215 protein-coding genes, 1 other RNA gene and 1 pseudogene (2 of these 217 running past the window's edge) are annotated in these 224,845 nt (G+C 64.6%); 131 read left to right on the top strand and 86 right to left on the bottom strand.

The window, feature by feature from the left end:
• Positions 1–512, bottom strand: the 5' portion of a protein-coding gene (gene metH, locus BCCGELA001_RS33010) for a methionine synthase (RefSeq protein WP_060737186.1). Its footprint begins 3,334 nt before the window's first position; the window shows 512 of its 3,846 coding nt (coding positions 1–512); its start codon is at positions 510–512; the stop codon falls past the left edge of the window.
• A gap of 5 nt (positions 513–517) precedes the next feature.
• On the bottom strand, positions 518–1,429 hold the full coding sequence (gene metF / locus BCCGELA001_RS33005) for a methylenetetrahydrofolate reductase [NAD(P)H] (RefSeq protein WP_008547022.1): 912 nt from the start codon (positions 1,427–1,429) through the stop codon (positions 518–520).
• Positions 1,430–1,799: 370 nt separating this feature from the next.
• On the opposite strand from metF, the gene BCCGELA001_RS33000 reads away from it, so the two are divergent.
• Positions 1,800–2,813 (top strand): LLM class flavin-dependent oxidoreductase, encoded by a 1,014-nt coding sequence (locus tag BCCGELA001_RS33000; protein ID WP_008547019.1) that lies wholly within the window; start codon positions 1,800–1,802, stop codon positions 2,811–2,813.
• 95 nt (positions 2,814–2,908) lie between these two features.
• Here the strand turns inward: BCCGELA001_RS33000 and BCCGELA001_RS32995 are convergent, their stop codons facing one another.
• Together BCCGELA001_RS32995 and BCCGELA001_RS32990 are read right to left on the bottom strand one after the other, a co-directional pair.
• Positions 2,909–3,766 (bottom strand): prephenate dehydratase, encoded by an 858-nt coding sequence (locus tag BCCGELA001_RS32995; protein ID WP_060737185.1) that lies wholly within the window; start codon positions 3,764–3,766, stop codon positions 2,909–2,911.
• Positions 3,767–3,787: 21 nt separating this feature from the next.
• Complete coding sequence (locus BCCGELA001_RS32990; protein WP_008547014.1) at positions 3,788–4,528, bottom strand: 3-deoxy-manno-octulosonate cytidylyltransferase; 741 nt, start codon at positions 4,526–4,528, stop codon at positions 3,788–3,790.
• 231 nt (positions 4,529–4,759) lie between these two features.
• On the opposite strand from BCCGELA001_RS32990, the gene BCCGELA001_RS32985 reads away from it, so the two are divergent.
• The 6 genes from BCCGELA001_RS32985 to BCCGELA001_RS32960 all read left to right on the top strand — a co-directional run bounded on the left by BCCGELA001_RS32985 (position 4,760) and on the right by BCCGELA001_RS32960 (position 13,259).
• On the top strand, positions 4,760–5,314 hold the full coding sequence (locus BCCGELA001_RS32985) for a c-type cytochrome (protein ID WP_008547012.1): 555 nt from the start codon (positions 4,760–4,762) through the stop codon (positions 5,312–5,314).
• Between the two features lie 210 nt (positions 5,315–5,524).
• Positions 5,525–7,426: an extracellular solute-binding protein gene (locus BCCGELA001_RS32980; protein ID WP_008547010.1), complete on the top strand. Its 1,902-nt coding sequence runs from the start codon at positions 5,525–5,527 to the stop codon at positions 7,424–7,426.
• Positions 7,427–7,440: 14 nt separating this feature from the next.
• On the top strand, positions 7,441–9,324 hold the full coding sequence (locus tag BCCGELA001_RS32975) for an extracellular solute-binding protein (protein ID WP_060737986.1): 1,884 nt from the start codon (positions 7,441–7,443) through the stop codon (positions 9,322–9,324).
• A 2-nt stretch (positions 9,325–9,326) separates the two neighbouring features.
• The gene (locus BCCGELA001_RS32970; protein WP_008547006.1) at positions 9,327–10,436 is read left to right on the top strand and encodes a microcin C ABC transporter permease YejB; all 1,110 of its coding nucleotides are present in this window, start codon (positions 9,327–9,329) and stop codon (positions 10,434–10,436) included.
• On the top strand, positions 10,436–11,614 hold the full coding sequence (locus BCCGELA001_RS32965; RefSeq protein ID WP_060737184.1) for an ABC transporter permease: 1,179 nt from the start codon (positions 10,436–10,438) through the stop codon (positions 11,612–11,614). The genes BCCGELA001_RS32970 and BCCGELA001_RS32965 overlap by 1 nt, the downstream gene beginning before the upstream one ends.
• A gap of 7 nt (positions 11,615–11,621) precedes the next feature.
• Positions 11,622–13,259: an ABC transporter ATP-binding protein gene (locus BCCGELA001_RS32960; protein ID WP_008546991.1), complete on the top strand. Its 1,638-nt coding sequence runs from the start codon at positions 11,622–11,624 to the stop codon at positions 13,257–13,259.
• Between the two features lie 62 nt (positions 13,260–13,321).
• Here the strand turns inward: BCCGELA001_RS32960 and BCCGELA001_RS32955 are convergent, their stop codons facing one another.
• Entirely contained in the window at positions 13,322–14,350 is a 1,029-nt protein-coding gene (locus BCCGELA001_RS32955) for an AraC family transcriptional regulator (protein WP_060737985.1), read from the bottom strand.
• 854 nt (positions 14,351–15,204) lie between these two features.
• Here BCCGELA001_RS32955 and BCCGELA001_RS32945 point away from each other — a divergent pair.
• Positions 15,205–16,389, top strand: coding sequence for an OpgC family protein (locus BCCGELA001_RS32945; RefSeq protein WP_083543478.1), 1,185 nt, complete (start codon positions 15,205–15,207; stop codon positions 16,387–16,389).
• Positions 16,390–16,487: 98 nt separating this feature from the next.
• Here the strand turns inward: BCCGELA001_RS32945 and BCCGELA001_RS32940 are convergent, their stop codons facing one another.
• The 4 genes from BCCGELA001_RS32940 to BCCGELA001_RS32925 all read right to left on the bottom strand — a co-directional run bounded on the left by BCCGELA001_RS32940 (position 16,488) and on the right by BCCGELA001_RS32925 (position 19,488).
• Positions 16,488–16,715, bottom strand: coding sequence for a hypothetical protein (locus BCCGELA001_RS32940; RefSeq protein ID WP_008546984.1), 228 nt, complete (start codon positions 16,713–16,715; stop codon positions 16,488–16,490).
• Between the two features lie 37 nt (positions 16,716–16,752).
• Entirely contained in the window at positions 16,753–17,034 is a 282-nt protein-coding gene (locus BCCGELA001_RS36630) for a hypothetical protein (protein WP_008546981.1), read from the bottom strand.
• Between the two features lie 245 nt (positions 17,035–17,279).
• Positions 17,280–18,122 (bottom strand): C40 family peptidase, encoded by an 843-nt coding sequence (locus tag BCCGELA001_RS32930; protein WP_008546979.1) that lies wholly within the window; start codon positions 18,120–18,122, stop codon positions 17,280–17,282.
• On the bottom strand, positions 18,115–19,488 hold the full coding sequence (locus BCCGELA001_RS32925; protein WP_060737182.1) for a leucyl aminopeptidase family protein: 1,374 nt from the start codon (positions 19,486–19,488) through the stop codon (positions 18,115–18,117). The genes BCCGELA001_RS32930 and BCCGELA001_RS32925 overlap by 8 nt, the downstream gene beginning before the upstream one ends.
• A 23-nt stretch (positions 19,489–19,511) precedes the next feature.
• On the opposite strand from BCCGELA001_RS32925, the gene BCCGELA001_RS32920 reads away from it, so the two are divergent.
• Both BCCGELA001_RS32920 and BCCGELA001_RS32915 read left to right on the top strand, forming a co-directional pair.
• Positions 19,512–19,940, top strand: a complete 429-nt coding sequence (locus BCCGELA001_RS32920; protein ID WP_144441616.1) for a hypothetical protein — start codon at positions 19,512–19,514, stop codon at positions 19,938–19,940.
• The gene (locus BCCGELA001_RS32915) at positions 19,924–20,736 is read left to right on the top strand and encodes a tetratricopeptide repeat protein (protein WP_060737181.1); all 813 of its coding nucleotides are present in this window, start codon (positions 19,924–19,926) and stop codon (positions 20,734–20,736) included. The genes BCCGELA001_RS32920 and BCCGELA001_RS32915 overlap by 17 nt, the downstream gene beginning before the upstream one ends.
• A gap of 53 nt (positions 20,737–20,789) precedes the next feature.
• On the opposite strand, the gene BCCGELA001_RS32910 is transcribed toward BCCGELA001_RS32915, so the two are convergent.
• The 10 genes from BCCGELA001_RS32910 to BCCGELA001_RS32870 all read right to left on the bottom strand — a co-directional run bounded on the left by BCCGELA001_RS32910 (position 20,790) and on the right by BCCGELA001_RS32870 (position 29,702).
• The gene (locus BCCGELA001_RS32910; protein ID WP_060737180.1) at positions 20,790–21,764 is read right to left on the bottom strand and encodes a type II secretion system F family protein; all 975 of its coding nucleotides are present in this window, start codon (positions 21,762–21,764) and stop codon (positions 20,790–20,792) included.
• A gap of 9 nt (positions 21,765–21,773) precedes the next feature.
• The gene (locus tag BCCGELA001_RS32905) at positions 21,774–22,751 is read right to left on the bottom strand and encodes a type II secretion system F family protein (RefSeq protein WP_060737179.1); all 978 of its coding nucleotides are present in this window, start codon (positions 22,749–22,751) and stop codon (positions 21,774–21,776) included.
• 10 nt (positions 22,752–22,761) lie between these two features.
• On the bottom strand, positions 22,762–24,231 hold the full coding sequence (locus tag BCCGELA001_RS32900; RefSeq protein ID WP_060737178.1) for a CpaF family protein: 1,470 nt from the start codon (positions 24,229–24,231) through the stop codon (positions 22,762–22,764).
• Between the two features lie 20 nt (positions 24,232–24,251).
• Entirely contained in the window at positions 24,252–25,520 is a 1,269-nt protein-coding gene (locus tag BCCGELA001_RS32895) for an AAA family ATPase (RefSeq protein WP_060737177.1), read from the bottom strand.
• Positions 25,517–26,251, bottom strand: coding sequence for a CpaD family pilus assembly protein (locus BCCGELA001_RS32890; protein WP_060737176.1), 735 nt, complete (start codon positions 26,249–26,251; stop codon positions 25,517–25,519). Before BCCGELA001_RS32890 ends, BCCGELA001_RS32895 begins: the two co-directional genes overlap by 4 nt.
• 19 nt (positions 26,252–26,270) lie before the next feature.
• Entirely contained in the window at positions 26,271–27,761 is a 1,491-nt protein-coding gene (locus tag BCCGELA001_RS32885; RefSeq protein ID WP_144441615.1) for a type II and III secretion system protein family protein, read from the bottom strand.
• A complete protein-coding gene (cpaB, locus tag BCCGELA001_RS32880; protein ID WP_008546932.1) occupies positions 27,758–28,555 on the bottom strand; it encodes a Flp pilus assembly protein CpaB in 798 nt (265 codons plus the stop codon). Before cpaB ends, BCCGELA001_RS32885 begins: the two co-directional genes overlap by 4 nt.
• 128 nt (positions 28,556–28,683) lie before the next feature.
• A complete protein-coding gene (locus BCCGELA001_RS32875; protein WP_060737983.1) occupies positions 28,684–29,208 on the bottom strand; it encodes an A24 family peptidase in 525 nt (174 codons plus the stop codon).
• Positions 29,209–29,320: 112 nt separating this feature from the next.
• Positions 29,321–29,467 carry a hypothetical protein gene (locus BCCGELA001_RS38555; protein WP_167520388.1) on the bottom strand — a complete coding sequence of 49 codons (147 nt, stop codon included), beginning with the start codon at positions 29,465–29,467 and terminating at the stop codon, positions 29,321–29,323.
• A gap of 70 nt (positions 29,468–29,537) precedes the next feature.
• Positions 29,538–29,702 carry a Flp family type IVb pilin gene (locus tag BCCGELA001_RS32870; protein ID WP_008546920.1) on the bottom strand — a complete coding sequence of 55 codons (165 nt, stop codon included), beginning with the start codon at positions 29,700–29,702 and terminating at the stop codon, positions 29,538–29,540.
• 268 nt (positions 29,703–29,970) lie between these two features.
• On the opposite strand from BCCGELA001_RS32870, the gene BCCGELA001_RS32865 reads away from it, so the two are divergent.
• Together BCCGELA001_RS32865 and BCCGELA001_RS32860 are read left to right on the top strand one after the other, a co-directional pair.
• Positions 29,971–30,798 (top strand): sterol desaturase family protein, encoded by an 828-nt coding sequence (locus tag BCCGELA001_RS32865; protein WP_008546918.1) that lies wholly within the window; start codon positions 29,971–29,973, stop codon positions 30,796–30,798.
• A gap of 150 nt (positions 30,799–30,948) precedes the next feature.
• A complete protein-coding gene (locus tag BCCGELA001_RS32860) occupies positions 30,949–31,446 on the top strand; it encodes a pilus assembly protein N-terminal domain-containing protein (protein WP_008546917.1) in 498 nt (165 codons plus the stop codon).
• 114 nt (positions 31,447–31,560) lie between these two features.
• Here the strand turns inward: BCCGELA001_RS32860 and BCCGELA001_RS32855 are convergent, their stop codons facing one another.
• The 3 genes from BCCGELA001_RS32855 to BCCGELA001_RS32845 all read right to left on the bottom strand — a co-directional run bounded on the left by BCCGELA001_RS32855 (position 31,561) and on the right by BCCGELA001_RS32845 (position 33,852).
• Positions 31,561–31,773: a cold-shock protein gene (locus BCCGELA001_RS32855; protein WP_008546915.1), complete on the bottom strand. Its 213-nt coding sequence runs from the start codon at positions 31,771–31,773 to the stop codon at positions 31,561–31,563.
• Between the two features lie 266 nt (positions 31,774–32,039).
• The gene (infA, locus tag BCCGELA001_RS32850; RefSeq protein ID WP_008546913.1) at positions 32,040–32,330 is read right to left on the bottom strand and encodes a translation initiation factor IF-1; all 291 of its coding nucleotides are present in this window, start codon (positions 32,328–32,330) and stop codon (positions 32,040–32,042) included.
• Between the two features lie 25 nt (positions 32,331–32,355).
• Complete coding sequence (locus BCCGELA001_RS32845; protein WP_060737175.1) at positions 32,356–33,852, bottom strand: DEAD/DEAH box helicase; 1,497 nt, start codon at positions 33,850–33,852, stop codon at positions 32,356–32,358.
• A gap of 521 nt (positions 33,853–34,373) precedes the next feature.
• Between BCCGELA001_RS32845 and urtA the strand changes: the two genes are divergently transcribed.
• The 15 genes from urtA (at position 34,374) to BCCGELA001_RS32770 (ending at position 48,594) form a co-directional block, all read left to right on the top strand.
• Positions 34,374–35,696: an urea ABC transporter substrate-binding protein gene (urtA, locus tag BCCGELA001_RS32840; protein WP_060737174.1), complete on the top strand. Its 1,323-nt coding sequence runs from the start codon at positions 34,374–34,376 to the stop codon at positions 35,694–35,696.
• An 84-nt stretch (positions 35,697–35,780) separates the two neighbouring features.
• Positions 35,781–37,388, top strand: a complete 1,608-nt coding sequence (urtB, locus tag BCCGELA001_RS32835; RefSeq protein ID WP_060737173.1) for an urea ABC transporter permease subunit UrtB — start codon at positions 35,781–35,783, stop codon at positions 37,386–37,388.
• Positions 37,385–38,554, top strand: coding sequence for an urea ABC transporter permease subunit UrtC (urtC, locus tag BCCGELA001_RS32830; RefSeq protein WP_008546894.1), 1,170 nt, complete (start codon positions 37,385–37,387; stop codon positions 38,552–38,554). Before urtB ends, urtC begins: the two co-directional genes overlap by 4 nt.
• A 5-nt stretch (positions 38,555–38,559) precedes the next feature.
• Positions 38,560–39,321 carry an urea ABC transporter ATP-binding protein UrtD gene (gene urtD / locus BCCGELA001_RS32825; protein ID WP_060737172.1) on the top strand — a complete coding sequence of 254 codons (762 nt, stop codon included), beginning with the start codon at positions 38,560–38,562 and terminating at the stop codon, positions 39,319–39,321.
• 88 nt (positions 39,322–39,409) lie between these two features.
• Positions 39,410–40,105, top strand: a complete 696-nt coding sequence (urtE, locus tag BCCGELA001_RS32820; RefSeq protein WP_060737171.1) for an urea ABC transporter ATP-binding subunit UrtE — start codon at positions 39,410–39,412, stop codon at positions 40,103–40,105.
• Positions 40,106–40,135: 30 nt separating this feature from the next.
• Positions 40,136–40,966: an urease accessory protein UreD gene (locus BCCGELA001_RS32815; RefSeq protein ID WP_008546880.1), complete on the top strand. Its 831-nt coding sequence runs from the start codon at positions 40,136–40,138 to the stop codon at positions 40,964–40,966.
• Between the two features lie 37 nt (positions 40,967–41,003).
• Positions 41,004–41,306: an urease subunit gamma gene (locus BCCGELA001_RS32810; protein ID WP_007605424.1), complete on the top strand. Its 303-nt coding sequence runs from the start codon at positions 41,004–41,006 to the stop codon at positions 41,304–41,306.
• Positions 41,307–41,437: 131 nt separating this feature from the next.
• The gene (locus BCCGELA001_RS32805) at positions 41,438–41,743 is read left to right on the top strand and encodes an urease subunit beta (RefSeq protein ID WP_060737170.1); all 306 of its coding nucleotides are present in this window, start codon (positions 41,438–41,440) and stop codon (positions 41,741–41,743) included.
• A gap of 57 nt (positions 41,744–41,800) precedes the next feature.
• A complete protein-coding gene (locus tag BCCGELA001_RS32800) occupies positions 41,801–42,340 on the top strand; it encodes an HD domain-containing protein (RefSeq protein ID WP_060737982.1) in 540 nt (179 codons plus the stop codon).
• Positions 42,341–42,374: 34 nt separating this feature from the next.
• Positions 42,375–44,090 carry an urease subunit alpha gene (ureC, locus tag BCCGELA001_RS32795; RefSeq protein ID WP_060737169.1) on the top strand — a complete coding sequence of 572 codons (1,716 nt, stop codon included), beginning with the start codon at positions 42,375–42,377 and terminating at the stop codon, positions 44,088–44,090.
• Between the two features lie 129 nt (positions 44,091–44,219).
• The gene (locus BCCGELA001_RS32790) at positions 44,220–44,519 is read left to right on the top strand and encodes a putative quinol monooxygenase (protein ID WP_008546866.1); all 300 of its coding nucleotides are present in this window, start codon (positions 44,220–44,222) and stop codon (positions 44,517–44,519) included.
• Between the two features lie 12 nt (positions 44,520–44,531).
• The gene (gene ureE, locus BCCGELA001_RS32785; protein ID WP_008546864.1) at positions 44,532–45,122 is read left to right on the top strand and encodes an urease accessory protein UreE; all 591 of its coding nucleotides are present in this window, start codon (positions 44,532–44,534) and stop codon (positions 45,120–45,122) included.
• Positions 45,103–45,831 carry an urease accessory protein UreF gene (locus tag BCCGELA001_RS32780; RefSeq protein ID WP_008546862.1) on the top strand — a complete coding sequence of 243 codons (729 nt, stop codon included), beginning with the start codon at positions 45,103–45,105 and terminating at the stop codon, positions 45,829–45,831. Before ureE ends, BCCGELA001_RS32780 begins: the two co-directional genes overlap by 20 nt.
• 158 nt (positions 45,832–45,989) lie before the next feature.
• Complete coding sequence (ureG, locus tag BCCGELA001_RS32775; RefSeq protein WP_008546854.1) at positions 45,990–46,613, top strand: urease accessory protein UreG; 624 nt, start codon at positions 45,990–45,992, stop codon at positions 46,611–46,613.
• A 322-nt stretch (positions 46,614–46,935) separates the two neighbouring features.
• On the top strand, positions 46,936–48,594 hold the full coding sequence (locus BCCGELA001_RS32770) for a CHASE domain-containing protein (protein ID WP_008546852.1): 1,659 nt from the start codon (positions 46,936–46,938) through the stop codon (positions 48,592–48,594).
• A gap of 11 nt (positions 48,595–48,605) precedes the next feature.
• Here the strand turns inward: BCCGELA001_RS32770 and BCCGELA001_RS32765 are convergent, their stop codons facing one another.
• From BCCGELA001_RS32765 to BCCGELA001_RS32745, 5 genes are all read right to left on the bottom strand, one after another.
• Complete coding sequence (locus tag BCCGELA001_RS32765; RefSeq protein ID WP_008546850.1) at positions 48,606–49,217, bottom strand: TetR/AcrR family transcriptional regulator; 612 nt, start codon at positions 49,215–49,217, stop codon at positions 48,606–48,608.
• A gap of 91 nt (positions 49,218–49,308) precedes the next feature.
• A complete protein-coding gene (locus BCCGELA001_RS32760; protein ID WP_060737168.1) occupies positions 49,309–50,451 on the bottom strand; it encodes an OpgC domain-containing protein in 1,143 nt (380 codons plus the stop codon).
• A 183-nt stretch (positions 50,452–50,634) separates the two neighbouring features.
• A complete protein-coding gene (locus BCCGELA001_RS32755) occupies positions 50,635–51,090 on the bottom strand; it encodes a hypothetical protein (protein WP_008546839.1) in 456 nt (151 codons plus the stop codon).
• 92 nt (positions 51,091–51,182) lie between these two features.
• Positions 51,183–51,554, bottom strand: coding sequence for a DUF883 family protein (locus tag BCCGELA001_RS32750; RefSeq protein WP_008546837.1), 372 nt, complete (start codon positions 51,552–51,554; stop codon positions 51,183–51,185).
• Positions 51,555–51,633: 79 nt separating this feature from the next.
• Positions 51,634–52,746 carry an AI-2E family transporter gene (locus tag BCCGELA001_RS32745; RefSeq protein ID WP_060737167.1) on the bottom strand — a complete coding sequence of 371 codons (1,113 nt, stop codon included), beginning with the start codon at positions 52,744–52,746 and terminating at the stop codon, positions 51,634–51,636.
• 208 nt (positions 52,747–52,954) lie between these two features.
• On the opposite strand from BCCGELA001_RS32745, the gene BCCGELA001_RS32740 reads away from it, so the two are divergent.
• On the top strand, positions 52,955–53,740 hold the full coding sequence (locus BCCGELA001_RS32740) for a L,D-transpeptidase (RefSeq protein WP_008546835.1): 786 nt from the start codon (positions 52,955–52,957) through the stop codon (positions 53,738–53,740).
• Between the two features lie 17 nt (positions 53,741–53,757).
• Positions 53,758–54,408: a DUF2865 domain-containing protein gene (locus BCCGELA001_RS32735; protein ID WP_060737166.1), complete on the top strand. Its 651-nt coding sequence runs from the start codon at positions 53,758–53,760 to the stop codon at positions 54,406–54,408.
• A 62-nt stretch (positions 54,409–54,470) separates the two neighbouring features.
• Here the strand turns inward: BCCGELA001_RS32735 and BCCGELA001_RS32730 are convergent, their stop codons facing one another.
• Positions 54,471–56,564 carry a methyl-accepting chemotaxis protein gene (locus tag BCCGELA001_RS32730; RefSeq protein WP_060737165.1) on the bottom strand — a complete coding sequence of 698 codons (2,094 nt, stop codon included), beginning with the start codon at positions 56,562–56,564 and terminating at the stop codon, positions 54,471–54,473.
• Positions 56,565–56,836: 272 nt separating this feature from the next.
• Here BCCGELA001_RS32730 and BCCGELA001_RS38550 point away from each other — a divergent pair, with 272 nt between their 5' ends.
• Positions 56,837–56,992: a Thivi_2564 family membrane protein gene (locus BCCGELA001_RS38550; protein ID WP_008546817.1), complete on the top strand. Its 156-nt coding sequence runs from the start codon at positions 56,837–56,839 to the stop codon at positions 56,990–56,992.
• Between the two features lie 146 nt (positions 56,993–57,138).
• Here BCCGELA001_RS38550 and BCCGELA001_RS32720 read toward each other — a convergent pair whose 3' ends face one another.
• The 4 genes from BCCGELA001_RS32720 to cysD form a co-directional block, all read right to left on the bottom strand.
• Positions 57,139–57,339, bottom strand: coding sequence for a CsbD family protein (locus BCCGELA001_RS32720; RefSeq protein ID WP_008546815.1), 201 nt, complete (start codon positions 57,337–57,339; stop codon positions 57,139–57,141).
• A 163-nt stretch (positions 57,340–57,502) separates the two neighbouring features.
• Positions 57,503–59,668 (bottom strand): malate synthase G, encoded by a 2,166-nt coding sequence (locus BCCGELA001_RS32715; RefSeq protein WP_060737164.1) that lies wholly within the window; start codon positions 59,666–59,668, stop codon positions 57,503–57,505.
• Positions 59,669–60,051: 383 nt separating this feature from the next.
• Complete coding sequence (gene cysC / locus BCCGELA001_RS32710) at positions 60,052–61,968, bottom strand: adenylyl-sulfate kinase (protein WP_060737163.1); 1,917 nt, start codon at positions 61,966–61,968, stop codon at positions 60,052–60,054.
• A gap of 21 nt (positions 61,969–61,989) precedes the next feature.
• On the bottom strand, positions 61,990–62,784 hold the full coding sequence (cysD, locus tag BCCGELA001_RS32705) for a sulfate adenylyltransferase subunit CysD (protein ID WP_008546797.1): 795 nt from the start codon (positions 62,782–62,784) through the stop codon (positions 61,990–61,992).
• A gap of 243 nt (positions 62,785–63,027) precedes the next feature.
• Here cysD and cysG point away from each other — a divergent pair, with 243 nt between their 5' ends.
• The 12 genes from cysG to BCCGELA001_RS32645 all read left to right on the top strand — a co-directional run bounded on the left by cysG (position 63,028) and on the right by BCCGELA001_RS32645 (position 74,341).
• Positions 63,028–64,464, top strand: coding sequence for a siroheme synthase CysG (gene cysG, locus BCCGELA001_RS32700; RefSeq protein WP_060737162.1), 1,437 nt, complete (start codon positions 63,028–63,030; stop codon positions 64,462–64,464).
• Positions 64,461–64,778 (top strand): DUF2849 domain-containing protein, encoded by a 318-nt coding sequence (locus tag BCCGELA001_RS32695; protein WP_008546782.1) that lies wholly within the window; start codon positions 64,461–64,463, stop codon positions 64,776–64,778. The genes cysG and BCCGELA001_RS32695 overlap by 4 nt, the downstream gene beginning before the upstream one ends.
• 11 nt (positions 64,779–64,789) lie before the next feature.
• Positions 64,790–66,445, top strand: a complete 1,656-nt coding sequence (locus BCCGELA001_RS32690; protein WP_060737161.1) for a nitrite/sulfite reductase — start codon at positions 64,790–64,792, stop codon at positions 66,443–66,445.
• Positions 66,432–66,947, top strand: a complete 516-nt coding sequence (locus BCCGELA001_RS32685) for a DUF934 domain-containing protein (protein WP_060737160.1) — start codon at positions 66,432–66,434, stop codon at positions 66,945–66,947. The genes BCCGELA001_RS32690 and BCCGELA001_RS32685 overlap by 14 nt, the downstream gene beginning before the upstream one ends.
• Positions 66,944–67,669 carry a phosphoadenylyl-sulfate reductase gene (locus tag BCCGELA001_RS32680; protein ID WP_060737159.1) on the top strand — a complete coding sequence of 242 codons (726 nt, stop codon included), beginning with the start codon at positions 66,944–66,946 and terminating at the stop codon, positions 67,667–67,669. Before BCCGELA001_RS32685 ends, BCCGELA001_RS32680 begins: the two co-directional genes overlap by 4 nt.
• A 112-nt stretch (positions 67,670–67,781) precedes the next feature.
• Positions 67,782–68,783 (top strand): sulfate ABC transporter substrate-binding protein, encoded by a 1,002-nt coding sequence (locus BCCGELA001_RS32675; protein WP_144441613.1) that lies wholly within the window; start codon positions 67,782–67,784, stop codon positions 68,781–68,783.
• An 89-nt stretch (positions 68,784–68,872) separates the two neighbouring features.
• A complete protein-coding gene (gene cysT, locus BCCGELA001_RS32670) occupies positions 68,873–69,658 on the top strand; it encodes a sulfate ABC transporter permease subunit CysT (RefSeq protein ID WP_060737158.1) in 786 nt (261 codons plus the stop codon).
• Positions 69,659–69,666: 8 nt separating this feature from the next.
• Positions 69,667–70,578, top strand: a complete 912-nt coding sequence (gene cysW, locus BCCGELA001_RS32665; RefSeq protein WP_008565658.1) for a sulfate ABC transporter permease subunit CysW — start codon at positions 69,667–69,669, stop codon at positions 70,576–70,578.
• Positions 70,568–71,602, top strand: a complete 1,035-nt coding sequence (locus tag BCCGELA001_RS32660) for a sulfate/molybdate ABC transporter ATP-binding protein (protein WP_060737157.1) — start codon at positions 70,568–70,570, stop codon at positions 71,600–71,602. The genes cysW and BCCGELA001_RS32660 overlap by 11 nt, the downstream gene beginning before the upstream one ends.
• Before the next feature lie 178 nt (positions 71,603–71,780).
• Positions 71,781–72,281, top strand: coding sequence for a CAP domain-containing protein (locus BCCGELA001_RS32655; protein WP_008546718.1), 501 nt, complete (start codon positions 71,781–71,783; stop codon positions 72,279–72,281).
• A 94-nt stretch (positions 72,282–72,375) separates the two neighbouring features.
• Positions 72,376–73,551, top strand: a complete 1,176-nt coding sequence (locus BCCGELA001_RS32650) for a DUF3734 domain-containing protein (RefSeq protein ID WP_060737156.1) — start codon at positions 72,376–72,378, stop codon at positions 73,549–73,551.
• Position 73,552: 1 nt separating this feature from the next.
• On the top strand, positions 73,553–74,341 hold the full coding sequence (locus tag BCCGELA001_RS32645) for a 3-hydroxybutyrate dehydrogenase (RefSeq protein ID WP_008546714.1): 789 nt from the start codon (positions 73,553–73,555) through the stop codon (positions 74,339–74,341).
• 156 nt (positions 74,342–74,497) lie between these two features.
• On the opposite strand, the gene BCCGELA001_RS32640 is transcribed toward BCCGELA001_RS32645, so the two are convergent.
• A complete protein-coding gene (locus tag BCCGELA001_RS32640) occupies positions 74,498–75,865 on the bottom strand; it encodes a flippase (protein WP_060737980.1) in 1,368 nt (455 codons plus the stop codon).
• 205 nt (positions 75,866–76,070) lie between these two features.
• On the bottom strand, positions 76,071–76,910 hold the full coding sequence (locus BCCGELA001_RS32635) for a protein-disulfide reductase DsbD domain-containing protein (protein ID WP_060737155.1): 840 nt from the start codon (positions 76,908–76,910) through the stop codon (positions 76,071–76,073).
• Positions 76,911–77,051: 141 nt separating this feature from the next.
• Between BCCGELA001_RS32635 and BCCGELA001_RS32630 the strand changes: the two genes are divergently transcribed.
• The gene (locus tag BCCGELA001_RS32630) at positions 77,052–77,696 is read left to right on the top strand and encodes a YqgE/AlgH family protein (RefSeq protein WP_060737154.1); all 645 of its coding nucleotides are present in this window, start codon (positions 77,052–77,054) and stop codon (positions 77,694–77,696) included.
• A 172-nt stretch (positions 77,697–77,868) separates the two neighbouring features.
• Here the strand turns inward: BCCGELA001_RS32630 and BCCGELA001_RS32625 are convergent, their stop codons facing one another.
• Both BCCGELA001_RS32625 and BCCGELA001_RS32620 read right to left on the bottom strand, forming a co-directional pair.
• Complete coding sequence (locus BCCGELA001_RS32625) at positions 77,869–78,756, bottom strand: TauD/TfdA dioxygenase family protein (protein WP_060737979.1); 888 nt, start codon at positions 78,754–78,756, stop codon at positions 77,869–77,871.
• A gap of 190 nt (positions 78,757–78,946) precedes the next feature.
• Positions 78,947–79,726, bottom strand: a complete 780-nt coding sequence (locus tag BCCGELA001_RS32620; protein WP_008546684.1) for an SDR family NAD(P)-dependent oxidoreductase — start codon at positions 79,724–79,726, stop codon at positions 78,947–78,949.
• A gap of 98 nt (positions 79,727–79,824) precedes the next feature.
• Here BCCGELA001_RS32620 and BCCGELA001_RS32615 point away from each other — a divergent pair, with 98 nt between their 5' ends.
• Both BCCGELA001_RS32615 and BCCGELA001_RS32610 read left to right on the top strand, forming a co-directional pair.
• Entirely contained in the window at positions 79,825–80,562 is a 738-nt protein-coding gene (locus BCCGELA001_RS32615) for an SDR family NAD(P)-dependent oxidoreductase (RefSeq protein WP_008546681.1), read from the top strand.
• 64 nt (positions 80,563–80,626) lie between these two features.
• A complete protein-coding gene (locus BCCGELA001_RS32610) occupies positions 80,627–80,995 on the top strand; it encodes a CsbD family protein (protein ID WP_008546679.1) in 369 nt (122 codons plus the stop codon).
• A gap of 143 nt (positions 80,996–81,138) precedes the next feature.
• Here BCCGELA001_RS32610 and BCCGELA001_RS32605 read toward each other — a convergent pair whose 3' ends face one another.
• Together BCCGELA001_RS32605 and BCCGELA001_RS32600 are read right to left on the bottom strand one after the other, a co-directional pair.
• On the bottom strand, positions 81,139–82,851 hold the full coding sequence (locus tag BCCGELA001_RS32605; RefSeq protein ID WP_060737153.1) for an SGNH/GDSL hydrolase family protein: 1,713 nt from the start codon (positions 82,849–82,851) through the stop codon (positions 81,139–81,141).
• A 171-nt stretch (positions 82,852–83,022) separates the two neighbouring features.
• Positions 83,023–84,411, bottom strand: a complete 1,389-nt coding sequence (locus tag BCCGELA001_RS32600) for a lytic murein transglycosylase (RefSeq protein WP_193409751.1) — start codon at positions 84,409–84,411, stop codon at positions 83,023–83,025.
• 201 nt (positions 84,412–84,612) lie between these two features.
• Here BCCGELA001_RS32600 and galU point away from each other — a divergent pair, with 201 nt between their 5' ends.
• Positions 84,613–85,488: a UTP--glucose-1-phosphate uridylyltransferase GalU gene (galU, locus tag BCCGELA001_RS32595; protein WP_008546654.1), complete on the top strand. Its 876-nt coding sequence runs from the start codon at positions 84,613–84,615 to the stop codon at positions 85,486–85,488.
• Between the two features lie 176 nt (positions 85,489–85,664).
• Here galU and BCCGELA001_RS32590 read toward each other — a convergent pair whose 3' ends face one another.
• Positions 85,665–87,161, bottom strand: a complete 1,497-nt coding sequence (locus tag BCCGELA001_RS32590) for a sensor domain-containing diguanylate cyclase (RefSeq protein WP_060737151.1) — start codon at positions 87,159–87,161, stop codon at positions 85,665–85,667.
• 142 nt (positions 87,162–87,303) lie between these two features.
• On the opposite strand from BCCGELA001_RS32590, the gene BCCGELA001_RS32585 reads away from it, so the two are divergent.
• Positions 87,304–87,567, top strand: a complete 264-nt coding sequence (locus BCCGELA001_RS32585; protein ID WP_008565796.1) for a DUF7662 domain-containing protein — start codon at positions 87,304–87,306, stop codon at positions 87,565–87,567.
• A gap of 151 nt (positions 87,568–87,718) precedes the next feature.
• Here the strand turns inward: BCCGELA001_RS32585 and BCCGELA001_RS32580 are convergent, their stop codons facing one another.
• Positions 87,719–90,595, bottom strand: a complete 2,877-nt coding sequence (locus BCCGELA001_RS32580; RefSeq protein ID WP_060737150.1) for an EAL domain-containing protein — start codon at positions 90,593–90,595, stop codon at positions 87,719–87,721.
• 153 nt (positions 90,596–90,748) lie between these two features.
• Positions 90,749–91,747, bottom strand: coding sequence for an NAD(P)H-quinone oxidoreductase (locus BCCGELA001_RS32575; protein ID WP_008546638.1), 999 nt, complete (start codon positions 91,745–91,747; stop codon positions 90,749–90,751).
• A 114-nt stretch (positions 91,748–91,861) separates the two neighbouring features.
• Here BCCGELA001_RS32575 and BCCGELA001_RS32570 point away from each other — a divergent pair, with 114 nt between their 5' ends.
• Positions 91,862–92,053 (top strand): DUF1192 domain-containing protein, encoded by a 192-nt coding sequence (locus BCCGELA001_RS32570; protein ID WP_060737149.1) that lies wholly within the window; start codon positions 91,862–91,864, stop codon positions 92,051–92,053.
• A 507-nt stretch (positions 92,054–92,560) separates the two neighbouring features.
• A complete protein-coding gene (gene rcdA / locus BCCGELA001_RS32565) occupies positions 92,561–93,070 on the top strand; it encodes a protease adaptor protein RcdA (protein WP_008569199.1) in 510 nt (169 codons plus the stop codon).
• Positions 93,071–93,246: 176 nt separating this feature from the next.
• On the opposite strand, the gene rpmE is transcribed toward rcdA, so the two are convergent.
• A complete protein-coding gene (gene rpmE, locus BCCGELA001_RS32560) occupies positions 93,247–93,474 on the bottom strand; it encodes a 50S ribosomal protein L31 (RefSeq protein ID WP_025034016.1) in 228 nt (75 codons plus the stop codon).
• Positions 93,475–93,670: 196 nt separating this feature from the next.
• On the opposite strand from rpmE, the gene BCCGELA001_RS32555 reads away from it, so the two are divergent.
• The gene (locus BCCGELA001_RS32555) at positions 93,671–95,521 is read left to right on the top strand and encodes an ABC transporter ATP-binding protein/permease (protein WP_060737148.1); all 1,851 of its coding nucleotides are present in this window, start codon (positions 93,671–93,673) and stop codon (positions 95,519–95,521) included.
• A gap of 164 nt (positions 95,522–95,685) precedes the next feature.
• On the opposite strand, the gene BCCGELA001_RS32550 is transcribed toward BCCGELA001_RS32555, so the two are convergent.
• The 4 genes from BCCGELA001_RS32550 to BCCGELA001_RS32535 all read right to left on the bottom strand — a co-directional run bounded on the left by BCCGELA001_RS32550 (position 95,686) and on the right by BCCGELA001_RS32535 (position 98,722).
• Entirely contained in the window at positions 95,686–95,886 is a 201-nt protein-coding gene (locus BCCGELA001_RS32550) for a hypothetical protein (protein WP_008546606.1), read from the bottom strand.
• A gap of 79 nt (positions 95,887–95,965) precedes the next feature.
• The gene (locus BCCGELA001_RS32545) at positions 95,966–96,406 is read right to left on the bottom strand and encodes a GNAT family N-acetyltransferase (RefSeq protein ID WP_144441611.1); all 441 of its coding nucleotides are present in this window, start codon (positions 96,404–96,406) and stop codon (positions 95,966–95,968) included.
• A 118-nt stretch (positions 96,407–96,524) separates the two neighbouring features.
• Positions 96,525–97,553, bottom strand: a complete 1,029-nt coding sequence (locus BCCGELA001_RS32540) for a peptidoglycan -binding protein (protein WP_008546601.1) — start codon at positions 97,551–97,553, stop codon at positions 96,525–96,527.
• 149 nt (positions 97,554–97,702) lie between these two features.
• Complete coding sequence (locus tag BCCGELA001_RS32535; protein ID WP_060737146.1) at positions 97,703–98,722, bottom strand: hypothetical protein; 1,020 nt, start codon at positions 98,720–98,722, stop codon at positions 97,703–97,705.
• A gap of 166 nt (positions 98,723–98,888) precedes the next feature.
• Between BCCGELA001_RS32535 and BCCGELA001_RS32530 the strand changes: the two genes are divergently transcribed.
• The 3 genes from BCCGELA001_RS32530 to BCCGELA001_RS32520 all read left to right on the top strand — a co-directional run bounded on the left by BCCGELA001_RS32530 (position 98,889) and on the right by BCCGELA001_RS32520 (position 104,691).
• The gene (locus tag BCCGELA001_RS32530) at positions 98,889–99,917 is read left to right on the top strand and encodes an SAM-dependent methyltransferase (protein ID WP_008546598.1); all 1,029 of its coding nucleotides are present in this window, start codon (positions 98,889–98,891) and stop codon (positions 99,915–99,917) included.
• A gap of 231 nt (positions 99,918–100,148) precedes the next feature.
• Positions 100,149–101,345: an efflux RND transporter periplasmic adaptor subunit gene (locus BCCGELA001_RS32525; RefSeq protein WP_144441609.1), complete on the top strand. Its 1,197-nt coding sequence runs from the start codon at positions 100,149–100,151 to the stop codon at positions 101,343–101,345.
• Between the two features lie 184 nt (positions 101,346–101,529).
• The gene (locus tag BCCGELA001_RS32520) at positions 101,530–104,691 is read left to right on the top strand and encodes a multidrug efflux RND transporter permease subunit (RefSeq protein WP_060737145.1); all 3,162 of its coding nucleotides are present in this window, start codon (positions 101,530–101,532) and stop codon (positions 104,689–104,691) included.
• Between the two features lie 71 nt (positions 104,692–104,762).
• On the opposite strand, the gene BCCGELA001_RS32515 is transcribed toward BCCGELA001_RS32520, so the two are convergent.
• From BCCGELA001_RS32515 to tkt, 8 genes are all read right to left on the bottom strand, one after another.
• Positions 104,763–105,548 carry an inositol monophosphatase family protein gene (locus BCCGELA001_RS32515; RefSeq protein ID WP_060737144.1) on the bottom strand — a complete coding sequence of 262 codons (786 nt, stop codon included), beginning with the start codon at positions 105,546–105,548 and terminating at the stop codon, positions 104,763–104,765.
• A gap of 97 nt (positions 105,549–105,645) precedes the next feature.
• Positions 105,646–106,716, bottom strand: a complete 1,071-nt coding sequence (locus tag BCCGELA001_RS32510; protein ID WP_060737143.1) for a tetratricopeptide repeat protein — start codon at positions 106,714–106,716, stop codon at positions 105,646–105,648.
• Positions 106,717–106,724: 8 nt separating this feature from the next.
• Positions 106,725–107,408, bottom strand: a complete 684-nt coding sequence (locus tag BCCGELA001_RS32505; RefSeq protein ID WP_060737142.1) for a thiamine phosphate synthase — start codon at positions 107,406–107,408, stop codon at positions 106,725–106,727.
• A gap of 3 nt (positions 107,409–107,411) precedes the next feature.
• Complete coding sequence (locus tag BCCGELA001_RS32500; RefSeq protein ID WP_008546557.1) at positions 107,412–108,452, bottom strand: class I fructose-bisphosphate aldolase; 1,041 nt, start codon at positions 108,450–108,452, stop codon at positions 107,412–107,414.
• A 274-nt stretch (positions 108,453–108,726) separates the two neighbouring features.
• Positions 108,727–109,794: a class II fructose-bisphosphate aldolase gene (gene fba / locus BCCGELA001_RS32495; RefSeq protein WP_025034030.1), complete on the bottom strand. Its 1,068-nt coding sequence runs from the start codon at positions 109,792–109,794 to the stop codon at positions 108,727–108,729.
• A gap of 57 nt (positions 109,795–109,851) precedes the next feature.
• Positions 109,852–111,048, bottom strand: coding sequence for a phosphoglycerate kinase (locus BCCGELA001_RS32490; protein ID WP_060737141.1), 1,197 nt, complete (start codon positions 111,046–111,048; stop codon positions 109,852–109,854).
• 152 nt (positions 111,049–111,200) lie between these two features.
• Positions 111,201–112,208, bottom strand: coding sequence for a type I glyceraldehyde-3-phosphate dehydrogenase (gene gap, locus BCCGELA001_RS32485; RefSeq protein WP_060737140.1), 1,008 nt, complete (start codon positions 112,206–112,208; stop codon positions 111,201–111,203).
• Positions 112,209–112,358: 150 nt separating this feature from the next.
• Positions 112,359–114,344 carry a transketolase gene (gene tkt / locus BCCGELA001_RS32480; RefSeq protein ID WP_060737139.1) on the bottom strand — a complete coding sequence of 662 codons (1,986 nt, stop codon included), beginning with the start codon at positions 114,342–114,344 and terminating at the stop codon, positions 112,359–112,361.
• A gap of 369 nt (positions 114,345–114,713) precedes the next feature.
• Here tkt and BCCGELA001_RS32475 point away from each other — a divergent pair, with 369 nt between their 5' ends.
• The 5 genes from BCCGELA001_RS32475 to BCCGELA001_RS32455 all read left to right on the top strand — a co-directional run bounded on the left by BCCGELA001_RS32475 (position 114,714) and on the right by BCCGELA001_RS32455 (position 117,391).
• Complete coding sequence (locus BCCGELA001_RS32475) at positions 114,714–115,034, top strand: DUF4164 domain-containing protein (RefSeq protein ID WP_014439722.1); 321 nt, start codon at positions 114,714–114,716, stop codon at positions 115,032–115,034.
• Complete coding sequence (locus BCCGELA001_RS32470; protein WP_060737138.1) at positions 115,031–115,414, top strand: cell division protein ZapA; 384 nt, start codon at positions 115,031–115,033, stop codon at positions 115,412–115,414. Before BCCGELA001_RS32475 ends, BCCGELA001_RS32470 begins: the two co-directional genes overlap by 4 nt.
• A 210-nt stretch (positions 115,415–115,624) precedes the next feature.
• Positions 115,625–115,785: non-coding RNA, 6S RNA (gene ssrS, locus BCCGELA001_RS32465), on the top strand.
• A 207-nt stretch (positions 115,786–115,992) separates the two neighbouring features.
• A complete protein-coding gene (locus tag BCCGELA001_RS32460; protein WP_060737137.1) occupies positions 115,993–116,589 on the top strand; it encodes a 5-formyltetrahydrofolate cyclo-ligase in 597 nt (198 codons plus the stop codon).
• Entirely contained in the window at positions 116,567–117,391 is an 825-nt protein-coding gene (locus BCCGELA001_RS32455) for a TIGR00282 family metallophosphoesterase (RefSeq protein WP_060737136.1), read from the top strand. Before BCCGELA001_RS32460 ends, BCCGELA001_RS32455 begins: the two co-directional genes overlap by 23 nt.
• Before the next feature lie 207 nt (positions 117,392–117,598).
• Here BCCGELA001_RS32455 and BCCGELA001_RS32450 read toward each other — a convergent pair whose 3' ends face one another.
• Positions 117,599–119,023, bottom strand: a complete 1,425-nt coding sequence (locus BCCGELA001_RS32450) for a methyl-accepting chemotaxis protein (protein ID WP_060737135.1) — start codon at positions 119,021–119,023, stop codon at positions 117,599–117,601.
• Between the two features lie 108 nt (positions 119,024–119,131).
• A complete protein-coding gene (locus BCCGELA001_RS32445; protein WP_060737134.1) occupies positions 119,132–120,880 on the bottom strand; it encodes a methyl-accepting chemotaxis protein in 1,749 nt (582 codons plus the stop codon).
• Between the two features lie 225 nt (positions 120,881–121,105).
• On the opposite strand from BCCGELA001_RS32445, the gene BCCGELA001_RS32440 reads away from it, so the two are divergent.
• The 8 genes from BCCGELA001_RS32440 to BCCGELA001_RS32405 all read left to right on the top strand — a co-directional run bounded on the left by BCCGELA001_RS32440 (position 121,106) and on the right by BCCGELA001_RS32405 (position 127,335).
• The gene (locus tag BCCGELA001_RS32440; RefSeq protein ID WP_060737133.1) at positions 121,106–121,852 is read left to right on the top strand and encodes a YebC/PmpR family DNA-binding transcriptional regulator; all 747 of its coding nucleotides are present in this window, start codon (positions 121,106–121,108) and stop codon (positions 121,850–121,852) included.
• Positions 121,853–122,062: 210 nt separating this feature from the next.
• Positions 122,063–122,590 carry a crossover junction endodeoxyribonuclease RuvC gene (gene ruvC, locus BCCGELA001_RS32435; RefSeq protein WP_060737132.1) on the top strand — a complete coding sequence of 176 codons (528 nt, stop codon included), beginning with the start codon at positions 122,063–122,065 and terminating at the stop codon, positions 122,588–122,590.
• A complete protein-coding gene (ruvA, locus tag BCCGELA001_RS32430) occupies positions 122,587–123,204 on the top strand; it encodes a Holliday junction branch migration protein RuvA (protein ID WP_025034044.1) in 618 nt (205 codons plus the stop codon). The genes ruvC and ruvA overlap by 4 nt, the downstream gene beginning before the upstream one ends.
• Before the next feature lie 20 nt (positions 123,205–123,224).
• Entirely contained in the window at positions 123,225–124,259 is a 1,035-nt protein-coding gene (ruvB, locus tag BCCGELA001_RS32425; RefSeq protein ID WP_193409792.1) for a Holliday junction branch migration DNA helicase RuvB, read from the top strand.
• A gap of 100 nt (positions 124,260–124,359) precedes the next feature.
• The gene (locus BCCGELA001_RS32420) at positions 124,360–125,229 is read left to right on the top strand and encodes a DUF6869 domain-containing protein (protein ID WP_060737130.1); all 870 of its coding nucleotides are present in this window, start codon (positions 124,360–124,362) and stop codon (positions 125,227–125,229) included.
• A 105-nt stretch (positions 125,230–125,334) separates the two neighbouring features.
• Complete coding sequence (locus BCCGELA001_RS32415) at positions 125,335–126,255, top strand: metallophosphoesterase (RefSeq protein ID WP_060737129.1); 921 nt, start codon at positions 125,335–125,337, stop codon at positions 126,253–126,255.
• Positions 126,256–126,323: 68 nt separating this feature from the next.
• Positions 126,324–126,773: a tol-pal system-associated acyl-CoA thioesterase gene (ybgC, locus tag BCCGELA001_RS32410; RefSeq protein WP_082813630.1), complete on the top strand. Its 450-nt coding sequence runs from the start codon at positions 126,324–126,326 to the stop codon at positions 126,771–126,773.
• Between the two features lie 94 nt (positions 126,774–126,867).
• On the top strand, positions 126,868–127,335 hold the full coding sequence (locus BCCGELA001_RS32405) for a nuclear transport factor 2 family protein (RefSeq protein ID WP_008546460.1): 468 nt from the start codon (positions 126,868–126,870) through the stop codon (positions 127,333–127,335).
• A gap of 209 nt (positions 127,336–127,544) precedes the next feature.
• Here the strand turns inward: BCCGELA001_RS32405 and BCCGELA001_RS32400 are convergent, their stop codons facing one another.
• Positions 127,545–128,258 carry a type 1 glutamine amidotransferase gene (locus tag BCCGELA001_RS32400; protein ID WP_008546458.1) on the bottom strand — a complete coding sequence of 238 codons (714 nt, stop codon included), beginning with the start codon at positions 128,256–128,258 and terminating at the stop codon, positions 127,545–127,547.
• Positions 128,259–128,312: 54 nt separating this feature from the next.
• Positions 128,313–129,239: a LysR substrate-binding domain-containing protein gene (locus BCCGELA001_RS32395; protein WP_008546457.1), complete on the bottom strand. Its 927-nt coding sequence runs from the start codon at positions 129,237–129,239 to the stop codon at positions 128,313–128,315.
• A 272-nt stretch (positions 129,240–129,511) separates the two neighbouring features.
• Between BCCGELA001_RS32395 and BCCGELA001_RS32390 the strand changes: the two genes are divergently transcribed.
• The 10 genes from BCCGELA001_RS32390 (at position 129,512) to BCCGELA001_RS32345 (ending at position 139,427) form a co-directional block, all read left to right on the top strand.
• Positions 129,512–130,546: an ABC transporter substrate-binding protein gene (locus BCCGELA001_RS32390; protein WP_008546456.1), complete on the top strand. Its 1,035-nt coding sequence runs from the start codon at positions 129,512–129,514 to the stop codon at positions 130,544–130,546.
• 27 nt (positions 130,547–130,573) lie between these two features.
• The gene (locus BCCGELA001_RS32385) at positions 130,574–131,614 is read left to right on the top strand and encodes an ABC transporter ATP-binding protein (RefSeq protein WP_060737128.1); all 1,041 of its coding nucleotides are present in this window, start codon (positions 130,574–130,576) and stop codon (positions 131,612–131,614) included.
• Positions 131,611–132,486 (top strand): ABC transporter permease, encoded by an 876-nt coding sequence (locus BCCGELA001_RS32380; protein ID WP_008546453.1) that lies wholly within the window; start codon positions 131,611–131,613, stop codon positions 132,484–132,486. The genes BCCGELA001_RS32385 and BCCGELA001_RS32380 overlap by 4 nt, the downstream gene beginning before the upstream one ends.
• The gene (locus tag BCCGELA001_RS32375) at positions 132,483–133,289 is read left to right on the top strand and encodes an ABC transporter permease (protein WP_008546452.1); all 807 of its coding nucleotides are present in this window, start codon (positions 132,483–132,485) and stop codon (positions 133,287–133,289) included. The genes BCCGELA001_RS32380 and BCCGELA001_RS32375 overlap by 4 nt, the downstream gene beginning before the upstream one ends.
• Before the next feature lie 8 nt (positions 133,290–133,297).
• Positions 133,298–134,434 carry an NAD(P)/FAD-dependent oxidoreductase gene (locus BCCGELA001_RS32370; RefSeq protein ID WP_060737127.1) on the top strand — a complete coding sequence of 379 codons (1,137 nt, stop codon included), beginning with the start codon at positions 133,298–133,300 and terminating at the stop codon, positions 134,432–134,434.
• A 26-nt stretch (positions 134,435–134,460) separates the two neighbouring features.
• The gene (locus BCCGELA001_RS32365) at positions 134,461–134,757 is read left to right on the top strand and encodes a (2Fe-2S)-binding protein (RefSeq protein WP_060737126.1); all 297 of its coding nucleotides are present in this window, start codon (positions 134,461–134,463) and stop codon (positions 134,755–134,757) included.
• Entirely contained in the window at positions 134,754–136,172 is a 1,419-nt protein-coding gene (locus tag BCCGELA001_RS32360) for an NAD(P)/FAD-dependent oxidoreductase (protein ID WP_060737125.1), read from the top strand. The genes BCCGELA001_RS32365 and BCCGELA001_RS32360 overlap by 4 nt, the downstream gene beginning before the upstream one ends.
• A complete protein-coding gene (locus tag BCCGELA001_RS32355) occupies positions 136,169–137,290 on the top strand; it encodes an NAD(P)/FAD-dependent oxidoreductase (RefSeq protein WP_008546444.1) in 1,122 nt (373 codons plus the stop codon). The genes BCCGELA001_RS32360 and BCCGELA001_RS32355 overlap by 4 nt, the downstream gene beginning before the upstream one ends.
• Positions 137,291–137,305: 15 nt before the next feature.
• Complete coding sequence (locus BCCGELA001_RS32350; RefSeq protein WP_008546442.1) at positions 137,306–137,653, top strand: RidA family protein; 348 nt, start codon at positions 137,306–137,308, stop codon at positions 137,651–137,653.
• Between the two features lie 163 nt (positions 137,654–137,816).
• Positions 137,817–139,427, top strand: a complete 1,611-nt coding sequence (locus tag BCCGELA001_RS32345; protein ID WP_060737124.1) for an ABC-F family ATP-binding cassette domain-containing protein — start codon at positions 137,817–137,819, stop codon at positions 139,425–139,427.
• Between the two features lie 181 nt (positions 139,428–139,608).
• On the opposite strand, the gene BCCGELA001_RS32340 is transcribed toward BCCGELA001_RS32345, so the two are convergent.
• Positions 139,609–140,943 (bottom strand): dicarboxylate/amino acid:cation symporter, encoded by a 1,335-nt coding sequence (locus tag BCCGELA001_RS32340; RefSeq protein WP_008546429.1) that lies wholly within the window; start codon positions 140,941–140,943, stop codon positions 139,609–139,611.
• Between the two features lie 142 nt (positions 140,944–141,085).
• Between BCCGELA001_RS32340 and BCCGELA001_RS32335 the strand changes: the two genes are divergently transcribed.
• The 7 genes from BCCGELA001_RS32335 (at position 141,086) to BCCGELA001_RS38080 (ending at position 150,162) form a co-directional block, all read left to right on the top strand.
• Positions 141,086–142,405: a solute carrier family 23 protein gene (locus BCCGELA001_RS32335; RefSeq protein WP_060737123.1), complete on the top strand. Its 1,320-nt coding sequence runs from the start codon at positions 141,086–141,088 to the stop codon at positions 142,403–142,405.
• Positions 142,406–142,475: 70 nt separating this feature from the next.
• Positions 142,476–143,312, top strand: coding sequence for an SDR family oxidoreductase (locus tag BCCGELA001_RS32330; protein WP_008546416.1), 837 nt, complete (start codon positions 142,476–142,478; stop codon positions 143,310–143,312).
• A gap of 129 nt (positions 143,313–143,441) precedes the next feature.
• The gene (locus BCCGELA001_RS32325; RefSeq protein WP_008546414.1) at positions 143,442–145,241 is read left to right on the top strand and encodes a cation:proton antiporter domain-containing protein; all 1,800 of its coding nucleotides are present in this window, start codon (positions 143,442–143,444) and stop codon (positions 145,239–145,241) included.
• Positions 145,242–145,317: 76 nt separating this feature from the next.
• A complete protein-coding gene (locus tag BCCGELA001_RS32320) occupies positions 145,318–146,139 on the top strand; it encodes an NAD-dependent protein deacetylase (protein WP_008546412.1) in 822 nt (273 codons plus the stop codon).
• Between the two features lie 141 nt (positions 146,140–146,280).
• On the top strand, positions 146,281–148,365 hold the full coding sequence (locus BCCGELA001_RS32315; RefSeq protein WP_060737122.1) for a hydantoinase/oxoprolinase family protein: 2,085 nt from the start codon (positions 146,281–146,283) through the stop codon (positions 148,363–148,365).
• Between the two features lie 2 nt (positions 148,366–148,367).
• Complete coding sequence (locus tag BCCGELA001_RS32310; protein WP_060737121.1) at positions 148,368–150,026, top strand: hydantoinase B/oxoprolinase family protein; 1,659 nt, start codon at positions 148,368–148,370, stop codon at positions 150,024–150,026.
• Positions 150,010–150,162 (top strand): hypothetical protein, encoded by a 153-nt coding sequence (locus tag BCCGELA001_RS38080; protein WP_158511667.1) that lies wholly within the window; start codon positions 150,010–150,012, stop codon positions 150,160–150,162. Before BCCGELA001_RS32310 ends, BCCGELA001_RS38080 begins: the two co-directional genes overlap by 17 nt.
• A 142-nt stretch (positions 150,163–150,304) precedes the next feature.
• Here the strand turns inward: BCCGELA001_RS38080 and BCCGELA001_RS32305 are convergent, their stop codons facing one another.
• The gene (locus BCCGELA001_RS32305) at positions 150,305–150,946 is read right to left on the bottom strand and encodes a glutathione binding-like protein (RefSeq protein ID WP_060737120.1); all 642 of its coding nucleotides are present in this window, start codon (positions 150,944–150,946) and stop codon (positions 150,305–150,307) included.
• Between the two features lie 117 nt (positions 150,947–151,063).
• On the opposite strand from BCCGELA001_RS32305, the gene BCCGELA001_RS32300 reads away from it, so the two are divergent.
• Positions 151,064–151,732: a TetR/AcrR family transcriptional regulator gene (locus tag BCCGELA001_RS32300; RefSeq protein ID WP_060737119.1), complete on the top strand. Its 669-nt coding sequence runs from the start codon at positions 151,064–151,066 to the stop codon at positions 151,730–151,732.
• A gap of 51 nt (positions 151,733–151,783) precedes the next feature.
• Here the strand turns inward: BCCGELA001_RS32300 and BCCGELA001_RS32295 are convergent, their stop codons facing one another.
• Positions 151,784–152,749 carry a 2-hydroxyacid dehydrogenase gene (locus BCCGELA001_RS32295; protein WP_060737118.1) on the bottom strand — a complete coding sequence of 322 codons (966 nt, stop codon included), beginning with the start codon at positions 152,747–152,749 and terminating at the stop codon, positions 151,784–151,786.
• 143 nt (positions 152,750–152,892) lie between these two features.
• On the opposite strand from BCCGELA001_RS32295, the gene BCCGELA001_RS32290 reads away from it, so the two are divergent.
• The 4 genes from BCCGELA001_RS32290 to BCCGELA001_RS32275 all read left to right on the top strand — a co-directional run bounded on the left by BCCGELA001_RS32290 (position 152,893) and on the right by BCCGELA001_RS32275 (position 155,706).
• Complete coding sequence (locus BCCGELA001_RS32290; protein ID WP_008546388.1) at positions 152,893–153,261, top strand: YciI family protein; 369 nt, start codon at positions 152,893–152,895, stop codon at positions 153,259–153,261.
• Positions 153,258–154,550, top strand: a complete 1,293-nt coding sequence (locus tag BCCGELA001_RS32285) for an RNA polymerase sigma factor (RefSeq protein WP_008546385.1) — start codon at positions 153,258–153,260, stop codon at positions 154,548–154,550. The genes BCCGELA001_RS32290 and BCCGELA001_RS32285 overlap by 4 nt, the downstream gene beginning before the upstream one ends.
• A gap of 169 nt (positions 154,551–154,719) precedes the next feature.
• Positions 154,720–155,259: an SRPBCC family protein gene (locus BCCGELA001_RS32280; protein WP_008546383.1), complete on the top strand. Its 540-nt coding sequence runs from the start codon at positions 154,720–154,722 to the stop codon at positions 155,257–155,259.
• 33 nt (positions 155,260–155,292) lie between these two features.
• The gene (locus BCCGELA001_RS32275; protein WP_008546381.1) at positions 155,293–155,706 is read left to right on the top strand and encodes a VOC family protein; all 414 of its coding nucleotides are present in this window, start codon (positions 155,293–155,295) and stop codon (positions 155,704–155,706) included.
• 105 nt (positions 155,707–155,811) lie between these two features.
• Here BCCGELA001_RS32275 and BCCGELA001_RS32270 read toward each other — a convergent pair whose 3' ends face one another.
• The 4 genes from BCCGELA001_RS32270 to BCCGELA001_RS32255 all read right to left on the bottom strand — a co-directional run bounded on the left by BCCGELA001_RS32270 (position 155,812) and on the right by BCCGELA001_RS32255 (position 159,922).
• Positions 155,812–156,177, bottom strand: coding sequence for a hypothetical protein (locus BCCGELA001_RS32270; protein WP_060737977.1), 366 nt, complete (start codon positions 156,175–156,177; stop codon positions 155,812–155,814).
• 549 nt (positions 156,178–156,726) lie between these two features.
• Entirely contained in the window at positions 156,727–157,164 is a 438-nt protein-coding gene (locus tag BCCGELA001_RS32265; RefSeq protein WP_008546378.1) for a hypothetical protein, read from the bottom strand.
• 137 nt (positions 157,165–157,301) lie between these two features.
• Positions 157,302–158,090, bottom strand: coding sequence for an SDR family NAD(P)-dependent oxidoreductase (locus tag BCCGELA001_RS32260; protein ID WP_060737117.1), 789 nt, complete (start codon positions 158,088–158,090; stop codon positions 157,302–157,304).
• Between the two features lie 167 nt (positions 158,091–158,257).
• On the bottom strand, positions 158,258–159,922 hold the full coding sequence (locus tag BCCGELA001_RS32255; protein ID WP_008546374.1) for a methyl-accepting chemotaxis protein: 1,665 nt from the start codon (positions 159,920–159,922) through the stop codon (positions 158,258–158,260).
• Between the two features lie 391 nt (positions 159,923–160,313).
• Between BCCGELA001_RS32255 and BCCGELA001_RS32250 the strand changes: the two genes are divergently transcribed.
• From BCCGELA001_RS32250 to BCCGELA001_RS32235, 4 genes are all read left to right on the top strand, one after another.
• Positions 160,314–160,718 (top strand): YciI family protein, encoded by a 405-nt coding sequence (locus BCCGELA001_RS32250; RefSeq protein ID WP_008546372.1) that lies wholly within the window; start codon positions 160,314–160,316, stop codon positions 160,716–160,718.
• A gap of 54 nt (positions 160,719–160,772) precedes the next feature.
• Positions 160,773–161,138 carry a YciI family protein gene (locus tag BCCGELA001_RS32245; protein WP_008546370.1) on the top strand — a complete coding sequence of 122 codons (366 nt, stop codon included), beginning with the start codon at positions 160,773–160,775 and terminating at the stop codon, positions 161,136–161,138.
• A gap of 127 nt (positions 161,139–161,265) precedes the next feature.
• Positions 161,266–162,006: a TetR/AcrR family transcriptional regulator gene (locus tag BCCGELA001_RS32240; protein ID WP_060737116.1), complete on the top strand. Its 741-nt coding sequence runs from the start codon at positions 161,266–161,268 to the stop codon at positions 162,004–162,006.
• Between the two features lie 121 nt (positions 162,007–162,127).
• Positions 162,128–162,619, top strand: coding sequence for a DUF2852 domain-containing protein (locus BCCGELA001_RS32235; RefSeq protein ID WP_008546357.1), 492 nt, complete (start codon positions 162,128–162,130; stop codon positions 162,617–162,619).
• A 131-nt stretch (positions 162,620–162,750) separates the two neighbouring features.
• On the opposite strand, the gene BCCGELA001_RS32230 is transcribed toward BCCGELA001_RS32235, so the two are convergent.
• A complete protein-coding gene (locus BCCGELA001_RS32230; protein ID WP_008546355.1) occupies positions 162,751–163,914 on the bottom strand; it encodes an acyl-CoA desaturase in 1,164 nt (387 codons plus the stop codon).
• A gap of 277 nt (positions 163,915–164,191) precedes the next feature.
• Between BCCGELA001_RS32230 and BCCGELA001_RS32225 the strand changes: the two genes are divergently transcribed.
• Positions 164,192–164,959 carry a serine O-acetyltransferase gene (locus BCCGELA001_RS32225; RefSeq protein ID WP_060737115.1) on the top strand — a complete coding sequence of 256 codons (768 nt, stop codon included), beginning with the start codon at positions 164,192–164,194 and terminating at the stop codon, positions 164,957–164,959.
• A gap of 7 nt (positions 164,960–164,966) precedes the next feature.
• Here BCCGELA001_RS32225 and BCCGELA001_RS32220 read toward each other — a convergent pair.
• A pseudogene (locus BCCGELA001_RS32220) lies at positions 164,967–165,484 on the bottom strand (DUF2231 domain-containing protein).
• A 379-nt stretch (positions 165,485–165,863) separates the two neighbouring features.
• Here BCCGELA001_RS32220 and tolQ point away from each other — a divergent pair.
• The 10 genes from tolQ to ftsH all read left to right on the top strand — a co-directional run bounded on the left by tolQ (position 165,864) and on the right by ftsH (position 178,253).
• Positions 165,864–166,580 (top strand): protein TolQ, encoded by a 717-nt coding sequence (tolQ, locus tag BCCGELA001_RS32215; RefSeq protein WP_008546343.1) that lies wholly within the window; start codon positions 165,864–165,866, stop codon positions 166,578–166,580.
• Positions 166,581–166,623: 43 nt separating this feature from the next.
• The gene (gene tolR, locus BCCGELA001_RS32210) at positions 166,624–167,073 is read left to right on the top strand and encodes a protein TolR (RefSeq protein WP_008546340.1); all 450 of its coding nucleotides are present in this window, start codon (positions 166,624–166,626) and stop codon (positions 167,071–167,073) included.
• 3 nt (positions 167,074–167,076) lie between these two features.
• The gene (locus tag BCCGELA001_RS32205; RefSeq protein ID WP_008546339.1) at positions 167,077–168,036 is read left to right on the top strand and encodes a hypothetical protein; all 960 of its coding nucleotides are present in this window, start codon (positions 167,077–167,079) and stop codon (positions 168,034–168,036) included.
• A 41-nt stretch (positions 168,037–168,077) separates the two neighbouring features.
• A complete protein-coding gene (tolB, locus tag BCCGELA001_RS32200; RefSeq protein ID WP_060737976.1) occupies positions 168,078–169,421 on the top strand; it encodes a Tol-Pal system beta propeller repeat protein TolB in 1,344 nt (447 codons plus the stop codon).
• 239 nt (positions 169,422–169,660) lie between these two features.
• On the top strand, positions 169,661–171,991 hold the full coding sequence (locus BCCGELA001_RS32195; RefSeq protein WP_060737114.1) for a putative bifunctional diguanylate cyclase/phosphodiesterase: 2,331 nt from the start codon (positions 169,661–169,663) through the stop codon (positions 171,989–171,991).
• A 157-nt stretch (positions 171,992–172,148) separates the two neighbouring features.
• Positions 172,149–172,874, top strand: a complete 726-nt coding sequence (locus BCCGELA001_RS32190; RefSeq protein WP_008546323.1) for an N-acyl amino acid synthase FeeM domain-containing protein — start codon at positions 172,149–172,151, stop codon at positions 172,872–172,874.
• A gap of 280 nt (positions 172,875–173,154) precedes the next feature.
• The gene (gene pal / locus BCCGELA001_RS32185; RefSeq protein ID WP_035704649.1) at positions 173,155–173,643 is read left to right on the top strand and encodes a peptidoglycan-associated lipoprotein Pal; all 489 of its coding nucleotides are present in this window, start codon (positions 173,155–173,157) and stop codon (positions 173,641–173,643) included.
• A gap of 187 nt (positions 173,644–173,830) precedes the next feature.
• On the top strand, positions 173,831–174,910 hold the full coding sequence (gene ybgF / locus BCCGELA001_RS32180) for a tol-pal system protein YbgF (protein ID WP_060737113.1): 1,080 nt from the start codon (positions 173,831–173,833) through the stop codon (positions 174,908–174,910).
• Between the two features lie 82 nt (positions 174,911–174,992).
• Positions 174,993–176,048 (top strand): tRNA lysidine(34) synthetase TilS, encoded by a 1,056-nt coding sequence (gene tilS, locus BCCGELA001_RS32175; protein WP_060737975.1) that lies wholly within the window; start codon positions 174,993–174,995, stop codon positions 176,046–176,048.
• Positions 176,049–176,327: 279 nt separating this feature from the next.
• The gene (gene ftsH / locus BCCGELA001_RS32170) at positions 176,328–178,253 is read left to right on the top strand and encodes an ATP-dependent zinc metalloprotease FtsH (protein ID WP_008546307.1); all 1,926 of its coding nucleotides are present in this window, start codon (positions 176,328–176,330) and stop codon (positions 178,251–178,253) included.
• Between the two features lie 866 nt (positions 178,254–179,119).
• On the opposite strand, the gene BCCGELA001_RS32160 is transcribed toward ftsH, so the two are convergent.
• Positions 179,120–179,983, bottom strand: coding sequence for an alpha/beta fold hydrolase (locus BCCGELA001_RS32160; RefSeq protein WP_008546303.1), 864 nt, complete (start codon positions 179,981–179,983; stop codon positions 179,120–179,122).
• A gap of 323 nt (positions 179,984–180,306) precedes the next feature.
• On the opposite strand from BCCGELA001_RS32160, the gene BCCGELA001_RS32155 reads away from it, so the two are divergent.
• Entirely contained in the window at positions 180,307–182,034 is a 1,728-nt protein-coding gene (locus BCCGELA001_RS32155; RefSeq protein ID WP_008546301.1) for a cache domain-containing protein, read from the top strand.
• 170 nt (positions 182,035–182,204) lie between these two features.
• A complete protein-coding gene (locus tag BCCGELA001_RS32150; protein ID WP_083543546.1) occupies positions 182,205–183,158 on the top strand; it encodes an ABC transporter substrate-binding protein in 954 nt (317 codons plus the stop codon).
• Between the two features lie 56 nt (positions 183,159–183,214).
• On the opposite strand, the gene BCCGELA001_RS32145 is transcribed toward BCCGELA001_RS32150, so the two are convergent.
• The gene (locus BCCGELA001_RS32145) at positions 183,215–184,705 is read right to left on the bottom strand and encodes a hypothetical protein (protein WP_060737112.1); all 1,491 of its coding nucleotides are present in this window, start codon (positions 184,703–184,705) and stop codon (positions 183,215–183,217) included.
• Between the two features lie 387 nt (positions 184,706–185,092).
• Here BCCGELA001_RS32145 and BCCGELA001_RS32140 point away from each other — a divergent pair, with 387 nt between their 5' ends.
• A complete protein-coding gene (locus BCCGELA001_RS32140; RefSeq protein WP_014439808.1) occupies positions 185,093–185,257 on the top strand; it encodes a Flp family type IVb pilin in 165 nt (54 codons plus the stop codon).
• A 161-nt stretch (positions 185,258–185,418) separates the two neighbouring features.
• On the opposite strand, the gene BCCGELA001_RS32135 is transcribed toward BCCGELA001_RS32140, so the two are convergent.
• Together BCCGELA001_RS32135 and BCCGELA001_RS37710 are read right to left on the bottom strand one after the other, a co-directional pair.
• On the bottom strand, positions 185,419–186,144 hold the full coding sequence (locus BCCGELA001_RS32135; protein WP_008546293.1) for a hypothetical protein: 726 nt from the start codon (positions 186,142–186,144) through the stop codon (positions 185,419–185,421).
• 236 nt (positions 186,145–186,380) lie between these two features.
• Positions 186,381–186,575 (bottom strand): hypothetical protein, encoded by a 195-nt coding sequence (locus tag BCCGELA001_RS37710; RefSeq protein WP_144441604.1) that lies wholly within the window; start codon positions 186,573–186,575, stop codon positions 186,381–186,383.
• 117 nt (positions 186,576–186,692) lie between these two features.
• On the opposite strand from BCCGELA001_RS37710, the gene BCCGELA001_RS32130 reads away from it, so the two are divergent.
• Positions 186,693–187,373: a TetR/AcrR family transcriptional regulator gene (locus tag BCCGELA001_RS32130; protein WP_060737111.1), complete on the top strand. Its 681-nt coding sequence runs from the start codon at positions 186,693–186,695 to the stop codon at positions 187,371–187,373.
• A 148-nt stretch (positions 187,374–187,521) separates the two neighbouring features.
• Here BCCGELA001_RS32130 and pyk read toward each other — a convergent pair whose 3' ends face one another.
• On the bottom strand, positions 187,522–188,958 hold the full coding sequence (gene pyk / locus BCCGELA001_RS32125; protein ID WP_060737110.1) for a pyruvate kinase: 1,437 nt from the start codon (positions 188,956–188,958) through the stop codon (positions 187,522–187,524).
• Positions 188,955–189,545 carry a DUF1036 domain-containing protein gene (locus tag BCCGELA001_RS32120; protein ID WP_060737109.1) on the bottom strand — a complete coding sequence of 197 codons (591 nt, stop codon included), beginning with the start codon at positions 189,543–189,545 and terminating at the stop codon, positions 188,955–188,957. The genes pyk and BCCGELA001_RS32120 overlap by 4 nt, the downstream gene beginning before the upstream one ends.
• A 170-nt stretch (positions 189,546–189,715) precedes the next feature.
• Between BCCGELA001_RS32120 and BCCGELA001_RS32115 the strand changes: the two genes are divergently transcribed.
• The 4 genes from BCCGELA001_RS32115 to BCCGELA001_RS32100 all read left to right on the top strand — a co-directional run bounded on the left by BCCGELA001_RS32115 (position 189,716) and on the right by BCCGELA001_RS32100 (position 192,814).
• The gene (locus BCCGELA001_RS32115; protein WP_008546274.1) at positions 189,716–190,021 is read left to right on the top strand and encodes a DUF1244 domain-containing protein; all 306 of its coding nucleotides are present in this window, start codon (positions 189,716–189,718) and stop codon (positions 190,019–190,021) included.
• A gap of 196 nt (positions 190,022–190,217) precedes the next feature.
• On the top strand, positions 190,218–190,490 hold the full coding sequence (locus BCCGELA001_RS32110) for a DUF2312 domain-containing protein (RefSeq protein WP_008546273.1): 273 nt from the start codon (positions 190,218–190,220) through the stop codon (positions 190,488–190,490).
• A gap of 85 nt (positions 190,491–190,575) precedes the next feature.
• A complete protein-coding gene (locus tag BCCGELA001_RS32105) occupies positions 190,576–192,342 on the top strand; it encodes an adenylate/guanylate cyclase domain-containing protein (RefSeq protein WP_060737108.1) in 1,767 nt (588 codons plus the stop codon).
• A 46-nt stretch (positions 192,343–192,388) separates the two neighbouring features.
• Positions 192,389–192,814 carry a hypothetical protein gene (locus BCCGELA001_RS32100; RefSeq protein WP_060737974.1) on the top strand — a complete coding sequence of 142 codons (426 nt, stop codon included), beginning with the start codon at positions 192,389–192,391 and terminating at the stop codon, positions 192,812–192,814.
• 120 nt (positions 192,815–192,934) lie between these two features.
• On the opposite strand, the gene BCCGELA001_RS32095 is transcribed toward BCCGELA001_RS32100, so the two are convergent.
• From BCCGELA001_RS32095 to BCCGELA001_RS32085, 3 genes are all read right to left on the bottom strand, one after another.
• On the bottom strand, positions 192,935–194,548 hold the full coding sequence (locus tag BCCGELA001_RS32095; protein ID WP_060737107.1) for a DUF882 domain-containing protein: 1,614 nt from the start codon (positions 194,546–194,548) through the stop codon (positions 192,935–192,937).
• Between the two features lie 267 nt (positions 194,549–194,815).
• Complete coding sequence (locus BCCGELA001_RS32090) at positions 194,816–197,002, bottom strand: L,D-transpeptidase family protein (protein ID WP_060737106.1); 2,187 nt, start codon at positions 197,000–197,002, stop codon at positions 194,816–194,818.
• 346 nt (positions 197,003–197,348) lie between these two features.
• On the bottom strand, positions 197,349–198,845 hold the full coding sequence (locus BCCGELA001_RS32085; protein ID WP_060737105.1) for a sigma-54-dependent transcriptional regulator: 1,497 nt from the start codon (positions 198,843–198,845) through the stop codon (positions 197,349–197,351).
• 127 nt (positions 198,846–198,972) lie between these two features.
• On the opposite strand from BCCGELA001_RS32085, the gene BCCGELA001_RS32080 reads away from it, so the two are divergent.
• The 12 genes from BCCGELA001_RS32080 to BCCGELA001_RS32025 all read left to right on the top strand — a co-directional run bounded on the left by BCCGELA001_RS32080 (position 198,973) and on the right by BCCGELA001_RS32025 (position 209,833).
• Positions 198,973–200,880 carry a M3 family oligoendopeptidase gene (locus BCCGELA001_RS32080; RefSeq protein WP_008546233.1) on the top strand — a complete coding sequence of 636 codons (1,908 nt, stop codon included), beginning with the start codon at positions 198,973–198,975 and terminating at the stop codon, positions 200,878–200,880.
• A gap of 72 nt (positions 200,881–200,952) precedes the next feature.
• Positions 200,953–201,219, top strand: coding sequence for an AbrB/MazE/SpoVT family DNA-binding domain-containing protein (locus BCCGELA001_RS32075; protein WP_008546231.1), 267 nt, complete (start codon positions 200,953–200,955; stop codon positions 201,217–201,219).
• Positions 201,216–201,602: a type II toxin-antitoxin system death-on-curing family toxin gene (locus BCCGELA001_RS32070; RefSeq protein ID WP_008546230.1), complete on the top strand. Its 387-nt coding sequence runs from the start codon at positions 201,216–201,218 to the stop codon at positions 201,600–201,602. The genes BCCGELA001_RS32075 and BCCGELA001_RS32070 overlap by 4 nt, the downstream gene beginning before the upstream one ends.
• A gap of 97 nt (positions 201,603–201,699) precedes the next feature.
• Positions 201,700–201,852, top strand: a complete 153-nt coding sequence (locus BCCGELA001_RS32065) for an aa3-type cytochrome c oxidase subunit IV (RefSeq protein ID WP_008546229.1) — start codon at positions 201,700–201,702, stop codon at positions 201,850–201,852.
• Positions 201,853–201,995: 143 nt separating this feature from the next.
• The gene (locus BCCGELA001_RS32060) at positions 201,996–203,123 is read left to right on the top strand and encodes a Re/Si-specific NAD(P)(+) transhydrogenase subunit alpha (RefSeq protein ID WP_008546227.1); all 1,128 of its coding nucleotides are present in this window, start codon (positions 201,996–201,998) and stop codon (positions 203,121–203,123) included.
• Between the two features lie 11 nt (positions 203,124–203,134).
• Entirely contained in the window at positions 203,135–203,452 is a 318-nt protein-coding gene (locus BCCGELA001_RS32055; protein ID WP_008546224.1) for a proton-translocating transhydrogenase family protein, read from the top strand.
• Positions 203,453–203,491: 39 nt separating this feature from the next.
• Positions 203,492–204,889, top strand: a complete 1,398-nt coding sequence (locus BCCGELA001_RS32050) for an NAD(P)(+) transhydrogenase (Re/Si-specific) subunit beta (protein WP_008546220.1) — start codon at positions 203,492–203,494, stop codon at positions 204,887–204,889.
• A 211-nt stretch (positions 204,890–205,100) separates the two neighbouring features.
• Entirely contained in the window at positions 205,101–205,898 is a 798-nt protein-coding gene (locus BCCGELA001_RS32045) for an alpha/beta hydrolase (protein ID WP_008546216.1), read from the top strand.
• Positions 205,899–205,995: 97 nt separating this feature from the next.
• Entirely contained in the window at positions 205,996–207,330 is a 1,335-nt protein-coding gene (locus BCCGELA001_RS32040) for a sodium:proton antiporter (RefSeq protein WP_083543544.1), read from the top strand.
• 49 nt (positions 207,331–207,379) lie between these two features.
• Complete coding sequence (locus BCCGELA001_RS32035; RefSeq protein WP_060737103.1) at positions 207,380–208,477, top strand: calcium:proton antiporter; 1,098 nt, start codon at positions 207,380–207,382, stop codon at positions 208,475–208,477.
• 21 nt (positions 208,478–208,498) lie between these two features.
• Positions 208,499–208,783, top strand: coding sequence for a cupin domain-containing protein (locus BCCGELA001_RS32030; protein ID WP_008546206.1), 285 nt, complete (start codon positions 208,499–208,501; stop codon positions 208,781–208,783).
• A 93-nt stretch (positions 208,784–208,876) separates the two neighbouring features.
• Complete coding sequence (locus BCCGELA001_RS32025) at positions 208,877–209,833, top strand: hypothetical protein (protein ID WP_060737102.1); 957 nt, start codon at positions 208,877–208,879, stop codon at positions 209,831–209,833.
• Between the two features lie 21 nt (positions 209,834–209,854).
• Here BCCGELA001_RS32025 and BCCGELA001_RS32020 read toward each other — a convergent pair whose 3' ends face one another.
• Together BCCGELA001_RS32020 and rpsU are read right to left on the bottom strand one after the other, a co-directional pair.
• Positions 209,855–210,517, bottom strand: a complete 663-nt coding sequence (locus BCCGELA001_RS32020; protein WP_008546196.1) for a tetratricopeptide repeat protein — start codon at positions 210,515–210,517, stop codon at positions 209,855–209,857.
• A 192-nt stretch (positions 210,518–210,709) separates the two neighbouring features.
• Positions 210,710–211,006: a 30S ribosomal protein S21 gene (gene rpsU, locus BCCGELA001_RS32015; protein ID WP_008546194.1), complete on the bottom strand. Its 297-nt coding sequence runs from the start codon at positions 211,004–211,006 to the stop codon at positions 210,710–210,712.
• A 261-nt stretch (positions 211,007–211,267) separates the two neighbouring features.
• Here rpsU and aqpZ point away from each other — a divergent pair, with 261 nt between their 5' ends.
• Entirely contained in the window at positions 211,268–211,990 is a 723-nt protein-coding gene (aqpZ, locus tag BCCGELA001_RS32010) for an aquaporin Z (RefSeq protein ID WP_060737101.1), read from the top strand.
• A gap of 45 nt (positions 211,991–212,035) precedes the next feature.
• On the opposite strand, the gene BCCGELA001_RS32005 is transcribed toward aqpZ, so the two are convergent.
• The gene (locus tag BCCGELA001_RS32005; RefSeq protein ID WP_008546186.1) at positions 212,036–213,142 is read right to left on the bottom strand and encodes a 5-(carboxyamino)imidazole ribonucleotide synthase; all 1,107 of its coding nucleotides are present in this window, start codon (positions 213,140–213,142) and stop codon (positions 212,036–212,038) included.
• Entirely contained in the window at positions 213,139–213,627 is a 489-nt protein-coding gene (gene purE / locus BCCGELA001_RS32000; protein ID WP_008546185.1) for a 5-(carboxyamino)imidazole ribonucleotide mutase, read from the bottom strand. Before purE ends, BCCGELA001_RS32005 begins: the two co-directional genes overlap by 4 nt.
• A gap of 141 nt (positions 213,628–213,768) precedes the next feature.
• Between purE and BCCGELA001_RS31995 the strand changes: the two genes are divergently transcribed.
• On the top strand, positions 213,769–214,479 hold the full coding sequence (locus BCCGELA001_RS31995; RefSeq protein WP_060737973.1) for a GGDEF domain-containing protein: 711 nt from the start codon (positions 213,769–213,771) through the stop codon (positions 214,477–214,479).
• 2 nt (positions 214,480–214,481) lie between these two features.
• Here the strand turns inward: BCCGELA001_RS31995 and BCCGELA001_RS31990 are convergent, their stop codons facing one another.
• The 3 genes from BCCGELA001_RS31990 to BCCGELA001_RS31980 form a co-directional block, all read right to left on the bottom strand.
• Complete coding sequence (locus tag BCCGELA001_RS31990; protein ID WP_008546181.1) at positions 214,482–214,733, bottom strand: hypothetical protein; 252 nt, start codon at positions 214,731–214,733, stop codon at positions 214,482–214,484.
• A gap of 24 nt (positions 214,734–214,757) precedes the next feature.
• The gene (locus BCCGELA001_RS31985; protein WP_008546180.1) at positions 214,758–214,964 is read right to left on the bottom strand and encodes a hypothetical protein; all 207 of its coding nucleotides are present in this window, start codon (positions 214,962–214,964) and stop codon (positions 214,758–214,760) included.
• A gap of 164 nt (positions 214,965–215,128) precedes the next feature.
• Entirely contained in the window at positions 215,129–215,335 is a 207-nt protein-coding gene (locus tag BCCGELA001_RS31980) for a YdcH family protein (protein WP_008546179.1), read from the bottom strand.
• 329 nt (positions 215,336–215,664) lie between these two features.
• On the opposite strand from BCCGELA001_RS31980, the gene BCCGELA001_RS31975 reads away from it, so the two are divergent.
• The gene (locus tag BCCGELA001_RS31975; RefSeq protein WP_008546178.1) at positions 215,665–215,847 is read left to right on the top strand and encodes a YdcH family protein; all 183 of its coding nucleotides are present in this window, start codon (positions 215,665–215,667) and stop codon (positions 215,845–215,847) included.
• Positions 215,848–215,972: 125 nt separating this feature from the next.
• On the opposite strand, the gene BCCGELA001_RS31970 is transcribed toward BCCGELA001_RS31975, so the two are convergent.
• Complete coding sequence (locus BCCGELA001_RS31970) at positions 215,973–217,076, bottom strand: NAD(P)/FAD-dependent oxidoreductase (RefSeq protein WP_008546176.1); 1,104 nt, start codon at positions 217,074–217,076, stop codon at positions 215,973–215,975.
• Positions 217,077–217,278: 202 nt separating this feature from the next.
• Between BCCGELA001_RS31970 and BCCGELA001_RS31965 the strand changes: the two genes are divergently transcribed.
• Positions 217,279–219,966, top strand: coding sequence for a sensor domain-containing protein (locus BCCGELA001_RS31965; RefSeq protein WP_060737100.1), 2,688 nt, complete (start codon positions 217,279–217,281; stop codon positions 219,964–219,966).
• 36 nt (positions 219,967–220,002) lie between these two features.
• The gene (locus BCCGELA001_RS31960) at positions 220,003–221,463 is read left to right on the top strand and encodes a glycerol-3-phosphate dehydrogenase (protein WP_060737099.1); all 1,461 of its coding nucleotides are present in this window, start codon (positions 220,003–220,005) and stop codon (positions 221,461–221,463) included.
• On the opposite strand, the gene BCCGELA001_RS31955 is transcribed toward BCCGELA001_RS31960, so the two are convergent.
• Positions 221,460–221,762: a type II toxin-antitoxin system RelE/ParE family toxin gene (locus BCCGELA001_RS31955; RefSeq protein WP_060737098.1), complete on the bottom strand. Its 303-nt coding sequence runs from the start codon at positions 221,760–221,762 to the stop codon at positions 221,460–221,462. The genes BCCGELA001_RS31960 and BCCGELA001_RS31955 overlap by 4 nt on opposite strands.
• Entirely contained in the window at positions 221,759–221,989 is a 231-nt protein-coding gene (locus BCCGELA001_RS31950; protein ID WP_060737097.1) for a hypothetical protein, read from the bottom strand. Before BCCGELA001_RS31950 ends, BCCGELA001_RS31955 begins: the two co-directional genes overlap by 4 nt.
• Before the next feature lie 122 nt (positions 221,990–222,111).
• Between BCCGELA001_RS31950 and BCCGELA001_RS31945 the strand changes: the two genes are divergently transcribed.
• The 3 genes in view from BCCGELA001_RS31945 to BCCGELA001_RS31935 are tightly spaced (at most 4 nt apart) and all read left to right on the top strand, a layout consistent with a single transcriptional unit that may run on beyond the window.
• Entirely contained in the window at positions 222,112–223,284 is a 1,173-nt protein-coding gene (locus BCCGELA001_RS31945; protein WP_008546170.1) for an ABC transporter ATP-binding protein, read from the top strand.
• Positions 223,281–224,195: an ABC transporter permease gene (locus BCCGELA001_RS31940; protein WP_008546169.1), complete on the top strand. Its 915-nt coding sequence runs from the start codon at positions 223,281–223,283 to the stop codon at positions 224,193–224,195. The genes BCCGELA001_RS31945 and BCCGELA001_RS31940 overlap by 4 nt, the downstream gene beginning before the upstream one ends.
• A 4-nt stretch (positions 224,196–224,199) precedes the next feature.
• Positions 224,200–224,845: the 5' portion of an ABC transporter permease gene (locus BCCGELA001_RS31935; protein ID WP_008546168.1), read on the top strand. It continues 167 nt past the right edge of the window; the window shows 646 of its 813 coding nt (coding positions 1–646); its start codon is at positions 224,200–224,202; the stop codon falls past the right edge of the window.

The following is a 224,845-nucleotide window of genomic DNA, read 5'->3' as shown; positions in this document are numbered from 1 at the left end:
TTGATCTGTTCGCCATAGGATTTGCGCAAATCGTCGAAGGTGACGGCGCGGTAGCCGGGATTGGAGACGTCCGGCGAGATCGAGGCGGTGCGGTTGGTCGGGCCGATGGCGCCCGCAACGAAGCGCGGCTTGCCGTCCTCGGCTTCGACGCGCCGTGCAGCGTTGCCGGCGAGGCGGGCGCCTTCGCGCGCCATCTCGTAGACGATGTCGGCAAGGTCGTAATCGGCCTGTGCGATCGACGTGGTCGAGAAGGTGTTGGTGGCGACAATGTCGGCGCCAGCACGCAAGTAAGCGGCGTGGATGTCCTCGATCGCCTGCGGCTGGGTCAGGATCAAGAGGTCGTTGTTGCCGCGCAGGTCGCGATGGAAGTTCTTGAAGCGCTCGCCGCGGAAGGCGGCCTCGTCGAGCTGGAGATTCTGGATCATCGTGCCCATGGCGCCGTCGAGCACGAGGATGCGCTCGCGCGCGGCGTTGAGCAGGGCAGTTCGCTTCGGAGAGGTGGGCACGGTCATGTGTCTCAAGCCGCCTTCTGCGCGCTCTTGGCGCGAATGCCGAGCAAATGGCTGATCGCGAACACGAGATCGGCGCGGTTCATGGTGTAGAAGTGGAAGGTGTCGACGCCGCGCTTGGCCAGCTTCTGCACCTGCCCGGCGGCGACCGTCGCGGCCACCAGCTTGCGGGTTTCGGCATCGTCGTCGAGGCCGTCGAATTTCGCGGCGAACCAGTCCGGCACGGTGGTGCCGGCGCGGGTGACGAAATTGCGCGCCTGCTTGAAATTGTGCATGGGCATGATGCCCGGCACGATCGGGATGTCGATGCCGCGGGCACGGACGCGGTCGAGATAGCGGAAGTAGAGATCGTTATCGAAGAACACCTGCGTGATCGCCCGCGTCGCGCCGGCGTCAACCTTGGCCTTCAGCGTGTCGATGTCGGCGTCGAAGTCACGCGCTTCCGGGTGCTTCTCCGGATAGGCCGACACGCTCACTTCGATGTCGGCATGCCGCTTCTTGATTCCCGCGACGAGCTCGGCCGAGCTCTGGTAGCCGTCGGGATGGCTGCAATAGGGCGTGCCGATGCCGCCGGCGGGATCGCCGCGCAGGCCGACGATGTGGCGGACGCCGACCTCGTGATAGCGGTCGACGATCTCGTCGATCTCGCCGCGCGAGGCACCGACGCAGGTCAGGTGCGCGGCCGGCAGCAGCGCGGTCTCCTTCAGGATGCGGGCGATGGTCGAGTGGGTGCGCTCGCGGGTCGAGCCGCCGGCACCGTACGTCACCGAGACGAATTTCGGGTCAAGCGGGGCCAGCCGGTTGATGGTGTCCCAGAGATTGCGCTCCATCTCCTCCGTCTTGGGCGGAAAGAACTCGAAGGAGATTGCAGGCCGCCTCAGGTGCCCCTCTGCTGTCGCAGGCGTCGTCACGTCAGTCATGGCACCACTCACTCCAATGTCAGGCAGCGGTCGGGTCTACCTTGGAGAGGCTAAGATACGCCAAAGGCGGTTTGGCCGACAGCCCATCGGTGATGGGAAATTGCCCATCTTAGTGCTATTGGGACAGAAGTTTCGATAGAGGAAAGAGAGGTGGGAAGTGCGTCGGTAGCTCGATGTGCCAGATAATGCTGAATTTTTGAGCTTACAGATCGCCCTTGATGTCCGATTCTTGAAGTGGGCAAAAGAATCTTTAGCTTTGTGCGCTCCGGTTGTCCCAACTGGAGGCTCCCGTTACCCGCCGGTTCGTACACGTCAGGCCTGCGCAGCCTGCCCATTGCCGCGGCACAGCACTCCATTACGTTAACGCGCCATGATCCCGCTCTCAGTCCTCGACCTCTCGGTCGTCACCACCGGCACCAAGCCCGCCGCGGCACTGCGCAACAGCATTGATCTGGCGCGCCATGTCGACGGGCTCGGCTATGTCCGCTATTGGCTCGCCGAACATCACAACCTCGCTTCCGTCGCGAGCCCCGCGCCGGACGTGATGATCGGGCAGATCGCGGCGGTGACGAAGCACATCCGCGTCGGCTCCGGGGGCGTGATGCTGCCCAACCACGCGCCGCTGGTCGTCGCCGAGCGCTTCAAGATGCTGGAGGCGCTGTTTCCCGGACGCATCGACCTCGGTCTCGGCCGCGCCCCCGGCACCGACGGCGCCACCGCCTACGCGTTGCGCAGCCGGCTCGACCGCCGCGAGGGCGACGATTTCCTGGAGCGGCTGCACGAACTGATTCTATGGGAGACCCGCGAATTCCCCGCGGGCCATCCCTACAACAACGTCGTCGCCATGCCCGACGACACCAGGCTGCCGCCGATCTGGCTGCTCGGCTCCAGCGACTATTCATCGGAGCTCGCCGCGCAGGTTGGCATGGGCTTCGCCTTCGCCCATCATTTCGCCTCCCACGACGCGATCGACGCGATGGTGCATTATCGCAACCGCTTCCAGCCCTCGGCCTGGCGCGCGGCCCCGCATGCGATCCTCGCCGTCGCGGCCATCGCGGCCGACACCGATGAGGAAGCCGAAAGGCTTGCGAGCTCCTTCGACCTCAACCGTCTTCGCCGCGACCGCGGCCAATATCTGCCGCTGCCGAGCGTCGAGGAGGCGCTGGCCTATCCCTATACGGATGCCGAGCGCATCTCGATCCTGCGCAACCGATCGCGCCTGTTCGTCGGCAGCCCGGCGACAGTGCAGAAGAAGCTTCAGCCGCTGATCTATGCCAGCAAGCCGGACGAGCTGATGGTGATCACCGCGGTGTTCGACCACGAGGCGCGGAAGAAGTCGTATTCGCTGCTGGCGGAGGCGTTTAGGATCAAAGCGGGCACATAACGCTCTCGTGCCCCGGACGCAACGCGTAGCATTGGCAGTCCACGTCTCGCGGCCTCGGGGTCCCGGCTCGCGCTCCGCGCGTCCGGGACACGAGATCAATCCTGCGTCTCGCTGAACGTCGCGCGGAACGGATGGCCGGGATAGACGCCGACGATGCGGAATTCGCGCGAGAAGAACTTCAGCTCTTCGATTGCAAAGGCGAGGCCCTTGTCGTCGGGGTGACCGTCGACGTCGGCATAGAACTGCGTGGCGAAGAAATTGCCGTCGACCATGTAGCTTTCGAGCTTGGTCATGTTGACGCCGTTGGTGGCAAAGCCGCCGAGCGCCTTGTAGAGCGCGGCCGGCAGGTTGCGCACCCGGAACACGAACGTCGTGACCAGCGAACCCGAATTTTGCGCGGCCCATTTCGGCTCGCGTGCCAGCACCACGAAGCGCGTAGTGTTATGCGCCTCGTCCTCGATGTCCTCGGCGAGGATATCGAGGCCGTAGATCTTTGCGGCGAGGCGCGAGGCGATCGCGGCGACGCTCTTGTCCTTGCGCTCGGAAATGTCACGGGCGCTGCCGGCAGTGTCGGCATGCACGATCGGCTTGATGCCGAGCTTGCGGATGATGCGCCGGCACTGGCCGAGCGCATGCACATGGCTCTCCACGCTCTTGATGTCTTCGAGCCTGGTGCCCTTCACCGCCATCAGCTGGTGCCGGACCGGCAAGAACCATTCGCCGATGATGAAGAGGCCGGAGGCCGGCAGCAGATGGTGGATGTCGGCGACGCGGCCGGCGACCGAATTCTCGATCGGGATCATGCCGAGATCGGCCTCGCCCGAGGAGATCGCCGACAGCGCGTCCTCGAAGGTGGCGCAGGGCATCGGCTCGGCGTCGGGATAGGCCTCGACGATGGCGATGTGGGAATTGGCCCCAGGTTCGCCCTGGAATGCGATCTTCATCTTGCTCATGATCGGCCTTGTAACAGCGCCTCAGGATTTGGAAAGGATGCTGCGCGCGGTTTCGAGATCGGGCGGCGTGTCGACGCCGCGGGGCACGCTGTCGACGATCATGATGTCGATACGCATGCCGGCTTCCAGCGCCCGGAGTTGCTCCAGGCTCTCCTGGCGTTCCAGAGGCGAAGGCGGCAGCGACACGAACCGGTTCAGCGCCGCGCGGCGATAGGCATAAAGGCCGATATGGTGGTAACGTGGTCCGTTGCCGTAAGGCGCAGTGGCACGGGTGAAATAAAGTGCCCGCAGCCGCCGCGGCCCGATCGGCGAGCCGATCGCCTTCACGACGCTCGGGGCGAGGTCCTCCTCCTCGGTGTGGATCTGGGACGCCAGCGTCACGATGTCGACCGCGAGGTCGTCGAAGGGCGGCAGCACCTCGCGGATGGTCTGCGGCGTGATCGTCGGGAAGTCGCCCTGGAGATTGATCACGATTTCGGCCTTGCCCTCGGGATCGAGCTTCTGCATGGCCTCGTGGATGCGGTCGGAGCCGGAGGGGTGGTCGGAGCGGGTCATCACGGCCTCGCCGCCATGGGCCGTCACCACGGAGGCGATCTCCGGCGTGTCGGTTGCGACCGCGACCCGGCCTATCGCAGCGGCCTCCGCGCGGCGCAGGACATGCACGATCATCGGCATGCCCGCGATGTCGGCGAGCGGCTTGCCGGGCAGGCGGGTGGCGGCCATGCGGGCCGGGATAAGCACCAGGATGCGGGGGTCGATCATTGGGTTCAAAGGTCTGGGGTCAAGGGCCTGGAAACGGGGCGTTTTCCGCGCCGAGAAGTGGCTGGGGACGGGCTGAAAGCGGGGTCGCTTATACGGGTTGCCAGACCCCGGGCAAACCGATATCTCAATGGCAAAACTCGGGGAAACAATGGGAATGTTTGATTCTCCCGAGGCGCGTCCTGGCGGCCGCTTGGGCCGCTGTTTCCTTCTTGCGGTGGGGCCTAGCCGGAAATGGACTCTTTCGAACTCAATAAAATCATGGGTGCCGTGCTTGGCACCTGTCTTTTTCTTCTGGTGACCAGCTTCACCGCCCAGGCGCTGTTTTCGCCCAAGATGCCGGAAAAGCCGGGCTTCGAGATCGCAGTGAAGCAAGATGCCGGCGGCGGCAAGGAAGGCGCCGCTGCCGCCGCACCGTCCGAACCAATCGAGAAGCTGCTCCAGACCGCCTCCGTCGAGAAGGGCTCAGCAGCGGCCAAGAAGTGCGGCGCCTGCCACACCTTCGAGAAGGGTGGTCCGAATCGCGTGGGTCCGAACCTCTATGGCGTCGTCGGCGAGGCCAAGGGCCAAGGCCGTGGCGGCTTCAACTTCTCGGCTGCCTTGAAGGGCAAGGGGGGCAACTGGACCTTCGACGATCTCAACAAGTTCCTCGCCAATCCGAAGGGCTTCATTCCGGGCACCGCCATGGGCTTTGCCGGTATTGCCAAGGATTCCGAGCGCGCCGATGTGATTGCCTATCTGAACTCGCTGTCGGAGAGTCCGCAGCCACTGCCGACTGCGTCGAAATAAGGTCCAAGAAACCGTCTCGGAATTTGCGGCCAGGCTCAAGAGCCTGGCCGTTTCCTTATCCGGGCCTCGCGGCGACGTTATCGGGGCGTTTGGCCGCATCCGAGAAGCCGGCCGGGCTTTCAAGATGAGGAAAAAGCAACATATTCGGTCGAAACCTCGCCTATATTGGGAACTTAAAGGAGTAGCCTCCTTCAAGACAGGGATGTTGATTTGGCCATTACCCGACGCGATCTCCTGCTCACCGGCACTGCTGCCGCAGCGCTTCCCGCCCTCGGTTCCTTCGCGGGCGTTTCCATCGTCGGCGCGGCGCATGCACAGTCTTCCAACGAGCTGCCGTGGCGCCACGCATTGTCACTGTTCGGTAAGGTGAAGTACCCCGCCGACTTCAAACGTTTCGATTACGTCAATCCGGACGCGCCGAAAGGTGGCGTCGCGCGCCAGATCGCGGTGGGCACATTCGACAATTTCAACATCGTCGTCTCCGGTGTGAAGGGGCAGGTCGCCGGCGCCGTCGCCTTCATCTACGAATCCCTCACGACGCCCTCGCTCGACGAGGTCTCGACAGAATACGGCGCACTCGCCGAAGCGGTCAGCCATCCCGACGATTTCTCTTTCGTCACCTACCGCTTGCGGCCGCAGGCAAAATGGCATGACGGCAAGCCCGTCACGCCGGAGGACGTGATTTTCTCGCTCGAGTCCTTCAAGAAGCACCACCCGATGTACTCGGCCTATTACAGCCACGTGGTGAAGGCCGAGAAGGTCGGCGAGCGTGAGGTGAAGTTCGTATTCGACGCGCCCGGCAATCGCGAACTGCCGCAGATCGTCGGACAGCTCACGGTCTTGCCGAAACATTGGTGGGAGGGCACGGACGCCCAGGGTCGCAAGCGCGATGTCTCCGCCACCACCTTGGAGGTGCCGCTCGGTTCGGGCCCCTACAAGGTCAAGGAATTCGTAGCCGGCCGCTCGATCGCGCTGGAGCGCGTCAAGGATTATTGGGGCCGCGATTTCGCGATCAATGTGGGCCGCAACAATTTCGACGAGCTGCGCTACGAATATTTCCGCGACGGCACTGTGGCGATCGAGGCCTTCAAGGCCGATCAGGTTGACTGGCGCACCGAGAACAGCGCCAAGAACTGGGCTACGGCTTACGACTTCCCGGCCGTGAACGAAAAACGCGTGATCCTCGAAGAGTTCGCCAATCGCAGCTCCGGCGTGATGCAGGCGTTCGTGCCGAATCTGCGCCGCGCCAAGTTCAGCGATCCGCGCGTGCGGCGTGCGCTCAACTACGCCTTCGACTTCGAGGAGATGAACAAGCAGATATTCTACGGTCAGTACAAGCGCATCAGCAGCTATTTCGATGGCATCGAGGAGCTCATGGCGACCGGCGTGCCGCAGGGCAAGGAGCTTGAGATCCTGGAGACGGTCCGCGCGCAAGTCCCGCCCGAGGTCTTCACGACGGCCTACAGCAATCCGGTCGGCGGCAACCCGGAAGCCGTGCGCGATAATTTGCGCGAGGCGCTGCGGCTGCTCAAGGAGGCCGGCTACGAGGTGCGCGATCGCAAGCTGGTCGACGCCAAGACCGGTGCCCAGTTCACCCTGGAGCTGCTGAACTCTGATCCGAGCTTCGAGCGGATCACGCTGTTCTACAAGCCGTCGCTTGAGCGCCTCGGCATTGCCGTGAGCGTGCGGACGGTCGATCCGACCCAGTACGAGAACAGGACCCGCGATTGGGATTTCGACATCATCACGAATTCATGGGGCGAGTCGCAATCGCCCGGCAACGAGCAGCGTGAGTTCTGGTCGTCGAAAACAGCCGATATCGCGGGGTCTCGCAATATCGCCGGCATCAAGAATGCGGCCATCGACAAGCTGATCGAGCGGGTGATCTATTCCACGGACCGCGACGACCTCGTCGCCGCCACCAAGGCGCTCGACCGCGTCTTGCTTTGGAATCACTATGTCGTGCCGCAATGGACCTACAACAAGGTTCGTACCGCGCGCTGGGATCGCTTCGGCCGGCCGGCGGAATTGCCCAGATACGGTCAATCCAGCTTCCCGTTCATCTGGTGGTATGACGCAGACAAGGCGGCGCGGATCGCAAAGAAGTCGTGAAGGACATTGCCCGCATGACGCAGATGTCACGCCGCCATGTGTTGGCCCTGGGTGTTGGCGCTCTGGGTGCGTCCATCGGCACGCCGTTGCTACGCAGTGCGCGGGCATCGGAAGCGTCCACGGAGGCCCACGGCATCTCCGCGTTCGGCGATCTCAAATACCCCGCCGATTTCCGCCATTTCGATTACGTCAATCCGGCTGCGCCAAAGGGCGGCACATTCTCGCTGATTCCGTCAACCAAGTCGCATAACCAGTCCTACCAGACCTTCAATTCGCTCAACGCTTTCATCCTGAAGGGCGATGGCGCGCAAGGCATGGACATGGCGTTCTCGCCGCTGATGGTACGCGCCAGCGACGAGCCGGATGCAATGTACGGGCTTGCCGCGAAATCCGTGCAGATTTCGCCGGACCGGCTGGTCTATCGCTTCACGATGCGGCCGGAGGCGAAATTCCACGACGGCACCAAGCTCACCGCGCACGATGCGGCGTTCTCGCTGACGACGCTCAAGGCCAAGGGCCACCCGCTGATCATCGTCAACATGCGCGACTTCGTAAGCGCTGAAGCGATCGACGATGCGACGCTCGTCGTCACCTTCGCCAAGGGACGCGCCCGCGATGTGCCGCTCTATGTCGCCGGACTGCCGATTTTCTCGAAAACGTACTACGCGTCGCGACCGTTCGATGAATCGACGCTGGATGTTCCGCTCGGCTCCGGTCCGTACAAGGTCGGCAGGTTCGAGGTCAACCGCTTCATCGAGTTCGAGCGGGTCAAGGACTGGTGGGCCGCCGATCTACCGCCCTGCCGCGGTAGCTATAATTTCGATGTCGTGCGGTATGAATTCTACCGCGACCGCGATGTCGCCTTCGAAGGGTTTACCGGCAAGAACTATCTCTACCGTGAGGAATTCACCTCGCGCATCTGGGCGACGCGCTATGACTTCCCGGCCGTGAAGGACGGCCGGGTCAAGATGGAGGTCGTGCCCGACGATACGCCCTCCGGTGCGCAAGGCTGGTTCATCAATACGCGGCGCGAAAAGTTCAAGGACCCGCGCGTGCGCGAGGCTCTGATCAACGCCTTCGATTTCGAGTGGACCAACAAGACCATCATGTACGGCGCCTATGCCCGTACGGTGTCGCCGTTCCAGAATTCTGACCTCATGGCGGGCAATGCGCCGCCCTCGCCGGAAGAGCTGAAGCTGCTGGAGCCGTTTCGCGGCCGGGTTCCCGACGATGTCTTCACCGCGCCGTTCACGCCGCCGGTCAGCGACGGATCTGGACAGGATCGCGGCCTGTTGCGCAAGGCGCAGCAACTGCTCAACGAGGCCGGCCTGCCGATCAAGGATGGCAAGCGGATGCTGCCGAACGGCGAGGCGTTCAGGATCGAGTTCCTGCTGGACGAGCCGTCGTTCCAGCCGCATCACGCGCCCTACATCAAGAATCTGGCGACGCTCGGGATCGAAGCCAACATACGCCTCGTCGATGCCGTGCAGTACAGGGCGCGCCAGGACGAGTTCGACTTCGACTTGACGATCCAGCGCTTCAGCATGTCGGCAACGCCGGGCGATGCCATGCGTTCGTTCTTCTCCTCTCAGGTCGCGGCGACCAAGGGCTCCTACAATCTCGCAGGGATCGCCAGTCCGGCCATCGACGCCATGATCGAGAAGATCATGGCGGCGGATAGCCGCGAAGAGTTGACCGTTGCCTGCCGCGCGTTCGATCGCTTGTTCCGCGCCGGCCGCTATTGGGTGCCGCAATGGTACAACAAGACGCATCGGCTGGCTTACTGGGATCAGTTCGGCCATCCACAGAAGCTGCCGCGTTATGCCAACGGCGTCGGCGCCCCCGACATCTGGTGGCATGAACCGGCCAAGGCCGCCAAGCTCGAGCAGGCGAAATAATCATGAGCGCTTACATCGCCCGCCGTCTCCTCCTGATGATCCCGACGCTGCTGGGAATCCTCTTCGTGTCCTTTGTCGTGGTGCAGTTCGCGCCGGGCGGTCCGGTCGAGCGCGTGATCGCGCAGCTGTCGGGGGCCGACACCGGCGGCACGTCACGCATTTCGGGCGGCGGCGATTTTGCGCAGCGCGCGCCTGGGCAGGTTGGCGCCGGCGGCGATGCCGTCAACTCGAAATATCGCGGCGCGCAGGGGCTCGATCCCGATTTCATCAAAAAGCTGGAGGTGCAGTTCGGCTTCGACAAGCCGGCGCCCGAACGCTTTCTCCTGATGGTGTGGAATTTCGCGCGCTTCGATTTCGGCAAGAGCTATTTCCGCGACGTCAGCGTGATCCAGCTGATCAAGGAGAAGCTGCCGGTTTCGATCTCGCTCGGGATCTGGCTGACGCTGGTCACTTATCTGATCTCGATCCCGCTCGGCATCCGCAAGGCGGTCAACGACGGCGCGCGCTTCGATACCTGGACGTCGACCGTTCTCGTGCTGGGCTATGCCATTCCCGGCTTCCTGTTCGCCATCCTCCTCATCATCCTGTTCGCCGGCGGCTCCTTCTTCAACTGGTTCCCGCTGCGTGGTCTGACCTCGGACGGCTGGTCGCAGTTTCCCTGGTACTGGAAGATCGTCGATTATTTCTGGCACCTGACGCTGCCGCTGATCGCCATGGGATTAGGGGCGTTCACCACCATGACGTTCCTGACCAAGAACTCGTTCCTGGACGAGATCCGCAAGCAGTATGTCATGACCGCGCGGGCCAAAGGATGCAGCGAGAGCCGGGTGCTCTACGGCCATGTCTTCCGTAACGCGATGCTGATCGTGATCGCAGGCTTTCCCGGGACTTTCATCCACGCCTTCTTCTCGGGGTCGCTGCTGATCGAGACCATCTTCTCGCTGGACGGGCTGGGGCTGCTCAGCTTCGAGAGCGTGCTCAACCGCGACTATCCCGTGGTGTTCGGCACGCTCTACATCTTTTCGCTGGTCGGCCTCGTGATCAATCTGATCTCCGACCTGACCTATATGTGGATCGACCCCCGGATCGATTTCGAGGCGCGGGAGGTCTGATGACGTTGACCGCGCCGACGCCGATCGAGACCACGGCGAAGTCGCCGCTTGGCGATGCCGTGCCGATCACACGCAAGGCGTTCGCTCCGTCGCCGCTCAACAAGCGACGCTGGCAGAACTTCAAGGCGAACCGTCGCGGCTACTGGTCGTTCTGGATCTTCATCGCCCTGTTTGTGATCTCGCTGTTCGCCGAGTTGATCGCCAACGACCGGCCGTTCCTGATCAAGTTCGACGGCCGGCTCTATTGGCCCGCCTTCGTGACCTATTCGGAGACGACCTTCGGCGGCGATTTCGAGACGGCCGCCGACTATCGCGATCCCTATTTGCAGAAGCTGATCAAGGACAAGGGCGGCAGCATCGTCTGGCCGCTGATCCGCTATTCCTACGACACCCACAATCTCGATCTGCCGACGCCGGCGCCATCGCCGCCGACCTGGATGCTGACCGAGAAGCAATGCCAGCCGGTGGTGGAGAAGAAGGGGCTGAAGAGCTGCCGCGACCTTGAGTACAACTGGCTCGGCACCGATGATCAGGGGCGCGACGTGGTCGCGCGGCTGATCTATGGCTTCCGTATCTCGGTGCTGTTCGGCCTGTGCCTCACCATCGTTTCGTCCGTCATCGGCATCGCGGCCGGCGCGGTGCAGGGCTATTTCGGCGGCTGGGTCGATCTGATCTTCCAGCGCGTCATCGAGATCTGGACGGCGATTCCCTCGCTCTATCTGCTCCTGATCCTGTCCTCCGTGCTCGTGCCCGGCTTCTTCGTGCTGCTCGGCATCCTGCTGCTGTTCTCCTGGGTCTCTCTGGTCGGTCTCGTCCGGGCCGAGTTCCTGCGCGGGCGGAACTTCGAGTACATTCAGGCGGCACGGGCGCTCGGGGTCTCCAATCAGGTCATCATGTTCCGCCATTTGCTGCCGAATGCGATGGTCGCGACCATGACCTTCCTGCCCTTCATCCTGTCGAGCTCGGTGATGACGCTGACGGCGCTCGATTTCCTCGGCTTCGGCCTGCCGCCGGGCTCGCCTTCGCTGGGCGAATTGCTGTCCCAGGCCAAATCCAATGTGCAGGCGCCCTGGCTCGGCTTCTCTGGCTTCTTCTCCGTTGCGATCATGCTGTCGCTCCTGATCTTCATCGGCGAAGCCGTGCGCGACGCCTTCGATCCGCGCAAGACGTTCAGGTGAGGGCGTGATGGACGCGATCAACCAGCCTCTGCTTGCCGTGCGCGATCTCTCGGTGGCCTTTCACCAGGGCGGCGCCACCACGCTCGCGGTCGACAAGGTCTCGTTCCAGATCAAGCGCGGCGAATGCGTTGCCCTGGTCGGCGAGTCCGGCTCCGGCAAGTCGGTCAGCGCGCTCTCGATCCTGAAGCTGCTGCCCTATCCGAACGCCTCGCACCCCTCGGGCAGCATCCGCTTCAAGGGCCAGGAGCTGATCGAGCGGTCGGAGCAGGAGATGCGGGAGATTCGCGGCAGCGACATCTCCATCATCTTCCAGGAGCCGATGACCTCGCTCAATCCGCTGCACACGATCGAGGCGCAGATCGGCGAGATTATCCAGCTGCACAATCCGACCAGCAATGCGCAGGCGCGCAAGCGGACGCTGGAGCTGTTGACCCAGGTCGGCATCCCCGAGCCCGAGACGCGGCTGAACAGCTATCCGCACCAGCTCTCCGGCGGCCAGCGCCAGCGCGTGATGATCGCGATGGCCCTCGCCAACGAGCCGGACCTGTTGATCGCGGACGAGCCGACCACGGCGCTCGACGTCACCGTGCAGGCGCAGATCCTGGCGCTGCTCGCCGAGATCCGTTCGCGGCTCGGCATGAGCCTGCTCTTCATCACCCACGATCTCGGCATCGTGCGCCGCATCGCCGACACAGTCTGCGTCATGAAGAACGGTGAGATCGTCGAGCAGGGACCGGTCGAGCAGGTCTTCAGGACCCCGAAACATCCCTACACGCGCGACCTGCTCGCGGCGGAGCCGAAGCCGGATCCTGCGCCACCACAGCCGGATGCGCCCGTGGTGATGTCGGTCAATGATCTGAAGGTCTGGTTTCCGATCAAGCGCGGCCTGATGCGCAAGACGGTCGGCCACATCAAGGCGGTCGACGGCGTCAGCGTCGCCGTACGCAAGGGCGAGACGCTCGGCGTGGTCGGCGAATCCGGGTCGGGCAAGACCACGCTGGGCCTTGCGCTGCTGCGGCTGATCTCCTCGAACGGGCGCATCGTCTTCCTCGGCAAGGACATCCAGGGCCTGCGCTTCAAGGAGATGCGGCCGTTCCGGCGCGACATGCAGATCGTGTTCCAGGATCCGTTCGGCTCGCTCTCGCCGCGCATGTCGGTCGCAGACATCATCGCCGAAGGCCTCTCCGTGCATCAGCCGGGCCTTTCGCGCGAGGAGCGCGAGGCGCGCGTCGTCAAGGCGCTGGAGGACGTCGGGCTCAATCCCGAGACGCGCTTCCGCTATCCGCATGAATTCTCCGGCGGCCAGCGCCAGCGCATCAGCATCGCGCGCGCGGTGGTGCTGGAGCCCGATTTCGTCGTGCTGGACGAGCCGACCAGCGCGCTCGATATGCTGTTTCAGGCGCAGATGGTCGACCTGTTGCGCGAGCTCCAGCGCAAGCGCGAGCTCACCTACATGTTCATCTCGCACGATCTGCGCGTCGTCGCCTCGCTCGCCAGCCACCTTATCGTGATGCGCGGCGGCAAGGTCGTCGAAGAGGGGCAGGCCGCCGAGCTGTTCAAGAATCCAAAGACCGATTACACGCGCGCACTGTTCGCGGCGGCATTCCGGCTGGAGACGGCCGGGAATGGGTCAGTGGCGACGTAGCGTCGCTCATTACGGACACGCGAGCGCACAAGTCACCCTCGGAAAAGCAGCGACCCAATCCGTCATTCGGCAGCGGCGTCCCGCGCGTGCCGTTCACGTTCAGAGGCACGCGGCTCACTGGAATCTCTTCTGGCGTAACGCACGCCGCGCGGCGAATCGCCGAAGCGAGCCCGGAACAAGCGATTGAAATGCGAAACATCCGAGAAGCCGACTTCAAGGGCAATATCGGAAATCCGCTGCGCGCTAAGGCGCGCCTCGGTCAGTAGCTTGAGTGCAAGCTGGAGGCGCAGCTCATTCACGTGCCCGGTAAACGATGATCCTGCCGACGCCATCAGGCGCTGTAGGTAGCGAGGCGAGATGCCTTGGCGACGAGCGACGGCCTCGACCCTAAGTCCCGGGTCCTGAAAGTGTGTCGCGATGTAGCCGAGTACGGCGCTGTGGCGCGCGGCGACGACAGCACTGGCGTCGCTATCGCCCAAGGGGGCGCACTCGCCGACCGCGAGGGCCGTGAGATCATAGATGTGAGCTACGACCGCATCACACAGCTTGGGCGCGGCCAGAGCGCCCTCCTTGAATGCCGACTTGAGATAAGCCAGGAGAAGGCGGAGCGCTTCAGTTCGCTGGGGAATTAGCCGCATGGCCAGGCTTTCGATGTCCGCCACGCGCTGCGCAAGCGCGTCGCGCGGCACCGCCAGGCCGAACAGCAGTCCGTCGACGTAGGTGACAGTAGCGGGCTCCGAATGCAAAATCGCGAGTGCGTCGCCGCCGCAGAGCTCAATCTCCCGCCCCCGCTGCGACAGCTGACTTCTGTTAGGTGAGCAGACGATGAGCCCGATCGAGTCATCGCCATCGGCAAGGCTCGCTTTCAAGCGCTTGAAACGCATGGAAGAGCCTTTCAGTGCAAGGGTGCGCAAACCCCGGTTCGCCTGCAGGGTCGCGTCAGCATGAAACGGAGCATTCGATAGGGACTCGATGTCGGCGTGGACTATCCCGCGCACAAAGCTCTCGCGCCATAGCGGAAGTCGCATCCGCTCCGGAAGTTCGCGCGTTGAGAATCTGTGCGATACAAAATCGGCTGCGTCCGTAGACATGAGGGACCTCCAGCCTAGATAAAACGTCGGGTTGAAATGCTGCGTCGACGCTGTCGTTATCCGCATTTTGCAATTCGCGCACCAACCGTCTTCGTAAGGTACGCAGAACTCCAAGAACTTACATCCTTGGTTTGCTAGTCTCATTCACCTGTGATGGATGCCGATGTGAACTGGCTCACGTGGCGCCCAAAAAATAACGCCAATAATGATTGCGAATTCGCGGTGAGAAAATCTCCTTTAAGAGGAGACTATCGTGATAGGTCTATTTCTAATTGTCGCCATCGTCTCCGGTTTGAACGTCCCTGGCGGAGTGAAATCGCAAATCCAGCTTTACGACGTCATTCGCGATTGGTCGAACTCAACGACCCGCGGTGCGGACTGTTCTGCAGCACTGGGTGTTCTCTGATACCGATTTCGTGTCGGGCTTCGTCATCAGGGTTTGTTGAACACAAATGTTCTCTGGCGCCGTTCGTCTTACCGCCGGTTGAAATGGACGAGAGTTATCGCGGGGGGGGCAGCGGTGATGTTCAAGCGAGGGTTCGATCATGTTCACCATAGTAGACATACTTTACCGGGAGTACTGCCGCGCCCGTCTCGCCGAAATGCGAAAGCAGCTTTTGATATCGGTTGCCGGCGGCGAGAACCTGGAAGCGCCATGGGAGACCGGTGATCCTTGCGATGACGACGATCAGAGTGGCGGCTGGACGACGAAAGAACCCCGGCCATCGGGCAGTTGGAGCGCGTAAACGCATCGTTCGGTCTGAGGCTCGCTCGGCCGCCCAAGCTCCGGAGCATCTGAGCGTCTCATTGACCTATCCGATGAGGGCTTCCGCAGACGCCGGGCAGGTCCGCAGATGCATGATAGAGTTCACACCTCAACGCGGTTGATCGGTGAAACTTCGCCGGAGTTCCGGGCCGATGGCCGCGACCTGCGCATCGATGTTTGTCGGGGGATCGCGCTGTGGTGGATCTTTCTTGACCATGTTCCTAACAACATCGGAAGCTGGCTGACACCGCGCAACTACGGCTTCTGCGATGCTGCCGAGATATTCATGTTCGTCTCGGGCGTGACCTGTGCGCTGGCCTACGGCAGGGCACGGCAGCGCGAGGGCTGGAGCGGCACGATCGGCCGTTCGCTGCGACGGGGATGGGACATCTACGCCGCGTTTCTGCTGCTCACGCTTGCCTGCGCCGTCTTCGTTTACCTCGCGGGGAGCGATGATCTTGCCGACGAGAGCAATACGCGAGTTCTCCTCGAGAGCCCGGGGCCGACGCTGGCGCACGCTGCAATCCTGCAATACCGCCCCGTCAATACCGACGTCTTGCCAGTTTTCGTGATGTTTCACGTGTTGTTCGCGCCGCTGCTGTGGCTGCTGCTGCGAGCGCCAAAGGTAACGTTTGGAGTTTCGTTCCTGCTCTATGCACTCGTGCATGCATTCGGTTGGAGCGTTCCAGCTTGGCCCAACGGCGTCTGGTTCTTCAATCCGCTGGCTTGGCAGCTTCTCTTCGTGCTTGGCGCGTGGTGCGTCATCGCGGGAGAGACGATCCGACCCTGGGTGATGTCGCGCACGGTGCTTGCTCTCGCTGCTCTTTACCTGGCTTTCAGTTTGGTTCTTGCACTGAGTTGGGGCATCCATCCGCCGGTTCCGCAATCCTTTACGGCTCTACCGTTTGATAAGTCCAACCTTGGTCCGTTGCGGTTGCTACATTTTCTGGCCCTTGCAATCGTGGTGTTGCGGCTCATTCCCAGGAATTGGCGCGGACTATCGACGCCGGTGCTGCACTGTGCGAAGTTTTGTGGTGAGAATTCGCTGCCAATCTATTGTCTCGGCGTGCTCCTGGCGCTTGCGGGCCACCTTGCGCTGCTCGACATCTCCGGGGGGCTCATGATGCAGATCATGCTCAGCATCGCCGGGATACTGATGATGATTTTCGTCGCGGGGCTTCTGAACACGATCAACAACAAGCTGGCGACAGCCCCCGCTGGCGCTCCCGATCGAGAAGGTCGGGCCGGCGTTCTCACGTTGTTGGGCGAGTGAAACTCTTTCGCCCAAGAGCGGCGTGCGGCCATCTCGGCCGCAACGTCGCCTTCCAAAGAGCAAAGCCGGCGCAACGCTTCATGATCAGTGGCGTCGATCTACGCGGCGCGCTCCTTGTCTGATTGTTCCTCGCGCGTGGTCGCAGTCTCTTCCAGCCGCTTTTCGTAATTGGCCTCGAACCTCTCGATGCTATCGGCCCACATCCTAAGCACGGAGACCTGAAAGTGCATCATCGGCTTCAAAGCGTTCATGCCGATTGCTGTCGCGGCGGCGATGCGCCGTTGCGGTTCGCTCGCGAGATGGTTCGCAGGGGTCTTGTCTGCCATGGTGTTCCTCCTTCGCTTGCGGTGCTATGACCTAAAGTCACCTCTCGGGTTTTGCATTGCGTGCTTCTAAGCACTCGGCCAAAACTTGATCTGCCGCGATTCGCGCACATTGGTCGTCATGCAGTTCATCCAGCTTTTTCAAGTAGGCGACTGCGACAATTTGCAAGAGAGCGAAATCCTCTTCGCCAGTAGTGCGAAGATTGGCGATGTAGCGGTAGAGGGCGGAACGCCCGTTGTCGTTCTCGCTGATGCCGCTGTGGAGCAGCAAGTGGTTTCGCCAAGCGAACGCACACGCGCCTTCTCTGGCCTGAGAACTCATGGGCACCTCCCAAAGCCAGAGAAAGACTGACGCCGCGTTTCGTTCCGCAAATCCCCCATATGTAACGTTGTTCCGTAGCTGCGCCGCGACGTGCCTATGTGCCGAGGTGACAGTGGCCTTTCGAGTCCGGATTGCGGCGGGACCGTGCGTGGAAAATGAGAGGTTCCGTTACGTCAGCAATCGCGTCCGAAACCTGTTCGGACACCTAGAATTGGGTCCGGGTTTACGATCCGCTTGATCCACGTCTACAGCCGCTTGATCGCGGCGAGGTCGCTGCCGGCCTGCCTGATCCGCGCGATCGCCGGCTCGATCGGCTCGATCACCGTGGCCATATGATACGCATTGGCATGGACCATGGAGCCGGCATCGCGCACGATCGCGACGTGGCCCTTCCAGAAGATCAGATCGCCCCGCCGCAGGCTGCTCCGCTCATGCGTCTCCAGCGCGCGGCCGAGACCTGCCAGCTGCATGTCGCTGTCGCGCGGGCAGCCGATGCCTGACGATGTCAGCGAGACCTGCACCAGGCCCGAACAGTCGATGCCAAGACTGCTCTTGCCGCCCCAGAGATAAGGCGTGCCGACGAAGCGCTCGGCAACAGTGACGAAATCCGGCTCGCGATGATCGAGCGGCGCCAGATGCGTCCTCGGCAGGAACGTTCCGTCGCGCGCCACCGCGAAGGGCCCATCCTCGCGGACGATCGTGAGCTTCGATCCCAGCACCAGCGTGTCCGCCGGCGGCAGCTTGATCGAGGGGCCGGGAAACGCAAACGTCCGCAGCGCGCTGACGACATGGGTCGGGGCCGCCGCAGGCCGCGCCAGTGCTGCGTCGGGAAGCCAGCCGACATAGCCGTCGCCGTTGAGCTGGCCCCAGGCCCAGCCTTCGCCGTTGCGGTCATAGACCGTGACGCGTTCGCCGCGCAGCGCCTCGGTCATCAGCATCGCACCCGGTGACGGTTGCTCGCGCACCGGTGCAACCGGCTCGACCACCTCGAATTCCTCGCCGCTGACGTAGCGATCCGCCTCGACCTTGCCTTCAAGATATTTCGCGGCGATGTCGCCCCGTGCCGGCGTTATTCTCGGATCATGCATAACGTTCGCTCAGGAGTGCGTAGATGGCCCGCGCAGCCTGGCACTCGCCGCCTTCGGGCCGCGCCGGCTTCGCCGACGGCGTCCAGCCGTAGATGTCGACATGCAGCCAGCTCCCGGCATGCTCGACGAAACGTTGCAGGAACAGCGCGCAAGTGATCGAGCCGGCAAAGCCGCCGGACGGGGCATTGGTGATCGTTGCCGACTTGGAGTCCAGCCACGCGTCGTAGGGCGGCCAGAGCGGCATGCGCCACAACGGATCGTTCTCCTTCGCCGCGCAACGCGCGACATCGGCGGCCAGCGTCTCGTCATTGGTATAGAAGGGCGGCAGATCCGGACCTAGCGCCACGCGGGCCGCGCCGGTCAGTGTGCCCAAGTCAATCAGCAGCTCCGGTTTCTCCTCATCGGCCAGCGCCAGCGCGTCGGCAAGCACCAGGCGTCCTTCCGCGTCGGTGTTGCCGATCTCGACCGTGATGCCCTTGCGCGAGGTGAAGATGTCGAGCGGGCGGAAGGCATTGCCGGCGACCGCGTTCTCCACGGCCGGAATCAGCACGCGCAGCCGCACCTTCAGCTTCGCGTCCATCACCATGCGCGCGAGCGCCAGCACGTTGGCTGCGCCGCCCATGTCCTTCTTCATGATCAGCATGCCGCTCGACGGCTTCAGGTCGAGTCCGCCGGTGTCGAAGCAGACGCCCTTGCCGACCAGCGTCACCTTGGGATGACCAGAATCGCCCCAGCCGATGTCGATCAGCCGCGGTGCGCGGCTGGAGGCCATGCCGACGGCGTGGATCAGCGGGAAGTTCGTCTTCAAATCCTCGCCGATCGTGCAGGCGAAGCTTGCGCCGAACTCGGTCGCGAGCGCTTGCGCGGCCGCGGCGAGCTCCTCCGGTCCCATGTCGTTGGACGGCGTATTGATGAGGTCGCGGGCTAGCATGGCCGCATCCGCGATGCGGTCGATCTCGGTCGCGTCGACGCCGTCAGGCGGCACCAGCCGGACCTCGGGCCTGTCCGCCTTGCGGTAGCGCGCGAAGCGGTAAGTGCCGAGTACGAAGGCGAGTGCTGCGAGCCGTGCGTCGTGCGGTGCATTGGCGAAGCGATAGGCCCCCGGCGGCAGCAGGCCGGCCAGGGCGCCCGGCCTGAACAGGTCGCGCGATTTCGCACCTTCGCCCTCGAGACCGAACAGCACCTGCGCGATCGTACCATCGGAGGCAGGCAGGGCGAGATAGGCGCCCGGCTTGGCGGAGTAAGCGCTCGCGGCGGCGAACTGGCGTTGCGCCGGCGGCAGCGTCTCGCGAACGGCATCCCAGCTCGTCTTGGTGACGAAGGTGATGGGGATGGCAATTGAGGTCGTCTCGAAGACAGAAGGCATTGCGGATCCGGATCAACAAGGTCATGCGAACGGACGAGACTTCGCAGAGTTTCGCCGCCGCTGCAATCGGCTTCGCCATCGAGATCGGTTCCTGCGCCGCGTCGAAGCTGGATCAGGCCGCAGCGCTCGCGCGCCGGCTGTTGATGCGCCGCAGCTTCTATGATGAAGCGGAGCCGGATTGGACGCATGCGTTCTGCACCTACGTCGTCTCGGCGCCGCGCGAGGGCGTCGAGCTTCAGGTGCGACGAACAGCCGAATTGCTGCGCGACCTGAACGAGGAGTTGAGAGCGATCGGCGTCGATCTCGACCTTGGCGGCGAAGCACCGCCGCGGGCGCTGCCATGGGGCAGGCAGGCTGACGTTAACCCCCCGTTAGGGTTAACGGTCTATTGCTGGCACGTTCGGCTCGATCAATTGGCTCGAGAGTCAAAGCGTCATGCGTCAACGGTTTAGTGCTGCCCGGCTTCTTGCGTCCGCCTCGCTCGTCGCGATGGTGGCGATCAGCCTCGGCGGCTGCACGGCCATGTCGAAGCTCTCCGACGTCACGGGCTCGGTCGGGACGCGCGCGGAAGCTGCCCCCACCGATCCGGCGCGCGCGACCGAAGTCTATGGCGAGCGCTATCGCGCCAATCCTAAGGACGCCGAAGCCGCGCTCGCCTATGGCCAGGCCCTGCGCGCCAATGGCCAGCGTGCCCAGGCGGCTGCCGTGCTCGAGCAGGCGACGATCGCCAATCCCGGTCACAAGGCGCTGCTCGCCCAATACGGCCGTGCGCTCGCCGACAACGGCAATTTCCAGCAGGCCTTCGACGTGCTGTCGAAGGCGCATTCTCCCGACAATCCGGACTGGCGCCTGCTCTCGGTACAGGGTACCGCGCTCGACCAGATGGGCCGTCACGAGGAAGCGCGCTCGTACTACGCGAGCGCGCTGAAGATCGCGCCCGGTGATCCCGGCGTGCTCTCCAATCTCGGTCTGTCCTACATGTTGACGAGGGACCTGCCCAAGGCCGAAGAGGCGTTGCGGCAGGCTTACGCTTCGCCGCGCGCGAGCGCCCGCGTGCGGCAGAATCTCGCTCTGGTCGTCGGTCTCCAAGGTCGCTTCGCCGAGGCGGAGACCATCGTGAAGGCAGACCTGCCGCCGGATCAGGCCGCGGCCAACGTCGCCTATCTCAAGGACATGCTGAGCCGCAACGATGCCCCGCGCAGCGCTCCGAAGCGGACTCCGGTCGCCTCGCTCAGCCAGCCCGACTGATTAGCTATCTCTACTGCACGAGGGCGCCGGCGAACTGCGTGCCGTCTCGCCCGTCAGTGCAGCTCGGTGATCTTGATGCCCGTCGGTCCGAGAATGACCACGAACAGCACCGGCAGGAAGAACAGGATCATCGGCACCGTCAGCTTCGGCGGTAGCGCGGCGGCCTTCTTCTCGGCTTCGTTCATGCGCATGTCGCGATTTTCCTGCGCCATGACGCGCAGGGAATGCCCGAGCGGTGTACCGTAACGCTCTGCCTGCTGAAGCGCGAGACACACCGACTTGACGCCTTCGAGCCCGGTGCGCCGCGCCAGGTTCTCATAGGCCATCTTCCGGTCCTGTAAATAGGACAGTTCGGCCGTGGTCAGCGCGAACTCCTCCGAAAGTGCGATGGACTGGCCGACGATCTCGGTCGCGACCTTCCGGAACGCCATTTCAACCGACATGCCGGATTCGATGCAGATCAGCAGCAGGTCGAGCGCGTCGGGAAAGGCGCGCTTGATCGAGAGCTGGCGCTTGGAGATCGCATTCTTGAGGAAGAGCATCGGCGCCTGAAGGCCGAGATAGGCTGCGCCGATGCAGATGCCGATCTTGATCGGCATTGGCTGCTCGAGGTGCGCGATCAAGAAGACGTAGATGGCGGCGCCGACGAAGAGCGCGAGCGGAGCGACCGCGCGGGCAAAAAGGAAGGTGATGTAGGGAGCCTGGCCGCGATAGCCCGCCATGATGAGCTTGTCCCGGGCGGCTTCCTGCGCCACCCATTTGGTGAGGTTGAAGTCCTCGACCACCTTGGAGACGAGCTGCTTTGGAGTCTGGCGCAGCGAAACCTTTTCGTTCTTGTTGAGGCGCTCGCGCTCGCGCTGCCGCAAGCGCTCTCGCTCGCTCGCTACCGCCTTCATGCGCTTGGAGAGGCCTTCGCCGGCAAACAGCGGCATCACCAGCGTATAGACGGTGGCGCTGGCGGCAATGGCCGCCAGCAGCATGGTCATGAAGCGGACGTCATGTAGCTTCGAAACGAGAAACTCGACCATACGACACCGTCAAAAATCGAAATTGATCATCTTCTTCATCACCATGATGCCGATCGACATCCAGATCACGCAGCCGACCAGCATGAGCTGACCGGTGGGGTGGGTCCAAAGCAGCGAGATGTAGTGCGGCGTGGTGAGATAGACGAGGAACATAACGATCGGGGGCAGCGAGCCGATGATGCCGGCCGAAGCCTTGGCTTCCATCGACATCGCCTGGATCTTCTCCTTCATCTTCTTGCGGTCGCGCAGCACCTTGGAGAGGTTGCCGAGCGCTTCGGAGAGGTTGCCGCCCGACTTCTGCTGGATCGAGATCACGATGCCGAAGAAGTTCGCCTCCGGCAGTGGCATGCGTTCATAGAGCCGTGAGCAGGCCTCGCCGAGCGGCATGCCGATCGCCTGCGTCTCGATGATGGCCAGGAACTCGCTGCGCAGCGGCTCCGGTGCATCGGCCGCGACGACCTTGATCGAGTCGAACAGCGGCAGACCCGCCTTGATACCGCGGACGATCACGTCGACCGCGTCGGGAAGCGCCGCCAGGAACTTGGTCTCGCGTCGCTTCTTCAGGAAGTTCAGCGCCCAGCGCGGCAGGCCGAAGCCGCCGGCAAAAGCGAGGCCGGCGGCGCCCAGCAAGCCGCCTCCGACGAACATCGCCGCGGCGAACAGCAGGCCTGCCACGACGGCGGACACGACCCAGAATTTCTGCGGGGTCCAGTCGAGCCCTGCCTGCGAGATGCGGACGCTGAGCGGAACGCTCTTTTCCTGCTGACGCCGCGCCTCGAGATCCTTGAGCGAGGTCTCGACCTGCTCACGACGCGATCGTTGGTTCTTCTCGGACTGCTTGGCTGCGGGCGCGTCGGCGCGCGCGATCGAGGCGCGGCGGCTTTCGGCCTTCCGCTCTCCGGACAGCAGTGGATAGAGGAAGACCCAGGCGATGCCGCCGACGGCGGCAGTGGCGAGAAAGGCGAGGGCGAGGACCTGAATGTTCATGGCGACCTGCTCAATTCGGCGGTGCCGATTCCGCGGCGTCGAGCGCGGCGGCGAGACGCTTTTCCTCGCCGTAATAGCGGGCGCGTTCCCAGAATTTCGGGCGGCCGATGCCGGTCGAGCGGTGCTTGCCGATGATCTTGCCGTTGGCGTCTTCGCCGATCAGGTCGTAGAGGAAGATGTCCTGCGTGATGATGGTGTCGCCTTCCATGCCCAACACCTCGGTGATGTGCGTGATGCGGCGCGAGCCGTCGCGCAGGCGCGCGGCCTGGACGATGACGTCGATGGAGGCGCAAATCATCTCGCGGATGGTGCGCGACGGCAGCGAGAAGCCACCCATCGTGATCATGGATTCGCAGCGCGACAGCGCCTCGCGGGGATTGTTGGCGTGGAGCGTGCCCATCGAGCCGTCATGGCCCGTGTTCATAGCCTGTAGCAGGTCGAACGCCTCGGGTCCGCGGACTTCGCCGACGATGATGCGCTCGGGGCGCATACGCAGGCAGTTGCGCACCAGCTCGCGCATGGTGACCTGGCCTTCGCCTTCGATGTTGGGCGGACGCGTCTCGAGCCGCACCACATGCGGCTGCTGGAGCTGGAGTTCGGCGGCGTCCTCGCAGGTGATGACGCGCTCGTCGTGCTCGATGTAGTTGGTCAGACAGTTGAGCAGCGTGGTCTTGCCCGAGCCGGTACCGCCGGAGATCAGCACGTTGCAGCGGACGCGGCCGATGATCTGGAGGATCTCGGCGCCTTCAGGCGAGATCGCGCCGAACTTGACGAGCTGATCGAGCGTCAGCTTGTCCTTCTTGAACTTTCGGATGGTGAGGGCGGGGCCATCGATCGCCAGCGGCGGCACGATGGCGTTGACGCGGGAGCCGTCGGCGAGGCGCGCGTCGCAGATCGGCGAGGATTCGTCGACGCGGCGTCCGACTTGGCTGACGATCCGCTGGCAGATGTTGAGGAGCTGCTGGTTGTCACGAAAGCGGATGCCGGTGCGCTGGATCTTGCCCCCGACTTCGATGAAGACGGTGCCGGCCCCGTTCACCATGATGTCCGCGATGTCGTCGCGCGCGAGCAGCGGCTCCAGCGGGCCGTAGCCGAGCACGTCGTTGCAGATGTCGTCGAGCAGCTCTTCCTGCTCGGCGATCGACATCACGATGTTCTTGATCGCGATGATCTCGTTGACGATGTCGCGGATTTCCTCGCGCGCGGACTCCGAATCGAGCTTGGCGAGCTGCGCGAGGTCGATGGCCTCGATCAGCGCGCCGAAGATGGTCGCCTTGACCTCGTAGTAATTGTCCGAGCGCCGGCTCTCCATGGGGGGAGGCGGCGGGGCCTTGGCAGGGGCAAGCGGCGGCGATGCGACGGCCGGCGGGGGCGGGGCGCGCGACACCGTCGGCGCCGGAGCCAGGGAAGGCTCGGGCGACACGGCGCCGGGCTTGGGAGCCCGCAAGTCGGTGTCTGTTCCGCTACGCTTACCGAACACTTAACAACTCCATGCGGCGGCTATTTTCCCCGCAACTTCTCAATCAGGGGTGAAAACAGGGACGACTTTTGTTTCTTCGTCTCGCTGCGGCCGGTGAGGCGCTGGGCGATCTGAAGGAACATCTCGATCGACTTGTGGTTGGCCGAGATCTCCGCGATCATTTGGCCGTTGTTGGCCGCCGAGCCGAAAATCTGCGGCTCGAACGGGATCGAGGCGACCGGCTGGCTCTCGATCGCCTTGGCGAATTCCGCGGCGGCGATTTCGGGCCGTTTCGGGACACCGACCTGGTTCAGGCAGTAGATCGGCGGCCGGTCGTTCGGGCGCGAGGCCTTCAGCAGGTCGAACAGATTCTTGGTATTGCGCAGATTGGCGAGATCGGGCGCGGCCACTATCAGGATGTCGTCGGCTCCGACCAGGGCGCGCTTGGTCCAGCCCGACCATTGGTGCGGAATGTCGAGCACGATGCAAGGCATGGTGGAGCGCAGCGTGTCGAACACGGAATCGAACGCATCGGAGCCGAAATCATAGACCCGGTCGAGCGTCGCGGGCGCCGCCAGCAGGCTGAGATGGTCGGTGCATTTCGACAGCAGGCGGTCGATGAAGGCCGTGTCGACGCGATCGGGAGAAAACACGGCGTCGGCAATTCCCTGTGGCGGGTCCTGGTTGTAGTCCAGGCCGGCCGTGCCGAAGGCCAGGTCGAGATCGGCGACGACCGCGTCCATCGCAAGGTCGCGGGCGATCGCCCAGGCCACGTTGTGCGAGATGGTGGACGCGCCGACGCCGCCCTTGGCGCCGACCACGGCAATGATGCGGCCGACCGCTTTGGCTTCGGGCGCCGAGAACAGGTTGCAGATCGAGCGCACGACGTCGATCGCGCCGACCGGCGCGAGCACGTAGTCGCTGACGCCGCGGCGCACCAGCTCGCGGTAGAGCATGACGTCGTTGATGCGGCCGATCACGACCACGCGGGTGCCGGCGTCGCAGACAGTGGCGAGCTGGTCGAGCCCGCCCAGGATGTCGTTGCGGCCGTCGCTCTCGAGCACGATCACGTTCGGCGTCGGGGCAGAGCGATAGGCTTCGATCGCCGCCGCCATGCCGCCCATCTGGATTTTCAGATGGGCCTTGCCGAGACGGCGATCCTCTCCGGCCGACTGCACCGCGGCAGCGGTCTCCACGGTCTCGCAGAAGGCCTGCACCGAGACACGCGGCGAGGGTGCAATATGCTCCTCGACAGGTGGCGGCGGAGTCTCCGGCTGCTCTTCTTGAGGTTGGCGAGCGTAGCTGATCATTTGCCGGTGTCGCTGAGTTTGGCCTTGTCGGCCTCGGGATAAGTGGTCGCCGTCGTCGTGCCCTTGCGGTATTTCTCGAAGGACATGGTGCGGCGCGCCGTGTAGGACGGCGTTTCAGGCCTTGGCTGCTCGAGATCCGAAGGATTGGCGACCATCGCAGCGAGATTGCGCTGATAGGCGCAGCCGTAATTGTAATAGTCCTTGTTCTCGAACCAACGCTTGTTCTTCATCGAGGGACCGATGTCCTCCGGCCACAGGCCGCAGGGACCCGCGACGGCGGCGATCTTCGAGTAAGTGAGCCGGATCGGCGGCAGGAAGCGCTTGTCTTCCGGCTGATAGGGACGAGCGACGATGCCGCGGGGCGGAACGCCCGCCGCCGCCAGCATCGCCTGGATTTCACGCATGGTGTCCGCCACCGGACGCGCATTCGGCGTGCCGGACGGCACGTCGATACGGATGGCGCCGGTCCCCTCCTGCAGCCAGGCCGACGCGACCCCCATCACGTCCGCGCGTTGGGCGGCGGTCAGCCCCCCGCGCGCATGGCCGACGAAAACGACGATCGAGCGGTTCTGCTCTTCGACCGCGATCGGATGGCGCTGTTTGTAGTCGTCCGGAATGGAGGCGGTGAGCGCTTCGTCGTGCTGGCAGCCGCCGAGGGCGAGCGCCATGCCGACGAGCGCGCCACCGAGGCATAGGGCGCGCTTGCGAAGCTGGGGTGGTCTTGTGTTCATCGTGAAGTCCCCGTTCGCCTCAGTCGGTGATGAAGCCGTAGGTGCCGCGGTAGTTTCTGGCCGGCTCGGTCCGGTTCGGCACACCGTAGATGCGGTTGATGTTGCCGATCAGTTGGGCCTGCGGATCGGCAGGCGCGGAGAAGCCGTCATCCGGGCGCGACAGATCCTTCTGCGCGACCGCACGAACGACATAGGGCGTCACGATCACGACCAGCTCGGTCGCGTTGTTGACGAAGTCGCGACTGCGGAACAGCGTGCCGAGGATCGGGAGCTGCATCAGCCCCGGCAATCCGCTGACGGCCTGCTTGGTCTGCTGCTGGATCAGGCCGGCCATCGCCATCGCGCCGCCCGAGGGAATTTCCAGTGAGGTCTCGGCGCGGCGGGTCCGGATCGAGGGCACCGTCAACGAGTTCACCGAATTCGCGCTCACAGCCTGGGACAGCGTGATCGAATTCTCGTTCGACAGCTCCGAGACTTCCGTCATCACGCGCAGGCTGATCTTGCCTTCGCTCAGAACGATCGGCGTGAAGTTGAGCGAGATACCGAACTTCTTGAAGCTGATCTGGGTGGTACAGACATGCGTGACGGGATCGCACGCATAGCCTGCCGGCACCGGGAATTCGCCGCCGGCGATGAAGGTCGCGGACTCCCCGGAGATCGCGGTCAGGTTCGGCTCGGCCAGCGTCCGGATCACACCCGCGGTCTCCATCGCGCGCAAAGTGGCCTGCACGCTCGGCGTCGCGCCGAACTTGGTGGTCAGGTTGTTGCCGTCGACGAGATTGCGGCCGAGGGCGGTGAACGGGTTGGAGTTGGTGAAGCTCACCACCGAGGTGCCGTAGTTCAGGTTCGCGGAGAGGTCGATGCCGAGCTGCTTGACGATGTTGCGCTGGACTTCGGCGACCGTCACCTTCAGCATGACCTGGTCGCGGCCGCGGACCACGATCGAGTTCACCACCTTGTCGGCGCCGCCGGCCAGTCGCGCGGCGAGATCGTTCGCCTGCTGCGCCTCCAGCGGGTTCGCCGCCGTGCCGCTCAGGACGACGCCGTCGCCGAGCCCGTCGATCTGGATGTCGGAGTTCGGCAGGATCTGCTTCAGCGCGGCCCGCACGCCGTTGAGGTCGCGCTTGACCGCAATGTCATAGGCCGCAATCTGCTGGCCGGCGGAATCGAAGAACACGATGTTGGTCTGGCCGACGGTCGCGCCGATGATGTAGGCGCGCTGCGCCGAGCGGACCACCGCATTGGCGATCTTGGGATCGGCGACCAGAACGTCCTTGATGTCCCGCGGCAGGTCGATCACGACGGACTTGCCGACGCCGAGCGAGAGGAAGCGCGCGTTGATCTGGCCGTCGGCCGCGATCGGGGCAACCGGGCGGTAGTCGGCAGCGACCGCGGGAGTCAGCACCGGGTTGAGCGCCAGCGCAAGAGCGGCCGAAAACGACAGAGCGCGAACCACCGAGGTTCGCATCGTCACCGTGTTTGCCCTGTGCTTGATATCGACTGTCTTCATCGTGCTTTTGCCGTCTGACTCGGAATGCCGTAGCGGATGATCGAAACGCCGTCGCGCTTCTGCGCGGAGTCATCGAGCGTGATCTCGCTCACCTTGACGTCGGCTATGCTGCGTAGCGCCAGCGACAGCGTCCCGGCCTGGCGGGCCGACGAGAGCGCCTGGGTCTGCGCGGCATTGAGTTCCAAGGTCACGGTCTTGCCGACCACCGTGTTCTGGCCGTCCTTCTCCTTCGGCGCCTGATCGATGGCGAGGACACGGATGTTGGCCAGGATGATCTCGGAGGTAATGATGTCGGGGGCGCCGTTGCTCTGGTCGGGATTCTTGAGGCGGCGCGTGAGGATCACGTCGACGCGGTCGTTGGGCAGGATGAAGCCGCCGGCGCCGGTCTCCGGCGAGATTTCGGTCGAGATCGCCCGCATGCCGGTCGGCAGGATTGCCGCCATGAAGCCGGAGCCCTCGGTCTTGACCAGCTTCTGGTCGCGGATGGGCTCGCCCTGAATGAAGGGAGCGCGCGCGATCGAGCCGGTCACCTGGGTCACTCCCTCGGGACGTTCATTGCGGCGGATGAAGGCGGCGCTGGCGGTCGCGGCCGGCCAGGTCTGCCATTGCACGTCTTCCGGCTTGACGGTCTGGCCGAGACCGATGTCGTTCTTGGCGACGAGGACGTCGACGGTCGGAAGCTGCGCGACCGGAGCTGGAGGCGGCGCAGAATTGTCCGAGCCGCTCGCCAGGTACGCGGCGACGCCGCCGGCGCAGATGGCGACCGTCAGGACGACAATGCGTGCCCTATTCATACGCTTCACTTTCCAACAAGACGCCGCGACGCTGCCGCCGCCGTAATCGGCAGTTGACCAGCTATTCGTCAAAGCATGGTTAATGAGGCGTATCTAAATTGCCTTAACGCAGGGTTACCCCAGTGCGTTCAGCGCAGTGCGAGGTGAGCGAGGTCGATCGCCTTCACCCATTCGGTCTCCGGGTAGACCATTAACGCGCTCAGCGCGAGCGCGATGCCGTAGGGAATGCCGCTCTCCTTGGCGTGCAGCCGTGCGAGCCAGGCCTGGCCGGCCAGCCCGTAGGGCAGCGGCCATTGCCGGAACTGGAGCAGGAGCAGCGTCAGCGCTCCGCCGAACAGTGAGGCGTAGAGCAGGAAGTTCATCAGATGGGCAAAGCCGAACCAGAGCGCGACGGAGGCCGCGACCTTGGCATCGCCGCCGCCGACCCAGCCCATCGCAAAGCAGCCGAAGGCCACGACCAGCACAAGTGCGCCGGCACCGACATGGCTCAGCATCTCGTAAGGTGCCATGCCACCGGCGGCAGCGAGGGCGAAGAAGCCTGCGACCAGGACCAGCGATACGCGGTTCGAGATCGTCATCGTGAAGAGATCGCTCGCCGCGGCGAAGGCCATGAGGGCCGGGAAGAGCATAAGGCGCGCAAGGTCGAGGATCATGGGCTGCGTCTTGAGGCCTGGTTGTTCGCGGAAGCTGGCGCCAAGCATGCTAGCCCGCAGTGCTAAACAAACCGACAACGGCAGCCGGGCAGCGGCTCCGGCGAAAACGTGCTCACCAGAGGCTGGCAATGCGCACGGCGAGCACGGCCGTCGCGAGCAACAGCGCAAGGCAGACCCAATAGGCCGGCGAGCCGGCATGTGCCGCCTCCGCCTCGTTCGCCGCGACTGCGGCCCTGGTTCTGTACTCGCGCAACGCCACTGGAACTCGCCGTCTTCAGAAAAACAAAGGCCCCGGAGGTCCGGGGCTTTTGCAGTCGCTCGTCGGTCGCTTACTTCAGCGAGGAGCTGATCGAGCCGAACTTCGTGTTCATCGTGCTGCCGAGGTTGTTGACCACGGTGATGATGGCCAGCGCGATGCCGGCGGCGATCAGACCGTATTCGATAGCGGTGGCGCCGGATTCATCCTTGGCGAAACGCGCAATCAGGTTCTTCATGAACAAAACTCCGTCTGGTTGGGATCGCCTCGTTCGGCGCTGTCGTTGACGCGACGAACATGTGAGCCGAGCTCTTTCGGTAGAGTTAATTCGATCGCGCAAACCCGCGCCTTGCGCGATGCTTTTGCCCAGAGTGAATTTCACCTTAAGGCGGCAGTTGAAATTCGGTCCTGCGCCGAATCCGGCGCACGCACGCCGCCGGCTTCACCCTCCCTTAAATTTCGCGGAGTACGCCTAGGCTGGACAGCAATTCCGAAGTGAGGCGACGATGTCGAGCCTGCCCATGCAAGTCGCCCTGATGCTCGGCGAGACCATCCAGAAGATGCTTCCCGTCACGCTGGTGCTCGCTGCGGTATTCACCGTGCTCGAGCACTTCTGGGCCTGCAATCCCGGCGCGCCCTGGTGGCGCAAGCGCGAGATCCTCACCGACATCTGCTACTGGTTCTTCGTACCCGTGTTTGCCCGCACCATGCGGATCGGGCTGCTGATCGTCGGCGCCGGCGTCGTCTTCAACATCCACGACGCCGACGATCTCATCGCCTTCTACGACAACGGCCATGGCCCGCTGGCGCAGCTGCCGCTGTGGGCGCAGGCGGTGCTGTTCCTGGTGCTGTCCGACTTCATGCTGTACTGGCTGCACCGGCTTTTCCATGATGGCGGTTTCTGGAAGTACCACGCTATTCATCACTCCTCCGAGGAGATCGGCTGGATCTCCGCGGCACGCTTCCATCCCGTCAATCTCGTGCTCGGGACGATCGGCGTCGACGTGGTGCTGCTGATGGCCGGTATCTCCCCGAACGTCATGATCTGGCTTGGCCCGTTCACCACTTTCCATTCGGCCTTCGTGCACGCCAATCTGAACTGGACCTTCGGACCGTTCAGATATTTGCTGGCGACGCCGGTGTTCCATCGCTGGCACCACACCTCGATCGAAGAGGGCGGCAACACCAATTTTGCCGGGACGTTCCCGATCTGGGACGTGCTGTTCGGCACCTTCCGTATGCCGCAGGGCCGGCTTCCCCAGGATTACGGCAAGGACGAAGCGACCATGCCGAAGGAGTTCGGCGGCCAGATCGCTTTTCCGTTCCGCCAGTAGCCCTGCCGCCACGAAGCGCCGGTCGCTTCAAACAATCATCGGCGAGTTTGCGGAACGTTCACGAATTGAGGGCAGGTTAGCCGGGTCGGGCACCGGCTCCGCTGTAATCTGATCGTTTCTGCCGGTTTGTGACGTCCCGGGGGTAAGTGTATGCGTAAAGAGTTGCTGCGCCGTCAGGCGCGCGTCTGCCTTCTGGTTGCGGCTGCGGTGCTGGCATCGTCTGGTGCCGGGCTTGCCGAGCCCACCGCCGATACCATTGCGGTCAATGTCGACCAGGCCAAGCTGGTCCGGCTCCCTGGCAAGGTCGCAACCATCGTCGTCGGCAATCCGCTGATCGCGGACGTCACGCTCCAGCCCGGCGGCATGATCGTCGTGACCGGGAAGGGCTATGGTGCCACCAATTTCATCGCGCTCGACCGGGCCGGCGAGATCCTGGTCGACCGCCAGATCCAGGTCGAAGGTCCGAGCGATCGGCTCGTCACCGTCTATCGCGGGATAGAGCGCGAGTCCTACAGTTGCATGCCGCTTTGTCAGCGTCGCGTGACGCTCGGCGACAGCGACACCTACTTCAACAATACGATGAGCCAGGCGGGTTCGCTGAGCAACAATGCCAGCGGCACTGCCGGCGCAGGCGCCAAGACCAACTAAACGCGGTGAATCCACATCGCTCGGTAGTTAGGACATGAAAAAGGCCGTGCGTCGCGCACGGCCTTCTTGATTCCTTGGCTCGCTCAAGCCGAACCGGGCATGGGCCCGGCGGGCTCAACCGGCGGCGCGGAGGTTGTCCGCTGCCGACTTGCCGGAGCGGCGGTCGGCCACGATCTCGTAGGAGATCTTCTGGCCTTCCTGCAGCGTGCCGAGGCCGGCGCGCTCGACGGCGCTGATGTGAACGAACACGTCGTTGCCGCCATCGTCGGGCTGGATGAAGCCAAAGCCCTTGGTCGAGTTAAACCACTTCACGGTTCCCATGCTCACGGGGGTAGTCCCTTCTCAGATACACAATGTAAAAGCCGGCTTGCGCAGGCTGGTTAGATCGAATTTTGGAAGGGTCGTCAGCGTGTCTGAACCGGCTGTACCGGTGGATGCTAATGTCGTCCGGCCGAAAATCGATTAATTCATTTTATCGGAATTAGGGCCTACAGACAATCCGGACGTGCAAGATTTCTTGATCCGCCGTGATGTCACGGCGGATCAGCATGCAGATCGGAATTTTGCATTCGCGCTCGCGCGTCGAGAGGCGATCAGCGGCGGCGGAACTGACCGCCGCGCTGCGGGCCACCTCGCGGCGGACCGCCGGCCGTCGCGGGGCGTTCGTCCTTGTGACGGAAAATCAGCCGGCCCTTCTCGAGGTCATAAGGCGACATCTCTACTGTCACGCGGTCGCCCGCGAGTGTTTTGATGCGGTTCTTCTTCATCTTGCCGGCGGTGTAGGCAACGATCTCGTGTCCGGCGTCGAGCTGCACGCGGTAGCGGGCGTCGGGGAGGATTTCGGTGACCAGTCCTTCGAACTGGATCAGCTCTTCCTTAGCCATGTGGTTGTCTCCAGGTCGTGAACGGCTAGTGCGAATGAGGGTTGCGGTTCGGTCGGCTGTTGGGACGACTCTCGCGACGCAAAAAGGCAACGCCTTGTATTCCATCAGGCTTGCCGGCGCTATGCGCGGGACGCTGTTCCGACCGATCGGTTGGTGAGGAATTCACCTTACCACCGGAACCGTGACGACGGCGAGCCCCCTTCGCGGCCCTGTGGCCTTCGTTGGGCCTGCCATCAACAGGTCTGCCCTCGGCATGGCGTCCTTCGCCATGCCTTTCGTCGGCACGCCGTCCGTCGCCGTGCCGTGCACCTTGCGGACGCTGGCCGGGGCGGCCGCCCGGGCGCCCCTGTCGCTGCTGGGCGGGGGGAGGGCCCGCGTCGCGGCGGCCGGCGTCGGTGCGGAGATCCTCGCGTGGCAGCGCCACCTTGATCAGCCGCTCGATGTCACGGAGATAGCTGAGCTCCTCACCGCCGGCGACCAGCGAGATCGCGGTGCCGTCAGCGCCGGCCCGCGCCGTGCGGCCGATGCGGTGGACATAGGTCTCGGGCACGTTGGGCAGGTCGAAATTGATGACGTGGGTGATGCCATCGACATCGATGCCGCGGGCGGCGATGTCGGTGGCGACCAGGGTGCGGATCTCGCCCGACCGGAACAGGCCCAGCGTGCGTTCGCGATGGTTCTGCGACTTGTTACCGTGGATGGCGCTGGCGGGGATGCCCGCCTTCTCGAGCGTCTTCACGACCTTGTCGGCGCCGTGCTTGGTACGGGTGAAGACCAGAGCCCGGTTGACCGGTTCTTCCTTCAGCAGCCTGGCGAGGAAGGACGGCTTGGCGGAGAAGTCGACCTGGATGATACGCTGGTTGATCCGCTCGGCGGTCGAGGAGACCGGGGTCACCGCGACACGGGCGGGGTCACGCAGCATGGCATCGGCGAGCTCGGCGATGTCCTTCGGCATGGTGGCCGAGAAGAACAGCGTCTGTCGCTTGATCGGCAGCTTGGCGACGATTTTGCGGATATCGTTGATGAAGCCCATGTCGAGCATGCGGTCGGCCTCGTCCAGCACGAGGAACTCGACGCTTCCAAGCTTCAAGCCGTTGCTCTGCACGAGGTCGAGCAGCCGGCCGGGCGTGGCGACCAGAACCTCGACGCCTTGCATCAGCGAGCGGACCTGGCGGCCCATCGGCACGCCGCCGATGGCAAGCGTCGAGGACAGGCGGATGTGGCGGCCATAGGCGTTGAAGCTGTCCAGGATCTGGCCGGACAGTTCGCGGGTCGGCGACAGCACCAGGACGCGGGCGGTCTTGGGCTGCGGCTTGATGCGGTTCTCGAGCAGGCGATGCAGGATCGGCAGCGCGAAGGATGCGGTCTTGCCGGTGCCGGTCTGGGCGATGCCGACGACGTCGCGGCCGGTCAGCGCCAGCGGCACGGTCTGGGCCTGGATCGGGGTGGGAGTGACGTAATTCTCTTCACGAAGAGCGCGCGCGATGGGTTCGGCGAGGCCGAAGTCCTGAAACGAAGTCAAAAGGGGGTTCTTTCCATGTCAAAAGCGGGCGCCCGGCGCATTCAGCGCGGCGCGCGCAAAGGGGTGTCGAGAAGACACCTGCGTGTTTGGGGTGTCGGATGGCTTGGGAGATATGGGGCAAGCCAGAGGCCCACAGGGGGCTTAAGAACACGCGGCTCGCTACGACCCCCTGATTCGCAAGAGGTCTCGCCCCTCATATGGAACATCGCCGGGGCGCTTTCAAGGCAAGCAGGCCGCAAACGACGATTGCGGTGCAGAAATAGTTGTGCCGTTAATTTAGCCAAAACAAGGGATTTGCATATAAAATAGCCTGCCTGCCGCTTTCGCATACATTCCAGCCGCCCATGATTTAGGCAGAGGGATGGCGGCGAAACTAGGAATCCAAGGAATTATACAAGTAAAAACAATAACTTGATGGGTGTCTAGTCCATGGCACGGTTCTTGCGAATCCGTTAATCGCAGGCGGCCGTGGGGCCGTTTCGCAGCGTTTTTCACGGCTGCGTCAGGGAGACGATACACTCATGCTTAGCAAATCCACTCACGATATAGCGGCGTCATTTAGCCGCCGCGGCGTGCTCGCCGCGACCGCCGCGCTGATGGTCGGTCTGGCGTCATTGACCGGCGCCAAGGCTGCGGACGATACCATCAAAGTCGGCGTGCTCCACTCCCTGTCCGGCACCATGGCCATCAGCGAAACCACGCTGAAGGACACCATCCTCTTCCTGATCGACGAGCAGAACAAGAAGGGCGGCGTTCTCGGCAAGAAGCTCGAAGCCGTCGTGGTCGACCCCGCTTCGAACTGGCCGCTGTTCGCCGAGAAGGCGCGCGAGCTGATCACCAAAGACAAGGTGTCGGTGGTGTTCGGCTGCTGGACCTCGGTGTCGCGCAAATCGGTGCTCCCCGTCTTCAAGGAGCTGAACAGCATCCTGTTCTACCCCGTGCAGTACGAGGGTGAGGAGAGTGAGCGCAACGTGTTCTACACGGGTGCTGCGCCGAACCAGCAGGCGATCCCTGCGGTAGACTACCTGATGAAGGAAGAGAAGGTGAAGCGTTGGGTGCTCGCGGGCACTGACTACGTCTATCCGCGCACCACCAACAAGATCCTGGAAGCCTATCTGAAGTCGAAGGGCGTCGCCCAGGAAGACATCATGATCAACTACACGCCATTCGGTCATTCCGACTGGCAGACGATCGTGGCCGACATCAAGAAGTTCGGCTCGGCCGGCAAGAAGACCGCGGTGGTCTCCACCATCAACGGCGATGCCAACGTTCCCTTCTACAAGGAGCTCGGCAACCAGGGCATCAAGGCGAAGGACATCCCGGTCGTCGCGTTCTCGGTGGGTGAGGAAGAGCTCGCCGGCATCGACACCAAGCCACTGGTCGGCCATCTCGCCGCCTGGAACTACTTCCAGTCGATCAAGTCGCCGGAGAACGAGAAGTTCATCAAGGCGTGGCAGGCCTACACCAAGAATCCGAAGCGCGTGACCAACGATCCGATGGAAGCGCACGTGATCGGCTTCGACATGTGGGTCAAAGCGGTCGAGAAGGCGAAGTCGACCGATCCCGACAAGGTGATCGATGCTCTCCCGGGCATCGAAGCCAAGAACCTGACCGGCGGTACCTCCAAGATGCTCCCGAACCACCATATCACCAAGCCGGTGTTCATCGGCGAGATCAAGGGCAACGGCCAGTTCGACGTGGTCTGGAAGACCCCGAGCCTCGTCCCCGGCGATGCCTGGTCGAAGGAGCTCGACGGCTCCAAGGACCTGGTCGGCGACTGGGTCGGCAAGAAGTGCGGCAACTTCAACACCAAGACCAACAAGTGCCTCGGCTCGGGCTCCTGATCCCGATCTGACGCGTCCTTGCAAGCTCGGAGAGGGCGGCGATCCCGCCGCCTTCTCCACCCATTTCTGCCGGGATCAATCACAGTGCCAGCCCATTTGTCCGCTCGCCTATGTTCGCTCGTCCTCTCGCTGTTCCTGATCGCGTTCGCGCTGCCGGCCTTCGCCGGCCCGTTCGAGGATGCCGTCGCCAAGTTCGCCAATGACGATTTTTCCGATACGGAAGAGGCGATCGGCGCGGTCGCGGGCAGCGGCAATGCGCTGGCCTTCCCCATCATCAGCGCGCTGCAGGACGGCCGCCTCATGGCCGATCCCGACAGCAAAAAGGTTTACGTCACCGGCGCCGACGGCAAGTCGATCGACGCCGCGACCGGTCAGCCCGTGGCCAGCGTGCCCGACGGCGCGAGCGCGGTTCGCCTCAACAATCGCCTGCGCCGCAGCGTGGACGCTGCGCTCGGCAGCCTGACGCTTCAATCGCCCGATCTGTCGACGCGTCTGCAGGCCGCGCAGTCGGTGTTCAAGTCGCATGAGGAGACCGCGCTCGATGCCGTCGATGCCGCGCTCGCCAAGGAAGGCAACAGGTCCGTCAAGACCGCGCTCGGCGAAGCCCGCGCGGCCATTCTGCTGTTCAAATCGGACGCGACCGAGGTCGAGAAGCTCGAAGCAGTCGCCACTCTCAAGGCGCGCGGCGACCAGGAGGCCCTGGCGCTGCTCACCGGGATGGGCGACCAGCCGGCCTCGGTGACCAAGGCTGCGGCGAGCGCGATCGGCTCGATCCAGAGCTCGCTGGCGGTCTGGTCCATGGTGCAGAACGCCTGGTACGGTCTCTCGCTCGGCTCGGTGCTGTTGCTCGCAGCGATCGGCCTCGCCATCACCTTCGGCGTGATGGGCGTCATCAACATGGCCCATGGCGAGATGGTGATGATCGGGGCCTACACCACCTTCGTGGTGCAGGAGGTGATCCGAACCCGCTATCCGGGCCTGTTCGACTATTCGTTGCTGATCGCGGTGCCGCTCGCCTTCCTCGTCGCCGGCGCCATCGGTGTCCTGATCGAGCGCAGCATCATCCGCTTCCTCTACGGCCGCCCGCTGGAGACGCTGCTGGCAACCTGGGGTTTGTCCCTCGTGCTGCAACAGGCGGTGCGCACCATGTTCGGCCCGACCAACCGCGAGGTCGGCAACCCCTCCTGGATGAGCGGCGCCTTCGAACTCGGCCAGATCACCATCACCTATAACCGGCTCTGGATCCTCTGCTTCACGCTCGCGGTGTTCGTGATCCTGCTCGCGATGCTGCGCTACACCGCGCTCGGCCTCGAGATGCGCGCGGTGACGCAGAACCGCCGCATGGCGGCCTCGATGGGCATTGCCACCTCGCGCGTCGACGCACTGACCTTCGGTCTCGGCTCGGGCATTGCCGGTATTGCCGGCGTGGCGCTGTCGCAGATCGACAATGTCAGCCCCAATCTTGGCCAGAGCTACATCATCGACAGCTTCATGGTTGTGGTGTTCGGCGGGGTCGGCAATCTCTGGGGCACCCTGGTCGGCGCCTTCACGCTCGGCATCGCCAACAAGTTCCTGGAGCCGGTCGCCGGCGCTGTGCTCGGCAAGATCGCCATCCTGGTTCTCATCATCCTTTTCATTCAAAAGCGCCCGCGCGGATTGTTCGCGCTCAAGGGCCGTGCGGTGGAAGCATGACCCCTCACATGCTGACGCGATCGCTGGACCGCAGCGCGACGATCTTCCTCGCCGTCGTCGCGGCCTGCGGCATCCTCATCCCCCTCTCCAACCTGCTGCTGCCCGCGGGCTCGTTCCTGCAAGTGCCGACCTATCTCGTCGCGCTCTGGGGCAAATATGTCTGCTACGCCATCCTGGCGCTCGCGATCGATCTGATCTGGGGCTATTGCGGCATCCTCTCGCTTGGCCACGGCGCCTTCTTCGCGCTCGGCGGCTACGCCATGGGCATGTATCTGATGCGGCAGATCGGCACCCGCGGCGTCTACGGCAATCCGATCCTGCCCGACTTCATGGTGTTCCTGAACTGGGAGAAGCTGCCCTGGTACTGGCACGGCTTCGACATGTTCTGGTTCGCGGCGCTGATGGTGCTGGTCGTGCCGGGCCTGCTCGCCTTCTGCTTCGGCTGGCTCGCCTTCCGCTCGCGCGTCACCGGCGTCTACCTCTCGATCATCACGCAGGCGATGACCTACGCGCTGCTGCTCGCCTTCTTCCGCAACGATTTCGGCTTCGGCGGCAACAACGGCCTGACCGACTTCAAGGACATCCTCGGCTTCAACGTGCAGGCCGAGGGGACGCGGGCCGCGCTGTTCGCGCTGAGTTGCCTTGCGCTGATCCTAGGCTTCCTGATCTGCCGCGCCATCGTCTCCTCCAAGCTCGGCAAGGTCTTGATCGCGGTGCGTGACGCGGAATCGCGCACGCGCTTCCTCGGCTACCGCGTCGAATCCTACAAGCTGTTCGTGTTCACGGTGTCGGCCTGCATGGCCGGCGTTGCCGGCGCGCTCTACGTCCCGCAGGTCGGCATCATCAATCCATCCGAATTCGCTCCCGGCAATTCGATCGAAGCGGTTATCTGGGTCGCGGTCGGCGGCCGCGGCACGCTGGTCGGCGCCGCGCTCGGTGCGGTCGTCGTCAACTACGCCAAGACGTTCTTCACCTCCGGCATGCTCGCGCCGTACTGGCTCTTCATGCTGGGCGCGCTGTTCATCCTGGTGACGCTGCTGCTGCCCAAAGGCATCGTCGGCACCTTCTACACATGGTGGGATCAGTCGAAGGAAAAGCGCACCGCAGCGGCAGCAGTGAGCGCCGCGGCCGAAGACGGCGTGGCCGAACCCAAGATGGCGGAGTAGCGGTCATGAATGTGATGGACACCCGCACGACCTCCGCAATGCTCTATCTCGACGGCGTGCACGTCTCCTTCGACGGCTTCCACGCCATCAACAATCTGTCGCTGACGCTCGAGCCCGGCGAGATGCGCGCCATCATCGGCCCGAACGGCGCCGGCAAGACCACGATGATGGACATCATCACCGGCAAGACCAAGCCGGACGAGGGCACCGTGCTGTTCGACGGCGTCACCGACCTGACGCGGCTCGACGAGACCCGCATCGCCGAGCTAGGCATCGGCCGCAAATTCCAGAAGCCGACGGTGTTCGAGAGCCAGACCGTGCAGGACAATCTCCTGCTCGCGCTCAATGTCGATCACTCGGTGCGCGGCACCTTGTTCTGGCGCGGCAGCAAGGCCGAGGCCGAGCGCATCGACAAGGTGCTGGAGACGATCCGCCTCACCGAGGCCCGCAACCGCCTCGCCGGCAGCCTCAGCCACGGCCAGAAGCAATGGCTGGAGATCGGCATGCTGCTGGCGCAGGATCCGAAGCTGCTCCTCGTCGATGAGCCCGTCGCAGGGATGACCGACGTCGAGACGCATCTGACCGCCGAGCTGCTGAAAGAGATCAACAAGACCCACACCGTGATGGTGGTGGAGCACGATATGACCTTCGTGCGCGAGCTCGGCGTCAAGGTCACCTGCCTGCACGAAGGCACCGTGCTCGCGGAAGGAACCATCGATCAGGTCTCGTCCAACGAGCGGGTCATTGAAGTGTATCTGGGGAGATAGTGAATGGCGAATAGGGAATGGCGAATGGATTGGCCGCTTCTCTTATTCGCTACTCGCCATTCGCTATTCGCCCGCAAAGGTGTTTCCGATGCTTGAAGTTAAAGACATCAACCTGTTCTACGGCGCTGCTCAAGCGCTGCGCGGCGTCTCGATCTCGGCCGAGCCGGGCAAGGTCACTTGCGTGCTCGGACGCAATGGCGTCGGCAAGACCTCGCTGCTGCGTGCCATGGTCGGGCAATATCCGATCTCCTCGGGCGCGATCATGCTCGATGGCAGCGACATCACCGGGCTGAAGCCCTATGAGAGGGCCCGCAGGGGCATCGGCTTCGTGCCGCAGGGCCGCGAGATCTTCCCGTTGCTGACGGTCGAAGAAAACCTCAAGACCGGCTTCGGCTCGCTCAAGCGCGAGGACAAGCACATTCCGGACGACGTGTTCTCGCTGTTTCCGGTGCTGCAATCCATGCTCGGCCGGCGCGGCGGCGATCTCTCCGGCGGTCAGCAGCAGCAACTCGCGATCGGGCGCGCGCTGGTGATGCGGCCGAAGCTGCTTTTGCTGGACGAGCCGACCGAAGGCATTCAGCCCTCGATCATCAAGGACATTGGCCGCGCCATCTCTTATCTGCGCAACCTCGGCAACATCGCGATCGTGCTGGTCGAACAATATCTCGACTTTGCCTGCGAACTCGGCGACAGTTTCGCGGTGATGGATCGCGGCGCGGTGAAGTTCACCTGCGACCGCTCCAATCTCGACGCGAGCGAAATCAGCCGCCAGATGGCGCTCTAGGCCATTCTGCCGCGACGGCTGGGGAGGCGGATGCGCAGCGACGTTTCGATCACATCCGGGGTTTTCGAGGCCAACCGCGCCCGCGGCGCGGTGCGCTTCGACGTGCATGCGCGCGATGGCGTGACGCGTCGTGGCGCCTTGCATGAATCCGGCTCGCTGCGCGTACGCTTTCCCTCGCCGGAAGGCGAGGGGCTGTCCGGCGTGTTCGTCAACACGGCCGGCGGGGTCGCCGGCGGGGACAATTTCGACATCGGCATCGCGGCCGGCCAGGGCGCGCGGCTGACGCTGACCACTGCGGCGGCCGAAAAGGTCTATCGTGCGCCCGGGGCCGCGGCGCAGCTCGGCATCGCCTTGAAGGTCGACGCGGACGCGCATCTCGCCTGGCTGCCTCAGGAGACGATCCTGTTCGATCGCGCGCGGGTTCACCGCCGATTCGATATCGCGCTCGATGAGACTGCTTCGCTCCTGCTTTGCGAGACCGTCGTGTTCGGCCGCACCGCCATGGGCGAGCGGATGCAGCAGGGCGAGTTCGTCGATCGCTGGCGGCTGTCTCGCGGCGGCAGGCTGGTGTTTGCCGAGACCGTCAGGCTCGACGGCAATATCGGCGCAAAACTAGGGCGATCCGCCGTCGCCAAAGGCGGTGCCGCTATCGGCACGGCGCTGATCGTGCCGGGTGATGAGGCCCTGGTCGAGCGCATCCGCGAAGCCTCGGATTCATTCTCCGGCGAGGTCGGAATCTCGGCCTGGAATGGCTTTGCAATGGCGCGGTTCTGTGCCCAAGATGCGGCGCGTTTGCGCGCCGACATGATGGCGGTGCTGGCGCGCACCGGCGCGGTCCTGCCGCGACTGTGGCTGAATTGACCGGTTGAATTGATGCGTTGAACGGAAGAGATGCTGCATGAATCTGTCTCCCCGCGAAAAGGACAAGCTTCTGATCTCGATGGCGGCCATCGTGGCCCGCCGCAGGCTGGACCGCGGCGTCAAGCTCAACCATCCCGAAGCGATCGCGATCATCTCCGACTTCATCCTCGAAGGCGCCCGTGACGGCCGCACCGTCGCCGAGCTGATGCAGTCCGGCGCGCAGGTGCTGACCCGTGATCAGGTGATGCCGGGCATCCCCGAGATGATCCACGACATCCAGGTCGAGGCGACGTTTCCTGACGGCACCAAGCTCGTCACCGTGCACGAGCCGATCCGTTGAAGCGTGAAATTGTATCAACATCGTCATGCCCGGGCCTGTCCCGGGCATCCACGACCTTCGAACCGAGTGGCACGACGTGGATGGCCGGGACAAGCCCGGCCATGACGCAGCGGAGCAAGACGAGGTAGCACATGATCCCCGGCGAACGCTTCATCCAGGGCGGCGAGATCGAGCTTAATGCCGGCCGCAAGACCGTGACGTTGACGGTGGCCAACACCGGCGACCGTCCGATCCAGGTCGGCTCGCACTACCATTTCTTCGAGACCAACCCGGCGCTGAAGTTCGATCGCAAGAAAGCCCGTGGCATGCGCCTCGACATCGCCGCCGGCACCGCCGTCCGCTTCGAGCCCGGCCAGACCCGCGACGTGCAGCTCGTCGCGATGGCAGGAAAGAAGACGATCTACGGCTTCCGCGGCGACGTCATGGGGAAGCTGTGATCTCAGCAGGAACGAGCGTTGTGCGGCACGGTTGAGGCGGAAATGGAGGTTCTTGCCATGCTCGCACCTATCCGCCTGGTCTCTGAAGCCGCCGACCTCGCCGCGCAGCGCCACAACGGCATGGCCCGCAAGGGACGAGGTCAGGAGCCCTATATCAATCATCTCGCTGAGGTCGCGAATCTGCTGGCGGCCGCGACCGACGGCACTGATGCCGAGCTGGTCGCGGCCGGCTGGCTGCATGACAGCATCGAGGATACCGACACCACGCGCGAGGAGCTCGCTCAAAGGTTTTCCGAGCGGGTCGCGTCGCTCGTCACCGAATGCACCGATGACATGAGCTTGCCGAAGGCAGAGCGGCGCCAGAAACAGATTGACGACGCGCCCCACAAATCGCCGGGCGCAAAGCTGATCAAGATCGCCGACAAGATCAGCAATACAGGCGCACGCATTCAAACTGACCTAACGGCCGAGGAGCGCGACGATCTCGCCGATTACGTCGGATGGGCCACGCAGGTCGTTGCAGGCTGCCGCGGCGGCAATGCGTGGCTCGACGAGAAATTCGATGATGTTGTGAAGGCGGCGAGGGCCGTCCTGTGAGCCATCAAACATTCAATCGCAAACGGGGCTTGTGATGTCCGTCAAAATAAAGCGTTCCGTCTATGCCGACATGTTCGGCCCGACCACCGGCGATAGGGTGCGGCTGGCCGACACCGACCTCATCATCGAGGTCGAGAAGGATTTCACGACTTATGGCGAGGAGGTGAAGTTCGGCGGCGGTAAGGTGATCCGTGACGGCATGGGGCAGTCGCAGGTCACCAACAAGCAGGGCGCGGCCGACACGGTCATCACCAATGCCCTGATCGTCGATCACTGGGGCATCGTAAAGGCCGACGTCGCGATCAAGGACGGCCTGATCTCCGCGATCGGCAAGGCCGGCAATCCCGACATCCAGCCCGGCGTGACCATCATCATCGGCCCCGGCACCGACGTGATCGCGGGGGAAGGCAAGATCCTCACCGCCGGCGGCTTCGACAGTCACATCCATTTCATCTGCCCGCAGCAGATCGAGCACGCGCTGATGTCAGGCGTCACCTCGATGCTGGGTGGCGGCACCGGCCCGTCGCACGGCACTTTCGCCACGACCTGCACGCCTGGGCCGTGGCACATGGGACGGATGATCCAGTCGTTCGACGCATTCCCGGTCAATCTCGGCATTTCCGGCAAGGGCAACGCCTCGCGCCCGGCCGCGCTGGTCGAGATGATCAAGGGCGGCGCCTGTGCGCTGAAGCTGCACGAGGACTGGGGCACGACGCCGGCCGCGATCGACAACTGCCTGTCGGTCGCCGACGATTACGACATCCAGGTCATGCTGCATTCCGACACGCTGAACGAATCCGGCTTCGTCGAGGACACGATCAAGGCCTTCAAGGGCCGCACCATCCACGCCTTCCACACCGAGGGCGCCGGCGGCGGTCACGCGCCTGACATCATCAGGGTCGCTGGGCTGAAGAACGTGCTCCCGTCCTCGACCAATCCGACGCGCCCCTTCACGCGCAACACGCTCGACGAGCATTTGGACATGCTGATGGTGTGCCATCACCTCGATCCCTCGATCGCGGAGGACCTCGCGTTCGCTGAGAGCCGCATCCGCAAGGAGACCATTGCCGCGGAGGACATTCTGCACGATCTCGGCGCGCTCTCGATGATGTCTTCGGACTCCCAGGCCATGGGCCGTCTCGGCGAGGTCATCATCCGGACCTGGCAGACCGCCGACAAGATGAAGAAGCAGCGCGGGTCTCTGCCGCAGGACAAGGGCAAGGACAACGACAATTTCCGCGTCAAGCGCTACATCGCCAAATACACCATCAATCCCGCGATCGCCCATGGCGTGTCCAAGCTGATCGGTTCGGTGGAGAAGGGCAAGCTCGCCGATCTCGTGCTGTGGTCGCCGGCCTTCTTCGGCGTCAAGCCTGATTGCATCGTCAAGGGCGGCAGCATCGTCGCGGCGCCCATGGGCGATCCGAACGCTTCGATCCCGACGCCGCAGCCGGTGCACTACCAACCGATGTTCGGCGCCTTCGGCAGGGCGCGGACGGCGTCTTCCGTGGTATTCACCTCGGAAGCCGCGATCACCGGCGGCCTCGCGCGCAAGCTCGGCATCGAGAAGAAGCTCTATGCGGTCCAGAACACCCGCGGCAGGATCTCCAAGAAGAGCATGATTCACAACGACGCCACGCCCGATATCGAGGTCGATCCGGAGACCTATGAGGTGCGCGCCGACGGCGAACTGCTCACCTGCGCGCCTGCCGAGGTGCTGCCGATGGCGCAGCGATATTTCATGTACTGAAATAGCGTCTCAACGCATGTCTCAAGCGCATGTCCGGGAGCGGCTTTTTCCGGTTTTGCGTTCGATCCCGCCTGGTCTAATGTCTCGCCCGGTATCGTAACCTGAGAAGAAAAGCCGGGAGGATTTCTCGTGATCTACGTCGTTGCCACCCTGACCATCAAGCCCGAAACGCGTGCCGAATTCATTGCTGCAGCCACCGCCTGCATCAAGGAGACGCGGAAAGAGCCCGGCAATATCGCCTATGACATGCATGAGAGTGTCACCGACCCCAGCAAGATGGTGTTCGTCGAGCAGTGGGAGAGTGCCGAGGCACTGGTGCCGCATCGCGCCATGGAGCACATGAAGACGTTCGGCCGTGTCGCGGTGAAGTGCTTCACGGCGCCGCCGAAGATCGAGGTGATCACACCCGAGAAGGTCGAGACACGGTAACGGGGTAAACGCATGATCCGGGCGACGCAGGTCAAGGGGCAGCACCGCTTCACGGAAGCGCCGGCGGATACGGTCGTGCTCGATTTCGACGATCGGCACCGCCGCCGCATGGCGATGACGGGCACGCGGGGGCTCGAATTCCTGCTCGACCTGGAGAACGCCGTCGCGCTGCGCGGCGGCGACGCGCTGGTGCTCGAGGACGGCCGACTGGTCGAGGTGGTGGCGGCGCCCGAGCCGCTGCTCGAGATCCGCGGCCGCGATCCGCACCACCTCATTCGCGTCGGCTGGCATCTCGGCAACCGTCATCTGCCGACGCAGATCATGGCCAAGGCCTTGCGCATCCGCCGCGACCACGTCATCGAAGCCATGGTGAAGGGGCTTGGTGCGCGCGTGATCGAGATCGAGGCACCGTTCGATCCCGAGGGCGGCGCCTATGCCGATGCCGGCCATGCGCATGGGCACGATCATGCGCATCACGACCACGGTCATCATCGTGATCATGATCGTGTTCATCACGGCCACGATCACCACCATCACCACGACGAGCATTGCGACCACCCCGACCATCACCACGGCCACAAGCATGCTCACGACCACAAATGAGCCGGCCAGTGCCGGTGACCTCGCCGAGCGCGAGGCGGCGGCGCTGTACCGGTTGATGACCTGGTTGTCGCCGGCGTTCCCTGTCGGCGGATTCTCGTACTCCAGCGGCATCGAATGGGCGGTCGAGGCCGGCGACGTCGCGGATACCGTGACGCTGGCCGACTGGCTCGACGCGATGCTCGGTGACGGTCCAGGCTTTTGCGATGCGACCTTCCTGGTCCATGCCTATCGCGCCGCCGGAGCGGACGAGACTGCCGCTTTGAGCGACATCGCCGAGCTCGCAGCCGCCTTCGTGCCGTCGCGCGAACGACAGCTGGAAACGACCTCGCAGGGCCGCGCCTTCATCGAGATCGCGCGCGCCGCGTGGGATGCCGAGGGGCTGGATGCCATGGTTGCGGCATGCCGCACGCCATTGGTCTATCCGGTGGCGGTCGGCGTGGTCGCAGCACAGCATGGCGTGCCGCTGGCGCCGACACTGCACGCCTTCCTGCATGCGCTGGTCTCGAACTGGATTTCCGCGGCCAGCCGTCTCATTCCGCTTGGCCAGACCGACAGTCAGCGTGTGCTGGTGAAGCTGGAAGCCGCCGTCGCCGCGACAGCCAATCGTGCGCTGAATGCGACATTGGACGAACTCGGCAGCGCGACCTTCCGCGCCGATCTCGCCAGCCTGCGCCACGAGACGCAGTATACGCGGCTGTTCCGGTCGTGAGCGGATTTTATCGATCGTCGTCCCGGCGAAGGCCGGGACCCATAACCACTAATGTGAGTGGTTTTGGAAGGATGTGGCCACGGCCTGTTCTCGCAATGGGATTCGGTGGCTATGGGTCCCGGCCTGCGCCGGGACGACGTTAGGAAAGAGCGAGCGACATGTCGAAATCTCACGGCCCCTTGCGTGTCGGTGTCGGCGGCCCGGTCGGATCGGGCAAGACCGCGCTGATGGACCTGCTCTGCAAGACCATGCGCGAGCGCTACGACATCGCCGCGATCACCAACGACATCTACACCAAATGGGATGCGGAATTCCTGGTGCGCTCGGGTTCGCTGACGCCGGACCGCATCGCGGGGGTCGAGACCGGCGGCTGCCCGCACACCGCGATTCGCGAGGATGCTTCGATGAATCTCGCTGCAGTCGCGGACATGCGCGCGAAATTCCCGGGCCTCGATCTCGTGCTGATCGAATCAGGGGGCGACAATCTGGCTGCCACTTTTTCCCCGGAGCTGGCCGACCTCACCATCTACGTGATCGATGTCGCCGCCGGCGACAAGATCCCGTCCAAGGGTGGGCCGGGCATCACCCGGTCGGATCTCCTTGTCATCAACAAGATCGACCTGGCTCCCCATGTCGGGGCCTCCCTGGAAAAGATGGAGACGGACGCCAAGCGCATGCGCGGTGAGCGGCCCTTCGTCATGACCAATCTGAAGAAGAGCCAGGGGCTGGACCGCATCGTCGGCTTCATCGAGGCCAAGGGCGGCTTGAACGGCGGCTTGTAGGTTGGATCGACCCGGGCGGGCTGACGGACGCGACGACTTAGCGCAGGCATTTTTGCCATGACGCCGGGGGCCGTGGCCGCAATTGCGGAACAAATTTCGGACAGCGCGATTAACTACCTCCTGAGCCTCTGGGGCAAATCCATGCCGGCCGGATGTCGGCCGGCCGGATTAAGCTTTTCAGGCGACCTGCGTTGCGTACTGATGCCTCCTCCTCCATTATCTCCGCCATTGGGGTCCACCCTGTTTCGGCACATGGCCGTTCGAGCGGCGTTCATATGCTCCGTGTTTGTTGCCGACCTACCGCTTTCGCCTGAGTAGTCGCGTGGTCCGGCTGGGTTTCATCATCGGCTTCATTGCTCTGCTCGGAGCCTTGCTCTCCGGGCTTGCGGCCTATCGCGTCCACGATCAGGAGTTGGCGCTGGACCGGATCGCGCTCGCGCGAGCGATCGACGTCCACGCAAGCCTGGTTCAGGACCGGCTTACCGAGCGGGAGCTGCTGGCGCGTGTCGCCTCCGGCCTGTTCCGCACGCCGTCCGTGATCAAGCCGAACATGCTGGAGCCGTTGCGCTCGGCCATCTATGCCTTCAAGACCGACTTCGTGGTCGCAGGGTGGATCGCCCGGCTTAAGCCGGACGAGCTCACGGCGGCGCAGGCTGCCATCGCCGGCGCCGGCTTTCCGGACCCTCAGATTCGCACCTTTGACGACAAGCCGATCAATCCGGCCGATGTCACCCAGCCGATCGATGTGCTGATGGATCTCGAGCCGCGCAGCAACGAGACCAAGGCGCTGCCCGGCCGCAGCTACGACCAGGATCCGGTTCGCAGCGCCATGCTGACGCGCGCCCGGGTCGAGAAGCGGTCGATCGCCTCGGATCCGATTCCGCTGCTCCGCGGTGACGGCCCGATCGGAATCATCGTGGCCGCGCCGATCATTCCGGAGGGGGCGACGGAGCCGGCCGGGTTCGTCACGTTTTCTTACGAGCTCGCCACGCTGATGTTGACCAATGACGACATGTCACTGTTCTCGGTCGCGCTCAGGGATCCGCGCAAGGACGGCGGCGAGCTCGTTGCCAACGACCAGGGCGTGGTCTCCACGCGCGTGGTGGTGGCGGACGGACCGGCTCCGTCGGCGACGCGCACGGTGAGCTTCGGCGGTCGTGATTGGCAGCTCAGCTATTATGCGAAAACCAATTCGGCCCGGCGCGCCCAGCAGACCGCCATCATCGTCGCGGCGATCGGCTTCGCCATCACTGCGATGGTGTGCGGCCTGTTCGGCTATGTCGCCTACAACAATCTGCGGCTCAGCCGCGAAATCCAGGTGCGGATCGGCTTCGAACGCCGACTGACCGCCGTCATCGACGAGCTCAACCACCGCGTCAAGAACATCCTGGCGGTGATCCAGTCGATCGTGACGCGCACGCTGCGTCACGGCTCGGACATCGACGTCGCGCGCGAGCTCCTGATCGGGCGTATCCACGCCATGTCCAACGTGGTCTCGCTGCTCAGCGAGAGCCAGTGGCAGGGGGTCAAGCTGAAGGGCCTGTTCGAGGCGCGCGCCATCCCGCATGCCGATCGCATCGCGGTCACCGGTCCCGACATCGCCGTCAGCGCGCGAGCGGCGCAGAGCCTGTCGCTGCTGTTCTTCGAGCTCGCCTCGCATTCCGACGAAGGCCTGTCGCTGGTCGGGAAGCATCCGCACATCACCGCCAACTGGACGGTGACGGGCGAGGGCGCCGACGAAATCTTCCATTTCCGCTGGGAGGAGTTCAACACCAGCGAGGCGACCCGCCGCCCCGATTCGGATTTCGGCCTGATCCTGCTCGATCGCGTCGCGCCCGAGGCGTTAGGGGGCACCGCCAAGCGCTACTTCACCGACGTCTCCTACGTCTACGAGCTGACCGCGCCGATGGAGACGGTGGTCGACATGACCGAGCGCGATCGCACCGACAAGATCTCGGCGCCGGTGAGGCCGGTGCGATAATAGGCGTGCGGCTAAACCTTTGGCCGCAGCACAAGGTCAGCCAGATTGCGCGCATAGGCCGGCGTGATCGGCGCGATGCCGAAGACGTAACGGTAGAACAGGCTGCCGTAGATCGCGTCGTAGAGATCCTCGGGCGATCCCTCGGCCAGGATGCTGCCGTCACTCTGGCCCGCGGCAATCATCTCCACCAGCGCGTTGCGGCGGAATTGCAGATAGCGGGCATAGAACAGCTCGGCGGAGCCGGTCCTCGAAATGCATTCGGAGATCACGGCGAGCTGCACCTTGCCGAACTCGCCCTGAAGCGCCTCGGCATAGGCAGCGGCATGGCGGCGTGCGCGTGCGGCAGGCGTGCCGGAGCTCTCCGGCGGCAGCGGCAGCATCTGGGCGGCGTGGTAGAGAAAGGCGTCGATCAGAAGCGCTTCGCGGGACGGCCACCATTTGTAGATCGTCATCTTGGAGACATCGGAGCGGCGCGCGACGGCGTCGATGGTGGTGGCGGCAAGGCCGGTGGCAGCCATCAGCGCATAGGCGCTTTCGAGGATGGCGTTGGTGGTTTCGATCGATCGCGGCCGGCCGCGGCGGGGCGGCGCGGCGCCTGGCCCCTCATCCTCGATTTTCGCCATGACCTGGCCCGGCCTCCTCGCGCAGAGCAACCTTGCTCCGCATAGCGCAGCGTCAGCTTCCGGCCTAGCGGAATCGAGGGACCGGGAGCCGCTAGGCCTGCTGCCGCAAAGCGGCGGGCAGATCCTGCCACTTCGACCAGGAGATATAGTAAGCGACCGCGGTCATCGCGGCGAAACCGGCGAGGCTCACCACGATCTGCATCGCCACCAGATTGGGTCCGGTGATCAGGATCAGATGACCGGCAAAGGACAGGAATACGCCGACGCAGAACACGGCGAGCCATTCCTCGCCGCATCTGATCACCGTCTGAAGCGGCTTCAGTTGCAGGCCGGGATGGTTGGCCGGAATGAGATGGGTCGCGAGGAAAGCAAGCGCGAGGAAGTGAAGCACGCGATAGGGCGCGAGGTCTTCCTTGTCGGTCGGTGCGATGCCGTCGATGATCAAGTTCGGCAGATAGGCGGACAATGCCGGCGAATGGCGCATCAGGGTGACGGCCATCGCGAAGACGATATAGGTCCCTGCGGCGATCCGCAGCCACGGCATGCCGCGCAGCGCCCGCCCGGGGGCCCCTGTCACCGCGAACCAGCCGCCCAGCACCATCAGCATCTGCCAGCACAGCGGATTGAAGGTCCATTCCTGGTCCGGATAGACCCGGAAATTCCAGTCGAGCCAGCGCGCGGCAACATAAAGCGCGACCGATGCCGCAAGCGTCACGTTCGGTCGCCGCAGCAGACCCCACAGCACAAGCGGATAGAAGGCCATCAGCGGGATCATCAGTTGCAGCAGGTCGAGGTTCAGAGGCTCCTCCTGGAGCACGAGGCCGCGGACGAGGATGCGCAGCGGGTGCTCGAGAATCCCCGAGATGTTGTATTCGTGGATGATTTCCGGCGCCATCGATTGGGAGGCGACATAGGCGATGGTGTCGATATAGATCACGAACAGCACGACATAGGCGGCGTAGAGCCGCCAGACGCGACGGAAGATGCGCGTCGCCGCGACGACGTAGCCGCGCTCCAGCGCCATCCGGCCGTGGATGATGGCAACGCCATAACCCACCACGAACACGAATAAATCGGCTGCGCCGCTGAATCCGAAGTTTCGCAGCGTCAGCAGGTTGACGACGTTGTTCGGGATGTGGTCGACGAAGATCGACCAATTGGCGATGCCGAGCGTCAAATACAGCCTGGCGTCGGGTTGAAATGCGGCGAGGTTCGCCTTGACGGACGTTTTCATCGCAAAAGACTTTTGGAATCAGGGGCGACGCTTTTAGCGGCAACCGCCTGCCCATCCGAGTAGCGTTTGCGTGATGGGGGAGTATCGGCAGCGCATGACGCAAATTGCGCGCCGAGTCCGTGCTGAATTCCGATAGAAGCGTTCGGAAGACTTACAACGAAATTTTCTGACCCGCTCTGACCGTCATTCAGCGGGCTCGGCCGACGCCTCGTCAGCTACGCCGGCGCGGCTCGCCATGATTCCGAGCGCGACGCCGCCGATCGCCAGGATCGGCAACAGCCGCTTGATACCGATGGCGCGGACGATCTGGAGCCCCGTGGCGAGCAGCATCGGATCTGCGAGCATGCTCTGCGCCGCCGACTTCGCGGCACGCTCGGCCGCAATGTGGGCTTGCTTGCGCAACTGCCGCTTATAGGCCCAATAGCTCACCGCAGCCGCCAGGGTCAGCAGAAAGAAAACACCCGCGCCCGCGAGGCAGGCCTGCACCGGCCCATACTTCTCAAGGACCGAGATGAACGCGGCCGCGCACAAGAAGCATGTGGTGATGAACAGCGCGAATGCCGCGCCGGCAGCCAGGGAGGTCAGCCGCACCGTCGTGCCGGTGGAGGCACTGATCCCGTCGATGATGCGCTGAAACATGGCGTTGCTCCTCAAATGCCTACAAGCCGAACCACCGCACGCCGGCATCGGCGGCACGGCAGCGCCGCCGTTTCACCATCCGTTCCGACGACCTACCGGCGCCAGGCGACGCCGATCAGGAATCCAATCCCGAGCGCCAGCCCGACCGTCGCGAGGGGCCGTTGCGTGATCGCGTCTTCCAGCGTCTCCTCGATCGAGCTGTAGGCGTCCTGCGCAGCACCCATCATCGCGCTGCCGCGCTCGGACATGTCGTCCATCGCGGTATCCATGTTCTCGCGCGCCTGGTGATAGCCGCGGCGAGCCTGCCTGCTGGTGGAATTGGCGAAGGTATTGAGCGCGTCGGTGATCTGGTCGGTGAGGGCGGCGATATCGCTTTTCACGGCTGCTACATCCTTTTCGAGGCGTTCTCGGGTGGCTTTGTCGGTCCAGTCCTTCATCCCGGCTTCGGCATTGGGCGTGGACATCGGGAGCTCCAAACTGTTGGCGGCTGAGACAGCCGGAGAACGTTTCGTCGTCGGGGAAGTTCCGTTCAGGGAAACCGCATCAGGCCTGCGGCAGATGCGGCGCATCCGCCGGCAACAGATGCTCCTTGAGGATCAGCGCGACGATCAGCAGCGGGGAGGACAGGAAAGCGCCCATTGGACCCCACATCCAGGTCCAGAATGCCAGCGCCAGCAGGACCGCAAGCGCATTCAGCGCCAGCCGCCGCCCGATGATGGTCGGCGTGATGAAGTGCCCTTCCAGGAAGGTGAGGCCGCCGAAGGCGAGCGCGGCCATGAGGCCGCCGCCGATCGTCGGGAAGGCGATCAGCCCCACCACGACCAGCACCACGAACATCGCAACCGGCCCGATGATCGGGATGAAATTGAGCGTTGCCGCCAGCGCGCCGAGCCCGGCCGGATTAGGCATGCCGGTGAGCGCGCAGATGAGACCGGTGCCGACGCCGACAGCGATGTTGATGAGAGTGACGGTCAGGAGATAATTGCCGAGATGGACCTCGATCTCGTTGAGGATCCGCAGCGTACGCAGCCGCGCGTCATGATCGCTGAAGGTCATGATCATGGCCCGCCGCAGGTCGCGCCAGCTCGCGATGAACAGGATGAGGGTGACGAAGAACAGCAGGAATTCGGTAAAGGTCGGCGAGAGGAATTCCAGCGTCGGCTGAACCCATTCGACCTTCGGTATATGAATGCTGGGGAACCCCTCCGAGCCGCCGATCATGGTTTGCAGCTCGCGCCACAACGCCAGCGGCCGGTCGAACACGTGCAGCTTGTCTCTCAACTGTGCGCCAAGCTCCGGCAGGCGCGTGCTCCATTCGATCGCTGGCGAGGCGATCAGCGCCACGACAAAGGCGACCACCGCCGTCCCCGCCACCACGATGAGCACGGCGCCTAGCGCGCGCGGCACCTTGCACCGCTCGAGGAAGCTCGCCGCCGGCGACAGCATGGTGCCCGTGACGAAGGCCATCACCACGGGCAGGAAGAACGCCCTTCCGACATAGAGTACGGCGACGACCGCGATTAGCAGCAGGCCTGCGAGTGCGAAAGCCACGAACTCGGTACGGCGGATCACCGGCGGCAGCTCGGTATGGCTGTCGGGAAGCGGTTCGCCTTCGCTGTTGCCGGGAATCAGTCGTTCGCTGGGAAGGACGCGCACAATATCTCTCCCGCACGGAAGCTATCCATCCGCGCGCCCATTGACGATTCCCTAACGAACGGATGGAGCGACGGTTCCATCGCGGCTTCGTGAAGATGTGCTCGCTTGACTGTGACCTGACTGCCGCAAACGCCGGCGGAACTTGAGTCGGTCCCGTCGCGTTTGGTTCACGCAGCATCACCCAGATGCACTTCCAACGGGGCAGCACATGACAAGGTTCTCTCTCGTCCGCCGCTTCTCGCCGCGCGCCGTCACCACCTGTGCCTTCGCGGCCGCATTGCTCACTTTGCCCCTTGCCGGAGCGAGCGCGCAAACGTTCGGTTATGCGCCGATGCAGTTGCAGGCCTATCCGCAGGACCAGGGTTATTCTCAAGGCTACTCGCAAGGCGACGTCAACGAGACGCCGCAGACCGCCGACGAGGATGCCCGGCTGCCCGACCGGCTGCGCAAGCAGATCGTCAGCTTCGACCGCAGCGAGCCGGCCGGCACCATCGTCATCGATACCGACAACACTTACCTCTATTACGTACTCGGCCAAGGACGCGCGATCCGCTATGGCGTCGGCGTCGGTCGCGAGGGATTCACCTGGTCGGGTGTGCAGAGCGTCAGCCGGAAGGCGGAGTGGCCGGACTGGCATCCGCCGGCCGAAATGATCGCACGTCAGCCCTATCTGCCGCGCTTCGTCGCCGGCGGCCCCGGCAATCCGCTGGGAGCCCGTGCGATGTATCTCGGCTCGAGCCAATACCGCATCCACGGGACCAACGATCCCAGCACCATCGGCAAGTTCGTCTCGTCCGGCTGCATCCGCATGACCAATGAGGACGTCATCGACCTGTTCGGCCGCGTCAATGTCGGCGCCAAGGTCGTCGTGCTGCCGAAGAACGCGCCGCTGATGGCCAAGGGAGGTGATTCCGTGCGCAAGCGCCCGGCCGTGACGGCGCTGCCTTCGGGGCGCCAGGCGCTGAACATTTCGGCGTCGTCGTCGGTGAACTGAGAGTTGAGTGAGGTCACATGAAGAGACGTTCGTTCGGCAAACTGGCCGGTGGTTGGATGGCGTGCCTTGCCGTCGCTTCTCTCGGCCTCGCGCTGACGCCGTCGGCGCATGCGCAGGACTTCTTCTCGGCGCTGTTCGGCGCGTTTGGAGCGCGGCCTCCCCAGATCCGGACGCCGTTCCCGAACGACGACATTCCGCGCTATGACGTGCCGCGCCAGCGGGCCGCTTATGGCAGTGGCACCGCCTATTGCGTGCGCGGATGTGACGGTCGCTATTTCCCGGCGCAGGGAAACGATGCCGAAAGCAAGGCGCAATCCTGCAGGAGCTTCTGTCCGGCGTCCGAAACCTCGCTGGTCTATGGCAGCAATATCGACGACGCCACGACGGAGAAGGGAAAATCCTATACCGATCTGCCGAATGCCTTCCGCTACCGCAACGAGATCGTCGCGGGCTGCACCTGCAACGGCAAGGATCCGGCGGGGCTCGCCCAGGTCAAGGTCGAGGACGATCCCACCTTGCGCAAGGGCGACATCGTCGCGGGTGCAGACGGCCTCGTGGTCGCAACGCGCAACGCCAACGACCGCCGCGGTGTCGCGATGAATTTTTCGCCGCTGCCGGAATCGGTGCGGGCCAGATTCCGCCAAGTGCCGGTGGTGGCGAAGGAGTAGGGGATTCGATGTCGTCCTGGCTTTCGCCAGGACGACGGTGGAAGGTGTAGCGCCGGTGTGCCCTACGCCGCTCGGATCTTGCCCAGGAAATCGCTGACCTGCTGACCGAGCTGGCGGCTTTGCGTCTCGAGCGTCTCCGAGGCGTGCTTGACGTTCTCCGCGGCGCTGGCCGCGGCGTCCGCATCGGCCTTGACGCCGGTAATGTTGTCCGAGACGTTCCTGGTGCCTTGCGCTGCATATTGCGTGCTGCGGGTGATCTCCTGCGTGGCTGCTCCCTGCTCCTGCACGGCAGCCGCAATCGCGGTCGCGACCTCGTTCACTTCGCCGATGATGCCGCCGATGGTCTGGATCGCGTTGATGGCGTCGCCCGCGACCTTCTGGATGTCGGCGATCTGCTCGGAGATCTCTTCGGTCGCCTTCGCAGTCTGGCTTGCCAGCGATTTCACCTCGGAGGCGACGACCGCAAACCCGCGCCCTGCATCGCCGGCGCGCGCTGCCTCGATCGTGGCGTTGAGCGCGAGCAGATTGGTCTGCGCCGCGATCGTGTTGATCAGCCCGACGACCTCGCCGATCCGGCCTGCGGATTGCGCCAGCCCCTGCACGGTGTTGTCGGTTTCGCGCGCCTGGTTGACGGCGCGGCTGGCGATGCCCGCGGCATGAGCGGCCTGCTGGCTGATGTCGTTGATCGAGGCAGAGAGCTCTTCGGCGGCGGCGGCCACGCTGTCGACGCTCATGGAGGCGTCGTTGGAGGCTTTGCCTGCGACTTCGACGCGGTCGTTGGTCTGGCGTGACACGGCGGAGAGGTCGCCCGATGTCTTGCGCATCTCGCCGGACGCTTCGCTCAATTCGCCGAGCGTCTTGCGCACCGCTCCCTCGAACTCGCCCACATAGGTCTCGACTGCACGCTGCCGCGCGGCCGCGCCGAAATTGCGCTCGCGTTCCTGCGCCTCGATGTTGAGCTTCTCGCTGGCCTGCTGCTTGAAGGTTTCCAGCGCGCCGGCAAGGGCACCGATCTCGTCCTGACGGTCGAGATAGCCGCTGTCGACGGCAAGGTCACCGCCGGCGACCTTGAGCATGGCGTCGCGGATGGTGCTGAGCGGATGGATGACGCGGCGGTTGACCAGCACGACTGCGCCGACGGCCAGACCGATCGCGAGTGCCAGGAGGGCGAGCTGCATGATCAGCGCGCGCTGCGCGGCGCCGCGTTGCTCCAGCGTATGGACCTTGGCGGCGTCGAGCGCGGCCTCCGCCACTGCGACGGCGCTCGCCAGGCGGCCCACCGTGACCGGAGTCCATTGGTTCGCCGTCATTTCGGCCTTCTCGCCATTGGCGAGCGTATCGGCCAGGCGATCGCGCAGAGCCAGATATTGCGGATCGAAATAGGCGGTCTTGACCGTAGCCATCGCGGCCGAAAGCGCCGGCGGCAATTGCATGCCCGACGTCGACAATTCCAGCGCCTTCCACATCGCGGCCGTGCCGCCCACATATTGGATATAGGACTGGCGGGCCTCGTGCGTGATCTTGCCGGCGGCAAGGCCGGTCGAGACAACCAGCGACGCTTCGCCGGCGGTGTTGCGCAAGAGCCAGGCGTTCTGCTTGATCGACAGCAGTTGGTCGATCACGGCGTCTTGGTTGTTGACGGTGGCGGCCAGGACGTTCGAGAGCTTGTCGAGCGTCTCGAGCAGGCCCTGCGTCGTCTCCATATATTCCTTCGGCAGGCCCGCCCGGCGCTGCTCCTTGGGCTTGACCACGTCCTCCCAGAACTGCTTCTGCGCCTCGCTCAGCAATTTGTGCAGCCGCGCGAGCTCCGGCACCAGCGTGCCGGACTGCGGAAAGTCCATGGCCCGCAACAGCTCCAGCGCACGCGCCATCGCGGGCATCTCGGCGTCCCGGATCGCACGCAGATATTTCTCGATCTCAGCGTCCATCGGCGCGGTCGCGTTCAGCAGCCGGTTGGTGGTGGAGCGATCGGTGCGCAGATTGTGCATCGCCTTAAACAGATCGGCGGATGCATCCGCAGTCTGCGAGATCCGGCTGGCGGTCTTGAGGCGATCCCAGGATTCGTAGGCGGTGAGCGAGAGCACGATCACCACACAGACCGACGTGATCGCGATCACCGCCTTCAACAGCGCGGATACGGTCAGACGATTCAGCATCGAAGTCCCCCAATTCCCATTGCAAAAGTTCGCGATGGCGCCCGGCGACATCGGCGTAGGGGCGCGTAGCGGCTCCGGCGAGCGCATGCTTTTGCGGCCGCGGGCGCGACGGTTTTCTGCATCTGAGATGAAAAGGGTAAAGTTTTAGACAGGCAGGCCGATCGTAGAACTACGGAAGTACTAGAAGTTGCAATGGGTTGCTCGAATGGAACCGATGGGGGAGGTGAGCGTTAGGACAATGTCGGCAATTTGCCTGAAGGGGGGTCCTTGCGATGCTGGTCGGCGTACTCGTCACCTTTCTCGTCGTCATTCTCGTGCTTTATCTCATCAACATGCTGCCGATGGACGGCCGCGCCAAGCAGATCGCGCGCGTGATCGTCATCATCATCGGTATCGTGTCGCTGCTGAAATATCTGGCGGTGTTTTAGCGAAGCCCTCGTAGCCCGGATGGAGCGAAAGCGAAATCCGGGGCTTGCCGCAAGCGGCGCTGGTCCCGGATTGCGCTCCGCTCCATCCGGGCTACGAAACTCCAACTAGAAGCCCCGGCGCGAGCCGGGGCTTCGTTGTGGCTGCCTCAGTGCAGCGATTTGAGCCAGTCGTCGACGTCCTGGCGAACCTGGTCCTTGGCCTTGCCGTAGCGCTCCTGAAGCCGGCCCTCGAGCTGCTCGCGCCGACCCTCGATCAATTGAAGGTCGTCGTCCGTGAGCTTGCCCCATTTCTCCTTGGCCGAGCCCTTGAACTGCTTCCAGTTTCCTTCGATCCGATTCCAGTCCATGACCATCTCCCGTTGGTTGATGGCCCGACAACGCGACCCCCGCGCAGCCAGTTCCGCGGTGCATCGCGACGTTTCGTCCAACAAAAAAGCCCCGGCACGCGCCGGGGCTTTGACGTCTCCGTGACTTCGCTCAGCCCGCCGCCTTGTTATCCAAGAGCCTTGGTTATCCAAGAGCCTTGGCCTCGCGGCGGCGCGCGGTGAGGATGTATTCGGTGTAGCCGTTCGGCTGCTCCCGTCCCCTGAAGATGAGGTCACAGGCCGCCTTGAAGGCGACGCCGTCGAAGGCGGGCGCCATCGGCTTGTAGATGGGGTCGCCCGCATTCTGCTTGTCGACGACGACAGCCATGCGCTTGAGCGATTCCATCACCTGCGCCTCGGTGATCACGCTTTGATGCAGCCAGTTGGCGAGATGCTGGCTGGAGATGCGCAAGGTGGCGCGGTCTTCCATCAGGCCGACATCGTGGATATCCGGTACCTTGGAGCAGCCGACGCCCTGGTCGATCCAGCGCACGACATAGCCGAGGATGCCCTGGCAGTTGTTGTCGATCTCTTGCTTGACGTCATCGGGCGCCCAGTTCGACTTGGACACCGGAATGGTGAGGATGTCCGAGAGCTTTGCGCGCGGGCCGCCCTTGGTGAGCTCCTGCTGGCGCGCGACGACGTTGATCTGGTGGTAGTGCAGTGCGTGCAGCGTCGCGGCGGTCGGGGAGGGCACCCAGGCGGTGGTGGCGCCGGCCTGCGGATGGCCGAGCTTCTGCGCCAGCATGTCCGCCATCTTGTCGGGCGCGGCCCACATGCCCTTGCCGATCTGGGCGTGGCCGGGCAGGCCACAGGTCAGGCCCATGTCGACATTCCAGTCCTCATAGGACTTGATCCAGGCCTGCGCCTTCATCTCGTTCTTGCGGATCATCGGGCCCGCTTCCATCGAGGTGTGGATCTCGTCGCCGGTGCGGTCGAGGAAGCCGGTGTTGATGAACATGATGCGCTTGGACGCGCGCTGGATGCAGGCCTTGAGATTGACGGTGGTGCGCCGCTCCTCGTCCATGATGCCGACCTTGAGCGTGTTCTCGGGCAGGCCCAGCATCTTCTCGACTCGGTCGAAGATCTCGCAGGTCAGCGACACCTCGTCCGGGCCGTGCATCTTCGGCTTGACGATATAGGCAGATCCGGTGCGGCTGTTCTTGACCTTGGAATTGCCCTTGAGATCGTGAATGGCGAGCAGGCCGGAGACCGCGGCATCCAGCAGTCCTTCCGGAATTTCGTCGCCCCTCTCGTCGAGCACGGCGTCGGTGAACATGTGGTGACCGCAATTGCGCATCAGGAGCAGGCTGCGGCCGTGCAGCTTGAACTCGCCCTTGCCGTCGGGCGTCTTGTAGCTGCGATCGGCATTGAGCGAGCGCGTGAGCGTCTTGCCGCCCTTCTCGAAATCGGCCGACAGCGTTCCGTTCATCAGGCCGAGCGTGTTGCGGTAGACCAGCACCTTGTCCTCGGCATCGACGGCCGCGACGGAATCCTCCATGTCGAGGATGGTGGAGACCGCGGCCTCCATGATCATGTCGGCGACACCGGCCGGATCGTCCTTGCCGATCGCGCTGCTGCGGTCGATCTTGACTTCGACATGCAGGCCGTTGTTGACGAGCAGCACCGCGCTCGGCGCGGCCGCGTCGCCCTGGAAGCCCGCGAATTGGGCCGCGTTCTTCAGCGCGGTGGCATTGCCGCTCTTCAGCTTCACCGCGAGCTGGCCCGCGACGACGCTGTAGGCGGTGACGTCGGTGTGGCTGCCGGTCGCCAGCGGCGCGGCGGCGTCGAGGAACGCCTTGGCCTTGGCGATCACCTTGTCGCCGCGCGCCTTGTTGTAACCCTTGCCGCTCTCCGAAGGATCCTGCGGAATCGCGTCGGTGCCGTAGAAGGCGTCATAGAGCGAGCCCCAGCGCGCATTCGCGGCGTTTAGCGCATAACGCGCATTGGTCAGGGGCACCACGAGCTGCGGGCCGCAGATCTTGCCGATCTCCTCGTCGACATTGGCCGTCTCGACCTTCTGCGTCGCCGGCTCTGGGACGAGATAGCCGATCTCCTTCAGGAAGGCGGTGTAGGCGTTGAGGTCGAACGCCTTGCCGTTGTTGGCACGGTGCCAGTCGTCGATCTTGGCTTGAAGCGTGTCGCGCACTGCCAGCAGCGCACGATTCTTCGGCCCCAACTCCCGAACGATGGCGGCAAGCCCCGCCCAGAACGCATCCGGCTCGATCCCCGTTTTCGGGGCCGCTTCCTTGGCGATGAAATCGAACAGGATGGGAGCGATCTTCAATCCGTGGGCGTCGACGCGTTTCATGATGGGCTTTCTTGTTGGAAATGGCTGTTTTTGGCTGCTTTTGACCCGACAGCAGCAAAATGCGCCCGCTGGGGGCGACTTTCGGGGGCCTATTAGCCCCAAAAAAGGGGCGGTGAGAAGACCCCCAGGGGCTTGTCAAAATGTCAAGGAGCGGTGCGAGCGGGCGCGCGGAATGAGCGCTGGGAAGACGATGGGCTGGGCCTCTCCTCGACGTCGTCCTGGCGAAAGCCTGGACCCATTACCCCAGGGAGGAGTTTGGCCACGGCTTGTCGCCCGGTACTCCGACTGAACCCAAGGAATGGATCACGCGGTATGGGTCCTGGCTTTCGCCAGGACGACACCGTTCATGTGGCGCGGGGCGTGCCCCAAGCGGAGCGCACGCCTCAAATATTCGCGGCGAGATCCACGACTTCGTCGAACAGCACGCCTGATGTCTTCAGCATCTGCTCGATTTCGTCGGCGGCCTCAGTGACCGTCCGCGTCGACGTGTCGATCACGAGCTCGGCGGCCTGCGGCGCTTCATAGTCGTTACCGATGCCGGTGAACGAGGTGAGCGCGCCGGCGCGAGCCTTCTTGTAATGGCCCTTGGGGTCGCGCTCCTCGCAGATCTCCGCCGGCGTCGCGACATGGATCTCGCGGAACGCGGTGTCGGCGATGCGGCGCGCGGTGGCGCGGTCCTCGCGGGCCGGTGAGACCGCGGCGACGATGGCGATGTGGCCGTTGCGCGCGAGGTGCGTCGCGACCTCGGCGAGGCGGCGGATGTTCTCGCTGCGATCGGTGGCGGAGAAGCCGAGATCGCTGTTGAGCCCGGCGCGCAGCGTATCGCCGTCGAGCAGGATCGGCGAGCCGCCATTGCTGAACAGCCGCCGCTCCAGCGCTTTGGCCAGCGTCGACTTGCCGGAGGCCGGCAGGCCGGTGAGCCAGACCACGGCACCATTGTGGCGGTAGCGCGCGGAGCGCTCGTCGGGCCGCAGCGCCGATTCCACCGGCACGATATCGACCGGGACGGCGCGCTGGCCGGCATCGACCGACAGCACCAGGCCGCCGCCCGCGATTCGTCCGGACACCTCGATCACGAGGCGGCCGGTGCGCGGATTTTCGGTGTAGGGATCGGTGGCAATCGGGCTCGACAGAGAGATGTCGATCTCGCCGACATGGTTGCGGCCGATCGCCTTGTTCTCGCTGCTCGACAATTCACCGGGATCGACAGCCTTCTCGATGACCACGACGGTGGCGCGGCTTTCCTTCGGCCCGCAGCGCACCAGCAGCTGGTCGCCCTTGGCGAGCGGCTTGTCATGCAGCCAGAAGATCCGCGCGCGCAGCCGCCGCGTCTCGCGCGGCGCGGTGCCTGCATGCGCGATGATGTCGCCGCGCTCGATGAAGAGCTCACGGTCCAGCGTGATGCCGACCGAACGGCCCGCGCCTTGCCGTCCGGCGACGGGCGTCACCGGCCAGCTTTCGACCGTCTTTATCTTGGCGATCTTGCCGGCCGGCATGATCACGATCTCGTCGCCGGCAACCAGGCTGCCGGATTCGATGCGGCCCGCTACGATGCGGCGGTCGTCGAACTTGTAGATCGCCTGCACCGGCAGCCGCAGCGCCAGCGCTTCCAGCGGCCGCGCCGGCTCAAGGGCGTCGAGCGCCTCGACTACCGTCGGTCCCTTGTACCAGGAGATCCGGTCGGTGCGCGCGGCGACGCCGTCGCCGTCGCGAGCCGAGATCGGGATCACCGCGGTCGGCGTCACGCCGAGGCCCTGCAAATGCGCCGAGATCTCGTCGCTGATTTCCTTGAAACGGGCGGCGCTGAAATCGACGCGGTCCATCTTGTTGACGACGATAGCGACCTGCTTCACGCCGAGCAGATGCAGCAGATAGCCGTGCCGGCGGGTCTGGTCGCGCACGCCTTCGAGCGCGTCGATGATCAGCACCGCGCCATCGGCCTGCGAGGCACCGGTGATCATGTTGCGCAGAAATTCGGCATGGCCGGGCGCGTCGATCAGCACGATGTCGCGCGAATTGGTGCGGAAGCGGATCTGCGTGGTGTCGATGGTGATGCCCTGGTCGCGCTCGGTCTGGAGCGCGTCGAGCAGGAACGACCACTCGAACGGCATGCCGCGCCGCGCGCTCACGGCTTTCAGCATCTCGAGCTTGCCCTCCGGCAGGCTGCCGGTCTCGTGCAGCAGGCGGCCGACCAGCGTCGACTTGCCGTGATCGACATGGCCGACGATGACGATGCGCACCTGGGGACGCGTGGTGCCGTTCGGGGTGGCGGGCGAGGCTGGCGTGACGATCATGTTCATGGCCGCAGTGCGTCCTTGAGGTCAGAGGTAGCCGGCGACGCGCAGGCGCTCGAAAGCGTCCTCGGTCTCGTGGTCGAGCGCACGCCCGGCGCGCTCCGGCACCTTGGTCTGTTCGAGCTCGATCAGGATCTCGTCGATGCTCGCAGCGTTTGAGGCCACCGGATTGGTGATGTCCTGGTCACCTAGCGAGCGATAGCGCTTGCCGTTCTGCGACAGATAAAGCGGAATGATCGGGATGTTCTCGCGTTTGGTGTAGGCCCAGATGTCGGCCTCGGTCCAATGCAGGATCGGATGGATGCGTAAATGCGCGCCTTGCGGCGGCGAGGCGTTGAAGTGGTCCCAGAACTCCGGCGGCTGGTCGCGCACGTCCCAATTGCCTTCTAGTCCGCGCGGCGAGAACACGCGCTCCTTGGCACGCGTCGCCTCCTCGTCGCGGCGGATGCCTGCGATCAGGCCGTCGAAGCCATACTTGGCGAGCGCCATCTTGAGGCCCTCGGTCTTGCGCGCGGCGGAACGTGCGGCCGGCGGCAGCGTCGGGTCGACGGCATCAATGGGTGGGCAGGGCTCGACGCGCAGATCGAGATCCCACTCTTTGCCGTAATGATCGCGGAAGCGATACATTTCCGGAAACTTCTTGCCGGTGTCGACATGAAGGGCGGGGAACGGCATCTTGCCGAAGAAGGCCTTCCGCGCCAGCCAGATCATGACGTTGGAGTCCTTGCCGAGCGACCACAACAGGGCGATCTTCTTCAGCCGGGCGAAGGCCTCACGAAAAATGTAGATGCTCTGCGCCTCGAGCTGATCGAGATGGTCCATGCTGGGGGCAAGCTCGACGGAAAATTCTTGCGCGCGCACGCGCTCGGCCAGCTCCGGATTGCCCAGCCGTTCAGCAGCGGAATCGTCCTTGAGAAGATGCATCTCTGCCACTTTGCGTTTGGAGGCGAAAATTCTATAGTTGCAGCGCGAAGGAGAAGAAAAAATTTTCTCTTTGCGCGCTCCAAACGAGACATATATAGAAAATAATTCCAGTCAACCCCGATTGTGGGGAAGCGAGTTCGCATGCGGTTCTTGCCGGTGTTCCTCGATCTCAAGGCCGGTCCGGTGGTCCTCATCGGCGCGGGCGAGCTGTTGCGCGCCAAGCTGCGCGTGCTCGCGGCGGCCGGTGCGCGCGTCCGCGTGCACACGATCGACGGCGATCAGGATCTGGGGCTGAACACCGAAGACGCCGCGCGGGTCGAGATCGCCACGGGCGATCCGCTCACTGCCGATCTCGCGGGCGTCATTGCCATCGTCTGCGCGGGCGCGGGTGATGTCGGCGTGGCCATGTCGGTGAGGGCCAAGACGCTCGGCTTGCCGGTCAACGTCATGGACGATCTCGAACATTCCAGCTTCATCTTCCCGGCGATCGTCGATCGCGGCGATGTTGTTGTCGCCGTCGGCACCGGTGGCACCTCGCCCGTGGTGGCGCGACGCGTGCGCGAGAAGATCGAAGCGCTGCTGCCGGCCCGCATCGGCGAGCTCGCCGAGTTCATCGGCGGCGTCCGCAAATCCATCAACGAGCGTATTGCCGAGTTTCCGCTGCGCCGCCGCTTCTGGGAGCGCGTCATCGATGGCCCGATCGGCGCCTCCGTGCTCGCCGGCCGCAAGAGCGAGGCGGACGCCGCGCTCAAGGCGATTGCCGATCCCACCGCGTTCGCGCGCGCCGACAAGCCGGAAGGCTCGGTCGCGCTGGTCGGCGCCGGTCCCGGCAATCCCGATCTCCTCACCATCAAGGCGCTGCGTGCGCTTCAGGATGCCGACATCGTCTTCCATGACGAACTGGTGTCTCCCGAGATTCTCGACCGCATCCGCCGCGACACCACGCGCGTTGCCGTCGGTCGCCGTGTCGGCAAGCCCGGCATCGGGCAAGACGCCATCAACAAACGCATGATCGAGGCCGCGCAAGCCGGCCAGCGCGTGGTGCGGCTGAAGGGCGGCGATCCCTTCGTGTTCGGCCGTGGCGGCGAGGAAGTGGAAGCGCTGCGCGCAGCGGGCGTCGCCTATTCGATCATCCCCGGCATCACTGCAGGCCTCGGCGGCGCCGCCGATTTCGAGGTGCCGCTCACCTATCGTCACGAAGCGACCCGCATCACCTTCCTCACCGCGCACAAGGCGCGCGACGCTGAAGTCGTGGACTGGTCGACGCTGACCGACACCAGGATGACCGTCGTGGTCTACATGGGCATGACCGCCGCGCCCGCCATCCGCGCCGGCCTCTTCGCCGCCGGCCGCTCGCCGGAGACGCCGGTCGGCGTGTTCGCCCGCGTCACGCGTTCCGATGCGCAAGGCGCGATCGGCACGCTGCGCGATCTGCCCGAACTGGTGCGGCGGGTCCAGGGCGGTCCCGCCATTCTCATCATCGGCGAGGTGGTCCGGCATGCCGGCTCGCTCAGCCGCGAAAGTCCCACGAAGAACTCAGCTCAAATCATCTCTGACCTCCTGGATGCAGCCGAATGACCTCCCCGCTTGAACAGAAGAAAATCAAGATCGCCGGCCCCTCGGTCGTGACCGCCAACCGCACCTGGGACGGCATCGTGGTTTACCGCACCGCCGCCAAGGGCTGGTCCGCTGACCTGTCGGAAGCCGCGATCGTGCGCAACTCCGACGAGGCCAAGGCGTTGCTTGCAGAGTCCGTCGCCGATGACGTCGGCGCGATCGGTCCCTACATCGCGCCGGTGCAGATCGGCGCGGACGGCAAGATCGTTCCCGGTAATCTGCGCGAACAGATCCGCCGCACCGGCGTCACCATCGGACAGCCGGCCCAGGTTTAAGGCACTCTCTTATGTATGCTTACGACGAAATCGACCGCACGCTCGTCAACGAGCGCGTCTCGGAGTTCCGCGACCAGGTGAAGCGCCGCCTCTCCGGCGAGCTCACCGAGGACGAGTTCAAGATCCTGCGGCTCCAGAACGGCGTCTATCTGCAGCTGCACGCCTACATGTTCCGCGTCGCGATCCCCTACGGCACGCTGGCGACGAACCAGCTGCGGGCGCTCGCCCGTGTCGCGCGCAAATATGATCGCGGCTACGGCCATTTCACGACCCGGCAGAACATTCAGTTCAACTGGATCAAGCTCGCCGAGCTGCCGGACGCACTCGAAGACCTCGCCAAAGTCGGCATCCACGCGATGCAGACCTCCGGCAACAACATGCGCAACGTCACCTCGGACCAGTGGGCCGGCGTCGCGCCCGGCGAGATCGAGGATCCGCGCATCTGGTCGGAGCTGATCCGCCAGCACACCACGCTGCATCCGGAATTCTCGTTCCTGCCGCGCAAGTTCAAGATCGCGATCACCGCGTCGGATCATGACCGCGCGGCGATCAAGATCCATGACATCGGCTTGAGGTTGATCAAGAACGAGAAGGGCGAGACGGGCTTCGAGGTCCTGGTCGGCGGCGGTCTCGGCCGCACGCCATTCATCGCCAAGACCATCAAGCACTTCGTGCACGGCCGCGATATCCTCAGCTACATCGAGGCGATCCTGCGCGTCTACAACCAGTACGGCCGCCGCGACAACATCTACAAGGCGCGCATCAAGATCCTGGTGCACGAGCTCGGCATCGAGAAGTTCTCCCGCGAGGTCGAGGAGGAGTGGCAGCATATCCGCAATTCCTCGCTCCAGATCGACGACGAGGTGATCGAGGACATCCGCTCGCGCTTCACCTATCCGGCCTACGAGAAGCTGCCGCACATGCCGGATGAGTTGCGCCAGGCCGCGGCCGATTCTGATTTCGAGGCGTGGCGCAAGAACTCGGTGGCCCCGCACAAGGTGCAGGGCTATTCCATCGTCACGATCTCGCTGAAGCCGACCGGCGGCCCTCCGGGCGACGCCACCGCCGAGCAGATGGACGCGCTGGCCGACCTTGCCGACAAATATTCCTTCGGCGAGGTCCGCGTCGGCCACGAGCAGAACCTCGCGCTGCCGCACGTCGCCAAGCGTGATTTGCCCGCGCTGTGGAAGGCGCTCGACAAGCTCGGGCTCGCGACGCCCAACGTCAACCTGATCACCGACATCATCGCCTGCCCGGGTCTCGACTATTGCTCGCTGGCGAATGCGCGCTCGATTCCGATCGCGCAGGAATTGACGCGGCGTTTTGCCAATCACGAGCTCGCCAATTTGATCGGCCGGCTCCACATCAATATCTCGGGCTGCATCAATGCCTGCGGTCATCACCATGTCGGCCACATCGGCATTCTCGGTGTCGAGAAGAACGGCGAGGAGGTCTATCAGATCACCATCGGCGGTCGTGCCGACGAGAACGCTGCGCTCGGGACCCTGATCGGCCCCGGCGTCAAGTTCGACGAAGTCGCCGATGTCATCGAAGACGTCGTGGAGGCCTATCTGGCGCTGCGCGAGCGGCCGGAGGAGCTGTTCATGGACACGGTGAAGCGCCTCGGCGTCGAACCCTTCAAGGAGCGCGTCTATGCCACTCGTTAACGGCGGAAAGATCACGGGCGACGGCTTCGCCAAGCTCGCCGTCGATACGCCGCTGCCCGAGAGCGGCGACATCCTCGTGCCGGCCGAACGCTTCCTCAGTGAAGCGGAAAGCTTGCTCGAGCGTGCCGGCAAGGTCGGCGTGATCTGGCCGAACAATCGCGACATCGCCGAGCTGGTGCCGTATCTCGGCAAGCTCGCGACGGTCGCGCTGGTGTTCCCGACCTTCCGCGACGGCCGGGCCTACAGCCAGGCCCGCTTGCTGCGCGAGCGCTACAACTACCGAGGCGAACTGCGCGCCACCGGCCAGATTCTGCGCGACCAGTTCGTGTTCATGCTGCGCGCCGGCTTCGATGCCTTCGAGGTCAAGAAGCAGGCGGATGCGGAAGCCTTCATGCAGACCGCCAAGCGCTATTCGGTGTTCTACCAGCCGACCGGCGACGGCCGGATCACGGCGCTGCACCGGCGGATGCAGCTGCGCCACTCCGAAGGTGTCGGCACGTGAACGCGATCACCGCTCAGGTTTCGTCCGTCTCCGCGCTGCCGCCGGCGGACGAGCTCGATCGCGCCTTGCGCGATGCCTCGCCCGCGGAGGTCATCGCCGCGGCGCTGAAGACCGTCGGGCGCGACAAGCTCGCGCTGGTGTCGTCCTTCGGCACGGAATCCGCCGCGCTGCTCAAGGTCATGGCGGAGGTCGATCCGGCAATCCCCGTGATCTTTCTCGACACCGGCTGGTTGTTCGAGGAGACGCTGGCCTATCGCGATACGCTGATCGCCACGCTGGGCCTCGAGGACGTGCGGTCGATCAAGCCCGCGGAAGAGGCGCTGTCGCGCGAGGATCCCGACCGCGAGCTCTGGTTCTCCGATCCCGACGCCTGCTGCCGCATCCGCAAGGTGGAACCGCTCGCGCGCGCCCTCAAGCCATTCTCGGCCTGGATCAATGGCCGCAAGCGTTTTCAGGGCAATGCGCGCGCAGACATCCCGGTCGTCGAGGACGACGGCGCGCGGTTGAAGTTCAATCCCTTCGCCAACGTCTCGCGTGAGGAGATCGCGGCGATCTTCGCCCGCGCCAAATTGCCACGGCATCCTCTGGTTGTGTCGGGATATCTGTCGGTCGGGTGTATGCCCTGCACGAGCAGAACGACCGAGGACGAAGATTCTCGCGCCGGTCGGTGGCGAGGTCGGGCCAAGACAGAATGCGGCATTCACACGATGAAGATTTCGTAGCACGCTTGCGCTGCCACGCTGCGAACAAGAAAATCCGGTTCCGTTGACTCAAGAGCGTTTCGCCCCGAGTTATGCCCGCGTGCCATCGACGACGCCGACGTCGTCGAGGTGAATGGAGATGGACATGATGCGCCGTATCGTCCCGCTCGCGGCAACCCTGTTGTGGGCAAGCTCGGCTCTCGCCGCGGATATCAACCTGTTGAACGTGTCGTACGATCCGACGCGTGAGCTCTATGCCGAATTCAACAAGGCGTTCGCGACCGCCTATCAGAAGGAGACCGGCAAGAGCGTCGAGATCAAGCAGTCGCATGGCGGCAGCGGTTCGCAGGCGCGCGCCGTGATCGATGGCTTGCAGGCCGACGTGGTGACGCTCGCGCTTGCCTATGACATCGACGCGATCGCGAACAAGGGCCTCACCACGGCCGACTGGCAGAAGCGGCTGCCGCAGAATTCGTCACCCTACACCTCGACCATCGTCTTCCTGGTGCGCAAGGGCAATCCCAAGGGCATCAAGGATTGGGACGACCTGATCAAGCCGGGCGTTGCTATTATCACGCCGAACCCGAAGACCTCGGGCGGCGCCCGCTGGAATTATCTGGCGGCCTGGGGCTTTGCGCAGAAGAAATACGGGTCGGCCGACAAGGCCAAGGAGTTCGTTGGGAAGCTCTTCCAGCAGGTGCCGGTGCTGGATACCGGCGCGCGCGGCGCCACCGTGACCTTCGTCGAGCGCGGCGTCGGTGACGTGCTGCTCGCCTGGGAGAACGAGGCGTTCCTGGCCCTGAAGGAGTTCGGTGCGAACAAATTCGAGATCGTGGCACCGCCGCAATCGATTCTGGCGGAGCCGCCGGTTACCATCGTCGACAAGGTCGCCGACAAGAAAGGCACCCGGAGCGCGGCTGACGCTTACCTGCAATATTGGTATACCAAGGAAGCTCAAGAGATCGCCGCGCGCAATTTCTACCGTCCTCGCGACGCCGAAATTGCGAAGAAGTACGAGAATGCGTTCGCCAAGGTCGAGCTGTTCACGATCGACGATGTCTTCGGCGGCTGGACCAAGGCGCAGAAGGAACATTTCGCCGACGGCGGCGTCTTTGATCAGATCTACAAGAACTGATCGAGCGCTGTCTTAGGAGGCTTTTAGCAGGGGGCCCGGTGAGCGCACTCGCAGCAAGACGCCGGACATTGCCGGGCTTCGGTCTCACCATGGGACTGACGCTGACCTGGCTGTCCGTTATCATCCTGATTCCGCTCGCTGGACTGTTCCTGAGATCGCTCGAACTCAGTCCCGAGCAGTTCTGGAACATCCTCTCCAGCCGCCGCACGCTGAACGCGCTCCGCGTCTCCTTCGGCCTCGCCTTTGCCGCGGCCTGCGTCAACCTGGTGATGGGCAGCATCATCGTCTGGGCGCTGGTGCGCTACCGCTTTCCGGGCCGGCGCATCTTCGATGCCATCGTCGATGTGCCGTTCGCGCTGCCGACGGCGGTTGCCGGCGTGGCGCTGACCGCACTGTTCGCCGAGAAGGGCTGGCTGGGCGCACCGCTCGCGGCGCTCGGCCTCAAGGTCGCGTTCACCCCGGTCGGCATCTTCGTCGCCATGATCTTCATCGGCATTCCCTTCGTGGTCCGCACCGTGCAGCCGGTGCTCCAGGATCTCGACCCCGAGATCGAGGAGGCCGCAGGCAGCTTGGGGGCGAGCCGCTGGCAAACCATCATCCGCGTGATCCTGCCCTCGCTGGCGCCGGCGCTGCTCACCGGGCTCGCGCTTGCCTTCGCCCGCGCGGTCGGCGAATACGGCTCGGTGATCTTCATCGCGGGCAATCTGCCCAACGTCTCCGAGATTGCGCCGCTCTTGATCGTGATCCGCCTGTCCGAATTCCGCTACGCCGATGCGACCGCCATCGCGGTGGTCATGCTCGTCGTCTCCTTCGTCATCATCTTCGCCGTCAACCGGCTCCAGCGCTGGGCGCAGAGCCGGGTCCCGGCGCGTTGAGGGCGACCATGACGATGCAGATCGCAGACTCCGTTTCGCTCTCACCGCCAGACGAGAAGGCGCGTGCGCACGCGGCGGCGGCGCGTGACAGTCTTCGCACCGAGCCGAGGGCGGTGCGCATCGTCATCATCACATTGGCGGTGCTATTCCTCTCCGTCTTCGTCGTACTGCCATTGGTGGTCGTGTTTGCCCAGGCGTTCTCGAAAGGGATCCTGGCCTATCTTGCCGCGCTGGCAGAGCCGGAGGCGCTGGCTGCGATCAGGCTGACGCTGCTGGTCGCCGCGATCTCGGTCGGCCTCAATCTCGTGTTCGGCCTCGTCGCCGCCTGGTCGATTGCGAAATTCGAATTTCCGGGCAAGACCTTCCTGATCACGTTGATCGACCTGCCGTTCTCGGTCTCGCCGGTGATCTCGGGCCTCGTCTTCGTGCTGCTGTTCGGCGCGCAAGGCTATTTCGGCAGCTGGCTGCGCGATCACGACATCCAAATCCTGTTCGCCGTGCCCGGCATCGCGCTCGCCACCACCTTCGTGACCTTCCCCTTCGTGGCGCGCGCCTTGATTCCCCTGATGCAGGAGCAGGGCACGCAGGAGGAGGAGGCCGCCATCTCGCTCGGCGCCTCGGGCCTGCAAACCTTCTTCCGCGTCACGCTGCCGAATATCAAATGGGGCGTGCTCTACGGCGTCCTGCTCTGTAATGCCCGCGCAATGGGCGAGTTCGGCGCCGTCTCCGTCGTTTCCGGCCACATCCGCGGCGAGACCAACACCATGCCGCTGCTGGTCGAGATCCTCTACAACGAGTACCAGTTCGTCGCCGCCTTCGCGATCGCCTCGCTGCTGGCGATGCTGGCGCTGATCACGCTGATCGCAAAGACCGTTCTCGAACGTCACCTCGACGAAGGACACGAAGCCCGTGACCATTGAAGTCAAGAATCTCGTCAAGAAGTTCGGCAGCTTCGCGGCCCTCGACGGCGTCGACCTCAAGGTCCACGACGGCGAGCTGCTGGCGCTGCTCGGCCCGTCCGGCTCCGGCAAGACCACGCTGCTGCGGATCATCGCCGGCCTCGACTGGCCCGATTCCGGCGAGGTCATCTTCAACGGCGAGGACGCGCTGGCGCAGGGGGCGCGCGAGCGGCATGTCGGCTTCGTGTTCCAGCACTACGCGCTGTTCCGCCACATGACGGTGTTCGAGAACGTCGCCTTCGGCCTGCGCGTGCAGCCGCGCGCAATTCGCAAGGACGAAGCGACCATCCGCGCGCGGGTCAAGGAGTTGCTCGATCTCGTGCAGCTCGACTGGCTCGCCGACCGCTATCCCAGCCAGCTCTCCGGCGGCCAGCGCCAGCGCATCGCGCTCGCCCGCGCGCTCGCGATCGAGCCGCGCATCCTCTTGCTCGACGAGCCCTTCGGCGCACTCGATGCCAAGGTGCGCAAGGAGCTGCGAAAGTGGTTGCGCTCGTTGCATCATGAGATCAACGTCACCTCGATCTTCGTTACCCACGACCAGGAGGAGGCATTGGAAGTCGCCAACCGCGTCGTGGTGATGGACAAGGGCCGCATCGAGCAGATCGGCTCGCCCGACGACGTCTATGAAAGCCCTGCAACCGCCTTCGTCCACGGCTTCATCGGCGAGTCCATCGAGCTGCCGGTTCAGATATCCGATGGCGTGATCAGGCTCGGCGACCGGCAGCTTCCGCTTGCTGCGGACGGGCTCGCGCCCGGCGCGTCAAAGCTGTTCGTGCGGCGACACGACATGGTGGTTGGTCCGCCCGGCACCGGCGCCTTCGAGGGCGCGGTCCAGCATGTCCGCAATTTCGGTCCCGTGCAGCGCGCCGAGGTTGCGTTGTCCGGCGGCGAGACCATCGAGATCGACGCGCCCCGCGACCGGGAACTGCGCGCCGGCGACACGGTCGGGCTCGAACCCCGCCGTTACCGGATCTTTGCGGGGTAGAAGTCTCCGTCATTCCAGGATGGTTTCAAGGACCAGACCCGGAAATTCGAGATTATGGCGCGAGATTCCGGGTTCAGCGCTCTACGCTGCCCCGGAATGACAGCTCAGATTTTCCTCAAAATTCACCTTTCAGCCACGGTTGGTATGCAACAACGGCCCCTCATTGGGGGCTCGATTCATGCGCGCTGCGGCCGCAATACTCGTCACTTTGCTTCTGGCCGGCTGTGCGGGCAATGAAGCGCCGGTCCAGCAGCCGTCGATGTATACCGACATGGCGGTCCCGGGCGCCAGGCTCGATGCGCAGGCAGCGGCCGTGATGATCTCGCAATACCGCCAGAACAACGCCCTTGGCACCGTCGTGATCGATTCTGACCTGATGCGGCTCGCCGAATCCCAGTCTCAGGCCATGGCGGCCGCCAACAAGATGGACCATGACGTCCGCGCGCCGCTCGCCAAGCGGCTCGCCTCCGGCGGCTATCCCGCGACCGTGGCGGTCGAGAATGTCTCGGCCGGCTATCATACGCTGGCGGAAGCATTTTCCGGCTGGCGCGACTCGCCGCCCCACCGCGCCAACATGCTCAAGAGCGGTGTCACAAAATTGGGCATCGCAGCCGCCTATGCTCCCGGCACCAAATACAAGGTGTTCTGGACCATGATCCTGGCCTCGACGGAGCGATAAGCCAGACTTGATCCCGGGATGCATTGACGCCGTGGCGGAGTGTCGCCACGGTGGCTCGCCTTTTGCTGTTCCCCCGTTTTGATATCGTTCTCCCATGACAGATCATCGCCCGGACTCCGCCAGCATCCCCGCGAACGCGCAACGTGTCCTGGTGCTCCAGGGCGGTGGCGCGCTCGGCTCGTACCAGGCCGGCGCCGTCCAGGCGCTGTGCGGCTTCGGCTTCGAGCCGGAATGGGTCGCCGGCATCTCGATCGGCGCCATCAACGCGGCCATCATCGCCGGCAATGAGGGCCGCACCCGCATCGACCGGCTCAAGGAATTCTGGGAGATGGTGTCGGCGCCGGTGCCGTGGAAGCCGATCGGCAAGAGCGATCACAGCCGCGAACTGTTCAACTCGACCAGCGCGGCGCTGATCGCGACCTTCGGCGTGCCCGGCTTCTTCGTGCCGCGCGTGCCGCCTGCGCCGCTGTGGCCGCCGGGCCATCCCGAAGCGGAGAGCTATTACGACACTGCGCCCTTGAGGAAGACGCTGGAGCGCCTGGTCGATTTCGACCGCATCAACGATGTGAAGACGCGCCTGTCGGTCGGCGCGGTCGGCGTCACCTCCGGCAACTTCAGATATTTCGACAATTACGAGTTCAAGAAGCTCGGCAAGAAGATAGGCCCCGAGCACATCATGGCCTCCGGCGCGCTGCCGCCGGGCTTTCCCTCCGTCGTGATCGACGGCGAGCATTATTGGGACGGCGGCATCGCCTCCAACACGCCGCTCGACTACGTGCTCGATACCGAGCTCGAGCGCGACATGCTGATCTTCCAGGTCGACCTGTTTTCCGCCCGCGGCGACCTGCCGACCTCGCTGCTCGAAGCCGCCGAGCGCGAGAAGGACATCCGCTATTCCAGCCGCACGCGGATGAACACCGACAAGAACAAGCAGATCCACAACGCCCGCCGTGCCGTGCGCGACCTGATCTCCAAACTGCCTGATTACCTCAAGAGCGATCCGTCCGTCGAATTCCTGTCCAAGGCGTCGCGCGAAAGCACGGTGACGGTGGTTCACCTGATCTATCGCAGCAAGAACTACGAATCCTCGTCCAAGGATTACGATTTCTCGCACGTTGCCATGGTCGAGCATTGGGAAGCGGGCGTGCGCGACGTGCATCTGTCGATGCGCCACAAGGACTGGCTCGAGCAGCCGCAGTCCGGCGAAACCATGGTGGCCTACGATCTCACGGGGGACGTCACCGCGCCCCCGCCAAAAAGGAGCGAATAGAATGGGTAGTCTGTCAGGCAAGAACGCCGTCGTGACCGGATCGACCAGCGGCATCGGGCTGGCTTACGCACGCGCCTTCGCCGCCGCTGGCGCCAATGTCGTCATCAACGGCTTCGGCTCGCCCGAGGACATCGAGAAGGAACGTGCCAAGATCGAGGCCGACTTCAAGGTCAAGGCGATCTATTCGCCCGCCGACATGACCAAGCCCGCCGAGATCGCCGGCATGATCGCGCTCGGCGAGAAGACGTTCGGCTCCGTCGACATCCTCGTCAACAATGCCGGCATCCAGTTCGTCTCGCCGATCGAGGAGTTTCCGCTCGAGAAGTGGGACCAGATCATCGCGATCAACCTGTCCTCGGCCTTCCATGCCATCCGCGCGGCCGTGCCCGGCATGAAGAATAAAGGCTGGGGCCGCATCATCAACACGGCGTCGGCGCACTCGCTGGTGGCTTCGCCCTTCAAGTCGGCTTACGTCTCGGCCAAGCACGGCATTGCCGGCCTCACCAAGACTGTCGCCCTGGAAGTCGCGACCCACAAGATCACCTGCAACTGCATCAGCCCCGGTTACGTCTGGACGCCGCTGGTCGAGAAGCAGATCCCCGATACGATGAAGGCGCGCAATCTGACGCGCGAGCAGGTGATCAACGATGTGCTGCTCGATGCGCAGCCGACCAAGGAGTTCGTCACCTCCGAGCAGGTCGCAGCATTGGCGCTTTTCCTGTGCAGCGACGATGCCGCGCAGATCACCGGCTCCAATCTCTCGATCGACGGCGGCTGGACGGCGGAGTAGGGCGCGCCAACCTCATAACTTTCGGTCATGCCCCGCGAAGGCGGGGCATCCAGTACACCGAGGCCTCTCGGTCAATCATAACCGCGTCGGAGTACTGGATCGCCCGGTCAAGCCGGGCGATGACAGTGAGAGTGGGGCGGCCTTCTTGATCGTCGCCTATTTCCCGAACGCCAGCACGTGCAGGCCGAGGCGCTGCCGCACGATCCAGAACAGCAGCACCGTCTCGAAGGTGAGCGAGATCGAGGTGGCGGCGGCGGCGCCGTGGCCGCCGTAGCGCGGGACCAGCACGATGCAGAGCACGAGGTTCATCACGAAGGCCAGTGCATAAGCGAGCGCGCAGATCTTCTGCTGTCCGAGCATGTTGAGCAGCCGCTCGACCGGCCCGATCGCAGAGCGCACCACGAGGCCGATGGCGGCGACGAACATGATGTCGTAGCCGACCGTGAACTGCGGCCCGAACAGCCAGAGCAGCGGCTTGCCGCAAGCGAGCAGCAGGACCGTCGCCGCCAGCGACGGCCAGAACGTCCAGCCGATGGCGTGCGCCACATAGGCCGACAGCCGCGCCTTGTCGCCGCTCGCATTGTATTCGGCGAAGCGATGCGCCGTCGTTGCCGACATCGCGTAGTGGATGAAGGAGACCAGCGCCAGCGTCTTCACCACGGCGAAATAGACGCCGACCTCCTCGGATGGGCGGAATTGCTGGAGCACCAGCACGTCGGTGTAGGACAGCAGCAGGTAGAAGCTCTCGACCAGCAGGATCGGCAGCGAGACGGCGAGCCAGCCGCTTATGTCGTAGGTCTTGGGACCTGGCTCGATGTGCTCGGCGAGCTTGCGGTTCAAGACCACCATCTGACCGGCCATCGCGATCCAGACCGCCCCGGCGCTCGCGACCATCGCGGCGACTGCGCCGAGATGATAGCCGAGCAGGAAGGCAGAGCCCGTGATTCCGATGATCAGCGCCTGACGGATGATGAATTGCGGCATCAGGCCGAGCTGCATCCAGTCGTGCGAGCGCGCGATGCCGTCCTGGGTGTTGGCGACCACGAAGGCCGGCAGCGTCATGCAGCCGATATAGAGCGGCAGCGCCTCGGCCGGATCGATCCAGGGCGCGAGCAGCTTGACGATGCCGGCGAGGACGAGCGACATCGCCATCGAGACGGCAAGGGTCAGCCAGCGGCTGCCGGAGAGAAAGCCGCGCAGCAGCGCGTGCTCGCCGCTGGCGCGATATTCCGGAATGATCTTCTGCGCGGAAGCGGAGATGCCGAAATCCATCATGCTGCCGAGCAGCAGCACCCAGGTCCAGACATAGACGTAGATGCCGTAGTCGGACGTGCCCATCCATCGCGCGAGCAGCACCTGCGAGACATAGGCAAGGCCGGCGCTGATGACGCGGATGATGAAGATGGTGCCGGCCAGCCGCCGCGTCAGCGACGCCTCGCTCGAGCCGCCCGTCAACCTGGCGCGCAGCCGCGCGATCAGCCCGGCCGGTCCGGTCGTTGCGGGTTGTGCATCCATCACGGCCAATTCGAGGTCCCCGGCATCCCGCATGCTGCGGCAGCCTCCGGCCTAGCAACCATTCGTTAACATTCGGTTGGATTGGCACGGTGTCGCGCCTCCCGGATCAGCGCGCGCTTGAAGCGCGCTTGTCCGGGACGACAGCGAGATATTTGGTGCGAGCAGGGCAACTCGGTCGTCGCTGTTCCGGCCTTACCGGAACGACAGCGCAGCCTCACTCCAGATTCGTATTGAACTCGTACGACTTCTCCGGTCCGACCAGCGTGAACTTCAGCGCGGCGCCGTCGGGCTTGGCTCCAGGAGGCAATCCGTCGAGCTCGAAGGAAAATCGCTTCACGTCCGTCGAGCCGTGCTGAACCGGAGCCGGAATCGGCAGCGCCCACTCTGGTGTCGGCCCTTCCACGAACAGATTGACGCTGCGGCTGTCCGGCGTCACCACGTCGACCACCACATTCTTGGGCCCGTCGCGCTTGACGTCGCGGATGGTCAGCGGATTGGGATCACCGATATTGGCCGGCTTGGGCACGGTGTCCAGCGCCGCACGCAGATTCGCGTCCTCGGTCGAGGCGACGCTGTTGAAGCCGAGCTCGGCGCTGGCCTCGACGGGAATGCAGAGCTTCTCGCACACCGCGTAATTGATCTCGGCGCGCAAGGTCACCGGCTTGTCGGCGGCCTTGGCGACGATGCGCAAGGGCAGCACGACCTGGTCGCGATAGCCGATCGAATGCCCGCCTGCGCCGTCGTCGAATTTCAGTGGTGCCGGCCACATGACCGTCACCGCCTCGACGTTGTCCGACTTCGAGAAGTCGAACCGCGGCGGCACGCCGGAATCGCCGGGCGTACGCCAATAGGTCTTCCAGCCCGGCTGGAGCTGGAAGGCGATACCGCCGAGCAGGACGGCGCCGCTGCGCGACCCCGCGACCAGCCGCACTGCGGAATGTCCGTCGCGCTGCCACGGCGACGCGTCGTCGGCACGGGCTACGATCGCCAACGACGACGCAAGCAGGGTTGTCGCGACGCCAATCGCCGCACGCAAGGGAACTATGCTGGACATGGCACGTCTTTACAGGGTCGCCCCGGGGCAAACCATTGAATTGCTTGTGATGGATGCATTGGAATCAAGTCCCTGCAAGCCTTGATTTGACAGCGGCCGGGCCCGACATCAGGATAGGAATTGAAACCGGAGTGCTTCACCATGGCTCCTACAGGTAAAAGGACGGGCGCCAGCACCCGCAGCGCGAGCCCCGCGCTCCCCAGTTCGGCCGGTTACCTCGACGGCCGCCTCCTGATTGCCATGCCCGTGATGGGCGATCCCCGCTTCGAGCGCTCCGTGATCTATCTCTGCGCCCATTCTGCCGAAGGCGCGATGGGGATCATCGTCAACCATCCCGCGGGCTCGATCGACTTCCCCGAGCTGCTGATGCAGCTCGGCATCGTCAAGAAAGGCGAGCACATCAAGCTGCCGGAAAATGCCGAAAGCATGAAGGTGCTGCGCGGCGGCCCGGTCGACACCGGGCGCGGCTTCGTGCTGCATTCCAGCGACTTCTACATCGAGAACGCGACGCTTCGGATCGACGACGGGGTCTGCCTCACCGCGACCGTCGACATCCTGCGGGCGATCGCCAACGGCTCCGGCCCCAAGCACGCCATCCTCGCGCTCGGCTATGCCGGTTGGGCGCCGGGCCAGCTCGAGACCGAGATCCAGGGCAATGGCTGGCTGCATTGCGACGCGGATGCTGACCTGATCTTCGGCGACGACGTCGACGACAAATACACCCGCGCTCTTCAGAAGATCGGCATCGACCCGGGCATGCTGTCGAACGAGGCGGGACACGCGTAAGGGGTGTGGCATCGTTTCGATGTCGTACGTCCCCTCCGCTGTCATGCCCCGGCTTGACCGGGGCATCCAGTACGCCGCGGCCTTTCGGCTCAATCATCGCCGTCTCTGGAATACTGGATCGCCCGGCCAAGCCGGGCGATGACGCCGGTTGCTGAGGAGCGCTGTGCCTTGCCTACTCCGCCGCCTGCTGCTGCACCGTCGGCTCCGTGCCAGCGACCGTCGCGCGGCGCATGTCGCGAGGCTGCGACTGGTCGTAGCGGCGGACGCGGTGCATGGTCTGGCGGTTGTCCCACATCACGAGGTCATGCAGCTTCCATTTGTGGACGTAGACGAACTCTGCTTGCGTCGCGTGCTCGTTGAGATCGCGCAGCAGCAACCGGCCCTCCGGCACGCTCATGCCCACGATCTTGCCGGCATGCGATGAGAGATACAGCGACTTGCGGCGATGGACGGGATGGGTGCGCACCAGCCGCTGCAGCACCGGCTTGAACATCTCCTTCTCCTCGTCGGTGTACTCGGTGAAGCCGAGCGAGCCGCGCGAATACATCAGCGAGTGCTCGCAGACGAGGTCCTCGATCTCCGCCTTGGTCTCGTCGTCCAGCGCGTCATAGGCGGCGCGCATGTCGGCGAATTCGGTGTTGCCGCCCTTCGGGTTCACGACGCGCGCCGACAGCAGCGAGAATTTCGCCGGGATGGGGCGGAACGAACTGTCGGAATGCCACAGACAGTTGCCGAGATTGAACAGATTGGCGCGGCTGTCCTTCGGCAGCGGCTTGCCGTCCTTGCCGAGGTTGGAGACATCGTTCAGGCCCGAGGTGAGGCGGTATTCATCGGCCTTGGTGATGTTGCCGCCGCGTGCTTCCTCGCGCTGGCCGAAATTCAGCGCAAAGGCCATCTGCTGCTCGTCGGTGATGTCCTGGTCGTGGAACACCAGCACGGCGTATTTGTCCATGGCGGCCTCGACCTCGCGCGCCTCATCCGCCGTGAGCGGCTTGCGCAGATCGAGGCCGGACACCTCGCCGACGAAATGTTTCTGAAGCTGCCGGATGGCGATCGTCATGGCGTTCTCCCGCATGTGCGAGCGGTTTCTCCGCTCTGTCGGGAAAAAGGCTACTCTGGCGCTCCTCGTTGTCAACGCTCGCCGTGCATAGCAGCCCGTAGCCCGGGTGAGCGCAGTGATACCCGGGAAAAACACAAGCAAAGTCCCGGATGTCGCTTCGCTCATCCGGGCTACGCGCCTTTGTAAACCCCTACGCGTTCCGCGCCATCAGCCCGCCGTCGACCGGGATCACCGCGCCGGTGAGGAAGGAAGCCGCCGGCAGGCAGAGGCTGAGCGTCATATGCGCGACCTCCTCGGGGTCGCCGTAGCGGCCGAGCGCGGTGCGGCGCTTGGCGTAGATGGTCTTGTGCTCTTCCGAGATGCGATCGGTGATGGCGGTGCGGATCGGCCCCGGACAGATGCAGTTGACGGTGATGCCCTCGCGGCCAAGCTCCACCGCGAGCGAACGGGTCAGGCTGGCAACCCCGCCCTTCGCGGCCGAATAGGGGCTGTGCAAGGCGGTGGCGCCGAGCGCCTCGGTCGAGGCGATGTTGACGATGCGCGGGCTCTTCGACTTCCGCAAATGCGGCAGCACGGCGCGGATGATGCGGGGATGCGCCGTCAGCATCACGGCGAGGCCCTTGGCCCATGCGTCCTCATAGGCCTCGTCGTCGATCGCGACACGCACGGAGATGCCGGCATTGTTGACGACGATGTCGAGCCCGCCGAAACGCGCGGCGATATCGCCGACCACGCGCTTGATTTCGCCGGCATCGGCGACGTCGAGCTTCCAGGCCTGCGCCGATCCGCCGCTCGCCGTAATTTCCCTGGCGACCGCGTTCGCGCCGTGCTCGTCGAAATCCGTGACCGCGACGTTCGCGCCTTCAGTGGCGAACACGCGCGCGGTGGCGCGTCCCATGCCGCTGGCCGCGCCGGTGACGAGGACGGTCAGGCCCTTCACGGACCGGCTGAGCTCCCTGAATTCGGACATGCTGTTTTCCTCGCGCCCTGCTCGTTCTTGGTATGATTGACAAGGCTGTCATCGATCCGCAGACAGGTCAAACAAGCAGAACAACAAGGGAGGCCGCGATGGCGAACGAGCTCGATTTCTCAGGCAAGCAGGTGCTGGTGGTCGGCGGTTCCAGCGGCATCGGCAACGGCATCGCGCAGGCCTTTCGCGCCAGAGGTGCGGATGTCGCGGTGTGCGGCACGCGTGCTCACGCAACGGAATATTCAGCCCATGAAGGCTCCGATCTCACCGGTCTTGCCTACGCGCAGCTCGACGTCAGCAATCCCAGTGCGATCGAGGCGTACAAGCCGTCGTTTGATCGGCTCGACATCCTGGTGCTGGCACAGGGTGCGGTGCTTTATCGCCGCGGCGAATTCGAGATGGCGGGTTTCCGCAAGGTCGTCGAGGTCAATCTGATGAGCCTTATGGCCTGTGCGACGCGGTTTCATTCCATGTTGCGGGACGCGAAGGGCTCGCTGATCATGGTGTCCTCGACCGCCGCCTATCACTCCACTATGGGCAATCCCGCGTACAACGCCTCGAAGACCGGCGCGGTCGGATTGACGCGCACGCTGGGCGAGGCCTGGGCCGAGGACGGCATCCGCGTCAACGGCATCGCCCCCGGCCTCGTCGACACCAAGATGACGAAGGTGACGACAGACAATCCCAAGCGGCTCGAAGGCGCGCTGGCGCGCATCCCGCTGCGGCGATTGGGCACGCCGGCCGACATGGCGGGCGCGGCGCTGTTCCTGGCGTCGCCGCTGTCGTCCTACATCGTCGGCCAGACGCTGGTCGTCGATGGCGGTCTCATTCTATAGGCGACGACAAGGAACCGCGCTGCGTCTGATCGGTTACTTCGGCTGACCACCGAGGAGGATCATCATGGACACGGATCGGATTGTTGGATCGGCCAAGGAATACGCCGGCCGCGCGGAAGGCGCGATCGGAGACATGGCGGGTGATGCGAAGACGCAGGCGTCGGGCAAGGCGCGGGAGGCCGCGGGTACGGTGCAGAATCTCTACGGCCAGGCCAAGGACGCCGTACGCGATGCCACGGACACCGCCGCCGGCTACGCCAAGGACGCCTATGAGAACAGCGGCGAGACCTTCCGCGACGGCACACAGGCGCTGTCGAAGAAGGTGCAGGACAATCCGCTCGGCTCACTGCTGGTCGCTGGCGGCATCGGCTTTGCGCTCGCGCTCCTGATGTCGCGTCCTGCCCGCCGTCCGCCCCCGCGCTGGCGCTATTGAGGCTGACTGAACTGTTCTCGTGCCCCGGACGCGCTGCAGCGCCAAAGCGCTGCTGCGCAGAGCCGGGGCCCATTTTTGCGTAACGCGTGGATGCCGCCCGTGTTGGGTCGCGCGTCCGGGACACGCGTCCTCAGCTTGAGAAACTACCGGATGACTTCCGCCGATCGCCCGACATTGCCGGGCGGACGCGGAATCGCGGGGTTCGGAGTCGGGTTGCGCGGCCCTGGCGCCGGCGCGAACTGACGCGGCGGCGGTGGCTGCGGCGATCCGAAGCCGAAGAAATCCCGGAAGGTCGGCTGCGCCTGGGCGGGCTGCTGTTGCGGAAGCGGCGGCCTTTTCGGTGCGAGCTTCGGCGGCGCGATCGCGGCGGCCGCGCCCGGCGAGCCCGGTGCGGCGCTGCCGTCAGGCGTCGTGGCCGCAACAGGCGTGTCGCCCTTGGCCTGCTCGCGGCCGACTTCGCGGCGCGGCCAGGCGTAATCGTCGGCACGCCCCGCGGGGGCTGACAGCGGCTCGCCCTTCACCATCGTCTTCGCCGCGAGCGCATCGACGGCGGCGGGACGCGAGCCCGGTCCGCCCAGCAACTGATCGGCCGAGATCGAGGCGGCGACCAGCGGCACGATCGGACCGGCCAGAGGTCGCGGCGCCGGCTTGCCTGGCTCGGCGCTGGTGTCCGGCGTCGCCGGCTCGCTTGGCAGCGCGATCGGGCCGGAGCGTCCCGCGAGCAGGCGCGTGATCTCGCGCTCGACATAATGAGCGAGTTTGCGCGCGCCGGGTTTGGTGAAGAAGACGCCGTCGGAGCTGCGCAGCTGGCGGATCTGGCCTTCGAAGTCCGGGCCCTTCTGAAGGAATCGGCCGGCTTCGTCGACGAAGCCGTCCCAGACGTCGACATAGGTGATGCCGGTCTTGGCCGCGCCTTCGCGATACAGCGAATCCAGGAACAGCATGTCCGCCGTGCCCTTCTGCCCGCGAATGGCGGGAAGGCCGACCCAGAGCACCGGAACGCCCTTGGCCTTGAGCAAATTGGCCAGCTCTTCGATCTTCTTGCCGTAGAGCTCGATCCAGCGCTCGTCGCGGAATTCATAGAGGCCGTTCGGATTGCGCGCGGTCTTCTCCGGCGCGGCCGCAGGTGTGTCGGCGTTGTCGGCATCGTCTTGCGGCAGATCGGCATCGGCAGGCTTGTCGTCCGGCTTGGCGGCGCTATCGGGGCCGGACTTCGTCTCGCCGGGCTTGGCCGGCGGCTTGGCGCGCGCGCCCTTGTCGTTCTTCTTGTCCTTGTCCTTATCCGCGGCCTTGTCCGACTTGTCGGTCACAGGCTCGCGAATCGCGGCGCGGTCGTTGACGCCGAGCATGACGACGATGACATCGGGCTTCTCGGTCTCGAGGATGCCCTTCGCCGCCGCCGCCCAATCCGAGGGCTCACCCCTGGGCTGGTACTTGATCAGGCCGGACGTCGTCTTGTGCTTACGGATCACGCCCATGTCGGGCTGCTCGCTGTAGGCGTCCTCGAGGCCATAGGCGAGCCAGTCGGCCATGGCATCGCCGATCACCAGCACGTTCTTCTCAGGAATGGTGTCGCGTTTGGCCGGCGCCGGCGCGCGCGAAAAATCCTGGCGCGGCGCCTGCGGCGCTTGCTGCTGGAAGGGCGCGAAGAAGTCGCCGCCGAACCAGCCGCCGCCTCCACCGCCGCCCCGTTGGGGCGGGGGGGCTGAACGCTGCGGCGGTCCGCCGAAGCCGGGGAAATTGAAGAACTGCGCCGAGGCGGGGGCCGCCACCGACACCAGGATCGCAAGCGCCGTCCCCAGCGCGATCAGCGGGCCGGTCTCGGTCAGCGCCTTGAACAGGGACTTCTTCGACATGCGATCTCGGGCACGCGCAATGAGGACTAAAGTTAGCTCGATATAATAACGGAATCCGGCGCCAAACGGGCAAATTCCATTGCAGATTTCTCGGTCCATACACCGGGGAACAGCCGCCGCCGTCAAGGCCGCCTGGCAAAATCCCCGTTCAGGGCTACTTTCGGCGCGATTTTACCGCCCGCGGAGCCGATCCAGCACGTCGGAGGAGGCAAAGCCGTCCGCGGGCACCCCGATCGAGGCCTGGAAATGGCGCAGGGCTTCCCGTGTCTGGCCGCCGAACTGGCCGTCCGGGGTGCCTTTGTAGAAGCCGCGCTGGGCCAGCAGCTGCTGCAGTTCCAATCGCTCGGTGCGCGACAGCTCCCGCTCCTGCCGCGGCCAGGGCTGCACGAAGGGCTGCCCTCCGCGCAGCCGGTCGGCGAAATGGCCGATCGCGAGCGCATAGGCCTCAGCCGGGTTGTACTTCATGATCACGCGATAGTTCTGGAGCATCAGGAAGCCCGGTCCCTGCGCGCCGGCCGGCGCGAGCAGATAGGCTTTCTCCGCCGGATGCGGGAAGGCCTGGCCCGTCGCCCGCTTCAGCCCAAGCTTCTCCCATTGCGCGATCGTCATCGCCTTGGCGCGGTCGGCCAGCATGTAGTTGAAGCCTTGCGGCACCACGACCTCAAAGCCCCAGGTCTGGCCGACCTGCCAGCCGTCCTTCTTCAGATTGTTGGCGGTCGACGCGATCAGGTCGGTCGGATTGTCGACGACGTCGCGCCGTCCGTCGCCGTCGCCGTCGACGGCAAAGCGCTTGAATGCGGTCGGCATGAACTGGGTCGGGCCGAAGGCGCCGGCCCAGGAGCCGCGCAGCTGCTCCGGTCGCAGATCCCCGCGGTTGAGGATCTCCAGCGCGGAGAGGAACTCGTCCTTGAAATAAGCCTGGCGGCGGCCGATGCAGGCGAGCGTCGCGGTCGATTGCAGCACGCTGCGGTCGCCCATCTGCGTCGAGTAGTTGGACTCGATGCCCCAGATCGAAGCGATGATGTAGCGGTCGACGCCGGTGGCCTTTTCGGTGGCGTCGAACTGCGCCTTGTATTTGGCGAGGATCTCGCGGCCCGTGGCGAGGCGGTTGTCGTTCACGAGAATGTCGAGATAGGCCCAGATCGATTTGGTGAACTCCGGCTGCGAGTCCATCAGATCCATGATGCGCAGGTCAGGTGAGAGCCCGGTCGTGAAGCGCTGGAAATTCTCCTGGGTGATGTTGCGCCGTGCGGCATCGGGCCACATCGCCGCGACGCAATTGTTGAAATTTCCCGCGGCTTCGCGGATCGCGGCGGCCGTCATCAGCGGATGGCCGGAAGCGCCATCCTCGCCGCTCCAAGGGGGAGCTCCCGTTGGCGCGCCCGGCGCAGGTTGCGCGGGCGCCGGGTTCTGGCCGGAGAAGATGCCGCCGAACAGATTGGACAGGCCGTTCTGCGCCTGGGCGTGCGCGCGGACAGGCAGCAGCAAAGCCGCTGCGATCATCGTCGCACCGGCCACTGACCCGGCCTGTCTTGCCAATCGTGCCGCTGATTGCATCATGTCCCATCCGTCGGCCTGAAATTTCAGCCATCAGGAGGCCTGTCAGGCGTTGCCAATAGCTTAACAAAGGTGAAATTTTGGTGACGGCCTTTTTCTTAACTCTGTCGGGGCGAGGCCCCACATCCGCCTTTGTTGGCGGCTGCAAACAGGTTAGCAAGTCACCATTGCTCCGTTCACGTCCTCAGGTATTCGATCGCCCCCATGAAAATTCGCAAAGCCGTATTCCCCGTCGCCGGCCTCGGCACCCGCGTCCTGCCCGCCACCAAGGCGATGCCGAAGGAAATGCTGACCATCGTCGACAAGCCGCTGATCCAGTACGTCTATGACGAGGCGAGGGAGGCCGGCATCGAGCATTTCGTCTTCGTCACCGGTCGCAACAAGAACGTGATCGAAGATCATTTCGACCGGATGTTCGAGCTCGACGCGACGCTCAGTCAGCGCGGCAAGAAGGCCGAGCAGGAGATTCTGGCGCAGAACCAGCCCGAGGCCGGCGCCGTCAGCTTCACCCGCCAGCAGGCGCCGCTCGGTCTCGGCCACGCGGTCTGGTGCGCGCGCGACATCGTCGGCAACGAGCCGTTTGCGGTCGTGCTGCCCGACGAGCTCGTGCTCAACACGCCCGGCTGCCTGAAGCAGATGATCGAGATGGCGTCCTCGCTCGGCGAGAAATCCAATCTGGTTGCGGTCGAGGCGGTGCCCGACCATCTCACCCATCAATACGGCATCTGCGGCGTCGGAAAACGCACCGGCAAGATGTTTGAGGTCGACGGCATGGTCGAGAAGCCGGCCAAGGGCACGGCGCCCTCCAACCTCTCGATCACCGGCCGCTACATCCTCCAGCCGGAGATCTTCAAGATCCTGGAGACCCAGGAGCGCGGCGCCGGCGGCGAGATCCAGCTCACCGACGCCATGATCGGCCTTGCCAAGACGCAGAAATTCTACGGTGTCGAATTCGAAGGCGAGCGCCACGATTGCGGCTCCAAGCCCGGCTTCCTCCGCGCCAACATCGCCTACGGCCTAAAGCGCCCGGAATTGCGCGACGGGCTGATCGCGGAGATGAAAAAGTATCTGGGGCAGTAGCAGGCGTTATCTCTCGACTCGTCATTGCGAGGAGCGAAGCGACGAAGCAATCCAGGCTGACTCCGCGGAGGCAGTCTGGATTGCTTCGCGGAGCCTGTCATCGGGCCGTGCTAAGCGCGGACCCGTTGCCTCGCAATTGTGAACATGCACAGCAATGACGACGGCTGGAGAGTTCGTCACGCCACCAGCGACAGTTGCGGCAGACTCGCGACCGCTGACTGGTTGCGGCCCCCGGCTTTCGCCGCATAGAGCGCCTTGTCGGCGGCGGCGACCAGGACCGGCCAGTCCATGCCGGCAACGGGAACGAGGCTGGCGATGCCGCAGGACACCGTCGAGATGGTCTGCTCGTCGGACCAGCCCTGCACCTTGAGGCGGATCGTCTCGGCGACCTTGAAGGCGTCGCTGGCCGAAATGTTCGGCAGCAGCACCGCGAACTCCTCGCCGCCATAGCGGGCGGCGCAGTCGCCAGGCCGGCTCACCGAATCCGAAATGCAGATGGCGATGCCGACCAACACCTGGTCGCCGGCCTGATGCCCGAACGTGTCGTTGTAGGCCTTGAAGTGATCGGCATCGATCATCAGCAGCGCGAGCGGCGCCTTCTGGCGCATCGCACGCCGCCACTCGACGTCGATCACGGCATCGAACTTGCGGCGGTTCTTCAGGCCGGTGAGGGCGTCCGTCGTCGCCATCTCCTCGAGCTTGCGCTCGGCCTCGGCGCGCCGTCCGATCTCGCGCGCAAGCACCAGGGTCGAGGCCAGCACGAACAGGATGAGTGCCACGACCACGGCGCCGATGCGATAGGCCTCTCTCTGCCACAGCTCGAACACGGCGTTCAGCGGCTTGCCTGCCACCACGAACAGCGGTCCACTGCCGCCGCTGCGGGCATAGAGCCTCGGCGTCGGATCGACCGGTCCTTGCCCAGAATAGGAGGCGCCGGCGGGCAGATTGTCCGCCTTCCAGCTCCGATGGTCGTTCAGATTCGTTCCAATGATGTCGAGATCGAACGGCCGTCGCATCATGATGGTGCGGTCGCGCTTGAGCACGGTGATGGTGTCGTCGGGGTCGAGGCTCAGCCGATCGAACAATTCATGGAAATAGCTGAAACGGATCGAGCCGGTGACGACGCCCATGAAGCCGCCATCGGCATCGCTGATGCGCCGGCTCAGGACGATGGAATAGGCACCGCGAAACAGCATGGGACGGCTGATGAAGAGCCCGGCGCCGGGATTGTCGCGATGAACCCTGAAGTAATCCTCCTCGCGCCGATTCTCGGTGAGGGGATCGAGCGTGGAGGCGTCCATGATCAGCCGTCCCTCGGCATCGAATACCTGGATGGCGCCGAAATGCCTGGCGTTGGTCGCATGGTCGAACAGGATCAGGTGGCGGATCGGCTTGGAGACCGTCGCGAGCTCGGGCAGCAGCATGTTGCTGGCGACCGCCTTCAGCGAGAGATCGTAGATCTCGACGTTCCGGCTGACGTCGGACTCGATCGTCGTCGCCAGATTCTCCAGCGTCTGGCGGGCGAGCGCCTCCTCGCCGCGGCGCATGTCCAGCATCACGTTGACGCAAATGGCGGAGAAGCCGATCACCGTCACCACGGACGAGATGATCAGCAGCTTCGCCGAAATCCGCCACGGCCGACGGGCCGTGTTCTCGCGCCATCCAGACAGCATCGCTCGCTCCCGATCCTAGTGGATGCGCCCGAAAGCTTGCGTAGTGTTTAAGGCGGGACGGCGCTGCCGCAATGAGTTAAGAAACGGTTCATGCGGCGCACGGTTTTGGGCAGCCTCATGTGAGCGGGACGAGAGGACGATTGTGAACGACTACCAGGCGTTGCGTGACTATCTGATGCGGCAAAAGCAGGACGAGTTCGTGCTGAGCTTCGAGCAGATCGAGGAGATCATCGGTGCGGCCCTGCCGCGCGCGGCGAACCGCGCCTCCTGGTGGGACAGCCTGCGCAGCCCCGACATCCAGATGCCGCAACGCGAAGCCTGCCTGGCCGCCGGCTTCGTGGCGACGCGGATGCCGGACGGTGCGAGCGTTCGGTTCAGGAAAAAGAAGGGTGATCGGCGGCGGTAGCGGCGCCTAGCTCGGTGCAGATCCCTCGACAACAAACAGTATTGTAGGATGGGCAAAGCCAAGCGTCCCCACCATAAACTAGAGCGGCATGCGGGGAGAAATGGTGGGCACGGCGCAAGTGCGCCTTTGCCCACCCCTACGGGACTCGTGATCAGCTCGCAGCTTCGAGCCGCACTTCCGTCAGCAGGCGCATCGCGGCATCCGCGTCCATCGGTTCGCCGAAGGCGAAGCCTTGCGCGTATTCGCAGCCCATCTGGTAGAGCTCGACCGCATCGGAATCGGTCTCGGCGCCTTCGGCCACGACGTCCATGCCGAGGTCGTGCGCGAGCGCGATGATCGACTTCAGGATCACCGGACGCGTGCCGCGGCTGGTGGTGCGCACGAAGGACTGGTCGATCTTGATGGTGTCGAACGGGAAGCGCTGGAGATAGGCCAGCGAGGAATGGCCGGTGCCGAAATCGTCGAGCGAGAGGCCGGTGCCGAGCTCGCGGATTCGCGTCAGCATCTGTGCCGCGTGCTCCGGATTCTCCATCACCAGCGATTCCGTCAGCTCCAGCTTCAGCGTGCCGCGCGCCACCGAGGAGCGCGACAGCACGGTGCGGACATCGTGAATGAGATCATGACGGAGCAATTGCCGTGACGACACGTTGACCGAGGCGAAGATCGGCTCGCGCGAGCGCATCGCGCGCTGCCACACCGAGAGCTGCTTTGCGGTCTGGTCGAGCACGAACATGCCGAGATCGACGATCAGGCCGGTCTCTTCCGCGATCGTGATGAATTCCGACGGCGCCATGCGTCCGAGCTTCGGATGGTCCCAGCGTGCCAGGGCCTCGAAGCCGGCGATCGAGCGATCCTCCAGCCGCACGATCGGCTGGTACAGGATGGTGATCTCCTGCCGCTCGATGGCGCGGCGCAGTTCGCTCTCCAGCGTCAGGCGGTCGGTCTTCCGCGCGCGCATCGCCGGCTTGTAGACGTCGATGCGGTCGCCGCCGATCCGCTTGGAGTGATACATCGCGAGCTCGGCGTCCTTGATGATCTCGTCCGTGAGCTGGACTTGCGGGTCGGAGAGCGCGAGGCCGATCGAGGCCGTGAGGAAGATCTCGCGATCGTTGAAGGCGATCGGGGCGCGGATGGTCTTGCGGATGGTTTCGGCGAAAGCCGTGATGCGCGCCGGGTCCTGCTCCGACAGCAGGATCAGGCCGAACTGGTCGCCGGCCATCCGCGCCAGCGTGTCCTGCGGCTTCAGGATGCGGGTGAGGCGGCGGGCGAGGGTGAGCAGGATGGAATCGCCGACCGCGATGCCGACGGAATCGTTGACCTGCTTGAAGCGGTCGAGGTCGATCACCATCAGCGTCGGCCGCAGCGCCGGCATGGACTTGGCGAAATGCGCGACCGCGCCCAGGCGGTCCATGAACAGCTTGCGGTTGGGCAGGCCGGTGAGATTGTCATGCACGGAATCGTGCAGCAGGCGCTCCTCGGCGTTGCGCAGCTCGGTGACGTCGGTCAGCGTTCCGACCACGCGCGAGACCTCGCCGTCCGAGCCGACCACCGGGCGCGCCTTCAGCGCGAACCACATGAAGTGACCGTCGGGGGTGCGCAAACGGAAATCCTGGACCAGGCGGCCGCGGCGCTGGTCGAGCACGCTGTCGAGCGCTGCGCGAAAGCGATCCTGGTCGAGCGGGTGCAGCACCTCTAACCAGGACGCGGCCGGGCCTTCCAGCGTGCCGCGCTTGAGGCCGAGCAGGGCCTCGGTCTCCGGGCTGGTGAAGACCTTGTCGGCGGAGACGTCCCAGTCCCAGATCAGATCGCCCGAGCCGGCCAGCGCTAAGGCCCGCCGCTCGATGTCGGAGACGACGCCGGTGCTGGCGCTGCCGCCGGCGAAGGCATGCTGCATCACGGTGAAGCCGATCAGCATCACGATCAGCACGAGGCCGCCGAGCAGCGCCGGGCCGACGATGTCGTTGGTGACGGAGCCTGCCACCGTCATGCCGGCCGCGACCACCCAGACCACCAGCAGGAACCAGGTCGGGATCAGCAGCACCGCACGGTCGAAGCCGTGGGTGGAGAGATAGACGATCAGCGCAAAGCCGGCGAAGGCGATCAGTACCAGCGACATGCGGGCGATGCCGGAGGCGACGGCCGGATCGAACAGCGCCAGAGCAACCAGGGCCCCGAGGAAGAGCAGCCAGAGCACCGTGATGTGCGAGTAGCGCACATGCCATCGGCTGAGATTGAGATAGGCGAACAGGAACACTAGCAGCGTCGCCGCCAGGATGGCCTCGCCCGCCGCGCGCCAGATGCGCTCGGCGTTGTTCGACATGTCGAGCACCTTGCCCCAGAAGCCGAAATCGACGCCGATATAGACCAGCACCGCCCAGGCCAGCGCCGCAGCGGCCGGGAACATGATGCTGCCCTTCACCACGAACAGGATGGTCAGCACCAGCGCGAGCAAGCCGGAGATGCCGATCACGATGCCCTGGTACAGCGTGAACGAGTTGACCTTGTCCTTGTAGGCTTCCGGCTCCCACAGATAGAGCTGCGGCAGCTTGTCGGTGCGCAGCTCCGCAACGAAGGTGACGACGGCGCCGGGGTCGAGCGTGATACGGAACACGTCCGCGGTGGCGCTTTCCTGACGTTCGGGCCGGTCGCCGATCGAGGGCGTGATGGTCGCGATGCGCGACAGGCCGAGGTCCGGCCAGAGCAGCCCCGAGGAGACGATGCGATAATGCGGGGCGACGATCAGGCGGTCGAGCTGGTCATCGGTGTTGTTGGCGAGCGCGAACACCACCCAGTTCTGGCCGCCTTCGCGGGCACGCACCTCGATGCGGCGGACGATGCCGTCGGTGCCGGGCGCCGTCGAGACCTGGATGCGGTCGGCGTCGCTGCGCTGGTGATCGATCACGCCGGTGAGGTCGATCGCGGCCGCGTCACTGCGAACGCTGACAGCGTCGAGCGCGCGTGCAGGGGACGCGGCAACGAGCATCATGAGGCCCAGCGCGATGGGCGCGAGGCACCTGATCAGACGCAAGGTCAGTTCTCCGCGTTCGACGCAAACTTCGAGTGCAAGGCGATTCTTAAGAGGCGATTTCAAACCGAACGGACGTGGTTCGGTGCGTCGCGATAGATGCCACGAAAGCGAGGAAAATCAAAGACTTTCCGCCCGGCCCTGTGGGCCGGCGGCCTACACCTCCAACACAATTTTGCCAATATGTGCGCTGGTTTCCATGCGCCGGTGCGCATCGGCTGCCTTTTCCAGCGGGAAAGCGCTGTCCATCAGCGGCTTGATGCGGCCTTCGCGCAAAAGCGGCATCACTTTCTGTTCGATCGCGGCGACCATGGCCGCCTTGTCTGCATTACTACGGGGGCGCAGCGTCGAGCCGGTATGGGTGAGGCGCTTCACCATCACCTTGGCGATGTTGACGCTGACCTTGGGGCCATTGAGCGTCGCGATCTGCACGATACGGCCGTCGACCGCGGCGGCATCATAGTTGCGGTCGACATAGTCGCCGGCGACCATGTCGAGGATCAGATTGACGCCGGCCTTGTTGGTCTCTTCCTTGACCACGGCGACGAAGTCTTCGGTTTTGTAGTTGATGGCGCGGTCGGCGCCCAGCTTGAGGCAGGCATCGATCTTGTCCTGCGATCCGACGGTGACGAACACCTTCGCACCGAACGCTTTGGCAAGCTGGATCGCGAGGGTGCCGATGCCGGAGGAGCCGCCATGGATCAGCAGCGTCTCGCCGGCCTTGAGGCCTCCGCGCTCGAACACGTTGTGCCAGACCGTCATCAGGGTCTCCAGCAACGCGCCGGCTTCCTTGATCGAGAGCGACGGCGGCACGCTCATGGCCTGGGCGTCCTGGGCAATGCAGTACTGCGCATAGCCGCCGCCGGCGACGAGCGACATCACCTTGTCGCCGATCTTGTGCCGCTTGGCATTGCTGCCGACTGCCACCACTTCGCCCGCGATCTCCAGGCCCGGCAGGTCGCTGGCGCCGGGCGGCGGCGGATAGGCGCCGGAGCGCTGCGCGACGTCGGGCCGGTTCACGCCCGCGGCCTCGACCTTGACCAGGATCTCGTCAGGCCCGGGCTGCGGCACCGCGCGTTGTTCCGGCACCAGCACCTCCGGTCCGCCAGGCGTGGAGATGGCAACCACGGTCATTTGCGCGGGCAGCTTGTCCATGATGTGTCCTTGAGCAAAGGTGCGGGAGGAAACGAGGCCATTGCTTAGCCAGCGCGGTCCACGCTGGCAACCGCCCTGGTCCGTTTGGAGGACACGAACGCAGGAGGAACGAGGATGCCGACGGAAGACGACGACCGCCCGCGCAAGAAGATCAGCCATGAGATCGGACAGGATCTCTCACTGTTGTCGGTGGAGGAACTGACCGAGCGCGTGACCCTGCTCAAGACCGAGATCGCACGACTGGAAGAAGCCGCCACCAGGAAGCGCGCTTCGCGCGATGCGGCGGATAGCTTTTTCAAGAAGTAGGAACTCTCGTGTCCCGGACGCGGTGCAGCGCGTAGCGCTGCTCCGCAGAGCCGGGACCCATGCCTCTCCAAACACCTCGGCCAAAAGGTTCTAGGCCCCGGCTCAGCAGTGCAGCACTTCGCGCCGCACCGCGTCCGGGGCACGATACCTTAGATCGGCCACTGGCCGACATGGCTAACGAACTCTCAAAAATTTAGCTCGTTTACCGTCGATTAAGCTTTCGGGTTTATGACTGGCGCTGTCCTCGTTTGGACACCGAGTGGCTCCTGTCCACTCTGTTTGACGCCTCCCTGTTATCAACTTTCAAAGCCGCCGGTCTCCGGCGGCTCTTTTTTTGGCGTCTGCTCCCACATTCGGCGTCTTATCCCGGTTGCATTCCGAGGAATGACCCGCGGAAACCATATCCGCGCTTGTCACTGGACTCCGCGTCTTGCCCGCGCAATGATTTGTTCATCATAAGCCGGCGCCAAGCCGGACAGTCAAACAGTTGCGTAAGGGGCGTTAACCATGGAACGTTTGCAGGCCGACGGCGCTCTCGTTCAACTCAGCGAGCGGTTCACCAATTCTGCGGCGTTCGGCGTCCTGTTCCGCGAGGGTATGGACCTCGTCGAGGAGACCGCCGCCTATCTCGACGGCGCCGGCCGCACCGAAGCCAAGGCGCTCGACCGCGCCGTCAGCCTGACCTATGCGACCGAGAGCATGCGCCTCACCACGCGCCTGATGCAGCTCGCTTCGTGGCTGCTGCTGCACCGCGCGGTGAAGGAAGGCGAGATGACGCTGAGCCAGGCCAACCGCGAGAAGACCAAGGTCAAGCTCACCGCCGCCGATCCGGGCCCCGCCGACACCATCGAGAAGCTGCCCGCGCAGCTCCAGGATCTGATCCATCGCTCGATGAGCCTGCAGACCCGCGTGCGTCGCCTCGACACCACCATCCACACCCCACCGGCCGAGCACGTCGCGATCGGCAACCCGCTGGTGCCGCACCTCAACGCGCTGAAGGCCGCGTTCGAGCGGTAGGCCATCGACAATCACACCGTCATTCCGGGGCGCGACAAAGTCGCGAGCCCGGAATCCATAACCAGGATCGGGAGTATGGATTCCGGGCCCGCGCCAAAAGGCGCGTCCCGAATGACGGCAAACAAAAACGCCCCTGGTCTCCCAGGGGCGTTTTTCGTCGCGGCCTTGCAGCCGGATCAATCCTTTTTGAGAAAGCCCGAAAACTTCTTCTGGAAGCGCGAGACGCGGCCGCCGCGGTCCATGATCTGGGCGTTGCCGCCGGTCCAGGCCGGGTGCGATTTCGGGTCGATGTCGAGGTTCAGCGTGTCGCCTTCCTTGCCCCAGGTGGAGCGGGTCAGGTACTCGGTTCCGTCGGTCATGACGACCTTAATCGTATGATAATTCGGGTGAATTTCGGCTTTCATGACAATTCCTCGGCGCCCCGGCGCCTTTCTGGGTGGCTAGCGAATGACGGATTTGGCCGGCTCTATACCTCACGAACCCCTGTAAAACAAGCCATAGCGCGCGCCGAACCGGGCGCCCCCCTAAGGGACTTCCCGGATTTGCCACTCCTGTTGCACCGGCCTATTGGGAGCTAACGAATGCAATGGGTCGGATCTCATGAGCGCAGTGGAACGGCTTGATGACCAATATGTCGATCAGCCCGAAATGAATTCCGCAGACACACCGTCGATCGAGACCGATCTGATCGAGCAGCCCGCCAAGGGCCGTGCGAAACTCCGGCCGCTGCTCGCGCTCGCGCCCTATGTGAGCCGTTATCGCGGCCGCGCCGCGCTCGCCTTCGTCGCGCTGACGGTCGCCGCGCTGACCACGCTGCTGGTGCCGGTCGCGGTGCGCCGGATGATCGATTTCGGCCTGACGCCCGAAGGCATCGAGCTGATCAACAGCTACTTCTCGGTGATGCTCGCGGTGGTCGGCGTGCTCGCGCTCGCGAGCGCCGCGCGCTACTACCTCGTGATGACGATCGGCGAGCGCATCGTCGCCGATCTCAGGCGCGACGTCTTCGGCCACCTGCTCTCGCTCTCGCCGACCTTCTTCGATTCCGCGCGCAGCGGCGAGCTGATCTCCCGCCTCACCGCCGACACCACCCAGATCAAATCCGCCGTCGGCGCCTCGGTGTCGATCGCGCTGCGCAATCTGATGATGTTCCTCGGCGCCGCCGCGATGATGGTGATCACCAGCCCGAAATTGTCGGGCTTCGTGCTGCTCGTCATTCCCCTGATCGTGCTGCCGCTGGTCGCGTTCGGGCGCTGGGTGCGGCGGCTGTCGCGCAATGCGCAGGACACGCTCGCCGACGCTTCGGCCTATGCGGGCGAACTGGTCGGCGCGATCCGCACCGTGCAGGCCTATACCAGCGAGCAGTTCGCCGAAAAGCGTTTCGGCGGCAATGTCGAGCAGGCCTATGAAGCCGCGCGCACCTCGACCCAGGCTCGCGCGGTGCTCACCGCCATCATCATCTTCATCGTGTTCGCAAGCGTGGTCGCGATCCTCTGGATCGGCTCGCACGACGTGCTCACCGGTGCGATCTCACCGGGCCGGCTCGGCCAGTTCGTGCTCTATGCGGTGTTCGCCGCGGCAGGCCTCGGCCAGCTCAGCGAGGTCTGGGGCGAAGTGTCGGCGGCCTCCGGCGCGGCCGAGCGCCTGTTCGAGATCCTGCACGTGAAATCAGATATCACGGCGCCCGCCGCGCCACGTGCGCTGCCGGTTCCTGCGCGCGGCGAGGTCGGGTTCGATCGGGTCAGCTTCGCCTATCCGGCGCGGCGCGACGTCAACGTGCTCGATGCCGTCTCCTTCAATGTGCGGCCCGGAGAGAAGGTTGCGATCGTCGGCCCCTCCGGCGCCGGCAAGAGCACGATCTTCCATCTGCTGCTGCGCTTCTACGATCCCAACAACGGCACGATTGCGCTCGACGGCGTGCCGGTCAGGTCCGCCGACCCGCACGACGTCCGCGCGCGCATCGCGCTGGTGCCGCAGGAATCGGTGGTGTTCGCGGCAAGCGCCCGCGAGAACATCCGCTTCGGCCGGCCCGATGCGACCGATGCCGAAGTCGAGCGCGCCGCCGAGCTCGCGCATGCCGCCGAGTTCATCCGCCGCCTGCCGGAAGGCTTCGAGACGGCGCTCGGCGAACGCGGCGTGACGCTCTCCGGCGGCCAGCGCCAGCGCATCGCCATCGCGCGCGCCATCCTGCGCGATGCGCCGCTGCTGCTGCTCGATGAAGCCACCTCCGCGCTCGATGCCGAAAGCGAGACCCTGGTGCAGACCGCGTTGGAAGAACTGATGCGCCATCGCACCACGCTGGTGATCGCGCACCGCCTCGCCACCGTCCTCTCCTGCGACCGCATCCTGGTGATGGACCAGGGCAGGATCGTCGAGCAGGGTACGCATGCCGAGCTCGTCGCTGCGAACGGGCTTTACGCGAGATTGGCCAGGCTGCAATTTGAAGGCGCGTGAGAGGGCTTCGATTGTCGCCACAACGACGGCGTCATCGCCCGCGCAGGCGGGCGATCCAGTACTCCGAGCCAGTCGTGACCAATCGAGAAGCTGCGGCGTACTGGATTCCCCGCCTTCGCGGGGAATGACAGTTGAGATTGTGGCGGAAGCTTCGCGTACGGATGCTATTCGCACTTCGGTGAGAGCGCCGGCACGTTCGGCCACAGCCAATTCTTCCAGCTGCCGTCCTCGCCGACGCAGGCTGCAGGACCGTTCGTAGCGAGCTGCGGCGCAAAGCGCCGGTCGACATATGCCGTCGACACATAGAAGGCGATGATCACGCCGACAAAGACCGAGGAACCCTTGGCGAGATCGCGCAGCTGCATCGATCGTCTCCATCTGCTTGTGATCGCTGCTCTGGCGACAACGACCAACGGACGTCCGGGGATCCCGATGTGACGTGCTTCACGCCCGCCATTGCATCTTCAGCACCGGCCGGCCCGAGGTCGGGTTGACGTCGTCGCCGGCATGAACGAACCCGTTGCGCTCGTAGAAGCGGATGGCGCGGGAATTGTCCTTGTTGACGAGCAGCGTGACGCCCGATGGCGACAGCCGCTTGGCCTCGTCCACCAGCCGCCTTGCGGCATCCGAGCCCCAATGAGCGGGATCGACCACGAGCTGGTCGAGATGGCCGTCGCGGTCGATGGTGACGAAGCCGGTGAGGACGTCATCCTGTTCGGCGACGACGATCGACGCCTTCGGCACGAGGTCCTTGCGCCAGCGTTCGCGCCACCATTCCAGCCGCGCCGCGAAGTCGATCTGCGGATAGGCCTGCTGCCAGCTGCGATGCCAGAGCGCGATCGCGGCGGCCTCGTCCTCGACGCGATAGGGGCGGAGGTGGATCATCGGGCTATACTCGTCACGGCCGGGCTTGACCCGGCCATCCATCCACTTCGAAAGAATCCGTCTTGATAGATTGCCGGGTCAAGCCCGGCAATGACGAGCTGTGGTGCATCTGACGCCACTACCGCTCCGTCAGCTTCAGCTCGATGCGGCGGTTGCGTTTGTAGGCCTCTTCCGTGTTGCCGGTGTCGAGCGGCTGGAATTCGCCGAAGCCGGCGGCGACAAGGCGCTGGGCGGGCACGCCGAGCGAGACCAGATACTGCACCACCGAAATCGAGCGCGCGGCGGACAGGTCCCAGTTCGACTTGAAGTTCAACCCGGTGACCGGCCGCACGTCGGTGTGGCCGTCGACGCGCAGCACCCACGGGATGTCGCTCGGGATCTTCTTGTCGAGCTCGATCAGCGCGGTCGCCAGGGTGTCGAGCTCGGCGCGGCCCTCGGGCAGAAGCACCGCCTGTCCGGTGTCGAAGAACACTTCGGACTGGAACACGAAGCGGTCGCCGACGATGCGGATGTCGGGTCGGTTGCCGAGGATGGCGCGCAGCCGGCCGAAGAACTCCGAGCGGTAGCGCGACAATTCCTGCACGCGCTGCGCCAGTGCGACGTTGAGGCGGGAGCCGAGATCGGCGATGCGGTTCTGCGATTCCTTGTCGCGCTTCTCGGAGGCGTCGAGCGCCTCTTCCAGCGCGGCCAGTTGCCGGCGCAGCGCGCTGATCTGCTGGTTCAGCACCTCGATCTGCGCCAGCGCCCGCGCCGAGACGGCTTTCTCCGAATCCAGCGCCTTGCCGAGTTCGGAGGTCTTGCCTTGCGCGTCATTGCCCGCGGCAGCCAAGCCGTCATAGAGGCCCTTGATGCGGTCGCGCTCGCTCTCTGCCGAGGCGAGCCCGGCCTTCAGCGACGAGACCTGATCGTCGAGCGTGAGCTTGCCGAGCTTCTCCAGCGACAGCAGCTCGTTGAGCTGCGCGATCTTGGCGTTGAGCTGCTCCAGCGCCTTGTCCTTGCCGGTGACCTCCTGCGACAGGAAGAACTGCACCACCAGGAAGACCGACAGCAGGAACACGATCGACAGCACCAACGTCGACAGCGCGTCGACGAAGCCGGGCCAGTAGTTGAGGCCGCCTTCGCTGCGGCGGGCGCGGGCTAGAGCCATTGTCGTCACTCTCCACTCTCGTGTCCCGGACGCGGCTAGCAGCGTGAAACGCTGCTGCGCAGAGCCGGGACCTAGCGTCTCTCTCGGATGGGCCCCGGCTCAGCGACGCAGCATTTCTTGCTGCGTCGCGTCCGGGGCACGATACCTTCTCAACTCTTCTCCGGCTGGCGCGCGATCCGCTCCAGCAGCCGCCGGATCTCGCGGTTCTGCTCGCCCTGGCCGTCGGCCCATTCGCGAATCATCTGCTGCTCGGTGCGCATATGCGAGACCAGCGCCTGGATGGCTTCGGCAAGGCTCGCCATCGCCGCGGTGGTGCCGCGGCTGCCGCTGCCTTCTTCGAGCACGGAGCGCAAGCGTTCGACCACGGCCTGCAGCTCGCCGCTGGCCACACCGCCGCCGGCGACGGCGGGGGCGACCGCCAGCTCGCCGCTGCCATATTCGCGCACGGTGGTGGCGAGCCAGTCTTCCAGGTCGGTGTAGAAGCGGTTCTGGGCCTGGCTCGATTGCAGGTCGAGAAAGCCGAGGATCAGCGAGCCGGCGAGGCCGAACAGGGAGCTCGAGAACGAGATGCCCATGCCGCTGAGCGGGGCGGCGAGGCCCTCCTTGAGCGTGTCGAACAGCGCGCCGGAATCGCCCCCGACCTTGAGCCCGTCGATCACCTTGCCGACCGAGCCGACCGTCTCGATCAGGCCCCAGAACGTGCCGAGCAGGCCCAGGAAGACCAAAAGGCCGGTCATGTAGCGGGAGATGTCGCGGGCTTCGTCCAGGCGCGTCGCGATCGAATCGAGCAGGTGCCGCATGGTGGTCTGGGTGATGGTCATCCGCCCCGAGCGCTCGCCGCCGAGGATCGCCGCCATCGGCGCCAAGAGCTTCGGATGCCGGGACGGCGCGAGGCCGGGATCGGCGATGCGGAAATTGTTGACCCAGGACACTTCAGGGTAGAGTCGGATCACCTGGCGGAAGGCCAGGATGATGCCGATGAACAGCACGCCGCCGATCAGGGCGTTCAGTCCGGGATTGGCGAAGAAGGCCTGGATGATCTGCTTGTAGAGCACCACGCCCACCAGCGCGCACAGCACCAGGAAGACCAGCATCCGCACCAGGAAGACGCTGGGCGAGGACAGTTTGGTGTACTCGATATCCATGGAGCGGGAAGTGCCAGACGGCATGGCAGGTATCATCCGTTACGAAGCTTGCTTGCGCGCGCACTATGGCACAGCGCCGGCCCAAAAAAAGCGCCGGATGCGCCGATTTCGGGGAGAGCTGGGGGAACCCGGGCCGGAAGCCGTGCTTTGTTAGACAGGTGTCTGCAAAAGCTCGCCATTCGGGGGCCGCATGAGCGTCGTTTCCGCGATCATCGGGACTGCCGAACGTGTGCCGTTACCCGACGTGGTGATCCGCGCCGCGATCCAGCGCCTGTGCTCGCGCACGGCGACGCGCCTGTCGGCGCTGGGGGCGGCCGACGATGCCGCCTTCGCCGGGCGGATGATGCTGCGCCCGATCAGCGAAGACGCGGATGCCGCGAGCGGCCGCCTTGACGAGGTGCCAGCTTCGTTCTTCGCGCAGGTGCTCGGCCCCAACCGCAAATATTCCTGCTGCTTCTACAAGACCGATGCGACCACCTTGCAGGAGGCGGAGGAGGAGGCCCTGCGCCAGACGGTCGAGCATGCCGGTCTCGCCGACGGGCAGACCATCCTCGAGCTCGGCTGCGGCTGGGGCTCGCTGTCGCTGTGGATGGCCCGGCAGTTTCCGCACACGAAGGTGACGGCGGTGTCGGCCTCGCAGGCGCAGCGCGCCTATGTCGAGGAGGAGGCGCGGCGGCGCGGGCTTCTGAACCTGCGCGTCGTCACGGCCGACATGAACGTGTTCGCACCCGAGGGCCAGTTCGACCGCATCGTCTCGGTCGAGACCTTCGAGCACATGATGAACTGGCGCAAGCTGATGACCCGCCTGCGTGCATGGCTCGCGCCGGACGGGCGCGTCTTCATGCACGTGGTCTCCCACCGCTCCGGCTCCCATCTGTTCGACCGGGCCAATCGCGAGGACTGGATCGCGCAGCACATGTTCACGAGCGGCTTGATGCCGAGCCATCACCTGGTCAGGCAGTTCGACGACATCTTCGCCATCGAGAAGGAATGGTGCTGGAGCGGGACACATTACCAGCACACCGCGAACGACTGGCTCGCCAATTTCGATACGCACCGCGACGCCATCGAGGCCTCCTTGCGCAAGGTCTATGGCGAAGAGACCGCACTCTGGATGCGGCGCTGGCGCTGGTACTTACTGGCGACATCGGGGCTGTTCGGGTACGCCGATGGAACCGAATGGGGTGTGAGTCACTATCGGATGAAAGCCGCCGAGTAATTGCGATGTTCCGTCGCACACGTGCCGGTGGAACCTTGACTCACAATCAAGTGACCCCTCAAAAGCCTTCTTATTTCAATCATGTAAGCTGTGTGACAATGAGCCGCCCGCGTCATGCGTTGCATCGCAGCAGATGCATTCTATTTTGGCGGCATCAGCCGCGCGCAAATGGCCCAGAACGGGCCTCGCGCGAGCATGGTCAGTTTCAACAACATCGGGGCACCCAATTTCATGTCAGGACTTCGTGCGCGATCGGCATGCGTTGCAATGATGCTCGCGGCCCTGGCGCCGCTGTTGGCAGGCTGTGACGAATCCAATTCCGCAGTTTCTTCCGCGCCACCGTCGGACCCTGACGTCAGCATCGTGATCGTGAAGCCGCAGTCGCGCGCCGTGGTGCGTGAGCTGCCGGGCCGCATCGCGCCGACCCGCGTCTCCGACGTGCGGCCGCGCGTCTCCGGCATCGTGGTGGAACGTCTGTTCCGCCAGGGCAGCGAGGTTAAGGCAGGTGATGCGCTCTACCGCATCGATCCGCGCCCGTTCGAGGTCGAGGTGCTAGCCAACGAGGCGGCGCTCGCCAAGGCCGAGGCCGCTGCGATGCAGGCGCACCAGCAGGCACGTCGCGTCGCCGCGCTCACCAAGGACCGTGCCGCGCCGGAGGCCGAGAACGAGAAAGCCATCGCTGCCGAGCGCCAGGCCCATGCCGAGGTCGAGGGCCGCAAGGCCGAGCTCGCGCGGGCCAAGCTCAATCTCGATTACGCCACCGTGCGCGCGCCGATTGACGGCGTCGTCGGTGCGGCCCTCGTCAGCGAGGGCGCGCTGGTGGTGCAGAACGAGACCAATCTCGCCACCATCCAGCAGCTGGATCCGATCTACGCCGATTTCACCCAGTCGGTGAACGAGCTCAACCAGCTTCGCCGCGCCTTCGAAACCGGCGATCTCGAGCGTATTGCGTCCGACGCCGCCAAGGTCCGCCTCGTGCTCGACGACAACACCACCTACGCGCTCGACGGCAAGCTGTTGTTCTCTGATGCCAAGGTCGATGCCCACACCGGCCAGGTGACGCTGCGCGGTCAGTTCCCCAACCCCAAGCGCGAGCTGCTGCCCGGCATGTATGTCCGTGTCCGTATCGATCAGGGTCTCGATTCGGACGCGATCGCCGTGCCGCAGCAGGCGGTCCAGCGCAATGGCGGCGGCGGCAGCGAGGTCTTCGTCGTCAAGGACGACAACCACATCGCCGTGCAGGCGGTGCGCACCGGCTCGGTGCAGGACGGGCTCTGGTTCGTCACCGAAGGCCTCAAGGCCGGCGACAAGGTCGTGGTCGAAGGCTTCCAGAAGTTCGCAGCCGGCGACAAGGTCAAACCGCAATCCTGGTCGGAAGCTGACGCGACCGCGGACAACCGGCACGCCGCCCAGCAGCTGACGCGGTAGCAGAACTGTACCGCACGTGACGTCCTCAATCCTGTGAGGAGCCCGCACAAGGCGGGTGTCTCGAACGATAGCCGGCGAGAGCCGGGCACTTCATGGTTCTCCCGGCGATGCGCAGCATCGTCCGGAGCGCGTTCCGCGCGGCTTGCCATGAGGAACCAGTGAAACAACGAGGGTAAAGCGGCTCATGCCGAGTTTCTTCATCGACAGGCCGATCTTCGCCTGGGTGGTCGCGCTGTTCATCTGTCTGATCGGCGCGATTGCGGTGCCGCTGCTGCCGATCGCGCAATACCCGATCATCGCGCCGCCCTCGATCTCGGTCTCGACCAGCTATCCCGGCGCCTCGCCCGAAAATCTCTACAACAGCGTCACGCGGCTGATCGAGGAGGAGCTCAACGGCGCCGCCAACATCCTCAACTTCGAATCGACCAGCGACTCGCTCGGCCAGGTCGAGATCATCGCCAACTTCCAGCCGGGCACAGATACCAGCGCCGCCTCGGTCGAGGTGCAGAACCGCATCAAGCGCGTCGAGGCGCGCCTGCCGCGCGCGGTGATGCAGCAGGGCATCCTGATCGAGGAAGCCTCCAGTGCGGTGCTTCAGATCATCACGCTGAACTCGACCGACGGCAGCCTGGATGAGGTCGGTCTCGGCGACTTCATGATCCGCAACGTGTTGGGCGAGATCCGCCGCATTCCCGGCGTCGGCCGCGCCACGCTGTATTCGACCGAGCGCAGCTTGCGCGTCTGGGTCGATCCGGCCAAGCTCGTCGGCTACGGGCTGACCGCCGACGACGTCAACAAGGCCATCACCGCGCAGAACGCGCAGGTCGCCTCCGGCAGCATCGGCGCCGAGCCGTCGACGTCGAACCAGCGCACCTCGGCGCTGGTGCTGGTCAAGGGCCAGCTGTCGTCCCCAGACGAGTTCGGCGCGATCATCCTGCGCGCCAATGCCGACGGGTCGACCGTGCGCCTGCGCGACGTCGCGCGCGTCGAGGTCGGCGGTCTCAGCTACCAGTTCAACACGCGCCTCGACGGCAAGCCGACTGCCGGTCTTTCGGTGCTGATGTCGCCGACCGGCAATGCGTTGGCGACCGCGAGCGCGGTCGAAGCCAAGATGAAGGAACTGTCGCGCTTCTTCCCGGCCAACATCACCTACGAGATTCCCTACAACATCACACCGGTGGTCGAGGCCTCGATCAAGAAGGTGCTGATGACCCTGGTCGAAGCCGTGGTGCTGGTGTTCGTGGTGATGTTCCTGTTCCTGCAGAACATCCGCTACACCATCATCCCGACCATCGTGGTGCCCGTGGCGCTTCTGGGTGCCTGCACCACGCTTCTGCTCGCCGGCTACTCCATCAACATGCTTTCGATGTTCGGCATGGTGCTCGCGGTCGGTATCCTCGTCGATGACGCCATCGTCGTGGTCGAGAACGTCGAGCGCATCATGGCCGAGGAAGGCCTGTCGCCGAAGGAAGCGACGCGCAAAGCCATGTCGCAGATCACCAGCGCCATCATCGGCATCACCCTGGTGCTGATGGCGGTGTTCGTGCCGATGGCGTTCTTCCCCGGTTCGGTCGGAATCATCTACCGGCAGTTTTCGGTCACCATGGTCGCCGCGATCGGCTTCTCCGCCTTCCTGGCGCTGTCGTTGACGCCGGCGCTGTGCGCGACCCTGCTCAAGCCCGTCGAGGCCGGTCACGGTCACGCGAAGGGAGGCGTGTTCGGCTGGTTCAACCGCATGCTCGAAGGCGCCAAGGAGCGCTATGCGCGCACCGTTGGTTTCTCGCTGGGCCGCACCGGCCGCCTGATGCTGGTCTATGCCGCGCTGCTGGTCGGCCTGTCCTGGGCCTTCGTCAACCTGCCCGGCGGCTTCCTGCCCGTCGACGACCAGGGCTTCATCACCACTGACGTGCAGACGCCGTCGGATTCGTCCTATGCCCGCACCGAGGCGGTGATCGAGAAGGTCGAGAAATATCTGGCGCAGCGGCCGGGCGTCGACAACGTCACCTTCCTCACCGGCTTCAGCTTCTCCGGCCAGGGCATGAACACCGCGCAGGCGTTCATCACCCTGAAGGATTGGTCGGAGCGCGGGCCGAAGGACTCCGCCGCCGCGATCGTCAACGACGTCAACCGCGACCTGGGCGCGTCGATCCGCGACGCGAAAATCTCGGCGCTGCAGCCGCCGCCGATCGACAATCTCGGCAACTCCTCCGGCTTCTCGTTCCGTCTCCAGGATCGCGGCCAGAAGGGCTATCCGCAATTGATGCGCGCCGCCGATCAGCTGATCGCCGAGGCCAATGCCAGCCCGGTGCTGCAGAAGGTCTATATCGAAGGCCTGCCCGAGGCGGGCGTGGTCAATCTCGTGATCGACCGCGAGAAGGCCGGCGCCTTCGGCGTCACCTTCGAGGACATCAACAACACGATCTCGACCAATCTCGGCTCGAACTACATCAACGACTTCCCGAATCGCGGCCGCATGCAGCGCGTCGTGGTGCAGGCGGACGCGCGCGACCGCATGCGGACCGAGGACATCCTCAACTACAACGTCAAGAACAGCCGCGGCCAGCTGGTGCCGTTCTCGTCCTTTGCGACCGTCGAGTGGGCGCGCGGGCCGACGCAGATCGCCGGCTTCAACTATTATCCGGCGGTGCGCATCTCCGGTGAAGCCAGGGCCGGTTTCACCTCGGGCGATGCCATCGCCGAGATGGAGCGGCTCGCCGGCCGCCTGCCGCGCGGCTTCGGCTACGAATGGACCGGGCAGTCGCTCCAGGAGAAGCTCTCGGGCTCGCAGGCGCCGTTCCTGCTGGCGCTGTCGGTGTTCGTGGTGTTCCTGTGCCTTGCCGCACTGTACGAAAGCTGGACCATTCCGCTGGCGGTGCTGCTCACCGTGCCGCTCGGCATTGTCGGCGCAGTTGTCGCCGCGACGCTGCGGAGCCTGCCCAACGACGTCTACTTCACCGTCGGCCTGATCACCATCATCGGCCTCGCGGCCAAGGACGCGATCCTGATCATCGAGTTCGCGAAGGATCTGCGCAAAGAAGGCAAGCCGCTGGTCGAAGCCACCATCGAGGCCTGCCGCCTCCGCTTCCGCCCGATCCTGATGACCGGCCTTGCCTTCATCTGCGGCGTGCTGCCGATGGCCATCGCCCACGGCGCCGGCGGCGCCAGCCAGCAGGCGCTCGGCAGCGTCGTGATGGGCGGCATGATCGCGGTGGTGATCCTGGCGCTGCTAATGGTGCCGGTATTCTTCGTCTCGGTGCAGCGCGTGCTGGGCGGAGACCGAGAGCCGAAGGCAGAGAAGCAAGCCAAGCCGTATGGGCCGCCGGCGCGGGCACACACGGGTCATTGAGCGTCATTCCGGGCTCGCGCCAGGAGGCGCACCCGGAATGACGAGGCAGAGCAAGCGGCTTTCGCCGTTGCCTACTTCCTCAAAATCTTCACCAATTCCCCGTGCACGAACTCGTTGCCGCACACGACGTGCCCGGTGACCAGCGGATCGCCCGGCGTCGCGATGTCGCTCACGGTGCCACCGGCTTCGCGCACCATCAGCATGCCGGCGGCGATGTCCCAGGATTGCAGATCGCGCTCCCAATAGCCGTCGAGGCGGCCGGCGGCGACGAAGGCGAGGTCGAGTGCGGCGGCGCCGAAGCGGCGCAGGCCCGCGACGCGGTCCTGGATCGCGGTCATCTCGCGGCGGAATTCCTCGTGGTTGCCACGGCCGATATGGGGCAGGCCGCAGGCCACCACGCATTCATTGAGCTGGCGGCGGCCGGCGACGCGCAGGCGCTGGTCGTTGAGGAAGGCACCCTTGCCGCGCTCGGCGATGTAGAGCTCGTCATTGGCGGGATTGTAGATCACGCCCGCAATCACCGTGCCCTCGCGCACGAGGCCGATCGAGATCGCGAATTGCGGGATGCCGTGCAGGAAGTTGGTGGTGCCGTCCAAGGGATCGACGATCCAAGTGTGGCTCTTGTCGGTGCCCTCGCGGGTACCGCCTTCCTCGCCGATGAAGCCGTAGCCGGGCCGGGCCTTGGCGAGATCCTGGTAGAGGATCTCCTCGGCGCGCTTGTCGGCGAGCGAGACGAAATTCGCCGGTCCCTTCAGCGAGACCTGGAGATGCTCGATCTCGCCGAGATCGCGCTTGAGGCTGCGGCCGGCGCGGCGCGCGGCCTTGACCATGACGTTGATAGTGGCGGAGTACAGCATGGGCTTTCGGACTTGATCGGGGGAATGGCGCGACATCGCGGCTGACTGGGGGATGGGGTGCCCTGCGAGGCCGCTTCCGTCAAGTCATTGGGGCAAGTCATTTTGTGCCAAGCCATTTCCTGGCTGCGGCCTCCGCCTTGGCCCGGTCCTCGGCCGGCAGATCGGACAATTGCTTGTCGAGTTCCGGGTCGCCCTTGCCGGCGGTCTTGGCCACCAGGTGCCATTTGAAGCCCTCGACCTTGTCCACGGTCGTGCCGACGCCATTGATCAGCACCCAGGCCAGCCGGTTCTGCGCAATCGCGCTGCCTTGGCGGGAAGCCTTGCGCAACAAAGCGACCGCGGCCGGCTGGTTCTTCGGCGTCCCGGTGCCGTTGAACATGGCGATGGCATATTCGACCTCGGCATCGACATTGTCGGCCAATGACGCCGCCTGGAGCAGCCGCACCGATCGTTCGGCATCCTTCGGCACGCCGGTGCCTTCCTTATAGAAGGTCGCGAGCGCGTACTGCGCCTCGGGCAGGCCGGCATCGGCGGCCTGGCGCAACAGCTCGGCGGAGCGCTTGACGTCCTGCGGCAGGGTCTGGCCGTCGAGATAGAGCAGTGCGAGATTGTAGGCCGCCTTGGGCTCGCCGAGCTTGGCAGCGGATGCCATCAGCTTCACCGCCTCGCCCTTGTCGACCGGGCCGCCGCGGCCGGACATGCGCAGCATGGAAAGCGCGAACATCGCCTCGCGGTCGCCGGCATCCGCAGCGCGCTTGTACCATTCGGCCGCCTTGGCGTAATCGCGGCGGATGCCCATGGCATTGGAATAGAGCTCGCCGAGCATGGTCATCGCCTTGGGATCACCCGCTTGCGCGCGCGCGGTGGCCAGCTCGAACGCGGTCTTGTACTGGCCGCGCTGATAGGCGCCGTACACCAGATCGACATTGGGATTGTCGGCCGGCGGCGCAGGGATCACGGTTGCGGGCTTGGGCGAGGCGGACGGCTTGGGGGATGGTGAAGCCTTCGGCGCCGGCGCCGCCTCCTTCTTGGCAGGCGCGGGCGGCTTGGGCTTCTGCTTTTCGGCCGGAGGGCTCGGCGTCGTCGCCGGCGGCGTTATCTGGAGCTGCGCCGCCGCAGGCGTCGTGAGCAGCAGCGTGGCCAGGATGGTGATGCGCGGGAGCTTCATGTCGGGCGCTAGCCGTGCTCCTGGCCCGCAGGATTTTGGCTTGCGGTCGCATAGGCCTTCTTGATCGCAGCATCGACCTCGATCAGCGCAGCCTTCGGCCCGCGCGGATCGGCCCAGATCAGCTCGCCGACCAGCACGAAATCGGCGCCGCTGGCGGCGAAGTCGTAGGCCTCTTCAAGCGAGATGGCAAAGCCGACGCAGGGCGGCTCGAACAGCTCGGCCCACCAGTCCAGCCGTTCGGCGATCGCCTGCGAGGACGGGCGCTGGCCCTTTTCGTCGGGCTCGCCGAACAGCAAATAATCGGCGCCCATCTCGCCCGCGCTCATGGAATCGTGGCGCGTGGTAAGTCCGCCGACGCCGGCGATGCGATCGGGCTTGAGCGATGGCGCCGCGTCTTCCAGAGCAGCAAGGCCGGTGAGGTGGGCGCCGTCGGCGCCGCCACGCGCCACCAGCTCGGCATGGCCGTCGATCAGGAGCGCGGCGCCGGCCTTCTGCACCGGCGGCGCCAGCGCCTTGATGCGCGAGATCATGGTGCGCTGGTCCGTCTCCTTCAGCCGCAGCAGCACGGCCGCGACGTCGGCAGATGCAAGCAGGCCCGGCAGCTCGGCGACGAGCGCAGCTGGATCGTCGACGTCAGGCGTCGCAAGATAAAGACGCGGCGCCGGGCGCGGCGGAGGCGGTTTGTTCGACAAGATCTAGGCTGCCTTCTTTTCCAGGCTGCTTTGCCATTCGCCCTTGGACGCCAGCCCGTTCATGCGCGCGCGATGACTGAAGGCGGTTTGGCCGGCTGCGACGTTCTCGGCCTTGCCGGACCAGGCCTTCTGCGGCGCCGCTTGCAGCGCGCGGCCATAGGAGAAGGTCAGGCCCCAGGGCAGTGGGCCGAGCTTGTGCATCGCGTTGAGGTGGGCGGTCGCCTCTTCGTCTGACTGCCCGCCGGAGAGGAAGGCGATGCCGGGCACCGCGGCGGGCACACAAGACTTCAAGAGGCGCACGGTCTTCTCCGCGACTTCCTCGACGGGCGCCTGCCTTGCGCATTTCTTGCCTGAGATCGCCATGTTCGGCTTCAGCACCATTCCCTCGAGCGCGACGCGCTGCACGCGCAATTCCTGGAAGGTCTTGTTGAGCACGCGCTGGGTGACCTCATAGCAGCGATCGATGTCGTGGTCGCCGTCCATCAGCACTTCCGGCTCGACGATCGGCACGATCTGCGCGGCCTGGCACAATGCGGCGTAGCGCGCCAGCGCGTGGGCGTTGACGCTGATCGCGGTCATCGAGGGGATGCCCCGGCCGTCAGCGCCGCTGCCGATATCGATCACCGCTCGCCATTTGGCGAAACGCGCCCCGCGCTCGTAATATTTCTTCAGCCGCTCGGCGAGCTTGTCGAGCCCGACCGTGACCAGCTCGCCCGGACACATCGGCAGGGCCTGCGTGCCCTCGTCGACCTTGATGCCGGGAATGGCGCCGCTCTGTTCGATCAGCTTCACCAGCGGCGTGCCGTCTTTTGCGTCCTGCCAGATCGTCTCGTCATAGAGGATCACGCCGGAGATGTACTGGCTCATGGCCTCCGTGGAGCGGAACAGCATCTCGCGATAGTCGCGGCGGTTCGTTTCCGTCGATTCCACGCCGATCGCGTCGAAGCGCTTTTTAATGGTGCCGGAGGATTCGTCGGCGGCAAGGATGCCCTTGCCCGGCGCGACCATTGCGGTCGCGATCCTGTTGAGCTCAGTCAGATTCATCGAGAGGTCCTCCCAAAGCGATTCTGCCCTTGCCCGTGAAAATAGACCGTTCTCGGGCAATTGCCGAGTTAACGTTCGTCGCAGGGTAAGGGGGGAGGGATCGTAACATTGAAAAACGCTGTCATTCCGGGATGCGCCGTAAGGCGCAGGCCCGGAATCCATAACCCCAGGCTGTGGTTATGGATTCTCGGATGCGCAATTGCGCATCCCAGCTCGCCGCTTTGCGGCGCCCCGGAATGACGGAGAGGGTGCCGGCCTACGCGAACGGCGACGGCTACGCGACCTTCGGATCGAGCTCGCCCTTGGCGTAGCGCTTGGCCATCTCGGCGGTGGTCAGCACCTTCTTGATCTTGGAGGCCTGGCCGGCCGTGTTGAACTCCTGGAGGCGCTGCTTGCACAGCTTGGTCATCGCTTCCATCGCCGGCTTCAAATATTTGCGCGGATCGAACTCTTCCGGATTGTCCTTGAGCACCTTGCGGATCTGGCCGGTCATGGCCATGCGGTTGTCGGTGTCGATGTTGATCTTGCGCACGCCGTTCTTGATGCCGCGCTGGATCTCGGCGACAGGCACGCCCCAGGTCGGCTTCATCTTGCCGCCATAGGCGTTGATGATGTCCTGAAGGTCCTGCGGCACCGAGGAGGAACCGTGCATGACCAGATGCGTGTTCGGCAGCTTGCGGTGGATCTCCTCGATCACGTTCATGGCGAGGATGTCGCCGTCCGGCTTGCGGGTGAACTTGTAGGCGCCGTGCGAGGTGCCCATCGCGATCGCGAGCGCGTCGACCTTGGTCTCCTGCACGAACTTCACGGCTTCGTCCGGATTGGTCAGGAGCTGGTCGTGGCTGAGCTTGCCTTCGGCGCCGTGGCCGTCTTCCTTGTCACCCATGCCGGTCTCGAGCGAGCCGAGCACCCCGAGCTCACCCTCAACTGAGATGCCGCCGAGATGGGCCATGTCGGTCACGGTCTTGGTGACGCCGACATTGTAGCCCCAGTCGCCGGGGGTCTTGCCGTCCGCCTTGAGCGAGCCGTCCATCATCACCGAGGTGAAGCCGGCCTGGATCGCGGTCATGCAGGTCGCCGGCTCGTTGCCGTGGTCGAGATGCACGCAGACCGGAATGTGCGGATAGATCTCGGTGACCGCGTCCATCATGTGCTTGAGCATGACGTCGTTGGCGTAGGAGCGGGCGCCGCGCGAGGCCTGGATGATGACGGGCGCGTCGACCTGGTTGGCCGCGTCCATGATCGCCAGCGCCTGCTCCATGTTGTTGATGTTGAAGGCCGGTACGCCGTAATCGTTCTCCGCCGCGTGGTCGAGCAATTGACGTAACGTGATCCGAGCCATCTGTCTTGTTCTCCCGTTTGGGCCTTGCAAGGCCGCTCAATGTTTGCCGATTGAAGCTTACTTGACGCGCAGCACCTCGACCCCGGGCAGGGGCTTGCCTTCCATCCATTCAAGGAACGCGCCACCGGCGGTCGAGACATAGGTGAAACTGCCGGCGACGCCGGCCTGGTTGAGCGCCGCGACGGTGTCGCCGCCGCCGGCGATCGAGATCAGCTTCTTCGCCTTGGTACGCTCGGCAGCGTGCCTGGCGGCCGCGACCGTGCCGCGGTCGAACGGCTGCATCTCGAACGCGCCGAGCGGCCCGTTCCAGACCAGCGTGGCGGCATCGTCGATCGCGGCGTGAACGCGCGCGATCGATTGCGGGCCGACGTCGAGGATCATGCCGTCGGCGGGGATCGCGTCGAGCCCGTAGGCGTGCGAGGGCGCATTCGCGGCGAAATGATAGGCGACGGTGGCATCGACGGGCAGGATGATCGCGCAATTGGCGGCTTCCGCCTTCTCCATGATGCGCAGCGCGGTGGCGCTAAGATCCTTCTCGGCCAGCGACTTGCCGACGCCGACGCCCTGGGCGTGCAGGAAGGTGTTGGCCATGCCGCCGCCGATCACGAGCGCGTCGACCTTGGTGACGAGGTTTTCGAGCAGGTCGATCTTGGTCGAGACCTTGGCGCCGCCGATGATCGCGATGACCGGCTTGGTCGGCGAGCCCAGCGCCTTCTCCAGCGCGTCGAGCTCGGCCTGCATGGTGCGGCCGGCATAGGCCGGCAGCTTGTGGCCGAGGCCTTCGGTCGAGGCGTGGGCGCGGTGCGCGGCCGAGAACGCGTCATTGACCCAGATGTCGCCGAGCTTGGCGAGCTCTGCGACGAAGGCCGGATCGTTCTTTTCCTCTTCCTTGTGGAAGCGGGTGTTTTCCAGGCACAGGATGTCGCCGTCCTTCAAGTCGGCGACGGCCTTGGCCGCGGGCTCACCGATGCAATCCTCGGCGAATCCGACGGGCTTCTTCACCACCTTCGACAGCGCTTCCGCGACCGGCTTGAGCGAGTCCTTGGCATCGCGTCCCTTCGGCCGGCCGAAATGCGCGAGCAGGATGACCTTGCCGCCTTTGCCGGCGAGCTCGGTGATGGTCGGCGCGACGCGCTCGAGCCGGGTGGCGTCGGTGACGCGTCCGTTCTCCATGGGAACGTTGAGATCGACGCGCAGCAGCACGCGCTTGCCCTTCACGTCGACGTCGTCGAGGGTGCGGAATTTGTTGGTCATGCTCGGCTCTCTTGTCCCGGGCGCTGCGCAGCGCGAAGCGGTGCGCTGCAGAACCGGGACCCACATCACAGCGAGTCCCGCGGCTAGATGGGTCCCGGCTCTGCGGAGCAGCGCTTAAGCGCTGCACCGCGTCCGGGACACGCGACCTCGGCTCAGATCTTCTTCGCGATCGCGACGGCGGTGTCCGCCATGCGGTTCGAGAAGCCCCACTCGTTGTCGTACCAGGACATCACGCGCACCAGCGTGCCGTTCTGCACCTTGGTCTGGTCCTCGTGGAAGGTCGAGGAGTGCGGGTCGTGATTGAAGTCGATCGAGACGTTCGGCGCGCTGGTGTAGCCGAGGATGCCCTTGAGCTGCTGCTCAGAGGCGCGCTTCATCGCCGCGTTGATCTCCTTGGCATCGGTTGCGCGCTTGGCGACGATCTTGAGGTCGACGACCGAGACGTTCGGGGTCGGCACGCGGATCGCGACGCCGTCGAGCTTGCCCTTCAGCTCGGGCAGCACCAGGCCGATGGCCTTGGCAGCGCCGGTCGAGGTCGGGATCATCGACATCGCAGCGGCGCGGCCGCGGTAGAGATCCTTGTGCAGCGTGTCCAAAGTCGGTTGGTCGCCGGTATAAGCGTGGATCGTGGTCATGAAGCCCGTTTCGATGCCGACGAGATCGTTCAGCACCTTGGCGACCGGCGCGAGACAGTTGGTGGTGCAGCTGCCGTTGGAGACGACCAAATGATCCTTGGTCAGCGTGTCGTGGTTGACGCCGTAGACGATGGTGGCGTCGGCGCCGTCGGCGGGCGCGGAGACCAGCACGCGCTTGGCGCCGGCGGTCAGATGCGCGGAGGCCTTGTCCTTCGAGGTGAAGATGCCGGTGCACTCCAGCGCGACATCGACGCCGAGATCTTTCCAGGGCAGCTTCGCGGGATCGCGCTCGGCGGTCACCTTGATCTTGTTGGCGCCGAGGCTGATGGAGTCGCCGTCGACGGTGACGGTGCCGGGGAAGCGGCCATGGACGCTGTCGAAACGAAGCAGATGGGCGTTGGTCTCGACCGGGCCGAGGTCGTTGATGCCGACGACCTCGATGTCCTTGCGGCCTGACTCGGCGATCGCCCGCAGGACGTTGCGGCCGATGCGGCCAAAACCGTTAATTGCGACGCGGACTGCCATGTTTCGTCTCCTTCAATGACCGTTGTCATCCCGCACAACGCGCGGTGGGCGCGCCTGCGAGGGTTTTTTAGGGGCGGGCGCCCGGTTCGGCCGGGCGGTGCTTGATCATATGGGAGATTAGGTAGTCCTTTTTTGCGGCAAGCTCAACTCTCAGGAAACGCGCTTCAGCACAGCGTTAACCGCGGCCTCGGCGGTGATGCCGAAATGCTTGTAGAGCTCCTTGGCAGGACCGCTTTCGCCGAAGGAATGCATGCCGACGAATTCGCCATCCTGACCGATCACGGCATCCCAGCCCCAGCGCACGGCGGCCTCAATCGCAATCTTCACCGGCGCGTTGCCGATGATCGCGGCACGTTTTGCCTCTGGTTGCGCTAGCAACAGCTCCAGAGAGGGAACGGAGACAACGCGCGACGGGACGCCGCGTTCCGCGAGTTGCTTCTGGGCGGCGACCGCGATCTCGACTTCGGAGCCGGAAGCGAACAGCGTCGCCTTGGCTTCGCCTTGGGCAGCGACCAGTTCATAGGCACCAACCGCGCAGGGATTGTCGTTCGGTGCATTGGTGCGCAGCTGCGGCAGGTTCTGGCGCGTCAGCGCCAGCACGGTCGGACCATCGATGCGGTTGAGCGCGAGCTCCCAGCACTCGGCGACCTCGATGGCATCGCACGGACGGAAGACGCGCATGTTGGGAATGGCGCGGAGCGCAGCGAGATGCTCGACCGGCTGATGGGTCGGACCGTCTTCGCCGAGGCCGATGGAATCGTGCGTCATCACATAGACGACGCCGGCGCCCATCAGCGCGGCGAGGCGCATCGCCGGACGGGCATAGTCGGTGAACACCAGGAAGGTCGCGCCGTTCGGTGCGAAGCCGCCATGCAGGAAGATGCCGTTCATCGCCGCAGCCATGCCGTGCTCGCGGATGCCGTAATGGATGAAGCGGCCCTTCGGCGTCTTGGCCGAGAACGCGGTCGCCGACTTCGCCTTGTTGTTGTTGGAGCCGGTGAGATCGGCGGAGCCTGCGAGGAATTCCATCGGCATCGCGCCGGCAATCACTTCGATGACGGCTTCCGAGGATTTGCGGGTCGCCGCAGTCATCGGCTTTTCCAGCAGCTCTTTCTTGTACGCGCGCACCGCCTTTGCCAGCGAAGCCGGCCGCTCGTGACGCAGGCGGCGCTCGAACTCGGCGCGCTTGCGGCTGCCGAGCTCGCCAAGGCGCGTTTCCCATTCCTGGCGTGCGGCTGCGCCACGGCTGCCGGCCGCGCGCCAGGCCTTCAGCACGTCATCCGGCACCGAAAACGGCTCGAGCGAAATGCCGAGATTTTCCTTGGCGGCTTTGAGCTCGTCGGCTCCTAACGCCTCGCCGTGCACCTTCGAGGTGCCGGCCTTGTGCGGCGCGCCGAAGCCGATGGTGGTGCGGCAGGCGATCAGGGTCGGCTTGTTCGACTTTTTCGCGCGCGTGATGGCGTCGGCGATCGCGGCCTGGTCATGGCCGTCGATCTTCTCGGCGGCCCAGCCCGCCGACTTGAAGCGCTTCACCTGGTCGACGGAATCGGAGATCGAGGTCGGGCCGTCGATCGAGATGCCGTTGTCGTCATAGAGCACGATCAGCTTGTTGAGCTTCCAGTGCCCGGCCATCGCGATCGCTTCCTGCGACACGCCCTCCATCAGGTCGCCGTCGGAGGCCAGCACATAGGTGTGATGGTCGACGATCTTCTTGCCGAACTCGGCGGCGAGCATCTTCTCGGCGAGCGCCATGCCGACCGCGGTCGAGATGCCCTGGCCGAGCGGCCCGGTGGTGGTCTCGATGCCCTTGGTGCGGAAATTCTCGGGATGGCCGGGGGTGAGCGAGTCGACTTGGCGGAACTGCTTGATCTGGTCCAGCGTCATCTCGGAATTGCCGGTCAAATACAGCAGCGAATAGAGCAGCATCGAGCCGTGGCCGGCCGAGAGCACGAAGCGGTCGCGATCCGGCCAGGCCGGAGCGCCGGCATCGAATTTCAGGAATTGCGTGAACAGTACCGTGGCGATATCGGCAGCACCCATCGGCAGGCCGGGATGACCCGATTTGGCCTTCTCGACGGCATCCATCGCAAGGCCGCGGATCGCGTTGGCCATACGGGTGTGATCGACCTGCGTCATGTCTGAAATCCGTCTGAAATGAGGCGCTTGGAGGCGATGTACGCCCGCGCGGGAGGAGCCTGGCGGCCACTGAAGGTCGGGGCTGGGATAGCACCTCGGTTCCGGGAGTCCAAGGCAATCAAACGCCGGTTTGACCGTAAAAGTTGCCTCTGTGGAGAGCGGTTTTCCGCAGCGATCGCAGCCGGGCGGAATAGCGGATCAGCACGGCTTCATCCGATTGATCGGTGCATAGTTTCGCGGCGGCGTTGCGCTTCCCTAGCTTGCCACGTAAATTTCTGCTTCTAACCGCTTGCCGAACCGAGTCTTTTGCCGGACGGCAAGCTCCAGGGTAAAGGCCGCCAGACAGGCCACAGGTTCGCCGCTGACTGCATGAACGATCGCGTGTCCAACAGTTCCGCTATGACGGAGTCGTCCGCCGTCGAGATCGAGATTGCGACCCGCAGGCTCACGGCGGCGCTCGACGCGCTGGAAAGCGCGGTGGAGCGGCGGCGCGATGCCGATCGCGACGAGAACGAGCTTGCGGCACGCATCCAGGCGCTCGGCGCCGATCGCTCGCGGCTCGCCGACGAGCTCGATGGCGCACTGGTGAAGGCACGCAAGCTCGAGCGCACCAATCGCGAAATCTCCGACCGGCTGGATTCCGCCATCGTCACGATACGCTCGGTGCTCGATACCGGAGAGGACGGATGAGCCACATCAACGTCACCATCAATGGCCGGCAATACCGCATGGCCTGCGAGGAGGGCCAGGAGGTGCGGCTGCTCAAGCTCGCTGAAACCCTGGAGACGCGCATCCAGTCGCTGCGCGGAAAATTCGGCGAGATCGGGGATGCGCGCCTCACCGTGATGGCTGCGCTGACCGTGTGCGACGAACTGGTCGACACCAGCAACCGCGTCCGCACTCTGGAGCAGGAGCTGACCGAGCTCCGGGATTTCCGCAACGCCGCCGTCGAGCGCGCCCGGATGACGCAGACCGCCGTGGTCAATGCCCTGAACGCCGCCGCCGAACGCATCGAGAAGTCGACCCAGGTCCTGAACCGCACCGTCGGCAACGGGATTGCGATCGGGTAGGGCGCTGCCGCGCGGCCTGCGCAAGCGCCTCGTCCTTCGAGACGACCGCTCCGCGGTCTCCTCAGGATGAGGCTAACCGACAGCTTTGCCAACTGCTGCTAAGCACTCGATCCTCATCCTGAGGAGCCCGCAAAGCGGCGTCTCGAAGGATGGCCGCATGCTCACTTCGCGCCACTGGCGATTCGTCAGTATCGTTGTTACATTGACCCGGCGAGGCTGCGACGTGCGTCAGGAGCCATATATCCCCGGGGCCTTATCGATCCTTTAGGGAACTGTCCCTGGCCGGGCCCGTGGGCCCGGACATATGGTGCCCACCTACTTTCGTAGGGAACTCCGGGATCGAGTGCTTCAACGGCGTACGCGGCTTCGCACTGTTTCTTTCTTCTGGTTCGTGCCTGTCGAACTGCGGCAAATTGAGTAGGTGTCATTTCCCGCCTTGTGCGCAATTGCGCACTGGAGCGGGGAATCCAGTACGCCGCGGCCTTTGTGTGAATCACCACCGCCTCTGGAATACTGGATCACCCGCACCAGTGCGCAAGGGCGCACAAGGCGGATGACGACGTGGGGGACCAACGCACATGCCCAACTCCAAAGCCGAACTCCGTGCCAAGGCCCTCGCCAAGCGCGACGCGCTGAGCGAGAAGAAGCGCACCGCCGCGGCTGCAAAGCTCGCCAAGCGCGGGCTGCCGTTCACGCTGCTGCCCGGCAGCATCGTCTCGGGCTATTCGCCGATCCGCAGCGAGATCGATCCAATGCCGCTGTTGAAGAAGCTCGCCGAGGAGGGCGCGAAGCTGGCGCTGCCTTGCGTCACCGCGCGCGGCCAGGCGCTGATCTTCCGCCTGTTTCATCCGAACGATCGGTTGATGCTCGGCCCGCTCGGCATTCCCGAGCCGTCGCCCGCAGCCGCCGAAGTCATCCCCGACATCATGCTGACGCCGCTCGCCGCCTTCGACCGGCTCGGCCATCGCATCGGCTATGGCGCCGGACATTACGATTTCACCTTCGCGCATTTGCGCAAAGCAAAGCACATCGTCGGCATCGGCCTTGCGTTTGCAGCGCAGGAGATCGAGGCGGTTCCGGCACTATCCCACGACGTGGCGCTGGATTATGTGCTAACGGAATCGGACGTGTTCGATTTCCGGAGTTCTGAAGTTGCGCATTCTCTTCGTGGGTGACGTCGTCGGCCGTAGCGGGCGCGAGGCAATCACTGAATATCTGCCCGGCTTGGTCAAGGACTGGTCGCTCGATCTGGTCGTCGTCAACGGCGAGAATTCAGCGGGCGGCTTCGGCATCACGGAAGCGATCTACCAGGAGTTTCTCGAGGCCGGCGCCGACGCGGTGACGCTCGGCAATCATTCCTGGGACCAGCGCGAGGCCCTGGTGTTCATCGAGCGCGCCGACCGCCTGGTGCGCCCCGCGAACTATCCGCGCGGCACACCCGGCCGCGGCGCCGCTCTGGTCGAGACCAAGAACGGCAAGCATGCGCTCGTCGTCAACGCGCTCGGCCGCGTCTTCATGACCCCGTTCGATGATCCCTTCGCCGCGCTCGAGCGCGAACTTGGCGCCTGTCCGCTCGGCGTCGCCGCGGACGCCATCGTCGTCGACTTCCATTGCGAGGCTTCAAGCGAGAAGCAAGGCATCGGCTTCTTTTGCGATGGCCGCGCCAGCCTCGTCGTCGGCACGCATACGCATGTGCCGACCGCCGATCACCAGATCCTCACAGGCGGCACCGCCTACATGACCGACGCCGGCATGACCGGCGATTACGATTCCATCATCGGCATGCAGAAGGAAGAGCCGCTGCGGAGATTCACCTCGGGGATTCCGTCGGCGCGGTTCGAGCCGGCCGCGGGTACCGCGACGTTGAGCGGTGTGGCCGTGGAGACGGACGATGCGACAGGGCTTGCGTTGAAGATCGCGCCGGTGCGCATGGGCGGGAGGCTGGAGCCGGCGACGCCGAAGTTCTGGTTGAGCTAAATTAGTCGTCTTCGCCTATGCAGGGGCCGGAAGGCGAGCCTCTGTTATTTCGGAATAATAGCATTCTACCCCTGTTTTGCCCGACAAATCAAACCGCCCGCGGCCTGCGCGCGTAAGTCATTGATTTCACTCACCCCGGCTACTGTGCATGGGGTTGTTTTCGCGCCTCTGTTCGGAGAGGCCTGTGCGGCGCCGTCGCGACGGTTCTCAGCTCTGCCGAAAACCCATCCGGAAGGCGCCCCAGTGCTTGCCGCGGACCATAATCGGCGAGGACAGATCCTTCATCAGCACGAACTGCCCGCCGCCCATGTCGCGGCGGTAGGTCTGCAGCAGGAACGGTTTGGTGCTGCCTGCGACCTTCTTCATCGCGCGATCGGTGAACAGGCGGCGGTTGCGGCAATTGGCGTTGTTCCAGACCGGGTCCTTGCCCTGCGGCAGGCGGTAGTTCGGATTGTGGGTCGGCAGATAGCCGCCCTTGGCCCAGGCGACGCAGAACACGATGCGGGGATCGGATTTCTGAATCGGGTCCTGGATCGCAGGCAGCACGCGGTCGGTGAAGTCGACGTAATTGGTGAGGTATTGTTTGGGATCGGTGCCGGGAATTTCGCGATACCTCTCGTCCATCAGCTGGTCGAGCGTGACCTCGCCGCGATCGATCGCGGCTTCGAACTCGGCCGAGATCCGCTTGGCGGTCTCGACGACGACGCGGATCAGCGGTGCGTCCGACGTCTCCACGCCGCTGTCGGCAATCAGCGCGATCAGGCCTTCGGACGTGTCGAGCAGCTTCGTCACGCGCTGATCGGCGCTCTTGAGATCGCGCGAGGACAGATCGACGCCCTTGGCGAGCTCGTTGAGCTCGCTGATGACGGTGTCGCAATGCCCGAGATTGGAGGTCGCCGCCCGCGCGACGCTGTCGATCTCCGCCTCCACGGAGGCAAAGCCCTGCTGGACCCGCGAGATGATGCCCGAGATCTGCTGGGCGCCTTCGCCGGCGGTCTTGGCGCGCTGCGAGGCGTCGCTGCTTTCGCCGATCAGGCTCTCGATCTGGCCATCGAGATCGCGCACGGTGTCGGAGATCTGATGCGTGGCCTGGCGGGTGGCTTCCGCGAGGTTCTTCACTTCGCTTGCGACCACGGCGAAGCCGCGGCCGGCATTGCCGGCGCGCGCCGCTTCGATCGTCGCGTTCAGCGCCAGCAGATTGGTCTGCTTGGCGATCGCCTCGATTGAACCAGACACTTTCGCGACCTGCGCCAGCGCCGAGCCGACGGCGCTCAGGCGCGCTTCGATGCGCTCAACGGCTGCGACGAGCTCGGAGATGTGGCTGACCGCGGTATCGACGGCGCTGCGCGACTGCGCGATCTCGCCGACCGCGGCGGACGTCGTCGTCTGCACCGCCTGCGATGCATTGGCGATGTCATGGTTGGCCGTGACCATGGTCTCGGCCGTCTTCTGGAGATGATGGAACCGCTCCGACTGGTTCGAGACGCGGTTTGCCACTTCCTGGACGTTGCCGGCGATATCGGCGAGTTCCACGCCGAGCCCGCCGATGCGATCGGCGAGCTGGTCGATCAGCCGCTCGGCCAGCGTCCGGTTCGAGCCGGTGTCCATGACTGCAAGTTGTGCGACGGACATGTTTCGATGAATCCTCCAGTCAGAGCCGTTCGCCGGCTCACGGCGGCATTTCCATTCCGATTCGAGTTTAGAGGATGATTCGTCGCCGCCGTCTTGCCTGAGCGTGCACTACAGTTTGTAGGCCGTGCGGAATCCGCCCCAGTGCCGGCCCTGCACGCGGATCGGGATGTCGATCTCCCGCATCATCACGGTGTTTCCGTTGCCCATGTCGCGCGCATAGCTCTGGACCAGGTACGAGCGCAGGTTGCGCCCAGCCGCCAACCCCGCCGGATCGTTGAATATGCGCCGGTTGCGGCTGTTGGCCGTGTTCCAGGCGACATCGCCCGGCCGCTGCGGATGCGAATAGATCTTGTTGTGCACCGGCAGGAAGCCGTTGCGGTCGACCATGGCGCAGAACGCCATGCGCGGGTCCTTCGCCAAGAAGGCCTCCTGGAAGGGCGGCAGCGCGCGGTCGGCCCAGTCCAGATATCTCGTGCGATATTGCTGCGGATTGGTCCCGGCAATTTCCGCGTAATCGGTATCGAAGAGATCGTCGAGCTTGACCTCGCCGCGCGCGACGGCCTGCTCGAAGATCTTGGTCAGCGCGTTGCCCGCTTCCATGGCGCGGGTGACGAACTCGGTATTCTCCTCATGGATCGACCAGAGCCTGTCTTCGATCTTCTCGCGGAGTGCCGCGTCGGGGCTGACGAATTGCGCGCGCGCGCCGGCCTTGGTTTGCTCGACCACGCGCAGCCGGCAGGCGCCGACATGTTCGAGCGTGCCTTCGATCACGGCTTGGGATGCAAGCCGGCCGGCATCGGCGCCGCCGATCAGCACGCCGTCCATCGCGATTTCATAGACCGGCAGCACGCCGCGTGCGGTCTCGAGCTTGAGATGGCAGGGCAGGCGCTCGGTCTTGCGGCGGTCGTCGTGCTCGCTTTGGCGGAGCAGCACGGCGCAGCGTGATTTCAGCTTCTGGGCGAAGGTGGTGACGGCCTTGCCGGCGCTGGCGACGTTCTCGCCGTGGCTCTCGGCTGCCTTGGTCGCGGCATCGATCTCGGCAGCGCTCTCGCCGACCGAGACGATGAACTCGGAGGCGCTGGCGGCGTTGCCGGACACTTCGCTGGTGGTGGCGTTCTGCTCGGCAACCGCGCCGTTGACGGTCTCGAACACCGGGCGGATCGCCTCGATCGCCTGCGAGATGCGGTGCACGGCGTCCGCGGAGCCGGCGGCGTCGCGCTGCAGCGCGTCGATCTTCCTGGTGATCTCTTCGGTCGCGCCTTGCGTCTGCACTGCGAGGGCCTTGACCTCGGTGGCGACGACGGCAAAGCCCTTGCCGGCAGCGCCCGCGCGTGCGGCCTCGATGGTCGAGTTCAGCGCGAGCAGCGTCGTCTGCCGCGCGATCTGCGCGATCAGATTGACGACATTGCCGATCGCGGCGGAGGATTCGCGCAGGCGGTCGACATTGGCACGGGCTTCCTGTGCGGCGGCGCTGGCCTCGTCGGCGAGCTTGCCGGCCTCGCGGACCTGCGCGCCGATCCCCAGCGCCGACTGGGTGAATTTGTCGGCGGCATGGGCGAAGGTGGATGCGGTCGATTGCGCGGCATTGGTGCGGCCGGTCAGGGCGTCGGTGCGGTCGCGAATGGCGGCCAGCGTGGTGGCAGTCGCATCGGCGCCCCCGGCCACGGAATTGGCGGCGCGCTCGAGCTGGCGAATCATCGCGCCCAGTTCGAGTTCCAGCAATTCCAGGATTTCCCTGGCGGAATCGGCTTCGGCCGCCGGGGCGGGCTCGGAATTGGCCACCGGCTGCGCGGCCTGCGGTGCTGCCGCAGGCGCAGCCATGTCAGGCAGACGCTTCCGAAATAGTCCGAACGCCATCACGTCTCTCTTGTCGGGGAACGGGCGGACGCTATTTTCGCAGGCCGGAATGAAATCAGGGTTAACGATGCCCCACCTCTAGGCACGGGCCAATACGGCGGCTACCTCTACGGTGCTACCTTAGGGCACCAGAGTCCCTTTGATTCCGGTGGGTTGGCGGCCTATAAGGCCGCGCTTCCCCACCCCATCGGCGAACCAGACCGAAGACCATTCAAGAGACCACGCATGGCCGGACATTCCCAATTCAAGAACATCATGCACCGCAAGGGGCGGCAGGATGCGCAGAAGTCGAAGCTGTTCGGCAAGCTGGCGCGGGAAATCACCGTCGCGGCCAAGCTCGGCACCCCCGACCCCGCCATGAACCCGCGCCTGCGCGCCGCCGTGATCGCCGCGCGCCAGGAGAACATGCCGAAGGACAATATCGAGCGCGCCATCAAGAAGGCGCTCGGCAGCGACGGCGAGAACTATGACGAGATCCGCTATGAAGGCTACGGCCCTGGCGGCGTCGCCGTCATCGTCGAGGCGCTGACCGACAACCGCAACCGCGCCGCCTCCGACATCCGCTCCTTCTTCACCAAGTCCGGCGGCAATCTGGGTGAAACCGGCTCGGTGTCGTTCATGTTCGACCGCACCGGCATCATCGAATACGACCGCAGCGTCGCCTCCGACGACGCGGTGCTGGATGCCGCGATCGAGGCCGGTGCCGACGACGTCGTCTCCGGCGAGGGCGGCCACGAGATCTATGCCTCGACCGAAGGCTATCGCGACGTCGCCAAGGCGCTGGAAGCCAAGTTTGGCGAGCCCCGGAAGGCCGCGCTGATCTGGAAGCCGCAGAACACCGTCGCGGTCGACGACGAGACCGGCGAGAAGCTCTTGAAGCTGATGGACCTGCTCAACGACCACGACGACGTGCAGCAGGTCTACGCCAATTTCGAGATATCGGACGCGCTGGTCGCGAAGATGGGCGGCTGATGCCGCTCGTGTCCCGGACGCGCTGCAGCGTGAAACGCTGCTGCGCAGAGCCGGGACCCATGGTGCTTCACGCGCCGCGGGAGTATGGGCCCTGGTTCTGCGACCCATCACTTCGTGCTGCGTCGCGCCCGGGGCACGAGACCGCCTTTCCCCTGTTACTTCCGTTCTGTTTCTGTTTCCCTCGGTCCAGCCAGCCGCTATCACTGGCCCATGACTGCGCTCCCGATTCGTGGCCCCGTCCGCATCATCGGCATCGACCCCGGCCTGCGCCGCACCGGCTGGGGCGTGATCGAGGCCGAGGGCAATCGCTTGATCTACGTCGCCTGCGGCTCGGTGGAGCCGCCGGACGATCTGCCGCTGGCGAGCCGGCTGCTCGCGATCCATGAGGGGCTTGCCGCCGTTCTGTCGCATCACCAGCCGATGGAAGCCGCAGTCGAGCAGACCTTCGTCAACAAGGACGGCGTCGCGACGCTGAAGCTCGGCCAGGCCCGCGGCGTCGCCATGCTGGCGCCCGCAATGTTCGGCATCTCCGTCGCCGAATACGCGCCGAACCAGGTCAAGAAGACCGTGGTCGGCGCCGGTCACGCCGACAAGCAACAGATCGCGACGATGCTGAAAATCTTGCTGCCCAAGGCCGAGCCGCCGTCGGCGGACGCCGCCGACGCGCTCGCCATCGCCATCACCCACGCCCATCACCGCCAGAGCACCGCGCTGCGCCTGAAGGTGGTGGGGATATGATCGGCAAGCTCAAGGGCCTTATCGATTCATACGGCGAGGATTTCGTCATCCTCGACGTCGGCGGCGTCGGCTATCAGGTGCATTGCTCCTCGCGCACATTGCAGCACCTGCCCTCGCCGGGCGAGGCGGCCGTGCTGTCGATCGAGACTTACGTCCGCGAGGATCAAATAAAACTGTTCGGCTTCCGCACCGATCAGGAGCGCGAATGGTTTCGCCTGCTCCAGACCGTGCAGGGCGTCGGTGCCAAGGTCGCGCTCGCCGTGCTCGGCACGCTGCAGCCTTCCGATCTCGCCAACGCCATCGCGCTGCGTGATAAGGCCGCGGTGGCGCGCACGCCCGGCGTCGGCCCCAAGGTCGCCGAGCGCATCGTCACCGAATTGAAGGACAAGGCGCCGGCCTTTGCCAATGTCGATCCGGCCGTCGTGCATCTCGCCGGGGCCGTCGACGACCAACGCGCGCCGCGCCCCGTGGCGGATGCGATCTCCGCGCTGGTCAATCTCGGCTACGGCCAGCCGCAGGCGGCCGCGGCGATCGCATCGGCCTCGCGCAGTGCGGGTGAAGGCGCCGAGACGGCGCAGTTGATCCGCCTCGGCCTGAAGGAGCTCGCGAAGTGAGCGATCCAAAGGTCAACCGCATGGTTTCGCCCGAGCGCCGCAGCGACGATGTCGGCGACACCGCGCTGCGTCCGCAGTCGTTGTCCGATTTCGTCGGCCAGGCGCAGGCGCGCAAGAACCTGTCGATCTTCATCGAAGCGGCGCGCAAGCGCGGCGAGGCGCTGGATCACGTGCTGTTCGTAGGTCCCCCCGGCCTCGGCAAGACCACGCTGGCGCAGATCGTGGCCAAGGAGCTCGGCGTCGGCTTCCGCGCCACGTCGGGGCCGGTGATTGCCAAGGCCGGCGATCTTGCCGCGCTCCTCACCAATCTCGAAGAGCGCGACGTGCTCTTCATCGACGAGATCCATCGCCTCAGCCCGGCGGTGGAAGAGGTGCTCTATCCCGCGATGGAGGATTTTCAGCTCGACCTCATCATCGGCGAGGGCCCCGCGGCGCGCTCGGTGAAGATCGAACTGTCGAAGTTCACGCTCGTCGGCGCCACCACGCGCGCGGGCCTGCTCACCAATCCGCTGCGCGACCGCTTCGGCATTCCGGTGCGGCTGAATTTCTACACGATCGAGGAATTGGAGAGCATCGTCAGCCGCGGCGCGCGCGTGCTCAATGTCGGCATGAGCGCCGATGGCGCCAACGAGATCGCGCGCCGCGCCCGCGGCACGCCGCGCATCGCCGGCCGTCTGCTCCGCCGCGTGCGCGACTTCGCCTCGGCGGCCGATGCCGACAAGATCGACCGCAAGATTGCCGATCATGCGCTGAGCGCGCTCGAGGTCGATGCCGCGGGGCTCGACGCCATGGACCGCCGCTATCTCACCACCATCGCGCTCAACTATGGCGGCGGCCCGGTCGGCGTCGAGACCATGGCTGCGGCCTTGTCGGAACCGCGCGATGCGATCGAGGACATCATCGAGCCCTATCTGATCCAGTGCGGCTATCTCCAGCGCACCCCGCGCGGCCGGCTGCTGACGTCGCACGCCTTCCGCCATCTCGGGCTGGCCGAGCCGAATCGCGATCCAGCCCAGTTCGGGTTGTTCGGCACGGATTCGTCCGAGGATGACTGACTGCCGCAACCGGTGAACCCACCGCTTCAATCCCATCACTAATCCGAACATGCGGCGCACTCGCTTCGCCGCTCACGCATACGGATTGGAGCTGGAAGAAATGGGGCTGACGGACGACACCGGGCTGCTCGAGGTCATCGTTGCCGCGCCGCAGTTGCGCACGCCTGACGAGACCGAGGCGTTCCTGGATCCAATGCCGATCGGTGAGCTGGCATCGATGTGGTGCGCGCTCCAGCGCGTCAGCCGGCGTGACCAGGTCGGCAGCGTCTGGGCCCTGAAACTCTATTTCGATCGTCTGCCGCAGCGCCGCCCGCAACAGGCGCTCGATCTCGTGCTGGAGGTGCTCGGGACCGAGGCCGACAAGCCGACCGTGATGCAGCTCAACGACAAGTTCCTGCTCTCGCTGCTCTATGCGCATGGCGAGGCGGTGATCGACCGCATCGAGCACGAAGCCATGCGCAACGATCGGTTGCGTTGGCTGCTCGGCGGCGTGCATGGCGCCCCGGACGATCCCTTGATGGCGCGCATTGTAGAGCATGCCGACGGCAAGGCCTGGCAGGCCGACCATCTGGCCCAGCGCACGCCGCGCGAGCCGCTCGATTGCGCCAGCCTGTCGGCCGCTGCGCTCGCCCGTGCCTGGGTCGAGCAATATTCCAAGTCCGATCGCGACCAGGACGACAATCTGTTTGCGATCATGGATTTCGAGCGCGATCTGCGCGAAGAGGATCCCGACGGATTGATCGACCTCGTCCTGGAAGTCCTGAAGATCGAGGCCAATCCCGTGCTGCTGTCGCTGCTGGCCGCGGGACCCCTCGAAGACGTGATCAACGCTGCAACGATCGACCGCATCGAGCGCGAGGCGCGTGTCAACGAACGCTTTCGCGAGCTGCTCGGCGGTGTCTGGTATTATCGCGCGCCCGACGAATTGAAGGCGCGTCTGGATGCGCTGATCGGCGAGAGCCGCTGGTAATGTTTGTGCAGGCTTCTGCACGAGGATGCTGACGGCCTGCACGGGCGCACCCCAATTCCGCTCCAATCGGATCGCATCGAGAGGCTGCATCAGAAACGGGCTTCCATGATCACGCGCCGTCATCTCATCCGCTCCATCGGCGGCCTGTCCGCCCTCGGCATCTCGACCGCCGCCTATGGCGTCGCCGTCGAGCCGGTGCTGCGGCTTCGCATCACCCGCTATCATCCGACGCCGCGGCAATGGCCGGCCGATTTTCCGCTGAAGATCGCCGTCATCGCCGACGTTCATGCCTGCGATCCCTGGATGCCGCTGGAGCGGATCGAGGCCATCGTCGACCGCACCAACGCGCTGAAGCCTGATATCATCGTGCTGCTCGGCGACTATGTCGCCGGCCTGCACCACGTCACGCGCATCATCCCCTCCAGCGAATGGGCTAAAGTGCTCGGCGGCCTCAAGGCGCCGCTCGGTGTCCATGCCGTCATGGGCAACCATGATTATTGGGACGACAGGACCGTGCAGCGGACCGGGCACGGCCCGACCATCGCGCATCGCGCGCTGGAAGCGGCCGGCATTCCCGTCTACGAGAACGACGTCGTACGCCTTACCAAGGACGGCCGTCCATTCTGGCTCGCCGGCCTCGGCGATCAGCTCGCCTTCCTGCCGGCGCGCCGGCTTCGCACCGTGTCGCGTTTCGGCGCCGACGATCTCGGCGCGACGCTCGCCAAGGTCACGGACGATGCGCCGATCATCCTGCTCGCCCACGAGCCCAACATCGCGCCGCGCGTACCCGTGCGCGTCGCGCTGCAACTGTCCGGCCACACCCATGGCGGCCAGATTCGCTTGCTCGGCTGGTCGCCGGCGGTGCCGCCGCAGCAAGGCATCCAGCTCGCCTATGGTCATATCAGGCTGAAATGCGACGTCATCGTCTCCGGCGGCCTCGGTTGCAGCATCATGCCGCTCCGTTTCGGCGTGCCGCCGGAGATCGTCGAGGTCACGCTGGGGCGAACCTCACCGGTTGTGTCCTAACACGCTTGCGCGACCGCCTGTTTTTGCGCAAAACGGGCCGGTGACCGACAAGCGAAGAGGCTCGCGACGTGACTGCCCATCTCGACGGCGAGATCCGCGACGGCCGCCACCACATGCAGGTCCGCGTCTATTACGAAGACACCGATTTCTCGGGGATCGTCTATCACGCCAACTACCTGCGCTACATGGAGCGCGGACGGACCAACCATCTGAGGCTGATGGGCGCCGAACAGCAGGCGCTGTTCGACCAGGTCGAGACGGAGGGCGCGGGCTTTGCCTTCGTCGTGCGCTCGATGCATCTGGATTTCCTCAAGCCGGCGCGAATGGACGATGTGCTCGACGTCGTGACCTGGCCGGTCGCAGTGAAGGGCGCCTCCATCATGCTGGCGCAGGAGGTGCGGCGTGGTGAGGACGTGCTGGTGAAGGCCGAGGTGCGGGTCGCCTTCATCAGTGGCGGCCGCGCACAACCGATCCCGAAATCGATCCGCACCTTGATGAAGGCCGATTTGATTTCGTGATCGCCCGATAAGTGATCGCCTGATTGGTAACGGCCTATCGACTCCGCCAGATGCAGCGATAGATTGCGGCCTCAACCCATCGATGAGGCCTTCCATGTCGCGCCCGCCGCTTCCGCCCTTCACGAGAGAAACTGCCGCGCAAAAAGCGCGTATGGCCGAGGATGCCTGGAATTCGCGCGATCCGGTGAAGGTGTCGCTCGCCTATACCGAGGACAGCCGCTGGCGCAATCGCTCGGAGGTGTTTCAGGGCCGCGAGGCCATCGTGGCCTTCCTCACCCGCAAATGGGAGAAGGAGCAGGACTATCGTCTGATCAAGGACCTCTGGGCTTTCGACGGCAACCGCATCGCGGTGCGCTTCCAATACGAATGGCACGATGCCGGCGGCCAGTGGTATCGCTCCTACGGCAACGAGCAGTGGGAGTTCGACGAGCACGGCTTGATGAAGCGGCGCGAGGCCTCGATCAACGACATCGCGATCGCTGAGAAGGATCGCCGGTTTCACTGGGCCGCGCCGGGGCCGCGGCCGGCGGATGTGCCGGGGCTGGGGACTGATCCGTTCTGAGGCTTGCGAGATGGTGCGGCATGCACACTGCACCCTCTCCCCTTGCGGGAGAGGGTGGCTCGCCGCGCAGCGGCGAGACGGGTGAGGGGTATCTCTCGGCGAGTAGCTCTCACAATTGAGTTCGCGGATAGATACCCCTCATCCGGCGCTTCGCGCCACCTTCTCCCACAGGGGGAGAAGGGAAGAGTCTGCTTGGCGACAGTTGGGAACTAAGGCGTCGCGCGCCGCGCCAAGAACCTCGTAATCGCGCCACCGAGCTTTGCGCTGTCCATCGGCTCCGCCAGCGACTGCCTCGCTGTTGCGACCACGTCATCCGGCGCCTTGCCGTCGCGCAGATCGCAGCACACTTGCGCGAATTCGACGTCGAATTCCGGATGCGGCTGCACGGTCAGCGTGGTGCCGTTGGCGTAGAGCAGGCCGGCGTGCGGCGTGAAGTCGGAGGAGAGGATCGTCAGCGCGTCGTTCGGCGGCTCGATCACCTGGTCCTGGTGCGAGGCAGCGATCGCGACCGTTTCGCCGTCGATCACGCCGTTCTCGGGCAGCACCTGATAGACGTGCCGGCCGATGCCCCAGCCCTTGTCGGACTTGCGCACCGTGCCGCCGAGCGCCTGCGCGATCAGTTGGTGGCCGAAGCAGACGCCCACCATTGGCGACTTGTTGGCGTAAGCGCTGCGCACGAAATCTTCCAGCGGTGCGATCCAGTCGAGCCCATCATAGACGCCGGCTGCAGCACCTGTGATCAGCACGGCTTCGAGCTTGCGCGGCTCGGGCAGCGCATCGCCGTTCGGGATGCTGATGACATCCACACCAACTGCCGGATCCGCGGCGCGGACCATGCGCGCGAACATGTCCGGAAACGAGCCGTGGCGCTCGCGATGTTTTTCAGGAACGAGCCCGGTCTCGATGATGGTGATGCGTGCCATGTCGTGCCCTGCGGAGACGGGAGAGGATACCGCAGGCTTTCCAAGAGGTCCAAGTCAGCCCGGTGCAAAATCCCGTGCCGACTCGTCCTCGAACTCAATGAGCGCCTTGCGCATGGTCTCGACCAGATCCAGCGCCACCGGCGAGGGACTGCGCTGCGCCGGGAAGACGGCGGAGAACTCGAAATCGATGCGCGGCAGGAAGCGGCGGACGACGACGCCGCGCGTGGCAAATTCCTGCGCGGTGAAGGGATCGCAGATCGACACCCCGAGTCCCGATGACACCATCCCGCACATGATCTCCGACAGTGTGGTCTCGACGCGGAGCACGCGGCGGACATCGCTGCGGTGGAAGACCTGGTCGACGAGATGCCGGCTCGACGATCCCGCCGACAGCGAGATGAACGTCTCGCCCTCGAAATCGCGCGGCTCCAGCACTTCCTTTTCCGCCAGATGATGCCCGGTCGGCAGCACCGCGACGCGGGCGAGCGCCGGAAGCCGCAGGCTGGGCAGGCCGGAATGCGCGATCGGTACCTCGGCAAAGCCGATGTCGCATTGATTGTTCAGCACCCAGTCGACCACGATCGGGGAGATCACGCCGAAGAAGGCGAGGTTGAGGTTGGGGCGTTCCTTCAGGAAGTGTCCGGCGAGCCGCGGCAGATAGCCGTTCGCCAAGGCCGGCAGCGCGGCGATGCGCAGCGAGCCGGTGCGGCGGCCGCGGATTTCCTCGGCGGCCGCGGTGATGCGTTCGAGACCGACGAAGGAGCGCTCGACCTCGGTGTAGAGCGCCATCGCCGCTGCGGTCGGCACGAGACCGGTGCCGCGGCGCTCGAACAGCTCCATTTTCAAGAGCGCCTGGAAGTCGCGCAGCAGCCGGCTGACCGCCGGCTGCGTCACCACCATCAGCTTCGCCGCCTCGGTGACGCTGCCCGTCAGCATCGTCGCGCGGAAGGCCTCGACCTGCCGCGAATTGATCCGCGCCATTCCAAATTCCATCCATAACATTTCGGCATGCAAAGGGTGCCATTATTCATTGGACGATGGAAGTGCCGGTCTGCGATCTTTTTCATCAGAGCTGGAGCCAGCCCGCTTTTTCGGCAGATTGGAGGGGTTCAAACCCCCAGGTCGCGCCAAACCCGTCGAGCAGGGGCCGGAGCCCTGATCGGGGAGGGGTTTGCGCGGAAGGAAATGCGGAAGGTGCCTCAGTCGGAGACTTGTCGGCACGTCACCTCATCCCGGTATGGAGATCGGTCCACATGAAAACTCTACGTCTTCTGACCGCTGTCAGCCTCGCAGCGCTCATCGCCGTCCCGTCGGCCGCATCGGCCCAGCAAAAGACGCTCTACGTCGCCGGCTATGGCGGCTCGTTCGAGAAGACGATCCGCGACGAGGTGATCCCGGCCTTCGAGAAGGAAAACGGCGTCAAGGTCGAATACGTCGCCGGCAACTCCACCGACACCCTGGCCAAGCTCCAGGCGCAGAAGGGCAATCAGCAGATCGACGTCGCCATCGTCGACGACGGCCCGATGTACCAGGCGATCCAGCTCGGCTTCTGCGGCAAGCTCGACGGCCTGCCCGCCGATCTCTACGACACCGCGCGCTTCAAGGACGATCGCGCAGTCGCGATCGGCATCGTCGCGACCGGCCTGATGTACAACACCAAGGTGTTCAAGGAGAAAGGCTGGGCGCCGCCGACCTCGTGGAATGATCTGAAGGACACGAAATACGCCAAGCAGCTCGTGATCCCGCCGATCAACAACACCTACGGCCTCGAAGCGCTGGTGATGCTATCGAAGATGAACGGCGGCGGCGAGACCAACGTCGATTCCGGCTTCAAGATATTCAAGGAGCAGATCAACCCGAACGTGCTCGCCTACGAGCCGTCGCCGGGCAAGATGACCGAGCTGTTCCAGTCCGGTCAGGCCGTGATCGCGGTGTGGGGCACCGGCCGCGTGCAGAGCTTCGCCAACACCGGCTTCCCCGTCGACTTCGTCTATCCGAAGGAAGGCGCGGCAACGCTTCTGACGACGGCGTGTCCGATCAACAAGCCCAACGCTTCGCCGCTGGCTGTGAGCTTCGTCAAGACGCTGCTCGATCCCAAGATCCAGCTCGTGATGCTCAAGGACTATGGCTATGGCCCGGTGCTGAAATCGCTAGTGGTCCCGCCGGAGCTCGGCAAGATGGCGCCGATCGGCGAGCGCGCGGCCAAGCTCTATAATCCGGACTGGACAGTCATCAACGAGAAGCGCGAGGAGTGGACCAAGCGCTGGAACCGCGAGGTCGAGCGCTGATCTGATCGTCGCTAGCGGAGACAGCGCATGGCCTATCTCGAGCTCGATCGGGTCGCAAAACAGTTCGGCCCGCAGACTGTGGTCGACGACTTCAGTCTGTCGGTGGGGAAGGGGGAGTTCATCTCCTTCCTCGGCCCGTCCGGCTGCGGCAAGACCACGACGTTGCAGATGATCGCGGGCTTCCTTGATCCGACGCGCGGCGCGATCCGCCTGGAGGGCAAGGACCTGACCGCGATCCAGCCGGCCAAGCGCGGCCTCGGCATCGTGTTCCAGAGCTATGCGTTGTTTCCGCACATGACCGCGGCGGAGAACGTCGCCTTCGGTCTCGAAATGCGCAACGTGGCGCGGGCCGAGCGGGCCGAGCGTGTCCGTGCCGCGCTCGCGATGGTGGGCCTTGCCGGTTACGAGGACAGGCATCCCCGAAGGATGTCCGGCGGCCAGCAGCAGCGCGTGGCGCTGGCGCGTGCGCTGGTGATCAAGCCGAGCGTGCTCCTGCTCGACGAGCCGCTGTCCAATCTCGACGCAAAGCTGCGCGAGGAGATGCAGATCGAGCTGCGCCAGATCCAGCGCACCATTGGCACCACCACGATCCTCGTCACCCACGACCAGAACGAGGCGATGTCGCTGTCCGACCGCATCGTGGTGATGAGCCAGGGCAAGATCGAACAGATCGGCACGCCGCAGGAGACTTACGAGAAGCCGGCCTCGGCCTTCGTCTCGCAGTTCCTCGGCAAGACCAACGATTTTGCCGCGGTGGTCGACCGGACCGCGACGCCGGCGCAATTGACCGCGGGCTCCTGGAGTGCGCCGGCGCCGGCCGGTCTCAATGGTCCCGTCACCGTCAGCATCCGCCCCGAGCGCATCGGCTTTGGCGAAGCGGGCCTCAACGCAAAAATCCTCACGCGCATCTTCCAGGGCAATCACTGGCTGTTCCAGTGCGAGAGCGAATGCGGCCCGGCCATCGTGATTCGCCAGAACGACGGCAAGGCCCAGCCAACCGAAGGCGAGGCGGTTCGCCTTGCCTGGCGGCCCGAGGACATGAGCGTGCGCGCGAGGGCCGGCGCATGAGCGCGGTCGCCGAGGAACGCAGCACGCGTGCGCCATGGGCGCTGACGGCGCCGGCCCTGATGCTGTTCGTCGGCGTTCTGCTGATCCCGCTCGCCATGACCGTGATGCTGTCGTTCCACGATTGGGGCCAGTACAAGGGCATCGAGCCGGTCTTCATCCTCAAGAACTGGCACGAGATCGCGACCGATCCCTATTACGCCGAGATGTTCTGGCGGACCTTTCGTGTCGCCATCCTGACCACGCTGCTCACGGCGCTGTTGGGGGCGCCCGAAGCCTACATCCTCAACCGGATGAGCGGCCGCTGGAAGAGCTTCTTCCTGCTGATCATTCTCGGGCCGCTGCTGATCTCCGTGGTGGCACGCACGCTGGGCTGGGCGCTGCTGTTCGGCGGCAACAACGGGCTCGTCAACAAGCTCCTGATGTCGCTCGGGGTGATCGGCTCCCCCATTCCCTTCATGTTCACCGAAACCGGCATGGTGATCGCGCTTGCGCATGTGATGATGCCGTTCATGGTGCTGTCGGTGTGGGCGGCCCTCCAGCGTCTCGATCCCCAGATCGAGAATGCCGCGATGTCGCTCGGCGCAAGCCCCGCGACCATCATCCGCCGCATCATCATGCCGCAGATCATGCCCGGCGTGCTCTCAGGCGCCATCATCGTGTTCTCGCTTTCGGCCAGCGCCTTTGCGACGCCGGCCATCATCGGCGGCCGCCGGCTCAAGGTCGCGGCAACGCTCGCCTATGACGAATTCCTCAACACGCTCAATTGGCCGCTCGGTGCGGCGGTCGCAACGCTGCTGCTGGCCGCGCTGGTGCTGATCGTCGTCGGCAGCAACGCGCTGATCGAGCGCCGATATGCGGAGGTGTTCCGATGAGACGGAACGGCCCGCTCGCGCTGATCTTCCATGCCGTCTTCGTCATGGTCATGGTGGCGCCGATCCTGGTGGTCTGCCTCGTCGCCTTCACGCCCGAGGGATATTTGTCGCTGCCGACCAACGGCTTCTCGCTGCGCTGGTTCAGGACGATCGCGAACTATCCGGAATTCATCCACGCCTTCTGGGTCAGCCTCGGGCTCGGCGCGCTGTCGTCCCTGGTGGCGCTGCTGTTCGCGGTGCCGGCGGCACTTGCGATCGCGCGCTATCGCTTCCGTGGGCGCGACGCGCTGGCGGCGCTGTTCCTGTCGCCGCTGATGATCCCGCATGTCGTGCTCGGCATCGCCTTCCTGCGCTTCTTCACATCCGCCGGGATGGGCGGCAGCTTCGCGGCGCTGATCATCGCGCATGTCATCATCGTGTTTCCGTTCGCGTTGCGGCTGACGTTGGCAGCTGCGACCGGCATGGACCGCACCGTCGAGATGGCGGCGGTCTCGCTCGGTGCCAATGGCTGGACGCTGTTCCGCCGCGTGACCTTGCCCTTGATCCTGCCCGGCGTGATCAGCGGCTGGGCGCTCGCCTTCATCCAATCCTTCGACGATCTCACCATGACCGTCTTCCTCGCGGCACCCGGCACCGAGACGTTGCCGGTCCGCATGTTCCTCTACATCCAGGACAACATCGATCCGCTGGTGACGTCGGTCTCGGCCTGCGTGATCGCGATTACCATGGGTGCCCTCATTGTGCTCGACCGCTTCTACGGGCTCGACCGTGTGCTCGCCGGCAAGGGCGATACGGGACGATAGGAGAACTGATGTCCAAAGACTATGACGTCGCCGTGGTCGGCGGCGGGCTACTCGGCTCCGCCATTGCCTGGGGCCTCGGCCGGCTCGGCAAGCGCGTCGCCGTGCTCGACGAAGGCGACATTACCAAGCGTGCCTCGCGCGCGAATTTCGCGCTGGTCTGGGTGCAGAGCAAGGGCCTCGGCATGCCCGCTTATACGGTGTGGACCGTACGGGCGTCGCAGGCCTGGAGCCGGCTCGCGGAGGAGTTGAAGCAACAGACCGGCCTCGACGTCTCGCTTCAGCAGAATGGCGGCTTTCATCTCACGCTCGGCGAGGACGAATTCGGCCAGCGCACCGAGCTGGTCAAGCGCATGCACAACCAGGTCGGCGCGGCCGATTACAAGATGGAGATGCTGCCGGCATCCGAGGTGAAGAAGGCGCTGCCGCTGATCGGGCCCGAGGTCTCCGGCGGCAGCTATTGTCCGCTCGACGGCCACGTCAATTCATTGCGCACCTTCCGCGCCTTCCATACCGGCTTCAGAGCGTTGGGCATCGACTATTTTCCGGAGCGCTCGGTCTCCGCGATCGGCAAGAGTGGCGGTGAATTCCGTCTGACCACGCCGCAGGGCGAGCTGCGCGCCGCCAAGATCGTGCTCGCGGCCGGCAATGCCAACCAGACGCTGGCGCCTATGGTCGGCCTTTACGCGCCGATGGGCCCGACCCGCGGCCAGATCGTGGTGACCGAGCGCACCATGCCGTTCCTGCCGCATCCGCTGACCACGGTCCGCCAGACCGACGAGGGCACGGTGATGATCGGCGACAGCAAGGAGGACGAGCTCGACGACCGCGCGCTGAAGCATTCGATCAGCGCCGTGATGACCGATCGCGCCCAGCGCATGTTCCCGCATCTGTCGCGGCTCAACGTGGTCCGAAGCTGGGCCGGCATCCGCGTGATGCCGCAGGACGGCTTTCCGATCTATGACCAGTCGGAGACGCATCCCGGTGCCTTCGTCGCCTGCTGCCATTCCGGCGTGACGCTCGCCTCCAACCACGCCTTCGAGATCGCGCGCATGGTGGTGCAGGGCGCGCTCGAGCCGGAGCTGGTCGGCGCGTTCTCGGCCAGCCGCTTCGGCGGCGCGGGCGCGGCGAACAACAGCGGCTATTAGAGATATGAAGGAGCCAAGAGGCATCGATGTTTAGACGATCCGAACAGGACAAGCGTCCTCAGGTGCAGATCTTCGTCGACGGCGTCGCGGTCGCGGCGCGCCAGGGCGACACCGTCTCTGCGGCGCTGTTGGCCTCCGGCGTCGACGCGCGGCGCTCGACTGCGGTGAGCGGTTCGCCGCGGCTGCCTTATTGCATGATGGGCGTGTGCTTCGACTGTCTCGTTACCATCGACGGCGTCGGCAACCGCCAGGGCTGCCTCGTGCCCGTTGCTGAGGGCATGCAGGTCGAGATCCAGAAGGGCAAGCGGGAGATCGGAAGATGACTGTGGCTCCCAAGCGCGAAGCCTATGACGTCGTGGTGATCGGCGCCGGTCCCGCCGGCCTCGCCGCGGCTGCGACATCCGCCGACGCCGGCCTGTCTACGCTGCTGCTCGACGAGAATATCGGCCCCGGCGGCCAGGTGTTTCGCGCCATCTCGTCGACGCCGGTCACGGAGCGCAATCAGCTCGGTGCGGACTATTGGGTCGGTGCCGATCTCGTGCAGTCGTTGCGCGCGAGCAGCGCCGAGGTGATCCATCGCGCCACCGTGTGGAGCCTCGACCGCAATCTCGATATCGCCGTGTCGATCGGCGGTGCGTCCGCTTTCGTCAAGGCAAAGCGGGTGATCCTCGCGACCGGCGCGCTGGAGCGGCCGTTCCCGATTCCGGGCTGGACGCTGCCCGGCGTGATGACGGCCGGCGCGGCGCAGACCATGTTGAAATCATCGGCTCTGGTGCCTGACGGCCGAACCGTCATCGCAGGGCAGGGGCCGCTGCTCTGGCTGCTCGCCGCGCAGATCCTGCGCCTCGGCGGTCAGATCGACCGCATCCTCGACACCACCGAGCGCGGCAATTATTTCGCCGCGCTGCCCCATGCCTTCGCCTTCCTGACCTCGCCCTATTTCGCCAAGGGCCTGTCGATGATGCGCGAGGTGAAGGCGAAGGTGCAGGTCGTCTCCGCCGTCACAGAGCTCACGGCGTCCGGTGACGGTCAGCTCGCGAGCGTGAGCTATGTCGCCAGCGGCAAGCGCGAGACTGTCCCCGCCGATCTGCTGCTGCTGCATCAGGGCGTCGTGCCCAACGTCAATCTGGCAATGGCGGCCGGCGTCGAGCACCGCTGGGACGATCTGCAATTGTGCTGGTCGCCGGTGCTGGACGCGAGCGGAAATTCCTCGGTCGCTGGTATCGCCATCGCCGGCGATGGCGCCGGCATCGGTGGCGCCAATGCGGCTGTGGTGCGCGGCCGGATAGCGGCGCGCGCAGCGGTGGAAGCGCTGACGCCAGCGGCCGCCGCGAAGTTGCCCACGATGGCGAGCCTGCGCGCTGATCTCGCCAAGGCCGAGCGCGGCCGCGTCTTCCTCGACACGCTGTTCCGCCCCCCGCCGCAATTCCGAATTCCCTCCGGCGACACCATCGTTTGCCGCTGCGAAGAGGTGACGGCAAAGGACGTTCTAGATTCCGTCGCGATCGGCGCGACCGGTCCGAATCAGCTCAAGGCCTATCGCCGCACCGGCATGGGTCCGTGCCAGGGCCGGCTCTGCGGCCTCACCGTCACCGAGCTGATGGCGCAAGCGCGTGGGAAGACGCCGCAGGAGATCGGCTACTATCGACTGCGCGCGCCGGTAAAGCCGATCACGCTTGCCGAGCTCGCCGCCGTCCCTAAGAGCGAGGCGGACGTCAAGGCGGTGGTGCGCGGATGACCAAAAATGTGGATGCGATCGTCGTCGGCGGCGGCATCCACGGATGCTCGACCGCGCTGCATCTATGCCTCGCCGGGTTGAAGCCAGTGCTGATCGAGAAGGACTATGCGGGCCGTCACGCCTCCGGCGTCAATGCCGGCGGCGTGCGCCAACTCGCGCGGCACATCCCCGAAATACCGCTCTCGATCCGTTCGATGGAGATTTGGGAGAAGATATCGGATCTCCTCGACGACGATTGCAGCTTCGAGAGCCACGGCCAGGTGCTGGTTGCGGAAAACGAGGAGGAACTCGCGGTTTGCCGCGCGCGCGTGGCCGAGCTCAACGCGCTCGGCTTCACCCATGAAGAGCTGATCGACGCGACTGAGCTGCGGCGTCTCGTTCCGGCGGTTGCCGAGACCTGCCCCGGCGGCGTGGTCTCGCGCCGCGACGGCGCAGCCAGTCCGGCGCAGACGACGACGGCCTTCCGTCGCAAGGCCGAGCAGTTAGGTGCGACCGTGCGCGAGGGCATGGCGGGCGGCAATATCCGTCACAGTGGCGGCCTCTGGCATGTCGACGTCGGCCCGGATACCTATGCCGCACCGGTTCTCGTCAACGCCGCCGGCGCCTGGGCCGGGACAATCGCGGCCGCGCTCGGCGAGCCGGTTCCGGTCGAGACCGTGGCGCCGATGCTGATGATCACCTCGCGCGTGCCGCACTTCATCGATCCCGTCGTGATCCTGCGCGGGCGCAAATTGTCCTTCAAGCAATTCTCCAACGGCACCGTTCTGATCGGCGGCGGCCATCTGGCAATGCCCTATCAGGACCGCAACGAAACGGTGCTCGACTGGAAAAGCCTTGCGACGAGCGCGCAGACGGTGTTCGAGCTGTTTCCGGTGATGCGCAGCGCCACCATCGTGCGGGCCTGGGCCGGCATCGAAGCCAAGATGAAGGACGACATTCCCGTGTTCGGGCCGAGCAGCCGTCACAAGGGCCTGTATCACCAGTTCGGCTTCTCGCTGCACGGCTTCCAGCTCGGCCCCGGCGCCGGCGCCGTCATGGCAGAGCTGATCGTGAACGGCGGCACCCAGACCCGTGTCAGCGGTCTCGGCATCGACCGCTTCCATCCCACCACGCTCTAGCAACAAGAGGACATCATGAGCATCACCCGCAGCATCCGCACGCCGATCATGCACCGCGCCGTCGAAGCCAACGGCTTCGTCTTCCTCGGCGGCACCATTGCCGACGACACGTCGGTCTCGATGGGCGAGCAGACCCGAAACATCCTCGGCAAGATCGCCGGCTATCTGAAGGAAGCGGGCACCGACAAGTCACGCGTCGTCAGCGCATCGATCTTCGTCACGGACCTCGCCAAGAAGAAGGAGATGGACGCGGCCTGGACCGAGTTCTTCGGCGACAATCTGCCGACCCGCGCCACCGTCGGCGTCGCCGATCTCGGCGGCAGCGCGCTGATCGAGGTGGTGGTCACCGCGCTGAAGGGCTGATCGCGGGCTTCAAACGACAGCGCTTTCCGCGCTGTCGTTCCCTCAACCGCGGCTTGATCTTGCGCTCTTGCATGACTAATTAAAGGGCTCTCAATCAGGAACTTCGCAGCCATGGATTTTACCTCGACCGCAACGCCCATCCGCCTTGCTCACGGGGAATTCCATGCCTGCTTCGATCATCCTGTCGAACCTCTCGCTGTCCACACCTGACGGCCGTTCTCTTCTTTCCAGCATCGATCTGACATTCACTGCCGAGCGCACCGGTCTCGTTGGCCGCAACGGTGTCGGCAAGACGACGCTGCTCGCGTCGATCTTGGGCGAGCATGTTCCCCAGTCCGGGCGAGTCCTGATCAACGGCACCATCGGCCTGCTGCGCCAGGCCGTGCAACCGCCTGCAGACAGCACGGTGGCTGATCTGTTCGGTGTGCGCCATGTCCTCGAACTGATGCGCCGTGCGGAGCAGGGCGACGCCTCGGCGGACGACATCGCCGGGATCGACTGGACACTCGAAGCACGGCTTCAAGCCGCGCTGGCGCGCTTCGGCTTCGATCTCTCGCCCGAGGCGCAGCTCTCGCACCTGTCCGGCGGCCAGATCACGCGCGTTCGTCTTGCTGCGCTGGTGTTTGCCGAGCCTGATTTCCTTCTGCTCGATGAGCCCACCAACAATCTCGACCGGGACGGACGCGAGGCGGTGACCGACCTTCTCGCCGGCTGCCGCGGCGGCGCAATCGTCGTCAGCCATGACCGGGACCTGCTCGAGACGATGGATGCGATCGTCGAGCTGACGTCGCTGGGCGCAACACGATACGGCGGCAATTGGAGCCGTTACCGCGAGCAGAAGGCAATCGAGCTCGCTTCCGTCAGGCACGATCTCGCGCATGCCGAGCGGCGCCTGTCCGAGATCGATGGCAAGGCCCAGGAAGCCGCCGAGCGGAAAGCGCGCAAGGACAGCGGCGGCAAGAAGAAACAGGCGAAGGGCGACATGCCGCGCATCCTGGCCGGTGCACGCAGGGATCGCAGCGAGGATAGCGGCGGCAAGAATGCGCAAATCGCCGAGCGGCGGCGGGCGAACGCGCTGGAGGCGATCGACACCGCACGCCGGCGTATCGAGGTTCTTCAGCCGCTGTCGGTGAAGCTACCTGTGACCGGCCTGCCCGCCGGGAGGGAAGTGGTCTGGCTCGACGGCGTCAGCGCCGGCTATCGACGGGAGCAGCCGGTCTTGCACGATCTGTCGTTCACGATGGTCGGGCCGGAGCGCGTCGCGCTCGTCGGGACCAACGGCTCGGGCAAGACGACGCTGCTGAAGCTCATTGCTGGCGAGTTGCGCCCCGTTGCAGGCACTGTGCGGGTCAGGCCCGACTTCGCGCTGTTCGATCAGAAGGTCAGCCTGCTTGATCCCGCTCTATCGATCCTGGAGAACTTCGGCCGCCTCAATCCAGCGGCGGGCGCGAATGCGTGCCATGCCGCGCTGGCCCGGTTCATGTTTCGCGCCGATGCAGCGTTGCAAGTCGCCGGCAGCCTGAGTGGTGGTCAAATGTTCCGTGCGGGGCTTGCCTGCGTGCTGGGCGGGACGAGGCCGCCGTCCCTGCTGATCCTGGACGAGCCGACAAATCATCTCGACATCGAGTCGATCGAGGCCGTTGAAGCTGGCTTGAGAGCCTATGACGGCGCGCTGCTCGTCGTCAGCCACGACGAGGCGTTCCTGCAGGCGATCGGGATCACGCGACGGCTCGATCTTGCTGCCGGGACGCGCGCCATTGGTAGGATCATCTGACCCCACCGCGCGGTGAAAATGTGGCGAAGATTTTCAAAAGCCCGACGCCCTGCCCCCAGCGCGTCGGGCGGAAAAACTGAGTATCAATCCGTGATCCCAACGCCATTGTTGTGACTCGTGTCGCATCAATTTGCTACTCCGGGAAACTACCGCGTCGGGTCCGGACTGCCCTGCAGCGGGACTACGAGGTTGCGCCACCGCCAGGCTCCAGGGCTTCGCCCATCTCCAGCGGGTGGGCCATGGTCTCGTGCAGCGCGTCGCGGTCGAGCTCGCCCTCGGAGATGCTGATGACGACGCAGGCGACGCCGTTGCCGATCAAATTGGTCAGCGCGCGGCACTCGCTCATGAACTTGTCGATGCCGACCAAGATGGCGATCGACTGGATCGGGATGTCGGGCACGATCGAGAGCGTCGCGGCGAGCGTGATGAAGCCGGCGCCGGTGACGCCGGAGGCGCCCTTCGAGGTAATCATGGCAATGCCGAGGATGCCGAGCTCCTGCCAGATGGTCAGATGAGTGTTGGTCGCCTGCGCCAGGAACAGCGTAGCCAGCGTCATGTAGATGTTGGTGCCGTCGAGGTTGAAGCTGTAGCCGGTAGGGATGACGAGGCCGACCACCGAGCGGGAGGCGCCGAGATGCTCCATCTTCTGGATCATCTGCGGCAGCACCGTCTCGGAAGACGAGGTGCCGAGCACGATCAACAGCTCGTCCTTGATGTAGGCGATGAAGCGCAGGATCGAGAAGCCGGCGAGCCGCGCGATCGCGCCAAGTACGATCAGCACGAACAGGATGCTGGTCAGATAGAACGTGCCGATCAGGGCCGCGAGGTTGAGCAGCGAGCCGAGACCGTAGGCGCCGACGGTGAACGCCATGGCGCCGAAGGCGCCGATCGGCGCGACACGGACGATGATGCGGATGATGCCGAAGAACATCTTCGCGGCCTTGTCGATCGCGTCCGCAATGGGCTCGCCGGCCTGGCCGAGGAAGGCGATGGCGAAGCCCGAGAGGATCGAGATCAGCAGCACCTGCAGGAGATCGCCGCGTGCGATGGCGCCCAGATAGCTGTTGGGAATGATCGCCATCAGATGAGCGACGATGCCCTCTTCGTGGGCCTTGGTGACGTAGGTCGCCACCGATTTCGGATCGATCGTGGCGGGATCGATGTTGAAGCCGTGGCCGGGCTGGAGAATCTCACCGACGAGCAAGCCGACTGCGAGCGCGACCGTCGAGACGGTCTCGAAATAGATCAGCGATTTCAGCCCGACCCGGCCGACGCGCTTGAGGTCGCCCATCGAGGAGATGCCGTGCACTACGGTGCAGAAGATCACCGGCGCGATCATCATCTTGATCAGCGCGATGAAACCGTCGCCGAGCGGCTTCAAGGCCTTGCCGAGATCCGGATAGAGGTAGCCAATGAGCACGCCGAGCGCGATCGCGATCAGGACCTGGATGTAGAGGATCTTGTACCAGGGTTGGCGCCGACGGAGGACGGCTGGCTGGATCGCGACTTGTGTCATAGAGTGTGCCCCGGAACGCATTGATCTTGCAGGATTTGGCTCCTGCTTGGCCTGCACCATGTGATGGCCGCCGCAGAAGTGACAATCACATTTTTGTCGGATCGCACGAACATCGATCGTTGCACCGCAATTGGGGGGGGACATGGCGACTGCAACAGGCTCCGACGAGCAAACGCAAGGCTATTTTCCGCACTGGAAGCTCAAGTCCTCGGGCGTGATCATGCCGGAGGAACGGCTGCCCTGGGGTCAGACCGTCGTCTCCGGTCTCCAGCATTGCGTCGCAATGTCGGGCTCGACGATCATCGCGCCGCTGTTGATGGGGTTCGATCCCAATGTTGCGGTGCTGTTCTCCGGCGTCGGCACGCTGATCTTCTTCGTCATCGTCGCGGGGCGCGTGCCGAGCTATCTCGGCTCGAGCTTCGCATTCATCGCCGTCGTCATTGCCGCCACCGGCTATGCCGGGCAGGGGCCGAATCCGAATCTGTCAGTTGCGCTCGGTGGCATCGTCGGGGCCGGCGTGCTGTACGGCCTGATTTCGCTGGTCGTGATGTGGTCTGGGGTCGGCTGGGTCGAGAGGCTGCTGCCGCCGGCGGTCACCGGCGCCGTGGTCGCTGCGATCGGTCTCAACCTCGCGCCCGTGGCGGTGAAGGCGGTGAGCGCAGGTGCATTCGACACCTGGATCGGGCTCGCAACCGTTCTGATCATCGGCGTGGTTGCCGTTGCCGCGCCGGGCCTGTGGCGCCGCCTGCCGATCATCGTCGGCGCAATCGGCGGATATCTCTTGTACCTGCTGTTCGCGAACGGCCTCGGCTTCGGCAAGTCGATCGACTTTGCGCCACTCTCGGCCGCGCCGTGGTTCGGCCTGCCGAGCTTCACCGCGCCGACGTTCCAGGCCGATGCAATCTTCCTGATTGCGCCCGTTGCGGTCATCCTCGTCGCCGAGAATCTCGGGCACATCAAGGCCGTCGGCGCCATGACGGGCCGGAGCCTTGATCGCTATCTCGGCCGCGCCCTGTTCGCCGACAGCCTCGCGACCATCGTGGCAGCCAGCGGCGGCGGCACCGGCGTCACCACCTATGCCGAGAACATCGGCGTCATGGCGGCGACGAAGGTCTATTCTACCTTGTTGTTCGCCTTCGCGGCCATTGTGTCGATCCTGCTCGGCTTCTCGCCGAAATTCGGCGCGCTGATCCTCTCGATCCCGGGGCCCGTCATCGGCGGCCTCTCGATCGTGCTGTTCGGGTTGATCGCGGCGATGGCCGGCCGGATCTGGGTCGAGAACAAGGTCGACTTCGCAGATCCCGCGAACCTGATCACCGTCGCGGTGGCGCTCACCGCAGGCGCCGGCGATCTCACGCTCAAATTCGGTGCGTTCACGATCGGCGGAATCGGCACGGCAACCTTCGGTGCCATCATCCTGTACCAGATACTGACCTTGACGCGCGCCCGGCACGCCGACTGAAGCACAATGCGTTGAGCGATGGAACAAAGCGCCGGTTCCGTCGATGATCACGCATCCCTGGAGATCACTCATGCCACAAACCGATCGCTCGAGCTCCTTTCCCTCGCGTCTCGTCGGCCAATATGCACTGGTCACCGGCGCCTCCCAAGGCATCGGCCGCGCCGTTGCCGTCCGGCTCGCCCAGGAAGGGGCGACCGTCGCCATCAATTATTTCGGCAGTCCTGAAGGCGCGGAGGAGACGCTCGCGCTGGCGCGAACGGCAGCTGCCGACCGCGGCCATGGCAGGCTCGACCATGTCGTGGTCAAGGCCGATGTCGGCAACGAGCAGGACATCGCCGCGATGTTCGAGACCGTCCTGTCGCGCTGGAAGCGCCTAGACTGTCTCGTCAACAATGCCGGCTTCCAGCGGGAATCGCCGAGCGAGGCGCTCGACGTCGAAACCTATCGCCGCATCATCGACGTCAACCTCAATGGCGCGGTGCTGTGCGCGCAGAAGGCGCTCGCCCATTTCGTCGCGCGCGGCGGAGGCGGCAGCATCATCAATTGCTCGAGCGTGCACCAGATCATTCCCAAGCCCGGCTATCTCGCTTATTCGATCAGCAAGGGCGGCATGGCCAATCTGACGCGCACGCTGGCGCTCGAATTCGCCGGCCGGGGCATCCGCGTCAATGCGGTCGGCCCCGGGGCGATCGACACGCCGATCAACGCGGCCTGGACAGGCGACCCGGAAAAGCGGGGCGTCGTCACCTCCCACATTCCCTTGGGGCGCGTCGGCACGCCGGAGGAGATCGCCGCCGTGTTCGCCTTCCTCGCCTCGGACGATGCGAGCTACATCACCGGGCAGACCCTCTATGCCTGTGGTGGCCTGACATTGTTTCCGGAATTCCGGGAGAACTGGGCGAGCTGAACGTCAGCTTTTTACCGCGTACCCCGCGCCGGAGGAAAAGGTCAGGGTCGTTTGGGCGTCTGCGGCGCCGTGTGCTATCGACCGTGGACGACGCTGCCGTTATGGCAGACGCCGACACGTGAAGGGCTCGTGACCACAACCATCAACATCAATGCCTACAGTGACGCGCTGGTGGTCCTCGGCACCGCCGGCGTCGTGGTGCCGATTGTCCGGCATTGGGGCATCAATCCGGTGCTGGGCTATCTCGGTGCGGGCGCCATCCTCGGTCCGCTCGGGCTCGGCTCGCTCGTCAAGGATCTCCCGTTCCTGTACTGGTTCACGGTGGCGGATGCGCAGAACGTCGAGGGTATCGCCAATCTCGGCATCGTGTTCCTGCTATTCCTGATCGGGCTCGAGCTGTCCTTCCGGCGGCTCGTCACGATGCGGCGCCTGGTGTTCGGGCTCGGCGGCCTGCAGGTGCTGGTGACCTCAGCCATGATTTTCGGGGCGGCGCTGCTCGCCGGACAGAGCTCCGACACCGCCGTCATCCTCGGCGCCAGCCTCGCGCTGTCCTCGACGGCGATCGTGCTCGAGCTTCTGTCCAACGAGAGGCGGCTTTCCACCTCTTCCGGGCGTGCCAGCTTCTCGGTGCTGCTGGCGCAGGACCTCGTCGTGGTCCCCATTCTCGTTTTCGTCTCGGTGCTCGGCGCGGGCACTGGTGGCTCCGTCGTGGCGCACATCTCCAGTGCGATCCTGAAGGCAGCGCTGGCGGTCGCTTTCCTCACTCTGGTCGGACGGCTGCTGATGCGTCCGCTGTTCCAGATGGTTGCGGGCACCCATTCGACGGAGTTGTTCGTCGCCGCGACCCTGTTCGTCATCGTCGGCGCAGGGATTGCCGCGCACCAGGCGGGACTGTCGATGGCGCTCGGTGCATTCGTTGCGGGACTGATGCTGGCCGAGACCGAGTACGGCAAGGCGATCGAGGCCACCGTCGAGCCGTTCAAGGGACTGCTGATCGGCATCTTCTTCTTCACCGTCGGCATGGCCATCGACTTCCGCGTGTTCATGCGCGAGCCCGGTTGGCTGCTGGCCGCCGTCATCGGCATTCTCGTCGGCAAGGCGATCGTGCTCATCCTCCTCGGCCGGCTTTTCAAGCTCTCCTGGGCGGCGGCGATCGAGATCGGCTTCCTGCTGGGTCCCGTCGGCGAATTCGCTTTCGTCAGCATCGGAATGGCGGTGGCCAGCGGCTTGATCGAGCCGCGCGTGTCGAGCTTTGCCGTCGCCGTCACCGCGGTGACGATGGCCTTGACGCCGCTTCTCGGCATGCTCGGACGACGATTGGCCGCGAAGCTGGGCCCCGAGCGCTCGCCCGATCCCGAGCTGGCGGTTCGGCCGCCCGTCGACCGGGCGCAGGCCATCGTGGTCGGCTACGGCCGCGTCGGGAAGGTCGTCTGCTCGCTGCTGACCAGCCATGGCCTGGACTACATCGCGGTCGATCACGAACCGATCGGCGTGGCGCGCGACCGCCGCGACGGTCACAAGGTCTATTTCGGTGATGCGACGGAGCAGGGCTTCCTCGAAGCCTGCGGCCTGATGCAGACCACCGGCGTGATCATCACTGTCCAGTCGCGGCCGGCGATCGATGCCGTCGTCGAGCGGATTCGCGCGGTGCGGCCGGATGTGCTGATCGTTTCGCGTGCGCGGGACGCCGATCATGCCCGCCATCTCTATGCGATCGGCGCAACCGATGCGGTGCCGGAAACCATCGAGGCGAGCCTGCAGCTGTCCGAAGCCGCACTGGTAGGCCTCGGCGTTGCAGTTGGTCATGCGATCGCCTCGGTCCACGAGAAGCGCGACGAATTCCGGCTGACGCTGCAGCAAGCCGCTCGCAAGGCTGGGCAGGAGAAGCCTCGTCCGCTCGATCTCACGGGGCGGCGGTCCCCGCGCTAGCGGGCTACGCGAGGTCGCCATGCGCCGGGATTGCCCTGATCTGGCAAAACGAGCCCGCACGACCTACATCTGCGCCATGAAGAATGCTCCGCCGGCAACCCCGCCGCTCCAGGATTTCATCGGCCGGCACAAACGGCTGTTCGTGCTGACCGGCGCCGGCTGCAGCACCAATTCGGGCATTCCCGATTACCGCGACAGCCACGGCAACTGGAAGCGGACCCAGCCGGTCAATTTCCAGGCCTTCATGTCGGACGAGCATACGCGGCAGCGCTATTGGGCGCGCAGCCTGATCGGCTGGCGGCGGTTCGGCCAGGCGAAGCCGAACGATGCGCATCATGCGCTGGCCCGGCTCGAGGCGAACGGCCGGTGCGGGATGCTGCTGACGCAGAACGTCGACCGCCTGCATCAGTCCGCCGGCCACCGGCAGGTGATCGATCTGCACGGACGGCTCGACCTGGTTCGCTGCATGGGTTGCGGGGCGAAGATGCCGCGCGATGAGTTTCAGCACGCGCTTGGCCGGGCGAATGCGGGGTGGCTGACGCTCGATGCGGCCGATGCTCCTGATGGTGACGCTGATCTCGAGCACGAGGATTTTTCGTCTTTCCAGGTTCCGGCCTGCGAAGTCTGCGGCGGCATCCTCAAGCCCGACGTCGTGTTCTTCGGCGAGAACGTCCCGCGCGACATCGTCGCTGTTGCGCGGGATCATCTGGCGCAGGCCGACGCCATGCTCGTGGTCGGCTCCTCGTTGATGGTCTATTCCGGATTTCGCTTCGTACAAGCTGCCGCGCAGCGCAACATTCCGATTGCGGCAGTCAATCTCGGCCGCACCCGCGCCGACGATCTCTTGACGCTGAAGGTCGAGGAGCGCTGCGAGACGGCGCTCGCATTCCTGCTCTGATCGCGCCGACCACGAACACGTCTTGCCTATTGCATAGGTGCCAAGCAGAATAGCCGGGCGCGGCGTTGTCCCCGTCGTCCATGGCATGGAAATTGCTGCGCTTTCAGTCTCAGTCTTGATGATCAGCGCGGAGAATTTGGAATGCTTGAGGGAGCCGAGGTACGGCTTGCCGTCGATATCGGTGGCACGTTCACCGACATCGTGCTGGACGTGGGACAGGATCGGAAGACACGCAAGGTGCTGACGACGCCGCAGCGGCCCGAGCAGGCGGTGCTGGACGGGATGCGCCTCATCCTTGCCGATGCGCGCGCGCATATCAGCGACATCGACGTCTTCATTCACGGCACCACGCTCGCCACCAACGCCATCATCGAGCGCCGCGGCGCGAAAACCGCGCTGATCGCGACGGACGGCTTCCGCGACGTGCTCGATATCGGCACCGAGAGCCGCTACGATCAATATGATCTCAGCATCGACAAGCCGAAGCCGCTGGCGCCGCGCAGCCTTCGCTTCACCGTGCCCGAGCGTATCGATGCGCACGGTGGCGTCCGGCTCCCGCTGGACGAAGCGGCGGTGCGCGCACTCGCGCCTAAATTGCGTGAACAAGGCGTCGAGAGCGTCGCGATCGCATTCCTGCACTCCTATGCCAATCCCGAGCACGAGCGGCGCACGGCTGCGATCATCAGCAAGGAGATGCCCGGCATCTCCGTGACCGTGTCCTCGGCGGTATGTCCCGAGATTCGCGAATATGAGCGCACTTCCACTGCGGTTGCCAATGCCTATGTGCAACCCCTGATCGACGGCTATCTCGCTCGCATGGCCGATGCCTTGCAGGTCGAGCAGTTCCGCGGCGCGATCTACCTCGTCACGTCAGGCGGCGGCGTGACGTCAATCAAAACGGCGCGCCGCTTCCCCGTGCGTCTCGTCGAATCCGGTCCGGCCGGCGGCGCGATCTTCGCGGCGCAGATCGCCGCGCGTCTTGGCGAGAGCAAGGTGCTGTCCTTCGACATGGGCGGCACAACCGCGAAAATCTGCCTGATCGAGAAGTACCAGCCCGAGACCTCGCGCGTGTTCGAGGTCGATCGCGCCGCGCGCTTCCTCAAGGGCTCCGGTCTGCCGGTGCGCATCCCCGTGATCGAGATGGTCGAGATCGGCGCCGGCGGCGGCTCGATCGCGCATGTCGATGCGATGAAGCGCGTCACGGTGGGGCCAGAGAGTGCGTCATCGGAGCCGGGACCGGCCTGCTACGGCCGCGGCGGGCAGCGTCCGGCTGTGACGGATGCGGACGTTGCCCTCGGCATGATCGACCCTGATGCCTTCGCGGCCGGCACGATCAAGCTCGATCCGGAGCTTTCGAAACAGGCGCTGCTGCGCGACGTCGGTGCGCCGCTCGGCATGTCGGCGGAAACCGCGGCCTATGCCGTGCACGAGGTCGTCTGCGAGAACATGGCGAGCGCCGCGCGCGTGCATGCGGTCGAGCGTGGCGCGGTCGTCGGCCAGCACACGCTGATCGCGTTCGGCGGCGCCGCGCCGCTGCACGCGGCCCGCGTCGCCGAGAAGATCGGTGTCTCCCGCGTGATCGTGCCGTCCAATGCCGGTGTCGGTTCGGCCGTCGGCTTTCTCGCCGCACCGATCGCCTATGAGCTGGTGCGCAGCCGTCACGTCCGGCTCGATGATTTCGACACCGAGGCGGTCTCCGATCTCCTGCAGGAGATGGCGAGCGAGGCGCGGGCGCTGGTCGAGCCGGGTGCTGCCGGCGCGCCGGTGCGCGAGCGCCGCGCCGCCTTCATGCGCTATGTCGGGCAGGGTCACGAGATCTCGGTCGAGCTGCCGAACCGGCGGCTGACGACGGCCGATCTTGCCGGCCTGCGCCAGAAATTCGAGGCGGATTATTCCGCGATGTTCGAGCGGCCGATCCCGGGCGCGGCGATCGAGGTGCTGAGCTGGTCGGTGCTCGCCACGACGGAGGCGCGCAATCCCTCCGCGGTCGCCGCCGTCGCGCGCAAGCCGGCGGCAAAGGCCATCGGCAGCCGCAAATTCTTCGACGGTCGGGCAGGCGAGGTGATCGAGATCCCGCTCTACCGCCGCGAGGACATGGCGCCGGGTGCGACTATCGCGGGCCCCGCCGTGATCGCGGAGGACGAGACTTCGACCTTCGTGTCCACCAGTTTTGACGCGCATATCGACGGTGCCGGCAGCATCGTCATGGAACGGAAGGCGGCCTGATCATGAGCAAGGCAAACGGCGCGAGCCTGATCGACCTCCAGATCATGTGGCACCGGCTGATCGCCGTGGTCGAGGAGCAGGCACAGGTGCTGCTCCGCACTGCATTCAGCCCGATCGTGCGCGAATGCGGCGACCTCTCGGCCGGCGTGTTCGATCTCAAGGGCCGAATGCTGGCGCAGGCGGTGACCGGCACGCCCGGCCACGTCAACTCGATGGCGGAATCGGTCAAGCACTTCATTGAACACTTCCCGATCGAGACGATGAAGGAGGGCGATGCCTACATCACCAACGATCCCTGGATGGGCACCGGTCACCTCAACGATTTCGTCGTCACCACGCCCTGCTTCAAGGACGGCAAGCCGGTCGCGCTGTTCTCCTGCACCAGCCATCTCATGGACATCGGCGGCATCGGCTTCGGGCCTGACGCCACTGACGTGTTCATGGAGGGTCTCTATATCCCCATGCTCAAGCTGATCGACCAGGGTGTCGTCAACGAAACGCTGATGGCGATGATCCGCACCAACACGCGGCTGCCGATCGATACCGAGGGCGATACCTATTCGCTCGCCGGCTGCAACGACGTCGGCTGCGAGCGCCTGGTCGAGATGATGACCGAGTTCGGCATCGACACGCTCGACGAGCTCGGCGACTACATCTGCGAGCGCTCGCGCGAGGCCGTGCTTGCCGAGATCGCCAAGCTGCCGAAGGGCAGCTGGCGCAACACCATGGTCGTCGACGGCTATGATGCGCCGGTCACGCTCGCGGCGACGCTGACGATCACGGATGCCGGCATCCACGTCGATTTCGACGGCACTTCCGCAGCCTCCAGGTTCGGCATCAATGTGCCTTTGTCTTACACCACGGCCTATACCGTGTTCGGCCTCGGCTGCGTCGTGGCATCGCAGATCCCGAACAATGCCGGGTCGCTCTCGCCGCTGACGGTGTCGGCGCCGGCGGGGGCGATCCTCAATGCGCCGAAGCCGGCGCCTGTCGCCTCGCGCCACGTCATCGGTCAGATGCTGCCCGACGTCGTGTTCGGCTGCCTGCGCCAGATCATTCCCGAGCGCGTGCCGGCCGAAGGCACATCGTGCCTGTGGAATCTCAACGTGCGCGGCCAGACGCGAAGCGGCGCCGGCGGCAATTACGGGTTCTCGATGGCGGTGACCTCCAATGGTGGCACCGGTGCGCGCTTCGGCAAAGACGGCCTGTCGGCGACGGCCTACCCCAGTGGCGTGCGCGGCACGCCGGTCGAGATCGCGGAGACGCAGACGCCCTTGATCTTCTGGCGCAAGGAGCTGCGGCCGGATTCCGGCGGGCCGGGGCGCACCCGCGGCGGTCTCGGCCAGATCATCGAGGTCGGCAGCGGCGTCGATGCGCCATTCGACATTCTCGCCGCGTTCGACCGCATCGATCATCCGCCGCGCGGCCGCGATGGCGGGCGTGACGGCGAGGCCGGTTATGTCGGCCTCAAGTCCGGCAAGAAGCTGCGCGGAAAAGGCTTCCAGCAAGTGCCGCCGGACGACCGGCTGGTGGTGCTGACGCCCGGCGGCGCCGGCATCGGCGATCCCGCGACGCGCGAGCGCGCGGCGGTCAAGGACGACGTCGAAAGCGGCTTCGTCTCTTCGGACAATGCAGCTGCAGTTTATGGGTACGCGCGGTGACGCGCTGGCGTCTGACGGGCTCGGCTACATTGCGCGCGTCACGCTGCCGTATCTGGTCATCATGATCGGCTTCGTGCTGCTGCTGACGCTCTGGCCCGGCATCGTCACGATCCTGCCGCGCGTGCTGTACGGGTAGACTCTACATCGCCCCGGCTCCAAATAGGGACGCCGAAGCTTCAACACCGTCATGGCCGGGCTTGTCCCGGCCATCCACGCCTTGTTCTCGGTACGAAGAACGTGGATGCCCGGGACAAGCCCGGGCACGACGACATTCTCGGTTAGGCCGCCGCCTTCTTCCGCGCGAGCTCGGCCTTGTACAGCTCGAATTCCTCCGCGATCGCGCGCGCAACCGATGGCCGCTGACGCAGGCGGTCGTGATAGGCCTTCAGGTTCGGCCATTTCGCGAGCTCGACCGGCGGGGTCGCCATGGTCCAATTGATGACCGTGACGAGATAGGCGTCGGCGACGCTGAAATGGTCGAGCAGGAAGTCGCGACCCTTGAGATGGTTGTCGAGATAGTCGAGCCGCGACAGGTTCTTCTCCAGCGCATAGGCCTTGGCCTCCTGCGGCGCCTTGCGGTCGAGCAGGGGAACGAACAGGCTCTTGTGCAGCTCGGTGCCGATGAAGCAGAGCCATTGATGCAGCCGCGTGCGCTCGATGCCGGCGGCGCCGAGGCCGGATTGCGGAAAGCGGTCGGCGACATATTGCAGGATCGCCGCGTTCTCGGTCAGCACCACGCCCTCGTCGGTGCGCAGCGTCGGCACGAGGCCGATCGGATTCACGGTACGGAAGTCGGAGCCGTCGTTCAGCACCTTCTTGGACGGCGGATCGACTTCGAGATAATTCGCCTCGGCGCCGGCTTCGTACAGCGCGACGCGGGTCGCCATCGAACAGGCGAGCGGCGAGAAATAGAGATCCATCTGTAGCCTCCTTGGGCAATTCCTCGATGTGACATTTCGGAGTGTCGCTCAACCTGGCCAGATTGATTTTTGTACCATCTTGCATAGTATAAAGGCGGTCAAGGATTAATTTGCGGAATGGTACAAAAATCGAAGCCGCCAGCTGCTGCCAATGCACCCGCGCGGCGCGCCGAACCCAAGCGCCGCGGCCGTCCGCGTGCCTACGAGCCCGATGTCGCGCTCGGCCGCGCGCTCGATCTGTTCCGCAAGCAGGGCTTTGCCGCGACCTCACTCGACGATCTCAGCGAGGCGACGGGGATGAATCGTCCGAGCCTCTATGGCGCTTTCGGCGACAAGCGCGAGCTCTACATCAAGAGCTACCAGCGCTATCGCGAGCAAGCCGGCGCGGCGATGGTCGATATCTTTCGCCAGGAGATGCCGGTACGTCCGCGGCTGGAACGCATCTACGCCGCCGCGCTGGACATCTATCTGTCCGGCGACACCGGCCCGCGCGGTTGCTTCACGGTGGTGACGGCCGCGTCCGAAGCCGTTGGCGATCCCGAGATCCGCGCCCTGGTGCTCGAGGGCCTTACCGGTCTCGACAAGGCTTTTGCAAGTTGCTTCCGCCGCGCCAAGGAGAAAGGCGAGCTGCCAGAGAGCGCCGATCCATTCGCGCTGGCGCAGATCGCTTCGGCCACCATCCACACCATCGCCATCCGCTCCCGTGCGCGCGTTCCGCGCAAGGAGCTCGAGGCGATCGTGAAGGGCGCGATCGACGTCATGGTGGGGGCTGGGCCGAAAACCTGAGCTGTCGTTCCGGACAGCGGACGACAGAGAGTGTGTAGAGCTGGCGAGCCTCTAATACCCTCTTGCCCGATCCACCACGTTCTCCAGCGCAGCGCCCGCCTCGAAGCGTGCGATCTGCTCGGCGACGTAGGCCGAGATCGCGTCCGCGTCGGTGTCCGCGGCATTGTGCGGGGTCAGCACCACCTTGGGGTGGGTCCAGAACCGGCTGTCTTTCGGTTGCGGCTCCTGCACGAAGACGTCGAGCGAGGCGGCGCCCAGCGTACCGTCGTCGAGGCAGGCCAGGATGTCGGTTTCGTTCTGCAAGCCGCCGCGGCCGGCGTTGATCAGCACCGGTGCGCCGAGCGGGCCGTTGCGGTTGAGCTTGGCGAAGACGTCGCGGTTGAGGATGCCATGCGTGTCGGGCGTCAGCGGCAGCAGTGAGACCAGGATGTCGGTCTTGCGCAGGAACGCGTCCATCCCGGCCGTGCCATGGAAGCATTCGACACCGTCGATCGTGCGCGGGCTGCGGCTCCAGCCGGCAACGCGGAAGCCGAGCCTGCGCAGCACATCGGCCGCGTCGGCGCCGAGAGTGCCCAATCCCATGATGCCGACAGTGATGGCGCTGGCCGGCCATTGATAGGTCGGCTCCCAGCGCTTCGCGCGCTGCGACTCCCGCAGGTAAAGCTCCTGGCGGTGGTGCATCAGCACGTGCAACACGACATATTCGGTCATGCGGTTGGTCAGGTCGGGCACGGCGACGCGCACCAGCGGCACGTCAGGCAGGCTCTTGTCCGCCATCAGCGCATCGACGCCGGCACCCAGATTGAAGATCGCACGCAGGTTGGGGAACGCGCCGAGATCGCCAGGCACCGGCTTCCACACAGCGGCATAGTGCACCTCGGCTGGATCGAGCGCGGAATTGGGCAGCAGCGCCACGGGGCGGCCGCCGCAGACTGCGTCGAACCGGGCTTTCCAGCGCTCCGGCGTCCAGTTCTGCTGCATGCTGTTGATCAGGACGGCCAGTGTGCCTTTGGTCATTCGAAGTGCCTCGTGGAGTTCCGCTTGAGAAGGCCCTCCTTGGCACGATCTGGCGGATTTTTCTTGCAAATTTTTTCCGCAGTCCTGTCGGGGCGGGGCATAGTGGATCGTCCTAAAAACAAGTGTTCAAGAAGGTGCTGCCCATGCTTTATGCGATCCTTTGCTATCACGACGAGGACTTCGTCGGCTCCTGGAGCAAGGAGCAGGACGAGGCCGTGATGAAGAAGCTCGCCGTGGTGCAGGAGAAGCTCACCAGCCAGGGCCGGCTCGGCCCGGTTGCTCGACTGTTGCCGACCACGGCGGCGGCGACGCTGCGCAAGGAAGACCCGCCGCTGGTGCTCGACGGCCCCTATGCCGAGACCAAGGAGCAACTGCTCGGCTTCTACATCGTCGACTGCAAGAACCTCGACGACGCGCTCGATGTCGCGCGCGACCTCGGAGCCGCCAATCCCGGCGGCGCCTATGAGGTGCGTCCCGTCGGCGTATTCAGGCCCGGAGGAAATCTGACGTGAGCGAGGCCGACACCGCCTGGATCGAGACTGCGCTGACCTCGGCGCGACCTCAGGCGGTTGGCGCGTTGCTGCGCTATTTCCGCGATCTCGATACGGCCGAGGAAGCCTTTCAGAACGCCTGCCTGCGCGCGCTGAAAACCTGGCCGCAGAACGGGCCGCCGCGCGATCCCGCGGCCTGGCTGATCATGGTGGGCCGCAACGTCGCCATCGACGAAGTCCGCCGCGCCCGCAAGCAGCAACCACTGCCCGAGGACGACCAGGCGATCTCCGATCTCGATGATGCCGAGGGTGCGCTTGCCGAGCGGCTCGACGGCTCGCACTACCGAGACGACATCTTGCGGCTGATGTTCATCTGCTGCCACCCGCAGCTGCCGGCGACGCAGCAGATCGCGCTGGCGCTGCGTATCGTCTCCGGTCTCACGGTGAAGCAGATCGCGCGCGCCTTCCTGGTCTCGGAAGCGGCGATGGAGCAGCGTATCACGCGCGCCAAGGCCAAGGTCGCCGACGCCGGCGTCCCGTTCGAGGCGCCCGGCGCGATCGAGCGCTCCGAGCGGCTCGCCGGCGTTGCGGCGATGATCTACCTGATCTTCAACGAGGGCTATTCGGCGAGCGGCGACACCGCGGAAATCAGGAAGCCGCTGTGCGAAGAGGCGATCCGGCTGGCGCGCCTGCTGCTGCGGCTGTTCCAGAGTGAGCCGGAGATCATGGGCCTGACGGCGCTGATCCTGTTGCAACATGCGCGCAGCGCCGCGCGCTTTGCGGCGGACGGGTCGCTCATCCTGCTCGACGACCAGGACCGTTCGCTGTGGAACGGCACCATGATCGCGGAAGGCCTCGCGCTGATCGACAAGGCGATGCGCCACCGCCGTAGCGGACCCTACCAGATCCAGGCCGCGATCGCCGCGCTGCATGCGCGCGCAGCGACGCCGGAGGAGACCGACTGGACCCAGATTGACCTGCTCTACGGCGCGCTCGAAGTGGTGCAGCCTTCGCCGGTGGTGACGCTCAACCGCGCGGTCGCGGTCTCCAAGGTGCGCGGGCCAGAGGCTGCGCTCGAGCTGATCGAGCCGCTGGCGCCGAAGCTCGCCAATTACTTCCACTTCTATGGCGTGCGCGGCGCCTTCCTGATGCAGCTTGGCCGCAACGAGGAGGCTCGTATCGCCTTCGATCGCGCCATTGCGCTTGCCAATACGTCCGCGGAGGCCGCCCACATCCGCATGCATCTCGATCGCCTGATCCGGGATAGCCAGCCGAAGGGGGTGGTGTCGGGCAAGGCGAAGGTGAAGTAGGGCGAGCTATTACCGCGCCAGCATGCCCGGGCTCGTCCCACGCATCCACGTTCATCCGCAACAAGAACGTGGATGGCCGGGACAAGCCCGGCCATGACGAAAAAATCATCCGGCCGTGTCGGTCCCCGCCATCCCCTTTCGTCTTAATCCCGTATCGAAGGAAGTCATCATGCTGAAAGCCATTGCCATCATCGCCATCGTCCTCGCAGCCGGGCTTGCGGGAATCCTCGTCTTTGCTCTGACGAAACCCGACACATTCCGCGTCGAGCGCAGTCTCGCCGTGAAAGCGCCGGCCGATGCGATCTATCCGGTCGTCGCCGATTTCCGCCGCTGGACCGCCTGGTCGCCCTATGAAAGCCGAGACCCCGCCATGAAGCGGATCTTTGGCGGAACCGCCGAAGGCAAAGGCGCGACCTATGCCTGGGACGGCAACAACAATGTCGGCGCCGGACACATGGAGATCCTCGAGGCGAATGCGCCCTCGAAGCTTCGCATCAAGCTCGATTTCGAGCGTCCGTTCGAAGGCCACAACACCGCCGAATTCACCTTTGTGCCGCAAGGCGATGGCACACTGGTCACATGGACCATGGACGGTCCGGCCCCGTTCGTGTCCAAAGTGATGCAGGTGTTCATCAACATGGACAGCATGATCGGCAAGGATTTCGAGACCGGCCTCGCCAGCCTGAAGAAGCTCACCGAGAAGCAATAGATTTCATTGCCAACGAAGAAGAGGAGAGAAACGATGCTCAATCCCTATCTGTTCTATCAGGACAATTGCGAAGCCGCGTTCAACTATTACGCCAAGGTTCTCGGCGGCAAGATCGAGGCGATGATGCGTTCATCGGACGCGCCACCGGAGGTTCCCGCTACACCCGGCCGCGAGAAGATGATCATGCATGCGCGGATGTCACTGCCTGACGGCAGCGTATTGATGGCCTCCGACTCGCCGGCCGAGCATTTTCACAAGCCGCAGGGCTTTGCGATCTCACTTACGGTCAAGGATCCCGCCGATGGCGAGCGCAAGTTCAACGCACTCGCCGACGGTGGCACCGTCAACATGCCCTTCAGCAAGACGTTCTGGGCCAAGGGCTTCGGCATGTGCGTCGACAAGTTCGGCATTCCCTGGATGGTGAACTGTCCGGCCGAAGGAATGTGATACGCGATTGCGCACATGTTTGATCGAGTTGCGGTTCCCTCTCTCCATGCTGCGGGAGAGGGGACGCGCATGGGATCGTTCCGTCGCGCGCCGATCGCCGTGGTCTCACCGGATCGAGCCGGTTACTTCCTCGCCCTGCGGCGATGACGGTTGCACGCAGCGAGGACAGATCACGAGCTTGGTGCCGAGCTGCCTGTCCTTCTCCGCTTCGATCTCGTCGTGGACCGCCCACCACGCTTCGGAATAAGGCCGCAAGGTGCCGAGCACGCGTTCCCGATCCTGATTGGGATCACTCGCTGCGGACGCAGGGGGCGCTGTCGGCCGCTTCGCGGCATGAACGCGGTTCGCGCTCTTGTTGGGGTCCTGGCCGAGGCCATCCCACGCGATCGGACGGCGCTCCTGGGCCGGTGCGACTGCACAGCCAAGCAGCGTTGTGCAGAAAGTGAGCAAGATAAAGCCGTATCGCATCAGCCGGACCAAAGTTCGCTGCGCGATGCGCAAGATCCACGCGGGAAGGCTTGCATCGCGTCGGTGAAATGGAACTTAAGGCAAACGGGTCGGCCAGCACGGCCATGTAATGAACTCGCGATTCGCATCACTTTGCGGGAGCAGTGCGGCCGCTTCGTGAAATCACGCCAACTGCATCGCACAACAATTGACGCAATATTGGGCTGTGATCTGCCCGCCAGAATCGCTATTGGTGATTCATAAAAGCTACAAACTGGGATGGACGTCACTTGTCAGGGGAGCGACCGATGGCGGCGGCGCTACAGATCAACTTTGCTCTTTGGGGAATGCTCATCTGCGCCAGCGCGAAGCTGGCACCGGTGATACAGACTCTCTTCTGAACGGAAGCCAGCGCCTGATGGCGCAAATCTCCCGGTGCGTACGCTGCATGCGAGCACAGGGAACCCGGCGTATGGCCTTGAATCAGCCAAGTAAACCGCCAAGCAATCGCCTTCAATGTGACGCGGTTCACAGAGCTCATTCACGTCACACGCGCGGCAGCTGCCGTTCTCGTCAGCGACAACGCGGATAGATCGCGGCGAGATCGCGCCCCTTGAGCAGCAGCAACCGAGAGGTGAGACCGCCGCGACGGCTAATCCAATCGCGCACCGGGCCGGGATAGGCGTCGAGCACCGCGACCGATGCTTCCGGCTCGGCATAGAAGCGCCCGCGGCGGTCAACCGAGCGTGCGGCATGGAAGCCGAGCACCGCACGCTTGGTGACGCAGATGCGCTCGCCGGGCACGATGCTCAGCACCAGCGTGCAGGCGGACAGGCAGGGACCGTCGATCACGACGCGTTCGCCGCTCTCGCGCACCTTCTCGAACAGATCGAGGAATGGCCCGACCTGGCCGCCGGGCGACTGGAGGATGCGGATCTCGGCGGCCGCGGGTGCAGAGACAAGCAGCGTGGCTGCAAGCATCAAGGCATTGAGCAATGAGACGCGTCGCATGAAGCCTCCACCAACTGGATATTGTAGGGTGGGTTAGCGTAGCGTAACCCACCATCTTGGCGCCGCGTGAGAAGAGGTGGGTTATGCCCGGCCGCCGGCGTTTCGCGCAGCCGTCGTGCTAACCCACCGTACAGGTCCTACCCGTTGCGCCGTTGCCCGCGCAGTGTCGGCAAGCCGATACCCGCGGCATCGAAGCCGCCATCAACGGCCAAAATTTGACCGGTAATGTAGCTCGCATTCGCCGAGCACAGGAAGTAGATCGCGTCCGCGAGCTCCACTTCCAGGCCGTAACGGTTGAGCGGGATAGCGTCGTGATAATCGGCGCGGATTTCCTTGGTGTGCACCTGCTTCGCCATCGCGGTGTCGACGGGCCCCGGCGCGACCGCGTTGACGCGGATGTTGAGCGAGGCGAGCTCGACGGCGAGCTGCTTGGTGAGATGGGCGAGGCCCGCTTTGCTGGTGCCGTAGGCCGAGCGCAGCGTCGAGGCGCGCACCGCGGAGATCGAGGTGATGTTGACGATGGCGCCGCCATTGCCGTCGCGCATCAGGGGCACCGCGGCCTTGGTGCAGAGGAACGGGCCGGTGAGATTGACCTCGAGCACGCGGCGCCAGTCGGCCTCCGACGTTTCCATCAGCGGCGCGAACACCGCGATGCCGGCATTGTTGACGAGCGCGTCCAGCCGGCCGAACCGTTGCTCGACCATCGTCATTGCCGCGCTCACCGCGGCTGCATCCGAAACGTCGCAAGTCAGCGCCAGCGTTGCCTCGTCCTGGCCGATCTCGGCAACGGCGCGGCCGAGCAGCTCGCCCTCGATGTCGAGCAGCGCCACACGCCAGCCCTCGGCCAGGAATTTCTTCGCTGTCGCCAGACCAATTCCGCGCGCGGCGCCGGTGACGAGGGCAACTTTTTGCGGGGCTTGCGGCATGGGTGGATCCGTCCTGTGTCGAGAGGGTGCGTCGCGTGCAGGCTCCTTTTACTGTGCTTTCGTCCCGGCGCGGAAGGGGGCTACAGCGGTGCGGCCGACCTCCCAGCCTTCGAGGCAGGCTGACGCAAAATCGGGGATGACGGCGATAGAGATGACGAGGATGACGCCTAAGCCAGCTCCGCCGAGGCCCGCTGCATGTTGGCCGACATGTCCGAGGTCACGATGCTCTGTTCCTCGACCGCGGCAGCGGTGGACGCGATGAACTCGTTGACGCCGGCAATCGCAGCCTTGATCGCGGTGAGCGAGCTCGCAACGTCGCCCGAGATGACGTTCAGTGCGTCGATCTCGGAGGTGATCGTGTCGGTCGCCTGCTTGGCCTGGTTCGCGAGGCTCTTCACCTCGGAGGCGACCACCGCGAAGCCGCGGCCTGCTTCGCCCGCCCGCGCCGATTCGATCGTGGCGTTGAGTGCGAGCAGGTTGATCTGGCTGGTGATGCCCGAAATCATCTCGACGATGCCGCTCATGGCTTGCGCTGCTGCGGCCAGCTTCTGTGCCTGGCCGTCCGCGGACTCGACCCTGGTCGTCGCGACCTTGGAGGTCTCGCGCGACTTCGCCATGGTCTCGGAGATCTCGCGGATCGAGGCGCTCATCTGTTCGCTGCCGGCTGCGACAGCCTCGATCAGCCCGCGCGCATTGTCGGCTTTTTTGCGGCCGATCGCCTGCGCGGTGATGTCGGTGGCGTATTTCACCACCTTGTAGGGCTTGCCGTTGAGATCGAAGATCGGGTTGTAGGAGGCCTGGATCCAGATCTCCCGCCCGCCCTTGGCGATCCGCTTGTATTCGGCGGCCTGGTATTCGCCCCGGTTGAGGGTATCCCAGAACTGGCGATAGGCCGCCGAATTCTTCTCGTTCGGCTCGACGAACATGGAGTGGTGCTGGCCCTTGATCTCCGTCAGCGAATAGCCCATCGCCTTGAGGAAATTCTCGTTGGCTGTGCGGATCGTGCCGTCCATGTTGAACTCGATCACCGCCTGCGACTTCTGGATGGCGGCGAGCTGTCCGTCATTGTCGGCCGCCTTCATCTTCTGCGCGGTGACGTCGGTGGCGAATTTCACCACCTTGAATGGCCGGCCCATCTCGTCGAGGATCGGGTTGTAGGTCGCCAGAATCCAGATTTCCTTGCCGCCCTTGCCGAGACGCTTGTATTCGGCCGCCTCGAACTGGCCGCGGTTCAGCCGCGCCCAGAAGTCGGTGTAGGCCGTGCCGGCGCGATCCTCCGGCGTCACGAACATGCTGTGATGCTTGCCCTTGACCTCGTCGAGCGAATAGCCCATCGCGTTAAGGAAATTCTCGTTGGCGGTGACGATGGTGCCGTCCATGTTGAACTCGATCACGGCCTGCGCACGGCTGATCGCGGCGAGCTTGCCCGCGTCCTCCATGGTCCTCATCTTGTACGCCGTGATGTCGGTGGCGAATTTGATGAAGCTGACCACCTTGCCGTTTTCGTCGAGCAGCGGCGCGTAGGAGGCGTGGACCCAGACTTCCTTCCCGCCCTTGCCGAAACGCTTGTATTGCGTGGTCTGGAATTCGCCGCGGTTCAGGCTGGCCCAGAAATCGCGGTAGCGGGCGCTCTCGCGCTCGGCCGGGCTGACGAAGATGCTGTGATGCTTGCCCTTGATCTCGGCCAGCGTGTAGCCGCTCATCTTCAGCAGGTTCTCATTGGCATCCAGGATGGTGCCGTCGAGGCCGAATTCGATCACGGCCTGCGACCGGTCGAGCGCCTCGACCTCCGCAACGGCGTGCCTGACTTTCTTGCTTTGGAAATTGAACACGTAAGCCTCGCAATAGCCCGATGAAGAATGAAGGATTGCCGTTCGGCGTTTCCGTAGACGAAAAATTTGCCCAACCTTCTTGACCAAACGGTAAATTCCTTCGCGGTTGCTGCTGCTCCCGTGTTTTCACGTGTGTTGTCTATCCAATTCAACTCACGAGAATTTTGAGTTTATATGCACGCTGTGGTTCATAGAGCTCCCGTAACTGTACGGAGCTGGGCTGCATTATTTTTTCAGGCTCGCGCTCACCGGGCGCCCAGCAGATGGCCGCTCGCCGGTTGGTCCCAATTAATTTCCGCTCGCTTGTCGGATTCGCAAGAGGTCGTTCGTCTTGGAGGTGAACGCCGGCCCACGGCTGCGACCCATTTCAACTGAACCCAGGACACCACCCATGCGATTCATGATGCTGATGATCCCGCTCGGCTACGAGAGCGCGCCGCCGGACGTTCAACTCGATCCCGAGCGTGTCGCAGCGATGATGCGCTACAACGAGGCGCTGAAGGATGCCGGCGTGCTGATCACGCTCGACGGCCTGCACCCGCCCTCCATGGGCGCGCGCGTCTCGTTCGCAACCGGCGAGCCCGTCGTCACCGACGGCCCCTTCGCGGAGGCCAAGGAAGTCCTGGGCGGCTACTGGATGATCGAGGTCGCCTCGCGCGCCGAGGCGATCGCCTGGGCGAAGAAGTGCCCGGCCTCGCCGAACGAAATCGTCGAAATCCGGCAGGTGCAGGAAATGAGCGACTTTCCGCCCGACGTGCAGCAGGCCGCAGCCGGATTGGACGATCTGAGGAAGTAGCCGGCCGCGGAGAATTCCGCGGTTGTCGTCAAGAGATCAACAAGGGAGAGACCGATGAGCACCGAACACAAATTCCTCGCCGTCTATCTCGGCAGCATGAGCGGAGCGAAAATGGCGGCTTGGCGTGCGCTGCCCGAGGCTGAACGGAAGGCAAAGGAGCAGGAGGGCATGGCCGCCTGGCACGGCTGGGTCGAGAAGCACCAGGCCGTCATCGTCGAGATGGGCGGCCCGCTCGGCAAGACCCGCAGGATCGACGGAAGCGGCATCACCGAGATCAGCAATGCGCTGACCGGCTTCACGGTGGTGCGCGCGGCCTCGCAGGAGGAAGCTGCAAAGCTGTTCGAGAACCATCCGCATTTTGCGATCTTTCCGGGCGAGGCGATCGAGGTCATGCCCGTGCTGCCGATTCCGCAGATGTAGCTTCGCCAGTTTGCAGCCGGGCTCGATGCCGAGGCATCGGGCCCGGCGCGACCCGTGGATCTACGGGCCAGTCACGCCTCATCGCCGCTAGTGACCTTCACGCCAAGCTCATGTAAAGGTCGTTCACATGAGCTGGCGCAAGGAGCAGCGCCGCGCCGAGCGCGGCTATCACCACGGCAATCTGAAGGAGGCCCTGTTGCAGGCCGCTCTCGGCCTGATCGCCGAGAAAGGCGCGGCGGGCTTCACCTTTGCCGATGCCGCGCGCATGGCCGGCGTCAGCGCGGCGGCGCCCTACCGGCATTTCCGCGACCGCGACGAGCTGTTGTCCTCGATCGCCCAGCGCGGCTTCGAGCAGTTCGAGGCGCGTCTGGCTGCGGTCTGGGACGACGGGCGTCCCGATACGGTCACCGCGTTCGAGCGCGTCGGCAAGGCCTATCTGGCCTTCGCCCGCGAGGAGCCGGCCTTCTACAGCGCGATGTTCGAATCGGGCGTGCCGGTGGACGCTAATCCTGCGCTTCAGGCCGCCAGCGAGCGCGCATTCAACATCATTCGCGCCGCAGCCGAGCGGCTCGCGGCCCTGACGCCGCCGGGCACGCCGCGGCCGCCGGCGATGATGATGGCCTTGCACATCTGGTCGATGGCGCACGGCGTGGCCTCGCTGTTTTCCCGCGGCGATGCTGCGCGACGGAAGCTGCCGATGTCGCCGGACGAGCTGCTGGAAGCCGAGGTGCTGATCTATCTGCGCGGCCTCGGCTTCCCGACCGAGCGTCGTCCCGCGGGCAAGGGCGCCGAGCCGCCGCCCGTGCCACCGGAGGCGTCCTCCGGTTCGGGCCTGCCGCCCGGCGGCCCCTGGGGCAAGCCGAAATAAGATTGCGCAAATAATCACGCGGCCGTGTCTGGCGCCCAGCTTGACAAAATCGCGGGATCGTCTAGCTATGTAAATGTTATTTACATTCACAACGGCGCTGGTGCCGTGATGGAGATGGGAAATGGCCTACACCGCTGATGTCAATCGATGGCGCGGCCCTTCGGACCAATACCAACAGTACGAGCGTCCTCGCATGCTCGATACGCCCTGGCATCCCGGCTGGATTGCCGTGACCATTCTCGGCTTCATCATCTGGTGGCCGATCGGACTTGCCCTTCTCTTTTTCACACTCGGGAGCAGAAGAATGTCGTGCTGGAGCAACCAGGATCGCTGGCAGAACAAGATGGAGCGGATGCAGTACAAGATGGATCGCATGCGCGACCGCATGGAGCGCCGCGGCTTCGGCTTTGGCTTCGGCCCGCCGTCCTCCGGCAACCGCGCCTTCGACGAATATCGCTCTGAGACGCTGCGCCGGCTCGAGGAGGAGCAGGTCGAGTTCAAGAACTTCCTCGACCGTCTGCGTCACGCCAAGGACAAGGAAGAGTTCGACCAGTTCATGGCGCAGCACAAGACGCGTCCGACCCCGCCGCCGAACGACCAGCCGCAGGGTTGATCTGAAGGTTCGCACCTCTCAAAGCCTTCAGGCGCATGCCCCCAAAGTCCTGATGGCCCCGAGCCGCCCGCCTGCGCAACCCGCAGGCGGGCGGTCTGGTTTTGGGGGCGTCGGGGGCAGCCGCGACGATTTCAGGCCGTCGCCGCCAGCTGCGCGCGAACCGACGAGAGGAAATGCTCGTAGGCGTGGTCGACGATCTCGTTGAGCGATCGCGTGCGCGCGAACATCGCCTTGGCCTCCGCCAGAAACTCCTCGCGGGTCGGAATCTTCGGCAGATGCAGATGCGTCAGCGCGTCGACACCTTCATGTGCGCGGTTGAGGATGTCGTGCAGCGACGGCAGCTGCAGCTGCGCGAGATCGGCCCGGCGCCGCGCCGACGAGATCGCATGCGCCAGGGTCTGCGCATCGAACCGTCCGGCGAGCTCGCGGGCGGCCCGCTGGATGACGCGCGCGCCGAGCGGCTGCTCGTTGCGCAGCACCTGTTCGGGCGGCGCCTTCATGTTCCAGACGACGCCGATCCACGACAGGACCGTCAGGATGTAGTAGGTCACGTCGACTTCCCACCAGCGAAAGCCTTGTCGCACGCTGCTCTGGTAGGCGTGGTGATTGTTGTGCCAGCCTTCACCCAGCGTGAACAACGCCAGCAGCCAGTTGTTGCGGGAATCATCGCCCGTCACGTAGCGCTTGCGTCCATGCACATGGGCGAGCGAATTGATGCAGAAGGTGGCGTGATAGACCAGCACCGTGCTCCAGAGGAAGCCGACGACCAGACCCGACCATCCTGCGACCAGGAAGCAGAGTCCTGCCAGCACGAAGGCCGGCAGCAGCTCCAGCCGGTGCAGCCACATCAACTCGGGATAGACGGCGAGATCGCCGACCTTCACGAGGTCGGTGGTGTCGTGCTGCCGGTCGAAGATCCAGCCGAGATGGCTGTAGAGGAAGCCGCGGTGACGCGGTGAATGCACGTCGTTCTCGGTGTCGGAATGCAGGTGATGGTGGCGATGCTTGGCCGCCCACCACAACACGCTCTTCTGCGCGCTGCTTTGCGCGAGGCAGGCCAGGATGAACTGAAACACCCGGCCGGTCGCAAATGCCCGATGCGAGAAATAGCGGTGGTAGCCGGCGCCGATACCGAACATCCGCGCGCAATAGAGTGCGATGCAGATCGCGACCGCCTGCCAGGTGACGCCGGACCAGATCGCCGCCAAGCAGCCGAGATGGACCAGCAGGAACGGTATGGCGGACGGGTACATGATGTCGTCGTGGTGGTCGTCGGCGGAGGCGTTAGGCGACATATTTGAGCGTGACCTTGGATGACGTGGATGCGGAATTGTATCGGGCAGCTTGGCCGCGGCCGGGTACGAAAAACCCGCGGATGGCGGACCACCGCGGGCTTCGGTTGAAGGACCGACCGACTATATGGTCACGGCTCTCTGGCAAGCAAGCTCGTAGCCTCACGGGGAGCATGGCGCAGGCAACCGCGTGTGTTGCTGACGCCAATTGGCGCGCAGGCGGCCTGCGTCCTATATTCAACGGCGAGAAGCAAGCGTCAAAACACCGCAGGCGGCGAAGATGGCAGAGACTGCGATCATGGCGAGCGAGACCCTCTGGCAGGAAATCCGCGGCGAGGCGCAGCGCGCGGCAGCGGCGGACCCAATCTTCGGCAAGGCTGTTGCTGGCGCCATCCTTGCCCATGACGATTTTACCTCCGCCTTGGCCGATCTGATCGGGCGCCGGCTCGGCAGCAGCGCGGCCGAACGCGAGCGCTTCACGACGTTTTCGCGCGATGCCTTTCGCGGCCAGCCAAATCTGGTCGAAGCGGCCGGCCGCGATCTGCGCGCCATCGCGCTGCATGAACCCGCCGTCGCCGGCCTGCTGCCGCCGCTGCTCCATTTCAAGGGCTACGTCGCGCTGCAAGCCTGGCGCGTCTCGCACTGGCTATGGCGTCATGACCAGCACGACGCGGCGCTGCTGTTGCAGAACGAGGCGTCGAACGTTTTGCAGGTCAGCATTCATCCGGCCGCGAGCCTTGGATCGTCGGTGTATCTCGACCACGCCACCGGCATCGTGATCGGTGCCAATGTCGTTGTCGGCGACGAGGCCACCATTCTTCAGAACGTCAGCATCGGGCGCCATGGCGACCTGCCGATGCGCTCGCCGCGCATCGGTCGCGGCGTGTTCATCGGCTCCGGCGCGACCATCCTCGGCGACATCGATGTCGGCGATTTCGCCAAGATCGGCGCCGGGACGGTCGTGACCCGTGACGTGCCCAGCGGCTGCACCGCAATCGGCAATCCCGCGCGGCTCACCAATTGCCCCGCCCCCGCTTCGGCAGCTTGATGCGCGCTCAGGCGGCGCGGCGGTGGCTCTCGCCGCCATGATGCGGATTGACCGGCTCCGAGCTGGTCTGGCCGGGTGCGTCCAGCACTGCAACATGATGCCGGTACACCATCTCCCAGCCCTTCCATCCCGTGAACAAGAGGACGCCGACGACGATCAGCGACAGCACCACGCCCCATGGTTTTACGGCGGCTTCAGCGCCTTGCGCGTAGCGGAGATAGAAATTGACCAGCGCCAGCACGACCGCCGCGAGATTGCCGACCATGTGATACCAGGCGTCCTCCAGGCTGCGGATGCGGGGCTCGCTGAAGAAATCGATGAAGCCCGCCGCGGCAGCGACGAGCGCCATGACGATACCGGCGCCGATCAGCCAGATTGCGGCTCTTGCCCAGAAACCGTCGCCGTTCCGATGAAGGCGAGATCGGCGATGGGGGCGCCGACCAGGCATGCGATGGGGAATGGAATCAGCATGGGATGCAGGGGATGATCGCCGATCGCGGCGGTCGTCTTGGGGTTGATGCTCATGGCAAAACCTCGCCAAAAAGGGAATTTCCGGGACAATTTTCTGCGGGTGGGCCGGTTCCTACGGCGACGGGGGCCGCCGCATCCCCTTCGGCCGCCTCCTTTTCCCGCAGCCAAATTCGCCGCCGGTAACCCCGCATTAACCAACGCCGGGCTCTGGTAATTGCGGACAGTCACGCCCGAAGTCGTGTCGAGGCCCATAGTTTTGACATCTTGGCGGGGAATGCAGGCGGCCGGCTTTGGACGAGCCCTGCACCCCAGAAAGACAAGGCTTTGAGCAGGCTTGCCGGCCGCGCGGGTTCTAGCGCGGCTGTTGGGGAACACCGGCCCATTTGTTGGCCGACGGACATTAGGTAACGATCGCCTTGAGAGGATACTGCTTATGAATCCGGCCGAATTGGCTCAGTCAGCCCTTCCGGTTGCTGCCTCCGCCGACGTGTCGCTGATTGCGCTGTTCTGGCAGGCTCACTGGATCGTGAAAGCGGTGATGCTGGGACTGCTGGCCTGCTCGGTGTGGGTCTGGGCCATCGCCATCGACAAGATCTTCCTTTATGCGCGCACGCGGCGCTCGATGGACCGCTTCGAGCAGGCCTTCTGGTCCGGCGAGTCGATCGAGGAACTCTATCGGACGCTTTCGGCCAAGCCGACGCATTCCATGGCGGCCTGCTTCGTTGCGGCCATGCGCGAATGGAAGCGTTCGTTCGAGAGCCATGCCCGCTCCGTCGCGGGGCTTCAGATGCGCATCGACAAGGTGATGAACGTTTCGATCGCACGCGAGGTCGAGCGGTTGGAACGCCGCCTGCTGGTGCTCGCCACCGTCGGCTCCGCCGGCCCCTTCGTCGGCCTGTTCGGCACGGTCTGGGGCATCATGTCGAGCTTCCAGTCAATCGCGGCGTCGAAAAATACCTCTTTGGCGGTGGTGGCCCCCGGTATCGCGGAGGCGCTGTTTGCGACCGCCGTCGGCCTTATCGCCGCCATTCCTGCCACTATTTTCTACAATAAGTTCACCTCCGAGGTGAACCGGCAGGCCCAGCGGCTCGAGGGTTTCGCCGATGAATTTTCAGCCATCCTGTCCCGTCAGATCGATGAGCGTGGCTGACGGACGGCATGTATAGTGTGAGGGGCAATTTGGGCACCAGACCATGGGCATGAACGTCGCAAGTTCATCCGGAGGCGGCGGACGTCGCGGCCGGCGCAAGCCCGTCGTGGCCGAAATCAATGTCACGCCGATGGTCGACGTGATGCTGGTGCTGCTCATCATCTTCATGGTGTCGGCGCCGATGCTCACGGTCGGTGTGCCGCTCGACCTGCCGCAGACCCAGGCCAAGAGCATCGAAAACAGCGACCAGAAGCCGATCCAGCTCTCGGTCGACATCAAGGGCAAAGTGTTCATCAACGATGCCGAAATCGCCATCAACGACCTCGTGCCGAAACTGAAGGCGATCACGGACGCGCGCGGCGGGCTCGAGGAGCGCATCTATTTGCGCGCCGACAAGAAGGCGGATTACGGCACGGTGGCCAAGGTGATGGGCCAGTTGTCCGGCGCAGGATTCAAGAAGCTTGCCCTCGTTACAGAAGCGGATCAGGGGTAAGCCGTGAAGGTGAACGTCGACAAGACACTCGTTGCGTCGATTGTGCTCCATGTCCTCGTGCTGGGATGGGGCCTCGTCACCTTCAGCAGCAAGGCTTATGTGGCGCCGGAAGAGTCGCTCCCTGTCGACATCATCTCCACCGATCAGCTTGCCAAGATGATGGCGGGACAGAAGACCGGCAAGAAGGAAGAACTGAAGCCCAAGGTCGAGAAGATCGCCGAGCCCAAGCCGGAGGAAGACGCCGTCGGCAAGGTCACGGAGAAGAAAGAGCTGATCAAGACCAACTCGCAGCCGGAGCCGCCGCCAAAGCCCGTCGAGAAGCCGGTGGAGAAGAAGCCCGAGCCGCCCAAGCCGGTGGCCGAAGCCAAGCCAAAGGAAGAGCCGAAGCCGCAGGAAAAGAAGCCTGATCCGGCCAAGGAAGATCCGATCGCCGAGCTGCAGAAGAAGCTGGACACCAAGAAGCCGCCGCCCAAGCCGGTGGAGCAGAAGGTCGCGGCGGTTCAGCCGCAGCAGCAGCCCAAACCCAAGGAGCGCGCCTTCGATCCCGCCCAGATCCAGCGCGATCTCGACAAGCGCGCCGCGACCCGGCACGAGCAGACGGGTTCGGCACTGAATGCGTCGGCCTCGCTGGGGGCGGCGACGGGGACAGCCGCGAATAACGTCGCGACCTGGCGCGGTGCGTTCCAAAACGCGGTCAAGCACTGCTTCACGCCGACCTATAACGGGCAGGATGCTGACCAGTACGAAGCCGACATCGACATTCCCATGAAGATCGACGGATCGCTGGCGTCCGAGCCGATCGTGGTGGCGGTGAGGGGACCGTCGCGGTCGATCGCCCAGGCCGTGGCGGAGAGCGCCAAGCGCGCCATCGTGCAGTGTCAGGTCTACTCGTTCATGCCAAAGCAGCAGTACGAGAGCTGGAAGCTCATTCCGATGACTTTCGGTCTGAAAGATATGTTGTGACATCCGAACAAAAGAATTTTGCAATGAATGATGCCCGTTCGATGAACCGCCGCCGTTTCATGACCCTTACCGGGTCGACCCTCGCGATGCTGGGGAGCGGACGCGCCTTTGGCCAGGAGCCTCGCCTCCGCATCGATCCCACGGCATTCCAGCCGATCCCGATCGCGATCACCAACTTCCTCCCGGGCACTCCGTCCGACGGCGACGTCGGCAACGGCGTCACGCAGGTCATCACCAACAATTTGAAGCGTTCGGGTCTTTTCGCGCCGATCGACCAGGCTGCGTTCATCGAGCGCATCAACAACATGGACGTCGCGCCGCAATTCCAGAACTGGAAGACCATCAACGCGCAGGCCCTCGTCACCGGCCGTATGACGCGGCAGCCGGATGGCCGGCTCAAGGCCGAATTCCGCCTGTGGGATGTGGTCTCCGGCCAGCAGCTCACCGGACAGCAATACTTCACCTCGCCGGAATATTGGCGCCGCATCGCCCACATCATCTCCGACCAGATCTACGAGCGGATGACCGGCGAGAAGGGCTATTTCGACAGCCGCGTGGTGTTCGTGGACGAGACCGGGCCGAAGGAGCGCCGAGTCAAGCGGCTCGCGATGATGGACCAGGACGGTGCCAATGTGCGTTACCTCACCCGCGGCTCCGATCTCGTGCTGACGCCGCGCTTCTCGCCGAACTCGCAAGAGATCACCTATATGGAGTTCGGCCAGGGCGATCCGAAGGTCTATCTCTTCAACATCGAGACCGGCCAGCGCGAGATCGTCGGCAACTTCCCCGGCATGACTTTCGCGCCGCGCTTCTCGCCGGACGGCCAGCGCGTCATCATGAGCCTGCAGCAGGGCGGCAACTCCAACCTGTTCGTGATGGATCTGCGCTCGCGCTCGACCACGCGTCTCACCGACACGCCTGCGATCGACACGTCGCCGTCCTATTCGCCGGACGGCGCCCGCATCTGTTTCGAATCCGATCGCGGCGGCAGGTCGCAGATCTACGTGATGGCCGCAGGCGGCGGGCAGGCGCAGCGGATCTCCTTCTCCAAGGACGACACCAATGCCAGCTATTCGACGCCGGTGTGGTCGCCGAAGGGCGACTACATCGCCTTCACCAGGCAGGGCGGTGGGCAGTTCGCGATCGGCGTCATGAAGCCGGACGGCTCCGGCGAGCGGCTGCTCACCTCGGGCTTCCACAACGAGGGGCCGACCTTCTCGCCGAACGGCCGCGTGCTGATGTTCTTCCGCGATCCCGGTGGCAATGGCGGGCCGTCGCTGTACAGCGTCGACATCTCCGGTCGCAACGAGCTCAAGGTGCCGACGCCGGGCTTCGCCTCCGACCCGGCCTGGTCGCCGCTATTGTCCTCGACCGCAGGCCAATAATTCACGCGTTCAGACGCGCGATGTTGTCGAAAAAACGTGCCGATTTTTTCGGGTTCGCTGCGCAAGGCAAGCCTTTCTTCACCTTGCGCCCGGCAAGGCTTGCCTAGTTGCTTGAAATCTAAGCGGAAACGGGTTCGTCATTGCCGAAAAACAACTCGACTTTAACGATGTTCACTCAGAAAGGCTTCATCAGGCCTGAGTAAAAGTATGCGCCCGACAGGACGCGCGTACAAACACAAATGCAGTTCGCAAGCCAGAGCGAAGAACCTGAGCAGGCATCGCCGAAGATTTCGGCGGCGCTGATCGATTCGCTGTTCGAGGCTCCCCGTCCGCTGCTGGCCGGCCTCGTATTCGTCTCGATCGGCGCGGCGCTGACTGCGTTGAAGACGGGAGAGCCCCTGATCTGGGCCTGCGTCGGATGTCTCGTCTTCGCGGGCATCATCCGCGCGTTCGACCTGCATCTGTACCAGAAGCGCAAGTCGGCGCTGACGGCCGAAGGGGCAACGCGCTGGCAGAAGCGTTACCAGATCGGCGCGATGATCCAGGCGGCTGCGATCGGGACGTGGTGCTCGACGACCCTGTTGGCCAGCGACGATGCCGTGGCCCATATGATCGCGCTGTCCGTCACCACCGGAATCGCGGCAGGGGGCGCCGGCAGAGCCTATGGCCGGCAATGGATCTTTCAACTCCAGGTCAGCCTCGTCTTCGTTCCGATCGTCATTGCCCTCGCGCTGCGCGGCACGCCGTTCTACGTCGCGATGTCGATCGTCAGCGCGGCTTTCCTGTTCTCGCTGATGGGCATCTCGGCCAATCTGCACCGGATATTCATGCGCGCACTGGCCGCGCGCGAGCGCGAAGCGGCGCTGGCCGGCCAATTCGACACCGCATTGAACAACATGCCGCACGGCCTGTGCATGTTCCACGTCGACGGCCAGCTCGCGGTCATGAACTACCGTTTCGGCGAGATGATGAGCCTGCCCGACGATCTCGTGAAGAGCGGCGCCAGTGCGTCGCGCATCATCGCGGCTTGCGTCGATGCCCAATCCATCTCGAAGGACAGCGGTGATCTGATCCTGCAGGGCATCCGCGAGCTCCGCAACAGGGAGATCGTGACGACGGATCCCGACCTCGCACGCGGGCGTACGCTGTCATGGACCATTCAGCCCATGACGGACGGAGGTGCTGTCCTCCTGCTCGAGGACATCACCGAGCGCAAGAGTGCCGAGGCGAAGATCAGCCATCTGGCTCGCTACGACGAGCTCACGGCGCTGCCCAACCGCGTCAGCTTCCGCGACGAGATCGAGCGGCTGCTGGCGAGCGCGCACCACGCCGAGCGGCTCTCCGCGCTGCTGTTCATCGATCTCGATCAGTTCAAGCAGGTCAACGACACGCTCGGTCATCCCTGCGGCGACCAGCTCCTGTGCGCGGTCGCCAACCGCCTGCGCGAGATGCTGCGCCCGGAGGATTTCGTCGCCCGTTTTGGCGGCGACGAGTTCGTCGTGTTCCAGCAGAACCTGTCCTCGCCCGAGGATGCCGCCAGCCTTGCCCGCCGCATCGTCGAGCGGCTGAGCGAGCGCTATCGCATCGACAACCATCTGGTCGAGATCGGCGCCAGCGTCGGCATCGCGCTGACCTCGCCGGATGGCACCAGCGCCGACACGCTGCTCAAGAACGCCGACATGGCGCTGTATCGCGCCAAGGCCGACGGCCGCGGCACCTTCTGCTTCTTCCGCGACGAGATGGCGGCGACCGTCGAAGCCCGCCGCATCCTCGAGCTCGACCTGCGCAAGGCGCTCGCCAACGAGGAGTTCGAGCTTTTCTATCAGCCGCTGGTCAATTTGAGGTCCGGCAAGATCACCACCTGCGAGGCGCTGCTGCGCTGGAATCATCCGGTGCGCGGCACTGTCTCGCCGGTCGACATCATCCCGGTCGCCGAAGACATGGGCCTGATCGTCGATCTCGGCCGCTGGATCCTGCGCCGCGCCTGCATGGAATGCATGAAGTGGCCGGAGGGCGTCAGCGTCGCCGTGAATTTCTCGCCGCAGCAATTCCATCAGCGCGACGTGCTGAGCGAGATCCGCTACGCGCTCGAGGTCTCGGGGCTTCCGGCCCACCGCCTGGAGATCGAGATCACGGAATCCTCGCTGCTGCGCAACACCCAGCTCACGCACGACATCCTGTCGCAATTGCATGCGCTCGGCGTGCGCATCTCGCTCGACGATTTCGGGACCGGCTATTCCAGCCTCAGCTATCTGCATAATTTCCCGATGCAGAAGGTGAAGATCGATCGCTCCTTCCTGGAGGGCATCGACACCGACCGGCCGCTGACGCTGCTGCGCGGCGTGGCACGGCTGTCGGCGGATCTCGGCATGTCCGTCGTGGTCGAGGGCATCGAGACCAATGAGCAGCTCGAACTGATCAGTGCGGACGGCACGGTGACCGAGGGACAGGGCTATCTGTTCAGCCGGCCGGTGCCGGCGGTGCGCGTGCGCCAATTGCTCAACGCCTCGCATGGTCGTCGGCTGCAAGACGGTCAGGTCGTTGCGCTCTCCTCACGCTCGTTCGCCTGATTCTCAAGCCTCGAGATTTCCCGTCGTTTTCTGCGCGTTACAGCGCCACCGTAGTCGTACGGGGGGTTAACCGTAATCGATTCAAGCCTTTGCAATTCGGTTAAGGAGGCGTTAATGTTTTAAACTCGCGGAAGTTGCTGGACGAGTGGAGTATCAGATGGAATCCCGGGCCGAGCCGCGCGCTCCGCTGTTGATGCGGGGGGCAGGGATTTTTGATCGGGTCGACTACAGGCTCATCGAAACTCCGGAAGATAAAGACCGCCTCTATCAAATGCGCTATCGCGCTTATCTGCACGGCGGATTGATCCTGCCGGCGGAGTCCCGTCGCGTCAGCGACCGCTATGACGATGCGCCGAACGCCTGGACGTTCGGGATTCACGTCGATGGCGAACTCTGCAGCTCCGTCCGCCTGCACATCCTGACGTCGGACCAGCGCATGTCCTATGCGACCGAGTTGTTCGGCGACGTGCTTCACCCCCGTCTCGACCGCGGCGAGGTTTTCGTCGATCCGGCGCGCTTCGTTGCCGATCCGGAGCAGGCCCGGCGGTTTCCGGAGCTGCCCTACGTCACCCTGCGCCTTGCCTATCTGGCTTGCGACCATTTCAACGCGGACACCGGGCTGGCGCAGGTCCGGGCGGAGCATCAGGCGTTCTACCGCCGGGTCTTCCTGCACGAGGCGATCACGGAGCCGCGTTCGTTCCCGAACGTGCTGAAGCCGGTCGCCTTGATGGCTTCCGATTTCCGCAGCCTCCGCGAGCGGGTCCTGACCCGCTTCCCGATCATGCGCTCGAGCGCCTTCGAGCGGCGCATGCTGTTCGACCGGGGGAACGTGCGCGCTGCCGTGCCGCGCCCGGTGCTCGTCGCGAGCACGGCGCAGGCCTGAAGGTCGGCCCGCAATTTTGCCTCCAACCGGCCCGTGCGGCCGGGGACGCAGACAACACCGGCCCAAAATTCCAGCAAACGCAGGGGTTTTTGCCGGCCGTGCGACTTGCCTTCACCCTCGCGCCACATTTACAACCCATTAACCATGGCGTTTGCTTTTCGCTGGTTGGGGGCATTTGAGCGGCTGAGGCAAGGTTCCGTCAAGGTTGACGGAACGTTCGCTTAACCAACCCCCTGTAGACCGGACAGCAGTGGACTAACGCGAGCGTGGAGGCTCCGGAATGAAACATCCTATGCGTATCCTCCAGGGATTGAAGCTGGTCGCGGTGCTTGCCGTCGCGCTGTCGATGGGCGCCTGCGCCAACAAGAATGCTGCGACGGATGCGATGGCCAACGCGGCGACGCCCGGCAGCCAGCAGGACTTCGTGGTCAATGTCGGCGACCGCGTGTTCTTCGAAAGCGACCAGACCGATCTGACCCCGCAGGCGATCGTGACCCTGGAGAAGCAAGCGCAGTGGCTCCAGACCTATCCGCGCTACAGCTTCACCATCGAAGGCCATGCCGACGAGCGCGGCACCCGCGAATACAACATCGCCCTCGGCGCTCGCAGAGCCCAGTCGGTGCGTTCGTTCCTCGCCTCGCGCGGCATCGATCCGAACCGCATGCGCACGATCTCCTACGGCAAGGAGCGGCCGGTCGCCGTCTGTAACGACATCTCCTGCTGGTCGCAGAACCGGCGCGCCGTCACCGTCTTGAACGCGAGCTCCTGACGATCAGTCAGCCGCCGTTCATCTTTAGAAACCGATTATGCCGGCGCCCTCTCGGGCGCCGGTTTCGTTTCAGCATTCTGTGACAGAAACCCCTTGGTACCAGTCACATTTTTGGCGTACTCCACTTCGATGTGTGGCGCCTCGAATGTTCCGTCGCAGGCCATTTCGCTTTTGTCGTCAGGGCAAGATGTCATCCAGATTTAAGGTCTTTACCGGCACCGTGGCGACTGCCGCGCTGCTCTCCTTGTGCTCGCCCGCGCTTGCACAATCGATCTTTGCGCAGTCCGATGATGCCGATCCCGAGATGCGGATCGAGCGGCTGGAGAACCAGCTGCGCCAGCTCACCGGCCAGAACGAAGAGCTGCAATATCGCAACCGCCAGCTCGAGGAGCGGCTGCGGGCGCTCGAAGGTGGCGCACAAGCTGCGCCCGGACAGGCGCCCAGCGTCGCGGCGATGCCGCCCGCTCAGATCGGACAAGGCCAAGTCGCCCCGGGATATCGCCAGCAACAGCCGCAGCAGCAGGCCGTGCAACCGAACTACGAGCAGCCGCAGATCGCCGCGCCCGCACCGATCGTGCAGGAGCAGCCGGCGCCCGGCGCCCCCGGCACGCGCCGCCGCGGCGATGCCTTCGATCCGAACCAGAATCCCAACGCGCCCGGCGCGCCGCGCGCGCTCGGCGGCGGCCCGCAGCCGATGCCGGCGGGTCCCCCCATTGGAGCGCCCGGCGGCCGCGGCGCCGGCGAGCCGCTGGATCTCGCCAACACCAGCCCCCGCTATCAGCAGCAGGCTGCTCCTCCGGCCGCGCGGCCCGGCTATCCGCCGGCCCAATCCGGCTATCCCGCACCGTCTGGCGGCGCCGGCCTGACCACGCTGCCGCCCTCGGCGACGCCGCGCGACGAGTTCGATCTCGGCATCGGCTACATGCAGCGCAAGGACTATGCGCTGGCCGAGCAGACCATGAAGAATTTCGCGCAGAAATACCCGAGCGATCCGCTGCTCGGCGATGCGCAATACTGGCTCGGCGAGAGCTACTTCCAGCGCCAGCAATATCGCGACTCCGCGGAAGCCTTCCTCGCCGTCACCACCAAATACGAGAAATCGGCCAAGGCGCCGGACGCGCTGTTGCGGCTCGGCCAGTCGCTTGCCGCCCTGAAGGAGAAAGAGGCTGCCTGCGCCGCCTTCGGTGAGGTCGGCCGCAAATATCCGCGCGCCTCCGCCGGCGTCAAAGCCGCGGTCGACCGCGAGCAGAAGCGGGTGAAGTGCTGACACCAGGCGTCCGGGTCCTGACAATGCGGATGGTGCTGCGCTAAACATTGCGGACCATCCGCCGATGATGCCGGGCCGCGTCATGTCAGACGACGACAATTCACCAATCTCCGCGCGTGAGGCGAGGCGGCTCTTCGCCGACCTGAAGGCTGCGCCGGCGCTGGTGCTCGCGGTCTCCGGCGGGCCCGACTCGGTCGCGCTGATGTGGCTCGCCGCGCGCTGGCGGCGCGCTCTTGCGCGCGGCCCTGAGCTCACCGTCGTCACCGTCGATCACGGCCTGCGCCCGGAAGCGGCGCGCGAGGCGCGCGAGGTCAAGCGCCTGGCAACCGAACTTGGACTGCCGCACCGGACCCTGCGCTGGCGTGGCGCAAAGCCGAAGACGGGGCTTCCTGCGGCTGCCCGCGAGGCCCGCTACCGCCTGCTCACCCAAGCCGCGCGGGCCGTGGGCGCCAGCCACGTGCTGACTGCCCACACCCGGGACGACCAGGCCGAGACCTTGTTGATGCGCATGCTCAGGGGCAGCGGGCTTGGCGGGCTCTCGGCGATGGCCGGCGTCAGCGAGCGCGACGGCATCGTGCTGGTGCGGCCGCTGCTCGATGTTCCCAAGGCGCAACTGATCGCGACCCTGAAGCGGGCGAAGGTCGGCTTTGCCGACGACCCCACCAACCGCGACACCGCCTTCACCCGACCGCGGTTGCGCGCGCTGCTGCCGCTGCTCGCGGCCGAGGGCGGCGATGCGCGCACGCTCGCGCGGCTCGCGGCAAGGCTGGCGCGCGCCAATGCAGCGGTCGAGGTGCTGGCCGATGGCGCCGAGCGCTTCTTGCGCTTGCGGGATCGCGACGTTGCGCCGCAGGTGGGCATGCGAAGCTTCGAGGCCTCGGCTTTTGCTGTTCTGCCGGAGGAGGTTCGCTTGCGCCTGCTGCTGCGGGCCATCGACGCGCTCGGGCACGAGGGGCCCGCGGAACTCGGCAAGGTCGAAAACCTGATGTCTGCGCTCGACCGGGCGATGGCCGGTCCCGGAGCGGCCGCAAATGGCCGGCCGGTCCTGAAGCAAACCCTCGCGGGAGCCTTGATCAGCCTGGCCGGCGGGCGTATCCAGATCGCGCCAGCGCCGGCCCGCCGGCGCAAAGGTCCATGATGCGCGGCATGAGGTCGGATCATGACACCGGCCAATTCGCCTTCGCGCCGTCAGGCCACCTTAACCAGGCAGGAAAAACCCCGGTTTCGGCGCCATTATTTCAGCGGGAATCGCGGTAAGATGGGCTAAATAGTCCCATCTCGTTCCCTTGGCAGCGACCGGGGCGGCACCTAAATTGTATCCGTCTAACGATGAGGATTCCTTGGGATTTCCTCGCACTGAGCTAATCAACTTGCCCAAGGATCAGGCCGCGATCCGCGCGACCACGAAGGAAGATCGATGAACGCCAATCTGCGCAATTTCGCCCTCTGGGTCATCATTGTCTTGCTGCTATTGGCGTTGTTCACGCTCTTCCAGAATCCGGGTCAGCGCGCCTCCTCGCAGGACATCGCCTTCTCCCAGCTCCTGAGCGAAGTTGACCGCGGCAACGTGCGCGACGTCGTGATCCAGGGGCCGGATATCCACGGCACCTTCACCAACGGCTCCAGCTTCCAGACCTATGCGCCGAACGACCCGACGCTGGTGAAGCGCCTCTATGACAGCAAGGTCCAGATCACCGCGAAGCCGCCCGGCGACAACGTGCCGTGGTTCGTCTCGCTGCTGGTCTCCTGGTTGCCCTTCATTGCCCTGATCGGCGTCTGGATCTTCCTGTCGCGGCAGATGCAGGGCGGCGCCGGCAAGGCGATGGGTTTTGGCAAGTCGCGGGCGAAGATGCTGACCGAGGCCCACGGCCGCGTCACCTTCGAGGACGTCGCCGGCGTGGACGAAGCCAAGCAGGACCTGCAGGAGATCGTCGAATTCCTCCGCGATCCCGGCAAATTCCAGCGCCTCGGCGGCCGCATTCCGCGCGGCGTGCTGCTGGTCGGCCCTCCCGGCACCGGTAAGACCCTGATCGCGCGTGCGGTCGCGGGCGAAGCCAACGTGCCGTTCTTCACCATTTCCGGCTCCGATTTCGTCGAGATGTTCGTCGGCGTCGGCGCCAGCCGCGTCCGTGATATGTTCGAGCAGGCCAAGAAGAACGCGCCCTGCATCATCTTCATCGACGAAATCGACGCGGTCGGTCGTCACCGTGGTGCCGGTCTCGGCGGCGGCAATGACGAGCGCGAGCAGACGCTGAACCAGCTGCTGGTCGAGATGGACGGCTTCGAGGCGAACGAGGGCGTGATCCTGATCGCCGCCACCAACCGCCCCGACGTGCTCGATCCCGCGCTGCTGCGTCCGGGCCGCTTCGACCGCCAGGTCGTGGTGCCCAACCCCGACGTCGTCGGCCGCGAGCAGATCCTCAAGGTTCATGTCCGCAAGGTGCCGCTGGCGCCGGATATCAACCTCAAGACCATCGCGCGCGGCACCCCGGGCTTCTCCGGCGCCGACCTGATGAATCTCGTCAACGAGGCTGCCCTGACCGCCGCCCGCCGCAACAAGCGGATGGTGACCCAGGCCGAGTTCGAGGAAGCCAAAGACAAGGTGATGATGGGCGCCGAGCGCAAGTCGCTCGTCATGACCGAGGAAGAGAAGCTGCTCACGGCCTATCACGAGGGCGGCCACGCCATCGTCGGCCTCAACGTGCCCGCGACCGATCCGATCCACAAGGCGACCATCATCCCGCGCGGCCGCGCGCTCGGCATGGTCATGCAGCTGCCGGAGCGCGACAAACTGTCGATGTCGCTGGAGCAGATGACCTCGCGCCTCGCCATCATGATGGGCGGCCGCGTCGCCGAAGAGCTGATCTTCGGCCGCGAGAAGGTGACCTCGGGTGCCGCCTCCGACATCGAGCAGGCCACGCGCCTTGCCCGCATGATGGTGACGCGCTGGGGCCTGTCGGAAGAGCTCGGCACTGTCTCCTATGGCGAGAACCAGGACGAAGTCTTCCTGGGCATGTCGGTATCGCGCACGCAGAACGCGTCCGAAGCCACCGTCCAGAAGATCGACTCCGAGATCAAGCGTCTGGTCGAGGAAGGCTACAAGGAGGCGACCCGCATCCTCACCGAGAAGCACGCCGACCTCGAGGCGCTGGCCAAGGGCCTGCTCGAGTTCGAAACGCTGACCGGCGACGAGATCGTGGACTTGCTCAAGGGCAAGAAGCCGAACCGCGAGTCCGTGCTCGAGCCGACCACCCCGCGCGCCTCCGCCGTGCCCCCTGCCGGCAAGTCGCCGCGCCCGCGGCCCGATGCGGATCCCGGCCTCGAGCCGCAGCCCCAGGCGTAAGCTCAAGGCGACCCGATCGAATTGAAAAACGCGGCGGCAACGCCGCGTTTTTTATTGGGCCATGGCGCATTTGCGAGGGGGCATGTTCAGTGACTCGCTTATTGCGAACTACCATGTTCGCTCACCGACCACGATTGGACCTACGCGATCACCTTGTTCGCGAGGACCAACATTCGCGTGTTCAGTCGTGCCAGGCGATTTGGCGTCCTCAAGGTTCAGTCACGGAGCACTTCGACTTTGGCCGCCATATCCGGCGCGCGCGTGATCCTATACGTCGCATTGCTGCATCTAAGAACCCAGGCATCACGATCTGGCCGGGAGCGTTTCTTGTCCAGTTTTGCTCCGAGGGTCTTCTCGCAGATGAAGCCTTGCGAGCGAATCTGGGCAGAGAGCATCTCCTGAGGCGTTTCAGATCTAACCTGTTGCTGCGCCCTAGCTTCCAGGCTGCAGAGAACGGCCAATATGGTCAAGCATGGTAGCGATATCCGCTGCTTACGCATTTCCTGCTCCCCTGACAAAGTCTTCTTGAACTGAACTCTACAGCAAAACGCCTGATCGTGTGCATCGGGTTGGAAGCAGGAGTTCGGTCAAATCCCTCCCAAAGTCCGCCAGCCATCGCGGATCGGTCAGTTCGCATGGACGTCAGCCGTGAGGTTGACCTCGCGGAGTGCAATCCGCACCCCGGTTGATCATGCCGGCACGACGAACTGGTGTCTTGGAGCCAATAGCGAGGCACCAGCTTCGTAGGGTGAGCAAAGGCGCGTAGCGTCGTGCCCACCATTTTTCGTCATTGCACAGACACGGTGGGCTTTCCGTTCGCTCTTGGATATGCGGCGGACAAGGCTTTGCCTCGAGCGACGATGCCGTCACTTTGCGGCAGCCTCTGGCATCTTGCGCCTGAGGAAACGCAGCACGTCATCGTTGAACTGTTCCGGATCCTGCAGGAACGAGAAGTGACTGACCTCGGGCTGAATCAGCAGGCCGGCGCCCGGAATGTTCGCCGCCATGAACTCGGTATTCTCGCGCTTGATCGCCTCGTCATGATCGCCGTCCACGATCCAGGTCGGGACCTTGATGGAAGCGAGATCCGAAGCCGTCCATTTCGGCTGGCTCTCCCACATCTTGGTGATGTCGGCGACGAAACTCTTGTATTCGGTCGGGGTCGGCGAGAGCCGTTTGTATTCCTCGCCGGCCCTGGCGATGTAGGCATTGAAGACGTCGCTCGTCGCGATGTCCGCAACGCCCGACGGATCCGAGTTCGCCGCGAAGGCGAACAGCTTGCTCACCCGTTCCGGGTGCTTCATGGCGATGTCGAGGCCGATGATCGCGCCGTCGCTCCAGCCGACGATCGCGGCCTTTCTGATCTTGAGATGGTCGAGCAGCCCGATCACGTCCGAGGCCATCAGATCGTAGCCATAGGGCTCCTGGTTACGGCTGCTGCGTCCATGGCCGCGGCTCTCCATGACGATGACCTGATAGTGCCGCTGCAGCGCGCGGACCTGATGGCCCCAATAATTGGCATTGGCGAGGCCGCCATGCAGCAACAGCACGGGCTGCCCGCGGCCGAACCTTGCGTACCAGATCTTGACCCCGTTGATCGGCGCGAGGCCGCTCTGGGCCGCCTTGGGCAAAGTCGGCGTCGGCGGCAGGCGTAGCCATTGCGGCGTCGCACGCGCCGTGCCGATCGAGACCATGACGAGAAGTGCGATGACCAGATTGCGGAGCCGCATGAGACGCCTTCCTGTTCGACCATCGGATATTACCGCATGGCGCGGCGGATGCCTCACGTCGCAACATGGTCCACCACCGAGATGTGAAGCCGCGTGATCCTTTGCCGGACAGAGGCGGTCCATGTCACCGCGCAACACCCGGGTTCAAGCGGACGCGCGCTAGGTCTGCGGCGTCATCGCCACTATGGAGATCGCGAGCAGGCGACGCGGTGACAAACGTTGCACCGTGGCGCGTCCGGATATTGAATGAACTGCGCTGGAGGGCGGAGCGGCATGTTATTCTAAGCCATAGTACCTATAGTGATTGTCCAGGAGACCGGATCATGATTCCTCAAGATCGGTTTCGCAGCCTCTTTCGTAAATACTTGCTCGCGCTTTTCGTGGCTGTCGCAACCCCGCTGGCTTTTGCCGGCGTTATCGAAGGGTGGTTCGGCTATCGCGATCAGCGCGCGAGGCTTGACCAGTGGCTTGGTCTCCAGTCGGCATCAGCGGCCGCGGAAATACACGATTTCATCCACGGGATCACAACTCAGCTGGGCTGGCTGGTCCAGCTTCCGTGGACCGAGGAGCCCGACGAACGCCGGCGAACCGACGCGTTGCGCCTGCTTCGACAGGCGCCTGCCATCGCCAGTCTCACGCTCATCGACGGCAATGGTCGGGAGCGTCTTTACATTTCGCGGATTGGCCTCAATCGAATTGAGAGCCGCGCGGACCGGTCAGCCGACCCCGCTTTGATCGGTGCGCGCGCAACCCAGATCTGGTTCAGCGACGTCAGCTACAACAGAGGCTCCGAACCGTACCTCACCGTTGCGATTGTCGGCAACCGGCCGGCTGTCGGCGCCGTCGTGGCCGAAGTCAACCTCAAGCTGATTTGGGATGTGATCTCGGCGATCAAGTTTGGAAAGACCGGTTACGCCTTCATCCTGGACCGATCGGGCCGCCTTATCGCCCATCCCGACATCAGCCTCGTTCTGCGTGGGGCGGAAGAAGCAACCTCCGAACGTTTCCGGGCCGTTCGGGACGCGATAGGGCCGGGACGGGGGTTCGCAACGAGCCGGGATGCACAAGGGCACTATGTCGCTGCCAGCGCGGCACCAGTACAGGGCCCCGATTGGACAGTCGTGGTCGAGCAGCCGCTATCCGAAGCTTACGCGCCGATCTATGCCGCACTGTGGCGGACCGCAATGCTTCTCGCAATCAGCAGCTTACTTGCGGGGGTTCTGGCCTATGCATTGGCGGACCGGATGACGGAGCCGATCAAATTGCTCGAGAAGGGCACGGAGAAGATTGGTGCCGGGTCCTTTGACCACCGCATCTCAATACACACCGGGGACGAGTTTCAGCGCCTTGCAGACAGCTTCAACAGAATGGCGTCCGAGTTGGAGCTGGCGCAGCAGCACCAGGAGCGCATAGCCAGGCTCAAGCGTTTCCTTGCCCCTCAGGTCGCCGATCTCGTCGATAGAGCCGGCGACGACAGTGTGCTGGACGGCCGCCGTACGGAAGTCGTCGTTGTCTTCTGCGATCTCCGCGGTTTCACCGCGTTTTCAGCAGGAGCTGCGCCTGAAGAGGTCATGAGCGTCCTGTCGGAATATTATGAGAGCCTTGGCGGGGTCATCGCAAAATTCGAGGCAACGCTGGTCAACTTCTCCGGAGATGGGCTGATGGTTCTGGTGAACGCTCCCGTCGCGATCGAAGAGCCTGCTCTGAGAGCCATCGATCTCGCGGTCGACATGCAGAAGAACGTGCAAGCCCTCATCGCCGGCTGGCGGTCCCGTGGCTACCACGTTGGTTTCGGAATTGGTCTTGCCAGCGGGCCCGCGACGGTCGGCCGGATCGGCTACAAGGATCGGCTCGATTACACCGCCATTGGCAGCGTCGTGAATCTCGCGGCCCGACTGTGCGCATCTGCCGCAGACAAGGAAATCCTGATCGACGCCAAGGTCGCCGCCGACGTCAAGGGCAAGCGACCCGTTGAGGAGCTTGGCGGGCACAAAATCAAGGGATTCGACGAAGCTATTCCGGTCTTCGGGATATCCTTCCATTCTCTCTGACAGAGGCTGACCACCGGGTCGCCAACGTCATCCAGTTGGGGACTGCTCGAGTGTTCGGGGCTATGCTCTGCCAATCGGCTGACGGCAGCGGGTTCGTAGCCATGAGGTGCGCCAACTCTCGAGCGGTAATGCTGCGACGTCGCGTCAAGCGGCGTGATGTCCTGCTCTTGATGGCAGGCGTCGCGATGTCAATGACGAGATCGCATGCGCAGAAGCCCTCCATGCCGGTCATTGGCTATCTCTGTCCGGAGTCGCCCGAGCTATTTGCCAGCCGACTTCAGGCTTTCCACCAGGGACTGGGAGAAGCCGGCTTTGTCGAGGGCCGCAATGTAAAGATCGAATTCCAATGGGCGGACGGACAATATTCCCGGTTGCCGGCGTTGGCGGCCGAACTGGTCGCCCGCAATGTGGATGTGCTCGTGGCTCCCGGCGGCGCGCCCGTGGCACTTGCCGCGAAAGCTGCGAGCACGACCAAGCCGATCGTTTTCGAGATGGGCGGCGACCCCGTCCAGCTACACGTGGTCGATAGCTTGTCGCGGCCGGGCGGAAACATCACGGGGATTTCGAGCCTGAGTGTCGACGTTTCGCCAAAGCGGCTTGAATTCATGCGCGACCTGGTGCCCACGGCGACGAAACTGATGGTTGTCGTCAACCCGACAAGCCCGACCGCACAGTCACAATTGCAGAAGCTTCACGCAGCTGCAGCCACGCTGGGTGTTCGATTGGAAGTTTCGGGTGCAAGCAAGGAAGATGAATTTGAATCTGTGTTCGCTGCCGTGACCAGGGACGGGGCAGGTGGACTTGTGTTCACCTCCGACCCCTATTTTGCCTTTCGCAGCTCGCGGTTGGCTGCTCTCGCGATGAAGTATCGCGTGTCCGCGATCACGCAAACCCGGGACTTCCCCATTGCCGGAGGCTTGATGAGCTATGGCGGAGATTTCATGCAGTCGCACCGGCGCGCGGGGATCTATGCCGGCCGGATCCTGTCGGGCGAGAAGCCTTCTGATCTTCCCGTCCAGCTCGTGACCAAGGTGGAGCTCGTGATCAACTTGAAGGCAGCCAAACTGCTAGGTCACGCGTTCTCCTCCGCATTCGTTGCCGGCGCAGATGAGGTGCTCGAGTAAACCACGCGTCCGAGCGGAGGGCGTGCCGTCCGAGGGGATGCGCTTGAAGCCGCGCCTCACTTCGACGACGTCGTCGCCCCGCCGTCGGCGTTCTCCCGCACATGGATCACCGCGATGTCGTCCGCATAGATCCGCTTCCAGCCCTTGAGCTGGTCGAGGATCTGCGGACCCGGCGCATCGGCGACCAGGAGCGTCGCGTCGATCTTGTATTCGTCGAGCAGGCGCGGCAGCAGCTCGGGCTTCTTGCCCTCGGTCGCCTTGAAGAAGTCCATGACGAATTTCTCGCCATAGAGCTCGGCGCGGCCGTCGACGAAGACCGGGATGTCGCGCGAGATCAGATAGCCGCCGAATTGATAGGCGTTGAAGATGCGTTGTACCTTGAGCTTCTCGAGCAGGTCGACCGCCGCGACCGGCGTCTGCGTCATCGTGAAGGTGAAGCGGTGGTGGTTCATGTAGAGCGAGGTCGAGGTCCAGCTCGCCGCCACGATCATCAGCGCGCCGAGCGCGGTGAGATAGCGGGCCGCCCAGCGGTCGGAGCCGGTGGCGTCGGCGGGCGGGCGGCCGAACATCTCGCCGAGCGGTTTGGCCAGCACCAGCGGCACCAGGAAGGCGAAGGCATCGATGCTGCGGACATGGGTCAGCGCGCTCCAAGTCAGGAACAGGATCAGGAAGATCCGGGGCGCCGAGAGCACGAGGCCGCGATAGTAACCGAGCGCGATCAGGCCGAGCAGCGCGCCTTCGAATGCGGTGAAGGTGGCGAAGTTCGCCGGCATCCATTCGAAGATCACCGACAGCAGCTCGCCGAGGCCGAGGATGCCGGTCGCGCCCATCAGCGTCTTCCAGCCGTAAGGCGTGCAGCAGCTCGCGACCAGGGCGCCGATGCCGAACAGCACCCAGCGCAGGAACAGCTGAAGCCGTTTGCCCTTCTCGGCATGCTCGACCGCCTCGAGCGAGATCGGTCCGATCAGCGCGAGGCCCAGCACGAAGCCGCCGTGCAGATTCGCCCACAGCGCCATCAGCGGCAGCCAGGTCCAGGACGGCGCGCTCCTGCGGTCGGCGGCCGCCATCAGGAGACCGACCCACGCCACCATCACGGGCAGCGCCAGGATGTGCGGACGCGCCAGCACGTGATGCAGCGCGAGCAGCAGCGCCAGCATCGCGAACAGCACCGCGCGCGGCGCCTCGATCTGCGCGTCGAGCAGATGGACGAGGATCGCGACCGACAGCGCCATCCCGACGGCGGTGAGGATCACGGGCCCGGCCCAGCCCCATTGCGCGTAGGAGAACGCAAACATCACCTGCGACAGCCACGACGTCGAGATCCATGGCGCGCCCGTCCGCGTGAAGGAATAGAGATCGTTGGTGGGCATGGCGCCGTGATCGAGGATCCATTGCCCGATCTTGATCTGCCAGAACGAGTCGGAGTCCTGAAGCAGGGTGTCGCCGACAAAGAGGAAGAAGAGATAGGCGCCGGCACCGACGCATAGCGGCACCAGGGTGCGGGCGCGGCTCTGCACCGCAATGCTGTTGGCAAAGGAAAGGGACATCCGCCTCGTCGTCCTGTTGTTCTTGTCGGCCGGGCATGATCCGAAAAGAGCGCGTTGCGCTCTTGGGGAAGATCATGCTCGAACGCTAACCAGACGCGCGATGAGCCCTGTCGTGCGTCGGTCCGAGCGGGCGGCATTGGAGCATGCGCGGTCATAACTTCGGGTAAACCGGCAGCTTTGGGCGGTCCTCAGGTTTCGACAATTTAACCGATTGTTTTCAATTTCGGTTTACCGTCGGCGAATACGTGCAAACCGCTCCCTGTTTACGCAGCCGAATTAACTGCGACGAAATTCTTTGCCTCTAGGTTCGTTTCATGGTCGGGCGGCGCTGGGAAGCCGAGAAGACCAGACCATTTTTGTAGCCCCGTTTACTCCTTGGAGCAGTCTATGAAGAACCTCGTTTCGCGTTTCGTGAAGGACGAATCCGGCGCCACCGCCATCGAATACGGCCTGATCGCCGCCGGCATCGCGCTCGCGATCATCACCGTCGTCAACAACCTCGGCACCTCGCTGAACACCAAGTTCGGCTCGATCTCGTCCAGCCTGAAGTAAGATCGGACGACCCAGAGAATTTCGAGAGCCCCGTCCCTGACGGGGCTCCTTTGTTTTGGGCTGAGTGCCTTGGCTGGCGTATCTCCGCACGGTAAAACCGCCAGCCCCTCCGATGCGTTACGTCCGCTATGTCGTTGATCGTTGCCGCCGTGAGGCGGCTCTTACCGCTGTGGGGCTCTGTAGAATTCCATCATTGTTCGAGGCGGGGCTTCTTGACATTGCACGACCGTACGAGGCCGCGATGCATCGCCATCGATGCCCTCGATCGTGATGGTCTGGCGACTTCTGCTCCACACGACACGGCGCGGGACATCGAAATTCATGGATAGCGTGACCTCATCCTGGCCGGCATCCGTAACCTCGCCGCGAAAACCTCTTCCTTCCCTGCCACGCTCATAGAGTGCTGTTTTCGAAGTGGCATCCATCGTGAAGTACACCGCGCCTGTGTGTTCACAGCGGACAGAGATCGGATTCAAAGTAGGATCGCGAACCCAAAAGCTCAAAATGCTTCTCGGCGGCGTGACTGTGCACTGATGGGTCAATGTGGGTCGAAAGGTGGGGTCGTCGAATCCCGGCCAAGTCATCGTCTTCTTATTGCGATCAAAGATCAGGTCAATCCGCCCCGGACGGACGCGCAGCATGAATTCGATCTTTCCATCGGTTGCGGAAATGATCTCTTCCGAATGCGCATTGATGCCGAAATTTGTTTCGATGTTTATAGGCGGCGTTTCAAAGACGATCGTTTTTGCATCGACGTCGAACGTCGCGAAGTAAGGGCGGGCGGGAACGCCACCTTCACAACGCACCGAGAATAGTTCGGCGGCTGCCGCGTAATCTGGCGTCAGCGTTAGAAAGGCAATGAGAGCGAGGCCCCCAAACCGACCCATGTCGCGCGCTCCTTCCTCGATGAGGCTTCCGCCGTGGCTTGGCAGCGCCCGAAGGCTGTTCGAACTTTTTGGCCTAACTCAGCGCTAAAGGTCGGCCCCATCAGCACACTGCGCACCGGCGAGCGTCAACGTCCGGCTGGGATCTACGTAAATAAACCCATAAGGGCAAATTTTCGTAACGCATCCTGAAGATGCGCTCTCGCAAGTAGAGGGCAACGATCCAGCTTCAATGTGAACTAGCAGTCCGAGACGCTCGAAGAAAATGCTCGTTCAGTCTTGCGGGCGGTTCGCTGAAGATGGACGGACGATAAAGTTGACGATTTCGTTTTGCTCGTGGCATTGCGACCATTTTGAAGATTGGCCTCGGCAACATGCCGCGCCAGCGCTTCGGCGCTCCAGCCCGCTCGCAATGACGCTTCACGCATTTCCATCTTGTCATCCCCCGTGAATAGTTGTTCAGTCCTTGTGGGGCGATTTGCATCTTTCGGCGTGACGAAGCGTTCGGCCGCAGGGCGTGCGGCCGGCGTGGGTGGGACAGGAAGCGCGCCATGGTTTATCGGCGGACGCATCAAGTGGTGAAGCGCCTTGCGGCCCGGCGCAGTGCGATATTGGCGGCGGCGCGGGAGGCTGCGGCGGAAGGCGGGATGGCGGCGGTGCAGATTGCGCCGGTCGCGGTCCGGGCCAATGTCGCGGCCGGCACGGTCTACCGCTACTTCCCTTCCAAGGCCGAGCTGATCTCCGAGCTCATTGCCGAGGTCTCCCGTGACGAGCTCGCGGCGATCCGGCGGGCGGCCGACGCCGCGCCGGGGCCGTCCTCGGCACTGGCGGCCGCGGTCACCACCGTGGCGGTCCATACGCTGTCGCAGCGCAGGCTGGCCTGGGGCATCCTGGCCGAGCCCGTCGATGTCGATGTCAGCGCCTCCCGCCTTGCCAGCCGGCGCGAGATCGCGGGCGAGATCGCCTCGCGCATCGACGCCGCCGTGCGTGCCGGTCATCTGCCGGCGCAGGATACCGCGCTCGCCGCCACCGCGCTGCTCGGCGCCCTGCATGAGGCGCTGGTCGGACCGCTCGCGCCCGACAATCTCGATGATCCCGTCAAGATGCGCGATGCGGTGCAGACCGTGACGCTGCTGGCGCTGCGCGCCGTCGGCGTCATGGACGCCCGCGCCCGGGGTCTGGTGGTTCAGCAGACGCTTCTGCCGACCGCCAAGGCGCTGGTCGGCGCGTAAATTCGCGGCGCGAAGCGGAATGGCGGCCTGATTGCGCTCAGGCCGTTGCTCGCGCAGGAGTTTTCGAAAGAACCACAGCACCGGCGCCGGGCGCGCCTTCTACTGTGCACGGGGTTGTTTTCGCAGTTTGGTGCGAGCGGCCGAAAAATCAGATGTTGGCGTCGCCCTCGGGGCCGACCGAGGCGATGCGCACCATGTTGGTGGTGCCGGGAATGCCGAGCGGCACGCCGGCGACGATGATGACGCGCTGGCCGGCGCGGACGAAGCCATCCCGGAACGCGATCTGGCCGGCGCGGCCCACCATGTCGTCCTGGTCGCGGGCATCCTCGGCCACCACGCAGTGCACGCCCCAGACCACGGCGAGCCTGCGGCCGGCGGTGATGTTCGGCGTGATCGCCACGATCGGTGGCTTCGGCCGCTCGCGTGCCACGCGCACCGCGGTCGAGCCCGAGCTGGTCCAGCAGATCAGAGCGGGCAGGTCGAGCGTCTCGGCGATCTGCCGGGCGGCGTCCGCGATGGCATCGCCTGCGGTGGATTCCGGTGCGGGGCGCTGCGCCATGATCACGGAGCGGTAGGTCGGGTCGCGCTCGACCTCCTCGCCGATGCGGTTCATGGTCGAGACTGCCTCGACCGGGAATTTGCCGGCCGCCGATTCCGCCGACAGCATGATGGCGTCGGCGCCTTCATAGACCGCGGTGGCGACGTCGGAGACTTCTGCGCGGGTCGGCACCGGCGACTGGATCATCGATTCCAGCATCTGGGTCGCGACCACCACCGGCTTGCCGGCCCGGCGCGCCATCCGCGTCATCTGCTTCTGCAGGCTCGGCACGCGCTCCAGCGGCAGCTCGACGCCGAGGTCGCCGCGCGCCACCATCAGCGCATCGGAGGCCTCGATGATGTCGGCCAGGCGGTCGATCGCCTGCGGCTTCTCGATCTTGGCCATGACCGCGGCGCGGCCACGGATCATCTTCTTGGCCTCGATCACGTCGTCGGCGCGCTGCACGAAGGATAGCGCGATCCAGTCGACGCCGGTGACGAGGGCCGCCTCGAGGTCGGCGCGGTCCTTCGGCGTCATGGCGGAGACCGGCAAGTCGGTGTCGGGCAGGCTGACGCCCTTGCGGTCGCTCATCTTGCCGCCGACCACGACACGCGTCACCGCGTGCTCCTTGGAGGTCTCCTCGGCGATCAGGCGCACCTTGCCGTCGTCGAGCAGCAGGGCATGGCCCGGCCGGAGCGCGGCCAGGATCTCCGGATGCGGCAGGTGGACGCGCGTGGCATCCCCCGGCGCCTTGTCGGAATCGAGCGTGAAGGTCTGCCCGTTCTGGAGCTGGACCGCGCCGTCAGCGAAGGAGCCGAGCCTGAGCTTCGGGCCCTGGAGGTCGACCAGGATGCCGATAGGCCGGCCATAGCTGCTCTCGACGTTGCGGATCGTCGCCACCAGCTCCCGCATCTTGTCATGCGGGGTGTGGCTCATGTTGATACGGAACAGGTCGGCGCCGGCCTCGAACATGCGGCGGATCATCGCGAGGTCCGAGGAGGCGGGTCCGAGCGTCGCGAGAATCTTGATACGGCGAAGGCGCCTCATGGCTTACTTCCAGACGGGGGGGCAGCGCCTGGCGGGAGGCCAGGCGCGGGGGGCGTACCACCGGGCGGGCTATTGGGCAAACCCGGAACCCCGCCCGGTCCAACCGGGCCGGGCAGGCCGGGCACGCGCTGCTGCGCCGGCTGTTCGTTGGCATCCGTGAGCTGGACGGTCCAGGCCCGCTGCTCGCCGGTATCGACCTCGAAATAGCCGGTGCGGTCGTAGCCGCGTGCCAGGCAATCCTCGGTGCCGCGGATGGTGAACTCCTTGTCGCGCGAGCACATGAAGGCCTGGCCCGACCATTCGCCGCCGCGATCATAGTCGATGGCGTAGATGTAATAGTAACGGGCGACCAACGTTCCCCGCAGCAGCGTCTCGCAGGACCGGGACGAGATGTTCCACCAGCCCTCGGTGGTCCAGCCCTCGGCGTCCTTGTAGCCCAGCGCGATCCCGACCCGGCTCGACGTATTGTTGCAGAGGCGGAAATCGGCCGATGCCGGGCTGCTCCAGCAGCACAGCAGCGCGACCGCCAGCACCGGGACCAACCGGGCGAGCAGGCGAAGGGGGGAGCGGGGAGATTCGGCGATCATTGTCGCGGAAGCTATATCAGATCATTGGCGATTTGGCGTAGGGGGCAGGGTGCCGCCCGGACGGCCCGGTTCGGGGTCCGTTTGCGCCGGGATATGGCAAAATCTGTGACAGGGCCCACCTGATCCCTTAAGGGTGACCGTCAACAAGGTCAGCCTCAAGGGATCCAGCCATGGCAATCGACGACAAAACCAGAACGGAGCTCGAGGCAGCCGCTTTCCGCCGCCTGGTCGATCATCTGAAGACGCGAACGGACGTCCAGAACATCGACCTGATGAATCTCGCCGGCTTCTGCCGCAACTGCCTGTCCAACTGGCTCAAGGACGCCGCCGACGCCCAGGGCGTGAGCTTGAGCAAGGACGAGAGCCGCGAGGCCGTCTACGGCATGCCCTACGAGACCTGGAAGGCGAAATACCAAGGCGCGGCCACGCCCGAGCAGCTTGAGGCGATGAAGAAGGTCCATCCGCACGGGCATTGAATAGCCCCGGCGCGCATCGCCTGAGTCGCACCACACAACAGCTTTCTTCGCCTCGCCGCAGGAAGGTGTGGGCGCGCTGTGGACGAGCGTGATGCTTGCTTGAACGCAGGTGGCGCCAACCCTAAGGGTCTACCCAGCACGCGCGGTGACGATGCCGGCGTCACCTCGTTTTGCCAGTTCCATTGGGAGTACCAAGATGGCCACCTCCGCCGCCGTCCGCGACGACGAGCCCGCGACGAAATTTGCCAAGGACCAGCTCAAGTCCATCATCGAGCGCATCGAGCGGCTGGAGGAAGAGAAGAAGGCGATCTCCGACGACATCCGCGACGTCTATGCCGAAAGCAAGGGCAACGGCTACGACGTCAAGGCACTGCGCACCATTGTGCGCCTGCGCAAGCAGGACCCCAACGAGCGCGCCGAGGCCGAGACCATTCTCGAGACCTACATGCAGGCGCTGGGCATGATCTGAGGCGCACCGCCCGGTCGCCATTGCAGCGCACCAAGCTTGGCGAAATCCCTTCGTCTGCTACAGTGCGCGGCGAAAGGACCGAGCGATGGATGTGCCCGGACCAGAGCGCAGGCTCGCCGCGGTCCTCGCCGCCGACATGGTCGGCTTTAGCCGGCTCATGGAGGTCGACGAGGCGGGTACGCTTGCGCGCCTCAAGACCCATCGGGTCGAACTCATTGATCCCGCCATCACCAAGAATCGCGGCACCATCATCAAGACGACGGGTGATGGCCTGCTCGTGGAATTCCACAGCGTGGTCGACGCCGTATTGTGCGCCGCGGAGGTTCAGCGCCGCATGGCGCGGCGCAATGCCGATGTCCCGCCGCCACGGTGGATACAATTCCGCATCGGCATCAATCTGGGCGATGTCATCGTCGATCAAAACGACATCTTCGGTGATGGCGTCAACGTCGCTGCGCGGCTGGAGGCGCTCGCCGAGCCCGGAGGGATCTGCGTTTCGGGCGCGGTGCGCGATCAGGTCGGCGACCGGCTCGACGGAGTTGAATTCGACGATCTCGGCGAACAGAACGTCAAGAACATTGCGCGCCCGATCCGTGTTTTTCGGATTCGGCTGCCGGAGCGGCCTGCAAGTCAGCAAGATGGAGCAAGGCTCTCCGCAGCGCCATCCGGTAGCTCGAGGAAGCCGTCCATAGCCGTCCTGCCGTTCGCCAACATGAGCGGCGATCCGGAACAGGAATTCTTCGCTGACGGACTCACGGAAGACATCATCACCGAGCTCTCACGCTTCCACGATTTGCTCGTCATCTCCCGCAACTCGACCTTCGTCTACAAGGGCAAGGCCGTAAAGGTGCAGGACGTCGGCCGCGAATTCGGTGTCGACTACGTCATCGAGGGAAGCGTGCGAAAGGCCGGGGATCGTGTCCGCGTCACCGTGCAGCTCATCGATGCGGAAACGGATCGGCATATCTGGGCCGAGCGATATGACGGCGAGCTCAAGGACATCTTCGCGATCCAGGACGAGATGACGCGCGCCATCGCCGCCACGTTGCCCGGCCGCGTCGAGGCGGCCACGCACGATCGGGCGAACCGCAAGCCAACGGACAACATGGCAGCCTATGAATGCGTTCTGGCCGCAAAGATCTTGCACCACCGCTCCAATCGCGAAGACAACGCACGTGCGCGGCTTCTGCTCGAGCGGGCGATCGAGCTCGATGCGAACTATGCTCACGCACATGCGTGGAAGGCGTGCGTCCTGGGCCAGAGCTGGGTCTATGGCTGGTGCGCCGATCGCGACGCCACCTTCCAGCAGGTGGCCGCCGAGCTGGAGATCGCGCTGGTTCTCGACGACAATGACAGCGACGTTCACCGTATCCTCGCGGCGCTCAATCTGAACCGCGACGACCATGACAAGGCCGCCTATCACCAGGAGCGCGCGCTCGCGCTCAACCCGAACTATGATCTCGTGGTGGTGCAGCAGGGCGAGCTGCTGACTTGGCTGGGGCGGCCGGAAGAGGGCATCGACTGGATCAAGAAGGCGATGAGGCTCAACCCTTATCATCCGGAACGGTTCTGGAGCCATCTCGGGCGGGCCTATTACTGTGCCGAGAAGTACGCCGAAGCCGCCGAAGCTTTCTCGCGGATCTCACGGCCCGATCACACCCATCACGCGTTCCTTGCGGGCATCTTCGCGCAAATGGGCAACACGGTGGCGGCGGGCGCGCATGCGGCCGAAGTTCTCAAGCGTGAACCGGCATTTTCGGTGGCCAATCATCTTTCGACCCAGCATTATAAGCAAAACGTCGATCGTCAGCGCTATGAGGCGGGCCTTCTCCAGGCAGGCCTGCCGGCTTGATCCGGCGCGCAGCGGAAACCGGTTGGCGATCATCGAGAGTGAGACCGTGACTGAGCCGCTGTTGCTGCCCGAGGTGCGCCGGGCCTTCGACGCCTTTCCCGTGCCGATGCGCAAGCGGCTCCTGCAGGTGCGCGATCTGATCTTTGCGACGGCTTCGGCGCATGACGAGGTCGGACGGCTCAGCGAAACGCTCAAATGGGGCGAGCCTGCCTATCTGACTGAGGAGACAGGCAGCGGCAGCACGATCCGGCTTGGCCGCCTGAAGGGATCCGAACACGCCGCTATTCTGTTCAACTGCAAGACGACCCTGGTCGGCACCTTCCGCGAACGCTTTCCCGAACAGTTCGAGTATTGGCAGACGAGGGCGCTGCTGTTGCCGGTGGCGGGCAAGCTGCGCACGCGGGAGCTCACGGTTTGTCTGTCGCTGGCGCTGACGTATCACCTCGACCCGCGGAGCAAGAGGGCGCGTTAGGGCACTCGTAGCCAGGATGCGCGAAGCGATATCCGGGATTCCCAAGCACACGCAGCTTCCCCGGATGTCGCTTCGCTCATCCGGGCTACGAGATCGAGTGTTTGGAAATTGTCGCTGCTATCAGCGCAGCGCCGCCGTCCGCATGACGAACGACGTCGTCGGGAGCTTGGCGGTGGCGCTGCCGGAGAACGTCTCGCAGGACAGGCCCTGCATCGGATCGTCGACAAAGCCCATCGCGATCACGGATTGCGGCTTGACGAAATAACCACGCAGCGCCGCGGTATCGAGCTCGCCCATCAGCGTCACCGACATCGCGCGGCTGGCGCTCGGCGACAGCATCACGATTTTCAGCCAGATGCTCTCGCCTTTGGCGGCCGAGAGGCGGGTCGCGGTCGCGACCATGCCGTCGATGCTCTTGCCGACCACCGTATTGATCTCGGTCGCCTGGGCGACGTTGCGGGGCCGCGTGGAGCGCGGGATCGGTGCGGAGGCGGCGACGACGTTGGCGCGGTCGACCGGGGAAGCGGCCGGCGCGTAAGCCAGGGCCTGAAGAGTTGCGCTGGCGACGCTGGCGGTCGGGTGCGCGTCGGTGGCGGCAGCGAGCGCCTGGCGCGCTTTCAGCGCGGCCACCTGAGCCGGCGTTGCCTGCTGCGGCGCGGCCGGGACGTCATCCCAGAAGCCGCGGGCATTGATGATATCCGCCGGCGTCTCGGGCTTGGCGTCGGCAGACCGTGTAGCCGCCGGCTTGTCGGCCACGGGCTTCGGCTTGGGAGGCGCAACGATCTGCGCATCGGCCGAGGCGAGCTGGATCGTGGCGGCGATCTGCGGCTTGGCGCGGGGCGTCGGCACCGGTTCGGCGGGCTTGGCAGCGGCTGCGACGACGGTCGGTGCTGCCGGCTTTGCGGCCGGGGCCGGCGCACCCTCGTCGTCCTCGTCGGTGGCGGCCGGAGCCGCCGACTTGCCCTTGAACAGGGCGGCGAAGAAATTCGTCTTGCTGCCGGAATCATCGCCGCTGCCGCGTCGCTCGATCTCGGCCTTGGCGAGCTCATAGTTCTTCAGCGGCACGCCGTCGGTCGGCAGGTGCACGGTCTTTCCATCCGGGAAGACGCGGGCGAGCTGGTCATGCGTCATGCGCGGCCAGTGCCGGACGCTGCCGGTGTCCAGATGAACGAAGGGCGAGCCGGAGGTCGGGTAGAAGCCGACGCCGCCGCGCTGCAGGCGCAGGCCGGCGAAGCGGATCTGCTCCAGCGGCACGCCGGGAATGTAGAAGTCCATCGCATGGCCCAGCATGTGCTGGCTGGCGCGTGCCACACCGGAGGACCGGCGGCGGAGCATGGCGTTGGTGGCGGGGGAGCGGTAGGAGGAGATGATCTGGATCGGCTGCTTGCCGTCGACGTCGCGATAGACTTCCCACAGGATATCGAACAGGCGACGGTCCATGACCGTCGATTCCTGGGTGCGCCAGTCGCGCAGGAAGTGGTTGAGCTGCTTCAGCGCGGCTTCGTCATAGCGCCCGTCGCGCTTGAAGGTGACGGTGAGGTCTTCGCCGGAATGGGTGTGGTGGAAGGAGAGCGTCTTGGTCTCGTTCAGCGCGGCGGCGTCATGAACCGAGCCTGCGGCGGCAAGCAACAGTGCGGCAGCAAGGCCGATCCGGGATCCGGCCTTCACTCCCGCATGGGACAACGACAGCACAACGAATTGGCGTGCGAGACCAGTCAGCACGTATGAGCCCACCCAGTCGACGAGCGTTCAAATGGACTCTCCCGCCAACCCCGTAGCAGCGCGAAAGAGGATGAACGCTTTCTTAAAGCGAGAAGGTTAATTTGAGGTTGACCTTCCCGCCCCCAAACCAAGTCAGAATACAATCCTAACCGGTTGACTGTGGCAAAAAAACGCCCGCTGCTCCGGTCGAGGTGGAGAATGGTTAAAGTTAAGCGACCCCATCCAAGGGATGAGGTCGCTGATTTCTTTGCAAAATTTGAGTGATTCAGGCGCTGAGGCTTAGCGGGTGAACACCCGCTGCTGCGGCGGCCGGCGGCCGACGGGCGCCGGCGGCGGGGTCGGCGGCCCCGCCCCGAACAGCCGCTCGAAGAAATTCGGGCCGGACGAGCCGAAACCGCCGCCATTGTTGGCCACCGCCACACCTGACGGCAGTGTCGTCGCCGGGCGGGAATAGCTCGGCTGCGAATGCGCGACCACGTTCTCGATGTCCTTGCCGCGGCTGTTCTTCAGGATGTTGATCATGACCGCGTCGCGACCATAGATGTCCTTGCGGAATTGCAGCTTGCCGGCGTCATCCACAAACGCGGTCTGATAGGTGATGTTGACCGGGATCGGCGTCGGGAATTTCAGGTCGATCTCGCTCTTGCCGTACATGCTGCGGATGCGTTCCGGCGTGTACTTCTCGTTGGGCATGACGATGTTGAGCAGCACCGAGGCGTACTGATCCGGATTCTGCACACGCATGCAGCCATGGCTGAACGCGCGCTCTTCCTTGGCGAACAAGTGCTTGTCCGGCGTGTCGTGCTGATAGACCAGGAACTTGTTCGGGAAGTTGAAGCGGATGCGGCCGAGCGCGTTGGCTTCGCCAGGCGGCTGCGAGATGTGCACCGAGCCATCGCGGTTTTGCTCGAGCCTCAGGCCCATGCGCTGGAGCACGGTCGGATCCTGCTGCAGCGCCGGCAAATACTCGTTGTAGACGATCGAGGGCGGCACGTTCCAGGTCGGGTTGACCGTGATGTACTTCATCGTCTCGGTGAGGAGCGGGGTGGCATGCTTGCCCGGCTTGCCAGTGACGACGCGTGTGGTCCAGACCTGCTGCCCACGCTGCATCACCTTCAAGGTGAAATCCGGAATGTTGAGGATGACATAGGCATCGCCGATCGCCGGTGCGCCGAGGTCGCGCGGCAGCCAGCGCCAGCGCTCCATGTTGACCAGCACCACGTCGATCTGCTTGTCGCGCTTCGGCGTATTGAGCGCCTTGACGGTCTTGTCGTCGAGGATGCCGGTCGCCTTCATCTCGGCGCCGCTCTGGAATTTGCGCACGGCTTCGGCGACAGCCGCATCGTAGCGGGTGTCGTTCGCGTTCTCGGTGATGCCGAGCTTGGCGCGCAGCTGCGGCACGCGCGGATCTTCCACGATGATCTCGGCCTGCTTCTTGCCGGCCGGGGTGTATTTCAGCGCCGGACCGTCGGAAATCTCGATGGCCGGGCCGCTGCCCTGACCGCGGAGCTCGGCGAGCTTGGCCTTCAGCTCCTTGTAGAGCTTGTGGGGCGGGTTGTAGCTGTCGAGCGCAGCGGACGCATCCGTTGCGGTCGTGACCTTGGCGAGCACCTCGTTCGGATCGACAGGATGCTCGGGATAGAGGATGTCGCCGCTGGCCTGCGACCAGTGCATGCGGCCGCTCTGGGCCTGGCGCGCATAGTCGAACATGCTGGCGGTGAGCTTGAGCTCGGCATCGGCGAGCGCATCGGGCGTGGTGGCGGCGGCGAAATCGGGCACCGGATAATCGGCCGGATTGAGGCCGTCGGAGGCCGCATCCTTCAGCCGCGCAATCACGCCCTTGGCCGCCGGCGTCAGGCTGCCGCCTTGGGTCCAGACCGGCGCGAAGTCGCGCGCGCCGTAGAACTTCTCGATCGCGGCCCGCTCGTTCTTGCGGTCGAAATGGCGCGAGGTCTTGGCGCCGATGATGTCCTTGAGCTTGTCGGCGACCGGCTGGTCGGCAGCGGGAACGTTGCTAGCGGCCTTCACCGGCTCGGCGGCGGGAGCAGCAGGCGCCGCGGGGGCGGTCGCGGTATCGGCCTTGGCGGGCTCGGCCTTGGCGGGCTCAGATTTCGCAGGCTCGGTTTTTGCCGTCTCGCTCTTCGGCGCCTCGGTGGCGGGCGTGGTCGCAACGTCGGAAGGCTTCGGCTCGATCTTGGCCGGTGCCGGTGCGGCTTCGGCCTTCGCGGGTTCCTTGCTTGCGTCCTGAAGCGTCGCAGTGGTATCCAGTTTGATATCCGATGCGGTCGGGGGCGGGACGTTGGCCGGCTCGGGACGCGGGATCGCGGCTTCGATCGCGAGCTCGGCGGCGCTGCTGCGCCCCTGATCCTGCGCCAGGGCTGAGCTGGCAGACACCGTGAGGAAGGTTGCCGCGACCGTCATCAAGACACGGTCAAAGCCTGCACGGTGGTTCAAACAGTCACGCATTGTGTCACACCCCTCGGGTGAACTGTCCCTCGTGGAACAGCTTCGTTATCGTCTGTAGATCTTCGGCTAAACTGCGCCGGCCTCTCGAAAGTCGCACGCCTGCACGCAACGATTCATACGCAGACGATATACAGGGCCCGATTTTGCAGCCAGCGCTACCCGGGACAACTCACGACAAACTGACTTCAAGGGAGCCTCTTGGCAACGGATTGTGCGCTTCTGCCACGCGCTTTTCCCTACGTCTGTCACTTCCAGGTCACGGTTCACGACGAGGTCAAATTTCACCGTAATGCGAAGGGCTTGCGGCCTCCTCGCAGCACGGCGCGAAGCTTTGTTCGCATCAGGCTCAGTGCGTCTCCTCGCCGCTTTTCCCGCCATGGCCGGGAACCCCGGCTTCGTCGAGTTTGCGGTAGAGCGTGGAGCGGCCGATTCTGAGGCGCCGGGCGACTTCGGACATCTGCCCGCGATAATGCGAGATCGCGAAACGGATGATCTCGTTCTCCATCTCCTCCAGCGGACGAACATCGCCGTTCGCCGTCAGCATCGAGAGACTCCCCCCCGCGGCGAGGGGGGCGATCGGTATTTCGTTACCCGAGACCACCGAAGGTGCCGCAATCGGTTCGATCATCAATGGCGCCGTCGGAATCTCGGTTTCAGCATGCGGCTGCGCGGCCAGCAGCGGGAAATCGCCAAGACCAAGCTGGTCGCCGTCGCTCATCACCACCGCGCGGTAGACGGCGTTTTCGAGCTGGCGGATGTTGCCGGGCCAGTCGAGCTGGGCGAGATGCGCCACCGCCTCGCCGCTGATGCCGGTGATTGGGCGGTTCTCCTCGGCGGCGAAGCGCGCCAGGAAATGCCGCAGTAGATGCGGGATGTCCTCGCGCCGGGCGCGCAGCGACGGGATCGTCAGCGGCAGCACGTGCAGGCGATAGAACAGGTCTTCGCGAAAGTGCCCCTGCTTGACCCGCTCCAGGAGCTTGCGGTTGGTCGCGGAGACGATACGCACGTCGACCTTGACGGGCTTGCGGCCGCCGACCGCCTCGACCGCGCCTTCCTGGAGCGCGCGCAGAAGCTTGACCTGTGCGGTCAGCGGCAGCTCGCTGACCTCGTCCAGAAACAGCGTGCCGCCATGGGCCTCGACGAACTTGCCCATGTGCCGCTCGGTGGCGCCGGTGAAGGCGCCCTTCTCGTGCCCGAACAGGATGGACTCGACGAGATTGTCGGGGATCGCACCGCAATTGACCGCGACAAAGGGTTTTGCCTTGCGCTCGCCGCTGCCATGAATGGCCCGCGCAAACATCTCCTTGCCGACGCCGGACTCGCCCTCGATCAGCACGGGAATCGAAGAGTTCGCCGCCTTCTGCGCTGCGCGCATCACACCCGCCATCGCCTCGGAGCGGGTGATGATGTCGGAGAAGGTGAGCCGGCCCTCGCGGCTGTGACGGATGCGCTGCAATTCGCCCTTCAGCGCGGAGGCGTTGAGCGCGTTGCGCAGTGAGACCTGAAGTCGCTCCAGGCCCACCGGCTTGACGACGAAATCGGCCGCGCCGGCGCGCATCGCCGAGATCACGTTGTCGATGCCGCCATGCGCGGTCTGCACGATCACGGGGATGCTGAGGCCGGCCTCTCGAATTTTCGCCAGCACGCCCATGCCGTCGAGGCCGGGCATGACAAGATCGAGGATGACGCCGTCGATCGCGGGGGCGTCGGGCGCGGTGAGGGCGGCGATCGCGGCGTCGCCGGAGTCGACGACGACCGTCTCATAGCCGCATTTCTGCACCATGTTTTCGACCAGACGGCGGGCTACAGCATCGTCGTCGGCGATCAAAATACTGGCAGCCATGGTGTTCCCTGCACGCTACAACTATCTGTCTCGAATCGGGGCACTCTGGCCGAAGCCGATTAACGCACTCTTAAACCTTGATGCCCCCGCCCGCCGTCGCGCTTGTTGAACACAGGTTTCCCACACAATGACTCCGCGCTCCAAGACCGCACTCCGCAAGCTCGCCACCAAGAAATCCGCCGCCAAGAAGTCTGTCGCCAAGGCAAAGCCCTCCAAATCTTCGTCTGCAAAGTCTTCGTCCGCAAAGCCAGCGAGCAAGACCGGCAAGCTTCCGGAGTGGAACCTGGCCGATCTCTATTCCGGGATCGATGCGCCGGAAGTGGCGCGCGACCTCGAAAAGATGGATGCCGACTGCGTCACGTTCGAGACCGACTACAAGGGCAAGCTCGCGACAGGGACAGCAAATGAAGATGGCGGAAAATGGCTCGCCGAGGCAGTGCGACGCTATGAGGCGATCGACGATCTCGCCGGCCGTCTCGGTTCCTATGCCGGTCTCGTCCATGCCGGCGACAGCGTGGACCCCAAGATTTCAAAGTTTTACGGCGACGTGTCCGAGCGCCTGACGGCGGCGTCGACGCATCTTTTGTTCTTCGCGCTCGAGCTCAATCGAATCGATGACGATATTTTGACCCGCGCGCTGGAGGCGCCGGAGCTGGCGTATTACCGCCCGTGGATCGAGGATCTGCGCAAGGAGAAGCCGTATCAGCTTGACGACAAGCTCGAGCAGCTCTTCCTCGAGAAGGCGCAGACCGGCTATTCCGCCTTCAACCGGCTGTTCGATCAGACCATCTCTGCCCTGCGCTTCAAAGTCGGCGCCAAGGAGCTCGCGATCGAGCCGACGCTCAATCTGTTGCAGGACCGCGACGGTGCCAAGCGCAAGGCCGCAGCGGAGGCGTTGGCCAAGACCTTCAAGGCCAATGAGCGCACTTTTGCGCTGATCACCAACACGCTCGCGAAGGACAAGGACATCTCCGACCGTTGGCGCGGTTTTCAGGATGTCGCGGACTCCCGGCACCTCAACAACCGCGTCGAGCGCGAGGTGGTGGATGCGTTGGTCGCTTCCGTGCGCGCGGCCTATCCAAAGCTGTCGCACCGCTACTACGCGCTGAAAGCGAAGTGGTTCGGCAAGAAGCGGCTGGCCTATTGGGACCGCAACGCGCCGCTGCCCTTTGCCGCGACCGACGTCATCGGCTGGCCCGATGCACGCAACATGGTGCTGACAGCCTATCGCGGCTTCTCGGCTGAGATGGCCGACATTGCCGAGCGCTTCTTCGCCGACCGCTGGATCGACGCGCCGGTGCGTCCGGGCAAGGCGCCGGGCGCGTTCTCGCATCCGACCACGCCGTCGGCGCATCCTTACGTGCTGATGAACTACCAAGGCAAGCCGCGCGACGTGATGACGCTCGCGCACGAACTCGGCCATGGCGTGCATCAGGTGCTCGCCGCGAAGAACGGCGCACTGATGGCGCCGACGCCGCTGACGCTGGCGGAGACCGCGAGCGTGTTCGGCGAGATGCTTACTTTCCGGCGGCTATTGGCGCAGACCAAGAGCCCAAAGCAGCGCCAGGCGCTGCTCGCCGGCAAGGTCGAGGACATGATCAACACAGTGGTGCGGCAGGTCGCGTTCTATTCGTTCGAGCGCGCGGTCCACACCGAGCGCAAGAACGGCGAGCTCACCGCGACGCGGCTCGGCGAGATCTGGCTATCGGTGCAGGGTGAGAGCCTGGGGCCGGCGATCGAGATCAAGGCGGGTTACGAGAACTACTGGATGTACATCCCCCACTTCATCCACTCGCCGTTCTACGTCTACGCCTATGCTTTCGGCGATTGTCTCGTGAACTCGCTCTATGCGGTGTACGAGCACGCGGCCGAGGGCTTTGCCGAGCGCTATCTCGACATGCTCGCCGCAGGAGGAACCAAGCATTATTCCGAGCTGCTGCGTCCGTTCGGGCTGGATGCCAAGGACCCCAAGTTCTGGGACGGCGGGCTCAGCGTCATCGCGGGGATGATCGACGAGTTGGAGGCGATGGGATGAGGGTAAGGCCGTAAAACATTTGTTGAACGGGCGGCGGGCTGATGTTATACAAATGTATAACGAGGTGTGGCTATGAATGAGAACGCGAATCCCAACGACCTGAAGAACGAATCGACGGTGCTGCAGGTGCGCAAGATCGGCAATTCGATCGGCGTTATCCTGCCGAAGGAGCTCGCGGCTCGTCTGAATCTCAAAGAGGGCGACAAGCTGTTTCCGGTCGAGCAATCGGACGGTGGCGTCTTGCTGACCCCGCATGACCCCGACTTCGAAAAGGCGATGGAAGTCGCGCGGCGAGGCATGAAGCGTTATCACAACGCGCTCGCCGAGCTTGCCAAATGAGCGAGCCGATCTGGCTGACGCGCCGGATCATTATAGCGATCCACGACGAACAGCTGGCGATCCATGGCGGTGCAAGCGGTCTGCGGGACGAGGGCATGCTCGAATCCGCGCTCGATCGGCCAAAAAACAAATGGTCGTACGAGAGCGCCGGTCTTCCTGAACTGGCGGCGGCGTACGCCTTCGGCATCGCGCGCAACCATCCGTTCGTCGACGGCAACAAACGTACGTCTCTGCTGGCGCTGTACACGTTTCTCGGCGTTAACGGCATCGACTTCGTTGTGCCGGAGGCGGAAGCGGCCGCCATCATCTTGTCGCTCGCTGCCGGTGACGTCAGCGAGGAGAACCTGACGCGCTGGATCCGCGACAATTGGGATTCCAAATGAGGCGATTTGCGGGAAAACGGCTGCCAGGCGCCGTTGCCCTGTCCAAATCTTTAAGGTATCCCAGCCCGAGAATTCGACTTTCGACTGGGGACATTCCATGGCTGACCATAGCGAAGTGGCGTACACCACCGCCGACGGCAACGACTACGTTGCCCACGAGCAGACCTACGAGGGCTTCATCAAGCTGGTGAAGTACGGCACCGTCTCGGTCGCGCTCATCGTCATCCTGATGGCGATCTTCCTGACCTGATCTGACTGATCGGCAGCTGCACACGCCAGCGGCAGCGGCTGCCCAGAAAATTTGCATCCAAGCCGGTGTTAAAACCGGTATCGAACGCCGCGGGAGTAACGCTCAATTTTGCGCGCGCGCTGTCCTGCGCCGCCGGAGGCCTCATGAAGATTGCCGTTGCCAAGGAAATCGATCTGTCGGAGCCGCGTGTCGCCGCTTCGCCTGATACGGTGAAGAAGTTCAAGGCGTTAGGCGCCGAGATCGCCGTCGAGCCGGGTGCCGGCCTCAAATCTGGCCTGCCGGATTCCGAGTTCACCGCCGTGGGCGCCACGGTCAGCGCTGACGCGCTGAAGGATGCCGACATCATCATCAAGGTGAAGCGCCCTGAAGCCTCCGAGCTTGCGCAGTACAAGCGCGGTGCGCTCGTCATCGCCATCATGGATCCCTACGGCAACGAGGCCGCGCTGAAGACGATCGCCGACGCAGGCGTTTCCGCTTTCGCGATGGAATTGATGCCGCGCATCACGCGCGCGCAAGTGATGGACGTGCTGTCGTCGCAGGCGAACCTCGCTGGTTACCGCGCCGTGATCGAGGGCGCCGAGGCCTTCGGCCGCGCCTTTCCGATGATGATGACGGCGGCCGGTACCGTCCCTGCCGCGAAGGTGTTCGTGATGGGCGTCGGCGTCGCCGGCCTGCAGGCGATCGCGACCGCCCGCCGTCTCGGCGCTGTCGTGACCGCGACGGACGTTCGTCCCGCGACCAAGGAGCAGGTGGAATCGCTCGGAGCTAAATTCCTCGCCGTCGAGGACGAGGAGTTCAAGAACGCGCAGACCGCCGGCGGCTACGCCAAGGAAATGTCCAAGGAGTACCAGGCCAAGCAGGCCGCGCTCACCGCCGAGCACATCAAGAAGCAGGACATCGTGATCACGACCGCGCTGATTCCGGGCCGGCCCGCGCCGAAGCTCGTCAGCGCCGAGATGGTCAGGTCGATGAAGCCGGGCTCGGTGCTGGTCGATCTCGCCGTCGAGCGCGGCGGCAATGTCGAGGGTGCGAAGCCGGGCGAGGTCGTCGATCTCGATGGCATCAAGATCGTCGGCTACACCAACGTCGCCGGCCGCGTCGCGGCCTCGGCCTCCAGCCTCTACGCACGCAATCTGTTCTCCTTCATCGAGACCATGGTCGACAAGAAGGAGAAGAAGCTCGCCGTCAACTGGGACGACGAACTGGTCAAGGCCACCGCGCTCACGAAGGACGGCGCCGTGATCCACCCGAACTTCCAGTCGAAGGTGTAAGGAGAGTCGTCATGGAGCATGCTGCACAACTCGTCGATCCCTTCATCTTCCGGCTGTCGATCTTCGTCCTCGCCGTGTTCGTCGGCTATTTCGTGGTGTGGTCGGTGACGCCCGCGCTGCACACGCCGCTGATGAGCGTGACCAACGCGATCTCATCGGTGATCGTGGTCGGCGCACTGCTCGCGGTCGGCGTCGGCATGGTTTCGAGCGGCTCGGGCTGGGCGCGCGGCTTCGGCTTCGTCGCGCTCATCTTCGCCTGCGTGAACATTTTTGGCGGCTTCCTTGTCACCCAGCGTATGCTGGCGATGTACAAGAAGAAGTCGAAGTAAGCGGCCACCTCGGGCTGAAGGGATCAATGGGGACCTGAGATGAGCGCCAATCTCTCTGCATTCTTGTATCTCGTGGCGGGGGTGCTGTTCATCCTGTCGCTGCGCGGGCTGTCGAGCCCGGCATCGTCGCGCCAGGGCAATCTGTTCGGCATGATCGGCATGGCGATCGCGGTCGCCACCACGCTCGCGAGCCATCCGCCGGCCGACGGCGTGGCCTGGGTCCTCGTGATCCTCGCGGTCGCGATCGGTGGCGGCATCGGTGCAGTGATCGCCCGTCGCGTGCCGATGACCTCGATGCCGGAACTGGTCGCCGCCTTCCACTCGCTGGTCGGCATGGCCGCGGTGCTGGTCGCGGCCGGCGCGTTCTACGCGCCGGAGGCCTTCGACATCGGCAAGCCCGGCGCCATTCATGCCTCCAGCCTGGTCGAGATGTCGCTCGGCGTCGCCATCGGCGCGCTGACCTTCACCGGTTCGGTGATCGCGTTCCTCAAGCTGTCCGCGCGCATGAGCGGCGCGCCGATCATCCTGCCGTTCCGGCACGCCATCAACATCGCGCTGGCCGTGGCGCTGGTGTTCTTCGTCGTCCGTCTCGTCCTCACCGGCGGCGCGTTCGACTTCTGGATGATCACCATCCTGGCGCTGGTGCTCGGCGTGCTCATGATCATTCCGATCGGCGGCGCCGACATGCCGGTCGTGATCTCGATGCTGAACTCCTATTCGGGCTGGGCTGCCGCCGGCATCGGCTTCACGCTCGGCAATTCCGCGCTGATCATCACCGGCGCGCTGGTCGGCTCCTCGGGCGCGATCCTGTCCTACATCATGTGCCACGCGATGAACCGGTCCTTCGTCTCGGTGATCCTCGGCGGCTTCGGCGGTGAGACCGCGGCTGCCGGCGGCGGCAGCGGCGAGCAGAAGCCGGCCAAGCTCGGCTCGGCCGACGATGCGGCCTTCATCATGAAGAATGCGCAGAAGGTCATCATCGTGCCCGGCTACGGCATGGCGGTGGCGCAGGCCCAGCATGCGTTGCGCGAAATGGGCGACATCCTCAAGAAGGAAGGCGTCGAGGTGAAATATGCCATTCACCCGGTGGCGGGGCGCATGCCCGGCCACATGAACGTGCTGCTGGCTGAAGCCAACGTGCCCTATGACGAGGTGTTCGAGCTCGAGGACATCAACTCCGAATTCGCGCAGGCCGACATCGCCTTCGTGATCGGCGCCAACGACGTCACCAACCCGGCCGCCGAAGAAGACAAGACCTCGCCGATCTACGGCATGCCGGTGCTCCAGGTCTGGAAGGCTGGCACCGTGATGTTCATCAAGCGCTCGCTCGCCTCCGGCTATGCCGGCATCGACAATCCGCTGTTCTACCGCGACAACACCATGATGCTGCTCGGCGACGCCAAGAAGGTCACCGAGAACATCGTCAAGGCGATGTAGCGCGAGGCGCGCGGGACCGCGGCCATCGACAAGGAATGGCACCGGTCCTATCGCATGGCAGTGAAGGCGACGCGCGAGCAGCGCGTCGGCTGGCACGCCGCCCACAAGGCTGCGTGCGGCTGCCGCGACGTTCCGGCGAGGCTCCGGCCGGAGGTCATCAAATTGCTGCGGAGCCGTCGCAAGCCGTGAGCCGAAAGGCCGGCCGCGCATCATGACCATCGTCAAGTGGATCGCCATCCTGCTCGTGACCGTCTATTGCGCCGGTCTGCTCGTGCTGTATGTCCGCCAGCGCGAGATGCTGTTTCCGATCCCGCGCGTCGGCCGCACCGCCCCCGATGCCGCGGGCCTGCCCGAGGCGGAAGAGCACATCCTGACGACGTCTGACGGCGAGAAGATCATCATCTGGCACGTGCCGGCGAAGCCCGGCCGCCCCGTGATCCTGTACTTTCCGGGCAATGGCGATTTCCTTGCCGGCCCCATCAGCCGCTTCAAGGCGATGACGGCCGACGGCACTGGTCTCGTCGCGCTGTCCTATCGCGGTTACGCCGGCTCGAGCGGGGCGCCGAGCGAGCAGGGGCTGCTGCGCGACGCTGCGGCCGCCTATGCTTTCACGACCGCGCGCTATGAGGCGGAACGAATCGTTGCTTGGGGATTTTCGCTCGGGACGGGCGTCGCGGTTGCCATCGCCTCGGAGCGCCGCGTTGGAAAACTCATCCTGGAGGCGCCCTATACATCGACCGCCGACATTGCGGCTGCATCGTTCTGGTACGTTCCAGTCCGCCTGCTGATGCGCGATCCCTTCCATTCCGACGAGCGCATTGCGCGCGTCACTGTGCCGCTCCTCGTGATGCATGGCACCAACGATCTTGTCATTCCGATCGCGTTCGGAGAGCGTCTGTTCGCACTCGCCCGAGAGCCCAAGCGGTTGGTTCGCATAGAGGGCGGCGGACACGAAAATCTCGATCAATTTGGCGCGATCGAAACAGCGAGAAATTTCATTGGCAGCTGACAGCTCGTTTGCACGTTGCGGTTCTGCGCTCGCCGTTGTCTGCCTGACGCTTCTGCCGCAGAATGCGTTTGCGGCAACCGGACTCGACGGCGCGGCGATGCGCTGGCCCTATGCGCTGCCCTTTGCTGGCCTGCTGCTGTCGATCGCGCTGGGCCCGCTGCTGTTTCCAAAGATCTGGCATCATCATTACGGCAAGATCACTGCGGGCTGGTCGCTGCTGGCACTCGCCGCGCTCATCGTCTTTGCCGGCAGCGCAGCGACACTGGCGGCGCTCGTGCACGCCATGCTCGCCGAATATCTCGGCTTCATCGTGCTGCTGTTCGCGCTCTATGTCGTGGCCGGCGGCGTCCTCATCACCGGCGACATCAAGGCGACACCAGCGACCAATATGGGCATCCTCGCGCTCGGCACGGTAGGAGCGAGCATCGTCGGCACCACCGGTGCGGCGATGATCCTGATCCGCCCCTTGATTCGCGCCAACCGGCCGCGACGTCACAACGCCCATGTCGTCATTTTCTTCATCATCCTGGTCGCCAATGTCGGCGGCGCGCTGAGCCCGCTCGGCGATCCCCCGCTGTTCGTCGGCTTCCTGCACGGCGTCGACTTCTTCTGGACGACGCGGACCATCTGGCTGCAGACCGCGATCGTGGCCGGGCTGCTGCTCGCGATCTTCGCCGTCATCGACGTCTGGCGCTTTCGCAGCGAGCCGCCGCCGGCCGACACAGGCCGCGGAGAGCCGTTGCGCATCCGCGGCCTCGTCAATCTGGTGCTGATCGCAGCCATCGTCGCGAGTCTTCTCGCCTCGGCGATGTGGAAGCCCGACATCGCCTTCGACATTTTCGGCACCAAGCTGGAACTGGAGGACGTTGCGCGCAATCTGGCGCTGCTGGCGATCGCGGCGCTGTCGGTGTGGCTGACGCCGGACGAGCACAGGCAGGCCAACGGCTTCACCTGGGAGCCGATCCGCGAGGTCGCAAAACTGTTCGCGGGCATTTTTGTCGCCATCATCCCGGTCATTGCCATGCTCAATGCCGGCCATCAGGGCGCGTTCGCCTGGCTGCTGTCGGCGGTGACCGCGCCGGACGGTGCGCCGCGCGAGGTCGTCTATTTCTGGTTCACCGGCCTGATGTCCGCGTTCCTCGACAATGCGCCGACATATCTGTTGTTCTTCGAGCTCGCTGGCGGCAATCCGCAGGTGCTGATGCATCAGCTCTCGGGTACGCTCGCCTCGATCTCCATGGGCGCGGTCTACATGGGGGCACTCACCTATATCGGCAATGCACCGAACTTCATGGTGAGCAGCATTGCCCGCGAGAACGGCATCGAGATGCCGAGCTTCTTCGGCTATTTCCTGCGCGCCGGCGCCGTGCTGATCCCGCTTTTCCTGCTGCTGACGCTGCTGCCGATCGCGCCGATCCTGCACTGGCATTGAATCTCGCGCCTGATTTGCTACTGCTGATCCAAGCAAATGGAAGCGGTGGATGAGCGCGCATAATCCGATGCCCCGGACGGCCTGGATCTTTCCGGCGCTGGCCATGCTGTTGTTCGCAGCCGTCAGCGCCACGGATTACGTGTTCACGCTGTCGCTCGGCGGGCTCGTCTTCGCCATCGTCCTTCTCGTCATCCTGTTCGGCACGGTGTTTGCCGCGGTCCATCATGCCGAGGTGATCGCGGAGCGGGTCGGCGAACCCTATGGCACGCTGGTGCTTACGCTGTCGGTGACGATCATCGAGGTGGCGCTGATCACCACGATCATGCTGGGCGACAAGCCCGCCCCGGCACTGGCCCGTGACACCGTGTTCGCCGTCGTCATGATCGTCTGCAACGGCCTCGTCGGGCTCTGCATCTTCATCGGCGGCCTGCGCTATCGCGAGCAGGGTTTCCAGCTCTCCGGCGCCAACGTCTATCTCAGCGTGCTGTTCGCGCTCGCGACCATCACGCTGATCATGCCGAATTACACCACCACCACGCCCGGACCGGTCTATTCGGCGGTCCAGCTCGGCTTCGTCGACGTGGTCACGCTCGCGCTGTACGGGGTGTTCCTCTACACCCAGACCGTCCTGCACAAGGACTATTTCGTCCACGAGCGGGCGGGCGGTGGTAGCGGCGAGGCGCATCTGTCGGGCAGGACGTTGGTGCTCAGCGTCGTGCTGCTGCTGATCGCGCTGCTGGCGGTCGTGCTGCTCTCCAAGAAGTTCTCGCTGGTGGTCGACGCCGTTGCGGTCAAGATCGGCGCGCCGCCGGCCTTTACCGGACTTCTGGTCGCACTCTTGATCCTGATGCCGGAAGGCGTCGCGGCCGTGTCGGCGGCCCGCAAGAACGATCTCCAGAAGAGCATCAACCTCGCGCTGGGCTCCTCGCTGGCGACCATCGGGCTGACGATCCCGGCCGTCGGGGTCGCCACTTATGCGCTCGACAAGGAGCTCGAGCTCGGCCTCAACGCCCAGGGCAGCGTGCTCATGCTCCTGACCTTCTTCCTGAGTATGCTGACCTTCGGCACGGGCAGGACCAACGTCCTGTTCGGACTGGTCCATATGGTGGTATTTGCGGTCTACGTGTTCATGGTTTTCGTGCCCTGAAGCGCGATAGGGGGAGTTCCAATGCTTGCCGCCACGTCCGAGGTTCAGGTCGACAACGAAGAGGTCCGGGTCACCGAATGGCGGCTTGCGCCGGGCAGCGCGACCGGACATCACACCCATGGCATGGACTACGTGATTGTTCCCGTCGTAGCGGGGGAAATGACCATCGTGGCGCCGAATGGCGAGCGGTCCAGGGCGCAGCTTGCGGCGGGGAAATCCTATTTCCGCAAGGCCGGTGTCCAGCATGACGTACTTAACGAAACCTCAACCGAGATCGTGTTCCTTGAAATCGAGCTAAAACCGTAAGTTGGCCCGACTGTTTGCCATCGATCCGTCGCAGTTGATCCCTCACAATGCCCTAAAGTTCCCGCATCAGATCGCGCGGGGAGTGGCCGAGAAATGCTGAAATACCTCGCTAAAATCTCGATGGATATTTTCCCCTCGGTGCTCGCGACGATCATCGGGGCTTACATCGTTAACCACTACATCAATGCCAAGCCCGCCCCCGATGCTCCGGCCGCCGTGACGGCGCCGGCCCAGGCTGGCAGCGAGGGCAAGCCGACCGACACCGCCAACCTTCCCGCGCCCGGCGTCAAGGCCAAGGGCGTCTCCGAGAAGGGCGTCTCCGAGAAGAGCGTTACGGACAAGGCCGCGGCCGAGAAGCCCGCCGATCATCAGCCCGCTGCCGAGACCAAGGCCGCGGATGTGGCTCCCGCCGAGACCGGTCCGCGCGGCCGTACGCCGTCGCGTGAGAAAGCCGCTGCCAAGTCCAATCCGGCTCCGGCCGCTCCGGCCGTCGTGGAGGCCAATTCGGCGCCGGCTGCGTCCCCGGCCCCTGATGCCAACGATCTCGCGCGCGCCGCCATCGAGCGGTTGCGCAAGTCGCCCGAGGGCAGGGCCGCCGAGGGCAGATCCTCTGAACCCAAGTCCTCTGAACCCAAGTCCTCTGAAACCAAATCTGCCGAAACCAAGCCGGCCGAGAGGCCGGCGGAGCCGGCCGTACGGGAAGCTGCCCGTACGCCGGAGACCCCGCGTGTCATCTCGGCGGAGCCGTCCATGGTCCGCCCGCTGCCGCCGCCGATCACGGTGTCGACGCCCTCATCCGAAGCCTATGGCAATGGCGGTGCGTCACAGGGCAGCCCGCCCTACACGGCTTCGATCGGCAAGGACGATCCAACCCGGGTGACCCCGCCGGCCGATATTCCCGTGCCGGTGATCGCGCCGCCGCTCGACCTTCGTGCCGATGCCGGTGGCGCTCTGCCGCGGCCGAAAAAGACGAATGTCGCCGACGAGATGCTGTCGGGCATGAAGTCGATGTTCCAAGCAGTGCTGCCGAAGGGCGCCACCCCCGATTAAAGCGGCGGCGGAGCCGCGCTGTCAGCCGCCGACGCGGGCAAGGCCGCTGCGGGCGGCGTCGTCGCGTGGGCGAAGCGCGACAGCCTTGGTGTAGGACGCCGCTGCCTTGGCCCTGTCGCCCAGCCGCTCATAAGCCTGTCCGCGCGTGGTCCAGACTTGCGCGTTGTGTGGATCGGCCTCGGACGCCTCGTCCAGATCGGCTGCGGCCTCCTTGGCCTTACCGAGTGCGAGATAGCTGGTGGCGCGGCCGAGTAGCGGCTCGACCTTCTGCGGGTTGAGCCCGCTCGCAGCACTGAAATCTGCGATCGCGAAATCGTGCTGGTTCTTGCCCTGATAGATCAAGGCACGGCCATAGAGCGCCTGGGCATTGTAGGGATCGAGGCCGATTGCGCGATTGAACTCGTCGAGCGCAGCTGCAATCTCGCCCGATTTCGCCAGGGACTGGGCCTTTGCCGTATGGGCCTGGGCTTCGCTGACATTGCCTGGGCTGACCGCGCTTTCGGTGGTCGTGGCTGCCGTCGCGGCTGCCTTGGGCGCCTCCTGAGGCTTCTCCTTCTCGGGCATCAGCGAGCCCAGGTCGAAGGAGCAGCCGCACAGCGCGATTCCCACCACTACCAGCGCGAACGGCCGCTGCCAGATCTGGCATCGCCGCGGCATGCCGCGCTCGGGGAAGGGGGAGGCCATTTACGCTTCGCTCGTGCCAGAGCATCCGGAAAGTGACAGCGGGACGAGAGCGCAATGATAATTCGAGCAACCTCATCACGCTTTGGTGCCGCATCGGCAGCGCCCCGTCCCAGAAGGGCACCGCTCACAAAACAATAACGCGGGCCAGGGGCCCGCGTCATCGAAAACTGAAGTCTTGCTAAACGAGGTCGATCAGCGCGGTCCGCGCGGACCGGCTCCCGGGCCGCCGCGACCACCGCGGTCACCGCCGGGGCCGGCGCCGAACACCGGCTTCGGCTTCATCGGCAGCAGGCCTTCGCGCTGCAGCTTCTTGCGGGCCAGCTTGCGCGCGCGGCGCACGGCTTCGGCCTTTTCACGGGCCTTCTTCTCGGAGGGCTTCTCGTAATGACCGCGGAGCTTCATCTCGCGGAAAATTCCCTCGCGCTGCATCTTCTTCTTCAGCGCCTTGAGGGCTTGATCGACATTGTTATCGCGAACGAGAACCTGCACGCGGCATCCTCTTCAGGTGGATCGGATTTGAATTCTGGTAAGTCAAAGGGGAAGGCGAAACGCGCAAGCCCTTAACCTTGAGCGCGCGGATGTATCAGACAAAACCCTGGATGTCCACCGGCCAAGCGGGGATTTGGACCAAGTTCGGCCATTAAATGCGGCGAAAATACCTCCGTACGGTCGCGATTTGGGTGATTTGGCGCCAGAACGTGGGCCGTTTTCCGGAAGCTGATCCGGAACTGAAATCAGGGGAGACGCCACATGGACGTGAAAAAATATGCAGCTGAGGCCATCGGCACCTTTTGGCTCACATTCGCAGGTTGCGGCAGCGCGGTGATCGCGGCCGGCTTCCCCCAGGTCGGCATTGGCCTGGTCGGTGTATCCCTCGCGTTCGGCCTGAGCGTCGTCACCATGGCCTACGCGATCGGGCACGTCTCGGGGTGCCATCTCAATCCGGCCGTCACCGTCGGCCTCGCCGCCGGCGGCCGTTTTCCGGCTGGCCAGATCCTGCCCTATGTGATCGCCCAGGTGGCGGGCGCGATCGTGGCCGCATGGCTGCTCTATGTCATCGCGAGCGGTGCGCCCGGCTTCGATGTCACCAAGGGCTTCGCGTCCAACGGCTATGGCGCGCATTCGCCCGGCCAGTACAGCATGATCGTGTGCTTCCTGACCGAGGTGGTGATGACCATGATGTTCCTGTTCATCATCATGGGCGCCACCCATGGCCGTGCGCCCGCGGGCTTCGCGCCGCTCGCGATCGGCCTCGCGCTGGTCATGATCCATCTCGTCAGTATCCCCGTCACCAACACCTCGGTGAATCCGGCGCGCAGCACCGGCCCGGCGCTGTTCGTCGGCGGCTGGGCGATGGCGCAGCTCTGGATGTTCTGGGTCGCGCCGCTGATCGGCGGCGCGCTCGGCGGGGTGATCTATCGCTGGCTCAGCGAGGAGCCCGCAGGCATCGTCGCGGGCGTAAAGACGGCGTAGAGCGTTTTCGCGCAAAGCGGGATCGCAGCGCTTGCTGCGGTCCCCTCACTTGCCCTTGGTCGGCCGGACTTCGGTGACGTGGCCCATCTTGCGGCCGGGGCGCGGGGTGCCCTTGCCGTAGATGTGCACGGTCGCGCCCGGCACGGTCAGCCATTTGCCGTAGTCGTTGATCTCATCGCCAATGAGATTGGTCATGGTGACGATTTCGCCGTGGCGCACCGGCTTGCCGAGCGGCCAGCCGGCGATGGCGCGGATGTGCTGCTCGAATTGCGAGACGGAGGCGCCGTCCAGCGTCCAGTGCCCGGAATTGTGCACGCGCGGGGCGATCTCGTTCACCAGCACCTTGGGCCCGGCGCCATTGGCGAGCACGAACATCTCGACGGCGAGGACGCCGACATAGTCGAGCGCGCTTGCGATCTTGCCGGCGATGCTGCGCGCGTCCTCGGCGAGCGAATCGGGAATCTGCGCGGGTGCGCGCGAGATCTTCAGGATGTGGTCGCGGTGCTCGTTCTCGGTGACGTCGAAACACTCGACCTGGCCCGTGGCGGAGCGCGCGGCGATCACGGAGATCTCGCGCTCGTACGGCACGAAGGCTTCCAGGATCGCCGATTTGGTGGCAAGGCTGGTCCACACCTTCGCGATGTCGTCGCCCTCGCGGATGATGGCCTGGCCCTTGCCGTCATAACCGAACCGGCGGGTCTTCAGCACGGCCGGGAGCCCGATCCTGACGATCGCCTCGCGCAGCGACGCGACCGACGTCACGTCCGCATAGGCTGCGGTGCCGATGCCGAGCTTCGTCACGAAATCCTTCTCCGCCAGCCGGTCCTGCGTGGTCTCGAGGATCTTGCGGTTGGGCAGCACGGGGCGGCGGGCATCCAGCACCATCGCGGCCGCCGACGGCACGTTCTCGAATTCGTAGGTGATGACGTCGACGTCATTGGCGAACAGCTCGAGCGCTTCGACATCGGCATATTCGGCGCAGGTCGCATTCAGGACCACGTCGAAGGCCGGCGAATCCGGATCGGGCGAGAACACCTGACAACGCAGCCCGAGCCGCGCCGCAGCCATCGCGAGCATCCGGCCGAGCTGTCCGCCGCCGAGGATTCCGATGGTGTCACCGGGCTTCAGCGTAACCTGCCTAGCCTCGGTCACGCCTTGTCCTCCGGGTGCTCGGCCACCGCATCGGTCTGCGCCTTGCGCCAGGCGGCAAGGCGATTCGCCAGGGCCGGGTCGGACAGCGCCAGCACGGAGGCGGCCAGCAGCGCCGCGTTGATCGCGCCGGCCTTGCCGATGGCGAGGGTGCCGACGGGGATGCCTGCGGGCATCTGCACGATCGAATATAGCGAATCGAGGCCCTTGAGCGTCTTCGATTCGACGGGCACGCCGAACACCGGCAGTTCCGTCAGCGCGGCCGCCATGCCGGGCAGATGCGCGGCGCCGCCGGCGCCGGCGATGATGACCTTGTATCCGGCGGCCTTGGCGCCCTTGGCGAAAGCGAACAGGCGGTCGGGGGTGCGGTGTGCCGAAACGATGCGGGTATCGGCGGAGACGCCGAGCGCGGCGAGCGTATCGGCGGCATGCCGCATCGTGTCCCAGTCCGACTGGCTTCCCATGATGATGGCGATCGGCGCGGTCATGACGTCAATTGTGCTCGGAAAACAGAAAGATAGGCCAGATTAATGGTTCCGGCCGGCGGCTCGCAAGGCGGTGGCAAGGAGAAGGGAATGCACTATCCTGTCTTGGTGAATCCCCGCAAGCCTTCATTGAGCAGGATGCCCATGAAGAAGCCAAAAAGGGCGCGTGCTGCGAAGGCCAAAATGGGCCGGAAGACCAGCGCCACCCGCTCCAAAGCTGCTGCCAAGCGCTCCGCCGGGCCGCGGCAGCGGCGAACGCCGCCCGATGCGGCCACGGATACAACCAAGGCGATCATCCGCGGCTTGCGGAGCAAGCTCAAGGCGGCCGAGCGCCGGGTCGCGGAGCTCGAGGCGGCCGCCGACACCGATTTCCTCCTGGAGATTCCGAACCGGCGCGGGTTCGAGCGCGCGCTCCAACGTGCCGTTGCCTATATGAAGCGCTACCGCGCCAGCGGGGCGCTGATCGTGCTCGACGTCGATCGGCTGAAGCCGATCAACGATTCCTTTGGACACGCTGCCGGCGACGAGGTGCTCAAGGCGATTGCGGCGACGCTGACGCGTCAGGTCCGCGCCTCGGACGTGGTGGGCCGTCTCGGAGGCGACGAGTTCGCGCTGCTGCTGTGGAATCTCAGCGAGACCGACGCCATGGCGAAGGCCGCCATCTTCGAGCAGGCGGTCGACGAGCTGTCATTCACCTTTCGGGGCCAGCAGGTGACTGCTGGCGCTTCCGCCGGCGTGGCGCTGCTGGGAGCGCAGTCCGACGCCGGCCGTGCCCTGGAGGAGGCCGATGCCGCCATGTATGTGCGCAAGGCGCACCGGCGGCACGAGCCGCGGATCAGGCTGGTGAGCAGGTGACGTTACAGCGTGGCCAGATCTTCCGGCACGTTGCCGAATTTGCGCAGCAGCGTGGCGTCGCCGAACTCGCCGGTCATCGGGTCGCCGCTGCGGCTGAATGCAACCGCACCGATGTTGCCTGCACCACGCGACAAGGCCTCGGCGCGCCGCAACGCTGCCGAGGAGCTCTGGCATTCCTCGGCGGCGCCGGCGACCGGCGAGCCATCGGCATCGATCAGGAAGGGCATTGCAACGTAATAGGTTACATCTGACATGGCGTTGCGCTCCAATGGTGAAGCTCAGGCGGCGCTGCTCTTGCTCCGCGAGGTCTCGGGAATGCAGCCGGCGGCAATCGCCGCCTGCAATTCTTCCAGCTCCGTCTCGAGATATTCGTTGGCCATGATCAGCGCCTTGATGGTGCTGCGCAGATTGCCGTCGCACATCGCGATCGCCTGATCGCAGGCTTGTTCATAATGGCTGTTGTCGAGAAGGGCGGTTGCCGGCATCTGCGTGGTCCTTCTGCCTTGTCTGGCGTGTTCTTTGGCGTGGTCCCTTGGCCTCGTCCGCCGGCGTTTTCCGCGGCGCTGGGGTGTCGAATGTTCCTATTTTGTTCTTTTCGAGTCAAGCGGATTCAGATGCGGCGAGCGGCCGCGAGATCGGCTCAACACGCTCAGGCAATGATGTCGGGTGTGATCTGGTCTTCGATGAACGCGATGCGATCGCGCAGCAACAGCTTGCGTTTCTTCAACCGCTGTAGCCGCAACAGGTCGGGGGCGGGCGATTGATGCAATGCATCGATCGCCGCATCGAGATCTCGGTGTTCCTGCTGCAACCGGGTGAGCTCGGCTTCGAGCTCACGCTCGTCTTCATTGGTCATGTCTGCGGTGGCCGAAAACCGATAGGCGTGAGATCTGGGCTGTGGATGCCCTGTGGAAATTATCGTCCTTGCGCGGCGTGATCGCAAGCGATCTCGGGCCGCCGCTCGACGATCTCCCGCAACATATTTCTGCGGATCGCCGAGGGGCGGCGCAAGCGCATTGATATCATGGATTTTTCCCGCGCGGTTCCCGTACTCACGCTTCGTTACATATGAATTTTCAAAAATGACGGAGCGACGACGGATATCCGTCGACAGAACGAATCGGTGATGTAGACTTGCTCGTCCGGATCGAATCCTGAGGTTCAACCCTACCGAGGAGGTTTCGAATGACAATTCAGGCACATCTTGTTGAATTGGAGCGGAAGCACAAACTTCTCGAAAACGAATTGCACGAAGCTCTCGTGCACCTTTCAACAGACGACCTGCAAATTGTTGAGTTGAAGCGCCGGAAGTTGATGGTCAAGGACCAGATCGAGCGTCTGAAGCAATCTGGCGACACGCTCCACTAGTACCCCCGTAACAATGTAGAGTTGATCTAACCCTTCCCGCAGGGATGACGCCTTTGCGCTCATCCCTGCTGCGAGGACGCACGCGCCGTGCAAAGATGTTTGCACGACGCTTATTCGCACGGCGCTTAGATGTCTGCGAGCTCGGCAACGTGATCCGCGATCGCGAGCGACGACGTCAGCCCCGGCGATTCGATGCCGAACAGGTTGATCAGACCTGTGACGCCGTGATCGCGCGGGCCCTGCATCAGAAAATCCTGCGTGGCCACCGCCGGGGGCACGATCTTCGGACGGATGCCCGAATAGCTCGGCATCAACGCGCCGTCGGGCAGCGTCGGCCAATATCTGCGGATCGCAGGGTAGAAGCGCTCGGCACGTGACGGGTCGACCTCGTAGTTGATCGTCTCGATCCACTCGACGTCGGGCCCGAAGCGGGCCTGCCCCGCCATGTCCAGCGTCAGGTGCACACCCAGCCCGCCGGGCTCGGGCACCGGGTAGATCAGGCGCGAGAACGGCGCCCTGGCATTGCAACTGAAATAGTTTCCCTTGGCGAGATAGGCCGGCGGAATGCGGTCCAGCGGCATGCCCTCGATGTTGCGCGCCACCATCGTCGCCGACAGCCCTGCGGCGTTGACGAGGAGGCTGCATTGCAGGGTCATCGGCGCTTCGCCGCCGGCTTCGATCTCGATCACGCCGGCGGCTGCCTTGGCGCGGACCAGGGGCGTGTGGAACGCGAAGGCCGCGCCCGCGTCCTCGGCTTCGCCGCGCAGCGAGAGCATGTAGGCGTGGCTGTCGATGATGCCGGTCGAGGGCGACAGCAGTGCGGCGTCGCAGGCGAGCGCCGGCTCCAGCGCGCGTGCGGCCTCGCCCGAAAGCAGCTCCATGTCGAGCACGCCGTTGGCTTCAGCATGCGCCTTGATCGATTGCAGCTTTTCCGTCTCCTTCGCACTGGTCGCGACGATCAGCTTGCCGCAATTCTTGTGCGGGATGCCGCGTTCGGCGCAGTAGCGATAGAGCGCGTGCTTGCCGTCCACGCACATGCGCGCCATCCAGCTCCCGGCGCGGTAGTAGATACCGGCATGGATCACCTCGCTGTTGCGTGATGACGTGATGGTGCCGATGGCCTCGGCTTCCTCGAGCACGATGACCTCGCGCCCGGCCTGCGCGAGCCTTCGAGCCACCGCGAGCCCGACCACGCCGGCTCCGATGACGACGCAGTCGACCCTATCCATGATTGTGCAGGCGGTCCGCTGGAGGAGCCGGTGGCAGGAGGGCTGCAGAGGCGGGCGTGCGGCCGTTTTCCGTTAAGGAGGCGTTTATCATGTCAGGGCAATTGCCGTGTTTCGCGTCACATTTTTCTGTTGCACGTACAGGCGTTTACCCGATCCAAACCCGTGAAGCCAGACAATCCGACGTTGAAATCGCGGGTGGCTGATGGCTGAGAAGAACTGGCACGTGGGCAGCACGCTTCCGATTGCTGTGCAGGCCGTCGTGTGCCTGGCCGGCGCGGTCGCGCCTGCGCGCGCCTTTGCGCTGTCGGACGCCTTCGCCGCTCCGGCTGATCTCGCCAGGCTCAATCCCAGCGTAATCTGGGAAGCCTTGATTGCGGGCATCGTTCTCTGCTCGTTCCTCGCCGCGATCGTACTGTGGATCCATTCTTCGCTGCGCCGGACCCGGCGCTTGCAGTTGCGGCGCAATGCCTTCGTCTCCTCCGCCATGAACAATCTCAACCAGGGCGTGGTGATGACGGATGCGCAGCGGCGCGTCATCTTCTGCAACGACCGCTACCTCGAGATCTATGGCCTGACGCGGTCGGAGATCCGGCCCAACATGACCGGCCACGACCTTCTCGAGCTGCGGCGCCGGCGGGGGGTGCTGGATGCCGCTACCGACGAGGAGTTCTACCAGAAGGCGTCAAGCACCAACGGCTTGATCACCGAAATGCCGGACGGACGGGCCATCCTGGTGAAGTTCTTCGTGCTCCCGAACGGCGGCTCGGTGGCGACGCATCTCGACGTCAGCGAAGAGCGCAGGCTGTCGCAACAGCTCGCCTCCACCAAGCAATTCCTGGAGACGGTGCTGGACAACGTGCCGGCCTGTGTCGCCGCCAAGAACATCGAGGACGGCCGCTATATCTTCGCGAATACGGCCTATGAGCGGTTCTGGGGCTTCTCGCGGGATCATGTCGTCGGCAAGAATGCGCGCGAGCTGTTCGCGCCGGGCTCGGCGGCTACCATCGAGGCGACTGACCGCGCGGCGCTCGATTCGCCGGACGGCCAGTTCCGCAATGAATTCGAGGTCGAGCGGGGCGGAGAGCGGCGCATGGTCGCCTCGATCCGGATCGCGGTCCGCAATGACGGCAACAAGCCCGGATTCCTGCTGCTGGTGTTCGAGGACATCACGGACCGCCGCTCGCTGTCGCAGGAGCTGGAGAGCACCAAGAGGTTCCTCGAGCTCGTGGTCGACAACATCCCGGTGGCGTTGATCGTGGAGCAGGTCAAGGACGGCCGCTATCTGCTCGCCAACCGCAGCGCCGAGTCGATCCTCAACCGCAGGCGCGAGGAAACCACGGGCCTGACCGCCGCCGATATCTTCAATCCGAAGGAAGCCAAGCTGATCATCGCGCGCGACGAGGCCGCGATCAAGAAGCGCGGGATGATCTCCGAGGAGCATCCGATCTCGACAAAGGACGGCCTGCGCCTGTTCCTGACCCGCCGCGCCACCGTGCTGAACGATGACGGCGAACCGCAATATCTGATCAAGACCCACGAGGACGTCACCGATCGCCGGCAGACCGAGTCGCGCATGGCGCACATGGCCTATCACGACGGCCTCACCGACCTGCCGAACCGCGCCGCCTTCCTGCAGGCGCTGACCCAGATGATCGAGGCCTGCGAAGGCACCAGCGAGGAGTTCGCCGTCCTCTGCGTCGATCTCGACGGCCTCAAGGAGGTCAACGACGTCTTCGGCCATGCGCTCGGCGACAAGCTCTTGATCGAGGTGGCCCACCGGCTCCTGGACTCCGCACGCGGCGGGGTGGTGGCGCGCCTGTCGGGCGACGAGTTCGGCCTGATCATCGACGGCAAGCAGCCGCAGGCGGGCCTGGCGCTGGCGCAGCAGATCGGCGAAGCCGTCGCCCGCGAATTCCAGATCGACGGCCGCCCGGTCCGCGCAGGTATCACCACAGGCATGTCGATCTTCCCGCATAACGGCGCTGATGGCGCCTCGCTGCTCGCCAATGCCGGTGCGGCCCTGTTCCGCGCCAAGCAGAAGTCACGCGGCACGATCAGCCTCTATCAGCCGGAGATGGACCAGCAGATCCGCGATCGCCGCGTGCTGCATCAGGACCTCTCGATGGCGATCAAGAACGGCGAGCTCTCGCTCGCCTTCCAGCCGCAGGGCGTCGCCGGCAACAGCGTCGCCGAGAGCGAGATCATCGGCTTCGAGGCATTGGCGCGCTGGCAGCATCCGGTGCGCGGCCAAGTTTCGCCGGCCGAGTTCATTCCGATCGCGGAGGAAAGCGGCCTGATCGTCGAGATGGGCGAGTGGATCCTGCGCGAGGCCTGCCGCGAGGCGGCGTCCTGGCCGAAACCGCTCCAGGTCGCGGTCAACCTGTCGCCGGCGCAGTTCATGCACGGCGACGTGGTCGGGCTGGTCCATTCGATCCTGATCGAGACCGGCCTTGCCCCCGGCCGGCTCGAGTTGGAGATCACCGAAGGCGTCTTGATCGAGGATTTCGCCCGCGGCCTTGCGCTGCTGCGCCGGCTGAAGGCCCTCGGGGTGCGCATCTCCATGGACGATTTCGGCAGCGGCTATTCCTCGCTGAGCTATCTCCAGGCGTTCCCATTCGACAAGATCAAGATCGACCGCGCCTTCATCATCAATCTCGGCCGCAACCCGCAATCGGCGGCGATCGTGCGTGCGGTGATCGATCTCGGTCACGGCCTCGAAATGTCGATCATCGCGGAAGGCGTAGAGACCCTCGATCAGCTCGCCTTCCTGGCCAAGGAAGGCTGCGACGGCGTGCAGGGCTACCTGCTCGGCAAGCCTTTGCCGATCGGAAAATATTCTGGCCTCGTCGGCCGCACCGAAGTCATGGAGCTTGCGCTCAAGACCGGCTAGTGAAGACGGGGCTCTTCGCTCCTTCTCGACGGCCTCATGGCGGATTACGACCTTGCGATCATCGGCGGCGGGCTGAACGGGGTCAGCCTTGCGCGCGATGCGGCCGGCCGCGGCTTGCGGGTCATCCTGTTCGAACAGGGCGATCTCGGCGGCGCGGCGTCATCAGCGACACCGCGGCTGATCCATGGCGATCTCTCGGTTCTGGAACGGCGCGGCTTCTGGCGGGTGCGCCGGGCGCTGGCTGAGCGCCGGACCTGGCTCAAGATCGCGCCGCATCTGGTCCGGCCGATGCAGTTCGTGATCCCCGCGCATGCCGAGGAACGTCCGCCATGGCTGCTGCGCGCCGGCCTGCTCCTTTATGACCGCCTCTCCAGCCGGAGCGGCCTGCCTGACGCGACGACCCTCGACATCACGCATCATCCGGTCGGCAACGCGCTGAAACGTCCGTTCGGCACGGCGTTCGCATATTCGGACTGCGTCGTCGACGATTCCCGCCTGGTGGTGCTCACGGCGGTCGACGCCGCAGAACGTGGCGCCGTGATCAGCACCGGTGCGCGCTGTGTCCGCGCCGATCGAACCGACATCTGGCGCCTTGCGGTGGTCGATCGTGGTCACCGCCGCACGATCACGAGCCGGGCGTTGGCCAACGCCACCGGGGCGTGGACGCCGATGGTCGCGGAGACCGTGCTGCGGCATCAGCAAGTGCCCCTGGCAGCAACGCAGATGAGCCAGATCATCGTGCCCAGCCTGTTCGAGTCCGACAACGTCTACGTCTTCCAGAACAACGACGGACGGCTGATCTTTGCTCAGCCGCTCGAACGCGACTTCACCCTGATCGGCACGGTCACGCACGAATTCACCGGCGATCCCGCGATCGTGGCCATGCGTGGAGCCGATGTCGGCTATCTCTGCGAAGCCGCCAGCCGCTATTTCCGCGATCGCGTCACCCCGACCGACGTGGTCCGGACTGTCTCCGGCGTCAACCTGACGTTGGCGTCTGTGCGAGGACGCGATGGCACGACCTTGTTCCACGCGCGCCGGCGCAAGGCGCCGCTGATCACGATATTCGGCGGTGACGTCACCACCTCACGGCTGCGCGCGGAGCGGGCGGTGACGCATCTGACGCCGTTCTATCCGATGTCGCCGCCCTGGACCGCCGGCACGGCGCTGTCCGGTGGCGATTTTGCCTGGGATCGTTTCGACACGGAGGTCGACCTCGCACGCGACCGCTGGCGCTTTCTGTCGGAGCCGCAGGCCCGGCGCCTGGTCGCAGCCTATGGCTCGCGATTGCCGGCAGTGCTGGGCGAGGTGAAGACACGTGAAGAACTCGGCCCGACCTTCGGTTCCGAACTGACCGGCGCCGAGGTTCGCTATCTCATGGACCATGAATGGGCGCGCTTTCCCGACGACGTCCTGTGGCGCCGTTCCAAGCTCGGCCTGACCATGCCCGCGGCGGATCGCGACGCGCTAGGGGCGTTCATGGCGGGAGCAAGCTAGACGGAGCCGCGCTTGCCCGGCATCCCGCCGGGACCGCGAGCGCCATGACGAATGGCGTGGATGATGATCTCCCGGCCTCTGATTTCGTAGAATACGAGAAATGGGTAGGGCGTTGTGGTCAGCCTTCGGATGTCCGAATCATCGGTCCGTACACCAATCTCCGGATGCGCTGTTAACAGGCTGATCACATCCTGAATGCGCTTTTGGACGCGCGCGGCTCCCTGAGGAGACGTCTTCGCAATGTAGGTCAGAATGGAATCGAGGTCCGCTAGCGCCGGAAGCGTATAGCGAATATTCACAGGCGGTGTTTGGCCCAAGTCGCGCGGACCTGAGCCTCGGTTGCGAATTCGCCTCGTTCGGCGGCCTCCTTGGATCTGGCAATTGCCGATCTCTCATCGTCCGAGAGGATGACGGGAGAGGCTGCTTCTGCGCCGGCGAGCTGGAGCACGATCCGGGCAATGTCATCCTGCGCGTCGGACGGCAGACTGCGCGCGATCTCCACGGCTTGATCCAGCAACTTGGTCATGCCGCATCATACGCTCTTTGCCGTCCAGCATGAAGACCAATTTGGGACGATCCGCCCCCGAGCCGGTTGAGCTGGGGACGATCGGCCGCTAGCGTGCGGCGGATTCGGGGTTGGCAGGGACCATGACGGACGAGTTGCCCAGACCAGACATCGCGGCCAATGCAGCCGGCGGAGATGCACATCCCGCAGCGGGGCAGCCGCTATTGCGCATCGAGGGCGTTGCCAAGACGTTCGGCACGTTCCGTGCCGTGGACGGCGTCTCGCTCGACATCAAGGCCGGCGAGTTCTTCGCATTGCTTGGCCCCAGCGGCTGCGGCAAGACCACGCTGCTGCGCATGCTCGCCGGCTTCGAGGCGCCGGACGAGGGGCGCATCCTGCTCGGCGGCAAGGACATCGCGCAGGCGCTGCCGCATGAGCGGCCAATCAACATGATGTTCCAGAACTACGCGCTGTTTCCGCATCTGTCGGTGCGCGACAACATCGCCTTCGGCCTGAAGCGCGCCGGCATGGCGCGCGCCGACATCGCCACGCGCGTTGCGGAAATGGTGGCACTGGTGAAGCTCGAAGGCCTGGAGAAGCGCAAGCCCGACCAGCTCTCCGGCGGCCAGCGCCAGCGCGTGGCGCTGGCGAGGGCGCTGGCACGGCGGCCGCAACTGCTGCTGCTCGACGAGCCGCTCGCAGCGCTTGACAAGAAGCTGCGCGAGAGCACGCAAGGAGAGCTGATGGAGCTGCAGCGCCGGCTTGGCATGACCTTCATCATCGTCACCCACGACCAGGAGGAGGCGATGACGATGGCGAGCCGGATCGGCGTGATGAAGGCCGGCAAGCTGGCGCAGGTCGCGGCTCCGCGCGAACTCTATGAGGCGCCGCGGTCGCGCTGGATCGCGGAGTTCGTCGGCGACGTCAATCTGTTCGAGGGCGAGTTCAAGCTGCGTGACGGCCATCGCCTGGTGATCGCCACGCGCGAAGCGGGCACGCTGGTGGCGACGGAGCCGCGCGAGCCGGTGGGCGAGACGACATTGTCGGTCGCGATCCGGCCGGAAAAGGTGAAGCTGTCGCGCCGCGCGCCGGTGTCCGAGGCCGGTCGTGCAACGGCAATCAACAGCCTGGAGGGCGTGATCGCCGACATCTGCTATCTCGGCGGCACCACCACCTATAAGGTGAAGCTCGACGCCGGCGGTATGGTGCAAGCTTCGGTCGTCAACAGCGCGCGCATCGACGTCGACGCCTACAGCGTGAACCAGAGCGTCGTCGCCTGGTTCACGCCCGACGATTGCGTGGTGCTGCCGCCATGAGCTCCCGTCGCATCTTCGCGCGGCCGGCGCGCTTTGCCGCGATTGCGCCTTATCTCTGGATGGCGCTGTTCTTCCTGGTGCCGTTTGCCTTCGTGCTGAAGATCAGTCTGTCGCAAACGGCGATCGCGCAGCCGCCTTACGAGCCCGTGTTCGACCTGACGGCGGGATGGGAGGCGCTGAAGGCCGCCTTTGCCGCATTGTCGCTCGACAATTTCAGGCTGCTGATCTCCGACGACATCTACGTGTTCGCTTATTTGCGCAGCTTCACCGTCGCCGTCACGGCGACTGCGCTCCTGCTGTTGATCGGCTACCCCGTCGCCTATGGCATGGCGCGGCTGCCGAAGACTTGGCAGGCGGTGGCGATGGTGCTGGTGATCGTGCCGTTCTGGACCTCGTTCCTGATCCGCATTTATGCCTGGATCAACATCCTCCAGCACGATGGCCTGCTCAACCAGATCCTGCTGGCACTGCATCTGGTCAGCCAGCCCGTGGTGTGGCTCTCCACCGACAGCGCGATGTATATCGGCATCGTCTATTCCTATCTGCCGTTCATGATCCTGCCGCTCTACGCCACGCTCGCCAAGATGGAGCCGGCGCTGGAGGAGGCGGCAGGCGATCTAGGTGCGCCGCCCTGGCAGGTGTTCTGGCTGGTCACCTTCCCGTTGTCGCTGCCCGGCGTCGGCGCCGGCGTGCTGCTGTGCTTCATCCCGATCGTCGGCGAGTTCGTCATCCCGGATCTTCTGGCCGGCTCCAATTCGCTGATGATCGGCCAGACCCTCTGGCTCGAATTCTTCACCAACAAGGACTGGCCGGTGGCCTCCGCGGCGGCCATCGTGCTGCTGGTGGTGCTGCTGGTCCCGCTGTTGCTGTACGAACGGCTGCAGAAGCGGCAGCTGGAACAGGGGCGCTGAGACGATGCGCAAGCTCTCACGTCTCTCCCGCTTCAACATTGTCTCGCTGGCGCTGGGGCTGGCGTTCCTTTATTTGCCGATTCTGATCCTCGTGATCTATTCCTTTAACGCCTCACGCCTGGTGACGGTGTGGGGCGGCTGGTCGCTGCGCTGGTATCACGAGTTCTTCAATGATCGCGCCATGATCGAGGCGGCCTGGATGAGCCTGCGGGTCGCGGTTTCCTCCGCGACCATCGCGACGCTGCTCGGCACGCTGGCGGCGGTGGCGCTGTCGCGTGGAGAGAGGTTTCGCGGCCGCACGGTGTTCTCGGGCATGCTCTATGCACCGCTGGTGATGCCGGAGGTGATCACCGGTCTGTCGCTGCTGCTGCTGTTCGTCGCGCTGAACGCCGAGCGCGGTTTCTGGACGGTGACGATCGCCCACACCACGCTGACCATGTGCTTCGTCGCGGTGGTCGTGCAGTCGCGCCTTGGCTCGCTCGATCGCTCGCTGGAGGAGGCCGCAATGGATCTCGGCTGCGAGCCGGTCCACGCCTTCGTCGCCGTGACGCTGCCGCTGATCGCGCCGGCGATCGTCGCCGGCTGGATGCTGGCGTTCACGCTGTCGCTCGACGATCTCGTGATCGCGAGCTTCACCACCGGCCCAGGCT

This window comes from Bradyrhizobium sp. CCGE-LA001 (genome assembly GCF_000296215.2).
Taxonomy (GTDB): domain Bacteria; phylum Pseudomonadota; class Alphaproteobacteria; order Rhizobiales; family Xanthobacteraceae; genus Bradyrhizobium.
Note: the sequence above shows the minus strand (reverse complement) of the source record. Positions and strands in the feature narration are given on the sequence as shown.

Bases quoted from the DNA above. Each gene is read 5' to 3' on its own strand.
- BCCGELA001_RS32060 (WP_008546227.1), top strand. From the start codon at position 201,996: ATGAAGATTGCCGTTGCCAAGGAAATCGATCTGTCGGAGCCGCGTGTC.
- BCCGELA001_RS32090 (WP_060737106.1), bottom strand. From the start codon at position 197,002: ATGCGTGACTGTTTGAACCACCGTGCAGGCTTTGACCGTGTCTTGATG.
- BCCGELA001_RS31965 (WP_060737100.1), top strand. From the start codon at position 217,279: ATGGCTGAGAAGAACTGGCACGTGGGCAGCACGCTTCCGATTGCTGTG.
- aqpZ (WP_060737101.1), top strand. From the start codon at position 211,268: ATGGACGTGAAAAAATATGCAGCTGAGGCCATCGGCACCTTTTGGCTC.
- BCCGELA001_RS32145 (WP_060737112.1), bottom strand. From the start codon at position 184,705: ATGTCCCTTTCCTTTGCCAACAGCATTGCGGTGCAGAGCCGCGCCCGC.
- BCCGELA001_RS32055 (WP_008546224.1), top strand. From the start codon at position 203,135: ATGGAGCATGCTGCACAACTCGTCGATCCCTTCATCTTCCGGCTGTCG.
- BCCGELA001_RS32890 (WP_060737176.1), bottom strand. From the start codon at position 26,251: ATGAACACAAGACCACCCCAGCTTCGCAAGCGCGCCCTATGCCTCGGT.
- cysT (WP_060737158.1), top strand. From the start codon at position 68,873: ATGGGACTGACGCTGACCTGGCTGTCCGTTATCATCCTGATTCCGCTC.
- BCCGELA001_RS32645 (WP_008546714.1), top strand. From the start codon at position 73,553: ATGGGTAGTCTGTCAGGCAAGAACGCCGTCGTGACCGGATCGACCAGC.
- BCCGELA001_RS32975 (WP_060737986.1), top strand. From the start codon at position 7,441: ATGACGCAGATGTCACGCCGCCATGTGTTGGCCCTGGGTGTTGGCGCT.
- BCCGELA001_RS31940 (WP_008546169.1), top strand. From the start codon at position 223,281: ATGAGCTCCCGTCGCATCTTCGCGCGGCCGGCGCGCTTTGCCGCGATT.
- BCCGELA001_RS32965 (WP_060737184.1), top strand. From the start codon at position 10,436: ATGACGTTGACCGCGCCGACGCCGATCGAGACCACGGCGAAGTCGCCG.
- BCCGELA001_RS32655 (WP_008546718.1), top strand. From the start codon at position 71,781: ATGCGCGCTGCGGCCGCAATACTCGTCACTTTGCTTCTGGCCGGCTGT.
- BCCGELA001_RS32190 (WP_008546323.1), top strand. From the start codon at position 172,149: ATGGAATCCCGGGCCGAGCCGCGCGCTCCGCTGTTGATGCGGGGGGCA.
- BCCGELA001_RS32715 (WP_060737164.1), bottom strand. From the start codon at position 59,668: ATGAAACGCGTCGACGCCCACGGATTGAAGATCGCTCCCATCCTGTTC.
- BCCGELA001_RS32035 (WP_060737103.1), top strand. From the start codon at position 207,380: ATGAGCGCGCATAATCCGATGCCCCGGACGGCCTGGATCTTTCCGGCG.
- BCCGELA001_RS32535 (WP_060737146.1), bottom strand. From the start codon at position 98,722: ATGCCGTCTGGCACTTCCCGCTCCATGGATATCGAGTACACCAAACTG.
- BCCGELA001_RS32930 (WP_008546979.1), bottom strand. From the start codon at position 18,122: ATGCATGATCCGAGAATAACGCCGGCACGGGGCGACATCGCCGCGAAA.
- BCCGELA001_RS32370 (WP_060737127.1), top strand. From the start codon at position 133,298: ATGTCCAAAGACTATGACGTCGCCGTGGTCGGCGGCGGGCTACTCGGC.
- BCCGELA001_RS32115 (WP_008546274.1), top strand. From the start codon at position 189,716: ATGGCAATCGACGACAAAACCAGAACGGAGCTCGAGGCAGCCGCTTTC.
- BCCGELA001_RS32520 (WP_060737145.1), top strand. From the start codon at position 101,530: ATGCCGAGTTTCTTCATCGACAGGCCGATCTTCGCCTGGGTGGTCGCG.
- BCCGELA001_RS32510 (WP_060737143.1), bottom strand. From the start codon at position 106,716: ATGAAGCTCCCGCGCATCACCATCCTGGCCACGCTGCTGCTCACGACG.
- tilS (WP_060737975.1), top strand. From the start codon at position 174,993: ATGTCAGACGACGACAATTCACCAATCTCCGCGCGTGAGGCGAGGCGG.
- BCCGELA001_RS32240 (WP_060737116.1), top strand. From the start codon at position 161,266: ATGAGCTGGCGCAAGGAGCAGCGCCGCGCCGAGCGCGGCTATCACCAC.
- metF (WP_008547022.1), bottom strand. From the start codon at position 1,429: ATGACTGACGTGACGACGCCTGCGACAGCAGAGGGGCACCTGAGGCGG.
- BCCGELA001_RS32895 (WP_060737177.1), bottom strand. From the start codon at position 25,520: ATGATCAGCTACGCTCGCCAACCTCAAGAAGAGCAGCCGGAGACTCCG.
- BCCGELA001_RS31960 (WP_060737099.1), top strand. From the start codon at position 220,003: ATGGCGGATTACGACCTTGCGATCATCGGCGGCGGGCTGAACGGGGTC.
- BCCGELA001_RS32415 (WP_060737129.1), top strand. From the start codon at position 125,335: ATGATCACGCGCCGTCATCTCATCCGCTCCATCGGCGGCCTGTCCGCC.
- BCCGELA001_RS32610 (WP_008546679.1), top strand. From the start codon at position 80,627: ATGGACACGGATCGGATTGTTGGATCGGCCAAGGAATACGCCGGCCGC.
- BCCGELA001_RS32470 (WP_060737138.1), top strand. From the start codon at position 115,031: ATGAGCCACATCAACGTCACCATCAATGGCCGGCAATACCGCATGGCC.
- BCCGELA001_RS32040 (WP_083543544.1), top strand. From the start codon at position 205,996: ATGCGCTGGCCCTATGCGCTGCCCTTTGCTGGCCTGCTGCTGTCGATC.
- BCCGELA001_RS32765 (WP_008546850.1), bottom strand. From the start codon at position 49,217: ATGGCGAAAATCGAGGATGAGGGGCCAGGCGCCGCGCCGCCCCGCCGC.
- BCCGELA001_RS32045 (WP_008546216.1), top strand. From the start codon at position 205,101: ATGACCATCGTCAAGTGGATCGCCATCCTGCTCGTGACCGTCTATTGC.
- BCCGELA001_RS38080 (WP_158511667.1), top strand. From the start codon at position 150,010: ATGGGTACGCGCGGTGACGCGCTGGCGTCTGACGGGCTCGGCTACATT.
- pal (WP_035704649.1), top strand. From the start codon at position 173,155: ATGAAACATCCTATGCGTATCCTCCAGGGATTGAAGCTGGTCGCGGTG.
- tolQ (WP_008546343.1), top strand. From the start codon at position 165,864: ATGAATCCGGCCGAATTGGCTCAGTCAGCCCTTCCGGTTGCTGCCTCC.
- BCCGELA001_RS32260 (WP_060737117.1), bottom strand. From the start codon at position 158,090: ATGCCGCAAGCCCCGCAAAAAGTTGCCCTCGTCACCGGCGCCGCGCGC.
- BCCGELA001_RS32490 (WP_060737141.1), bottom strand. From the start codon at position 111,048: ATGACCAACAAATTCCGCACCCTCGACGACGTCGACGTGAAGGGCAAG.
- BCCGELA001_RS32780 (WP_008546862.1), top strand. From the start codon at position 45,103: ATGCTCACGACCACAAATGAGCCGGCCAGTGCCGGTGACCTCGCCGAG.
- BCCGELA001_RS32375 (WP_008546452.1), top strand. From the start codon at position 132,483: ATGAGACGGAACGGCCCGCTCGCGCTGATCTTCCATGCCGTCTTCGTC.
- BCCGELA001_RS32685 (WP_060737160.1), top strand. From the start codon at position 66,432: ATGCCACTCGTTAACGGCGGAAAGATCACGGGCGACGGCTTCGCCAAG.
- BCCGELA001_RS32755 (WP_008546839.1), bottom strand. From the start codon at position 51,090: ATGTTTCAGCGCATCATCGACGGGATCAGTGCCTCCACCGGCACGACG.
- BCCGELA001_RS32635 (WP_060737155.1), bottom strand. From the start codon at position 76,910: ATGTCCAGCATAGTTCCCTTGCGTGCGGCGATTGGCGTCGCGACAACC.
- BCCGELA001_RS32940 (WP_008546984.1), bottom strand. From the start codon at position 16,715: ATGGCAGACAAGACCCCTGCGAACCATCTCGCGAGCGAACCGCAACGG.
- BCCGELA001_RS32815 (WP_008546880.1), top strand. From the start codon at position 40,136: ATGCGCAGCGACGTTTCGATCACATCCGGGGTTTTCGAGGCCAACCGC.
- BCCGELA001_RS32320 (WP_008546412.1), top strand. From the start codon at position 145,318: ATGAAGAATGCTCCGCCGGCAACCCCGCCGCTCCAGGATTTCATCGGC.
- BCCGELA001_RS32550 (WP_008546606.1), bottom strand. From the start codon at position 95,886: ATGCAGCTGCGCGATCTCGCCAAGGGTTCCTCGGTCTTTGTCGGCGTG.
- urtD (WP_060737172.1), top strand. From the start codon at position 38,560: ATGAATGTGATGGACACCCGCACGACCTCCGCAATGCTCTATCTCGAC.
- BCCGELA001_RS32600 (WP_193409751.1), bottom strand. From the start codon at position 84,411: ATGATGCAATCAGCGGCACGATTGGCAAGACAGGCCGGGTCAGTGGCC.
- BCCGELA001_RS32870 (WP_008546920.1), bottom strand. From the start codon at position 29,702: ATGAAGAACCTGATTGCGCGTTTCGCCAAGGATGAATCCGGCGCCACC.
- BCCGELA001_RS32160 (WP_008546303.1), bottom strand. From the start codon at position 179,983: ATGCGGCTCCGCAATCTGGTCATCGCACTTCTCGTCATGGTCTCGATC.
- BCCGELA001_RS31950 (WP_060737097.1), bottom strand. From the start codon at position 221,989: ATGACCAAGTTGCTGGATCAAGCCGTGGAGATCGCGCGCAGTCTGCCG.
- BCCGELA001_RS31995 (WP_060737973.1), top strand. From the start codon at position 213,769: ATGAAGAAGCCAAAAAGGGCGCGTGCTGCGAAGGCCAAAATGGGCCGG.
- tolR (WP_008546340.1), top strand. From the start codon at position 166,624: ATGGGCATGAACGTCGCAAGTTCATCCGGAGGCGGCGGACGTCGCGGC.
- BCCGELA001_RS32735 (WP_060737166.1), top strand. From the start codon at position 53,758: ATGAAGAGACGTTCGTTCGGCAAACTGGCCGGTGGTTGGATGGCGTGC.
- ftsH (WP_008546307.1), top strand. From the start codon at position 176,328: ATGAACGCCAATCTGCGCAATTTCGCCCTCTGGGTCATCATTGTCTTG.
- BCCGELA001_RS32630 (WP_060737154.1), top strand. From the start codon at position 77,052: ATGGCTCCTACAGGTAAAAGGACGGGCGCCAGCACCCGCAGCGCGAGC.
- BCCGELA001_RS32140 (WP_014439808.1), top strand. From the start codon at position 185,093: ATGAAGAACCTCGTTTCGCGTTTCGTGAAGGACGAATCCGGCGCCACC.
- BCCGELA001_RS32875 (WP_060737983.1), bottom strand. From the start codon at position 29,208: ATGATCCTCGACCTTGCGCGCCTTATGCTCTTCCCGGCCCTCATGGCC.
- BCCGELA001_RS32925 (WP_060737182.1), bottom strand. From the start codon at position 19,488: ATGCCTTCTGTCTTCGAGACGACCTCAATTGCCATCCCCATCACCTTC.
- BCCGELA001_RS32615 (WP_008546681.1), top strand. From the start codon at position 79,825: ATGGCGAACGAGCTCGATTTCTCAGGCAAGCAGGTGCTGGTGGTCGGC.
- BCCGELA001_RS32110 (WP_008546273.1), top strand. From the start codon at position 190,218: ATGGCCACCTCCGCCGCCGTCCGCGACGACGAGCCCGCGACGAAATTT.
- BCCGELA001_RS32380 (WP_008546453.1), top strand. From the start codon at position 131,611: ATGAGCGCGGTCGCCGAGGAACGCAGCACGCGTGCGCCATGGGCGCTG.
- BCCGELA001_RS31975 (WP_008546178.1), top strand. From the start codon at position 215,665: ATGACAATTCAGGCACATCTTGTTGAATTGGAGCGGAAGCACAAACTT.
- purE (WP_008546185.1), bottom strand. From the start codon at position 213,627: ATGACCGCGCCGATCGCCATCATCATGGGAAGCCAGTCGGACTGGGAC.
- BCCGELA001_RS32280 (WP_008546383.1), top strand. From the start codon at position 154,720: ATGCTGAAAGCCATTGCCATCATCGCCATCGTCCTCGCAGCCGGGCTT.
- BCCGELA001_RS32515 (WP_060737144.1), bottom strand. From the start codon at position 105,548: ATGCTGTACTCCGCCACTATCAACGTCATGGTCAAGGCCGCGCGCCGC.
- BCCGELA001_RS32135 (WP_008546293.1), bottom strand. From the start codon at position 186,144: ATGGGTCGGTTTGGGGGCCTCGCTCTCATTGCCTTTCTAACGCTGACG.
- BCCGELA001_RS32420 (WP_060737130.1), top strand. From the start codon at position 124,360: ATGGGGCTGACGGACGACACCGGGCTGCTCGAGGTCATCGTTGCCGCG.
- ruvC (WP_060737132.1), top strand. From the start codon at position 122,063: ATGACTGCGCTCCCGATTCGTGGCCCCGTCCGCATCATCGGCATCGAC.
- BCCGELA001_RS32195 (WP_060737114.1), top strand. From the start codon at position 169,661: ATGCAGTTCGCAAGCCAGAGCGAAGAACCTGAGCAGGCATCGCCGAAG.
- BCCGELA001_RS32305 (WP_060737120.1), bottom strand. From the start codon at position 150,946: ATGGATCTCTATTTCTCGCCGCTCGCCTGTTCGATGGCGACCCGCGTC.
- BCCGELA001_RS32740 (WP_008546835.1), top strand. From the start codon at position 52,955: ATGACAAGGTTCTCTCTCGTCCGCCGCTTCTCGCCGCGCGCCGTCACC.
- BCCGELA001_RS32085 (WP_060737105.1), bottom strand. From the start codon at position 198,845: ATGGCTGCCAGTATTTTGATCGCCGACGACGATGCTGTAGCCCGCCGT.
- BCCGELA001_RS32945 (WP_083543478.1), top strand. From the start codon at position 15,205: ATGCATGATAGAGTTCACACCTCAACGCGGTTGATCGGTGAAACTTCG.
- BCCGELA001_RS32690 (WP_060737161.1), top strand. From the start codon at position 64,790: ATGTATGCTTACGACGAAATCGACCGCACGCTCGTCAACGAGCGCGTC.
- BCCGELA001_RS32405 (WP_008546460.1), top strand. From the start codon at position 126,868: ATGTCGCGCCCGCCGCTTCCGCCCTTCACGAGAGAAACTGCCGCGCAA.
- urtA (WP_060737174.1), top strand. From the start codon at position 34,374: ATGCTTAGCAAATCCACTCACGATATAGCGGCGTCATTTAGCCGCCGC.
- BCCGELA001_RS32530 (WP_008546598.1), top strand. From the start codon at position 98,889: ATGAGCGTCGTTTCCGCGATCATCGGGACTGCCGAACGTGTGCCGTTA.
- BCCGELA001_RS32315 (WP_060737122.1), top strand. From the start codon at position 146,281: ATGCTTGAGGGAGCCGAGGTACGGCTTGCCGTCGATATCGGTGGCACG.
- BCCGELA001_RS32030 (WP_008546206.1), top strand. From the start codon at position 208,499: ATGCTTGCCGCCACGTCCGAGGTTCAGGTCGACAACGAAGAGGTCCGG.
- pyk (WP_060737110.1), bottom strand. From the start codon at position 188,958: ATGAGGCGCCTTCGCCGTATCAAGATTCTCGCGACGCTCGGACCCGCC.
- BCCGELA001_RS32225 (WP_060737115.1), top strand. From the start codon at position 164,192: ATGGCAGAGACTGCGATCATGGCGAGCGAGACCCTCTGGCAGGAAATC.
- rcdA (WP_008569199.1), top strand. From the start codon at position 92,561: ATGGAACGTTTGCAGGCCGACGGCGCTCTCGTTCAACTCAGCGAGCGG.
- BCCGELA001_RS38550 (WP_008546817.1), top strand. From the start codon at position 56,837: ATGCTGGTCGGCGTACTCGTCACCTTTCTCGTCGTCATTCTCGTGCTT.
- BCCGELA001_RS31980 (WP_008546179.1), bottom strand. From the start codon at position 215,335: ATGACCAATGAAGACGAGCGTGAGCTCGAAGCCGAGCTCACCCGGTTG.
- BCCGELA001_RS31970 (WP_008546176.1), bottom strand. From the start codon at position 217,076: ATGGATAGGGTCGACTGCGTCGTCATCGGAGCCGGCGTGGTCGGGCTC.
- BCCGELA001_RS32970 (WP_008547006.1), top strand. From the start codon at position 9,327: ATGAGCGCTTACATCGCCCGCCGTCTCCTCCTGATGATCCCGACGCTG.
- BCCGELA001_RS32130 (WP_060737111.1), top strand. From the start codon at position 186,693: ATGGTTTATCGGCGGACGCATCAAGTGGTGAAGCGCCTTGCGGCCCGG.
- BCCGELA001_RS32800 (WP_060737982.1), top strand. From the start codon at position 41,801: ATGCTCGCACCTATCCGCCTGGTCTCTGAAGCCGCCGACCTCGCCGCG.
- BCCGELA001_RS32805 (WP_060737170.1), top strand. From the start codon at position 41,438: ATGATCCCCGGCGAACGCTTCATCCAGGGCGGCGAGATCGAGCTTAAT.
- BCCGELA001_RS32075 (WP_008546231.1), top strand. From the start codon at position 200,953: ATGAATGAGAACGCGAATCCCAACGACCTGAAGAACGAATCGACGGTG.
- BCCGELA001_RS32150 (WP_083543546.1), top strand. From the start codon at position 182,205: ATGGCAGGCGTCGCGATGTCAATGACGAGATCGCATGCGCAGAAGCCC.
- tolB (WP_060737976.1), top strand. From the start codon at position 168,078: ATGAACCGCCGCCGTTTCATGACCCTTACCGGGTCGACCCTCGCGATG.
- BCCGELA001_RS32335 (WP_060737123.1), top strand. From the start codon at position 141,086: ATGGCGACTGCAACAGGCTCCGACGAGCAAACGCAAGGCTATTTTCCG.
- BCCGELA001_RS32620 (WP_008546684.1), bottom strand. From the start codon at position 79,726: ATGTCCGAATTCAGGGAGCTCAGCCGGTCCGTGAAGGGCCTGACCGTC.
- cpaB (WP_008546932.1), bottom strand. From the start codon at position 28,555: ATGAATAGGGCACGCATTGTCGTCCTGACGGTCGCCATCTGCGCCGGC.
- ureE (WP_008546864.1), top strand. From the start codon at position 44,532: ATGATCCGGGCGACGCAGGTCAAGGGGCAGCACCGCTTCACGGAAGCG.
- BCCGELA001_RS32295 (WP_060737118.1), bottom strand. From the start codon at position 152,749: ATGACCAAAGGCACACTGGCCGTCCTGATCAACAGCATGCAGCAGAAC.
- BCCGELA001_RS32265 (WP_008546378.1), bottom strand. From the start codon at position 157,164: ATGCGACGCGTCTCATTGCTCAATGCCTTGATGCTTGCAGCCACGCTG.
- BCCGELA001_RS32360 (WP_060737125.1), top strand. From the start codon at position 134,754: ATGACTGTGGCTCCCAAGCGCGAAGCCTATGACGTCGTGGTGATCGGC.
- BCCGELA001_RS32345 (WP_060737124.1), top strand. From the start codon at position 137,817: ATGCCTGCTTCGATCATCCTGTCGAACCTCTCGCTGTCCACACCTGAC.
- ruvB (WP_193409792.1), top strand. From the start codon at position 123,225: ATGGTTTCGCCCGAGCGCCGCAGCGACGATGTCGGCGACACCGCGCTG.
- BCCGELA001_RS32625 (WP_060737979.1), bottom strand. From the start codon at position 78,756: ATGACGATCGCCATCCGGCAGCTTCAGAAACATTTCGTCGGCGAGGTG.
- BCCGELA001_RS32960 (WP_008546991.1), top strand. From the start codon at position 11,622: ATGGACGCGATCAACCAGCCTCTGCTTGCCGTGCGCGATCTCTCGGTG.
- BCCGELA001_RS32340 (WP_008546429.1), bottom strand. From the start codon at position 140,943: ATGACACAAGTCGCGATCCAGCCAGCCGTCCTCCGTCGGCGCCAACCC.
- BCCGELA001_RS31990 (WP_008546181.1), bottom strand. From the start codon at position 214,733: ATGTCAGATGTAACCTATTACGTTGCAATGCCCTTCCTGATCGATGCC.
- ruvA (WP_025034044.1), top strand. From the start codon at position 122,587: ATGATCGGCAAGCTCAAGGGCCTTATCGATTCATACGGCGAGGATTTC.
- BCCGELA001_RS32275 (WP_008546381.1), top strand. From the start codon at position 155,293: ATGCTCAATCCCTATCTGTTCTATCAGGACAATTGCGAAGCCGCGTTC.
- BCCGELA001_RS32385 (WP_060737128.1), top strand. From the start codon at position 130,574: ATGGCCTATCTCGAGCTCGATCGGGTCGCAAAACAGTTCGGCCCGCAG.
- BCCGELA001_RS32990 (WP_008547014.1), bottom strand. From the start codon at position 4,528: ATGATCGACCCCCGCATCCTGGTGCTTATCCCGGCCCGCATGGCCGCC.
- BCCGELA001_RS32650 (WP_060737156.1), top strand. From the start codon at position 72,376: ATGACAGATCATCGCCCGGACTCCGCCAGCATCCCCGCGAACGCGCAA.
- BCCGELA001_RS32730 (WP_060737165.1), bottom strand. From the start codon at position 56,564: ATGCTGAATCGTCTGACCGTATCCGCGCTGTTGAAGGCGGTGATCGCG.
- BCCGELA001_RS32985 (WP_008547012.1), top strand. From the start codon at position 4,760: ATGGACTCTTTCGAACTCAATAAAATCATGGGTGCCGTGCTTGGCACC.
- BCCGELA001_RS32245 (WP_008546370.1), top strand. From the start codon at position 160,773: ATGAGCACCGAACACAAATTCCTCGCCGTCTATCTCGGCAGCATGAGC.
- BCCGELA001_RS32300 (WP_060737119.1), top strand. From the start codon at position 151,064: ATGGTACAAAAATCGAAGCCGCCAGCTGCTGCCAATGCACCCGCGCGG.
- BCCGELA001_RS32235 (WP_008546357.1), top strand. From the start codon at position 162,128: ATGGCCTACACCGCTGATGTCAATCGATGGCGCGGCCCTTCGGACCAA.
- tkt (WP_060737139.1), bottom strand. From the start codon at position 114,344: ATGACGCAGGTCGATCACACCCGTATGGCCAACGCGATCCGCGGCCTT.
- BCCGELA001_RS32865 (WP_008546918.1), top strand. From the start codon at position 29,971: ATGTCGAGCCTGCCCATGCAAGTCGCCCTGATGCTCGGCGAGACCATC.
- BCCGELA001_RS32750 (WP_008546837.1), bottom strand. From the start codon at position 51,554: ATGTCCACGCCCAATGCCGAAGCCGGGATGAAGGACTGGACCGACAAA.
- BCCGELA001_RS32605 (WP_060737153.1), bottom strand. From the start codon at position 82,851: ATGTCGAAGAAGTCCCTGTTCAAGGCGCTGACCGAGACCGGCCCGCTG.
- BCCGELA001_RS31945 (WP_008546170.1), top strand. From the start codon at position 222,112: ATGACGGACGAGTTGCCCAGACCAGACATCGCGGCCAATGCAGCCGGC.
- BCCGELA001_RS32760 (WP_060737168.1), bottom strand. From the start codon at position 50,451: ATGAAAACGTCCGTCAAGGCGAACCTCGCCGCATTTCAACCCGACGCC.
- cysG (WP_060737162.1), top strand. From the start codon at position 63,028: ATGCGGTTCTTGCCGGTGTTCCTCGATCTCAAGGCCGGTCCGGTGGTC.
- BCCGELA001_RS32355 (WP_008546444.1), top strand. From the start codon at position 136,169: ATGACCAAAAATGTGGATGCGATCGTCGTCGGCGGCGGCATCCACGGA.
- BCCGELA001_RS32070 (WP_008546230.1), top strand. From the start codon at position 201,216: ATGAGCGAGCCGATCTGGCTGACGCGCCGGATCATTATAGCGATCCAC.
- BCCGELA001_RS32545 (WP_144441611.1), bottom strand. From the start codon at position 96,406: ATGATCCACCTCCGCCCCTATCGCGTCGAGGACGAGGCCGCCGCGATC.
- BCCGELA001_RS32350 (WP_008546442.1), top strand. From the start codon at position 137,306: ATGAGCATCACCCGCAGCATCCGCACGCCGATCATGCACCGCGCCGTC.
- BCCGELA001_RS32445 (WP_060737134.1), bottom strand. From the start codon at position 120,880: ATGGCGTTCGGACTATTTCGGAAGCGTCTGCCTGACATGGCTGCGCCT.
- BCCGELA001_RS32475 (WP_014439722.1), top strand. From the start codon at position 114,714: ATGAACGATCGCGTGTCCAACAGTTCCGCTATGACGGAGTCGTCCGCC.
- BCCGELA001_RS32810 (WP_007605424.1), top strand. From the start codon at position 41,004: ATGAATCTGTCTCCCCGCGAAAAGGACAAGCTTCTGATCTCGATGGCG.
- BCCGELA001_RS32390 (WP_008546456.1), top strand. From the start codon at position 129,512: ATGAAAACTCTACGTCTTCTGACCGCTGTCAGCCTCGCAGCGCTCATC.
- BCCGELA001_RS31985 (WP_008546180.1), bottom strand. From the start codon at position 214,964: ATGCCGGCAACCGCCCTTCTCGACAACAGCCATTATGAACAAGCCTGC.
- BCCGELA001_RS33000 (WP_008547019.1), top strand. From the start codon at position 1,800: ATGATCCCGCTCTCAGTCCTCGACCTCTCGGTCGTCACCACCGGCACC.
- BCCGELA001_RS32995 (WP_060737185.1), bottom strand. From the start codon at position 3,766: ATGAGCAAGATGAAGATCGCATTCCAGGGCGAACCTGGGGCCAATTCC.
- BCCGELA001_RS32120 (WP_060737109.1), bottom strand. From the start codon at position 189,545: ATGATCGCCGAATCTCCCCGCTCCCCCCTTCGCCTGCTCGCCCGGTTG.
- fba (WP_025034030.1), bottom strand. From the start codon at position 109,794: ATGGCTCGGATCACGTTACGTCAATTGCTCGACCACGCGGCGGAGAAC.
- BCCGELA001_RS32570 (WP_060737149.1), top strand. From the start codon at position 91,862: ATGCCGACGGAAGACGACGACCGCCCGCGCAAGAAGATCAGCCATGAG.
- infA (WP_008546913.1), bottom strand. From the start codon at position 32,330: ATGGCTAAGGAAGAGCTGATCCAGTTCGAAGGACTGGTCACCGAAATC.
- BCCGELA001_RS32230 (WP_008546355.1), bottom strand. From the start codon at position 163,914: ATGTCGCCTAACGCCTCCGCCGACGACCACCACGACGACATCATGTAC.
- BCCGELA001_RS32460 (WP_060737137.1), top strand. From the start codon at position 115,993: ATGCCCAACTCCAAAGCCGAACTCCGTGCCAAGGCCCTCGCCAAGCGC.
- gap (WP_060737140.1), bottom strand. From the start codon at position 112,208: ATGGCAGTCCGCGTCGCAATTAACGGTTTTGGCCGCATCGGCCGCAAC.
- BCCGELA001_RS32105 (WP_060737108.1), top strand. From the start codon at position 190,576: ATGGATGTGCCCGGACCAGAGCGCAGGCTCGCCGCGGTCCTCGCCGCC.
- BCCGELA001_RS32910 (WP_060737180.1), bottom strand. From the start codon at position 21,764: ATGGTCGAGTTTCTCGTTTCGAAGCTACATGACGTCCGCTTCATGACC.
- BCCGELA001_RS32920 (WP_144441616.1), top strand. From the start codon at position 19,512: ATGCGAACGGACGAGACTTCGCAGAGTTTCGCCGCCGCTGCAATCGGC.
- urtC (WP_008546894.1), top strand. From the start codon at position 37,385: ATGACCCCTCACATGCTGACGCGATCGCTGGACCGCAGCGCGACGATC.
- galU (WP_008546654.1), top strand. From the start codon at position 84,613: ATGAAAATTCGCAAAGCCGTATTCCCCGTCGCCGGCCTCGGCACCCGC.
- BCCGELA001_RS32065 (WP_008546229.1), top strand. From the start codon at position 201,700: ATGGCTGACCATAGCGAAGTGGCGTACACCACCGCCGACGGCAACGAC.
- BCCGELA001_RS32440 (WP_060737133.1), top strand. From the start codon at position 121,106: ATGGCCGGACATTCCCAATTCAAGAACATCATGCACCGCAAGGGGCGG.
- BCCGELA001_RS32540 (WP_008546601.1), bottom strand. From the start codon at position 97,553: ATGGCTCTAGCCCGCGCCCGCCGCAGCGAAGGCGGCCTCAACTACTGG.
- BCCGELA001_RS32905 (WP_060737179.1), bottom strand. From the start codon at position 22,751: ATGAACATTCAGGTCCTCGCCCTCGCCTTTCTCGCCACTGCCGCCGTC.
- BCCGELA001_RS32020 (WP_008546196.1), bottom strand. From the start codon at position 210,517: ATGGCCTCCCCCTTCCCCGAGCGCGGCATGCCGCGGCGATGCCAGATC.
- BCCGELA001_RS32500 (WP_008546557.1), bottom strand. From the start codon at position 108,452: ATGAATCTGACTGAGCTCAACAGGATCGCGACCGCAATGGTCGCGCCG.
- BCCGELA001_RS32050 (WP_008546220.1), top strand. From the start codon at position 203,492: ATGAGCGCCAATCTCTCTGCATTCTTGTATCTCGTGGCGGGGGTGCTG.
- BCCGELA001_RS32330 (WP_008546416.1), top strand. From the start codon at position 142,476: ATGCCACAAACCGATCGCTCGAGCTCCTTTCCCTCGCGTCTCGTCGGC.
- BCCGELA001_RS32915 (WP_060737181.1), top strand. From the start codon at position 19,924: ATGCGTCAACGGTTTAGTGCTGCCCGGCTTCTTGCGTCCGCCTCGCTC.
- BCCGELA001_RS32365 (WP_060737126.1), top strand. From the start codon at position 134,461: ATGTTTAGACGATCCGAACAGGACAAGCGTCCTCAGGTGCAGATCTTC.
- BCCGELA001_RS32575 (WP_008546638.1), bottom strand. From the start codon at position 91,747: ATGGACAAGCTGCCCGCGCAAATGACCGTGGTTGCCATCTCCACGCCT.
- BCCGELA001_RS32555 (WP_060737148.1), top strand. From the start codon at position 93,671: ATGAGCGCAGTGGAACGGCTTGATGACCAATATGTCGATCAGCCCGAA.
- BCCGELA001_RS32025 (WP_060737102.1), top strand. From the start codon at position 208,877: ATGCTGAAATACCTCGCTAAAATCTCGATGGATATTTTCCCCTCGGTG.
- BCCGELA001_RS32450 (WP_060737135.1), bottom strand. From the start codon at position 119,023: ATGTCCGTCGCACAACTTGCAGTCATGGACACCGGCTCGAACCGGACG.
- rpmE (WP_025034016.1), bottom strand. From the start codon at position 93,474: ATGAAAGCCGAAATTCACCCGAATTATCATACGATTAAGGTCGTCATG.
- BCCGELA001_RS32395 (WP_008546457.1), bottom strand. From the start codon at position 129,239: ATGGCGCGGATCAATTCGCGGCAGGTCGAGGCCTTCCGCGCGACGATG.
- BCCGELA001_RS32695 (WP_008546782.1), top strand. From the start codon at position 64,461: ATGACCTCCCCGCTTGAACAGAAGAAAATCAAGATCGCCGGCCCCTCG.
- BCCGELA001_RS32590 (WP_060737151.1), bottom strand. From the start codon at position 87,161: ATGCTGTCTGGATGGCGCGAGAACACGGCCCGTCGGCCGTGGCGGATT.
- BCCGELA001_RS32525 (WP_144441609.1), top strand. From the start codon at position 100,149: ATGTCAGGACTTCGTGCGCGATCGGCATGCGTTGCAATGATGCTCGCG.
- BCCGELA001_RS32860 (WP_008546917.1), top strand. From the start codon at position 30,949: ATGCGTAAAGAGTTGCTGCGCCGTCAGGCGCGCGTCTGCCTTCTGGTT.
- BCCGELA001_RS37710 (WP_144441604.1), bottom strand. From the start codon at position 186,575: ATGGAAATGCGTGAAGCGTCATTGCGAGCGGGCTGGAGCGCCGAAGCG.
- BCCGELA001_RS36630 (WP_008546981.1), bottom strand. From the start codon at position 17,034: ATGAGTTCTCAGGCCAGAGAAGGCGCGTGTGCGTTCGCTTGGCGAAAC.
- urtE (WP_060737171.1), top strand. From the start codon at position 39,410: ATGCTTGAAGTTAAAGACATCAACCTGTTCTACGGCGCTGCTCAAGCG.
- BCCGELA001_RS32675 (WP_144441613.1), top strand. From the start codon at position 67,782: ATGGAGATGGACATGATGCGCCGTATCGTCCCGCTCGCGGCAACCCTG.
- ureG (WP_008546854.1), top strand. From the start codon at position 45,990: ATGTCGAAATCTCACGGCCCCTTGCGTGTCGGTGTCGGCGGCCCGGTC.
- cysD (WP_008546797.1), bottom strand. From the start codon at position 62,784: ATGGACCATCTCGATCAGCTCGAGGCGCAGAGCATCTACATTTTTCGT.
- BCCGELA001_RS32080 (WP_008546233.1), top strand. From the start codon at position 198,973: ATGACTCCGCGCTCCAAGACCGCACTCCGCAAGCTCGCCACCAAGAAA.
- cysW (WP_008565658.1), top strand. From the start codon at position 69,667: ATGACGATGCAGATCGCAGACTCCGTTTCGCTCTCACCGCCAGACGAG.
- BCCGELA001_RS32400 (WP_008546458.1), bottom strand. From the start codon at position 128,258: ATGGCACGCATCACCATCATCGAGACCGGGCTCGTTCCTGAAAAACAT.
- BCCGELA001_RS32955 (WP_060737985.1), bottom strand. From the start codon at position 14,350: ATGTCTACGGACGCAGCCGATTTTGTATCGCACAGATTCTCAACGCGC.
- BCCGELA001_RS32310 (WP_060737121.1), top strand. From the start codon at position 148,368: ATGAGCAAGGCAAACGGCGCGAGCCTGATCGACCTCCAGATCATGTGG.
- BCCGELA001_RS32155 (WP_008546301.1), top strand. From the start codon at position 180,307: ATGATTCCTCAAGATCGGTTTCGCAGCCTCTTTCGTAAATACTTGCTC.
- BCCGELA001_RS32250 (WP_008546372.1), top strand. From the start codon at position 160,314: ATGCGATTCATGATGCTGATGATCCCGCTCGGCTACGAGAGCGCGCCG.
- cysC (WP_060737163.1), bottom strand. From the start codon at position 61,968: ATGAACATGATCGTCACGCCAGCCTCGCCCGCCACCCCGAACGGCACC.
- BCCGELA001_RS32720 (WP_008546815.1), bottom strand. From the start codon at position 57,339: ATGGACTGGAATCGGATCGAAGGAAACTGGAAGCAGTTCAAGGGCTCG.
- ybgF (WP_060737113.1), top strand. From the start codon at position 173,831: ATGTCATCCAGATTTAAGGTCTTTACCGGCACCGTGGCGACTGCCGCG.
- BCCGELA001_RS32290 (WP_008546388.1), top strand. From the start codon at position 152,893: ATGCTTTATGCGATCCTTTGCTATCACGACGAGGACTTCGTCGGCTCC.
- ureC (WP_060737169.1), top strand. From the start codon at position 42,375: ATGTCCGTCAAAATAAAGCGTTCCGTCTATGCCGACATGTTCGGCCCG.
- BCCGELA001_RS32885 (WP_144441615.1), bottom strand. From the start codon at position 27,761: ATGAAGACAGTCGATATCAAGCACAGGGCAAACACGGTGACGATGCGA.